A 226,824-nucleotide genomic window follows, 5' to 3' on the forward strand; every position below is an offset into this window, starting at 1 on the left:
CATGCCGGTCGTGTCGACCATCTCGGCCACCAGGAGGGTGTTGGCGCAGCCCTCCTGCCAGGCGTCCGAGGAGTCGATGGCGTACATCTCGTCCGTGGACTTCAGGTAGTAGCCGGTGCCGTCGAACTTGAAGCGGCCGGGCTCGGAGAGGTTCTTGCCGGTCTGGATGCACAGCAGGGCGTCGTGGGCGGCCGCCTCGTGCGCGTACGTGTAGTGCGAGTCGTTGGTGACCAGCGGGGGGATGCCGAGCTTCTTGCCGATCTCCAGCAGGCCGTCGCGGACCCGGTGCTCGATGTCGATGCCGTGGTCCATCAGCTCCAGGAAGTACCGGTCCTTGCCGAAGATGTCCTGGTAGTCGGAGGCGGCCTGCAGGGCCTCCTTGTCCTGGCCGAGCCGCAGCCGGGTCTGGACCTCGCCGGAGGGGCAGCCGGTGGAGGCGACGACGCCCTCGGACCACTGGGAGATGGTCTCCTTGTCCATCCGGGGCCACTTCTGGAGCCAGCCCTCGGCGTACGCGTCGGAGGAGAGCCGGAAGATGTTGTGCAGGCCGGTACGGTTCACCGCCCACATCGTCTTGTGGGTGTAACCGCCGGAGCCGGAGACGTCGTCCCGCTTCTGGTGCGGCTGGCCCCACTGGATCTTGCGCTTGTTGCGCCGGGACTCGGGGGCGACATACGCCTCGATCCCGATGATCGGGGTGATTCCGGCCTTCTTCGCGGAGTGGAAGAAGTCGTACGCCCCGTGGAGGTTGCCGTGGTCGGACATGGCGATGTGTGTCATGCCCATCTCATTGCAGGCATCGAACATGTCCTTGAGCCGCGCGGCACCGTCCAGCAGCGAGTACTGGGTGTGGACGTGCAGGTGCGTGAAGGGCGGCTTCGACACGGTTTCGGCCTCCAGATGAACAAGAACGGGACAGCGAGGAAGTCTATGCCCCGGCACTGACACCCCCGGGCGCCGTCCACGTACCTTCATGGGGGAACCGGGCACTCCGGCGCGGCGTCGCCCGTTGTGGACGGCGGGAGCGCCGCCGTACCGCTCCCGCCGTCTTTCCCACGCTCACGCACGATCCGCACCAGGAGGCACCCCGCGATGTCGGTTCCCCAGCTCAGTGACGAGCAGCGCGGCGAGGAGATCCTCGCCGTCTTCGACACCGCCTTCGGCCGGCTGCTGGCCGCGGACCCGGCCGCGTTCCGGGTGAAGTTCCGCAAGATGGCCGCGAGCGCCTTCGCCTTCTACCGGGGCACGGCCAGCCTCTTCTACCACGACCTCGACGCCGAGAAGCGGGGCGGCCCGTACCTGGACGAGCGCACCTCGCGGGTGTGGGTGCACGGCGATCTGCACGCCGAGAACTTCGGCACCTACATGGACTCCAACGGCCGCCTGGTCTTCAACGTCAACGACTTCGACGAGGCGTACGTCGGCCCCTTCACCTGGGACCTCAAGCGCTTCGCCGCCTCCATCGCGCTGATCGGGTACGCGAAGGCGCTCAGCGACGAGCAGATCACCGAGCTGGTGACGGTCTACGCGGTCGCCTACCGCGAGCGCGTCCGCGCCCTGGCCACCGGCGCCAAGGACGACGAGGTGCCGCCCTTCACCCTGGACACCGCGCAGGGCCCGCTGCTGGACGCGCTGCGCGACGCCCGCTCGCTGACCCGGTTCGGGCTGCTGGAGTCGATGACGGAGATCCGGGACTTCGAGCGCCGGTTCGCGCCGGGCGGCGGCTCGGTCGAGCTGGACGCGGCCACCCGGTACAAGGTGCTGGCCGCCTTCGACGGCTACCTGGAGACGCTCCCGGACACCTCGCTGGCCCGCCCGGAGTCGTACCGGGTGAAGGACGTCGTGGGTCGGCGGGGCATCGGCATCGGCTCGGCCGGGCTGCCCTCGTACAACATCCTGCTGGAGGGGGCGACCGACGCCCTGGAGAACGATGTGGTGATCTACATCAAGCAGGCCCAGACCCCGGCCGTCTCCCGGCACATCACGGACCCGGCCATCGCCGGTTACTTCCAGCACGAGGGCCACCGCACGGTGATCTCCCAGCGCGCCCTGCAGGCGCACGCCGACCCGTGGCTGGGCTGGACCGAGCTGGACGGCGCGGGCCAGCTGGTGGCCGAGATCTCGCCGTACGCGGTCGACCTGGACTGGGGTGACATCGACGACCCGGAGGAGATCGCGGCCGTCGTCGCCGACCTCGGCCGGGCCACGGCCACCATGCACGCGGCGGCGGACGAGACCACCTCGGGCGAGTCCCTGGTGCCGTTCTCCACCGAGCGGGCCATCGACGCCGCCCTCGCCGCCGACGAGGAGGGCTTCGCGCCCCTGCTGGTGGACTTCGCGCACGCGTACGGCGCCCGCGCGCGTGCCGACCACCAGATCTTCCTGGACCTGTTCCGCAACGGCCGGATTCCGGGTCTGTAGCCGCCACAGGACCGCGCACGGGCCCCGCGGACCCCTTACGGGTGCCTCACAGCGGTCCGTGACACACTCTCCTCTCGCCATGGACATATCCGGGACCCAGCTCAGAACCGTGCGCGCGGCGCTGTTCACGGCCTTCACCGTGACGCTCAGCACCGCGTCGCACGTCCTGCTGTCCCGGTCCCCGCTGCCGGTGGCGACCGTGCTCGCGGTCGCCACCGGGGTGTTCACCGCCGCCTACGCGCTGGCGGGCCGCGAGCGCGGCTTCGGCTCCGTCGCGGCCCTGCTGATCCCGCTGGAGCTGGCCGCCGACACGGTGTTCACCACCGGCCAGCACGCCTGCTACGGCCGGGCCGGGGGCCCGGTCACCGGCCCGCTGCACGCGGTGGGCCTGGACCTGCTGTGCCGGGGCGGCGCCCTGGGCGGCCCGCTGGCCCGGGTCTCCGGCGGTCCGGACCGCGCGGGCGCGCTGCTCGCGCACACGGACCCGGCGGGCGCCTGGCTGCTGCTCGCCGCGCACATCGGGGTGGGGCTGCTGGCCGCCGCCTGGCTGCGACGGGGCGAGCGGGCCCTGGCCGAGCTGGTGCGGGCGGTCGCCGCGACCACGTTCCGCCCGCTGCTGCTCGCGGTGGCCGCCGGTACGGTCCGGACGGCCCCGGCCCGCCGGATGCCGCGCCGCACCCCGCGTCCGGCCACCGCGCGGACCCTGCTCCTCGCGCACTCCCTGGGACGACGCGGACCGCCGTGCTCCCTCGCGCTCGCCCGCCCCTGAGCGACCCCGGGCGGCACAGAGCACGACCCAGTTCCCCCACACGTATCCCGCGCACACGTACCTCGCGTACGGCATGTGCGCGTCCCCTATGGAGATCACCACTATGAGCAAGCGGAACACCCAGGCGGCGAAGACGGCGGCGCGTGAGCGGCTGCGTCAGGAGCGCGAGCGCCAGGCCAAGCGGGACAAGGTCAAGCGGCAGGCGATCGTCGGCCTGTCGGTGGTGGCGGTGCTCGCCGCCGCGGGCGGCATAGGTTACGCGGTCGTCCAGAACAACAAGCCGAGCGGCTGGGAGGCGGCCAAGAAGGCCACCCTGGTCAAGCCCGCGCACACCACGGGCAAGGACGGCACCACGGTCGTCATCGGCAAGGACAGCGCCAAGAAGACCCTCACCATGTACGAGGACCCGCGCTGCCCGGTCTGCGCGGCCTTCGAGCAGGCGTCCGGCGCCACGGTGGACAAGGACGTCACGGAGGGCAAGTACAAGGTTCAGTACGTCGGCGCGACCTTCATCGACGACGGCATCCCGGGCGAGGGCTCCAAGAACGCGCTCAGCGCGCTGGGCGCGGCCCTGAACGTCGACCCGGAGGCGTTCCTGAAGTACAAGTCGGCGCTGTACTCGGCGAAGTACCACCCCGACGAGCAGGAGGACAAGTTCAAGAGCGACGACTACCTGATCAAGGTGGCGGACACCGTGCCCGCGCTCAAGGGCAACGCGGCCTTCCAGAAGGCCGTGAAGGACGGCACCTACGACAAGTGGGCGCTGGTGATGAGCGAGAAGTTCGACGTGGACGGCAAGAAGTACGGCTTCCAGGGCACGCCGACGCTGCTGATGGACGGCAAGAAGGTCACGGGCTCCGACGGCAAGAACGCGCCGATGACGCAGCCCGAGTTCGTCACCGCGATCAACAAGGCCCTCAAGGGCTGATCCCCGGCACCGGCCCCGGCCGGATGCCGGTCACCGCGTGAAGAGCGGGCGAACTTTCGGAGTTCGCCCGCTCTTCGGTCATACCGATCAGTAACCTGATCGGCCGTGACCAGTCCCCACAGATCCGTCGAGGCCGCTCCGGCCCGCAACACCCTTGCGCCCAGCCGCCGTACGGTCGTCAAGGCCGCGGCGGCCACCGCCGTCCTGGCCGGGCCGCTCGCCGCCGCCCTCCCGGCCCGCGCCGCCACCGCGGCCCCCGTCTTCCGCCACGGTGTCGCCTCCGGCGACCCGCTGCCCGACGGCGTCCTGCTCTGGACGCGGGTGACCCCGGTGCCCGAGGCCCTGCCCGGCTCCGGGGTCGGCCCGGACACCGAGGTCGGCTGGGTCGTCGCCCGCGACAAGGCGTTCACCTCGGTCGTCGCCACCGGCTCAACCACCGCCACGGCGGCCACCGACCACACGGTGAAGGCCGATATCCGCGGCCTGCAGCCGGGCACCGACTACTGGTTCCGCTTCACCAGCGGCGGCGCCGACTCCCCCGTGGCCCGCACCCGCACCGCGCCCGCCGCCGACGCCGTCGTACCCGGTCTGCGCTTCGGCGTGGTCTCCTGCGCCAACTGGGAGGCGGGCTACTTCAGCCCCTACCGCCACCTCGCGGCCCGCGGCGACCTGGACGCCTGGCTGCACCTGGGCGACTACGTCTACGAGTACGGCACCGGCGAGTACGGCACCCGGGGCACCGTCGTCCGCCCGCACTCCCCCACGCACGAGATCCTCACCCTGGCCGACTACCGGATACGGCACGCCACCTACAAGACCGACCCCGACCTCCAGGCGCTGCACCTGGCCGCGCCGGTCGTCGCCATCTGGGACGACCACGAGTTCGCGGACAACGCCTGGGCGGGCGGCGCCGCCAACCACACCGAGGGCGCCGAGGGCGCGTGGGCGGCCCGTCAGGCGGCCGCGAAGCAGGCGTACTTCGAGTGGATGCCGGTCCGCCCGGCGCTGGCGGGCACCACGTACCGCAGGCTGCGCTTCGGCAAGCTCGCGGATCTGTCCCTGCTGGACCTGCGCTCGTTCCGCTCCCAGCAGGCGGCCACCGCCTCCGGTGCGGTCGACGACCCGGACCGCACGCTCACCGGGCGGGCCCAACTGGACTGGCTGAAGGCCGGGTTGAAGGCGTCCGACACCAAGTGGCGGCTGGTCGGCAACTCGGTGATGATCTCGCCGTTCGCGGTAGGCGCGCTCTCCGCCGACCTGCTCCGGCCGCTGGCGAAGCTCCTCGGGCTGCCGCAGGAGGGCATCGCCGTCAACACCGACCAGTGGGACGGCTACACCGACGACCGGCGCGAACTCCTCGCCCACCTCAAGACCAACGCCATCGGCAACATCGTCTTCCTCACCGGTGACATCCACATGGCGTGGGCCAACGACGTGCCCTACGACGCGGGCACCTACCCGCTGTCGGCGTCGGCGGCCACGGAGTTCGTGGTCACCTCGCTCACCTCGGACAACCTCGACGACATCGTGAAGGTGCCCGAGGGCAGCGTCTCGGCGGTCGCCGCGCCGGTCATCCAGGCCGCCAACCGGCACGTCCACTGGGTCGACACCGACCGCCACGGCTACGGCGTCCTCGACATCACCGCCGAGCGGGCGCAGATGGACTACTACGTCATCTCCGACCGTACGAACCCGAACGCCACGTCGGCGTGGGCGCGTTCGTACCGCACCCGCAGCGGCACCCAGAAGGTCGAGCGGAGCTACAGCCCGGTGTAGGGGCCGCTCACAGGCTGTCGAGGAAGCCGAGCGCCACCCGCCAGGTGGCCTCGGCGGCCTCGGCGTCGTAGTCGGGCAGGTCCCGGTCCATGTAGAGGTGACCGGCGCCGGGGTAGCGGTAGACCTCCACGTCCGCGCCCGCGCGGCCCATCTGGAGGTACCAGGCGCTCAGCCAGTCGTCCGTCTCGAACGGGTCGGGCTCGGCGACGTGCAGCTGCACCGGCAGTTCGTCCACGTGCGCGTTGGCCGCGATGTCCGAGGTGCCCTGGAGGAGCAGCAGCCCGCGGGCCTTGTCGTCGCCGAGGGCGAGGGTCTGCGCGACGGAGCCGCCGAGCGAGAACCCCGAGTAGACCAGCCCGCGGTCGGAGTAGGGGGCGACGGCCAGCACGGCCCGCTTGAGCAGTTCCTCCGTGCCCACCGACTGCTGGTACTCCATGCCTTCCTCGACCGAGTCGAAGGTGCGGCCCTCGAAGAGGTCCGGCGTCCACACCTCGTGACCGGCCGCGCGCAGCCGGTCCGCCGCGTCGCGCACCGCGGGGGTGAGCCCGTAGGCGGAGTGAAAGAGCATGATGTTCATGCGCCCATGGTGCCAGCCGCACCTGGTCAGGGCGTTACCGGCGCGGCCCGCCCACCCGGTGCGAGACCGAACACACAGGTTCATGACGGCACAGGGCGGTTACGTTCCCCCTCATGGAGAACGTCATCCGACCCCTGGCCGTGGTCGGCGGTGCCGTCGCGCTCACCGTGCTGCTCGGCTGGGCCACCGACCTGCTGCTGCGCAAGGCCGACGAACGGCACGGCGAGACCCCGCTCTGGGGCTTGCTGCGCCGTTGCCGCATCCCCTACCAGCTCGTCCTGCTCGCCGCCCTGCTCAGAGGGTCCTACGCCCAGGTGCCCTGGCTGCGCGACCACCGGGTCGGCATCGGCCAGACCCTGACCCTGGTGCTGATCGGGTCGACCGCCTGGCTCGTCATCGGCATCGCGGGCGCCGTCGTGGAGACCTCGTACAGCCGCTACGCCCGGATGCACCGGGACCCCGCGCGGGTACGCCGGGTGCGCACCCAGGTGACGCTGATCATGCGGGTGGTGTCCGCGACGGTCGGGGTGGTCGGGGTGGCGGCGATGCTGCTGACGTTCCCGGAGATGCGCGCGGCCGGTGCCTCGCTGCTGGCCTCGGCGGGCATCCTCGGCATCGTGGCCGGTGTCGCGGCCCAGTCGACGCTGTCCAACCTGTTCGCCGGGCTGCAGATCGCCTTCGGCGACATGGTGCGCATCGGCGACACCGTGGTGGTGGACGGCGAGTGGGGCACCGTCGAGGAGATCACCCTGACCTTCCTGACCGTGCGGACCTGGGACGAGCGCCGGATCACCATGCCGGTCTCATACTTCACCTCGCGCCCGTTCGAGAACTGGTCGCGGGGCACCCCGCAGATGACCGGCACCGTCTTCTGGTACCTCGACCACAGCGCGCCGGTGGAGGCGATGCGGGAGAAGCTCCGCGACATCCTGCGCCACTGCGCGGCCTGGGACGGCCGTTCCTACGGGCTGGTGGTGACCGACACGACCGCCAACACCATCGAGGTGCGGGCCCTGGTGACCGCGAAGGACGCGGACGACATCTGGACGGTCCGGGTCACGGTCCGCGAGCAGATGATCGCGTGGCTGTCCGCCGAGCACCCGTACGCGCTCCCCCGCGTCAACACCTCCGACGCGGCGCAGGCCCCGTACCAGATCCCCTCCCCCGACCGGGCCACCCTGCGCAAGGCGTACGAGTTCCCGCGCACCGGCCGCGTGTAGCCAGACCTCGAGGAGCCGGGGGCGGCTCAGCGCAGGCTGCGTACGTCGAGATGGCGCAGCACGCGGTCCACGATCTCCGGGTCCGCCCCCGGCTCGCTGCGCGCCGCGAGCACCTCGTGGCGGGCGGCGCTCATCATCTCCGACTGGATCTGCCGCACCCGCTTCAGGCGCCGGGCCCGCTTCTGGTGGGCCTCCTTGCGCTCCTCCTCGCCCATGTCGGGGCTGATGCGGATGCCGATGTCGAAGGCGCGCCGCAGCATCTGCTCGGACAGCTCCTCGGGGAGGTCCTCGACCTGCTCGATCTCCCGCAGCTTGCGCCGCGCGGCCTTGGTCGCGCGGACGGCGAGATCCTTCTCGAAGTCCTTCTCCCGCTCGGAGTCGGCCTTCACCCCGAGCTTGCGCACCAGCCGGGGCAGGGTGAGCCCCTGGAGCACCAGGGTGGCGATGATCACCCCGAAGGCGATGAAGACGATGATGTCCCGGTCCGGGAAGGGCCCGCCGTCCTCGGTGGTGAGCGGGACGGCGAGGGCCAGCGCCACCGAGGCCACCCCGCGCATCCCGGACCACCACATCACCACGGTCTCCCGCCAGCCGACCGGGATCTCCTCGTCGATGTCCCGCCGGGCGTGCAGCCGCTTGGTCAGCCAGGTCGCGGGCAGCAGCCAGAGCAGCCGGACCAGGATCACGACGGCCGCGACCGCCGCCGCCCAGCCGACCAGCTCGCTCCAGCGGCCGGAGGCGGTGCGGACGGCGTTGTGCAGTTCGAGGCCGATCAGCCCGAAGGCGACACCGGTGACCAGGGTGTCGATGATGTCCCAGAAGGTGTGCCCGGCCAGCCGGGTCATCACGTCGTCGGCGTCGCTGGCGTACTCGGAGAGGAACAGGGCGGTGGTGAGCACCGCGAGCACACCCGAGCCGTGCAGCTCCTCGGCGAGCACGTAGGAGGCGTACGGCACCAGCAGGGTGAGGCCGATCTGGAGGGTGGCGTCGCCGAGCAGGGACATCAGCTTGTTGGCGCCCCAGCCGAGGGCCAGGCCGATGACGACGGCGACGACCGCGGAGAGCACCAGGTCGAGCCCGGCTTCCCAGGGCGAGAACTCACCGCTGATCGCGGCCGCGATGGCCACGTGGTAGAGCACGATCGCGGTGACGTCGTTGAACAGCCCCTCGCCCTCCAGGATGGAGATCAGGCGGCGCGGCAGCCCGAGCTGCCCGGCGACGGCGGTCGCGGCGACCGGGTCGGGCGGGGCGATCAGCGCGCCCAGCGCCACCGCGGCGGCGACCGGCAGGCCCGGCACTATGGCGTGGGCGACCGCGGCGACACAGATCGTGGTCACGAAGACCAGGGCGACGGCCAGCAGGAAGATCGGCCGGACGTTCGCCGCGAACTGCCGCCAGGAGGTGCGCCGCACCGCCGCGTAGAGCAGCGGGGGCAGCAGGGCGGGCAGGATCAGGTCGGGCGGGATGTCGACGTTGGGCACGAAGGGCAGCACGGCGAGCACCCCGCCGAACAGCGTCATCAGCACCGGCGCGGGCAGCCCGAAGTATTCGCCCACCGGGACGCTCACCAGGGCGGCGAGCAGGATCACGAACAACAGGGCCAGCTGATCCACGTAGCGCTCTCCGGAGGTAAACGATCACCGCAAGCCTCCAGACTGCCACGTCGGCCGCTTCCGGCCGCTCAGCGGCCCGCCCTCGTACGGCAGTCCTACGCGGGCCCGAGCGGGCGGCGCATCGCCCGGTGCGCGATCCCGGCGTCCATGAACTCGGGGCCGTACGCGGTGTAGCCGAGGCGCTCGTAGAAACCGAGGGCCTGCGTCTGGGCGTGCAGGTCGACGGCGGTCAGGCCAAGGTCCCGGGCCGCGTCCTCGATGGCCCGCACCAGGGCCGCGCCGACACCGAGACCGCGCGCCCGCCGGGTCACCGCGAGTCGGCCCAGCGAGCCCACCGAGGCGTCCCCGCCGGTCTTGCCTGCGGCCGCCTCGCCGTGCAGCAGCCGACCGGTGCCGAGCGGCACGCCGTCCCCGCCCATCGCCAGCACATGCACGGCCGTGGCGTCGTACGCGTCGTACTCGATGTCCTCCGGGACGCCCTGCTCGGCGACGAAGACGTCCTTGCGGACCGTGAAGCACGCCTCACGGTCGGCGGGGTCCTCGGCGACGCGGACGGTGTACGGCGCGCTCACGCGTACGTCTCCTCCCGGACCCGGTCGAGGGCCCGGCTGAGGTCCTCGGGGTAGTCGCTCTCGAACTCAACCCACATGCCGTCCCCCGGGTGCTCGAAGCCGAGCCGGACCGCGTGCAGCCACTGGCGCTCCAGCCCCAGCCGCTTGGAGAGCGTGGGGTCGGCGCCGTAGGTCAGGTCGCCGACGCAGGGGTGGCGGTGGGCGGACATGTGGACGCGGATCTGGTGGGTGCGGCCCGTCTCCAGCTTCACGTCCAGCAGGGAGGCGGAGCGGAACGCCTCGATGAGGTCGTAGTGCGTCACCGACGGCTTGCCCTCGGCGATGACCGCCCACTTGTAGTCGTGCTGGGGGTGGCGGCCGATGGGGGCGTCGATGGTGCCGCTCGTCGGGTCCGGGTGGCCCTGGACGAGGGTGTGGTAGCGCTTGTCGACCGTGCGCTCCTTGAACTGGCGCTTGAGCGAGGTGTACGCGCGCTCGGACTTGGCGACCACCATCAGCCCCGAGGTGCCGACGTCGAGCCGGTGCACGATGCCCTGGCGCTCGGCGGCGCCGGAGGTGGAGATCCGGTACCCGGCGGCGGCGAGACCGCCGATGACGGTGGTGCCGGTCCAGCCGGGCGAGGGGTGCGCGGCCACGCCGACGGGCTTGACGATGACGACCACGTCATCGTCGTCGTACACGATCTCCATGCCCTCGACGGGCTCGGCGACGATCTGGACGGGGGCCGGTGCCTGCGGCATCTCGACCTCCAGCCAGGCCCCGCCGTGCACCCGCTCGGACTTGCCCACCACGGAGCCGTCGACCTGGACCTTGCCGGCCGCGGCCAGCTCCGCCGCCTTGGTGCGGGAGAAGCCGAACATCCGGGAGATGGCGGCGTCGACACGCTCGCCCTCCAGGCCGTCGGGCACGGGCAGGGTTCGGATCTCGGGAATCGTGCTCACCCGTCGAGTATGCCGGACGGGTGAGAAGGCGCCGACCGAGCCTGTGGAAAACCGGTGCGGGAGGGCGTCAGTCCTTGTGGACGGTGCCGTCCGGGTCCAGGCCGCGGAAGGACAGCAGCACGATCAGGATGCCGCCGCAGACGATCGCGGAGTCCGCCAGGTTGAACACGGCGAAGCCGCGGGGCGCGATGAAGTCGACGACCTCGCCCTGGAAGACGCCGGGGGCGCGGAAGATCCGGTCGGTGAGGTTGCCGAGGGCACCGCCGAGCAGCAGGCCGAGCGCGATGGCCCAGGGGGTGCTGTAGAGCTTGCGGGCCAGCCGGATGATCACCGCGATCACGGCGGCCGCGATCACCGTGAAGATGATCGTGAAGGCCGCCCCGAAGCCGAAGGCGGCACCGGGGTTGCGGATGGCGTGCAGCTCCAGGAGGTCGCCGACGAGCTGGATCGGGGCGTGGTGCTCCAGCTTCGCCACCACCAGCAGCTTGCTGCCGAGGTCGAGGGCGTAGGCGAACACGGCCACCGCGAAGAGCACGGCGATCCGGCGGCCGCGCCCGGTCCGCCGCGCCGGGGCCTCGGCCCGCTCCCCGCTGTCCTCCGGAGTGTCCGGCGTACCGATGATGCGCTCCGCCTCTGCCACGTGAGTCCCTCAACCTAGGTGCCTGACTGAGGAGAGAGTACGGCACGCCCCCCACGGCGGCGGAGAGCGGACCCGGAGGTCAGGAGCGGCGTTCCTGCTTCTGCTTGCACTCCACGCACAGGGTGGCCCGGGGGAACGCCTGCATGCGGGCCTTGCCGATCGGGTTGCCGCAGCTTTCGCACAGGCCGTAGGTGCCCGCGTCCAGGCGTTCGAGGGCGCGCTCGGTCTGGGTGAGCATCTCGCGCGCGTTGGCGGCGAGGGCCAGCTCGTGCTCGCGGGTGATGTTCTTGCTGCCGGTGTCGGCCTCGTCGTCGCCCGCGCCGTCCGCCGAGTCGCGCATCATGCCGACCAGGGACGCCTCGGAGGAGGTGATCTCCGTGTCCAGCCGGTCCGCCTCGGCGGCCAGCTCCGCGCGGGCCTCGGCGACCTCCTGAGGGGTCCAGGGGTCCTCGCCGGGGCGTACGGCCAGATCGCCGGGTTCGGCGGCGGCCAGGCGCGCCTTGGGCAGGGCGTCCTGCTCCACCGTGGCCGTGCCAGGGGTCTTCTTCGCAACCACCCTCGTGGCTCCCGTCTTCTTGGCCGTGCTCTTCTCGGCCGCCTTCTTGGGGGCGGCCTTCTGGGCAGCTGTCTTCTTGGTGGCCGTCTTGTCGGCGGCCGCCTTCTTGGTGGCCGCCTTCTTGGCGACGGTCTTCTTGGCGCTCGTCTTCTTGGTGCTCGTCTTCCTGGCGGCCGCTTTCCCGGCCGTCGTGCCCTGGGGGGTCGCCGCCTCGGCGGCGGTGGCCTTGGCGGCCGTCTTTCTGGGAGTCACCGTCTCGCCGCCCGTCTTCTCACCGGCCGCCCGCCCAGCGGACGCCTTCCTGGCAGTGGTCTTCCCCGCGCCGCCCTCACGGACCGGCGCGGAACTCTTCGGGGCCCCGGCGGCCGCCGCCGTCTTCTTGGCGGGAGCCTTCTTGGCCGCGGCCTTCTTGGCGGCCGTCCGCTTGTCGCCCGCGGCCTCCTTGGCAGCCGCCTGCTTCCCGGCCGCGGTCCTGCCGGGCGCCTTCTCCACGGGCGCCTCCTTACCGACGGCCTTCTTCCCGGCGGAAGCCGCCCTGGCCCGCCCGCTCCCCCTTTCCGCCGAACCGCCGGAGGTCTTCTTCGCCACCATGGCCGCGGCCCCTTCACATACGTGAGATTGCAGGCGAATCGTGCTGGGACGATAAATCGACTTGGGTCCCGCGGCAACGGGGCACGCCGCCCGATTCGCCCGCCCCGCGCCCCCCGCGCAGCAGACCTGCATCCGTTGTGCCCAGCTCCCCGGCCCGTAACCCGTCACTCCCGCCCCCGCCGCCATTCGGGTCGCGTCACCGGCCCGGAAAAAGCGGTCGGCCACTGTCCGCCCGGCGCCGTACACTGGGCGGAGCGAGAAGCGTGGATGGGGACGAGTAGCGTCGTATCGCAGCCCAGAGCGAGCCGGGGTCGGTGGAAGCCCGGTGGCGAGCGCGATGTGAAGATCACCCCGGAGCCGCCGGAGGAAAGCCCCCTGGGGCGAGTAGAACCGGCTTCGCGACCCCAATGAGGGGGCTCACCGCCGTGCGGGCGCACGACGGGGGCCAAGGAGGGTGGTACCGCGGGAGCGCGCCGCACACGGCGTGAACAGGAAGAACGCTCTCGTCCCTCCGACGGAAGGCAGCAAGTTCCGTTGGAGGATGCTCGCAGATGACAGCGCCGACGTACCGCCAGGTGCCCGCCCAGGTCGACCTGCCCGCGCTTGAGCACGCCGTGCTCGACTTCTGGCGCGACCAGAAGATCTTCGCCAAGACCCTGGAGCAGTCCGAGGGCCGCCCCGAGTGGGTGTTCTACGAGGGCCCGCCGACCGCGAACGGCATGCCGGGCGCCCACCACATCGAGGCCCGCGTCTTCAAGGACGTCTTCCCCCGCTTCCGCACCATGCGCGGCTACCACGTCGGCCGCAAGGCGGGCTGGGACTGCCACGGTCTGCCGGTCGAGCTGGCGGTCGAGAAGGAGCTGGGCTTCTCCGGCAAGAAGGACATCGAGGCGTACGGCATCGCCGACTTCAACGCCAAGTGCCGCGAGTCGGTGACCCGGCACACGGACGCCTTCGCCGAGCTGACCACCCGCATGGGGTACTGGACGGACCTCGAGGACCCGTACCGCACGATGGACCCCGAGTACATCGACTCGGTCTGGTGGTCGCTGAAGCAGATCTTCGACAAGGGCCTGCTGGTCCAGGACCACCGCGTCGCCCCCTGGTGCCCCCGCTGCGGCACCGGCCTCTCCGACCACGAGCTGGCCCAGGGCTACGAGACGGTCGTGGACCCCTCCGTCTACGTCCGCTTCCCGCTCACCTCCGGCCCGCTCGCCGGTGAGGCGTCCCTGCTGGTGTGGACGACGACCCCGTGGACCCTGGTGTCCAACACGGCGGTCGCCGCCCACCCCGAGGTCACGTACGTCGTCGCCACCGACGGCACGGAGAAGGTCGTCGTCGCCGAGCCGCTGGTGGAGAAGGCCCTCGGCGAGGGCTGGGAGCCCACCGGCCAGTCCTTCACCGGCGCCGAGATGGAGCGCTGGACCTACCAGCGCCCGTTCGAGCTGGTGGAGTTCCCCGAGCCCGCGCACTACGTCGTCAACGCGGAGTACGTCACCACCGAGGACGGCACCGGTCTGGTCCACCAGTCCCCCGCCTTCGGTGACGACGACCTCAAGGTCTGCCGCGCCTACGGCCTGCCGGTGGTCAACCCGGTCCGCCCCGACGGCACCTTCGAGGAGGACGTCCCGCTCGTCGGCGGCGTCTTCTTCAAGAAGGCCGACGAGAAGCTCACCGAGGACCTGAACGAGCGCGGCCTGCTCTTCCGCCACCTGCCCTACGAGCACAGCTACCCGCACTGCTGGCGCTGCCACACCGCGCTGCTGTACTACGCCCAGCCGTCCTGGTACATCCGCACCACCGCCGTCAAGGACCGGATGCTCGCGGAGAACGAGGGCACCAACTGGTTCCCGGAGACGGTCAAGCACGGCCGCTTCGGCGACTGGCTGAGCAACAACATTGACTGGGCGCTGTCCCGCAACCGCTACTGGGGCACCCCGCTGCCCGTCTGGCGCTGCGACAACGACCACCTGACCGTGGTCGGCTCCCGCGCCGAGCTGAGCGAGCTGACCGGCACCGACCAAACGGGCCTGGACCCGCACCGCCCGTTCATCGACGCGGTGACCTTCCCCTGCCCCGAGTGCGGCGACACCGCCACGCGCGTGCCGGAGGTCATCGACGCCTGGTACGACTCGGGTTCGATGCCGTTCGCGCAGTGGGGCTACCCGCACAAGAACAAGGAGCTGTTCGAGAGCCGGTACCCGGCGCAGTTCATCTCCGAGGCCATCGACCAGACCCGCGGCTGGTTCTACACCCTGATGGCCATCGGCACCCTGGTGTTCGACGAGTCCTCCTACGAGAACGTCGTGTGCCTCGGCCACATCCTCGCCGAGGACGGCCGCAAGATGTCCAAGCACCTGGGCAACACCCTGGAGCCCATCCCGCTCATGGACCAGCACGGCGCGGACGCGGTGCGCTGGTTCATGGCGGCCGGCGGCTCCCCCTGGGCGGCCCGCCGGGTCGGCCACGGCACCATCCAGGAGGTCGTCCGCAAGACGCTCCTGACGTACTGGAACACCGTCGCCTTCCAGGCGCTGTACGCCCGTACCTCCGGCTGGGCGCCGAGCGAGGCGGACCCGGCCCCGGCCGACCGCCCGCTGCTCGACCGCTGGCTGCTGTCCGAACTCCACGCCCTCACCGACCAGGTGACCAAGGCACTGGAGGCGTACGACACCCAGCGCGCCGGAAAGCTGCTCTCCGCGTTCGTGGACGACCTGTCGAACTGGTACGTGCGCCGCTCGCGCCGCCGGTTCTGGCAGGGCGACAAGGCCGCGCTGCGCACGCTGCACGAGGTGGTCGAGACGGTCACCCAGCTGATGGCGCCGATCACCCCGTTCATCGCCGAGCGGGTCTGGCAGGACCTGATCGTGCCCGTCACCCCGGATGCCCCGGAGTCGGTCCACCTCTCCACCTGGCCGGAGGCCGACCTGTCGGCGATCGACCCGGAGCTGTCCCAGCGGATGGTGCTGGTCCGGCGGCTGGTGGAGCTGGGCCGCGCCACGCGTGCCGAGTCGGGCGTCAAGACGCGTCAGCCGCTCTCCCGCGCCCTGGTCGGCGTGGCGGGCTTCGACACCCTCGGCCCGGAGCTGCGCGCGCAGATCACCGAGGAGCTGAACGTCGAGTCCGTGGCCTCGCTGTCCGAGGTCGGCGGCTCCCTGGTGGACACCACCGCCAAGGCCAACTTCCGCGCGCTCGGCAAGCGGTTCGGCAAGCGGGTGCAGGACGTGGCCAAGGCGGTCGCCGCCGCCGACGCGGCCGCGCTGTCGCTGGCGCTGCGTGAGGGCACGGCCTCGGTCGAGGTCGACGGGGAGACGGTTGCTCTCGCCCCGGACGAGGTGATCATCACGGAGACGCCGCGTGAGGGGTGGTCGGTGGCTTCCGACTCCGGTGCGACGGTGGCGCTCGACCTGGAGATCACGGAGGAGCTGCGGCAGGCGGGCTTCGCGCGTGACGCGATCCGGCTGATCCAGGAGGCCCGCAAGAACAGTGGGCTCGACGTGGCGGACCGGATCGCTCTGCGTTGGACCGCGGGTGACCCCGTGGTCGTGGCGGCGCTGTCCGAGCACTCGGGGCTCATCGCGGAGGAGGTTCTCGCCACGGACTTCGCCCAGGGCGAGGCGGATGAGAGCTATGGCGACGCGTTCACGGACGAGGGGCTGTCCCTGACGTTCCGTCTGCGGAAGATGTAACTCTCGGCGTACAGCAACGGCGGCTTCCGCAGGGGGCCGCCGTTGCTGTTTGCCGGGTGCGGGTGCGTGGTGGCTGGTCGCGCAGTTCCCCGCGCCCCTGGGTTGGTTGGCCTGAACGTCGACTGGATCAGCAATCCCCTGCAACGCGCGTAAAACAGGGCGGCCCCCGGACCTTAAGTCCGGGGGCCGCCCTGAACGCTGCCGACGCCTGAGGCGTACTAGTGGCCGTGCGCCGCCGTCAGTTGTCGTCCTCGTCGATCAGGAACCCGCGCATCGGCGAGGGAGCCTGACCCATCGGGGACGGGCCCTGCGGCCGGACCGGAGCCATCGGCTGGGTCATGGCCGGCGTCATCTGCTGCTGGCCGCCGTAGGACGGACCGGCGGGCGACTGGGGGCCACCCATGCCCTGGTTGCCACCGCCGTAGGACGGGGCACTCGCGCCTGCCGGAGCCATCGAGGGCGCCGGGGACGGCGGGAGGGACGGGGCGGACGGAGTACGCGGCGGAGCGAGCGAGTCGTCGGCCTGGGTCTCCAGCTGACGCAGCTGCGACTCCAGGTACGACTTCAGACGCGTCCGGTACTCGCGCTCGAAGCCACGCAGGTCCTCGACCTTGCGCTCCAGCGTGGCGCGCGCGGACTCCAGGGAGCCCATGGCCACGCGGTGCTTCTCCTGCGCGTCCCGCTCCAGGGCGTCGGCCTTGGCACGGGCGTCGCGCTCCAGACCCTCGGCGCGGCTGCGGGCCTCACCGACGATCTTGTTGGCCTCGGAGCGGGCCTCGGCGATCGCCTGGTCGGCGGTCTGCTGGGCCAGCGAGAGGACACGCGCGGCGCTGTCGCCGCCGGGGCCACCCTGACCGGGCATGCCGGGGCCGCCCATCGGACCGCCCATGGGGCCGCCCATCTGCTGCGGCATGGGCGGCTGACCGCCCATCGGACCCTGGCCCATCGGACCGGGACCCTGACCCATGGGGCCGGGGCCCTGGCCCATCTGCCCCTGGCCGCCCATCGGACCCTGGCCCATCGGACCGGGACCCATCTGGCCCTGGCCCATCTGTCCCTGACCCTGGCCCATCGGGCCGCCGGGGCCCATCTGGCCCTGGCCCATGGGGCCGGGACCCTGCGGGCCGCCCTGTCCGCCGGGACCGGCGGGGAGCTGCGGGGCACCGCTCGGCAGCTGGGGCGGGCCACCCATGGGGCCACCCATCTGCTGCTGCGGCGGGCCCGATATCCCGGCGGGTACCGGGGCGCCCGGACCGCGCATGCCCTGCTGCTGCTGGTCCTGCTGGTCCGGAGGCTTGCGCATGTTCTGCTGGTTCTGCGCGGCGGCCCGCGTGGCGGCGGCCAGCTTGGCGCGCAGATCCTCGTTCTCGCGGAGAAGACGGGTCAGTTCGCCTTCGACCTCGTCGAGGAAGGCATCGACCTCGTCCTCGTCATAGCCTTCTCGGAGGCGGACGGTCGTGAACTGCTTGTTCCGCACGTCCTCGGGGGTCAACGGCATCTCTTCACCTCAACGTAGTCATCGGCAGTCGGCAAGACCGTATCGTCCACCCTCATCGCACGAAGCTCCCCGCCACGGAGATGAGGATGTAGACGATGATCATCAGAACGAAGAAGGACAGGTCGAGTGCCACGCCCCCGAGCCGCAACGGCGGGATGAACCGCCGCAGAAGCTTCAACGGTGGATCGGTGACAGTGTAGGTGGCCTCCAGTACGACCACCATCGCCTTGCCGGGTTGCCACGAGCGGGCGAACTGGAAGACGTAGTCCATGACCAGCCGGAAGATCAGGACGACGAGAAACACCATCAGCGCGATGTAGATCACCTGCGCGAACACGCTCATGGTTGTGCTTCCCTCTCCCCTGTTCCGTGCGTCTTCCGGTGGTGCGTCTTCAGCTCTGGTTGAAGAACCCGCCCTCTGCGATGCGGGCCTTGTCCTCCGCCGTGACATCGACGTTAGCAGGAGACAACAGGAAGACCTTCTGCGTCACCCGTTCGATACTGCCGTGAAGTCCAAACACCAAACCCGCCGCAAAGTCGACAAGTCGCTTCGCGTCGGTGTCGTCCATCTCGGTCAGATTCATGATCACCGGGGTGCCCTCGCGGAAGTGTTCCCCGATGGTACGGGCCTCGTTGTAGGTCCGCGGGTGCAGCGTGGTGATGCGGTACGGCTCTCGTTCCGACACGACCTTGGGCATGATCACCGGTGCGTTCTTCTCCAGGGACTGACGTTCTTGTGTGATGGACGCCACGGGCGCGATGCGCGCCGGGCGCCCCGATTCCGCGGTCAGCGCCGGGGAATGGGACACCGGTTCGCGTTGCGCCGGAGGCTGCACCACTCGCACCGATTCATCCCTTTGGGACACATGTGCACTGTGCGACTGGTGAGTCGGCTCGTGCCGTCGGTGGTCCCGCTCGGGCTCCGGGTCCAGTTCGGGCTCGAAGTCGTCATCGGGGTCGAAACCCCGGCCGTCGTACCCATCGTCCTCCACGAGGCCGAGGTAGACCGCCATCTTGCGCATCGCGCCGGCCATGCTCTGAGTCCTCCGCTCTGTGGTGGATCGGGTGACGACTGCCAAGTGCCCGCGATCCACTCGGTCGTTGCATCCGCTTTCGGCGGACATTGACCATATTTTCTGCTGTGGTCCGACTTCTTGGCGACGTTACCCGAGCCTGGCACGGACTCCGAGTACCGCGCTGCCGACGCGTACATGTGTCGCCCCGGCCGCGACGGCCTCCTCGAGGTCCGCGCTCATCCCCGCTGACACCATGGTCGCAGCAGGATGGGTCCGGCGCAGGTCGGTCGACAAATCCACGAGGCGTTCGAACGCCGCGCGTTCGCGTCCCGCGTACTCCCCGGTGAGCGGCGCGACGGTCATCAGGCCGTCCAGCCGCAGTCCGGGCGAACGGGCGATCAGGTCGGCCAACTCGCCGATCCCGTCGGGCGCGATCCCGCCGCGCTCGCCCCGGCCGCTCGCCCCCGCGTCCAGCGCGACCTGGATGAGACAGCCGATCTCGCGCCCGGCCCGCACGGCCTCCTTGGACAGCGCGGTGACGAGCCGGTCCCGGTCGACCGACTGCACGACATCGGCATAACCGGCCACGGAGCGCACTTTGTTGGTCTGCAACTGGCCCACGAAGTGCCATTCCAGCGGCAGTTCCGCACACTCGGCGTGCTTCGGGGCAGCGTCCTGGTCCCGGTTCTCGGCGACCTGACGCACCCCCAACTCCGCGAGCAGCCTCACGTCGTCGGCCGGGTAGGTCTTGGTGACCACGATCAGGGTCACCTCTTCCCGTGCCCGCCCCGCGGCCGCGCACGCGGCGGCGATGCGTTCCTCAACCTTCGCCAGATTCCCGGCGAGTTCGGTCCTACGGTCCGTCATGCCCCATCAGTCCAGCCACACATAGCCGGCGAGCCGCCCCGTGGCGCGGTCGCGGCGGTACGAGAAGTGATCGTCCGACTCCCTTGTGCACACCGGGGATCGCTCCCGGTCGCGCACTCCGAGCCGGTCGAGCTGCGCGTGCACTCCGGCGCTCACGTCGACGGCCGGAGTGCCCCAGCTCGTCTCGGCGTGCGCCGCCGGTTCGGCAGCGGCCACCTCGGCGCGCATCGCCTCCGGCACCTCGTAGCACCGGCCGCACACGGCGGGTCCGGTGCGGGCGACGATGCGGCCGGGCTCGGCGCCGAGCGCGGTCATGGCGCGTACGGCGGCCGGGACGACCCCGGCGAGCATGCCGGGCCGTCCCGCGTGCGCCGCCGCGACGACGCCCGCCACGGGGTCGGCGAGCAGGACCGGTACGCAGTCGGCGGTGAGGACGGCGAGGGCGAGTCCACGCCGGGCGGTGACGAGCGCGTCGACCTCCGGCACCGGGCGCTCGCCCCAGGGCTCCTCCACGACCGCCACCTCGGCGCCGTGCACCTGGTTCATCCAGACCACCCGCGCCGGGTCGACCCCGGCCGCCTTGGCGGCGAGTTCGCGGTTGGTCATCACGGCGCCGGGGTCGTCGCCGACCGCGCCGCCGAGGTTGAGCTCCGCATACGGAGCGGCGCTCACCCCGCCCCACCTGTCGGTGAAGGCGAAGTGGGCGCCGCTCACGTGTCCGCGCTGTCCTATCACTTCAGGAAGTCCGGCACGTCCAGCTCCTCGGCCGCGCTGTCCGCGTAGGTACGGGACTGCGGCACCGGCGGGGCCACCGGGATCTCGACCACCGGCTCGGGGGTCGGCTCCGGCTCCTCCTTCGGGGTCACGCTGCCCAGCGAGCCGAAGCTCGGGCGGCTCTCCGGCTGCTGCTGACGCGGCGGAGCGGCCTCCTCGCGGCGCTGGGACGAGGAGTTGGCGGAAGAGGACGCCGAGGACGAGCCCAGGACGTTGTCCCGGCGGGCCGGGGGCTGGCCGCCGTCGAACCCGGCCGCGATCACGGTGACCCGCACCTCGTCGCCGAGGGCGTCGTCGATGACCGCGCCGAAGATGATGTTGGCCTCGGGGTGGGCGGCCTCGCTGACCAGCTGGGCCGCCTCGTTGATCTCGAACAGGCCGAGGTCGGAGCCGCCGGAGATGGAGAGCAGGACGCCCCGGGCGCCGTCGATGGACGCCTCCAGCAGCGGCGAGGAGATCGCCATCTCGGCGGCGGCCACCGCGCGGTCGTCGCCGCGGGCCGAGCCGATGCCCATGAGGGCCGAACCGGCCTCGGACATGACCGACTTGACGTCGGCGAAGTCGAGGTTGATCAGACCGGGGGTGGTGATGAGGTCGGTGATGCCCTGGACACCGGAGAGCAGGACCTGGTCGGCGGACTTGAACGCGTCCAGGACCGAGACCTGGCGGTCCGAGATGGACAGCAGCCGGTCGTTGGGGATCACGATGAGGGTGTCGACCTCTTCGCGCAGCTCCGCGATGCCGTCCTCGGCCTGGTTGGCGCGGCGCCGTCCCTCGAAGGTGAACGGGCGCGTGACCACGCCGATGGTGAGGGCGCCCAGCGAGCGGGCGATGTTGGCCACGACGGGCGCGCCGCCGGTACCGGTGCCGCCGCCCTCACCGGCGGTCACGAAGACCATGTCGGCCCCCTTGAGGACCTCTTCGATCTCTTCGCGGTGGTCCTCGGCGGCCTTCCGGCCGACGGCCGGGTTGGCGCCCGCCCCGAGTCCGCGGGTGAGTTCACGGCCGACGTCCAGCTTGACGTCGGCGTCGCTCATCAACAGGGCCTGGGCATCGGTGTTGATGGCGATGAACTCGACGCCCTTGAGGCCGACCTCGATCATCCGGTTGATGGCATTGACACCACCGCCGCCGACACCGATGACCTTGATGACTGCGAGGTAGTTCTGCGGTGCTGCCACGTCGAAGGCCTCTCGCCTCGAATTACGTTGTCGCGCCGGGCGGTTCCCGACCGGGACGACGGATGCCGAATTGGGACGGTCCGAACGCCGACCCGAACCCTAACGCTGAAGTTTAGGGTTACCAGTGTGTCTGTTCCCTGGAGTCTTCTGAACAGGACACTAAGTCGACAAGCGGCGCCCGTTCAACGAACACGCCGAACCTCCCGTTTTTCTTTTCACCCTATGTGATCAGCCGTAGCAGTGCCCAACCAGGGTGCTGGCCTGCGCTGATGTGCGTCAACTCCCCGCTGACGCGGGGGCGGTGGGCACGGTCACATCGAAGTGCCGGGCGTCCGGAGCTGCTTTCATGAGAGCTGTGAGGGCCCGTGCCTTGGCACGCCCCTGCTCCCCGCTCCCCCACGCGACGGTACGTCCGTTCCCCAACTCCAGGGTGATGGCGTCGAACGAGGCGACCTTGACGGTCCCGGTGTCCCGGGCGACGGCGGGCGGGAGACTGCCAGCCACCCGGACCGCCTCGCGCACGAGACGTCCGGTGCCGAAGCGGCGCAGGCTGGCGGCACCCGATCCCTTGCGGGACGCGGCGAGTTCGAGCATCGGTACACCCCTGGGCGCCTTCCCCACGGTGGCGAAAGGTACGCCCTCCCGGTCGATCTCGGTGAACGCGCCCTTCTCCCGCGCGAGCAGCACCGGGACGCGCTCGGTGACCTTCAGGGTGATGCCGTGCGGCCAGGACCGGGCGACCTCGACGGTGTCGATCCGGCGCAACTTCCCCCGCAGGCGCGCCTGGACGGCGTCGGTGTCGACCGAGGCGAGCGGGCCGCCGACCGGCACGGCGGCGGCGTCGCGGACCTCGGCGGGGGTGAGCACCCGGGTGCCGGAGACCGAGACGTACCGCACGCGCAGCCACTCGGAGCCATAGAGCACCCAGATGGAACCGGCACCCAGCAGGACCAACGACACGGCCAACAAGATGATCATACGAAGCTGGGGGCGCCTCGATCGACGGACGAGCGGCGGGCCGGCCGACTCCTGCTGGCGTTCACCGCGCTCGGCGGTGGTCGAACCGGCCACGCTCGCTGTCCCTTCGTCGTGACGTGCCTAACGGCTGGAGGCGATGGCCTCGTACACCATGCCGACGAGCAGGTCGTCGGCGTCCCGGCGGCCGAACTCACCGGCGGCGCGGGACATCTCGTAGAGACGGTGCGGGTCGGCGAGGACGGGGAGCACGTTCTGCTGCACCCACTCCGGCGTCAGTTCCGCGTCGTCCACGAGGAGTCCGCCGCCCGCCTTGACCACCGGCTGGGCGTTCAGCCGCTGTTCGCCGTTGCCGATGGGCAGCGGGACGTAGGCGGCCGGGAGCCCGACGGCGGTGAGTTCGGCGACGGTCATCGCGCCCGCGCGGCAGAGCATCATGTCGGCCGCGGCGTACGCGAGGTCCATCCGGTCCAGATAACTTACCGGGACGTACGGGGGCATCCCCGGCATCTGCTGCACCTGCGGCAGTTCGTTCTTCGGGCCGACCGCGTGCAGGATCTGGATGCCCGCCTGCTGGAGCCAGGGCGCGACCCGCTGGACGACCTCGTTGAGGTGCCGGGCGCCCTGGGAGCCGCCGGAGACGAGCAGCGTGGGCAGGTTGGGGTCCAGGCCGAAGCGGGCGCGCGCCTCGGGGCGTACGGCCGCGCGGTCCAGGGTGGCGATGGAGCGGCGCAGCGGGATGCCGATGTAGCGGGCGTCGCGCAGCTTGCTGTCGGGCGTGGAGACGGCGACCCGGGCCGCGTAGCGGGAGCCGATCTTGTTGGCCAGGCCGGGGCGGGCGTTGGCCTCGTGGATCACGATGGGCACGCCGAGGCGCTTGGCGGCCAGGTAGCCGGGCAGCGCGACGTAGCCGCCGAAGCCGACCACCGCGTCCGCCTTGGTGCGCTCCAGGATCTGCTCGGCGGCCTTGATCGTGCCGCGCAGCCGCCCCGGCACGGTGATCAGCTCAGGGGTGGGCTTGCGCGGCAGCGGCACGGCCGGGATCAGCGCCAGCTCGTAGCCGCGCTCCGGGACGAGCCGGGTCTCCAGGCCGCGCTCCGTGCCCAGGGCCGTGATCCCCACGGTGGGGTCCTGCCTGCGCAGGGCGTCCGCGAGGGCGAGCGCGGGCTCGATGTGGCCCGCGGTACCCCCGCCGGCGAGTACGACATGCACCGAAATTCACCGCTCTCCGGACGAACGCGCCGCCGAGGCACGCCGTCGCATCGTGTTCCATCTCCGTGGCACCCGCTCGGCACGGGAGCCTGCCGCCCGCTTTCTGCCGAAGCGGGGTTGCCGCATCGCGAGTGCCGCCCGCGCACCGGGCTCGTCACGCGCGAAGGCGATCAGCAGTCCGATGGCGAACATGGTCGGCAGCAGGGCGGACCCTCCGTAGGAGAACAGCGGGAGCGGGACGCCGGCGATCGGCAGCAGGCCGAGCACCGCACCGATGTTGATCACCGCCTGGGCGATGATCCACGTCGTCACGCCTCCCGCGGCGTACCTCACGAAGGGGTCCTCCGTGCGTCCGGCCACGCGGATACCCGCATAGCCTAGAGCCGCGAACAGGGCCAGTACCGACAGCGTGCCCGCCAGACCCAGTTCCTCACCTGTGACGGCGAAGATGAAGTCCGTGTGGGCTTCCGGTAGTTGGCCCCATTTCTCCACGCTGGCGCCCAGCCCGGAACCGAAGATCCCCCCCGAGGCCAGGGCGTAGATGCCGTGTACCGCCTGCCAGCAGTCGGCGGCGCCCGCCTTGGGCTCGGTGGCGCCGATGCAGGCGAGCCGGGCCATCCGGTTGGGGCTGGTCTTGATGAGGATCACACCGATCAGCGCCGCCACCGACAGCACCCCGGCGAAGAGCCGGGTCGGGGCCCCGGCGAGCCAGAGCAGGCCGAAGAGGATCGCGGTGAGGATGATCGCGGTGCCCATGTCCCCGCCGAGCATGATCAGCCCGAGCAGCAGGAAGGCGACCGGCACCAGCGGGACCAGCATGTGCTTCCACTGGGTCAGCAGCTTCTTGTCCTGCTTGCGGGCGATCAGGTCGGCGCCCCACAGCACCAGGGCGAGCTTGCCGAACTCGCTGGGCTGGATCTGGAAGGAGCCGCCAAGCGAGATCCAGTTCCGGTTGCCGTTGACCGACATCCCTATCCCCGGCACCTGGACCAGGGCCATGGAGAACACGGCGGCGGCCAGGATCGGGTAGGCCAGCGCCCGGTGCAGCCGGACCGGCATCCGGGAGGCGGCGAACAGCAGCGCGCCGCCGATGAGCGCGGCGAGGAACTGCTTGCGGAAGAAGAAGGAGCCGGGCAGCGAGAGCTGCAGCGCGGTGATCTGGGAGGCCGAATAGACCATCACCAGGCCCAGGACGGTGATCAGCATGCTGCCGCCCAGGATCAGGTAGTAGGCGGTCAGCGGCCGGTCCCACGCCTTGTTCGCGCGGGTGCGCAGGCGGCGCAGGGGGTTGTCGCGCGCGATCCTCGGGGGTGCGGGACGGGCCGCCCGCTGTACGGGCGGCCTTCCGGTACGGCTACTGGGCATCAACGCCTCCGCTGAACGTCGACCGTCCCACGCGTCCCTCCCATGGTCCGCCCGGCACGGGCGGCCGGGGTCAGGCGCCGAGTTCGCGGACGGCGGCCGCGAACGCGTCGCCGCGCTGGTTGTAGTTGGTGAACATGTCCATGGAAGCGCAGGCCGGGGCCAGCAGGACCGTGTCGCCCGCCTGGGCCAGCCGCTTCGCCTCCGTCACCGCCTGGAGCATCGCCCCAGTGTCGGTCCGGTCGAGGTCCACGACGGGTACTTCCGGGGCGTGTCGCGCGAGGGCCTCGCGGATCAGCGCGCGGTCGGCGCCGATCAGCACGACCCCGCGCAGCCGCTTGGCGGAGTTGGCCACCAGATCGTCGAACTCGGCGCCCTTGGCCAGTCCGCCCGCGATCCACACGATCGGCTCGTAGGCGGCCAACGAGGCTTCCGCGGCGTGGGTGTTGGTGGCCTTGGAGTCGTCCACGTAGGCGACGCCGTCGACGTCGGCGACGTGCGCGATGCGGTGGGCGTCGGGCTGGAAGGCGCGCAGTCCGTCGCGTACCGCCTGGGCGGGGACCCCGAAGGAGCGGGCGAGGGCCGCCGCGGCAAGGGCGTTGGCGATGTTGTGCGGGGCGGGCGGGTCGACGTCGGAGACCTCGGCCAGCTCCTGCGCGTTCTTCTGCCGGTTCTCCACGAAGGCGCGGTCGACCAGGATGCCGTCCACGACGCCGAGTTGGGAGACGGCCGGAGCGTTCAGGGTGAACCCGACGGCCCGGCAGCCCTCTTCGACGTCGGCCTCGCGGACCAGGTCCTCGGTGCGCGGGTCGGCCACGTTGTAGACGCAGGCGACCTTGTTGCCCTCGTAGATACGGCCCTTGTCGGCGGCGTAGGCGTCCATGGAGCCGTGCCAGTCGAGGTGGTCCGGGGCGAGGTTGAGGACCACGCCGGAGTAGGCGCGCAGGGAGGGCGCCCAGTGCAGCTGGTAGCTGGACAGCTCGACGGCGAGCACGTCGTACTGCTCGTCGCCGAGGACGGCGTCCAGCAGGGAGACGCCGATGTTGCCGACCGCGGCCGTACGCAGGCCCGCCGCCTTGAGGATGGAGGCGAGCATCTGGACGGTCGTGGTCTTGCCGTTGGTGCCGGTGACGGCGAGCCAGGGGGCCGCGTCGGGCCCGCGCAGCCGCCAGGCCAGCTCGACGTCGCCCCAGACGGGGACGCCCGCCTGCTCGGCCGCCAGGAACAGCGGCTTGTCCGGCTGCCAGCCGGGGGCGGTGACGATCAGCTCGGTGCCCTCGGGCAGGGTGGCGCCGTCGCCGAGGCGGACGGTGATGCCGAGCGCCTCCAGTTCCGCGGCCTGTTCGCGGGCGCGGGCGTCGTCGCCGTCGTTGACGGCCGTGACGATCGCCCCGCGCGCGTGCAGCGCCTTCGCGGCCGGGAGGCCGGAGACGCCGAGTCCGGCGACGGTGACGTGCTTGCCCTGGAATTCGCTGGGCCCCGAAGGCACCGAGGAGGTCACTTGTCCGCTGCCCATCCCGCGTAGAAGAGGCCCAGTCCGACGATGACGCAGATGCCCTGGATGATCCAGAAGCGGACCACGACAAGGACCTCGGACCAGCCCTTGAGTTCGAAGTGGTGCTGGAGCGGTGCCATCCGGAAGACGCGCTTCCCGGTGAGCCGGAACGAGCCGACCTGGATGACGACCGACATGGTGATGAGGACGAACAGGCCGCCCATGATGGCCACCAGCAGCTCCGTGCGGGAGAGGATGGCCAGGCCGGTGAGGACACCGCCGAGGGCGAGCGAGCCGGTGTCGCCCATGAAGATCTTCGCCGGGGAGGTGTTCCACCACAGAAAGCCCAGGCAGGCACCCATCAGGGCGGAGGCGACCACCGCGAGGTCCAGCGGGTCGCGCACCTCGTAACAGGCGGCCGGGTTGGTCAGGGTCATGGCGTTGGCGCAGGACTCCTGGAACTGCCAGGTGCCGATGAAGGTGTAGGCGCCGAAGACGAGGACGGAGGCGCCGGTGGCGAGGCCGTCCAGACCGTCGGTGAGGTTCACGCCGTTGGACATGGCCAGGATCATGAACAGTGCCCAGACCACGAACAGCACCGGGCCGATGGTCCAGCCGAAGTCGGTGATGAAGGACAGCTTGGTGGAGGCGGGGGTGTTCCCCCGGCTGTCGGGGAACTGCAGCGCGAGGACCGCGAACCCGATGCCGACTATCAGCTGGCCGGCCATCTTCGCCTTGGCGCGCAGACCGAGCGAGCGCCGCTTGACGATCTTGATGTAGTCGTCGAGGAAGCCGACGATGCCCATGCCGGTCATCAGGCCCAGCACCAGCAGACCGGAGTACGTCGGCGGCTTGCCGGTGATCACCTTGCTGAGGAAGTACGCGGCGATCGTGGCCAGGATGAAGGCGATGCCACCCATGGTCGGCGTACCGCGCTTGCTGGCGTGCTCGCGCGGGCCGTCGTCGCGGATGTACTGGCCGTAACCCTTGCGGGCGAGGAGCTTGATCAGCAGCGGGGTGCCGATCAGCGTCAGGAAGAGACCGATGACGCCCGAGAACAGAACCTGGTTCATCATCGGGCGGCGACCTCACCCTCGGTACCGGCCTCGGCGAGCGTCTGGGCGACCCTCTCCAGACCCACCGACCGGGACGCCTTCACCAGCACGACGTCCCCCGGACGCAACTGCTTGCGCAAAAGGTCGATCGCCGCCTGTGCGTCGGACACGTGCACCGACTCCTCACCCCACGAACCCTCGTTGTATGCGCCCAGTTGCAGCCAGGAGGCTTCGATGCCACCGACCGCGACGAGCTTGCTGACGTTGAGCCGGACGGCGAGCCGTCCGACCGCGTCGTGCTCGGCGAGAGCCTCGTCCCCCAGCTCGGCCATCTTGCCGAGCACCGCCCACGTGCGGCGCCCCTTGCCCATGGCCACGAGCGCCTTGAGGGCGGCCCGCATGGACTCGGGGTTGGCGTTGTAGGCGTCATTGACGATGGTCACGCCGTCCGGGCGCTCGGTGACCTCCATGCGCCAGCGGGAGAGGGTGCCCGCCCCGGAGAGCGCGGTCGCGATCTCGGTTGCGGACATGCCCAGCTCATGGGCGACGGCGGCCGCGGCGAGCGCGTTCGACACGTGATGCTCACCGTACAGGCGCATGGTCACATCGCTTGCACCGGAGGGTGTGTGAAGCCTGAACGCGGGCTGTCCGCTGTCCGTGAGTCGTACGTTCTCGGCGCGTACGTCCGCTTCGGCCGACTCTCCGAAGAGAATCACCTTCGCCTTGGTACGGGAGGCCATCGCGCGCACCAGCGGGTCGTCGGCGTTGAGGATCGCCGCGCCGCCGTCCGCCGCCGAGGGCAGGCTCTCCACCAACTCGCCCTTGGCCTGGGCGATCTGCTCGCGGCCGCCGAACTCGCCGATGTGGGCGCTGCCCACGTTGAGCACCAACCCGACCTTCGGCGGGGTGAGTTCGGCGAGGTAGCGGATGTGCCCGATGCCGCGGGCGCCCATCTCCAGCACGAGGAACTTCGTCTCCTCGGTGGCGGACAGGGCGGTCAGCGGCAGCCCGATCTCGTTGTTGAGCGAGCCGGGCGTGAACACGGTGGGCGCCTTGCCGCCGAGCACCTGCGCGATGAGGTCCTTGGTGCTGGTCTTGCCCGCCGAGCCGGTCAGGGCGACGAGGGTCGCGCCGAGCCGTTCGACGACATGGCGGGCGAGGGCGCCGAGGGCGTCCTGGACGTCGTCCACGACGATCGCGGGCACGCCGACGGGACGCGACGCCAGCACGGCGACCGCGCCCGCCTCGACGACCTGGGCGGCGAAGTCGTGGCCGTCCACCCGCTCGCCGACGAAGGCGACGAACAGGGTGCCGGGCACCACTTCGCGGGAGTCCCGGACGACCGGTCCGGTGACCTGGACGGACGTGTCCGGTATGTCGTGTGTCTGCCCGCCGACGACAGCTGCGATCTCGGCGAGGGAGAGGGCGATCACAAGTTCATCCCTGGGTGTTCTGGATAGCTTCGCGGAGCACCTGGCGGTCGTCGAAGGGACGGATCACACCGGCGATGTCCTGGCCCTGCTCATGGCCCTTGCCCGCGACCAGCACCGTGTCACCGGCGGCGGCGCGGCCCACGGCGGCGGCGATGGCGGCGGACCGCTCCTCGAACAGGAGCACCTCGCCCCGCTCGTGCGCGGGGACGGAGGCGGCGCCTTCGAGCATGGTCGCCAGGATCGCCAGCGGGTCCTCGGAGCGGGGGTTGTCGGAGGTCAGTACGGCCGTGTCGGAGTACCGGGCCGCGGCCGCGCCCATCGGGCCGCGCTTGGTGCGGTCGCGGTCGCCGCCGCAGCCGAGCACCAGGTGCAGCCGGCCCTTGGTGACCTTGCGCAGCGCCTTCAGCACCGACTCGACGGCGTCGGTCTTGTGGGCGTAGTCGACGACGGCGAGGTAGGGCTGTCCGGCGTCGACGCGCTCCAGGCGGCCCGGGACGCCGGGCACGGCGGCGATGCCGTCGGCGGCGGTCTGCGGGTCGATCCCGGCGGCGGCGAGGGCGGCCAGCGCGGCGAGGGTGTTGGCCACGTTGAACGGGCCGGGCAGCGGCGAACGGGCGTGCACCCGCTGACCCTCCGGGCCGAGCGCGGTGAACGTCGAGTCCATGGGCCCGATCTGGACGTCCTCGGCGCGCCAGTCGGCGTCCGGGTGGCCCTCGGCGGAGAAGGTGATCACCGGGACCGTGGCCTCGGTGACGAGCCTGCGGCCGTACTCGTCGTCGGCGTTGACCACGCCGAGCCTGCTGCGCGCGGGCGTGAAGAGGCTCGCCTTGGCCTGGAAGTAGTCCTCCATGCCGGAGTGGAACTCCATGTGCTCCGGGCTGAGGTTGTTGAAGACCGCGATGTCGAAGACGCAGCCGTCGACCCGGCCGAGGACCAGGGCGTGGCTGGAGACCTCCATGGCGACGGCGTCGGTGCCGCGCTCGCGCATGACGGCGAACAGGGCCTGGAGGTCGGTGGCTTCGGGGGTGGTGCGCTCGGACTTGATGCGCGTGTCGCCGATGCGGGTCTCGACGGTGCCGACCAGGCCGGTGGCGCGGTCGGCCGCCTTCAGGCCGCCCTCGACCAGGTAGGCGGTGGTGGTCTTGCCGGAGGTGCCGGTGATGCCGATCTGGAGCATGTCCCGGCCGGGGTGGCCGTAGAGGGTGGCGGCCAGTTCGCCCATCTCCGCGCGCGGGTCCTCGACGACCAGGACCGGCAGTCCGGTCGCGGCGGCGCGGTCGGCGCCCGCCGGGTCGGTGAGGACGGCGACGGCGCCGAGCCCGGCGGCCTGGGTGGCGAAGTCGGCGCCGTGCAGCCGGGCACCCGGCAGGGCGGCGTACAGGTCGCCGGGGCGGACGGCCCGCGAGTCATGGGTGATACCGGTGACCCCGGTGGACCGGGCGGACTCTGCGGGCGCGGCGGTACCCAGCTGACCGGCCAGTTCCGCGAGGGAGGTGGCGGAGACCTGAACCGGTCGCGGCGGTCCCGGATTTGTCACGGAAACGCCCTTCTGAGTGGTTTGGGACTGATCGGCGTGTGGCACGGCGGTGAGCGTACCGGGAGTACCCGCTCCGGAGCTAAAACGGGGCTCGCGGGCGGTGCGGGGGGTCCCTCGGTTCCCGTCGTCGGGGGTGATCGTTGTCACGGGCTCGTTCCTGGTGGTCGTTGCCTGGTGCCGGTGGGGGCGGTTCAGGGCTTGTACGAGACGGGCAGGGCGGCGGCCTTCGCTCCGGTCGGCGGGACCTGCAGGGTCTTCAGCGCGAACTCCATCACCTGCTTGTAGACCGGACCGCAGATCTGGCCGCCGAAGTAGCTGCCGGAGGTGGCGTTCTGGATGGCGCAGTAGACGGTGACGCGGGGCTTGTCGGCGGGGGCGAATCCGGCGAAGGACGAGGTGTAGCCGTGGTACCTCCCGGTGGCCGGATCGACGCGGTTGGCGGTGCCGGTCTTGCCCGCGACCCGGTAGCCGGGGATGCGGGCCTTGATGCCGGTGCCCTGCTCGTCGTCGACGACGGACTCCAGCATCTGGGCGACGGTCTTCGCGGTCTTCGCGCTGACCACACGGGTCTTCGCGGGGCCCGGCGCGGGGGTGAAGCGCCCGTCGGCGCCCTTGGTGCCGCGTACCAGGGTGGGCGCGACGCGGACGCCGCCGTTGGCGATCGTGGAGTAGACGGAGGCGGCCTGCATGGCGTTGATGGAGAAGCCCTGGCCGAAAGGGATCGTGTACTGCTGCGAGGTGGACCACTTGGCGGACGGCGCGAGGATGCCCGGTGTCTCGCCGGGGAAGCGGAGCCCGGTGTAGCGGCCGATGCCGAACTGGTGCAGGTAGGAGTAGAGGGTGTCGTTGGCCGCCCGCTGGGTCTTGCCGAGCTGGCCGGTGGCGAGGATGGTGCCGATGTTGCTGGACTTGGCGAGCACGCCGTTGAGGGTGAGGTACCAGGTGGCGTGGTCGACGTCGTCCTGGAAGAGCCGGTCGCCCCGGTGCAGCCGGTTGGGTACGACGACATGGGTGAGCGGGGTGGCCGCGTTCTCCTCCAGCACGGCCGCCATGGACATCACCTTGGCGGTGGAGCCGGGTTCGTAGGCGTCCTGGAGGGCGGGGTTGCCCATGGCGGCGGAGTCGGCCTTGGACAGGTCGTTGGGGTCGAAGCCGGGCGAGTTGGCCATGGCTAGGATCTGGCCGGTGGCGGTGTCCTGGACGATGACGTAGCCCCGGTCCGCCTTGGACTTCCTCACCTGGTCGGAGATGGCGTTCTGCGCGGCCCACTGGATGTCGCGGTCGATGGTCAGCTCGACGTCGCTGCCGGGCACGGCGGGTGTCTCGGTGGAGCCCGCGGTGGGCACCTCGCGGCCGCCGGACTGGGCGTAGCGGATCTTGCCGTCCTTGCCGGAGAGCTGCTTGTTCAGCTGCTGCTCGATGCCGCCGCCGCCCCGGCCCTCGCTGTTGACCCAGCCCAGTATCCCGGCGGCCAGCTCCTTGTTGGGGTACACCCGCTGACTGCTGGGGTCGGCGAAGACCCCGGCGAGCACGTTGGCGGTGCCCTTCTTGACGAAGGCGGCCTTGAGGTCCTTGATCTGCTTCCAGACCTGCGGGGTCTGCCGGGAGGCGAGCCGGGCGTAGCGGGACTGCTTGTTGGCCGGGCGGAGCTTCTTGACGAGCGCTTCCTGGTCCTGGCCGAGGATCGGCGCGAGCAGCGCGGCGGCCTGCTCGGGCCCGTCGGAGATCTTGAGCTGTTCGCTGCCGAACATCATGGGGTCGGCGGTGATGTCGTAGGCGTCCTCGCTGACGGCGAGGGCGACGCCGTTGCGGTCGGTGATGCCGCCGCGCTCGGCGGTCAGGGTGTGCGCCACATAGCGGTTCTGCTCGGCCTTGGCGCTGTAGGTGCTGGCGTCCACCGCCTGCACCTGGAGCAGGCGCACGGTGAACGCGGTCAGCACCAGGGCGAGGGCGAGGCCGACCAGGCGCAGCCGGGGCCGGGGGCTGCCGAGCCGCAGCGCGGGCTTGGCCGGGGGGCGCCTGGCGGAGGGGCGGCGGGCGGGGCGGGCTCCGGGGCCGGGGCGGCGGGGGGCCGCGCCTCGGGGACGGGGCGGCCTCGCGGGTCCGGGCACACGGCGGCGCGGCGCTTCCCTGTCGGACACTTCCGTCACCTGCCGGGGGTCGGGGTGGTGGGGGCGGAGCGGAGGGCGCCGCCCGGCGCGGGAGTCGTGACGGCCGGAGTCGCGGCTGCGGGGCTCGCCGGGGCGCCGGTGGGTGTGCCGCTCGGCGTCGCCGGGGCGGGGCTCGGGGCGGCGGTCAGCGCCTCGGGGGCGCGGGGGCCGGTGAGCACGGCGGAGCGCGGGGCGGCGCTGGGGACGCCCTTGACGCTGCCGTCGGGGCCGAGGAAGGCGGGGTCGCCGCCGGGGACCATGCCGAGTTCGCGGGCGCGGCGCTGGAGGGCGTCGGGCGCGGAGTAGGCGTCGATGTCCCGCTGGAGGGCCTGTTCCTCGTCGGTGAGGCTCTTGGTCCGGCGCTGTATGTCGTCCAGCTCGAACGACCCTTCGCTGAGCGCGGAGTTGAGCACCAGCAGACCAAGGAGTCCGCCGCCGAGGAGCAGGACGACGAGGAGGACGAAGGGGGTGCGGGCCGCGCGGGCGCGGCCCGCGGGGATGAGCCGGGCGAGCCGGGCCGCCCTCCCCCGAGGTGCGGGCTTGCTGCTCACTGTCCCTCCCGGCGGGTGCGCGTGCCCGGCCGGTCCCGTTCGTTCACTCGGCGTCCTCCCTGATGCGCTCGACACCCCGGAACCTGGCCGGGGCGGCCCGGCGGTTCTCGGCGATCTCCTCCTCGGTGGGAAGTTCGGCACCACGGGTGAGGAGCTTGAGCCGGGGCTGGTAGCGCTCGGGCACCACGGGCAGTCCGGGCGGGGCGGTGTTGGCGGCACCGGCCGCGAACACCTGCTTGACCAGCCGGTCTTCCAGCGACTGGTACGACAGCACCGCGATGCGGCCGCCGACCGCGAGGGCCTTCACGGCGGCCGGTACGGCCCGCTCCAGTACGGAGAGTTCGCCGTTGACCTCGATGCGCAGGGCCTGGAAGGTGCGCTTGGCCGGGTTGCCGCCGGTGCGCTTGGCGGCCTGCGGGAGGGCGTCCCGGATCAGCTCGACCAGGCGGGCGCTGTTGGTGAACGGCTCCCTCTCGCGCTCGCGGACGACCGCCGAGACGATCCGCTTGGCCTGCTTCTCCTCGCCGTACGCGCGCAGGATGCGGACCAGTTCACCGGCCGGGTAGGTGTTGAGGACCTCGGCGGCGCTGATGCCGGTCGTCTGGTCCATGCGCATGTCGAGCGGGGCGTCCTGCGCGTAGGCGAAGCCGCGGTCGGCCTCGTCCAGCTGCATGGAGGAGACGCCGAGGTCGAACAGGACGCCCTGGACGGACGGGATGCCCAGGCGGTCGAGGACCTCGGGGAGTTCGTCGTAGACGGCGTGCACGAGGGTGGCGCGGTCGCCGTAGGGGGCGAGGCGTTCGCCGGAGAGGCGGAGGGCTTCCTTGTCCCGGTCGAGGCCGATCAGCCGGGCCTCGGGGAAGCGGGCCAGCAGCGCCTCGCTGTGGCCGCCGAGGCCGAGGGTGCAGTCGACGACCACCGCTCCCGGCCGCTCCAGGGCGGGCGCCAGCAGGTCCAGGCACCGCTGGAGCATCACCGGGACGTGTCGACTCTCGGTCAAGGGGGCCTCTCAGTTCCGGCGGGCGGTACGCACCGCCGGGTCCCCGCCCGCTCCGTGAAGGGGAGGCCCGCCGGCGCCGGAAGCGTCGGCCGGCCGGGAGCGGGAGGAGGCCGAGCCGCACGTACGCGCCGCGCACGCGGGGAGACGGTCCGGGCGGATGCCGGGATCTCCGGGGGTTTCACCAGCGGGAAGAGCCGCGCCTCCCGCTTCGCGTCACTTTAGTCCACCCTGTGTCGCGGTCAATCAACCGGCCTGCGCGTCGCGTACGGCTTCACGGGCGGCCACTCGATTCGCCGGGATTCACCCGTCCGGCGGAGGTTGGCGCTCCGTGTGGGTTAGCTCACAACAAGCCACGATGTCGTTCTTTGTGGCCGTCCACAGCAGGCCGCGCACACCGGTGACCAGTAACGTCGGGTCCATGACGACTTCCGCAGCAGTTCCCACCGGGTCCGACGGCGCCATGACGGGTGGCGGCAGTGTGACGGACCGCCTGGTCGACGCCAACGAGACGTATGCGAGCGAGTTCACCGACCCGGGCATGGACGCGCGTCCGGTGCTTCAGGTGGCCGTGGTCGCGTGCATGGACGCCCGCCTCGACCTGCACGCCGCGCTCGGCCTGGAGCTGGGCGACTGTCACACCATCCGCAACGCGGGCGGCGTGGTCACCGATGACGTGATCCGTTCGCTGACCATCAGTCAGCGCGCGCTCGGCACCCGCAGCGTGGTCCTGATCCACCACACCGGATGCGGCCTCGAGTCCCTCACCGAGGAGTTCCGGCACGAGCTGGAGATGGAGGTCGGCCAGCGCCCGGCGTGGGCGGTGGAGGCGTTCCGGGACGTGGACCAGGACGTACGGCAGTCGATGCAGCGGGTGCGGACCTCGCCGTTCCTGCTGCACACCGATGACGTGCGCGGCTTCGTCTTCGATGTGCGGACCGGTCTGCTGCGCGAGATCGACCCGGCCGGGGACGGTTCCGCCGCGTCGGCCTGACACCCTGGCTCGCCCCCTGTCCAGCCCTGTGGACGGGGGGGCGAAAGGGCCGCAAGCCCGGCATCCCGGGGGCAGTTGTCCACAGGCGGTGACACGAATCCGTAACGGCGGCAAGAATGCGGGTGTGACGGCGCGCGGCCTGGTCCGCGCGGCGTCGCAGTTCCGGGGTGGGCCGGTCGCGCTCGCGTGTACAGGCCCTGGGTGATGAGGGCCGAGGAGGGCCGGGTGACGACCTATGACGATCGGGCGAGCCAGGGGGGCGTCCCCGCTCGAACGGAGTCGGGGGCGGGGCGGGATCTGACCGCCACCGCGGAGCGTGTCCGCGCTTCGGTGGAGGAAGTGATCGAGGGCAAGCCCGAGGTCGTGCGGCTCGCGCTGACCGTGCTGCTCGCCGAGGGGCATCTGCTGATCGAGGACGTCCCGGGCGTGGGCAAGACCATGCTGGCCAAGGCGCTGGCACGGTCCATCGACTGCTCGGTGCGGCGCATCCAGTTCACGCCCGACCTGCTGCCCTCGGACATCACCGGGGTGTCCATCTGGGACCAGCGGGAGGGTGACTTCGAGTTCAAGCCGGGTGCGATCTTCGCGCAGATCGTGATCGGCGACGAGATCAACCGCGCCTCGCCCAAGACCCAGTCGGCGCTGCTGGAGTCCATGGAGGAGCGGCAGGTCACCATCGACGGCCACAGCTATGAACTGCCCAGCCCCTTCATGGTGGTGGCGACGCAGAACCCGGTCGAGATGGAGGGCACGTATCCGCTGCCCGAGGCCCAGCGCGACCGTTTCATGGCCCGTGTCTCCGTCGGCTATCCCAGTGTCGAGGCCGAGCTGCGGATGCTGGACGTGCACGGCGGGGCCTCCCCGCTCCAGGACCTGGAGCCGGTGGCGCACGCCCACGAGATCGTGAAGCTGATCGAGACGGTGCGCGCGGTGCACGTCTCGGAGGCGGTGCGGCGGTACGCGGTGGAGCTGGTCGCCGCCACCCGCGTCCACCCCGATGTCAGACTCGGCGCCTCCCCGCGCGCGACGCTGCATCTGCTGCGCGCGGCGAAGGCGTCCGCCGCCCTGGAGGGCCGGGAGTACGCGCTGCCGGACGACCTCCAGACGCTCGCCCCCGCCGTCCTGGCCCACCGTCTGCTGCCCACCTCTGAGGCGCAGCTGAACGGCCGGACGGCCGAGGACGTGGTGCGGGAGATCATCCAGCACACCCCCGTGCCCACCACCGGAAGACAGAGCGGCTTCGACGGCCTGGACGTCTCGGCGGCGTATCCCCCGCGGCGGCCGCGGCCCACCAGGGGTATGTGATGTCCGACGGGGGGCGGGGCGGGGTGCGCGCGACGCTGTCGGGGCTGACCACCCGCGGGCGCTCCTTCCTGGCCGCCGGGATCGCGGCCGCGATCTGCGCCTATGTGCTGGGCCAGGACGATCTGCTCCGGGTGGGCCTGCTGCTGACGGTGCTGCCGCTGATCTGCGCGCTCGTCCTGCACCGCACCCGGCACCGGGTGACCGCCGAGCGGAGCCTGGCTCCCGCGCGGGTACCGGCGACCGGCGAGGCCCGGGTGCGGCTCCGGGTGGACAACGTCTCCCGGCTGCCCACCGGGCTGCTGATGCTCCAGGACCGGGTGCCGTACGTGCTCGGGCCCCGGCCGCGTTTCGTGCTGGACCGGATCGAGCCGGGCGGTCACCGCGAGGTGTCCTACCGGGTGCGCTCCGACCTGCGCGGCCGCTATCGGCTCGGGCCGCTCCAGGTGCGGCTGAGCGACCCGTTCGGGATGTGCGAGCTGACCCGGTCGTTCTCGGCGTACGACACGCTGACGGTGCTGCCCCGCGTGGAGCCGCTCCCGCCGGTCCGCTTCGGCGGGGAGGCGCTGGGGCACGGGGACGGGCGGCAGCGTTCGCTGGCGCTGGCCGGGGAGGACGACCTCATCCCGCGCGGCTACCGGCACGGCGACGACCTGCGCCGGGTGCACTGGCGCTCCACCGCCAGGCACGGCGAGCTGATGGTGCGCCGCGAGGAGCAGCCCCAACGCTCGCGCTGCACGGTGCTGCTGGACACCCGTGGGGTGGCCTACGAGGGCGCGGGCCCCGGCTCGGCCTTCGAGTGGGCGGTGTCGGGGGCGGCCTCGGTGGTGGCGCATCTGCTGGAGCGGGGGTTCTCGGTGCGGCTGCTGACGGACTTCGGGGTGACGGTGTCCGGCGAGGGCGGTTCGGGCCATGAGCGGGCGGCGGCGGCCGCGCTGATGATGGACACCCTCGCGGTGATCGACCACTCCGACGGCACCGACCTGGCGGGCGCGTACGACGTGCTGCGCGACGGGCACGACGGGCTGCTGGTCGCCTTCCTCGGTGATCTCGACGCCGGGCAGGCGGCCTCGGTGGCGCGGATGCGCCGTCGCGGCGGCGCGGTCGCCTTCGTGCTGGACCCGGACGGCTGGACGCGCGAGCCGACGGCGGTGCGGGAGCCGAACGATCCGCTTCCCCAGCGGCTGCGGGTGCTGCGCGAGGCGGGCTGGACGGCGCTGGGGGTGCCGGGCGGGGCGTCGCTGGAGGAGCTGTGGCGGCAGGCGGACCGGGAGCGGCCGGGTCCGGCCGCGCTGAGCGGGAAGGCACGGGCATGAGCGGGCGGGCACGACTGGCGCTGAGCGCGGCGGCGGCCACACTGATGGCGTCCTGCGCCCTGTTGCCGCTGGTCGACGGGCCCAGCTGGCTGCTGCTGTCGGCGCTGCTGGTGGCCGTGCAGGCGGGGGTGGGCATCGCGGCCCGGCGGATTCCGCTGGCCCGGTCGCTGACGCTGCCCGCGCAGCTGCTGGTGACCCTGATGCTGCTGACGCTGGTCTTCGCGCGGGGCGCGGCGCTGGGCGGGCTGCTGCCGGGGCCGGACGCGTTCCTGCGGTTCGGGGCGCTGTTCGGGCAGGGCGCGGACGATGTGAACCACTACGCGATCCCGGCGCCGGTCACGGACGGCATCAGGCTGCTGCTGGTCGGCGGGGTGCTGCTGGTGCATCTGCTGGTGGACACCCTCGCGGTGACCTTCCGGCGGGCGGCTCCGGCGGGGCTGCCGCTGCTGGCGCTGTACTCGGTGGCGGCGGGGCTGTCGGACGGGGGCGCGGACTGGCTGTGGTTCCTGGTGGCGGCGGCCGGTTATCTGATGCTGCTGCTCGCGGAGGGCCGGGAGCGGCTCGCGCAGTGGGGCCGGGTGTTCGGCGGCGGCCCGCGCGCGAGTGCCCCGGCGCCCGGGGTGACGGCTCCGGCGCGCACCGGCCGCCGGATCGGCGCGCTGGCCCTGGGGGTGGCGCTGGTGGTGCCGCTGGCCCTGCCGACGCTGCACGGCGGCCTGCTGGGCGAGGCGGGGTCGGGCGTCGGCGCGGGCAACGGCCGGGGCGGCACGATCTCGGCCGTGAACCCGCTGGTCTCGCTGCGGGACAGCCTGAACGTGCAGGACGACCGCCAGGTGCTCTCCCTGCGGCCCAGCTCCGGCGAGGTGCCGGACATGTATGTGCGGATAGTGTCCCTGGACGACTTCGACGGCACCGACTGGAAGCCGTCCCAGCGGCACATCGCGGAGGTGCCGGGGATCTTCCCGGCCCCGGCGGGCCTGAGCGACGACGTGCGGCGGTCCACGCTGCGCACGGTGATCACGGCCGCGGACTGGTACGCGCAGGACTGGCTGCCGATGCCGTATCCGCCGAGCGGGGTCAAGATCGACGGCAACTGGCGGTACGAGCCGGTCGGGATGACGCTGGTGGGTGATCACGGCCAGACCACGCGGGGCAAGACGTACCAGGTGACCAGCCTGGATCTGCGGCCGACCGCGCGGCAGCTGGCCGACGCCCCGAAGCCGCCGGCCGCGCTGGAGCGGGAGTACACCCGGGTACCGGCCCGGCTGCCGGACGTGGTGGCGCGGACCGCCGAGGAGGTCACCTCCGGCGCCCGTAACCACTACGAGGAGGCGGTGCGGCTCCAGGACTGGTTCTCGGTGGAGGGCGGCTTCCGGTACGACACCGAGGTGCAGGTGGGCCGGGGTGCGAACGCGATCGCCAACTTCCTCAAGAAGAAGGAGGGGTTCTGCGTCCACTTCTCCTTCGCCATGGCGGCGATGGCCCGCACGCTGGGGATTCCGGCCCGGGTGGCGGTCGGCTTCGCGCCGGGCACGCCGCAGGGCGACGGTTCGGTGTCGGTGAGCCTGAAGGACGCGCACGCCTGGCCGGAGCTGTACTTCGAGGGCGTGGGCTGGACCCGGTTCGAGCCGACGCCGACGCGGGGCACGACCCCGGCGTACACCCAGTCGGACAGGCCGAGCAGCGCGCGTCCGGACCGGGAGCTGCCCTCGCGCGGGGCGTCCAGGGAGCCTTCGGCGGCGGCGACGCGGGGTGAGAGCTGTGCGGCCGAGGACCGGTCGGGCGCGTGTGCCGATCCGTCGGCGGCCGTGGCGGCGCCGGGCGGCGGCGGGGGTCCGTCGGGTGGGCTGTGGGCCGCGCTGGTCGTGCTGGGCGCGCTGGCGCTGCTGGTGCTTCCGCTGGCGCCTCTGCTGTGGCGGACGCGGGTGCGGGCGCGTCGGCTGGACGGGCACTCCCCCGACCCGGCCGGGCGGACGCTGGCTGCCTGGCGGGAGCTGACCGACAGCGCCTGGGACTTCGGGGTGATACCGGACGACTCACTGACCCCGCGCGGCTCGGCGGCCCGGATCGTGCGGCTGGGACAGCTGGACGGGGAGGCCGGGGCCGCGGTGCACCGGGTGGCGGCCGCCCTGGAGCAGGTGCTGTACGCCCCGGAGCCGGGATCGGCGCCGGACCTCGCCAAGGACGTGCGCCGGGTGATCGCGGGGCTCGCGGCCCCGGTGGGCCGGGGCGCCCGGCTGCGGGCCCTGTTCGCGCCGCGCTCGGCCCGGCGGGTGCTGTGGTCGGCCCAGGACCGCTGGGCCGCCCTCCGGGTCCGGGCGGCGGCACTGCGGCCGGTGCGCGGGGAAGCTTGACGGAGCCGGACACGGCCGAGGGGGTGACCACCGGAATCGGTGGTCACCCCCTCGTACGAAAGCTGGGGAGTCCGGGGGCGGGTTCAGTGGCCCTGTTCGTCCCGGCGGCGCTGCCAGCGGTCCTCGATGCGTTCCATGACGGTACGTTTCCGCCGGACGGGGCGGCGCCTGGTGTGGCCCTTGGGATGTTCGCCCGGCTTGGGGGCCTTGCGCCAGCCGGTGACGGCGAGCACGGCACAGCCGAGCATCACGAGGAAACCCACGACGCTGATCCAGATCAGCTGGGCGACCATACCGGCCATGAGGAGCGCGATACCGACGAGGAAGCCCGCGACCGCCTGGTAGACCCGGCGCCGGGTGTACGTCCGCAGCCCGTTTCCCTCAAGCGCCGACGCGAACTTGGGATCTTCGGCGTACAGCGCTCGCTCCATCTGCTCGAGCATGCGCTGCTCGTGCTCCGAGAGCGGCACGGAGTCCTCCTCATCGTGCAGTCGCCGGGGCGACTCTGGGGGGTCCTTTCAGGATAGGCAGGGAATCGCCCCCGTGAAACCCGCCCCTCTGCGCCATCTGGCCAACCGGTCCGTCAGGGTGTCCCGGCTCGCTGAGGCTGTCATTCCCCGGCGGCCGACCCGTCATGCCGGTCGGTGTACCTCGATCATACGGCGCAAACCCCTCGATCGGGGGGCTTGTGGCGTACTCCATCTGCCGTCGCGCCCCTGATCAGCGGCGTGTCCCACGGGGCGGGTTCAGTCTCCGGTGCCCTCGACGGGCCCGCCGGGCCCTTCGGTCACGCGGGTCTCGCCGAGCACATGGACCTGGGTGGCCACGGCGTGGAAGGCGGGCAGCTCCGCCACGGCGGCCTCCAGCCGCAGCAGCGCGTCCAGCGCGCCGGGCTCGGTGTCCACCAGGACGCCGGGCACCAGGTCGGCGAAGACGCGGACGCCGTGCACGGCCGCGACGCGCAGGCCCGCACTCTCGACCAGCGCGGTGAGCTGTTCGGGGGTGAAGCGGTGCGGGACCGGGTCGCCCTCGCCCCACCGGCCGTCCGGGTCGGCCAGGGCCTGCCGGGCCTCGGTGAAGTGCCCGGCGAGGGCGCGGGCCAGCACGGCGCCGCCGAGGGCCGCGGCGAGCAGGCTGAGCACGCCGTCGGGGCGCAGCGCGGCCACCGCGTTGCCGACGCCCTCGGCGGGGTCGTCCACGTACTCCAGCACCCCGTGGCACAGGACCGCGTCGAAGCCGCCGCGCTCGACCACGTCGAAGAGGCCGTGGGCGTCGCCCTGGACACCCCGGACCCGGTCGGCGACGCCCGCCTCGGCGGCCCGGCGCTCGAGGGCGAAGAGGGCGTTGGGGCTGGGGTCGACGACGGTGACGCGGTGGCCGAGCCGGGCGACGGGCACGGCGAAGTTGCCGCTGCCGCCGCCGGTGTCGAGCACGTCCAGCGAGTCCCGCCCCGTGGCCTTGACGCGGCGGTCCAGGGCGTCCTGGAGGACGTCCCACACCACGGCGGTACGGAGAGAGGCGCGGGGGCGCGTCGGGTCCGGCACGGCTGTTGACTCCTCGGCACGGCACCGCCCGTTGCCCGGCGGCGCGATGGGGGCCTCCCCCGGCCGGTCGCGAGAGGTGCGCGGCGGGTGGAGACGTAAGGCGTTCCCACCCTATGGCCTCGCCCGCCGCGCCCGGTCACCCCCGCCGGTCGCGGCGCCCGGCGTCTCGCCCAGCGGACGGGAACGCGCCGGTCCGCCGCCGGTCAGCGCGGGTCACGGGGTCTCCGCACGCGGCCGGGGCGCCACCGGCCGGAGGGCGAGCAGCCGCTCGACCAGGCGCAGGAACATGCCCACGTCGCGTATCAGGTCGTCGGCGTCGCGGGCGCCCACCGCGCCCCGGATACCGGCCTGGGCGCGGGCGCGGCGGTCGGCGCCGGAGGCGAACAGGGCGCTCCACTCGGTCAGCTCGGGCGCCAGCTCGGGCAGCACCTCCCAGGCGGGGCGGATGCGGGCCCGGCGACGCGCGGTGGCCTCGGGCCGCCCCCGGACGGCGAGGACGGCGGCGGCCGCGCGGAGGGCGGCGAGGTGGGCCAGGGCGTACCGCTCGTTCGCGGTCTCCATGGCGGTGGCCTCGTCCAGCGTGGTGTGGGCCTGGGCGAGCAGGGCGACGGCGGCGGGCGGTGCCGTGGACCGGCGGAGCACGGGGTGGACGTCGCTCGCGGCGGCAGCCGCTGACGTGCTGGTCATGACGAGCCTCCTGTCGTCCGGTGACGGCACGGATGCCGTATGCCCACATCGTGCGGTATGCCACTGACAATCCGTTCCGACCTGCTGTTTCACCCCAACTGCGGCCGGATTCGGGGGCTTCGGGGAACACCTGTGGGGCATCCGGGCTTGGTCACGCACGCCTGTTCGGGCATACTTTTGAACTGACCAGTCAGTTCAAAAGTGGTTCCGGGGAGAGGCGGGGGCTTGTGCACGGCGTGGACGTCACGGCCGGGGGGTTCGGACTCAAGGGGCCACGGGGGTGGGCCTTCCGGGACATCGCCTTCGAGGCCGAGCCGGGTTCGCTGATCGCCGTCGAGGGACCGTCCGGCTCCGGCCGTACGTGCCTGCTGCTCGCGCTCACCGGGCGGATGAAGCCGACCGGCGGCCAGGCGGCCGTCGGCGGTCTCCCGCTCCCCCGGCGCATGGGGGCGGTGCGCCGGATCAGCGCGGTGGCCAACGTCGCCGGGGTGACCGACCTGGAGCCCGCGCTCACCGTGGGCGAGCATCTGCGCGAACGGGCGCTGCTGCAGCGCCGGTTCGGCGACTCGCTGCGCGAGGCGCTGCATCCGCGCCCGCAGCGCACGCACGAGGCCCGGCTGCGCGCGGACGCGGCGCTGGCCGCCGCCGGGCTCGACCTGGACGAGCTGCCGAAGGGCTCGCGCACGGCCGTACGGGACCTGGAGCGGCTGGAGGCGCTGCGGCTGTCCGTGGCGCTGGCGCTGATCGGCAGGCCCCGGCTGCTGGCGGTGGACGACGTGGAGCTGAAGCTCTCGGCGGCCGAACGCACCGAGGTGTGGGACCTGTTGCGCTCGCTGACCCGCACCGGGACGACCGTCCTGGCCGTGTGCCGCACCGCCCCCGACGACTGCGTCACCGTCTCCACGGAGCCCGCCGAAGCCGGGCCCACCCAGGAACAGCCCACCCAGGACGCCCCCCGAGAGGAGGCCCCCGATGCGCTCACCGAGGCTGGCCGCGCTTGAGCTGCGCCGGTTCGGCCGGGGCCGACTGCCCCGCGCCGCGCTGGTCGCGCTGCTGGTGCTGCCCCTGCTCTACGGCGCCCTGTACCTGTGGTCGTTCTGGGACCCGTACGGCCGCCTGGACCGCGTCCCCGTGGCCCTCGTCAACGAGGACCAGGGCGCTACGGCGGGCGGGAAGAAGATCCGCGCCGGTGCCGACATCGTCAAGGGCCTGCGCGAGCGGCGGACCTTCGAGTGGCACGAGGTCGACGCGGCCGAGGCCCGGCGGGGTACGGAGGACGGCACCTACTACCTCTCCCTGACCCTCCCGGCCGACTTCAGCCGCCGTGTGGCGTCCAGTTCCGGTGACTCCCCGGAGACCGGCGCGCTCCAGGTGCGCACCAACGACGCGAACAACTACATCGTCGGCCAGATCTCCCGGACCGTGTTCGCCGAGGTCCGCTCGGCCGCGTCCACCAAGACCTCCCGGACCTTCCTGGACCGGATCTTCATCGACTTCTCCACGCTGCACGACAAGACCGAGACCGCCGCCGAGGGCGCCGACAAGCTGAAGAACGGCCTGGGCAGGGCGGAGAAGGGCGCCCGGAAGCTCGCGGACGGGCTGAAGGAGGCGAACAGCGGCAGCGGCAGGCTCGCCAAGGGCCTGACCAGGCTGGACAGCGGCGCCGGTGACCTGGAGGACGGCTCCCGCCAGGTCGCGGCGGGCACGCAGACCCTGGCCGCCAAGGTCGACGGGGCGTACGCGAAGGCGGGCCCGTTCCTCCAGAAGAACGGGCGGACGATCGGCGCCACCGCCCGCCTGGTCTCCGACTCGGCCCGCACGGTGCAGGACAACCTCGACACCCTGGTCCGGCTCGCCCCCGGCGCCGCGAAGACCGCGCACGCCTCCGCAGCCGTACTGGACCAGGTGCACAAGGCCCGCTGCGAGACCCCGCCCGTGCCCGACCCGGCCTGCCCGGACCTGGCGAAGGCCCAGCGGGCGGCGGACGACGTGGCCGACGTGGCCGACGACCTGAACAAGGTCGTCGCCGCCCAGGGCGGTGACCTGACGACCATGCGGAAGAACCTCACCACCCTGCGCCAACAGGCCGACGCCCTCGCCGAACGCGCCCCGCACCTGCACCAGGACGTCGCCGACGCGGTGGCCAGGATCGACAAGCTGAACGCGGGCGCGAACGCCGTCGCCGCCGGAGCGAAGAAGCTGCACACCGGCCTCGGCACCGCCCGGTCCGGCGCGGACACCCTGCACCAGGGCATCGGCACCGCCGCGTCGGGCGCCCAGACCCTGGACAGCGGCCTGTACAAGCTGGTGGACGGCTCCGAGCGGCTGGCGGACGGCCTGCACACGGGCGCCGGGAAGATCCCCGACTACGACGAGCGCGCCCGCGACCAGCGCACCGGCGTCATGGCCGACCCGGTCCGGCTCTCCTCCGCCGACCTGCACCAGGCACCGAACTACGGCACCGGGTTCGCCCCGTACTTCATCCCGCTGTCGCTGTGGGTCGGCGCGATGGTCGCGTACATGCTGATCCCGCCGCTGAACCGGCGTGCCCTGGCGGCCGGTGCCCCGTCCTGGCGGATCGCGCTGGCCGGATGGCTGCCGGTGCTGGCGGTGGGCGTGCTCCAGACGGCGGCGCTGCTGTCCGTACTGCACTTCGGCATCGGCCTGGAGATGGCTAGGGCGGCCGGGACGACCGGGTTCCTGTTCCTGGTCACGGCCTGCTTCACGGCGATCGTGCAGTGGCTCAACGCCCGTTTCGGCGCGGCCGGCCGCATCCTCGTGCTGGCGCTGCTGATGCTCCAGCTGACCTCGGCGGGCGGCACCTACCCGGTACAGACCAGTCCGGGCTTCTTCAACGCCATCCACCCGTATCTGCCGATGAGTTACGTGGTGTCGGCGCTGCGCAGGCTGATCACCGGCGGCGGGCTCGGCCCCGTGTGGCAGGCGTGCCTGGTGCTGACGGCGTTCACCGCGGGCGCCCTCGCGCTGACCGCGCTCACGGCCCGGCGCCGCCAGGTGTGGACGCTGCAGCGGCTGCACCCGGAGCTGAGCCTGTGAGCGCGGGCGCGGCGGAGGCGGCCCGGCGACCCGGCGCACCTGTGAGAATCGGTGCCATGGAAAGCACCAGCGCCACGCCCGCGGGCAGCACGCGCCGCGAGGCCACCCGGCAGAAGCTCTACGAGGCGGCCGTCACCCTCATCGCCGAGCAGGGGTTCTCCGCGACCACGGTGGACGAGATCGCCGAGCGCGCCGGGGTGGCGAAGGGCACCGTCTACTACAACTTCGCCAGCAAGTCGGTGCTCTTCGAGGAGCTGCTGCGGCACGGCGTCGGACTGCTCACCGCCTCGCTGCGGGAGGCGGCCGAGCGGACCGCCCGCGAGGGCGGCGGCGGGGTGGACGCGCTGGACGCGATGGTCCGCGCGGGCCTGGTCTTCATCGACCGCTACCCGGCCTTCACCCAGCTGTACGTGGCCGAGCTGTGGCGCACCAACCGGGCCTGGCAGTCGACCTTGATGGTGGTACGCCAGCAGGCCGTGGCGGTGGTCGAGGAGGTGCTGCGCGAGGGCGTGGCGGCCGGGGAGTTCAGCGACGAGATCGACGTGCAGCTGACGGCGGCCGCGCTGGTCGGCATGGTGCTGGTGGCCGCGCTGGACTGGAAGGCGTTCCAGCCGGAGCGCTCGCTGGACGACGTGCACTCCGCGCTGTCCCGGCTGCTCCAGGGGCGCGTCAGCGGGCGCTGAGCCGACAGAGCGCGCGAAGGGCGCCGGACCGCGTCAAGCCGGTCCGGCGCCCTCGCTCTCCCCCGTACTCCCCCGTACGGTTCCCACCGCGGTCCCCGTGGCCATCACGGCCACGGCCCCCTGTCTCGCTTCCGCCGACGGATCGGCGGAAGGAGCGGCCGCGGGCGGGCCCGTTCCGCCGCCCCGTGTCGGCGGTGCCGGGCCGCGCCCCCTGGCCGTGCCTCCACTCTCCCCTCCGGGCGACCCTCGGCCCATCCGTGCGGCTACTCATCCGCACGTCTAGGTACGGGTACTCACCACCCCGCGTTCGGACCCGGGGGAGCACTGTCAGTGGTGGTCGGTAAAGTCGCGGTCATGGCACGGATTGCGGTGATCGGCGCCGGGATGGGCGCGCTGGCGGCGGCCGCCCGGCTGGCCGTCGCGGGCCACCGGGTGACGGTGTACGAGCGGACGGACACGTACGGCGGCGCGGTGCGCCGCTTCGAGCGGGACGGGTTCGCCTTCGACACCGGCCCCGGTCTGCTGCCGCTGCCCGCGGTCTGGCGGGACCTGTTCCTGAAGACCGGCAAGGAGCCGCTGGAGGACCTGGTCGGGCTGGTCCAGGTCGATCCCTCCGCCCGGCACGTCTTCGCGGACGGCACCGCGGTCGCCGTCCCCAACGCCTCGCGCGCGGGCGTCGTCTCGGCGCTGGACGAGGCACTGGGCGCCGGAGTGGGGGACCGCTGGGGCGACTTCCTGGTGCGGGCCCGCGAAGCCTGGGACCGCACCCGGCGCCCCCTGCTGGAGGAGCCGCTGTGGCCCAACTGGCGGGTGCTGGCGGAGCGCGAGCCCTATCCGGCCGTCCCGCACAAGCGGCTGCTGCGCACCCGCCGGGCCACCACCCTCGCCGAGGTCGCCGACTGGGAGCTGCGCGACGACCGCCTGGGGGCCCTGCTGACCGGCCACGCCCTCGCCCACGGCCTGGACCCGCGCACCGCCCCGGCGAGCGCGGCCGTCCTGCCGTACCTGGAACACGCCTTCGGCACCTGGTACGTACGCGGCGGCATCCGGGAGCTGGCCCGCGCGGTGTACGAGCGCTGTGTGCGGCGCCGGGTGGAGTTCGTGTTCGGCGCCGAGGTCACCGGGATCACGGTGAGGGACGGCCGCGCGGCCGGCGTCGAGCTGGCCGACGGCACGGTGGCGGACGCCGACCATGTGGTCGCCGACGTGGACCCGGCGCTGCTGGCCCGCCTGACGGACCGCCCGCTGGACGGCACCGGCGATGTGCGCCCAGGGGAGCGCGGCTCCGCCCGGCTCACCCTGCTGCTGGCGCTGAAGGGCGCCCGGGAGGCGGGTGCCGCGCACCGGACGGTCGTCCACGCCCCGGACGCGGAGGCCGAGTTGGACTTCCTGGCGAACCCGGGCGGCGATCCGCTGCCCGTCCCGACGGTCACCGTGCTGCGTCCCGACGACCCGGCGCTGCGCCCGGACGACGCCCATGAGTCGGCCGTGGTGTGGGCGACCCTGCCCGCCGGGTCGGCCGTGGACGCGGGCCACGCGGAGATCCTGCTCGACGCCGCCGCCAAGGCGATCCCGGGCCTGCGTGACCGCCTGCTCTGGCACGAGATCCGCACCCCGGACCACAACTCGGCCGAAACGGGCGCCCGTCACGGCGCGGTCCCGGCCCCCTCACTCGCGGCGGGCGACGGCGGTCTCCTGCACCCGGCCAACTCCACCCGCCTGCCGGGCCTGTACCGGGTCGGTGGCTGGTCCCACCCCGGCGGCGGGCTGCCGCACGCGGGGATGTCGGGGGCGATGGTGGCCGGACTCATCGTGGAGGGGCCCGAGTTCCGGGGGTCGACGTGAGCCGCTCTCAGTAGCGGTACTGCTCGTCGTAGCCGGTGTTCTGCTGCTGGGTCTGGCCCTGGTAGGGGTACTGCTGCTGCTCCGGCGGGAGTTCGCCGTTGTAGGTCTCGTCGGTGCGCTGCTGCGGCACCCACACCCCGCCCGCCGGGGTCTCGCCCTGGGCACCGGTGCCGTACGCGTCCTGGCCGTAGGTCTGCTGGGCGTAACCCTGCTGCGCGTAACCGGTGTTCTCGTAGCCGCCCTCGTAGCTCTGCGTGGCGTACGGGTCCGCGTAGGCGGGGTACGCCTGCTGGGCGCCGGTGTCGTAGCCGCCCTGGGCGTAGCCCTGCTGGTCGTAGCCCGAGTAGTCGTAGGCGTACGCCTGGTCGGTCTGCTGGGGCTGGGGCTGGGCGGGGGTGCCGTCGCCGTAGACGCCGTAGCTGCCGGTGTCGTCGGGCATGGGCTGGGGTTCGTAGACCGAAGTGGTCTCGGCGGTGGTGGGGTCGGGGCGGACCGGGGTGAACACGTCGTCGCGGTCGTAGGCGTCGTCCCCGTCGTAGGCGTCGTAGCCGTCGGTGGCGTAGGCCGCGGTCTGCGGGCCGGGGTGCTCCTGGCCGAAGTCGGCGGACTCGTCCGGGTCGGGGGCGCCGAGGACCGGGTCCTGGCGCTCGGCGCGGTTGCGGCGGCGCCTGGTGACGGGGCCCGCCTCCTCGTCCTCGGGGCGCTTGACGGCCCAGCCCGCCGCGAAGCCCTTGCGGAACGACAGCGTGACGTAGGTCTGCCCGACGGCGAACGCGATGGCGCCAAGACCGATCACGATGACCGACGGCATCAGCACGCCGACCACCACACCGAGGAACCCGGTGAAGGCGAGCAGCCGCCAGCGCAGCCGTGCCTTGTACTGCAGCAGCACCTCGCCCAGCAACCACAGCGCGACGATGCCGAACGCGATGTAGAGGACCGTCCAGCCCATGTACGCCCCTCTCCCGATGACCGTTACGCAGTGTGTCGCATCGCGGTGCGGCCGGTCTAGGCCCGCGGGGGGTGGTGCAGGCCCAGGTTCTCGTAGATCTCCAGCGTCGCCGTGGAGTTGTTCAGCGTGATGAAGTGCAGTCCGGGCACTCCCTCGGCGAGCAGCCGAGCGCAGAACTCCGTGGCGAAGTCGATGCCCAGGGAGCGTACCGCCGCCGGGTCGTCCTTCGCCGAGAGGATCCGCTCTTTCAGCTCGGGCGGGAACAGCGCGTTGCTCAGCTTCGGCAGCCGTTCCAGCATCTTCACGCTGGTGACCGGAAGGATCTCCGGAATGACGGGGGTTTCGCAACCCGCGGCCTCGACCCGGTCGCGCAGCCGGAGGTAGGACTCGGGCTGGAAGAACATCTGGGTGACCGCGTAGTCGGCGCCCGCACGGCACTTGTCCACGAAGTGGGCGACGTCGGTGTCCCAGTCGGCGGAGCGCGGATGCATCTCCGGGAAGGCGGCGACGCCCACGCAGAAGTCCCCCGACTCCTTGATGAGGCGCACCAGTTCGGCCGCGTAGGTCAGCCCCTCGGGGTGCGCTACCCAGTCGCCCATCGGGTCGCCGGGCGGATCGCCGCGCACCGCGAGCATGTTGCGGATGCCCGCGTCCGCGTACTGGCCGATGATGTTGCGCAGTTCGGCCACCGAGTGGTCGACGGCGGTGAGGTGCGCGACCGGGGTGAGCGTCGTGTCGACGACGATCTGCTGGGTCTCCTTGACCGTGGTGGCACGGGTGGTGCCGCCCGCGCCGTAGGTGACGGAGACGAAGTCGGGGGCGACGGCCTCGACCCTGCGCAGCGCGTTCCACAGGTTGCGCTCGCCCTGAGGGGTTTTCGGCGCGTAGAACTCGAAGGAGTACGCCGTCTTGCCGGTGGCGAGGATGTCCCGGACGGTCCGGGCGCGATCAGTCCTGGTGGATGCGGTTCCGAGGGCCATACCCGCAGGTTAGCCACGGGTGGGCGGCGACCCAACCGGGCACCGGCGATTTGGCCGAATTGCCGGGCCCTTGTCCATCCCTTGGGACGGTTCCGCTCAGTTTTCGCGCAGCCGCTTGGCGAACTCGGCCGCCGCCGCGCCCGGATCGTCCGCGGCCGTGAGCGCGCGGACCACGACCACCCGGCGGGCGCCCGCGTCGAGCACCTGGTCCAGATTGGTCCGGTCGATGCCGCCGATGGCGAACCAGGGCCGCTCGGTGTTCAGGCCCGCGGTGTACCGGACCAGGTCGAGGCCGGGGGCGTGGCGGCCGGGCTTGGTGGGGGTGGGCCAGCAGGGGCCGGTGCAGAAGTAGTCCACGCCGTCCTGGACGGCGGCCGCGGCGGCCTCCGTCTCGGAGTGGGTGGAGCGGCCGACGAGGACCCGGTCGCCGAGGATCGCGCGGGCGGCGGGCACCGGCAGGTCGCCCTGGCCGAGGTGGAGCACGTCGGCTCCGGCGGCGTGGGCCACGTCGGCCCGGTCGTTGACCGCGAGCAGCTTGCCGTGCCGGGCGCAGGCGTCGGCGAACACCTCCAGGTGGGCCAGCTCCTCGGCGGCCTCCATGCCCTTGTCGCGCAGCTGGACGATGTCGACACCGCCGGCCAGGACCGCGTCCAGGAACTCGGCGAGGTCGCCCTGCTCCTTGCGGGCGTCCGTGCAGAGGTAGAGCCGGGCGTCGGCGAGGCGGGCGCGGGCGGTGTCGGGCATGCGGTGGGTCCCCCGGTGGTTCGGTGTGCGGGTCGTGCGTGGGGGCGGCGCCCGGCCGGGCGCCGCCCTGGTGGGTCAGCCGGCCAGTGCCTGGGCCCGGCGCTTCACCTCCGTGCCGCGGTTCTCGCTGAGGGCCTGCGCGGGGGTGCCGGGCAGGGAGGAGTCGGGGGTGAAGAGCCATTCGATCATCTCTTCGTCCGTGAACCCGTTGTCGCGCAGGAGCGTCAGGGTCCCGGTGAGGCCCTTGACGACCTTGTCCTCGTCGATGAAGGCGGCGGGGACGTGCAGCGCCCGGTTCTCACCGCGGCGTACGGCGATGACTTGGCCCTCCTTGACCAGCTGCCGCACACGCGTCACCTCGACATCGAGCATTTCGGCGATGTCGGGGAGGGTGAGCCAGGCGGGGACAAGAGCGTCGATCTTGGTGTCAATCTCGGTCACGACACCTAGCCTGCCATCCCCCACCGACAGTCGGTAGTCGGGCCACTCCGCGCGCGGGCCCCCGGCCTACTCGACGACGGCCTGTTTCAGCGGGAGCGCGGGGTCGGTGAGGGCCTCGGCGTCCATCAGGCGGCCCGCCTCGATCAGCCGCCTGCCCTGGGCCAGGTCGCGCGGACGGCCCACCGCCAGCAGGGCCACCAGACGGCCCTCGCGCAGCCAGCACACGGACCAGGCGGGGTCGGCGGGGTCACCGCGCCACACCGTGCGGTCGGCGGCCGCGTGGTGGCCCGCGTACTGCACGAACCGCCCGAACTGCTCGGACCAGAAGTACGGCACCGGGTCGTAGGGCGCCGCCTCCTCGCCCAGGATGTCGGCGGCGACCGTACGGGGGCCCTGGAGGGCGTTGTCCCAGTGGTGGACGAGCAGCCGCTCGGCGTAGCGGGCCGAGGGGAAGGAGGTGCAGTCGCCGACCGCGTACACGTCCTCGGCGGAGGTGCGCAGCCGGTCGTCGGCCAGGACGTCGCCGTGCGGGCCGAGGGCGATGCCGGAGCCGGTCAGCCAGCCGGTGGCGGGGTGGGCGCCGATGCCGACCACGACGGCGTCGGAGGGCAGCCGGGCGCCGTCGTCCAGCACCACCGCGCCGGGTTCGACGGCGGCCACGCGGACGCCGGTGCGCAGGGCGACGCCGCCGTCCTCGTACCAGGCGGTCATCGGGGCGGCGACCTCGGCGGGCAGGGCACCGGCCAGCGGGCGGTCGGCGGCCTCGACGACGGTGACCGCGCAGCCCGCCTCCCGGGCGGCGGTGGCGAACTCGGCGCCGATCCAGCCCGCGCCGACGACGACCACGTCGTGCCGCGCGGCGAGCACCGGGCGCAGCCGCTCGGCGTCGTCCAGGGTGCGCAGCAGATGCACACCGGGCGTCTCGTCGGTGCCGGGCAGCCGGACGGGTTCGGCGCCGGTGGCGAGGACCAGCACGTCGTACGGGACGGGGCCCGTCGCGGTGTCCAGTTCGTGGTCGGCGGGGCGGACGCCGAGCGCCTCGCAGCCGAGCCGGAGGTCGATGTCGAGCGAGGCGAAGTCCACGTCGAAGGCGGAGCCGTCGGCGGTGCCGAGGAGGATGGCCTTGGACAGCGGGGGCCGGTCGTACGGCTGGTGCGGCTCGGCGCCGATCAGGGTGACGGGCCCGGTGAAGCCCTGTTCACGCAGGGCGACGGCGGTCTGCACCCCGGCCATGCCCGCCCCGACGACGACCACGCGCCGTTCCTGTGCCGTGCCGTCCGGAGATGTCTGCTCGCTCACCTGATCACCTTAGGTCACTGACTCACCGTCAGTCAGTGCGCGAGCGCACCGACCTCTTCCACCACACTGGTGCCCGCACCCGGCCCGGATTCGCGCTCCGGCCGGACCCGGGCCGTGCTCTCTTACGGCTGAGCTGGGCGGGCGGCTAGGCTGGCCACCGTAACTGCACTCGCGGGAGCCCGGACGCACCGGGCTGAGAGGGAGGCTGGCGGCCTCCGACCGTACGAACCTGATCCGGGTCATGCCGGCGAAGGGAGGGGCGGGATGCCCATGCCGTCACGTACGTCCGAACCGTCCAGCACCCCGGACGTCCTCGTCGTCGGGGGCGGGATCATCGGCCTGGTCACCGCCTGGCGCGCGGCCGGGCGGGGGCTCACCGCGGCCGTGGTGGACCCCGATCCCGGTGGCGGGGCCGCGCGGGTCGCGGCCGGGATGCTGGCCGCGGTCACCGAGCTGCACCACGGCGAGGAGGGGCTGCTCGCCCTCAACCTGGCCTCCGCGCGCCGCTATCCCGAGTTCGCCGCCGAGCTGGCCGAGGCCACGGGGCACGACCTGGGCTACCGCCGCGCGGGCACCCTCGCCGTCGCCTTCGACACCGACGACCGCGCCCAGCTCCGTGAGGTGCACGAGCTGCAGCTCCGGTGCGGGCTGGACTCCCAGTGGCTGTCCGGGCGGGAGTGCAGGCGGCTGGAACCGATGCTGGCGCCCGGTGTGCGCGGCGGGCTGCGGGCCGACGGGGACCATCAGATCGACCCCCGGCGGCTGGCGGCCGCGCTGCTGACCGCCTGCGAGCGGGCCGGGGTGGCCTTCCACCGCTCCTGGGCCGCGCGGCTGGACGTGGCCGGGGACCGGGCGACCGGGGTCACCACGGCGGACGGCACCGCGCTGGCCGCCGGTCAGGTGGTGCTGGCGGGCGGCAGCCTCAGCGGGCGGCTGGAAGGGGTGCCGGAGGCGCTCGTACCGCCGGTGCGCCCGGTGAAGGGGCAGGTGCTGCGGCTGACGGTGCCGCCCCGGTACCGGCCGTTCCTGAGCCGTACCGTGCGGGCCGTGGTGCGCGGCGGGCCGGTGTACCTGGTGCCGCGCGAGAACGGCGAGCTGGTGATCGGCGCGACCAGCGAGGAGCTGGGGTACGACACCACGGTCACCGCGGGCGGGGTGTACGAGCTGCTGCGCGACGCCCATGAGCTGGTGCCCGGCATCACCGAGCTGCCGCTCACCGAGACCCTGGCCGGACTGCGTCCCGGCTCCCCCGACAACGCCCCGCTGCTCGGCCCCTCCGGCCTCGACGGCCTGCTGCTGGCCACCGGGCACTTCCGCAACGGCGTGCTGCTCACGCCCGTCACCGGGGACGTCATGGCCGACGTGCTGTGCGGCGGGGGCCTGCCCGAGGTGGCCCGCCCGTTCTCGCCGCACCGGTTCGCCGCCCCCTCCCCCACCCTGGAGCACTCCGCATGAACATCTCCGTCAACGGCGAGCGCCGCGAGGTCGCGCCGGGCACCGCCCTGGACGCGGTCGTACGTGTCCTCACTCCGGCGCCGTCCGGGGTGGCCGCCGCCGTCAACGAGACCGTGGTCCCGCGTACCCGGTGGGCCGAGACCGGCCTCGCCGAGGGCGACCGGGTCGAGGTCCTCACCGCCGTGCAGGGAGGCTGACCGTGACCACCAAAACCACCGACCCCCTGGTCCTCGGCGACCTGACCCTGGACTCCCGGCTGATCATGGGCACCGGAGGCGCCCCCAGCCTGGACGTGCTGGAGCGCTCGCTGATCGCGTCCGGCACCGAGCTGACCACGGTGGCGATGCGCCGGGTCGACCCCGGAGCGCACGGCTCGGTGCTGTCGGTGCTGGAGAAGCTGGGCATCCGCGTCCTGCCCAACACCGCGGGCTGCTTCACCGCCGGAGAAGCGGTGCTGACCGCCCGGCTGGCCCGTGAGGCGCTCGGCACCGACCTGGTGAAGCTCGAGGTGGTGGCGGACGAGCGCACCCTGCTGCCGGACCCGGTGGAGACGCTGGACGCGGCCGAGACCCTGGTCGACGACGGCTTCACCGTGCTGCCCTACACCAACGACGACCCGGTGCTGGCCCGCAGGCTCCAGGACGTGGGGTGCGCGGCCGTGATGCCGCTGGGCTCCCCGATCGGCTCCGGGCTCGGCATCCGCAACCCGCACAACTTCGAGCTGATCATGGAGCAGTCGTACGTCCCGGTGATCCTGGACGCGGGTGCCGGTACGGCGTCCGACGTGGCGCTGGCGATGGAACTGGGGTGCGCGGGTGTGATGCTCGCCTCGGCCGTCACCCGGGCGCAGGACCCCGAGACGATGGCCACGGCCATGCGGCACGCCGTGCACGCCGGGTACCTGGCGCGGCGGGCCGGACGCATCCCCCGCCGCCATTTCGCGCGGGCGTCGTCCCCCGCCGAGGGGCGCGCGGACCTCGATCCGGAGCGCCCCGCGTTCACTTCGCGGGACGGTCACAGCTCTGCTGCGGTCGCTCACCCGGACGGCGCAGCGGGCGCCGCCCCCGCGCACCCCTCGTAGACTCGCCCGCGTGGATACGACCCTTTCGGACCCCCTCCTCGGCCAGGTGCTCGACGGCCGCTATCGCGTCGAGGCGCGGATCGCCGTCGGCGGGATGGCGACCGTCTACCGGGCGCTGGACATCCGGCTGGACCGGGTCCTGGCGCTCAAGGTGATGCATCCGGCGCTGGCCGCCGACGGCGGGTTCGTGGACCGGTTCATCCGCGAGGCCAAGTCGGTCGCCCGGCTCTCCCACCCCAACGTGGTGCAGGTCTTCGACCAGGGCACCGACGGCGGCTACGTGTATCTGGCGATGGAGTACGTCGCCGGGTGCACCCTGCGGGACGTGCTGCGGGAGCGGGGCGCGCTGCGGCCGAGGGCGGCCCTGGACATCCTGGAGCCGGTGCTCGCCGCGCTGGGCGCGGCCCACCGGGCCGGGTTCGTGCACCGGGACATGAAGCCGGAGAACGTGCTGATCGGGGACGACGGCCGGGTCAAGGTCGCCGACTTCGGTCTGGTCCGCTCGGTCGACACGGTCACCAGCACCACCGGCTCGGTCCTCGGCACCGTCTCCTACCTGGCCCCGGAGCAGATCGAGCAGGGCACCGCCGATCCGCGGGTGGACGTGTACGCCTGCGGTGTCGTGCTGTACGAGATGCTGACCGGCGCCAAGCCGCACTCCGGGGACTCCCCCGCCCAGGTCATCTATAAGCACCTCAACGACGACGTGCCCCCGCCCTCGGCGCTGGTGCCGGGGCTGGCGTACGAGCTGGACGAGCTGGTCGCCGCCGCGACCGCGCGCACTCCGGCGCTCCGGCCCGCGGACGCGGCCGCGCTGCTCGGTGAGGTGCTGCGGGTCCGGGGCTCGCTCACCGAGGAGCAGCTCGACGCGATGCCGCCGCAGGAGCTGTCGCACGAGCACCACGACAACGCGGGCGACCGTACGAGCGTGCTACCGCGCGCGTTGACCATGGTCCGGCCGCTCCCGGTCGACGGGGACGGCGAGGACGGCCGCGATGTCACCAGCGTGCTGCACACGACCGACATCGCGCCCCCGCCCACCCGGCACGGCGGGCCGCGGCCCAGGCGCCGACGCGGGCCGCTGACGCTGCTGCTGGCGGTGCTGGTGTTCCTCGGTGTGGGCGGCGGGGTCTGGTACATCAACTCGGGCCAGTTCACCAAGGTGCCGCCGGTGCTGTCACGCACCCAGGACCAGGCCGAGCAGCGGCTGAGGTCGGCGGGGCTCGACGTGGGCGAGGTGAAGCGCGCCTACAGCGACACCGTGGACCGGGGCACGGTCATCAGCTCCGACCCGTCGGCCGGTGCCCGGGTCCGGGGCAACGCCTCGGTGGGGCTGACGATCTCGCTCGGCCCGCGCACGGTCGCGGTGCCCAGGGTGACGGGCCAGCCGCTGGAGCGGGCCCGGGAGCGGCTGAAGTCGGCCGGTCTGGAGCCGGGCATGGTCACCCGCGAGTTCAGCGACGAGGTCGCCCGGGGCTCGGTGAGCGGTACGACGCCGGAGGCGGGCACCGAGATGCACGCCGGTTCGGCGATCGCGCTGGTCGTCAGCAAGGGCGCCCCGGTCGACGTCCCGGACGTCAGCGGCGAGGACGCGGAGAGCGCCCGCCAAGACCTGACCGACGCGGGTCTCAAGGTGAAGATCGCCACCGAGCGGATCGAATCCGACTTCGACAAGGGCCAGGTCGCCTTCCAGTCGCCGGAGGCGGGCAGCCAGGGCGCGGAGGGCGACACGGTGACGCTGACGCTGTCCAAGGGCCCGGAGATGGTGAAGGTCCCGGACGTGGTCGGGGCCAGCGTGGACGACGCGCACCAGCAGTTGGAGGCGGCCGGGTTCGAGGTCCACGAGGACCGGGGACTGCTGGGGCTGTTCGGCGACAAGGTGAAGAAGCAGTCGGTGAAGGGCGGCGACGAGGCGCCCAAGGGCTCGAAGGTCACCATCACCATCCGGTGACCGGTCTCACCGCGGCCGCCGGTCCGGGGGCGCGGGACGGCGTGACACCCTGAACGGGTGACACTCCAGCCGTCCCCCGCCGCTCCCCCGACCGTCCCCGGTGCCCTCCGCAACCCCGTCGGCGCCCATGTGCCGGTCGCGGGCGGGCTGCACACGACGGGACTGCCGTACGCCCGTGAGCTGAAGGCGGAGACCGTGCAGGTCTTCGTCGCCAACCCGCGCGGCTGGGCCACCCCGGCCGGGAACCCGGCGCAGGACGAGGCGTTCCGGGCGGCCTGCGCGGCGGAGTCGGTACCGGCGTACGTGCACGCGCCCTATCTGATCAACTTCGGCTCGCACACCGAGGCGACGGTGGAGAAGTCGGTGGAGTCGCTGCGGCACTCCCTGCGGCGCGGGCGGGACATCGGCGCGCTCGGGGTGGTCGTGCACACCGGCAGCGCGACCGGCGGGCGCCCGCGCGAGGTGGCCCTGCAGCAGGTGCGCGAGCGTCTGCTGCCGCTGCTGGACGAGCTGACCCACGACGACGACCCGTTCCTGCTGCTGGAGTCGACGGCCGGCCAGGGCTCGTCCCTGTGCTCGCGGACCTTCGACTTCGGGCCGTACTTCGAGGCGCTGGACGCCCACCCGAAGCTCGGCGTCTGCCTGGACACCTGCCACATCTACGCCGCCGGGCACGACCTCACCGGCCCGGACGGCATGCGGCAGACCCTCGATCTGCTGGTGGAGACCGTGGGCGAGGGACGGCTGAAGCTGATCCACGCCAACGACTCCAAGGATGTGGTCGGCGCACACAAGGACCGCCACGAGAACATTGGCTCGGGACACATCGGCGAGGAGCCGTTCCGTGCCCTGATGGCTCATCCGGCCACGGCGGGCGTTCCGCTGGTCATCGAGACCCCGGGCGGCAAGGAGGGCCACGCGGCGGACGTGGCCCGGCTGAAGCGCCTGCGCGACAGCTAGAGTTCCGGACCGTCGCCCGGCTCCTCCTGGTAGGAGTAGCGCTGTTCCTTCCAGGGGTCGCCCACGTTGTGGTAGCCGCGCTGCTCCCAGAAGCCCCTGCGGTCGGCGGTCATGTACTCCACGCCCCGGACCCACTTGGGGCCCTTCCAGGCGTACAGGTGCGGGACGACCAGGCGGGCCGGGAAGCCGTGCTCGGCGGTGAGGAGTTCGCCGTCCTTGTGGAAGGCGAAGATCGTGCCGTCACCGGCGAAGTCCGCCAGCCGGAGGTTGGCGCTGAAGCCGTACTCGGCCCACACCATCACATGGGTGACCTCGGGCGCGGGCGGCGCCAGGTCGAGGACCGCGCGGGCGGGCACGCCGCCCCACTCGGCGTCGAGCATGCTGAACTTCGTCACGCAGTGCAGATCGGCCACAACGGTGGCGTACGGCAGGGCGGTGAACTCCTCGTGGGTCCAGGACCGCTTGTCGCCGTCGGCGGTGGCGCCGAAGACCCGGAAGTCCCAGCGCTCGGGGCGGAACTTGGGCACGGGCCCGTAGTGCGTGACCGGCCAGCCGCGCTGGAGCCGCTGCCCCGGCGGAAGATCTGCCGCTGCCCCCGTTCCAGACGCGCGTTCCACCGGATGACCCATGACTCCATCCTGACAGACCGGGCGGGGTGCATCGGACCAGCACATGGACATTTCCGGCATTGACTACTAAGTGTGCGCTTACTGGACGGCTCGGGGTGCCGGTGGAATCATGCGGCAGCATCAGCCAGTCATGTCCGGAAGGAGCCCGTTCACCATGTCAGGCGACCCCGAGGTCATCGAGCTGCTCAACGAACAGCTCACCGCCGAGCTCACCGCGATCAACCAGTACTTCCTGCACGCCAAGCTCCAGGACCACAAGGGGTGGACGAAGCTCGCCGCGTACACGAGGGCCGAGTCCTTCGACGAGATGCGGCACGCGGAATCCCTGACCGACCGCATCCTGATGCTGGACGGCCTGCCCAACTACCAGCGGCTCTTCCATGTCTCGGTCGGCCAGACGGTGACCGAGATGTTCCGGGCGGACCGGCAGATCGAGGTCGAGGCCATCGACCGGCTGCGCCGGGGCGTGGAGATCATGCGCGCCAAGGGTGACATCACCTCGGCGAACGTCTTCGAGGCGATCCTCGCCGACGAGGAGCACCACATCGACTATCTGGAGACCCAGCTCGACCTGATCGAGAAGCTGGGCGAGGCACTCTACCTGTCGACCACGATCGAGCAGGTCCAGCCCGACGTGGCGGGCGGCTGAGCCGGACCGTCAGGCGGCGTCGCCGAGCCGCCGTACGGGCGCTTCGGCGGCGGAGGCGACCAGGACCGGCGGGCGCTGCGCGATCTGCTCGCGGCGGGGGCACGCGCCCCGGCCCAGCAGAGCCTGGATGCGGCGGACACAGCCGCCGCAGTCGGTACCGGCCTTGCAGGCGGAGGCGATCTGGCGCGGGGTGCAGGCGCCGTCCTGGGCGTGCTGCTTGACCTGCTGCTCGGTGATGCCGAAGCAACTGCAGACGAACACCCGGTCCACCTCCCGACGAGATCGCCGTATTGCCGCCATCGCCGGATTTCGGTGAGGCAAACCTAACCTAACCCAGTGACCGGGGGCCGGGAAAGCGGAAGGGCGCGGATCTCATGTGATCCGCGCCCCACCTCATGCCTCAGGCCACTCGAGCCTCACTGACCTCACTGGTCCCGGTACATCTCGGCGACCAGGAACGCCAGGTCCAGCGACTGGCTGCGGTTGAGCCGCGGGTCGCAGGCCGTCTCGTAGCGCTGGTGCAGGTCGTCGACGAAGATCTCGTCGCCGCCGCCCACGCACTCGGTGACGTCGTCGCCGGTCAGCTCCACGTGGATGCCGCCGGGGTGGGTGCCCAGGCCCTTGTGGACCTCGAAGAAGCCCTTGACCTCGTCCAGCACGTCGTCGAAGCGGCGGGTCTTGTGCCCGGACGCCGCCTCGAAGGTGTTGCCGTGCATCGGGTCGGTCACCCAGGCCACCGTCGCGCCGGACGCCGTGACCTTCTCCACCAGCTCGGGCAGCCGGTCGCGGATCTTGTCGGCGCCCATGCGGACGATGAACGTCAGCCGGCCCGGCTCCCGCTCGGGGTCGAGACGGTCGATGTAGCGCAGCGCGTCCTCGGCCGTGGTGGTCGGGCCGAGCTTGATGCCGATCGGGTTGCGGATCTTGGACGCGAACTCGATGTGCGCGCCGTCCATCTGCCGGGTGCGCTCACCGATCCACACCATGTGCCCGGAGACGTCGTACAGCTTGCCGGTGCGGGAGTCGACGCGGGTCAGCGCCGACTCGTAGTCCAGCAGCAGCGCCTCGTGCGAGGAGTAGAACTCGACGGTCTTGAACTCCTCCGGCTCCGCGCCGCAGGCCCGCATGAAGTTCAGCGCCTGGTCGATCTCGCGGGCCAGCTGCTCGTAGCGCTGGCCGGAGGGGGAGGACTTCACGAAGTCCTGGTTCCAGGCGTGCACCTGGCGCAGGTCGGCGTAGCCGCCGGTGGTGAAGGCGCGCACCAGGTTCAGCGTGGAGGCGGAGGCGTGGTACATCCGCTTCAGGCGCTCGGGGTCCGGGTAGCGGCTCTTCTCGGTGAAGTCGAAGCCGTTGACGGAGTCGCCCCGGTACACCGGCAGCGTCACGCCGTCACGGGTCTCGGTGGGCTTGGAGCGCGGCTTGGAGTACTGGCCCGCGATCCGGCCGACCTTGACCACCGGCACGGACGCGGCGTACGTCAGCACGGCGCCCATCTGGAGGATCGTCTTGACCTTGGCCCGGATGTGTTCGGCGCCCACGCCGTCGAAGGACTCGGCGCAGTCGCCGCCCTGGAGCAGGAACGCCTCCCCCTTGGCGACGGCCGCCAGACGGGCGCGCAGCTGGTCGCACTCGCCCGCGAAGACGAGCGGCGGATAGGTCGAAAGCTCCGCGATCACTTCGCGCAGAGCCTCGGTATCCGGGTATTCGGGCTGCTGCGCCGCGGGCAGGTCTCGCCAGGTCGCCTCGGCGGCCACGGCTCGGGAATCAGCGTTCACGGTCACCCTCCCAACATTACGGGGTCGCCACGGGTGCTCTCGGCCCCGCTCGAAAGGTGAGACGCGATGACTGCTCCGTGGACGCCTTTCCCCGCGCCGGGCCGCGCCGATGCGGTAGGGTCGGCGCCATGTGCGCGCAGCAGATCCAGAACTGGTGGTGGACCGCTTTTCCGGCGGCCCACTGATTCGCGCGCACTACCGAGACTTCCGCGAAGGCCGCCCGAGGGGCGGCCTTCGGTGTTTCCCGGGGTCCGTCCCACGACCGGCGTCCGTCGTCCCCGCCTTTCCGGCTTTCCGGACCGCCCGACGCAAGAGGACCCCCATGAACCAGCCCGACCTGGCCCGTCTCGCCGACGGCGACCGCCCCTTCGCCCTGCTGCACCGCCGCACCCCCGGCCGGGACACCTCCTCGGTGGAGGTGCTGCTCGGCCCGGTCACCGCCCACGAGGAGCTGGCCGAGCTGCCCGACGAGGGCCTGGCCCTGATCCCGTTCCGGCAGATCCGCGAGCGCGGCTTCGACGTCCGCGACGACGGCACCCCGCTGCTGGTGCTGCACCCCGAGGAGTCGTACGAGGTCCCGCTCGCGACGGCGCTGGACACCCTGCCCGCGCATCCCGTACGGGTCGAGGACGGCGGGTTCGACGTGCCCGACGAGGAGTACGGGGAGATCGTCGGCCGGGTGCTGCGCGAGGAGATCGGGCGGGGCGAGGGCGCCAACTTCGTGATCCGGCGGACCTACCGGGGCGAGATCCCCGGCTTCTCCCGGGCCGACGCGCTCGCGCTGTTCCGGCGGCTGCTGGCGGGAGAGCGGGGCGCGTACTGGACGTTCGTGGTGCACACCGGGGACCGGACGCTGGTCGGGGCGAGTCCGGAGGTCCATGTGCGGATGTCCGGCGGCACGGTGGTGATGAACCCGATCAGCGGGACGTACCGCTATCCCGCCGAGGGGCCGACCCCGGAACACCTGCTGGACTTCCTCGCCGACACCAAGGAGACCGAGGAGCTGTCCATGGTGGTCGACGAGGAACTGAAGATGATGTGCACCGTCGGCGACCGGGGCGGGGTGGTGGTCGGCCCCCGGCTGAAGGAGATGGCCCACCTCGCGCACACCGAGTACGAGCTGCGCGGCAAGACCTCGCTGGACGTCCGGGACGTGCTGCGCGAGACCATGTTCGCCGCGACCGTCACCGGCTCCCCGGTGCAGAACGCCTGCCGGGTGATCGAGCGGTACGAGCCCACCGGGCGCGGCTACTACGCGGGCGCGCTGGCCCTGCTCGGCCGGGACGCCGGAGGTGCCCGCACCCTGGACTCCCCCATCCTGATCCGCACCGCCGACATCGCCGCCGACGGACACCTGAGGGTGCTGGTCGGCGCGACCCTGGTGCGCGGCTCGGACCCGGCCGGTGAGGTGGCCGAGACCCACGCGAAGGCGGCGGGCGTGCTGGCCGCGCTCGGGGTGCGCCCGGCCCGGCCGCGCGCGGAGCGGGAGCGGCCCCGGCTGGCGGACGACCCGAGGGTGCGGGCCGCGCTGGACGGGCGCCGCTCGGCGCTGGCGCCGTTCTGGCTGCGGATGCGGGAACCGGCCGCCCCGCTGGGCGCGCACGCGCTGGTGGTCGACGGCGAGGACACCTTCACCGCGATGCTGGCGCACGTCCTGCGCTCGGGCGGCCTGGAGGTGACCGTACGGCGCTTCGACGAGCCGGGGCTCACCGAGGCGGTGCGGGCGCACGAGGGCCCGGTGGTGCTGGGTCCCGGCCCCGGCGACCCCTCGGACGCGGCCGACCCGAAGATGCGGCGGCTGCGCGAGCTGACGGCGACGGTGCTGCGCGAGCACCGGCACGGGGTGCTCGGGGTGTGCCTCGGGCACGAGCTGATCGCGGCGGAGCTGGGGCTGGACATCGTCCGCAAGCGGGTGCCGTACCAGGGGGCGCAGACGGTGATCGACCTGTTCGGGCGGTCGGAGACGGTCGGCTTCTACAACAGCTTCGTGGCCCGCTGCGACGACGAGGCGGCGCGCGAGCTGGCCGCGCACGGCGTGGAGGTGAGCCGTACGCGGGACGGTGAGGTGCACGCGCTGCGCTCCGGCCGGTTCGCCTCGGTGCAGTTCCACCCGGAGTCGGTGCTGACCGTCAACGGGGCTGCTCTGGTACGGGAGTTGGTCTCCGGCCTGCTGACGGCACGCACGGGCTCGTAACAAGCGTCAGCCGAAGAACACCCCGGCCTCCGCGTACAGCTCCGGGTCGACCGTCTTCAGCTCGGCGGTCGCCTCGGAGATCGGGATGCGTTCGATGCGGGTGCCCTGGAGGGCGACCATCTTGCCGAAGTCGCCGTCGTGGACGCAGTCGATGGCGTGCAGTCCGAAGCGGGTGGCGAGCCAGCGGTCGAAGGCGCTCGGGGTGCCGCCGCGCTGCACATGTCCGAGCACGGTGGTGCGGGCCTCCTTCCCGGTGCGCTGCTCGATCTGCTTGGCGAGCCACTCCCCCACCCCGGACAGCCTGACGTGCCCGAAGGAGTCGTGCGACTCGTCCTTGAGCACCATCTCGCCCTCCCTCGGCATCGCCCCCTCCGCGACGACCACGATCGGGGCGTACGCCGCCTCGAAGCGGGAGGTGATCCAGGCGCACACCTGGTCGAGGTCGAAGCGGTGCTCGGGGATGAGGATGACGTTGGCGCCCCCGGCGAGCCCGGAGTGCAGCGCGATCCAGCCCGCGTGCCTGCCCATCACCTCGCAGACCAGCACCCGCATGTGGGACTCGGCGGTGGTGTGCAGCCGGTCGATGGCCTCGGTGGCGATGTTGACGGCGGTGTCGAAACCGAAGGTGTAGTCGGTGCCGGACAGGTCGTTGTCGATGGTCTTGGGCACGCCCACGCAGGGCACGCCGTGCTCCTCGTACAGCGTGGCGGCGACGCCGAGGGTGTCCTCGCCGCCGATGGCGATCAGCGCGTCGACGCCCTGTTCGGCGAGGTTCTCCCGGACCCGGCGCACCCCGTCCTCGGCCTTGAGGGGGTTGGTGCGGGAGGAGCCGAGGATGGTGCCGCCGCGCGGGAGGATGCCGCGCACGGCGGGGATGTCCAGCGGGACGGTGCGGCCTTCGAGGGGGCCGCGCCAGCCGTCCCGGAAGCCGGTGAAGTCGTAGCCGTACTCCTGGACGCCCTTGCGGACGATGGCCCGGATGACGGCGTTGAGGCCCGGGCAGTCGCCGCCCCCGGTCAGTACTCCGACGCGCATGGCTCGTCCCTTCGCCGCGATGACCGACTCAGCCACGGTAATGGTGATACAGGTCACACAACGAGGTGGGAAGGGCGAATCCGGTGAATCAGTCGTCGTCGAGGCCGCGCTCGATCGCGTACCGGACCAGTTCCACCCGGTTGTGCAGCTGGAGCTTGCCCAGGGTGTTCTGGACGTGGTTCTGGACCGTGCGGTGCGAGATGACCAGGCGTTCCGCGATCTGCTTGTAGCTCAGGCCCTTGGCGACCAGCCGCAGCACCTCGGTCTCCCGGTCGGTGAGCCGGGGCGCGCCCGGCGCTCCGGCCTCGGGGGCGGGCGCGGGCTCGGCGGCCAGCCGCCGGTACTCGCCGAGCACCAGTCCGGCGAGGCCAGGGGTGAACACCGGGTCGCCGACGGCGGTACGGCGGACCGCGTCCAGCAGTTCGCCGGTGGACGCCGACTTCAGCAGATAGCCGGTGGCGCCCGACTTCACGGCCTCCAGCACATCGGCGTGCTCGCCGCTGGCGGAGAGCACCAGGACGCGCAGGGCCGGGTCGTGGGCGATGAGTTCCTTGCACACCTGCACACCGGGCTTGGCGGGCAGGTTGAGGTCGAGCACCAGCACGTCGGGGGCGGCGGCCTTGGCGCGGCGCACCGCCTGCTCGCCGTCGCCCGCGGTGGCGACCACGTGCAGCCCGGACTCGGCCAGGTCGCGGGCGACCGCGTCGCGCCACATGGGGTGGTCGTCGACCACCATCACCTTGATCGGGTCCTGCTCGGTCATCGCCGTTCCGCCTTCCCCCGCGCCGTCTCGGCGCTCTTCGGTACCTTCAACTCGACCTCGGTGCCCTGACCGGGCACGGAGATCACCTCGGCGCTGCCGCCGAGGTCGCGCAGCCGTCCCCGGATCGACTGGGCCACCCCGAGCCTGCCCTCGCCCTCGGCGCGGGCGAGTCGGCCCTCGGGGATGCCGGGGCCGTCGTCGCGGACGGTGACGATGATCGCGTCGGGCTCGTCCTCGACCAGAATCCAGGCGCGGGCCTCGTCGCCCGCGTGCCGACGCACATTGTCCAGGGCGGCTCCGACCGCGGCCGCCAGCTCGCGTGCCGCGGCCGGGGCCAGCCGTACGGGGGCACCCGGTTCGGCCAGGCTCACCCGGGACCCGGCGTACGGGGCGAGCAGGGTACGCAGGTCCAGGGGGCCGTCGTCGTCCGGCACCGGACCGGCCGGGACACGGGCGGCGGGGAGCAGGCCGCCCGCGACCAGGGTGCGCAGGGCGATCTCCTGATCCCCGGCGAGCCGTCCCAGCTCGGCCGCCTCGCCGCCGATGACCGCGCCGCGCCGCTGCACCATGGCCAGCACCTGGAGCACGCTGTCGTGGATGTCGCGGGCGAGGCGCTCCCGCTCGCGGGTGGCGGCCTCGATCTCCAGGGCGCGGGCGAGGGTGCGCTCGGAGGCGCGGGCGACCTCGACGACGTAGCCGATGGCGATGGCGGCGACCCAGACCAGGATCACGTTGTGCACGGTGTCCCGTGCCGGGGCGCCCCGCTCGACCAGGTTGGCCACGGCGACGGCCGTGGAGGCGACGGCGGCCCAGCGCCAGCCGCCCTTCAGGGCGAAGGCGAGCACCGCGCCCGCCGTCCATATCGACGGCAGGGTGGGGCCGCCGCCCGCGATCCGGTGCGGGTCGTCGGCGAGCGGGGTGAGCAGGATGCCGAGGACCGCGACGGCCAGGTCGGCCGCGAGGAACCACCGGGTGCAGCGGGCCGCGCTCGTCACCCGAGTCACGGTGGCGAGCGTCCAGAGGACCAGCAGCGCGTAGTAGCCGAGGGCCAGCCAGGGGCGGACGAAGTGGCCGTAGGCGGTGGCGCCCAGGCCGATCGCGTACAGCATCGTCAGGACGCGGTAGCCGGTGAGCGCGCGCCACAGCGGCAGCTCGACCGACATCCGCAAGACTTGTCCACCCCTGGCCACGGCGCCCCCGCCTCCCCCGAGCCGGGTGCGCTAGGCCCCGGTCTTCTCCGCTTCCTTCTCGGCCTTTCCGGCTTCCTTCGCCGCCTTCGCCGCCTCCGCGAGCTGCCGCTTGGCGGCGGTCGCGTAGATGTCGACGTACTCCTGGCCGGAGAGCTTCATGATCTCGTACATGACCTCGTCCGTCACCGCCCGCAGCACGAACCGGTCGTGGTCCATGCCCTGGTAGCGGCTGAAGTCCAGCGGCTTGCCGATCCGGATGCCGGGCCGCATCAGCTTGGGCATCACCTTGCCGGGCGGCTGGATCTTCTCGGTGTCGATCATCGCCACCGGGATGACCGGCGCGCCGGTGGCCAGCGCCACGCGGGCCAGACCGCCGGGCTTGCCCCGGTAGAGGCGGCCGTCGGGCGAACGGGTGCCCTCGGGATAGATGCCGAACAGCTCACCGCGCTTCAGCACCTCTATGCCGCTCTTGATCGCGGCCTCGCCCGCACCGCGCGCGCCGGAGCGGTCGACGGGGAGCTGCCCGACGCCCTTGAAGAAGGCGGCCGTCAGCCGTCCCTTGACCCCGGGGGTGGTGAAGTACTCGGCCTTGGCGATGAAGGTGACCTTGCGGTCCAGCATCACGGGCAGGAAGAACGAGTCCGAGAAGGACAGGTGATTGCTCGCCAGAATGGCGGCCCCCTCGGCCGGGATGTTCTCCAGTCCCTCGACCCAGGGTCTGAAGGCGACCTTCAGCGGCCCCCCGATGGCAACCTTCATCGTGCCGTACAACACCCGCGTGCCTCCCGTTTCCGTCGAACAGACCTTAACCCGGACCGCCGCCAATGGCTCCGACGACCCTGGTCGGTGGCGATGCGGTCGCGTACGGTGAAGCACATCCGCCAGTACCGCACTCCCCAGAGATCCACATACCGGAACAGGAGCCCCAAAGGTGCCGGTCCTTCCCGGAGCCGAGCCGTACCGCCATGACGGCGGGGAGGTGGGGGTTCTCCTCTGCCACGGTTTCACCGGCTCGCCCCAGTCGCTGCGTCCCTGGGCGGAGCATCTCGCCGCGCACGGCCTGTCGGTGTCGCTGCCCCTCCTGCCCGGTCACGGCACCCGCTGGGAGGACCTGCGGGCCACCGGCTGGCAGGACTGGTACGCCCACCTCGACCGCGAGCTGTGGCAGCTCTCCGAGCGCTGCGAGCAGGTGTTCGTCGCCGGGCTGTCGATGGGCGGCGCGCTGGCGCTGCGGCTGGCGGCGAAGCACGGTGAGCGCGTCGCCGGAGTGGTCGTCGTCAACCCGGCGAACCGGGTGCACGGACTCGCCGCGCACGCCCTGCCCGTGGTCCGGCACCTGGTGCCCTCCACCAAGGGCATCGCCAGCGACATCGCCAAGGGCGCCACCACCGAGCTGGGCTACGACCGGGTCCCGCTGCACGCGGCGCACTCCCTGCGCCAGTTCCTGCGTCTGGTGGACGGCGAGCTGCCGCAGGTCACCCAGCCGTTGCTGCTGCTGCGCAGTGCCGTGGACCATGTGGTCCCGGCGGCCGACTCGGCGCGGGTGCTGAGCCGGGTGTCCTCCACGGACGTGACCGAGAGCGTGCTGGAACAGAGCTACCACGTGGCGACGTTGGACCATGACGCGGACCGGATCGTCGAGGAGAGCCTCGCCTTCATCGACCGGCTCGCACCCCGTGTCGGCAAGGAAGGGACGGCCTCCGTTGGCTGAGCAGGACTCCGGTCGCGAGGGCCGCGAGCCGGACGAGCAGGGCGTGCCCTTCGACGAGGACGCCGTCTGGCGGGCCATCGTCGCGGGGTACGGCGCCGAGCCGCCGGACCCGCCGGGCGCCAGACCCTTCCGGTCCATCGAGGACCTCGCCCTGCCGGAGAACGACCCCGAGCCGGACGACGACACCGACGACACCGACGACGCCGAGGAGGCCGGGGACACCGCGGACCGCGCCGCCGACGAGACTCCGAAGGCCGCGCCCGTACGGCCGCTGGGCAGCTCGGTCACCTTCGCGCCCGGTATCGGCCCCCGCGACCACACACCGGCCGAGCCCGACGACGGCGAGGGCCATTTCGAACCGCCCGAGCCGCCGCCGCTGCCCGTCGCCGACACCACCGCCAAGTTCGCCTGGCTCGGGGTGGTCGGCGGTCCGATCCTGCTGCTGCTCGCCGTACTGCTGGGCTGGGAGATGACCTGGTGGCTGACGACCGTCTCCATCGGCGGCTTCCTCGGCGGCTTCGTCACCCTGGTGACCCGGATGCGCCCGGACGACGACGGCGACGACGACCCGGGCCGGGGCGCCGTCGTCTGAGACACCCGCTCAGGAGTTCGCCGGGATTCTGAGGGCGGCCAGGACCGGAAGGTGGTCCGTGGCCGCCCTCAGGTCGCTCCCGGTGACGCCGGGCAGGTCGGTGGGGACCCCGCAGGCCAGCACCTCGATGTTCCGGGTGGCGAGGACGGCGTCGATACGGCGGTCGGGGCCCGTGGCGGGGAAGGTGTCCGTGCCTCCCTGGGGGGCGACGGCCGCGGCGTCCTGGAGGGCGTCGGCGAGGAGGGTGAAGGCGGGGCCGGTCGGGCCCTCGTTCAGGTCGCCGCCGATCACGGCGTGGTCCACGCCCAGTTTGCCCAGGCGGTCCAGGAGCAGGCCGCCGTGCGCTCGCCGTTCGGCCTTCTGGAGCCCGAGGTGGCAGCTGATGAGCCCCAGCCGGGCCTTGCCGAAGCGGACGATCGCGGTGGCGAGGCCCCTTCGGTGCTGGCCCGGTGTGAGGGGCAGCAGGGTGTCCTCCGTGCTCTCGACCGTGGCCCGCAGGGAGCAGAGGATCGCGGGGCCCGCCGCGGGGGCTCCGCCGGTGAGGTAGACGAGGTTGGTGGCCTTGGCGAGGCGGGCCAGCTTCTTGCGCCAGCGGAAGAAGCGGGGGGCTTCCTGGAGGAGGAGTACGTCGGGGGCGCAGGCGTCGATGACTCTTGCCAGGGCTTCGGTGTCGTCCCTCAGGGAGCGGACGTTGTAGCCGAGAACCCGGATGATCGCGGAACCGTCTGACTCCGTATGGGAGTTGGGGAACGGGGTTGGCATGTGATCAACCTACTCGGGGCGCGGGGATCGATCGCGACCGCCGGTTCGTCGTGGCTTGTCGCGCAGTTCCCCGCGCCCCTGAGTTGGCACAGCTGAGGTCACTCGAGAAATGACCCTTACATCACCGGGTCCGGCTCCCTCGCCAGGTCCGCCGCGCCGACCATGCCCGCCTTGTTGCCGAGCTGGGCCGCGATGACGTCGGCCACCGGGCGCCAGTTGCCGCCGACCAGCCAGCGCTTGTACGACTTGCGGATGGGGTCGAGGACCAGCTCGCCCTCGTCGGAGAGGCCGCCGCCCACGATGAACGCGGACGGGTCGAACAGCGAGGCCAGGTCCGCGAGACCGGCGCCCGCCCAGCGGGCCAGCTCACGGTAGGAGTCCACGGCCACCGGGTCGCCCTGGCGGGCGGCCACCGAGATGTGCTTGCCCTCGATGCCGTCGGGGGTGCCGTCGCCGAGGCCGAGCAGGATCTCGGCGTTCTCGGGGGTGGCGTTGGCGCGCTGCTTGGCGTAGCGGACCAGGGCGCGGCCGGAGGCGTACTGCTCCCAGCAGCCCTGCGAGCCGCAGCCGCACAGCAGGCCGTCCGGGACCATCCGGATGTGGCCGAACTCGGCGGCCACGCCGAAGTGACCCCGGCGCAGCTTGTTGCCGATGATGATGCCGCCGCCCAGGCCGGTGCCGAGCGTGATGCAGATGACGTTGCGGTGGCCCTTGCCCGCGCCGAACTTGTACTCGCCCCAGGCGGCCGCGTTGGCGTCGTTCTCCACGACGACCGGGAGACCCACGCGGGCCTCGACCTTCTCCTTGAGCGGCTCCTGGCGCCAGTCGATGTTGGGCGCGAAGTACACGGTCGAGCGCTGCCGGTTCACATAGCCGGCCGCGCCGATGCCCACGCCGACGATGTCGTGTCCGGCACGCGCGCCCTCCACGGCCGAGGCGATGGCGTCCACGATGGCCTCGGGCGTGTTGGGGGTCGGCACCTTGAAGGTCGAGAGGATGTTGCCTTCCTCGTCGACCACGCCGGCCGCGATCTTGGTGCCGCCGATGTCGACGCCGATGGTGAGTCCCATGAATCCCTCAGTTCCGGTCGAGCCCCGCTACCGCCAACGGTACCCGAGGCCCCACCGGGACAGACCGTCAGTCCAGGTCGATGCGCTCGCCCGGTCCGGTGCCCTCACCTGGGTCGCGGCGGCCGGGCGGCGGGGTGTCGGCCGGGGGCGGGGTGGGGCCGGTGGTCCAGCGCCGCTCCTGGGCCTGGACGGCCGAGCGGTAGGCGGCGAGCAGCTCGGTCCCGGCGGCGGCGAGGTGGTCGAAGACCTGGGGGTTGCGCTCGACGACCGGTTCGACGGCGGCCTTGGCCTGCTGGACCATCTGGCGCACCGCCTGCTGGGCCGCGGGCCCGGCGACCGCGCCGAGCAGCGGGGACTGCAGCCCGGAGATCTTGTCGGCCACGGAGTCCATGAGCCGACGGAGCTCCTCGGCGGCGGTGCCGGGGGGCGGCGGGTTGGTGCCGCGACGGCGGGCCTTCTCGGCGGCCAGGTCCTCGGCGGTGGCGGTGGCCCAGGCGTCGGCGTCGCCCACGCGCGGCGCTTCAGGAGCTTCGGGCTCCTCGGGGGGCTGGGGTGCGGGACGCTCTTCGCTCATGGCGGGCTCCTGACTACGGTTCGCGTCTTCGACGTTACCCGAACGGGGGTGTCCGTTCACCGTCCCGTGCCGGGCCACAGGGCGGGGTCGGGTGCGAACCGGACGGACAGCTCGCCGTCGGCCAGCGCGGCTCCGGCGACGGTGCAGCGGCGCAGGGCGGAGGGGAGGGAGACGATCCGGTGGAAGGGTCCGGCGGTGACGAGGAGTTCGTCGCCGCGCCGGATCAGGTCGAGGTCGCCGCGTACGGCGCCGGGCAGCGGGAGGCGCCAGACGAGGGTGCCGTCCTCGGCGAGGCGGTCGGTGACCGGCCACTCGACGGAGGCGGGCGCGGGGTCGGCGCCGGGCGGGGCGAGGGCGGTGAGGTCGTCGGTGCCGCGCGGGTCGCGGCCGAGGTGGGGGACGGTGTGCACGGCGTACGCCTCGGCCCAGTCGGCGAGGGTCTTGCGCTGCTGGGCGAAGGGTCCGGCGAGCCAGGTGCCGTCGGCGGACTCGGGCAGCACCCGGTTGGCGATCAGGGTCTCGGCGCGCAGTCCGCGCAGGGCGAGGCCGAGGGTGGCGGTGCGGACGGCGTCGTCCCCGGCCGGGCCGGGTTCGGCGACCAGGCGGACGGTGGTGCCCTTGTCGGCGACGACGGCTTCGACGGCGGCGAGTTCGAGGTCCCAGCGGGCGGCCGTCTCGTAGAGCCAGTCGGCGGGCATGGGGACCCCGGCGAGGCGGCCGAGGACCGGGCGCAGGGCGCGGGCGGCCTGCCGCTCGGGCGGGAGGAGGCGGCGCAGGTAGCGGCGGAGTTCCTCGGGGAGGGCGAGCAGGTCGAGTGCTTGGGGCAGCGGGGGGAGGTCCACGACGAGGAGGTCGTAGCGCTCGGAGAGGGCGGCGTCGCGCAGGGCGCGCAGCAGGGAGAGTTCCTCGGCGCCGGGCAGCGGGGTGACCTCCTCGGCGTCCAGCCGGGAGGCGCCGAGCAGGTCGAGGACGGTGGCGGCGCGGCTCTGGAAGGCGGTGAGGTCCTCGCGGAAGCGGGCACCGGCGTCGGGGCGCCAGACGGTGAGGTTCTCGGCGGCCTCGGTGGGCGTGGGTCCCGTCACCGTGCCGAGGGCCGCGCCGAGCGTGTCGGCCCGGTCGGCGCCGAGCACGAGCACGCGGGCGCCGGTGCGGGCGGCGGCGAGCCCGGTGGCGGCGGCGACGCTGGTGCGGCCACTGCCGCCCGGCCCGGTGATCAGGAGGGTACGCATGAGGCTGAACGGTAACGGAGCCTCAGCCCCCGGCGGGGAGGGCCGGGGATCAGGAACCCGTCTCGACGCGCTTCTTCAGGCCCGCCAGCGCGCGGTCGATGATGACCTTCTCGGCCTTGCGCTTGATCATGCCGAGCATGGGGATCTTGACGTCGACCGTGAGGCGGTAGGTGACCTCGGTGGCCGCGGCGCCCGCGGGCTTGAGCAGGTAGCTGCCGTCCAGGGAGCGGAGCATCTGGGACTTCACCAGGGTCCAGGAGACCTCGTGCTCGCCGGTCCAGGTGTAGGCGAGGGTCTGGTCGTCCTTGATGGCGCCCGCGTCCATGACGAGGCGGACCTCCTCGGCGCGGCCGCGGCCGTCGGTCTCCAGGACCTCGGCCTCCTTGACCTCGCCGGTCCAGTCCGGGTAGCGGGAGAAGTCGGCGATCACCGCCATGACGTCGGCCGGGGCCGCCTCGATCGTGATGCTCGAACTGGTGTGTTCCGCCATCGCCGTGGCTCCTCCAGATGCGGCCGGACGTTCTCTCACGCGCGGGGTGCGCACGTGTGTGCAGCGTGAAGGCTACCGCGCCGTCCCCGGCCCGCGGTCACCACTCCAGCGCCCACGGCTTTCCGGTCCCGGCGAAGTGCCCCACGTTCACGCACTCGGTCGCGCCGATCCGCATCCGGCGGGCGAGCGGCTGGTGGACGTGGCCGAAGAGGGAGTAGCGGGGTTTCGTGCGCCGGATGGCGGCCAGCAGGGCGCGGCTGCCGCGCTCGAAGCGGCGGGCGACGGTGTCGTAGACCAGTTCGGGCACCTCGGGCGGGATGTGGGTGCACAGCACGTCGACCTCGCCGACGGCCTCGATCTTCGCCGCGTACTCCTCGTCGTCGATCTCGTACGGGGTGCGCATGGGGGTGCGCAGGCCGCCGCCGACGAAGCCGAAGACGCGGCCGCCGATCTCCACCCGCTCGCCGTCCAGCACGGTGGTGCCGGGCCCGGCGTACTCCCGCCACAGCGGGGGCATGTCGACATTGCCGTAGGTGGCGTAGGTCGGGGTGGGGAAGGCGGCGAACAGCTCGGCGTACTGGCGGCGTACGGCCTGCTCGATGGCGGCGTCCCGGTCGGCGCCGATCCCGGCCCACAGCCGCCGCCCGAGGGCGCGGGCCTCCTCGAAGCGGCGGGCGGTGCGCAGCTCGACGATCCGGTCGGCGTTCTCCTCGCCGAACAGGTCGGGGAAGATGCCGCGCGAGTGGTCGGCGTAGTCGAGGAAGAGGACGAGGTCGCCGAGGCAGATCAGCGCGTCGGCGCCCTCCCCGGCCCGCGCGAGGTCACGGGCGTTCCCGTGCACGTCGCTGACCACGTGTACGCGGTTCCGGGTGCCCCGGGTGGGTGTGGAAGCCATGGCGATCAAGGGTAGAGGTGTGCGGTCTACGTGAACAGTGGCCCGTCTGGCCTGCGGTTACTCGCCCGTTGGTCAAGAGGTGGACTACTGTGCGCCCAAGCGGGTTATCCCGTGTGACGCAGCGAACATCTGGCACGGACCCCCTGTCCCAGAGGTCATACCGGCGGGTAACGTCCGGGCAGTCCGGTCGTGCTCCGGAGAACACCCCGGCAGGCGGGACCCCCGAGCACCCGCCCCGAGGAGCAGCAGTTTTGCGCGAGTTCAGCCTTCCGGCTTTGTACGAGGTCCCCGCCGACGGCAATCTGACGGACATCGTCCGCAGAAACGCCGCCCAGCACCCGGACGTCGCGGTCATCGCCCGCAAGGTGGGCGGCGCCTGGCAGGACGTGACGGCCCGGCAGTTCCTCGCCGAGGTGCACACCGCCGCCAAGGGCATCATCGCCGCCGGTGTGCAGCCGGGCGACCGGGTCGGCCTGATGTCCCGCACCCGCTACGAGTGGACGCTGCTGGACTTCGCCATCTGGAGCGCGGGCGCGGTCACCGTGCCGGTGTACGAGACGAGTTCGCCGGAGCAGGTGCGCTGGATCTTGTCCGACTCCGGTGCGACCGCCGCCTTCGTGGAGCTGGACGCCCACGCGGCCGCCGTGGACTCGGTGCGCGAGTCGCTGCCCGCGCTGAAGCACGTGTGGCAGATCGAGGCCGGGGGCCTGGAGGAGCTGACGCGGCTCGGGCAGGACGTGTCGGACGCGACGGTCGCGGAGCGCGGCTCGCTCGCCAAGGCGGACGACCCGGCGACCATCGTCTACACCAGCGGCACCACCGGCCGCCCCAAGGGCTGTGTGCTGACCCACCGCAGCTTCTTCGCGGAGTGCGGCAACATCGTGGAGCGCCTGCGCCCGCTGTTCCGTACCGGTGAGTGCTCGGTGCTGCTGTTCCTGCCGCTGGCGCACGTCTTCGGACGGCTGGTGCAGGTCGCGCCGATGATGGCGCCGATCAAGCTGGGCTGTGTCCCGGACATCAAGAACCTCACCGACGAGCTGTCCGCGTTCCGGCCGACGCTGATCCTGGGCGTGCCGCGCGTCTTCGAGAAGGTCTACAACACCGCGCGGGCCAAGGCGCAGGCCGACGGCAAGGGCGCGATCTTCGACAAGGCCGCGGATGCCGCCATCGCGTACAGCAAGGCGCTGGACACCCCGGCGGGCCCGTCGCTGAAGGTGCGGCTCAAGCACAAGGTCTTCGACAAGCTGGTCTACGGCAAGCTGCGGGCGGTGCTCGGCGGCCGGGGCGAGTTCGCGATCTCCGGCGGTGCCCCGCTGGGCGAGCGGCTCGGCCACTTCTTCCGGGGCATCGGGTTCACGGTGCTGGAGGGCTACGGCCTGACCGAGTCCTGCGCGGCCACGGCGTTCAACCCGTGGGACCGGCAGAAGATCGGCACGGTCGGCCAGCCGCTGCCCGGCTCGGTCGTGCGGATCGCGGACGACGGCGAGGTGCTGCTGCACGGCGAGCACCTGTTCAAGGAGTACTGGAACAACCCGGACGCGACCGCCGAGGCGCTGGCCGACGGCTGGTTCCACACCGGGGACATCGGCACCCTGGACGAGGACGGCTACCTCCGGATCACCGGCCGCAAGAAGGAGATCATCGTCACGGCGGGCGGCAAGAACGTCGCCCCGGCGGTGATAGAGGACCGTATCCGCGCGCACGCGCTGGTCGCGGAGTGCATGGTGGTGGGCGACGGGCGGCCGTTCGTGGGCGCGCTGGTCACCATCGACGAGGAGTTCCTCGGCCGGTGGGCCGCGGAGAACGGCAAGCCCGCGGGCGCGACGGCCGACTCGCTGCGCGACGACCCGGAGCTGAACGCGGCGATCCAGGCGGCCGTGGACGACGGCAACGCGGCGGTGTCGAAGGCGGAGTCGGTGCGCAAGTTCCGCATCCTGCCGATCCAGTTCACCGAGGAGTCGGGTCACCTCACGCCCTCGCTGAAGCTGAAGCGGAACGTGGTGGCGAAGGACTACGCGGCCGACATCGAGGCCATCTACGCGAAGCAGCCTGCCTCCTGACGCACCGTCACCGAAGAGAGCGGCGCCGGGGATTCCCCGGCGCCGTTCCGTCAGAGCAGCACCTTCAGCCGTTCGGCCAGCAGGTCCCAGCGCCACTTCTCCTCGACCCAGGCACGGCCGCGCTCGCCCATCCGGCGGCGCAGCCCCTCGTCGGCGAGCAGGGCGGTGATCCGCTCGGCGGCCTCGGCGGGTTCGCCGCCCCGGACCACCCAGCCGGTCTCGCCGTCGAGCACGGCGTCCGGGGCGCCGCCGGAGTCCCCGGCGACGACGGGCAGCCCGGTCGCGGACGCCTCCAGGTAGACGATGCCGAGCCCCTCCACGTCCAGCCCGCCGCGCCGGGTGCGGCACGGCATGGCGAACACGTCCCCGGCGCCGTAGTGCGCGGGCAGCTCGGCCCAGGGCACCGCGCCGGTGAACCGTACGGAGTCCGCGACGCCGGTCTCGGCGGCCAGGCGGCGCAGGTCGGCCTCGTAGGGGCCGCCGCCGACGACGAGCAGCACGGCGTCCGGCTGGGCGGCGAGGATGTGCGGCATGGCCCGGATCAGGGTGTCCTGGCCCTTCCTCGGCACCAGCCGGGAGACGCACACCACGACCGGCCGGTCGGTGAGGCCGAGCCGGGCGCGCACCTCGTCCCCGCCGGAGCCGGGGTGGAAGGTCTTCTCGTCGACACCGGGCGGCAGCTGGACCATCCGTCCGGCCGCCTGAGGAGTGAGCGCGGCGGCGATCCGGGACCGGGTGTACTCGCCGAGGTAGGTGATCGTGTCGGTGGACTCGCCGATCCGGCGCAGCAGCCCGCGCGCACCCGGCAGCTGGGCCCAGCCCGCCTCGTGACCGTGGGTGGTGGCCACCAGCCGCTCGGCACCGGCCTGGCGCAGCGCGGGTGCCATCAGCCCGAGCGGCGCCGCCGCCCCGAACCACACCGAGGTGCAGCCGTGCTCACGCAGCAGCCCGACCGCCCGCCGGGTCGCCCCCGGGGTGGGCAGCAGCATGGTCGTACGGTCGCGTACGACGGTGAAGGGCTGCTCGGCGTCGAAGGCCGCGGTGGCCTCGGCGCCCTCGCGGCCGCGCTTCCAGGTGGAGGCGTACACGACGATCCGGTCCGGGTCCAGGCGCAGCGCCATGTTGTGCAGGAACGCCTGGATGCCGCCGGGGCGGGGCGGAAAGTCGTTGGTCACGATCAGGGTCTTGTGCATCGCCGCCGACCCTACCGGGTGGCCCGCCGGGGGCCGGGCCGGGCGGAGTCGGTGGCAGGGGCACGGCCGCAGAGGACATCATGAGCACTTCGACGCGTACAAGACACGACCGAACGGCAGGGGATCACGTGCACACGAAGGGCGCCGGGCGGTCCCTGGCGTGGCTCGCGGCGGTGTGGGCGGCGAGCCGTGCCGTCCTGCTGCTGACCGTGTTCAAGGTGATCACCGTCACGGGCCCGGACGTCACCTCGGACGTGTCGGTGATCTACCGCGGCTGGTACGAGGTCCTGCGTCAAGGAACGTTTCCGCTGGACGACGTCACCTGGCAGTACCCGCCCGCGGCGGCGCTGGCGGTCCTCTCCCCCGGCCTGCTGCCGTTCCTGGACTACACGGACGCGTTCTTCGTCCTGTGCTGCCTCACCGACCTCGCGGTGCTCTGCCTGCTGCTGCGCTACGGCCGCGGGCCGGGGCGGTCGCCGCGCGGGGCCTGGCTGTGGACGGCGGCCGTCCCGCTGCTCGGGCCCACGGTGTACGCGCGCTACGACGTGATGGTGACCGCCCTGGCCGTGGCCGCGCTGCTGGTGGCCGCCCGGCACCCGCGCGTGTTCGGGGTGCTGACCGCGCTCGGGGCGATGGTGAAGGTGTGGCCCGCGCTGCTGCTGACGGGCTCCTTCCGGCGCCGTCCGTGGGCGTCGGCGGCCGTGACGGCGGCCGGGCTCGCGGCACTGTTCGCGGTGTCGATGCCGGGCGCGTTCGCCTTCCTGACCTTCCAGCGGGACCGGGGCACCGAGGTGGAGTCGCTGGGCGCGCTGGTCTTCCATGTGGCCCGGCACTTCGGCTGGGAGGGCCAGGTGCTGCTGAACTACGGCTCGATCGAGTTCCTCGGCCCGTACGTCGGGGTGGTGAGCACGGCCGCGCTGGTGCTGACCGGGGCCGCGTTCGGCTGGCTGGTGCTGTGGCGGCTGCGGGTGGTCCGGACGGACGGACTGACGCTCCCCGAGGCCGCGTTCACGGCGGTGCTGCTGTTCACGGTGACCAGCCGGGTGATCAGCCCGCAGTATCTGGTGTGGCTGATCGGGCTGGCCGCGGTGTGCCTGACCCACCGCGCGTCCCGGATGACGGCGCCCGCGCTGATGGTGGCGGTGGCGTCCCTGGTCACGCTGCTGGAGTTCCCGATCGGGTTCATCCACGTGGTGACCAGCGACTGGTACGGCGTGACGCTGATGGTGGTGCGCAACGGCCTGCTGGTCGCCGCCTCCCTCGCGGCGGCCCGCCGCCTGTGGCGCTCCACGGTGTCCCCGGAACCGGCCGCGCCCGCCCCGGTCACGGCGGACCGCGCGGACGAGTCGCCGGTCGCGCCCTGAGGCTCAGCCCAGCTGGTCCCGGACGTAGTCCTGCCAGCGGGCGGTGAACTCCTCCGGGGTGGTGTCCAGCACCTGTTTCAGCGCCCCCTCGACCGCGCCCGGACGGGTGCGGTGGGCGCCGACGGCCCGGTAGAAGGCGCGCAGCTCCTCCTCGCCCCAGCGGTCGGCGATCATCCGGCAGGCCAGCCAGCCGGACTCGTAGGACCGCGCGAGGCCCGCCGGGTCCCCGGTGAAGCCGAAGTCCTTGTCGGCGGGGAGCGCGGCCGGGAGATGGCCGTCCGCGACGGCGCGGGTGAGTTCGGGGGCGGCCTCGGCCGGGGTGCGGCCGGTGTCGAGGTAGCCGGTCCAGTCCGCGTACCCCTCGGAGAGCCAGAGCGGGGTGGCGGCGGTGGTCGCGGAGCGGGTGGCGACATGGGTGGTCTCGTGAGTGAGCACGACCTGTTTGCCCAGGTCACCGAGGATGGCGTACGCCTCCGGGTTGACGACCACCCGGTCCGCCGGGGCCCGGTCGGCGCCCGGTGTCTCGGCGGTGGTGACGGCGGCGATGCCCCGGTACTGGGCGGCGGGCGAGCCGAGCAGCGCGGCCATGCCGTCCAGTGAGCGGGGCACCAGGACGACGACCCGCCGGGCCCAGCGCGCACCCCAGGCGCGGGAGACCGCGGGGACGGCGCGGTCGGCGAGCCGGGCGAAGCCGCGCAGCTCGGCGGTGCTCTGCCCGGTGCCCAGCACCAGGCTGTGCGCGCCGCTGACGGCGCTGACCGTGCCCTGGTCCCACAGCTGCTGTCCGGCGCCCTGCGCGGGCCCCTCGGCGGTGACGTACCAGCCGCCGTCCGCGGTGTGGCTCAGGGTGAGGGTGCGGCGGGCGATGACGGGGGCGGTGTCCTGTCCGGCGACCCGGTAGCGCAGTTCGGCGTCCGCGCTGGTGCCGTCGGCGCGCAGCGCGGTGATCCGGTAGGCCCAGGAGGCCAGCGGGAGCGCCCGGAGCCGGGTGTAGGGGATGCGGGTGCCGGTGGTGGCGTACGCGGCCTCGTCGTGGCCGAGCAGGGCGGTGGCCCGATGGTCCAGGACCCGCTGCACCTCGGCGCGTGCGCCGGAGTCCGGCGGCGGGTGGCCGCATCCGGCGAACGCCGGCAGGAGCAGCAGGCAGAGTCCCGCCGCCGCTGCTCGCCACGCTCCGTCCCGGCCGGCCACCGTCCGATCGTACGGGGTGCGGGGAGGGCTCAGGGCCGGGTCACCGCGGAGATCGGGAGCATGCCGACCCGGTCGTAGCGCACCGGCGCGCCGGGGTGGGGCGCGTGGATGACCTGGCCGTTGCCGACGTACATCGCCACATGGCTGGCGTCGGAGCGGTAGATCACCAGGTCGCCGGGGCGGGCCTGGGAGAGCGGGACGTGGTGTCCGGCGTTCCGCTGGGCCTGCGAGGTGCGCGGGAGCTGGACGCCGGCCCTGGCGTACGACCACTGCATCAGACCGGAACAGTCGAAGCCGGAGGGCCCGTTGGCGCCCCACACGTACGGGCGGCCGAGCGCGGAGCGGGCGGCGGCGAGCGCGGCGGTGGCACGGGGGTCGAGGCCGGTGAGGCCGGTGAGGTCGGCCCGGCCGGAGCGGGAGGCACGGTTGTAGTCGGCGCGGTCGGCGCCGGGCAGGGAGTCGAACAGCCGCCGGGCGCGGGCGAGTTTCTCCCGCACGCTCCGCTTGTGCGCGGCGACCGCCTTGCGGCCGCGCTCCAGGTCGCCGAGCTTGGCCTGCGCCTCGGCCCGCTCCTGGGCGAGGTCGCGCAGCGCGCCGCTCAGTTCGCGCAGCTGCCCGGCCTGGCGGGTGTCGATGCGGTCGACGACGGACGCCTTGTCGAGGTAGTCGTCGGGGTCGGCGGAGAACAGCAGGGCGACGGCCGGGTCGATGCCGCCGGAGCGGTATTCCGCCCCGGCGAGCGAACCCAGCTTCTCCCGCAGGGAGTTGACTCGCTGCTGGGTGCGGGCGATGTGGTCCTGGGCGGTGCGGACCTCGCGGCGGAGCTGGTCGGCGTGCTCGTCGGCCCGGTCGTAGTCCTCGGTGGCGCGCTCGGCGGCCGCGTAGAGCCGGTCCAGTTCGGCGCGGGCGCCGTCGCGTGGCGACGCGTGCGCGGCGGGTACGGCGCCGAGGGCGGCGGCCGCGGCCGACAGCACGCACAGGGCGGCGGCACCCCGGTCGCAGCCGGATGTTGCGGGACGGCGATGGGACGCCACGGCGGTCCTTCCCCTGGACGACGGGAAACGCGCCAGACAGTAGCCGCAGCGGCACCCACCGGCCAACGACCGCCGTGCGCACACACGGTGACGCCCCGACGCCGACGCAGGTCAGCGGCGGGGCGCCAGGGGTCGCGCGGTGCCGTGATTCGCCCGTTCGGGCGGGTGTGGCGAGGGTGTCAGACGCGGACGCCGAACATGAACGGGCCGCCGATGGTGCTCATCGACTCGTAGCGGACGACCGTGCCGGTGCGCGGGGCGTGCAGGATCTGGCCGTTGCCCGCGTAGAGACCGACGTGGTGGATGTCGTTGAAGAAGAAGACGAGGTCGCCGACCTGGAGGTCGCTCGTGGAGTAGATCCGGGTGCCGATGTTGGCCTGGGACTCGGAGGTGCGCGGGATGGAGACACCGGCCTGGGCGTAGGCCCAGGAGGTCAGACCCGAGCAGTCGAAGGTGGCCGTGCCGGTGGCGCCGTAGGAGTACGGCTTGCCGATCTGGCTCTGCGCGGCGGAGAACGCGGCTCCGGCGCGGCCCGAGGCGGGGACGGCGTTGCCGAGCTGGACGCGCTCGCTCGAGGAGCGGTCGGCGCGCTGCTGTTCGGCGGCGAGGGCCTGCTTCTCCTTGGCGGTCAGGGTGTTGAGCAGGCGCTGCGCGTCGCCCAGCTTGCCCTGGACCTCCTTCTTCTTCTTGCCCAGCTCGGTGCGGGTGGCGGCGAGGTCCTTGAGCTTCTCGGTGGCCTCGGCGCGGTCCTGGGCGAGTTCGCGCTGCTTGTCCTGGATCTTCTTCAGCGCCTCGACCTGCTGACCGCTCAACTGGTCGAGCGTGGACGCCTTGTCGAGGTAGTCGTCCGGGTCGGCGGAGAGGAAGAGCTGCACCGAGGGGTCGATGCCGCCGCTGCGGTACTGGGCGGTGGCCATCGAACCGAGGCCGTCGCGCAGGTTGTTCAGGTCCTGCTGGCCGCGGGCGACGTTGTCCTGGATGGTGGAGATCTCCTTCTGGAGCTTCTCCTGCTTCTCCTTGGCGCCGTTGTACTTCTCGGTGGCCTGCTCGGCCTGCTCGTAGAGCTTGTCGACCTGCGCCTTGACCTCGGTCTTGCCGGGCTTCTCGCTCGGGGCTGCGTTGGCCGCGTTCGCGCTGAGCGCGACGGCGGCGGCTGCCGCGGTGGTCAGCACGGTGATACGCGTGCGGCTCGGCTGCTTGGGTCGACGATGGGACGCCACGGAGGACGAACTCCTTCTTGTGAGTGATCACCCGCTCGGAGGTTCGAACCGACCCTAGTGACCTAGTTGTGATCAGTTCAAATCCTCACAGCAAAAAATCCAGTCCCTCGCTGCATTCTTTGCACTCAACGCACAGCATGTGACGTCAGGTTGACCCTGTGTCTCCCACAGACGCCGTCAATCCGGGCATGCGGCACGTCCGTTGGGCGTTCAGGACAGTCGCTTGAGAAGTACCGCAGAGGCCACCGGGCGCGCTCCGGCGCGCGCGACGCCGTCCGCCACCTCGCGGTCGGTGGAGGCCACGATGACCGGACGGCCGGGCGGTTCGGCGCGCACCAGCTGACGGATCAGCTCGTCGGCCGTCACCCCCGGCTTGGAGAACAGCACCCTGACCCCGCGCGGCGGCGCGAGCAGCACCGGCGCGACCAGTTCGGCGCCGTCGAAGACACAGGTGACCTCGGCGCCGGTCTGCGCGGCGAGCGCGGAGAGCTGGCCGAGGAGTCTGAGCCGCTGCTTCTCCAGCGGCATCTGCGGATAGCCGGTCTTGGTGACGTTGTAGCCGTCGACCACCAGATGGGCCTGCGGCAGGGCCAGCAACTGGTCGAGGATCGCGGGGTCGTGCTCGGACAGGGCGCGGGCGGCGATGTCCTTCGGGCTCATCCGGCCCGGCTCGACCGCGTCCACGGTCTCGGCCGGGCGCACCGACACCGGCGGCAGCGCCAGTTCCCGGCGCAGCCCCTGGGCGGCCTCCAGCACGGTGTCGAGCAGCAGCCGTACCCGCATGTCCTCCACGCTGCGGCCCTCGCGGACCGCGCGGCGGGTCGCCTCCAGGGCGGCCTCCGACTCGCCGAGGCGGGTCTTCAGCCGACGGGACTCGCTCTCGGCGGCCGAGACGGCGACCTGGCCCTCGGCCCGCACCGACTCGGTCTCGGCGCGCTCCTTGCGCAGCGCGGCCTCGCCGCGCTTGACGTCGCTCAGGGCCGAGCGCAGCTTGCGGTGCAGCGCGTCGGTCTCCTTCTTGGCCGCGTCCAGTTCGGCGCGCAGCCGAGCGGTCTCGGTACGGGCGTGGTCGCGGGCCTGGGCCAGCTCCTCGCGCAGCCGCTCCAGCTCGGCCCGGCTCTCGTCGTCCGCGCGCTCGGCGTCCGCGCGCTGGGCCTCCTCACCGGCCGCGGCGACCAGCTTGGCCCAGCCCGTCGGGCGCAGCACATAGGCGGCGGCCGCGACATCCAGCGGGTCGGCGGCCGGGGGCGGGGAGCCCGCTTCCAGGGCGCCGCACAGCTCCGGCTGGGTCTCCTTGTAACGCTCGCCGATCCGCTGCCGGAAGAGGCGTTCCGTCTCCAGCGCGGCCGCCATCGCGGACCCGGCGAACTTGGCCCGCCGGTTCGGGGTGAACCGGGCGTACTGCCGCAGCTGGGCGGGCAGTTCGGCCATGGTCAGGGCACCGAAGGCGTCCGAGACGATTCTCACGACCCGGCGGCGCACGCCGTCGGGCAGCGGACGGTCAAGCACCTCGGCGGTGCCGTCCTCCGGCCCCCCGTCCGCGGTCTCCACCATCCGTCACACCCCAATGCCCGACATGCCCGACCCACCTGTTCCGTCCCGCGCGGCGCGCCCCGCCCTCCTAGGAGGCGGTGCCCGGCCTGTCCACGAGTTCCACCTGGTCCACCGCGTTGCACCAGCGGCAGCGGACCGACTCGATGGTCTCACTGACCACCTCGCGTTCCTCGACGGTCGGCTCTCCGGCCAGGTCGAGGTGGACGTACTCGACGGCCTTGGAGGAGCGGGTCACGTCGAACCGGGTGAGGTTGCCGCACAGGGTGCAGCGCCAGCGTGTCGTGGCGGTCGGCGGAGGAACCGTCATCGTGCAGCTCGCTTCCTTCTCGTCGCTTGGGTGGCCGGTCGCGCGCCGGGTCCCGGCACGTGTGGCCGTAACCCTACGGCCTGCCGGGTGTTCGCCGCCCGCCTGTCCGAAGCGGCGAGGCGGTCTGTACCAGTGCGTCCGGTTACGTCATGCTCTGTATTCATGATCAGAGAGTGGAGCACGACCGCCGCCCGGACCGTCAGGGCGGTCCGGGGCACCCCGGCGCCGCTGACGTACGGCCTCATCGCCCTGTGCTGCCTGATCTTCCTGCTGGGCCCGGCCTCCGGCTTCACCCGCGCGTACGGCACCGGGGAGACGCTGCTCGCGGCACAGCGGGCGTACTTCCGGCACTGGGGGGTGATCCCGGCCGGCCTCTTCGCGGAGCCGGTGCGCGAGGCGCTCACGCCGGTGACCGCGCTGTTCGTGCACGGCAGCTGGGTGCATCTGCTCGGCAACATGCTCTTCCTCTTCGTCTTCGGCGTGCTGACCGAGGAACGGATGGGCCGCGTCGAGTTCACCCTGTTCTACGTCGGCTGCGGCTACCTCGCCCTGCTCGGGTACGCGCTCGCCAACGCGGACTCCGAGCAGTCCCTGGTCGGTGCCTCGGGCGCCATCTCGGCGGTCCTCGGCGCGTTCCTCCACCTCTTTCCGCGGGCCCGTGTCACCAGTCTCCTCCCGTTCCTGTTCTTCCTCCCGTTGCGCTTCCCGGCCTGGGTGGTGCTGCCCTTCTGGGCCGCCCTCCAGTGGTACGCGGCGGGCCGCGCGCCCGAGGGCCCCGGCGTCGCCTACCTCGCCCATGTGATCGGCTTCTGCCTGGGCTTCGGCTACGCCTGGCTGCGGTACGGGCGCAAGCAGCGCGAGAAGGACGGTCCGGGCGAGGCTAGAGTTGGGCCCGCCCCGGCTCCGGCGTCCAAGGGAGAGAACCAGCCGTGATCACCGCGATCGTCCTGATCAAGACCAGCGTGGACCGGATTCCGGAGATCGCCGAACAGATCGCCGCGCTGGAGAGCGTGAGCGAGGTCTTCTCCGTCACCGGCACCTACGACCTGATCGCCATGGTCCGCGTGGCCCGCCACGAGGACCTCGCCGAGGTCATCCCCGGCCGCATCAGCAAGATCCAGGGCGTGGAGGGCACCGACACCCACGTCGCCTTCCGCACCTACTCCCAGCACGACCTGGAAGCGGCCTTCGCGATCGGCCTCGACAGCTAGCCGGACGGCCTCAGCTCTCCGGGACGCAGCGGCCGTTCTCCGTGCGGTAGGTCCACTTCGCACCCCGCGTGACCAGTTCGCGTACCGCCGTCACGAAGCGGGTGACGTCCTCGTCCGGGGTGCCCGCGCCGAAGCTGACGCGGAGGGCGTTCAGGGTCCCGGTGCCGCAGCCGCTCTGCTCGGCGGGGCCGGTGCCCAGGAGCGCGTGCACCAGGGGGTGGGCGCAGAAGAGGCCGTCGCGGACGCCGATGCCGTACTCGGCGGAGAGCGCGGCGGCGAGGTGGGAGCTGTTCCAGCCGTCGACGACGAAGGACAGCACACCGACCCGCGGGGCGTCGTCGCCGAAGAGGGAGAGCACCCGCACCTGGCGCACCTCGGCGAGGCCCGCGCGGAGCAGCCCGAGCAGCCTCCGCTCCCGGGCGGCCAGCGCCTCGGGGCCCGCCTCGGTGAGCGCACGGCAGGCCGAGGCGATCGAGTAGGCGCCGATGACATTGGGGGAACCCGCCTCGTGCCGGGCGGCGCCCTCGTGCCACTCCACCTCCACCCCGCCGTCCGCGCGCCGGGCCACCGTGCGGCTGGCGCCGCCGCCCGCGAGGTACGGCTCGGCCGCGGTGAGCCAGTCGGCCCGCCCGGCCAGCACCCCGGAGCCGAACGGCGCGTACAGCTTGTGCCCGGAGAACGCGATCCAGTCGACGTCCAGCTCCCGCACGCTCACCGGCCGGTGCGGCACCAGCTGGGCGGCGTCCAGGACGATCCGCGCCCCGGACGCGTGCGCGACCGCCGCCAGTTCACGCACCGGCCACAGCTCACCGGTGACATTGGAGGCGCCGGTGACGCAGACCAGCGCGGGGCGCGCGGTGTCCCGGGCGGCGAGGGCCCGCTCCAGGGTGCGCACGGCCGCCTCGGGAGTGCGCGGGGCGTCCAGGAAGGTCACGTCGGCCTCGCGCCAGGGCAGCAGCGCGGCGTGGTGCTCGGTCTCGAAGACGTACACCTCGCACCCGGCGGGCAGCGCGCGGGCCAGCAGGTTCAGCGAGTCCGTGGTGGACCGGGTGAAGACCACCTGGTCGTCGTCCCGGCAGTCGAGGAACTCCGCGACCGTGCGGCGGGCGTTCTCGAACAGCTCGGTGGAGAGCTGCGAGAGGTGCCCGGCACCCCGGTGCACGCTGCCGTAGTAGGGGACGTAGGCGGCGATGTCGTCCCAGACCCGCTGGAGGGCGGGGGCGCTGGCGGCGTAGTCGAGCGCGGCGTAGCCCACCTCGCCCCCGGTGACGAGCGGCACGGTGACGTCCCGGCCGAGCACCGGCAGCGGAGCGGACAGGGTCTCGGCGGGGGCGGGGGCGGGGGCGAAGGCGGTGGAGACGGACATGGCTGAACTCCCGTGAGGCAGGCCGGAGTCACCGCGGGCGCAGGGCATGCGGGCGCGGCACCGGAAGGCGCGGAAAAGAGAGAAAAGGGGTGTGCGGAGGCGGGGCTCGGCGGCCCTAGCGCATTCGCTTGCTCACGGAAGAAGGCTCCCTCGTACGACCAGGACCCCTGGTTCTTCGAGGGGTCCGCGCTTGCCGTGGACCTTCTGGACCACGGCCTGGTCCTCACCCGGAGCACCCCGCCACGGACGGAGGGTTGCCGGACAGCCGGCCGGGGCCGCATGGCTGTCGCTCATGACCTGACACGCAAGCTATCCGGACGGATCACCCGGCGCAACCGGCGTCCGGATGCCGGAACGCCGACGCGGCGGAGAGCCACCGCTCCCCGCCGCGCCGAAACGACATCCGCTACCGGTTGCTCGCGGCCACCCAGCGCTCCAGCGTGCGCGCCGCGGCACCGGAGTCGATGGACTCGGCGGCCCGCGCCATGCCCGCCCGCAGCTGGTCGGCCAGCGGCTCCCCCGTCGGGTCCAGCGCGACCAGCGCGGCCGCCGAGTTCAGCAGCACCGCGTCCCGCACCGGCCCCCGCTCGCCCTCCAGCACCTGCCGGGCCACCATCGCGTTGTACGCCGGGTCGCCGCCGCGCAGCGCCTCCACCGGCACCAGCTCGATGCCGACGTCACGCGGGTCGAAGACCTCCTCGGTGACCTTGCCGTCGCGCACGATCCACACCCGCGAGGGCGCGGTGGTGGTCAGCTCGTCCAGGCCGTCCTCGCCCCGGAAGACCAGCGAGGAGTTGCCGCGCTCGGCGAAGACGCCCGCCACGATCGGCGCCATGGCGAGGTTCGCCACGCCCACCGCCTGGGACCGCACCCGCGCCGGGTTGGTCAGCGGACCGATGACGTTGAAGACCGTACGGATGCCCAGCTGGCCGCGGGCGGCGCCGACATGACGCAGCGCCGGGTGGAACTTGACCGCGAAGCAGAAGGTGATCCCCGCCTCCTCCGCGACCTCCGCCACCCGCTTCGGCGTCAGCTCCAGGTTCACCCCGAGCCGCTCCAGCACGTCCGAGGAACCGGAGGCCGAGGACGCGGCCCGGTTGCCGTGCTTGATGACCTTCGCACCGGTACCGGCGACCACGATGGAGGACATCGTGGAGATGTTCACCGTCTTGGCGCCGTCCCCGCCGGTGCCGACGATGTCCACGGTCCGGCCGGGCACCTCGATCACATTGGCGTGCTCGTACATCGCCCGGACGATCCCGGTGATCTCCTCGACCGTCTCGCCCTTGGCCCGCAGCGCCACCAGGAAGCCCGCGATCTGGGCGTCCGTGGCCTCGCCGCGCATGATCCGGTCCATCGCCCAGGCGGTGGCGTCCGCGCTCTGGTCCCGGCCCTCCAGCAGGGCGTTCAGTACCTCGGGCCAGGAACGGCCCGCCGCGGTGTCGCCTCCAGCGGGGGTCACAGCGCTCATCAGCCGCTCCTGGGTGTGAGGGAAAGGGCTCTCGCGGGACACATGGGGTGCCCGGTCCCACCTTATCCAGCCTGAACAGGGCGAAGGGCCCCGCCGGTGTTCCGGACGGGGCCCTTCGGCCGTGGTGTGGCGACGCGGGGATCAGTGGTGGCCGTGGCCGCTCGTGATCTCCTTGTACTCGTCGACGGTCGCCTTCGGGATCTGGTTGTCCTCGCCGTAGTAGGCGTTGGACAGCTTGACCCGGAGTCGCTCGGCGGGCTTCACCTTGCGCTCGACCCCGTTCTCGTCGACCGTGGGGCCGATCTCGGCGGGCTCGTACTGGTGGTGCGCCGTCAGGGTGTGCAGCTGCTCCTGGCTGAGCGGCTCGTGCACCTCGATGAACTCACCGTGCGGCAGGCGCTTGATGATGCCGGTCTCGCGGCCGTGCAGCACCTTCTCCTTGTCCCGGCGCTGGAGGCCGAGGCAGATCCGCTTGGTGACGATGAACGCGATCACCGGTCCGGCGAAGAAGAAGATCCGGACGAACCAGGTGACCTGGTTGATCGACAGGTGGAAGTGGGTGGCCCACAGGTCGTTGCCACCGCCGACCAGACCGATCATGTACACCGTGACCCAGGCGACGCCGAACGCGGTACGCGTCGGGGCGTTGCGCGGGCGGTCCAGGATGTGGTGCTCGCTCTTGTCGCCGGTGACCCAGGACTCGATGAACGGGTAGACGGCGATGGCCATCAGCACGACACCGAACAGGACCAGCGGGATGAACACGCCCAGGACCAGCGTGTGGCCCCAGAAGTTGATCTCCCAGCCCGGCATGTAGCGGACCAGACCCTCGGCGAAGCCCATGTACCAGTCGGGCTGGGCGCCGGTGGAGACCTGGTCGGGCCGGTACGGGCCCATCGCCCAGATCGGGTTGATCTGCGCGACCGCCGCGATGGCCGCGATGACACCGAAGACCAGGAAGAAGAAGCCTCCGGCCTTGGCCATGTACACCGGCAGCAGCGGCATGCCGACGACGTTGGTCTCCTTCTTCCCCGGACCCGCGAACTGCGTGTGCTTGTGGTAGAAGACCAGGATCAGGTGCGCCACCATCAGGCCGAGCATGATGCCCGGCAGCAGCAGGATGTGGATCGAGTAGAACCGGGCCACGAAGTCGTGGCCGGGGAACTCGCCGCCGAAGAGGAAGAACGAGATGTACGTGCCGACGATCGGCATGGACAGGATCGCGCCCTCGGTGAAGCGCACACCGGTGCCGGAGAGCAGGTCGTCCGGGAGCGAGTAACCGGTGAAACCGGTGAACATGCCGAGGACGAACAGCAGGAAGCCGAACAGCCAGTTGACCTCACGCGGCTTGCGGAACGCACCCGTGAAGAACACGCGCATCATGTGCACGAACATGCCCGCGAGGAAGATCAGCGCGGCCCAGTGGTGGATCTGCCGGATGAGCAGACCACCGCGCACATCGAAGGAGATGTGCAGGGTCGAGTTGAACGCCTCCGACATCAGCTGTCCCTGGAGCGGGACGTAACTGCCGTGGTACTCCACCTCGTTCATCGACGGGTGGAAGAACAGCGTCAGATACACACCGGTCAGGATGATGATGAGGAAGCTGTACATGCAGACTTCGCCCAGCATGAACGACCAGTGGTCGGGGAAGACCTTGCGCATGTTGGCCTTGGCCAGGGAGTAGATCCCCAGCCGGCCGTCGGCCCAGTCGGCTACGCGCTCGCCGGCCGGGGCCTTCCCGCGTGAGCGGGACGCGTCGTTGTTCGCAGTACTCATCCGCGCTCCCAGAATGCAGGACCGACGGGCTCCGCGAAGTCGCCGAGCGCTTCGAGGTAACCCTCGTCGTTCACGGCGATGCGAAGCTGCGGCAGGGCGTGACCGGCAGGGCCGAAGATCACTCGGGCACCGTCGGAGAGGTCGAAGGTGGACTGGTGGCACGGGCACAGTACGTGGTGCGTCTGCTGCTCGTACAGGGAGATCGGGCAGCCCACGTGGGTGCAGATCTTCGAGAAGGCGACGATGCCCTCGTGGGACCAGGCCAGTTCCTGCTTGTCCTTGATGTCGTTCGGCTGGAGCCGGACGATCATCAGGGCGGCCTTGGCGATCTGGTCCTGGAAGTCCTCGTCCGTCTCCTCCAGGCCCTCGGGCTTGGCGAAGGTCAGCGAGCCGACGGCCACGTCCTCGGGACGCAGCGGCTGGTTGGTGTTGACGTTGACGAGGAGCTTGCCCTTCGCCCACAGCGTGTGGCGGAGCGAGTTGTGGGGCAGCGGGCCGAGGTCGCGCAGCAGCATGACACCGGAGAGCGGCACCATCGCGAGCGCGCCGAACATGGTGTTGCGGATCAGCTTGCGACGGCCGATCCCCGACTCCTCGGCACCCTGGCGGAAGTCGTCGAAGACCTGCGCCCGGACCGTCGGCTCGGCCGCGATCGGGTGACGCTCGGCGGTCATCTCCACGTCGGACATCAGGGTGCGCGCCCAGTGGACGGCACCCGCGCCGATGCAGAACAGCGCCGTACCGAGGGTCAGGCCCAGCGCGAAGTTCAGCGCGCTGACGTGCCCGATCGGGAAGACGAAGATCGACTTGTCGTGCGGGATGGTCACGTACGACGCGATGAAGCCGAGGGTGGCCAGCATCGAGACCGTGAACAGCAGGGCGACCGACCGCTCGGACCGCTTGGCGGCCCGCTCGTCGATGTCCTGGGCACGGTGCTCGTGCGGCGGGAGCCCCGGATCGGCGAACGGGGTCTCCTCGTCCGCGACGCTCACCGAGCCGTGCGGGTGGTCCTGCGCGGCGGGCAGGTTCTCTTCTGGAATGTCTTGGCTACTCATGACTTCTTGGCCTTTGCGGTCCGAGCGGCGACCCAGACGGCGACCGCGATCAGCGCGCCGAGGCCGAAGATCCAGGCGAACAGGCCCTCACTGACCGGCCCGAGGCCGCCCAGCTCCATGCCGCCGGGGTTCTCGGTCTCGCTGCCGTTGACCGCGTTCAGGTACGCGATGATGTCCTTCTTGTTCTTCTCCGTCATGGTGGTGTCGGGGAAGGACGGCATGTTCTGCGGGCCCGTCTGCATGGCCTCGTAGATGTGCTTCGGGTCGACGCCCTCGAGGCTCGGGGCGTACTTGCCCTTGGTGAGGGCACCACCCTTGCCGGTGAAGTTGTGGCACTGCGCGCAGTTGGTGCGGAACAGCTCGCCACCCATGGCGATGTCCGCGCCGTCCTTGGAGTACTGCTCCTTCGTGGGCACGTTCGGCCCGGCGCCCAGCGACGCGACGTACGCGGCGAGCTGGTCGATCTCGGCCTGGCTGTAGATCACCTTCTTGCTGGGGATCTGGGCCATCTGCGAGCTGGAGGCGGGCATCCGGCCGGTGCCGACCTGGAAGTCGACCGCGGCGGCGCCGACCCCGACCAGGCTCGGGCCGTCGGAGGTTCCCTGGCCACCGGTGCCGTGGCAGCTTGCGCAGCCCACCGAGTAGAGCTTCTGGCCCTCCTTGATGGTCAGGGACTGGGAGGTTTCATCGGCCTGCGCCTTGCCCGCGGGCGCGAACGCGGCGTACAGCCCCCCAGTGGCCGCCAGCGCGAGGAGTAGGACGACGACCGCCGCCAGCGGATGGCGTCGTCGTGCGGAGAGCTTTTTCACGGATTACCCCGGTGTCAGGATCTTCTGCGTCGGTGCTTCTGGATGTGCGGGACGTATCCCCGCTACTTGATCAGGTAGATCGTGGCGAAGAGGCCGATCCAGACCACATCGACGAAGTGCCAGTAGTAGGACACGACGATGGCGGCGGTCGCCTGCTCGTGAGTGAACCTCTTCGCCGCGTAGGTGCGGCCGAGGACCAGCAGGAAGGCGATGAGGCCGCCCGTCACGTGCAGGCCGTGGAAGCCGGTGGTCAGGTAGAACACGGAGCCGTATACGTCGGAGGACAGCGAGATGCCGTCCTTCTTCACCAGTTCCGTGTACTCGAAGATCTGTCCGCCGATGAAGATCGCACCCATGATGAAGGTGACGATGAACCATCCGCGGAGCTTCTTCACGTCCCCGCGCTCGGCGGCGAACACGCCGAGCTGGCAGGTCAGGGAGGAGAGCACCAGGATCGTGGTGTTCGTCGCGGAGAAGGGCACGTTGAGCGCGTGCGCCATCTCCTTCCAGTGATCCAGTCCGGTCACCGATCGAGCGGTGAAGTACATCGCGAAGAGGGCCGCGAAGAACATCAGCTCGGAACTCAGCCAAATGATGGTTCCGACGCTGGTGAGGTTCGGCCGGTTGACCGAGGGGTGCGCGTGCCCGGTGTCTACTGTCGTTGCTGTCGCCACGACCGACATTATGTCGGTCGCTTATCTCGCCCTCACTCCGGGGGTGCCGTTCGGAGTGTCTTCGCCTGTCGTACCGGTGTTGACGTGCTGCCCGGGGGAGTAACATCCGCCCCGGAAAAGCCCGTCCGCAAGACGCCGACGTCTCGGAGGAAGCATGCAGCCGACCGCCACCGTGCTGGTGTACAGCGACGACTCCAACACCCGCGAACAGGTACGGCTCGCCGCCGGGCGGCGGCCCGCTCCGGACGTCCCGCTGGTGGAGTTCGTCGAGTGCGCCACGCCCGAGGCCGTGGTGCGCGAGGTGGACCGGGGCGGGATCGACGTGTGCGTGCTGGACGGCGAGGCGGTGCCCATGGGCGGCATGGGGGTGTGCCGCCAGCTCAAGGACGAAGTCTTCGACTGCCCGCCGGTGTTGCTGCTGATGGGCCGCCCCCAGGACGCCTGGCTGGCGACCTGGAGCCGGGCCGACGCGGCGGTGACGCTGCCGGTCGACCCGATGGAGTTCGCGGAGGCGCTGGCCTCCCTGCTGCGCCGCAAGCGCCTCCAGAACGCCTAGGACGGCCCGCTGAGGGGGCGCGGGGCCCCGTCCGGCTCCCGCGCCCCGGAGCGTCATGCGGCGGCGGGGCGCAGGCGTACGGAGTCCCTGGGCGCCGTCCCGTTCTGGGCCACCCCGGCCAGGGCGCTGCCGGTGCCCCATTTCTTCCAGTCCAGGTTCCAGTCGCCGAAGCCGTTGCCGAAGTCCTCCATGGCGTGGCCGCCCGAGTTGATGACCTTGACGACGTCACCGGCGCGGACGTGGTCGAAGAACCACTCGGCGTTCCCGGTGCTCATGCCGGTGCAGCCGTGGCTGACGTTGGCGTAGCCCTGGGAGCCGACCGACCAGGGCGCGGCGTGCACGTACTCACCCGACCAGGTGACGCGGGTGGCGTAGTAGACCGGCAGGTCGTAGGAGTCGGAGCTGCCCTCGGCGATGCCGACGGTGGTACCGCGCATCCGTACGAAGTACTGCTTCTCCAGGACCACCTTGACGCCGTTGCGGGTCTCGAAGCCGGGCTTGCCGGTGGTGATCGGGATGGTGTTGATCACTTCGCCGTTCTTGTAGAACGTCAGCTGGTGCGTGGCGGCGTCCGTGATGGCCTCGACCTTGTCCCCGATGGTGATCTTCAGGTCTTTGCTCTTGCCACCCCGGAGCTTGTCGGTGATCTTGACCCCGTCGAGGTTGCTGTGCACCTGGACGGTGGCGTGGGCGGGCCAGTACTCCCGGGGCCGGTAGTGCAGTTCCTTGTCGCTGACCCAGTACCAGGCGCCCTGCACGGCGGGTACGGAGTCCACCCGCAGCCCGCTCTCCACCACGGCCCGCTGGGCCTTGTCCTTGACCGGCTGGTCGAGGTTGGCGGTGATGGGCTGGCCGACGCCGTACTCCCCCGCCTCCGGCCCGAAGGTGACACCCAGGCTCTTCTTGCTCGCCGTCCTGGTGGTGTCGAAGTTCAGGACCTTGCGGCCGGGGGCGCCGTCGTCGTCCTCGGTGCTCACGCGGACCGTGTAATGGGCGTCGGAGGCCAGCGGGGAGGTGCTGTGCCAGCGCCCGCCGTCGGCGGCGAGTTCGCCCGCCACATAGCGTCCTGTGGAGTCCAGGGCGGTGACGTCGGTGATCCGGCCCTCGCCGCTCTTCAGCGTGACCTCGAGGGGCTTGTCCGGATCGGCCTGCTTCGCCTTGTCGGTGGGCGCGTTGAAGACGATCTGGTCCGCCGCGTCGTACGGCTCGGCCGACAGGGCGTCGCCGTCCGAGCCGCAGCCGGTGACGCCCGCGCCGAGGGCGGTCACCAGCAGGACGCAGCTGACGACAGTGCGGGTCCGCGCAGTGTGGTTCATATGATCACGCTATGAGATGAAGACATCACTGGCTCGGCACGTAACCCGTATGAGGGACGGACACTGCGGCAAAAGGAGGAGCCCGGACCCTCCTGATGGAGTGTCCGGGCTCCCGCCGCGTTCCGTGCTGTGTTACTGGGTGCGGTTCTCACCGCGGTAGTACTCGAACACCCAGCCGAAGAGGCCGATCACGATGAGGGGTGCCGAGAAGTACAGCAGCCACCAGCCGACCGCGATACCGAGGAAGGCCAGCGCACCGCCGACGGCCAGGGACAGCGGCTGCCAGCTGTGCGGGCTGAAGAAGCCCAGCTCGCCCGCGCCGTCCGCGACGTCGGCCTCCCGGTCGTCCTGTGCGCCCGCGTCGACCCGCCGGGCGGTGAAGCCCAGGTAGAAGCCGATCATGATGCACAGGCCGAAGGCCAGGAAGAGCGCCGTGGTGCCGGCCGGCTCCTTCGACCACACGCCGTACACGACGGCCATGATCAGGACGAAGGCGCTCAGCCAGATGAACATCCGGCCCTGGATCTTCACTTGCCGGCCTCCTTGCTGCCCGCGATGACGGCGCCGTGACCGGCGTGCTCAAGCTGCTCGAGCGCGGCGATCTCGGGGTGGTGCAGGTCGAACGCCGGGGATTCGCTGCGAATCCGCGGCAGGGTGAGGAAGTTGTGCCGCGGCGGCGGGCAGGAGGTCGCCCACTCCAGCGAGCGGCCGTAGCCCCACGGGTCGTCCACCTCGACGGGCTTGCCGTACTTGGCGGTCTTCCACACGTTGTAGAGGAACGGCAGGATCGACAGACCGAGCAGGAACGAGGCGATCGTCGACACCGTGTTCAGCGCGGTGAAGCCGTCGGCCGCCAGGTAGTCCGCGTACCGGCGCGGCATGCCCTCGGCGCCCAGCCAGTGCTGGACCAGGAAGGTGCCGTGGAAGCCGATGAACAGCGTCCAGAAGGTGATCTTGCCCAGGCGCTCGTCCAGCATCTTGCCGGTGAACTTCGGCCACCAGAAGTGGAAGCCCGCGAACATCGCGAACACCACGGTGCCGAACACCACGTAGTGGAAGTGCGCCACCACGAAGTACGAGTCCGAGACGTGGAAGTCCATCGGCGGCGAGGCCAGGATGACACCGGTCAGACCACCGAAGACGAAGGTGATCAGGAAGCCGGTCGTCCAGAGCATCGGTGTCTCGAAGGACAGTGAGCCCTTCCACATCGTGCCGATCCAGTTGAAGAACTTCACACCGGTCGGGACCGCGATGAGGAACGTCATGAAGGAGAAGAACGGCAGCAACACACCGCCGGTGACGTACATGTGGTGCGCCCACACCGTCACCGAGAGACCGGCGATGGCGATCGTGGCCGCGATGAGACCCATGTAGCCGAACATCGGCTTGCGCGAGAACACCGGGATGATCTCGGAAATGATGCCGAAGAACGGTAGCGCGATGATGTACACCTCTGGATGGCCGAAGAACCAGAAGAGGTGTTGCCATAGCAAGGCCCCGCCATTGGCGGCGTCGAAGACATGGGCACCGAACTTGCGGTCCGCCTCCAGGGCGAACAGCGCGGCGGCCAGCACCGGGAAGGCCAGCAGGACCAGCACACCGGTCAGCAGCACGTTCCACACGAAGATCGGCATGCGGAACATCGTCATGCCAGGGGCACGCATGCAGATGATCGTGGTGATGAAGTTGACCGAACCGAGGATCGTGCCGAAGCCGGAGAAGGCCAGACCCATGATCCACATGTCGGCGCCGAGGCCCGGCGAGCGGACCGCGTCCGACAGCGGGGAGTAGGCGAACCAGCCGAAGTCGGCCGCACCCTGCGGGGTGAGGAAGCCACCCACGGCGATGGTCGAGCCGAACAGGTAGAGCCAGTAGGCGAACATGTTCAGCCGCGGGAACGCCACGTCGGGCGCGCCGATCTGCAGCGGCATGATCCAGTTGGCGAAGCCCGCGAACAGCGGCGTCGCGAACATCAGCAGCATCACGGTGCCGTGCATCGTGAACGCCTGGTTGAACTGCTCATTGGACATGATCTGCATGCCCGGACGCGCCAGCTCGGCACGCATGAGCAGCGCCATCACGCCACCGATGAGGAAGAACGCGAACGACGTCGCCAGATACAGCGTGCCGATCGTCTTGTGGTCGGTGGTCGTGAGCCACTTGATCACGACGTTGCCGGGCTGCTTGCGCCGGATCAACAACTCGTTGTCGTTCGAGTCCTCGGTCGCGCCGGCACCCTGGGATTCATTGAGGATGCTCACAGGTTGTTCGTCTCCCGGTTCTTCTCGTGGCTCGTCTGCGCGATGCCGGCGGGAATGTAACCGGTCTGCCCCTTCTTGGCGAGGTCCTTGAGGTGCTGCTCGTACCGCTCGGGGGAGACGACCTTCACGTTGAACAGCATCCGGGAGTGGTCGACGCCGCAGAGCTCCGCGCACTTGCCCATGAAGGTGCCCTCCTTGTTGGGAGTCACCTGGAAGGCGTTGGTGTGGCCCGGGATGACGTCCTGCTTCATCAGGAAGGGCACGACCCAGAAGTCGTGGATGACGTCACGCGAGGTCAGCACGAAGCGGACCGTCTTGCCCTTGGGCAGCCACAGCGTCGGGCCGGGGTTGCCGGTCTGCGGGTTCTTCGTACCCGGCGTACCGACGTCGTAGACGCCACCGGCGTTGGCCGGGAACTGGTCCAGGAACCGCGTGGGGATGGCCGCGAGGTTCGGGTCCTTCTTGGCGTCACCGGTGGAACCCGGCACGTTCTCGATGTAGTTGAAGCCCCAGCTCCACTGGAAGCCGACCACGTTGACCGTGACGTCCGGCTTCTTCTCCAGGCTGAGGAGCTTCGATTCGTCCCGCGCGGTGAAGTAGAAGAGCACCGAGACGATGATGATCGGAACCACCGTGTACAGCGCCTCGATGGGCATGTTGTACCGCGTCTGCGGCGGAACCTCGACCTTGGTGCGGCTGCGCCGGTGGAACATGGCGCTCCACAGGATCAGGCCCCACACCAGCACGCCGGTAGCGAGCGCGGCGGCCCACGAGCCCTGCCACAGGGAGAGGATGCGGGGAGCCTCTTCCGTGGTCGGGGTGGGCATGCCAAGGCGAGGGAAGTCCTTGTATGTGCAACCGGTCGCGGTCGCAAGGACCAGGCCCGCGGTCACTGCCTGGAGCAGCTTCCGCCGCGTCGCGCGCCGCGGCTTGGGGGTACCGCCCACGCCTTTCGGGCGAAGGGGGAGGTCGGAGCCGTTGGGACTCACGTAGCGCCTTCCCGAGAGTCTCGCCCGCGCGGTCGGCTGCGGCCTTCTCGCTGGTCGGTCGCCGCCCTGCGTCGGGCAGGGGTTTGGATGTTTATGCGGACCAAACCCTAGCCGACGGTCTCCGACGGTTCGCGGGGAGGGGGGCATACGCGTCGTCGGGTCGTTCTGAGGGGTGGATCAGGGGGACCAATCGCCGTTGTTGGGGTGGTTTGGGGGTGTGTGCGGGTCCGTACTGGCTGATCGCGCAGTTCCCCGCGCCCCCAGGTCGGCACGACCCAGCGGCGTTCTAACGTTGCCGTGTGGCCTACTTCGATGTTGCTTCCGGTGCTCCTCTTCATCCTGTTGCTCGGCAGGCGTTGTTGGCGTCGTTGGACGAGGGGTGGGCCGATCCTGGGCGGTTGTACCGGGAGGGGCGGCGGGCGCGGATGCTGGTGGACGCGGCTCGGGAGGCGGCGGCCGAGGTGGTGGGGTGTCGGGCGGACGAGGTGGTGTTCACGTCGTCCGGGACGCGGGCCGTTCAGGGGGGTGTCGCGGGGGCGCTGGCCGGGCGGCGACGCGTGGGACGTCACCTGATCGTGTCAGCGGTCGAACATTCCTCTGTCCTCCATTCGGCGGACGCGTTCGAGGCCGAGGGCGGCTCTGTCACCCGAGTGGGCGTCAGCCGCCTTGGCGCGGTGGACCCCTCGGCGTACGCGGAGGCGCTGCGGGCGGACACCGCGCTGGCGTGTCTGCAGTCGGCCAACCACGAGGTGGGCACCGTGCAGCCGGTGGCCGAGATGGCCGCGGCGTGCCGGGCGGCCGGGGTGCCGCTGCTGGTGGACGCGGCCCAGTCGCTGGCCTGGGGCCCGGTCCCGGAGGGCTGGTCGCTGCTGACCGCCAGCGCGCACAAGTGGGGCGGCCCCTCGGGGGTGGGTCTGCTGGTGGTGCGCAAGGGGGTCCGGTTCGCGGCCCAGGGGCCGGGCGAGGAGCGGGAGTCGGGGCGCGTCTCCGGCTTCGGCAACATCCCGGCGATCGTGGCCTCCGTGGCCGCGCTGCGGGCGGTACGGGCCGAGGCGGGCGCGGAGGCGGTACGGCTGCGGGCCCTGACCGAGCAGATCCGGGCGCGGGTGCCGCAGCTGGTGCCGGACGTGGAGGTGGTGGGCGATCCGGAGCGACGGCTGCCGGGCCTCGTCACCTTCTCCTGTCTCTATGTCGACGGCGAGGTGCTGCTGTCCGAGCTGGACCGGGCGGGCTTCTCCGTCTCCTCCGGCTCCTCCTGCACCAGCGGCACCCTGACACCGAGCCATGTGCTCAAGGCGATGGGGGTGCTGAGCGAGGGCAACGTCCGCGTGTCGCTGCCGCTGGGCGTGGCGGCGGAGGAGGTCGAGCGGTTCCTGGAGGTGCTGCCGGGCGTGGTGTCCGGGGTCCGCTCCCAGCTCGGGGCTCCGATGCCCCAGGTGGAGCAACGTGCGGCGGAGTTGGTGGTCGACTCCCTCGGCAAGCGCTGCCCGATCCCGGTGATCGAACTGGCCAAGGTGTTCGGCGAGGTCCCGCTGGGCGGCACGGTACGCGTCCTGTCCGACGACGAGGCGGCCCGCCTGGACATCCCGGCGTGGTGCGAGATGCGGGGGCAGGAGTACGTGGGCGAGGAGGAGGCGGAGAGAGGCTCGGCTTATATCGTCCGCCGGCTGAGCTAACCCAGGGGCGCGGGGCTGTGTTGGATTTGCGGCTCCGCCGCGCGGGCGCGACCAGCCCAAACGGGCCCGCAGCGAACCACGGACCCGTCAAGGCACAAACTCAGCTCAGGTACTCACGAACCTCAGCAGCCGCATCGTCCCCGTACGCCTTGGTAAAGCGATCCATGAAGTGCGCCCGCCGAAGCTGATACTCCTGCGTACCCACCGTCTCGATGACGAGCGTCGCCAACATGCACCCGACCTGAGCCGCCCGCTCCAGCGAAACCCCCCAGGCAAGCCCGGAGAGGAACCCGGCCCGGAAGGCGTCACCCACACCCGTGGGGTCAGCCTTGCGCTCCTCATCGGGGCACCCGACCTCGATCGGGTCCTCACCGACCCGCTCGATCCGCACCCCGCGCGAGCCGAGCGTGGTCACCCGGTGCCCGACCTTCGCGAGGATCTGCTCATCGCTCCAGCCGGTCTTGGACTCGATGAGCCCCTTCTCGTACTCGTTGGAGAACAGGTACGTGGCGCCGTCCAGCAGTATCCGGATCTCCTCGCCCTCCATACGGGCGATCTGCTGGGAGAAGTCGGCGGCGAAGGGGATGGAACGGGAGCGGCACTCCTCGGTGTGGCGGAGCATGCCCTCCGGGTCGTCGGCGCCGATCAGGACCAGGTCCAGGCCGCCGACACGGTCCGCGACCGTCTTCAGCTCGATCAGCCGGGCCTCGCTCATGGCGCCGGTGTAGAAGGAGCCGATCTGGTTGTGGTCGGAGTCCGTGGTGCACACGAAGCGCGCGGTGTGCAGGGTCTCGGAGATACGGACCGACTCGGTGTCCACGCCGTGGCGGTCCAGCCAGGCGCGGTACTCGTCGAAGTCGAAGCCCGTGGCGCCGACGAGGATCGGGCCGGTGCCGAGCTGGCCCATGCCGAAGGCGATGTTGGCGCCCACGCCACCCCGGCGTACGTCGAGGTTGTCGACGAGGAAGGAGAGCGAGACCGTGTGCAGCTGGTCCGCGACGAACTGGTCGGCGAACCGGCCGGGGAAGGTCATGAGGTGGTCGGTGGCGATGGAGCCGGTGACTGCGATGCGCACGGCTGGCGTTCTCCTGGCGGGAGGGGGAGCTGACAGTTCACGCTACCCGGAATCGGGCACCCGCTGAAGCGGGGAAAACTACCCGATAGTAGATCTTTCTTCACCGGCCCCACCGTGCCTACGGTGCGCTCATGACGAACCTCAGGGTCGACGACCTCGAAGTGGACCTCCCCTCGCTGCGCGGCGACTGCGCCCGCATGGCTCCGCACTGGGCCCCGCCCGAGCACGCGGCCACCCGCCCGGTGCCGCCCTCGCTGATCCACGGGGTACGGGTGCCGACCCGTTCGGCCCGGCTGCTGGACGCGATGTCGGACTACGGGGACTGAAGCCTCCACCGGTCGAGGGCGCACGGGTGGGAACCGTGCGCCCCCCTCGCACGTCCCATCGCCGTCCCCCGCGCGGGAGACGCGGGGGACGATCAGCGAGGAGCGATGCGGTGACCAAGGAGCGACCCGAGAACGAGGACCGGCCCGAAGCCGCCGAGCCGGAATCGGAGCAGGCGTCGACGGAGTCGACCGAGTCGGCGAAGGAGCCTGCCGCGACTTCGGAGAGCGCCGAGGCCACTGAGACCGCCGAGGTCACGGAGACCCGGACGGGTGAGGAGACACCTCCCGCCCACCCCGGTCGCCCCCGTACAGCCGCGATCATCGCCTCCGTCGCCGCCGCCGTACTGCTCGTCGGCGGCGGGGGCGCCTGGCTGGCCTCGGGGGCCGGGTCCGGGTCCGAGGAGAAGTCGGCCGGAAGCAACGGTGCTCCCCCGCCCCTCGCCCTCGACAGCGACCCTGGCACCGGCTCGCCCGGCATCGCCATCGGCGAGCCCGACCCCAACGGCAACGTTCATTACGTCGTCAAGGGCGACCTGCCCGACGGCCCCCGCTCCGCCCCCGTCCACCTCGCGGGCGACAAGGTCGGCAAGGATGCCGTGGCCCGGCTCGCCGAGGCGCTGGGGGTCGACGGCGCGCCCGTGGCCGACGGCGACGGATGGCGGGCCGGGGAGCGTGAGGGCGGACCGGCGCTGCGGGTGACCGGTGGGGACTGGTCGTACAGCCGGTACGCGGCCGGGACCGACAACTGCCGCAAGATCACCGTCTGTTCGCAGGACCCGGGCGCCCCGGCGGACGAGCCGGTCGATGTCGCGGCGGCGGAGCGAGTGGCGCGTCCGGTGCTGAAGGCGCTCGGGCAGGACGACGCGAAGATCGACGCGAGCCAGGTGATGGGCGGCCGACGGGTGGTGAACGCCGATCCGGTGGTGGGCGGTCTGCCCACCTACGGCTGGACGACCGGCCTGACCGTGGACGAGAAGGGCGACATCGTCGGCGGGCACGGGATGCTGGCGCGTACCGCGAAGGGCGACACGTACCCCGTGCTGAGCGCGGCCGACACAGTGAAGCTGATGAACAAGCGGCCCGCCGAGGGCCATCGGATGGGCATCGGCGGCTGTGCGAGCCCGGTGCCGCTGAAGGACCGTTTCGAGCAGCCGTGCGGTACGTCCACCGGCTCCCCCGGCGCCTCAAGTGCCCCGAAGGGCGACTCCGTGACGGTCGAGAAGGCGGTGTTCGGGCTGGCCGCGCAGTCGGTGGACGGCCGCCAGGCCCTGGTGCCGTCCTGGCTGTTCGAAGTGCGCGGCTCGGCGGCGCGCGGCGGTTTCACGGTGGCGCACCCGGCGGTCGATCCGAAGTACCTGGCCTCCCCCGCCACCGAGGCGCCGAAGGAGCGCGGGGTGACGGTCGCGGGGTACCGCGCCGAGGGCCGGAAGCTGACCGTGCGCTTCATGGGCGGGTTGTGCGCCGACTATGGCGCGTCGGTGCGGGAGAGCGCGGACCGGGTGACGGTCACGGTGACCTCGAAGTCCCGGCCGGGCAACTGCGTCGCCATGGGCAAGGAGTACGCCCGGACCGTCTCGCTGGACGCCCCCCTCGGGGACCGCGCGGTAGTCGGCACCGACGGCGACCGGGTGCCGAAGGCGGAGCGGAGCCTGCTGCCCCGCTGAGCACACCGCATACGACGACGGCGGCGGCCCCCTCACCAGGAGGGGGCCGCCGCCGTCGTGTCGCGGCTGTGGGGCGGCTCAGCTGAAGGAGTCGCCGCAGGCGCAGGAGCCGGTCGCGTTCGGGTTGTCGATCGTGAAGCCCTGCTTCTCGATCGTGTCCACGAAGTCGATGGTGGCGCCGCCCAGGTACGGGGCGCTCATGCGGTCGGTGACGACCTTGACGCCGTCGAAGTCCTTCACGACGTCGCCGTCGAGCGAGCGCTCGTCGAAGAAGAGCTGGTAGCGCAGACCGGAGCAGCCGCCGGGCTGGACGGCGACGCGCAGGGCGAGGTCGTCCCGGCCCTCCTGGTCCAGCAGCGCCTTGACCTTGGACGCGGCGGCGTCGGTCACGATGATGCCGTCGGTGACGGTGCTGGTCTCGTCCGATACGGACATCTACATCTCTCCCAAGTTGTACGGAGACTGCTTTCCGACCAGTGCAACCGGCGCGCCGACCGATTCATTCCGGGCCGGGCGGACCGTCTGGCCGCGTTTCGCTCTCTCTTCATGCTCGCACACGGGCGGGAATGGGGGCAGCGGGCCGGTGCCCGAGAGGCCGGGATTCACGTCACATGGACGCAATGGCCATCGTCAAAGTGACGTGAAGCGGCTATGATAGATAGCGTCAGTTAGACGAAAAGTAGAAAGGGTAGGTGCCGTGACCACCGCCCAGACCCCGCAGCTCGACGTACAGCCGTCTCCGCTCGCCCTGCTGCTGCTCGGCCGCGGGGCCGACCCGAGGAGCGAGCGGGGCGTCGAATGCCCCGGCGACCTGCCCGAGCCGTCCGACCCGGACCTCGTGGCGCGCGCCCGCGCGGCCAAGGAGAAGCTCGGGAACAAGGTCTTCGTCCTCGGCCACCACTACCAGCGGGACGAGGTCATCCAGTTCGCCGACGTCACGGGCGACTCGTTCAAGCTGGCCCGTGACGCGGCCGCGCGCCCGGAGGCCGAGTACATCGTCTTCTGCGGTGTGCACTTCATGGCCGAGTCGGCCGACATCCTCACCTCCGACGACCAGAAGGTCGTGCTGCCGGACCTCGCGGCGGGCTGCTCGATGGCCGACATGGCCACGGCCGAGCAGGTCGCGGAGTGCTGGGACGTGCTGACCGAGGCGGGCGTCGCCGAGCAGGTCGTACCGGTGTCGTACATGAACTCCTCCGCCGACATCAAGGCGTTCACCGGCAAGCACGGTGGCACCATCTGCACCTCCTCCAACGCCGAGCGGGCCCTCGAATGGGCCTTCCAGCAGGGCGAGAAGGTGCTCTTCCTGCCCGACCAGCACCTCGGCCGCAACACCGCCGTCCGCGACATGGGCATGTCCCTGGAGGACTGCGTCCTCTACAACCCGCACAAGCCGAACGGCGGACTCACCGCCGAGCAGCTGCGGGACGCGAAGATGATCCTGTGGCGCGGGCACTGCTCCGTGCACGGGCGCTTCAGCCTGGAGTCGGTCGAGGACGTGCGCGAGCGGGTGCCCGGCGTCAACGTCCTGGTGCACCCCGAGTGCCGGCACGAGGTCGTGGCCGCGGCGGACTACGTCGGCTCGACGGAGTACATCATCAAGACGCTGGAGGCTGCCCCGGCGGGCTCCAAGTGGGCCATCGGCACCGAACTGAACCTGGTCCGGCGGCTGGCGAACCGGTTCGCGCCCGAGGGCAAGGAGATCGTCTTCCTCGACAAGACGGTCTGCTTCTGCTCCACCATGAACCGCATCGACCTCCCCCACCTGGTCTGGGCCCTGGAGTCCCTCGCCGAGGGCACCCTCGTCAACCGCATCGAGGTGGACCGGGAAACGGAGGCGTTCGCGAAGCTGGCCCTGGAGCGGATGCTCGCATTGCCGTAGGTTTCCCACCCGCCCACCCGCACTGTTTCTCACGGGCGACACAACGAGCCGGGGCCGGTGCACGCCATCGCGTGCACCGGCCCCGGCTCTGTGTCCACGTCCGTCCCGAGAAGACCGGGTGGGTGGGTGGGGACGAGCCGCCGCGCAGCGGCAGGCCCCGCACCCGTCCGCCGGTCTACACCCCCGCCGTCTCCGGCTCGTCCGAGGACTGCTGCTCCCGCTCCGGGGCCCGCTTCGCCGCCTTCTTCGCCGCCCTGCGTTCCTTTCGCAGTTCCACCATCGCGTAGAGCGTGGGGACCAGGAGGAGGGTCAGGAGGGTCGACGTGATCAGGCCGCCGATCACCACGACCGCGAGGGGCTGGGCGATGAAGCCGCCCTCGCCGGTGACACCGAGGGCCATCGGGAGGAGAGCGAAGATCGTCGCCAGGGCCGTCATGAGGATCGGGCGGAGCCGGTGACGGCCGCCTTCGACCACGGCCTCGACGACCCCGTACCCCTGCGAGCGGTACTGGTTGACCAGGTCGATCAGCACGATCGCGTTGGTCACCACGATGCCGATGAGCATCAGCATGCCGATCATCGCCGGGACGCCCATCGGGGTGCCGGTGAGGATGAGCAGGCCGATCGCGCCGGTCGCCGCGAACGGGATGGAGACCAGCAGGATCAGCGGCTGGACCAGCGAGCGGAACGTCGCCACCAGCAGCATGAACACGATGGCGATGGCCGCCAGCATGGCCAGACCCAGGTTCTTGAAGGCGTCGTCCTGGTCGGAGGAGACTCCGCCGATCTCGGCCGTGGCGCCCGCCGGGAGCTTCAGGGCCTTGATCTTCGTCTGGAGCTGGGCGCTGACCGCGCCGGTGTTGTCACCGGTCGGCTTGGCGGTGACGGTGGCGGCGCGCCGCCCGTCGATCCGGGTCATCGAGACCGGTCCGTCGACCAGCTTCACGGTGGCGATGTCACCGAGCTTCACCGCGCCGAGGCGCAGGTCCTTCAGCTGGGCCAGGGTGGCGGCCGGGTGGGCGGACCGTACGACGACATCGCGCTCGGTGTCGTCGAGGACGGCCTTGCCCGCCGGGACACCGCGCACGGACTGCGCCACCGCCGCGCCGAGCTTCTGCTCGTCGAACCCGGCCGCGGCCGCCTTGTCGTTGGCCCGCACCGAGATGCGCGGCACGCTCTGCGCGAGGTCGCTGGTGACGTCGGTGACGTCGTCGAGCCCGGCCACGGTGGAGCGGACCTTCTCGGCCGCCGTGCGCAGGGTGGCGGGGTCGGCGGCCTTGACCACGACGCTGAGGTCCTGGTTGCCGAAGGCCGCGCCCGCCGAGACGGTGGTCGTCCCCGCGCCGTCCAGCTTCTTCAGCCCGTCCTCCAGCTCGCGCTGCACCTCGGCGGCGGAGCCGGAGTCCTTCAGCATGATCTGGTACGACGCCTGGTTGGTGTCGGTGCCGCCGCCGAAGGCGGCCATGAAGCCGGAGGAGCCGACGGTGACCTGGTAGTCCTTGATGCCGTCGATCCCGCCGAGCAGCTTCTCCACCCGCTTGGCCTGCGCGTCGGTCGCGGCGAGGCTGGTGCCGGGCTTCAGCTTCTGCTTGACGGTGAGCACCTGCTGCTCGCCCTGGTCGAAGAAGTTGGTCTTCAGCAGCCCGGCCATGCCGAAGGTGCCGAACAGCACGACGACCGCGATCAGCAGGCTGACCAGTCGGCGCCGGGTGGCGAACCGCAGTACGGGCACGTAGAGGCGCTGGAGGCGGCTGTTCGCCTCCTTCTCCTCGGCCCGGCGGCGGGCCTCCTCGGCGTCCTCGGGGGTGCCCTTGGGGGCGCGCAGGAACCAGTACGACAGCACCGGCACCACGGTCAGCGACACCAGCAGCGAGGCCAGCAGGGCGGCCGTCACGGTGATGCTGAACGAGCCGAACAGGGCGCCCACCATGCCGCCGACCAGGCCGATCGGCAGGAAGACGGCGACCGTGGTGAGGGTGGAGGAGGTGACCGCTCCGGCGACCTCGCGGACGGCGCCGAGGATGGCCTCCTTGCGCTCCTCGCCGTAGCCGAGGTGCCGCTTGATGTTCTCCAGCACCACGATCGAGTCGTCCACGACCCGGCCGATGGCGATGGTCAGCGCGCCCAGCGTGAGCATGTTCAGCGACAGACCGCGCGTCCACAGCACCAGCAGCGCCAGCACCACGGAGAGCGGGATGGAGACCGCGGTGACCAGCGTCGAGCGGACCGAGGCCAGGAAGACCAGGATGATCAGCACGGCGAAGAGCAGGCCGAGCGCGCCCTCGGTGGTCAGGCCGTCGATGGCCTTGGACACCTCGGGACCCTGGTCGCTGACGACGGTCAGCTCGGCGTCCTTGCCGAGGTCGGCCCGGAGCTTCGGGAGCTGTTCCTCGACCGCGTCGGAGATGGCCACGGCGCTGCCGTCGTGGTCCATGGTGACGTTGACGGCGAGGCTGGGCTTGCCGTCCGTACGGGTCAGCGAGTCGGCCGGGGCGGGCCGCTCGGCGACGGCGGCCACGTCACCGAGGCGTACGGGCTTGCCCCCGCCCGGGCCCGCGACGCGCAGCTCCTTGATCTGGTCCAGCGAGGTGAATCCGCCGCCGACCTGCACGGTGCGGTTGGCGCCGTTCTCGTCGAAGGAGCCCGCCGGGACGGACGCGCCGCCCGCCTGGAGCGCCGGGATGAGCGCGGCCGGGCTGAGACCCGCCTTGGCGAGCTTGGCGTCGTCGGGGGTGATGGCGACCTGGAGGTCGCGCACGCCCATGACCTGGACGCGGCCGACGCCGTCGATGTTCTTCAGCGCGGGGACGACCGAGCGGTCCAGCTTGTCGGCCAGCGCCTGCTGGTCGGTGCCGGAGGACGCGGCGAGCACCACGGTCGGCATGTCGTCGGTGGAGCCGGAGACGACCTGGGGGTCGACGGTGTCGGGAAGCTGGGCGCGGGCCCGGTTGACGGCCTGCTGGACGTCGGTGACGAGCCGCTTGGTGTCGTTGCCGTAGTCGAAGGACGCCATGATCACGGCGTTGCCCTCGCTGGCGGTGGAGGTGACACCGGTGACGCCGTCCACGCCCTGGAGGCTGTCCTCGATGGGCTCGACGACCTGCTTCTCCACCACGTCGGGCGAGGCGCCCTGGTAGGGGGCGATCACCGAGACCATGGGCAGGTCGATGGTGGGCAGCAGTTGCTGCTTGATCTGGGGTATCGCGATGGTTCCGAAGACCAGCGCGATGAGCGACATCAGGCCGATCAGGGCCCGTTGCGCGAGGCTGAAGCGGGACAGCCAGGACATGGGAACAGGGTCTCTCTTCTGTGAGCGGCAGAAGCTGCGGCGGGACGCGTCTGTGCGCCCACCCCACACCCTGGTCCATCATCGGGGCCCGACCCGTAGGCCCCAGGTCCCTTTTCCGGGGCGGGCCGGTACTCCCCGCGCAGTAGAGCGGCCGGGGGTCAGTCCGACCTCGGGCGGACCAGCCCGGACTCGTAGGCGATGACGACGAGCTGGGCCCGGTCGCGGGCGCCCAGCTTGGCCATGGCCCGGTTGACGTGGGTCTTCACGGTGAGCGGGCTGACCTCCAGCCGCTCGGCGATCTCGTCGTTGGAGTGGCCGCCCGCCACCAGCACCAGCACCTCGCGTTCGCGTCCCGTGAGGGCGTCGAGCCTGGCCAGGCGGGCCGGGTCGGGGGCGGGGGCGTCGGCCTGGGCGAGGAAGCGGGCGATCAGGCCCTTGGTGGCGGTCGGCGACAGCAGCGCCTCGCCGCTCGCGGCCAGCCGGATGGCGGTCAGCAGCTCCTCGGGCTCGCTGCCCTTGCCGAGGAAGCCGGAGGCGCCCGCGCGCAGTGCCCGCACCACGTAGTCGTCGACCTCGAACGTGGTCAGGATGACCACGCGGACGTGCGCCAGCTCCGGGTCGGCGCCGATCATGCGGGTGGCGGCGAGGCCGTCGGTGCCGGGCATCCGGATGTCCATGAGGACGACGTCGGCGGCGCACTCCTTGGCCAGCCGGACCGCCTCGGCCCCGTCGGACGCCTCCCCCACCACGGACATGCCGGGCTCGGAGTCGACCAGCACCCGGAACGCGCTGCGCAGCAGGGCCTGGTCGTCGGCGAGCAGGACGCGGATCGTCATTCGGGCTTCCTCTCGGCCCCGGCGCGGGTCTGGACGGGCAGGATGGCATGGACGCGGAAGCCGCCGCCGTACCGGGGGCCGGTGGTGAGGGTGCCGCCGAGCGCGGTGACCCGCTCGCGCATGCCGAGCAGCCCGTGCCCGCCGCCCGTGCTGGTCGCGCCCGTGGCACCGGCGCCGTCGTCCAGCACGCTGACCTCGATGTTCGGGCCGACCCGGACGACGCTGACCTCGGCCTTGGCGCCGGTTCCCGCATGCTTCTGGGCGTTGGTGAGGGCTTCCTGCACGATCCGGTAGGCGGCCAGGTCGACGGCGGCCGGGAGTTCGGTGTCCTGGTCGGCGCGGGCGACCTGGACGGGCAGCCCGGCGTTGCGGAAGGTCCCGGCGAGTTCGTCGAGGCGGCCGAGGCCGGAGGCGGGTTCGGTGGGCGCCGCCGGGTCGTCGGACTGGCGGAGCAGGCCGACCGTGGCGCGCAGTTCGTCCAGCGCGGAGCGGCTGGCCTCGCGGACGTGGGCGAGGGCTTCCTTGGCCTGGTCGGGGCGCCGGTCCATGACGTGGGCGACGACTCCGGCCTGCACGTTGACCAGGGCGATGTGGTGGGCGACCACGTCGTGCAGTTCGCGGGCGATGCGCAGCCGTTCCTCGGCGACCCGGCGCCGGGCCTCCTCCTCGCGGGTGCGTTCGGCGCGTTCGGCGCGCTCCCGGATGGCCTGGACGTAGGCGCGGTGGCTGCGGACCGCGTCGCCCGCGGTGGCGCCGATGCCGGTCCAGGCGACGAGGGCGATGTTCTCCTGCGCGTACCAGGGCAGTGGTCCGGCGGCCATGGCGGCCACCGTCAGCACGGTCATCGCGAGCAGTCCGACCCGCCAGGTGGTGGCGCGGTCGGTGGTGGAGGCGACGGTGTACAGGGCGATGACGGTGGTCATCGCCACGGGGGCGCGGGGGTCGCCGGTGACGCACTCGACCAGGGCGAGCACACCGGTGAACGCCAGCACGGCGAGCGCCGAGCGGCGGCGCAGCACGAGGGCGGCGGCGGCCAGGACCATCAGCAGCAGGCTCAGCGTGTTGGGCGGCCGGGCGCCCCAGTCCACGCCGTGGTCGCCGTCCGGTGCGGCGAAGGCGCTGCTGATCATGCACAGCAGTACGGCCGCCGCGATGACCGCGTCGAGTGTGAGGGGGTGCGCCTTGAACTGGTACCGGGCGCGTCGGAGAGTGCTCACCCGGTGAACAGTACGGGGCGCCGGGAAGGTGCGGGTGCGCGATGGGACGCCAGGTGTCGGGTGGTGTTCGCCGGGGATATCGGTGGTGGACGTCCGCTGTTGGCCGGGGCGGCCGAGCCTCAGGGCGCCGGATGTGTTCCCGTCGTCGAAAGGCAGTGACCGTGCGCCCTCTCGCCTCCCGTCTTCTCCCCACCGCCACCGCCGTGGCCCTGCTGGCGGTGCTCGGCCCGGCCGGCACGGTGCACGCGGCGTCCACGGGCACCCCGACGATCAAGCTGTCGGCCGCCTATCTGTCCGGCGCGGTCGGCGCGACCGGCGACCCGGTGGTCACGGTGACCGTCGCGCAGAGCGGCGCGGACGCCTCGGGGCTGACCGTGACGGCGTCCAAGAGCACCCGGAGCACGGTGGCGGGCACCGGGGACGTCCGGGTCACCGGCAGCGGCGGCAGCCGTACGGTCGCGGTGACCGCCCGCGCCCAGGGGTACGCCGACCTCACGCTGAAGGTGACCGGCGCCGACGGCAAGTCGGCCACCACGACCCTGCACTACGCGGCCTCCCCCGCCGTCCAGCGGTCGGCCGACGCCCGCTACCTCACCGGAGCCTCGGACGCCTCCGCCGCCGTGGACGCGGGAGGCGGCTATGTCCTGGTGGCCAACGACGAGGACAACACCCTGCGCCTGTACGACGGTTCGGCCTCGGGCGCGCCGGTGAAGAGCTGGAACCTGTCCTCCGCGCTGGGCGCCGCCAAGGAGGTCGACATCGAGGGCGCGGCCCGCGTCGGGAACACCGTCTACTGGACCGGCTCGCTCGGCAACAACAAGGACGGTGAGTACAAGGCCGACCGGAACACGGTCTTCACCACCACCCTCTCCGGCTCCGGCGCCGCGACCTCGGTGGCCTTCGGCAGCGCCGGGCACAAGCTGCGGGACGACCTGGTGGCCTGGGACAAGGCCAACGGCAACCGGTACGGCTTCGCCGCCGCCACCGCCGACGGCCAGACCCCGAAGCAGGTGGACGGCTTCAACGTGGAGGGCCTGGAGTTCGCACCCGGCTCCACCACCACCGCCTACGTCGGCTTCCGCGCCCCGCTGGTGCCGCCGAGCAACGGCGGCAAGGCGCTGATCGTGCCGGTGACCAACATCGACCAGGTGGTCCGCGGCACGAAGGCGACCTTCGGCACCCCGATCGAGCTGGACCTCGGCGGTCTCTCGGTGCGTGACCTGCGCCGGAACGACCAGGGGCAGTATCTGATCCTCGCCGGGTCCTGGGCGGCCGAGGACAACAGCGCGCCGTACGCCCTGTACCGCTGGGACGGGGTGGCCGGGCACCAGCCGGTGAAGGCGCTGGACCTGCCCACGGCGGACGCGGGCGGCTGGGAGTCCGTGGTGTCGGTGCCCGACCTGGACGCGTCCGGCGGCCGGGTCCAGCTGATCACCGACGACGGCAGCGCCGACCTCTACGGCGACGGCACCGAAGCGAAGGACCTCTCCCACCCGGAGTGGCAGAAGTCCCGCTCCACCGTCTTCAGCCTGAGCTGATCAGCACGCTCGGCTGATCAGCCGGGGATCAGCCCGTCGTCGCTGAGCATCTCCCGGACCTCCTCCACGGTGGCGTCCGGGGCGGGCAGGATCAGCTCGGAGGGCTCCAGGGAGTCGTCCGGGAGCGGGGTGCCCAGCTTCCGGACGGCTTCCAGCAGCGCGTGCAGGGTGCGCCGGAAGCCCTCCTCGTCACCGCCCTCGACCTCGGCGAGCAGCTCGTCGTCCAGCTCGTTCAGCTCAGGGAAGCGGGAGTCGTCCAGCCTCACCTGGCCCTCACCCATGATCCGTACGATCACTACGGCCTCCTCGGCTCGGGTCCCGGCGGTGGACTACTGCTTGTCGAAGCGGGGGGTGTCCTGCGGCTGCTGCTGAGCCTGCTGACCGCCCGCACCGCCCTCGATGGCCTGCTGCTGCGCGGAGGAGCCCCCGGCCAGCTCGGCCTTCATCCGCTGGAGTTCCAACTCGACGTCCGAACCGCCGGAGAGGCGGTCCAGCTCGGCCTGGATGTCGTCCTTGGCCATGCCGGACTGGTCGTCCAGCGCGCCCGAGGCCAGCAGCTCGTCGATCGCACCGGCCCGCGCCTGAAGCTGGGCCGTCTTGTCCTCGGCCCGCTGGATCGCCATGCCCACGTCGCCCATCTCCTCGGAGATGCCGGAGAACGCCTCCCCGATGCGGGTCTGCGCCTGGGCGGCGGTGTAGGTGGCCTTGATGGTCTCCTTCTTCGTACGGAAGGCGTCCACCTTGGCCTGGAGGCGCTGGGCCGCGAGGGTCAGCTTCTCCTCCTCGCCCTGGAGGGTGGCGTGCTGCGTCTCCAGGTCCGTGACCTGCTGCTGGAGCGCGGAGCGGCGGGACAGGGCCTCGCGGGCCAGGTCCTCACGGCCGAGCGCCAGCGCCTTGCGGCCCTGGTCCTCCAGCTTCCCGGACTGCTGCTGCAACTGGTTGAGCTGGAGCTCCAGGCGCTTGCGGGAGGTCGCCACGTCGGCGACACCGCGCCGCACCTTCTGGAGCAGCTCCAGCTGTTTCTGGTACGAGTAGTCGAGGGTCTCGCGCGGGTCCTCGGCCCGGTCCAGGGCCTTGTTCGCCTTCGCGCGGAAGATCATCCCCATACGCTTCATGACACCGCTCATGGGCTTCGCGCGCCCCCTTCTGACGGACTCCAGCTCACCGATCCTGCGACAGAACCCACAGTACGGGCCCTGCCACCATTACCGCACCGTTCGGGGAGCGATGCGCTCCTCCCCAAGGACGAGCCCCGGCCCGCTCACTCCGGCGTGAGGAGTAGGTGATCCCCGGGGTGGCGCCCCGACGGGTGCGTGACTCGCCCGGAAAGCGCCGGTGACGTCCTCTCTGTACCCCTGTAGACGTCCGGTGTTGCCGGATCGTTCCCCAAGGGACTGGGGTCCATGCCCGTGATGCCCGTACCCTTGGGTTTTGTGTTCCGTAGCCGTGCGAAGGAAGAGAAGGCACCCGCCGACAAGGCGCAGGTGACCGGCTCCAGTCAGCCCCGCGACCCGCAGGCCCGCAAGGGCAGGCCCACGCCGAAGCGCAGTGAGGCCCAGTCCCAGCGCCGCAGTGTCGCCAGTACGCCCGTGTCCCGCAAGGACACGGCCAAGCGGCAGCGTGAGGACCGCCGCCAGGCCCTGGACCGGCAGCGCCGCGCGCTCGCCGGTGGCGACGAGCGGTTCCTGCCCGCCCGGGACAAGGGTCCGGTGCGCAAGTTCGCCCGCGACTGGGTGGACTCGCGGATCAACGTGGCGGAGTTCTTCCTCCCGCTGGCCATCGTGATCCTGATCCTCAGCGTGGTGCGGGTGCCGCAGATCCAGAGCATCGCGCTGCTGCTGTGGGCGATCGTGATCGTGCTGATCGTCGTCGACTCCGCCTTCAGCGGCTACCGGCTGCGCAAGCGGCTCGCCGAGAAGTTCCCGGACGTCAACCGCCGGGGCGCCGTCGCCTACGGTCTGATGCGCTCCCTCCAAATGCGTCGGCTGCGGCTGCCCAAGCCGCAGGTCAAGCGCGGAGAGCGACCCTGAGCGCAGACGCCGCGCCCGGCACGGCGGCCCTGACGGGGCCGGACACGCCGGGCGAGCTGATCCGGCAGCGCCTGGTCACCTGGCAGCTGGACGAGCAGCTGGCCCGCGCCTTCCCCGTCGGACGGCGGCTGCGCGTGCTCGACGTGGGGATGGGCCGGGGCGCGCAGGCGCTGCGGCTGGCCCGGCTCGGCCATCAGGTGACCGGCGTCGAGCGGGACCCGGAGCTGGTGGCGGTCGCGCGTGCGGCGCTGACCGGTGAGCCCGACGGCATCCGGGAGCGGGTCCGGCTGGTGCAGGGCGACGGCCGGGACACCGGTGTGCACTTCCTGCCGGGCAGCTTCGACGTGGTGCTGTGCCACGGCGTGCTGATGTACGTCGAGGAGCCCGATCCGCTGGTGGCCGGGCTGGCCCGGATGCTCGCGCCCGGCGGTCTGCTGTCGCTGCTGGTGCGCAACGGCGACGCCCTCGCCATGGGTCCCGGCCTCGCCGGTGACTGGACCGGCGCGCTGGCCGCGCTGGACACCTCCGCGCTGCTCCCCCGCTCCCGTACCGAGGCCGACGGCGACGCCCCGGCGGTCCCCGGCCCCGAGGGCCGCGCCGACCGGCTGTCCGCCCTGACCGCCACCCTGCACGGCATCGCCGCCCCGCTGCACGCCTGGTACGGCGTCCATGTCTTCGCCGGGCGCACCCCGTCCGCCCCGGTCTCCCCCGACGAGCTGGAGACCCTCCTCGCGGCCGAGGAACGCGCGGGCCGTACGGACCCGTACCGGGGGGTCGCGGAACTGCTGCACCTGTGCGGTGTTCGGGGTTAGTCCCGTTCGGCGGTACTTGGCGGGCCGGTGTCCAGGGCTCGTGGGGAGACTCGTCCATGGACGCTTCCCGTATCCGGGCCGTGCGCAGGGGTGCCGTGGCCGTCGTGCTGGTGTGCGCCGCCGTCCTCCTGGGCGGCTGCTCGAACCCGGCGACCTCGGCCCGGAAGGGCGGGCCGACCGCGCAGGCGGCGCTGCCGCTGGTGGCGAACGATCTCCAGGACCAGTACCAGAAGGTCATCAAGGAGGTGCTGCCCTCGGTCGTGCAGATCCAGGCGGGGCAGTCCCTCGGCTCGGGCGTGATCTACGACGACAAGGGCCACGTCGTCACCAACGCGCACGTGGTCGGCTCGGAGAAGACGTTCCGGGTCACCACGGCCCGCAGCGAGGAACCGCTGGCGGCGAGCCTGGTCTACTCCTACCCCGAGCAGGACCTCGCGGTGATCAAGCTGGACAAGGTGCCGGAGGGCCTGCGTCCGGCGGTGTTCGGGGGTTCCGACGAGGTGGAGGCCGGTCAGATCGTGCTGGCCATGGGCTCACCGCTCGGGCTGTCGTCCAGCGTGACCCAGGGCATCGTCTCGGGCACCGGGCGGACCGTCAGCGAACCCGCCGACGACGGGAGTCCGGGCGCCACCATCCCCAACATGGTGCAGACCTCGGCCGCGATCAATCCGGGCAACAGCGGGGGCGCGCTGGTGAACCTGGACGGCCAGGTCATCGGCATCCCGACCCTGGGCGCCACCGACCCCGGCGTGCAGGGCGGCGCGGCGCCGGGCATCGGCTTCGCCATCCCGGCGTCGATGGTGCGCACGGTCGCGGGGCAGATCATCGGCACCGGCAAGGTCACCGACTCGGGCCGGGCCGCGCTGGGCGTCACGGTCCGCACGGTCGTGGACGACGGCTACCAGCCCGCTGGGGCGGCCGTGGTCACGGTGAAGGCGGGCGGTCCGGCGGCGAACGCGGGGCTGAAGGCGGGCGATGTGATCACCCGGCTGGGCGACACCGCCGTCGGCACGACCACGGAACTCGCCGAGGCGCTGGCGGAGAAGAAGCCCGGCGAGAAGATCAAGGTCACCTACCAGCGCTCGGGCTCGCGGCGCACGGCCGAGGTGACGCTCGGGGAGCAGTGAGGGGCGCCTGCCGGACGGGAGCGGGAGAATCCCCGCCCCCGCCGGGCCGGGGCTACTGCGGCTCGGCGTCGAGGCTCATCGGCCCGTAGATCTCGGTGGCCTCCTCGAAGAGCCGCACCTGGTCCGCGCCGCCCTCCAGCAGCGCCTTCCAGTTCTCGCCGACCCAGGACTCGGCGTCGCCCTGCGTGGTGAACTCCTCGGGCTCCACGGCGGGCGGGACCTCCGTCCCGTCGGCCTTCTCGAACCGCCACGTCCACGCTGTCATGCAAGCCTCCTTCGATCCGACTCCTCGGGGCAGCGTATGCGGTCACCGGGGCCGCCCACAGGACATCGTGGATCATCGTCCGCTCAGGTGACCCGGTGCGCGGGGGCCGCCGGGACAGGTGAAAATCGGTTCCGTGGACGTGACACTGCTCGGCACCGGTGCCCCCGCGGGGCTGCCCCGCCCCGACTGCCCCTGTGCCGTGTGCGCGCAGGCGCTCGGCCCGGACGCGCGGGCGGCCACCGCGCTGCTGGTGGACGGGGTCCTGCTGCTGGACCTGACACCGGGCGCGGCCTTCGCCGCCGCGCGCGCCGGGCACTCGCTGGGCGGGGTCCGCCAGGTGCTGCTGTCCCATCCGCACGACGGGCCCGCCGTGGAGGTCCCGGCCGGGCTGCCGCAGCCGGTCCGGGTGCCGGACGGCCGTGAGCTGACGCTGCTGACGGGGCATCGGGTGCGGGCGCTGGCGATGGACGCGGGCGGCACGGGGTACGAGGTGACCGGGCCGGACGGGCTGAAGCTGCTGTATCTCCCGCCGGGCGGCTCCCCGGCCGGGCTGGAGGAGGTGGCGGAGCCGTACCACATGGTGCTGGCCGACGTCGTGGGGCGCCCGGACGCGCTGGCCCGGCTGCGGGCGGCGGGCGGGGTGGGTCCGGCCACGGACGTCGTCGCGGTCCACCTGGACCATGACGTGCCGCAGGCCACGGAGTTGCCCCGGCGGCTGGCGGCGGCCGGGGCGCGGACGGTGCCGGACGGGGTGACGCTGGCGGTGGGCGCGTACGACGAGGTGCCGGACGTGCCGCGCCGGACGCTGGTGCTGGGCGGCGCCCGCTCGGGCAAGTCGGTGGAGGCCGAACGGCGCCTGGAGTCCTTCCCGGACGTGGTGTACGCGGCGACCGGCGGCACCCGCGCCGGGGACGGCGAGTGGGCGGACCGGGTGGCCGCGCACCGCGAGCGCCGCCCAGGCTCCTGGCGTACGGCGGAGACGACGGACCTGGTCCCCCTCCTCGCCGAGGACGGCCCGCCCCTCCTCATCGACTGCCTCTCCCTCTGGCTGACCGACGTCATGGACGCGGTCGGCGCCTGGGACGACGCCCAGTGGGCGGACGGCGGCGAGAAGGCCCTCCGCGACCGCGTCCACGAACTGACCCGCACGGTCCGCGAGACCCCCCGCACGGTCGTCGCCGTCTCCAACGAGGTCGGCTCCGGCATCGTCCCCGCCACCGCCTCGGGCCGCCGCTACCGCGACGAACTCGGCCGCCTGAACACTGCGTTCGCCTCCGAGTGCGAGCAGGTGGTGCTGGTGGTGGCGGGTCAGGCGCTGGTGCTGCGGGGTTAGGCGGGCAGTCGGCCCGGTTTGTGGGCCAGTAGGCGGTAGGTGTTGGCGAAGCGGGTGCGGCGGGTCAGGGGGGTCAGGAGGTGGTCCAGGGCGGTGGCTGCTGTCAGGGGGGCGTGGAGGGGGCGGGGGAAGGTCGTGGTGAGGTCCTGGGGCTGGTGGACGCGGGTCGTGGTGGTGATGGCGCAGCCGAGGGTGCGGAGTTCGGCTTCCAGGTTGGGCAGCGGGAGCAGGTGGGCGTGGTGGTGCGGGAGCCAGCGGGGGCCGAGGAGGGTGGCGTAGGCGCTGTCCGGGGCGGCGGCCTCGATCACGAGGTGGCCGCCGGGGCGGAGGACGGTCAGCGCGGCGCGTAGTTCGGCGCGCGGGTCGGGGACGTGGGCCAGGTGGTGGAGCAGGCTGACCACGTCGTAGCGGGCGCGCAGCCGGTCGGTGATGCCGGGCGTGGTGAGCAGCCCCTGGTGGGCCTCCTCGACGCGGCCCTCGGCGAGCGCCCGCTCGATCCGCGCGGTGGGGTCGAGCCCGTCGAAGCTGGTGTACGGGAAGAACTCCTTGGCGGCCTCGGGGAAGTGGCCGTGGCCGGTGCCGACGTCGAGCCAGCTCTCGGGGTCGGGCAGCGCGGCCAGGGCGCGGGCGGTGGCCCGGTGGGAGCGGCCGGACGACGCGCGGGCGTCGGCGGACGGCCGGGGGTTCCGGAAGGCGTGGGCGCAGTCGCCGCATTCGTCGAGGGCGGTGGCGCGGGGCCCGCGCGGCCGGGTGCGCAGGCGGGCGGAGCCGCACCAGGGGCAGTCCTCGCGGCGCGGTCCGGGGAACCGGTCGCTGGCCTGCGGGGCGGAGGGCGAGGGCGGCATGGCGGCTCCCTGTGCGGCATTTCGCGGTAAACCGGAACGTATGGGATGCCGATCTTGGACGCAATGACGTGCGCCGGACGGGGTGGCGGTGTGGCGCGGGGCGCCCCGCGCGCGGGCGGTACTGTTCCGCGAATGGACAGGCTTCAACTCGACGACTTCACCGATCTGATCGAGCGCCCGGACGGCGGCGTGCGCCGGGACGCCGAGGCACGGCGGGAGCGCCTGGCCGTGCCGCCCGGCGCGCTGGGCCGACTGGACGAGCTGGGCGAGTGGCTGGCGGCCGCGCAGGGCGTGGTGCCGGTGCGGCCGGTGGAGCGGCCGAAGGTGGTCCTCTTCGCCGGTGACCACGGCATCGCCGCGCTCGGTGTCTCCCGGCGCCCCGAGACAGGCGCGGCGGACCTGGTCCGCGCGGTGCTGGAGGGCGCGAGCCCGGCCGCCGTGCTGGCCCGGCGCCTGGACGTGCCGGTCCGGGTGGTGGACCTGGCGCTGGACTGCGCGCCGGACGCCTTCCCGGCGGAGGTCTCACGGCACCGGGTGCGGCGGGGCAGCGGCCGGATCGACATCGAGGACGCGCTGACCGCCGAGGAGGCCGAGGAGGCGTTCCGGGCGGGCATGGCGGTCGCCGACGAGGAGGCCGACTCCGGTACGGACCTGGTGGTGCTCGGCGATGTGAGCGTGGGCGGCACGACGGCGGCGGCGGTACTGGTGGCCGCGCTGTGCGGTACGGACGCCTCGGTGGTGACCGGGCGCGGCGGCGAGCCCATCGACGACCTGGCCTGGATGCGCAAGTGCGCGGCGGTCCGGGACGCGCTGCGCCGGGCCCGCCCGGTCCTCGGTGACCAGCTCGCACTGCTGGCGACGGTGGGCGGCGCCGACCTGACGGCGATGACCGGGTTCCTGCTCCAGTGCGCGGTGCGCAAGCTGCCGGTGATCCTGGACGGCGTGGTGGCCGCGGCCTGCGCGCTGGTGGGCCAGCGGGTGGCGTTCCGGGCGCCGGACTGGTGGCTCGCGGGCCACGACAGCGGTGAGCCGGGGCAGGCGAAGGCGCTGGACCGGATGGCGCTGGAGCCGCTGCTGACGACAGGCGTACGGGTCGGCGAGGGCGCGGGCGCCCTGCTGGCGCTCCCCCTGGTCCGCTCGGCCGCCGCACTGGCCGCCGAGCTTCCGGAGCGCCCGGAGGCGGAGAAGCCCACGGAGTCCGAGGAGTCCGAGGCGAGCGCCTAGCCCGGCCGCACCCCACGGCACCGATGAGCGGGATTCCGGGCATATGCGGACATATGATCCCCGCTCATGGGAGATGCCCGAGTTGCCGACCGGTTGAGCGAGCCGGACCAGCGGAGCGAACCGGCGCGGCGGCCGGGCGGGGTGTCGTCCCGCCGGGCCGCCACCGGCGCGGTCTGGTACCTGCGGGCCGTCGCGTTCGTCAACTTCCTCAGCGCGGTGTGGGTCTCGCTGGGCCAGGACGTGCGCCGCCACAACCAGGAGAACCTGTTCACGCCGTACCTGCTGACGGCGGGCTTCGCCTCGGGTGTGTTCACCGCGTTCCTGGCCGTCACCATGCGGCGCCGCAAGCGGGCCGCGTGGATTCTCAACCTGGTGCTCAGCGGGGCCTTCCTGGCCCTGTTCGCCCTCGCCATGGCGGCCTTCCCGGAGATCCGCCGCTCCCCGCAGAACTGGGTCTCCCTGGCGCTGACGGCCGCCTTCGTCGCCGTCCTGCTGCTCGGCCGCCGCGAGTTCTACGCCAAGGGTGACCGCACCAACCCCCGGCTCGCCGCGACCGTCGCCCTGGGCGGCGGAACGGCCGCCTCGCTGCTCGCCGCGCTGCTGGTGACGGCCACCAACCAGGCTCCGGACGCGGCCCGTTCGACCTTCCTGGAGCGCTGGCAGTACGGCACGCTGCGGCTGGTGTCGGTGGCCACCGAGGAGTCCGGGTTCCCCGGCATCGACGCGCCCGGCTGGGCCGACGTCACCGTCAACGTGCTCAGTACGGCCCTCCTCCTCGCCGCCCTGTACGCCGCGTTCCGCTCCCGCCGTGCCGTCGACCCGCTCACCGAGGACGACGAGAAGCGGCTGCGGGAGCTGCTGGACAAGCACGGCGAACGCGACTCCCTCGGCTACTTCGCGCTGCGCCGGGAGAAGAGCGTGCTGTGGTCCCCGACCGGCAAGGCGGCCGTCGCCTACCGGGTGATCGGCGGGGTCAGCCTGGCCTCCGGCGACCCGCTGGGCGACCCCGAGGCATGGCCCGGCGCCATCGCGCCCTGGCTGGCCGAGGCGCGGGCCCACGGCTGGATTCCCGCGGTGATGGGGGCGAGCGAGGAGGCCGGGACCATCTACGCCCGGCACGGCCTGGACGCCCTCGAACTCGGCGACGAGGCCATCGTGGAGGTCGCCGAGTTCACCCTGGAGGGCCGCGCGATGCGCACCGTGCGGCAGGCGTACAACCGGGTGCGGCGGGCCGGTTACCAGGTGCGGATGCGGCGGCACGAGGACATCCCGGCGGCCGAGATGGCCCGCCTGGTGGAGCGGGCCGACGACTGGCGGGACGGCGCCACCGAACGCGGCTTCAGCATGGCGCTGGGCCGCCTCGCGGACCCGGAGGACGGCCGGTGCGTGATGCTGGAGTGCACCGACGCCGAGGGCAGGCTGCGCGCCCTGCTGTCGTTCGTGCCCTGGGGGCCGGGCGGGCTCTCGCTGGACCTGATGCGCCGTGACCGGGACAGCGACAACGGGCTGATGGAGTTCATGGTGATCGACCTCCTGCGCCGGTCGCGGGAGATCGGCGTCGGCCAGGTCTCGCTGAACTTCGCCGTGTTCCGCTCGGTGTTCGAGCGCGGCGCCCGGCTCGGCGCCGGGCCGGTGCTGCGGCTGTGGCGCTCGCTGCTGAGCTTCTTCTCCCGCTGGTGGCAGATCGAGTCGCTGTACCGGGCCAACGCCAAGTACCGGCCCATCTGGGAGCCGCGCTTCGTGCTCTTCGAGAAGAGCGCCGACCTGCCCCGTATCGCCCTGGCGGCGGCCCGCGCGGAGGGGTTCCTGGAAGCGCCGGGACTGCCGAAGTGGCTGCACCGCCGACAGTTGGAGACCCACCGGTGAGAGCGTGGGCGCGCGCCGAGTGGGGCCCGCTGTACGTGGCCCTGCGGGCGGCGCTGCTCGCGCGCGGCCCGCTGCTCGCGGCCCCGCTGACGCTCGGCGCGGTGGTCCTGACCGCGCTGCTCCAGTTCGTACAGAACCAGTCCTGGGGCTTCGCGCTGGTGGAGGCGGCCGGTGCCGTACGGGCCGCCGACCCGCTCTGGCTGGCGCTGCTGCGCACCCCGCTCTCCCTCTTCGTGCCCGCGCTGGACCTGCCGGTGTGGGGCGCGCTGGCGCAGGTGCTCTGCGTGTTCGGCATCGCGGAACTGTGCCTGGGCCGCCGCCGCACCCTGCTCATCGCGTACGTCGCCACGCTCGCCGGAACGCTGTACGCCCGGATCGGCATCGCCCTCGGCCCGCACGCCCCGTTCGGACTGCCCGCCTCGGACGCCCTGGTGGTGGACACCGGCCCGTCGGCGGCCGTGGTGGGGCTCGCGGTGTACGTCGCGGTCCGGCACCACGCGCGCGTGACGGCGGTGGCGGTGCCCGGCGCGATAGTGGTCGAGGTGCTGCTGAAGGACAACCTGGCGGGCAAGGAGCACCTGGCCGCGCTGCTGGCCGTGGGCGCCCTGTGTCTGGCGGGGCTTCAGTCGCCCCTGGGCAGCCGGGCCGGGGAGGGATCGGGCTTGCCGCCGATCCAGTCCTGAACCGCCCGCCGGGGCCCCGCCCAGCGCCGGTCGTGCCGGTAGGCGCGCAGCAGCGAGCGGGCACGGGCGCGGGGCCTGCGGCCGTAGAAGCGGCGGGCCCAGGGCGAGGTCGGCCGGGCCAGCCGGAGGGCGCCCGCGAGGGCCAGCAGCGGCACGATCGCGCCGAACACGGCGGTACGGGCCTTGCCCTTGCTCAACGCGACCAGCGAGATCAGGAAGTTGACCGCGACGAACGCGATGGCCCCGCCCCGGTCCTGCAGTTCGTCCTGCGAGAGGTCGTTGACGCCGAACGGCGAGAAGCCCGAGAGCAGCAGCCCGACCAGCGCGGCGGTGATGACCACGACCTCGACGCTCTTGCGGCCCTCCGGGCTCCAGTAGACGTCGTCCAGATGCAGGATCAGCGCGAACTCGTCCAGCACCAGACCGGCGCCGATCCCGAAGACCACGGCGGCGATCGCGCCGCCCGCCCCGTGCCGGTCGCTGGCGACGGCGCCGAAGCCGCCGACGATGGTCAGCACCACACCGGGCACCACGTGATGGATGTGCATCCCGCCCGCCTGGACGTTGCCGAACGGGCCCTTCCCGGCGCGGATCAGACGGACGATGATCCGTGTCACGACGAAGGTGGCCACGAACGAGAAGAGGGCCAGCAGCAGCGGGAGCTTGCCCGGTTCCAGGATGTTCCGCTCCCACCAGTGCCCCATGTGCGCACTTTATCCCCGGCCCGCCGCCCCAGCCCGGTGACGGCCCCGGTAGCCTGCGCCGATGCCCCAGACCCCCTCGCTCGACGGACCCCGCTTCGCCTTCGGCACCCTCACCGTGATCCCGGTCCGGGTGCACCGCTGGGACCGGACGGCAGCGCGGGCGGGCATGCTGTGCGCACCGCTGACCGGGCTGACCGTCGGCCTCGTGGCGGCCGGGCTGGGGCTGTCGTTCCTGTTCCTCGGCATGGGCCCGCTGCTCGCCGCCGTCGCCTCGGCCGCCGTACCGGCCGCGCTCACCCGGGGGCTGCACCTGGACGGGCTCGCGGACACCGCCGACGGACTGGGCAGCGGCAAACCCGCCGAGCAGGCCCTCGCCATCATGAAGCGGTCCGACATCGGGCCGTTCGGCGTGCTGACCCTGGTGCTGACGCTGCTGGCCCAGGTCGCCGCGCTCGCCGGGCTGTACGGCGACTCGTGGGCGCGGGGCGCGCTCGGGGCGGTCGTCTCCGGGGTCGCGGCCCGGCTGGCGCTCACGCTGGCCGCGCGCACCGGGGTACCGGCCGCCCGGCCGGAGGGGCTCGGGGCGGCGGTGGCCGGGGTGGTGCCGGTGCCGGGGGCGCTGGCGGCCGCGGCGGCGGTGACGCTCGCGGCCGGGGCGGGCGGGGCGCTGCTCGGGCCGTGGGAGGCGGTGCGCGCGGCGGCGGCCGTACCGCTCTGCCTGGTCCCGGCCGAACTCCTGCTGCGCCGCTGCGTGGCCCGCTTCGGCGGGGTCACCGGGGACGTGTTCGGCGCCCTCGCGGAGACCGCGGCCACCGCGGCGCTGCTCGTGCTGTGCCTCGGCGGACCCGGCCCGCTGGGCGGCTGAGGGGGGCAACTGTTCCGTTCCTGAGGCGAGTTGTCCCACCCGCCTTACACGACGGCCCGAAGTGCGGGCGGCCGGGGCGGTACACGGGAATGAGCGAACGCACGTACGCGCGTAGTCTCGTGGCGGGTGTTCGCCGACAGGGTGAGGGCCCCGGCCGCCGTCGGCCCCCGCGAAAGGGACCCGGAACCGGCTGCCGGGCCCGAGTCGACCCACCCCTTGCGGCGGTCACCCCTCGCGGACGACCGGCTGTCGCAATGGCACTGGCAAACTTCACATCGGAAGCGAGATTTCACCACCGTGACTGCTCTGACTCTCAAGCCGGCCGGGGCGCCGGGCCCGCGGGCCGACGCGATCGTGATCGGTGTCGCCAAGGCCGGCACGGGCCCCGTCGTGGCGCCCGGTGCCGAGGCCGTGGACCAGGCGTACGACGGCGGGCTGGCCGGCGTCCTGACGACCCTCGGTGCCTCGGGCGCCGAGGGCGAGCTGACCAAGCTGCCCGCCCCCGCCGGTCTCGACGCGCCGCTCGTGGTGGCGGTCGGCCTGGGCGCCGAGCCCGAGGCGGACGCCGGGTACGACGCCGAGGCGCTGCGCCGGGCCGCCGGTGTGGCCGCCCGCGGCCTCTCCGGCACCAAGAAGGCCACGTTCGCGCTCCCCGTCGACGGTCCCGGCGCGCTGGCCGCGATCGCCGAGGGCGTGCTGCTCGGCGCGTACGCCTTCGACGCGTACAAGGAGAGCCCGAAGGACGAGAAGGCGAAGAGCGACGGCGCCCCGCTCGGCGAGGCCGTGCTGCTCGGCGGCGAGGCCGATGAGGACGGTGCGGGCGGCTACCAGGCCGCCGTGGACCGCGCGGTCGCCGTCGGCGAGGAGCTGAACCGCGCCCGCGACCTCGTCAACACCCCGCCGAACGACCTGGACCCCGAGGCGTTCGCCGCCATCGCGCAGGCCGCGGCCGACGAGCACGGCCTCACCATCGAGGTGCTGGACGAGCAGGCCCTGAAGGACGGCGGCTACGGCGGCATCCTCGGCGTCGGCGGCGGCTCGGCGGCCACCCCGCGCCTGGTGAAGCTGGCGTACAAGCACCCGGAGGCCGAGAAGCACCTCGCCTACGTCGGCAAGGGCATCACCTACGACTCGGGCGGCATCTCGCTCAAGCCCGCCGGGCACAACGAGACGATGAAGTGCGACATGGCCGGTGCCGCCGCCGTGTTCGCCGCCGTCGTCGCGGCCGCCCGGCTCGGCCTGAAGGTCGAGGTGACCGGCTGGCTGGCGCTCGCCGAGAACATGCCGTCCGGCTCCGCCACCCGCCCCGGTGACGTGCTGCGCATGTACAGCGGCAAGACCGTCGAGGTGCTCAACACCGACGCCGAGGGCCGCCTGGTCCTCGCCGACGCGCTGTGGGCGGCCTCGGCCGAGGAGCCGGACGCGATCGTGGACGTGGCGACGCTGACCGGCGCGATGATGCTGGCCCTGGGCAGCCGGACCTTCGGTGTCATGGCCAACGACGACGCGTTCCGCACCGCCGTGCACGAGGCGGCCGAGGAGACCGGCGAGCCCGCGTGGCAGATGCCGCTCCCCGCGCACCTGCGCAAGGGCATGGACTCCCCCGTCGCGGACATCGCCAACATGGGCGAGCGGATGGGCGGCGGCCTGGTCGCCGGTCTCTTCCTGCGCGAGTTCGTCGGCGAGGGCATCACCTGGGCCCACCTCGACATCGCGGGCCCGGCCTTCAACGACGGCGGCGCCTTCGGCTACACGCCCAAGGGTGGCACCGGCACGGCCGTGCGCACCCTGGTGCGACTGGCCGAGCAGGCCGCCGACGGCGACCTCGGCTGAGTCGCGCGCGGCACCCGCCAGGGGGCGCGGACCGGGCCGGTCCGCGCCCCCTGGCACGGACGTGGGGCGTCTCACACCCCGGCCCGGCGTCCGCCGCACCCCCGACAGGTGCAAAGATGGAGCCCGGCAGGACAGGGCCCCCACCACAGGGCCGAAGCATTGAGCGGCCGGACACCAGCCGCCTGCCGGTCATCGGAGACCGGCCCAGGCGCACATGCATGGAGGACGTGACGTGGCGAACGACGCCAGCACCGTTTTCGACCTAGTGATCCTCGGCGGTGGCAGCGGTGGTTACGCCGCGGCCCTGCGCGGAGCGCAGCTGGGCCTGGACGTCGCCCTGATCGAGAAGGACAAGGTCGGCGGCACCTGCCTGCACAAGGGCTGCATCCCCACCAAGGCCCTGCTGCACGCGGGCGAGATCGCCGACCAGGCCCGCGAGAGCGAGCAGTTCGGTGTCAAGGCGACCTTCGAGGGCATCGACGTCCCCGCCGTCCAGAAGTACAAGGACGACGTGATCTCGGGCCTGTACAAGGGCCTCCAGGGTCTGATCGCGTCCCGCAAGGTGACGTACATCGAGGGTGAGGGCCGACTGTCCTCCCCCACGTCGGTGGACGTGAACGGGCAGCGGATCGAGGGCCGTCACATCCTGCTGGCGACCGGCTCCGTGCCGAAGTCGCTGCCGGGCCTGGAGATCGACGGCGACCGGATCATCTCCTCCGACCACGCCCTCGTCCTGGACCGCGTGCCCAAGTCCGCGATCGTCCTCGGCGGCGGTGTCATCGGCGTCGAGTTCGCCTCGGCGTGGAAGTCCTTCGGCTCGGACATCACCGTCATCGAGGGTCTGAAGCACCTGGTGCCGGTCGAGGACGAGAACTCCTCCAAGCTGCTGGAGCGCGCCTTCCGCAAGCGCGGGATCAAGTTCAACCTCGGCACCTTCTTCGAGAAGGCCGAGTACACCCAGGACGGCGTCAAGGTCACCCTCGCCGACGGCAAGGAGTTCGAGGCCGAGATCCTCCTCGTCGCCGTCGGCCGCGGCCCGGTCTCCCAGAACCTCGGTTACGAGGAGCAGGGTGTCGCCATGGACCGGGGCTACGTCCTGGTCGACGAGTACATGCAGACCAACGTGCCGACCATCTCGGCCGTCGGTGACCTCGTCCCGACCCTCCAGCTCGCCCACGTCGGCTTCGCCGAGGGAATCCTGGTCGCCGAGCGGCTGGCCGGGATCAAGGCCGTCCCGATCGACTACGACGGTGTCCCCCGCGTGACGTACTGCCACCCGGAGGTCGCCTCCGTCGGCATCACCGAGGCCAAGGCCAAGGAGATCTACGGCGCGGACAAGGTCGTCGTCCTGAAGTACAGCCTCGCGGGCAACGGCAAGAGCAAGATCCTGAAGACCGCGGGCGAGATCAAGCTCGTCCAGGTCAAGGACGGTGCCGTGGTCGGCGTCCACATGGTCGGCGACCGTATGGGCGAGCAGGTCGGCGAAGCCCAGCTGATCTACAACTGGGAGGCGCTGCCCGCCGAGGTGGCCCAGCTCATCCACGCCCACCCGACGCAGAACGAGGCGCTCGGCGAGGCGCACCTGGCGCTGGCCGGAAAGCCGCTGCACGCCCACGACTGAGCCTTCGGCCCCCGGGCGCGACGACACAGACTTCCGCAATTCCTAAGGAGCAACAGAAACCATGGCGGTTTCCGTAACCCTTCCGGCGCTCGGTGAGAGCGTCACCGAGGGCACTGTCACCCGCTGGCTGAAGGCCGAGGGCGAGCGCGTCGAGGCCGACGAGCCGCTGCTCGAGGTGTCGACCGACAAGGTCGACACCGAGATCCCCTCGCCCGTCTCCGGCACGCTGGCCTCGATCAAGGTCGCCGAGGACGAGACCGTCGAGGTCGGCGCCGAGCTGGCCCTGATCGACGACGGCTCCGGCGCCCCCGCCGAGACCGCGGCCCCCGCGGCCGAGGCCCCCGCCGCCGAGGCTCCGGCCCCGGCCGCCGAGCAGGCCCCGCAGGCCGCCCCGTCCACCGAGCAGGAGGCGCCCGCCCCGGCGCCGACCGCCGAGGCGACCTCCGGCGGCGGTTCCGCCGAGGGCACCGACGTGGTCCTGCCCGCGCTGGGCGAGTCGGTCACCGAGGGCACCGTCACCCGCTGGCTGAAGTCGGTGGGCGACTCCGTCGAGGCCGACGAGCCGCTGCTCGAGGTCTCCACGGACAAGGTCGACACCGAGATCCCGGCGCCCACCTCGGGCACCCTGCTGGAGATCGTGGTCGGCGAGGACGAGACCGCCGAGGTCGGCGCCAAGCTCGCCGTCATCGGCGTCGCGGGTGCCGCCCCGGCCGCCGCGCCCGAGGCCCCGAAGGCGCCCGCCGCCGAGGCCCCGGCCGCCCCGGCTCCGGCCGCTCCGGCTCCGGCCGCTCCGGCTCCGGCCGCCCCCGCCGCCGAGGCCCCGCAGGCTCCGGCCCCGCAGGCCCCGACGGCTCCGGCGCCGCAGCAGCAGACCACCCCGGCTCCCGAGCCGGTCCCGTCCGCTCCGGTCCCGGCTCCCGCGCCCGCCCCGGCTCCGGCCGCCCCGGCGACCGCGCCCAGCGCGCCGACCGCCACCCAGGCGACCGACGAGGGCGCCTACGTGACCCCGCTGGTGCGCAAGCTCGCCGCGGAGAACGGCGTCGACCTGGCGTCGGTCAAGGGCACCGGTGTCGGTGGCCGCATCCGCAAGCAGGACGTCACCGCCGCCGCCGAGGCCGCGAAGGCCGCCGCCGCCCCGGCTCCGGCCGCGGCCCAGGCTCCGGCCGCCGCGAAGAAGGCTCCGGCGCTGGAGGTCTCCCCGCTGCGTGGCCAGACCGTCAAGATGACCCGCATCCGCAAGGTCATCGGCGACAACATGGTCAAGGCGCTCACCGAGCAGGCCCAGCTCTCCTCGGTCGTCGAGGTCGACGTCACGCGTCTGATGAAGCTGCGCGGCAAGGCGAAGGACTCCTTCGCCGCCCGTGAGGGCGTCAAGCTCTCCCCGATGCCGTTCTTCGTCAAGGCCGCCGCGCAGGCGCTGAAGGCCCACCCGGTCATCAACGCCCGCATCAACGAGGCCGAGGGCACCATCACCTACTTCGACACCGAGAACGTCGGTATCGCGGTGGACTCCGAGAAGGGCCTGATGACCCCGGTCATCAAGCACGCCGGTGACCTCAACCTCGCGGGCATCGCCAAGGCGACGGCGGAGCTGGCCGGCAAGGTCCGCGCCAACAAGATCACCCCGGACGAGCTGTCCGGCGCGACCTTCACCATCTCCAACACCGGTTCGCGCGGCGCCCTGTTCGACACGATCATCGTGCCGCCGAACCAGGTCGCCATCCTCGGCATCGGCGCCACGGTGAAGCGCCCGGCCGTCCTGGAGACGGAGGAGGGCACGGTCATCGCCGTCCGCGACATGACCTACCTGACCCTCTCCTACGACCACCGCCTGGTCGACGGCGCCGACGCGGCCCGCTACCTGACGACGGTCAAGCAGATCCTGGAGGCGGGCGAGTTCGAGGTAGAGCTCGGCCTGTAACCCCCGGCCTGTGAAGAAGCCCCCTTGTCGAACGACAAGGGGGCTTCGCCATTCCAGCGCAGGTGAGCCGCCCCCACCCAGGGGCGCGGGGAACTGCGCGACCAGCCACGACGAACCCGCACCCGCACGCACGGCACGCGCATGACAGCCGTATTGTCTAGAGGCCAGCCCCTTGAAAAGGAGCCCCCATGACCGCGCCCGTAATCCACTCGCTGCGCGAACAGATCCGCGAGCACATCGTGGAGGGCATCGTCAGCGGCCGCTGGCAACCGGGCGAGCGCATCGTGGAACGCAGGATCGCCACCGAACTGGAGGTCAGCCAGACCCCGGTCAGGGAGGCCCTCCGCGAGCTGGAATCCCTCCGCCTGATCGAGTCCGCCCCCAACAAGGGCGTACGCGTACGCAACCTCACCGCGGCCGACCTGGAGGAGAGCTACCCCGTCCGAGCCGGGCTGGAAGCCATCGCGGCGGAACTGGCGGCCGAGACCCTGGCGGAGAGCTGCGAGGCCCTGGAGCCCCACGTAGCGGCCCTCTACGAGGCCGACAGGGCCGCGGACGGCACCGGCCAGGTCCGCCACACCGTCGGCTTCCACCGCGAACTCGTCCGCGCCGCGGGCAACTCCGTGCTGCTGCACACCTGGGAGGGCCTGGGCATCGAGGTGTTCACCGCCCTGTCGATCCGCTGGCTCGGCACCGTCCAGCAGTCGTACGCCGAGGAGCACGAGGAGCTGGTGCAGGCGTTCCAGCGCCGCGACCCCCGGATCGCCGAGCTGGTGAAGGCCCATGTGCTGGGCTGCGCGCCCCGCCCCTGAACGCCCCCTGAACGCCCCCTGGACCGGCTGAGCGGCACCTCGCTCACCTGGGAAAACAAGGCACCGGGTGCCTGTACGAAAGACACCGGGTGCCTACTTTCGCGTAAAGACTGGGTTTTCGCTCCCAAACCTTTGATCGATCATCGATCAGGGAGTTATTGTCACCGACGGACTTCTACCGAGTTCTCGCCCTGTCCTGCCAAAGACCAAGGGCAACCCCGAACCCTCACCCATGAGGGATTCCCCCTTCGACTGAGGAAGGCGGCGAGATGACCGACCCCAACGCCATCCAGCCGAGCGCGCTGGACCAGCTCCCGGACCGCGACCCCGAGGAGACCGCCGAGTGGCGCGCCTCCCTGGACGCCGTCGCCAGGGAAGCGGGCCCGCACCGCGCCGCGTACCTGATGCGGCGCACGCTGGAGCGTGCCGAGGCGGGCGGCGTCGCGCTGCCGAAGCTCCTGGAGACGGACTACGTCAACTCCATCCCCACCGCCGCCGAGCCGGGCGTGCCCGGTGACGAGGCGATGGAGACCCGGATCACCGCGTGGAACCGCTGGAACGCGGCGGCCATGGTCAGCCGGGGCAGCAAGCACGGCGTCGGCGGCCACATCGCCACCTTCGCCTCGGCCGCGTGGCTGTACGAGACCGGCTTCAACCACTTCTTCAAGGGCAAGGAGTCCCCGGACGCCGACGGCTCCGGTGACCAGCTCTACATCCAGGGCCACGCCTCCCCCGGCATCTACGCCCGCGCCTTCCTCGACGGACGGCTGAACGAGGGCCACCTCGACAACTTCCGCCAGGAGGCGGGCGGCAACGGCCTGCCGTCGTACCCGCACCCGCGGCGGCTGCCCTGGCTGTGGGAGTTCCCGACGGTGTCGATGGGCCTCGGCCCGCTCTCCGCGATCTACCAGGCGCGGTTCAACCGCTACCTGACCAACCGCGGCATCAAGGACGTCTCCGCGTCGCACGTGTGGGCGTTCCTCGGTGACGGCGAGATGGACGAGCCGGAGTCGACGGCGGCCCTCGCGCTCGCCGCGCGTGAGGAGCTGGACAACCTCACCTTCGTCATCAACTGCAACCTGCAGCGCCTGGACGGCCCGGTCCGCGCCAACTTCAAGATCGTGCAGGAGCTGGAGGCCCAGTTCCGGGGCGCGGGCTGGAACGTCGTCAAGACGCTGTGGGGCACCGCCTGGGACGAGCTGTTCCAGCTGGACACCACGGGCGCGCTGGTCCGCCGTCTGCGCCAGGTGCCGGACGCCCAGATCCAGACGTACCAGACGCGCGACGCGGCCTACATCCGCCAGGACTTCTTCGGTGCCGACCCGGCGCTGGTGGAGATGGCGAAGCTGCTGAGCGACGACAAGATCCTCGAGTGCTTCCACCTGTCGCGCGGCGGTCACGAGGCCCGCAAGGTCTTCGCCGCGTACAAGGCGGCCGTGGAGCACAAGGGCGCGCCGACCGTGATCCTGGCCCAGACGGTCAAGGGCCACACCCTCGGCCCGGGCTTCGCCTCCAAGAACGCCAACCACCAGATGAAGAAGCTCTCGGTGGACGAGTTCAAGGCGATGCGGGACCTGCTGGAGCTGCCGATCGCGGACAGCGCGTTCGCCGACGGCCAGGTGCCCTACGGCCACCCGGGCGCCGACTCCCCCGAGGTCCGCTACCTCCAGGAGCGCCGCGCGGCCCTCGGCGGTCCGGCCCCGGCCCGCCGTACGCACGCGCTGGCGCCGCTGCCCGCCCCGGCGGAGAAGGCGTTCACCTCGTTCGACAAGGGCTCCGGCTCGCAGAACGTGGCGACCACCATGGCGTTCGTCCGCCTGGTCAAGGACCTGGTCCGCGACAAGGAGACCGGCAAGCGCTGGGTGCCGATCGTCCCCGACGAGGCGCGCACCTTCGGCATGGAGTCGCTGTTCCCGTCGCTCGGCATCTACTCGCCCAAGGGCCAGACGTACGAGCCGGTCGACCGCGACCAGCTGATGTACTACAAGGAGGCCAAGAACGGCCAGATCCTCAACGAGGGGATCACCGAGGCCGGTTCGATGGCCGACTTCATCGCCGCGTCCACCGCGTACGCGACGCACGGCGAGGCGATGATCCCGTTCTACATCTTCTACTCGATGTTCGGCTGGCAGCGCACGGCCGACCAGATGTGGCAGCTCGGCGACCAGCTCGGCCGCGGCTTCCTCGTCGGCGCGACGGCGGGCCGTACGACCCTGACGGGCGAGGGTCTCCAGCACGCCGACGGTCACTCCCCGGTGATCGCCGCGACCAACCCGGCCGCGCTGACGTACGACCCGGCGTTCGCCTACGAGGTCGCCGCGATCGTCAAGGAGGGTCTGCGCCGGATGTACGGCGAGGCCGCGCCGGGCGAGGACCAGGACGTCTTCTACTACCTGACGGTCTACAACGAGCCGATGCCGCAGCCGGCCAAGCCCGCCGTGCCCGGCATCGACGAGGGCATCGTCAAGGGCCTGTACCGGTTCAACACGGCCGAGTCCGCGGGCGTCACCGTCCCGGCCAACGCCCCGCGCATCCAGCTCCTGGGCTCGGGCACCGCGATCCACTGGGCGCTCGACGCGCAGCGGATGCTGGCCGAGGAGTGGGGCGTGGCCGCCGACGTGTGGTCCGCGACCTCCTGGTCCGAGCTGCGCCGTGACGCCATGGACGCCGACGCGGCCCTGCTGCGCGGCGAGGAGCGGGTGCCGTTCGTGCGCCGGGCGCTGCAGGGCGCCGAGGGCCCGGTCCTCGCGGTCTCCGACTACATGCGCCAGGTCCCGGACCAGATCGCGCAGTGGGTCGACCAGGACTGGTCCTCGCTCGGTGCGGACGGCTTCGGCCTCTCCGACACCCGCGCGGCGGCCCGCCGTCACTTCGGTGTCGACGCCGAGTCCATCGTGGTCGCGGCCCTGGCCCAGCTCGCCAAGCGCGGCGGGGTCAAGGCGACGTCGGTGAAGGAAGCCCGCGAGAAGTACGGTCTGTGACCTCCTGAGGTCGGAAGAAGGGGTACGGCGTCCTGCCGTACCCCTTCTTCGTTCTCCCGCTGATTCCCGTGCCGTTCCGCGTGCGGGGTGGGGGTCCAGGCCCGATGCTGGTGCCGTGATGGACGAGACGGAGTTCTGGGAGCTGATCGACGCCACCCGCGAGGCCGCCGAGGGCGACCCCGAGGAGCAGGCCGACCTGCTGGTGGACCGGCTGCTCCAGTTCGACCCGGACATGGTGCTGGACTTCGCCCGTCACTTCGAGGCCCGCTACAACCGCGCCTACCGCTGGGACCTGTGGGGCGCGGCCTGGCTCCTGCTGGACGGGGCGAGCGACGACGCCTTCGACTACTTCCGCTGCTGGCTCATCGGCCAGGGCCGCGAGGTCTTCGAGGGCGCCCTGCACGACCCGGACTCCCTGGCCGAGCTGCTGGACGAGTTCGACGAGGAGATCGACGGCGACGGCGAGGAACTGGGCTACGCGGCCGACGAGGCGTACGAACGCCTCACCGGCGTGGTCGCCCCCGACCTGGGCATCGCCCCCGCCCCCGGCGAGCCCACGGGCACCCCGATCGACTTCGAGAACGACGGCACCCTGGCGGACCGCTACCCGACCTTGTGGGACCGCTTCAAGCCCTAGTGGCTGCGGCCCTGGAGGCGGGCTGCCTTGGCTCGGATGGTGGGGAGGGTGGCGGTGAGGGCCGCGCCGGGGCAGGTGGTGGGGTAGGCGTCGTTGTGGCCGGCCACGGTGGGGAGGGTGGCGGCGGTGCCCGACCGGTAGCGGCTGAGGCCGCTGGTGGAGACCAGGCGGACGCGGGCGCGGGGGTCGGTGTCGGAGGGGCCCAGCTTCCAGGCGGCCAGCGCGGCGATGGCGTCGGTCATGGCGGGTGGGACCGAGGCGCCCGCGGTGAAGGTGCCGAGCGCGGCGATGCCCGCCGAGCGGTGGTTGAACCCCTGGGTGTGGGCTCCGGTGACCGCCCGGTCCATGCCCCCGGCGCGGCCCTCGTAGATGGTGCCGCAGCGGTCGACGAGGAAGTTGTAGCCGATGTCGTCCCAGTGCCGGGCGCCGGTCTGGCCGGAGTACAGCGCGCGGATGATGCGCGGGGCGTCGGCGCAGTCGTAGTCGTTGGGCGAGTCGGTGTGGTGGACGAAGACGGCGACGACCCGGTCGTCGTAGCGCGGCGGGGGCTGCCTGCGCAGGGTGGCGCGGTCGAGCCAGGTGGAGCGGGGCAGGATGGCCGGGCGGGGCGCGTGGTGGACGACCGGGACCGTGCTGGGCGCGGGATGCGCGGGCTGGGCCCGGACGGCGCGCTCGCTGCCCCGCGCGAGCAGCAGCAGGGCGAGGACCGCGGTCAGGGCCGGCAGGGCGCCGGGCAGGCGGGCGGTACGCCACGGGCGCGTCCACTTCATGATCCCACTGTCGGCCCGGCGCGACGGGTCCGCGATGTGTGGTGTGCCACCCGGTGGAACCATCGTCCTGGTCCGGGGCGTTTCTGGGGGTACACGCATGCGGGGACAGGGGTCGCCGTGTGCGGCCGGGCGCGTGACTGATCAGCGGGCGCGCGCCGCCCGTACCAGGGGCGAGACACTCCCCAGGGGGTACGAGAGAAAGGCGGCTTCGTGGACCTGCTCGACGTGCTGCTCGTGCTGGTGATCCTGCTCTACGCGGCTTCGGGGTACCGGCGCGGGCTGGTGGCGGGCTGTGTCTCGCTGGCCGGTTTCGTGGGCGGCGCGGCGGTCGGGGTGTGGGCGCTGCCGTGGGTGACCGGCTGGGTGTCCCGCGGCTCGGTGGCGGCGACGGTGGTCGCGGTGCTGACGGTGCTGGTGCCGGGCATGATCGGGCACGAGCTGGCGGGCAGGCTGGCGCTGCGGCTGCGCAGCCGGATGGACCGGGCGGGCAGCAGTCCGCTGCGGGTGGCGGACGGCGTCGGGGGCGCGGCGGCCAACGGGGTCGCCGTACTGCTCGTGGCGTGGGTCGCGGCGAGTGTGCTGGGCGCGGCGCCCTCGCAGACGGTGACGACGGCGATCCGTAACTCGGCGCTGCTGGGCGCGGTGCAGCATTCGATGCCGGAGACCACCCCGGCCTGGTTCTCCCGGGCGACCTCCGCGCTGACGGAGGCGGGTTTCCCGCAGGTCTTCAACCCGTTCGAGAACGAGTCGACCGCGCAGGTGGCCGAGCCGTCGGGCGACAGTGTGACCCCGGCGGCCACCGAGGCGGCCCGGCGCAGCACGGTGAAGATCGAGGGATCGGCGGGCGTGGAGGGCCGCGAGGGCAGCGGTTTCGTGTACGCGCCGCGCCGGGTGATGACGAACGCGCACGTGGTGGCCGGTATCGACGATCCGACGGTGCGCATCGGCGGGGTCGGCCAGGTCTACGCGGCGCGGGTGGTGCTGTTCGACCCGGACAAGGACGTGGCGGTGCTGTACGTGCCGGGGCTGCGGGCGCCGGTGCTGCCGTTCGACGACTCCGCGAGGCGTGGCGAGTCGGCGGTGGTCGCGGGGTATCCGCAGGACGGCAGCCTGAATCTCCAGGCGGCGACGGTGGCGAACCGGGTGCGGGCGACCGGCCAGAACATCTACAGCGACCGTACGGTCACCCGGGAGATCTACTCCATCCGCTCCACCGTGCGGCCGGGCAACTCGGGCGGCCCGCTGCTGACCACGGACGGCCGGGTCTTCGGTGTGGTCTTCGCCCGCTCCACCTCCAGCTCCGAGACGGGGTACGTGCTGACGGCGGCTGAGGTCTCGGCCGACGCCCGGCGGGCGGAGACGGCGACGGTGCCGGTGGACACGGGTCGGCTGATCACGTCGTAGGGGGCGTTTTCGGGGCCGTTCGGATCACGGCGGGCCCCCCTGATCCCGGGTATGCGGGGCATGCTGGGATCATGGACTCTTCCCGAATCGCGGTGGCCGGTGCGTCCGGCCTCATCGGCAGCGCCCTGGTGCGGTCCCTCACCGACGACGGGCACCAGGTGGTGCGGCTGGTCCGGCGGGAGCCGCAGGGCCCGGACGAGGTCCGCTGGGACCCCGAGGAGCAGTACGTGGACGCGGCCGGGCTGGCCGGTGTCGACGCGGTGGTGAACCTGGCGGGGGCCGGGATCGGGGACCGGCGCTGGACGCCGGAGTACAAGCGGGTGATCCGGGACAGCCGGGTGCTGGGCACGACGGCGCTCGCGGAGGCGGCCGCCTCCCTGCCGGAGCCGCCGCGGGTCTTCGTGAATGGCAGCGCGATCGGCTTCTACGGCGACACCGGCGACCGGATCACGGACGAGGAGGCCCCGCCCGGCGAGGGTTTCCTGCCCTCGGTGTGCGAGGAGTGGGAGGAGGCGGCGGCGCCGGTGCGGGAGGCGGGCGTGCGGACGGCGTTCGTGCGCACCGGTCTGGTGGTGGCGTCCGGCGGCGGGGCGTGGGCCAAGATGTTCCCCCTGTTCAAGGCGGGGCTCGGCGGGCGGCTCGGGGACGGGCGGCAGTACTGGTCGTACATCGCGCTGCACGACGAGGTGGCCGCGATCCGGCACATCCTGGACCGCGACGACCTGTCCGGGCCGTTCAACCTGACCGCGCCGCATCCGCTGACCAACCAGCAGATCACCGAGGCGATGGGCCGGGTGCTGCACCGGCCGACGCCGTTCCCGGTACCGGCGGCGGTGCTGCGGACGGTGCTGGGCGAGATGGCCGGGGATGTGCTGGGCAGTCAGCGGGTGGTGCCCACGCGGCTGCTGGAGTCGGGGTTCCAGTTCGCGTTCCCCGGCATCGAGGACACGATCCGCGCCGCGGAGTAGAGCGCGGAGCAGACCGCCGACTAGACCGCGGAGCAGTCCGGCGGCATAGGCGTGATCTTGGTGGGCACCGAGCGGACATGACCGTATGCGACCGCCGTGCGACCGTGCTCTGCCGACGCGCGACTGACCCTGACCGACAATGACCCTAACCTCGACCCGAACTCGCGTATCCGGCGGGCCAGTTGAGGGCATGACCTCTCCACCGGCCGCGCAACCACAGGAGGGGCCTCGTGCTTGAGCCCGCGTACCAGGTGGACGTCGTCGTCGTGGGGGCCGGGGTCGCCGGACTCGCGGCGGCCCATCGGCTCACCAGCGCAGGAGTGACGACCGCAGTACTGGAGGCCGCCCCGGAGGTCGGCGGCCGCATGTCGACCGAGCGGGTCGACGGTTTCCGTCTCGACCGCGTCGGACGGCCACTGACCACACCCGGCACCGAACTGCGCACCGCGCCGGGCCTGGAGCCGCTCGCCCTGCGGCAGTTCGCGCCCGGCGTGCTGCTGCACCGGGACGGCCGCACGCATCGCGCGGGCGCTCCGGCACCCGTAGGGGGCGCAAGGGGCGCACTCCATGTGGTGCGCGCCCTGGCGAGCGCCCCCAGGGGCCCGGTCGCCGTGCCCGGCCGGACCGGGACACCGGTCGGCGGGGCGTGGGACCAGGCCCGGCTGAACGCCGCGCTGACCCGGATCGCCGCCACCCCGGTCGACCGGCTGCTGACCCGCCCGGAGCAGGCCGCCGCCGACGCCCTGGCCGCGCGCGGGATTCCCGCCCGTACCGTCGACGGCTTCCTGCGCCCGCTGCTCGCCGCGCTGCTGTGCGACCCGGAGCTGAGCACGTCCAGCCGAGCCGCCGACCTGGCCCTGCGGGCGTTCGCCGGAGGGCGGCTGAGCGTGCCCGCGGGGGGCGCGGCGGCGCTGCCCGAGCTGCTGGCGGGCGCCCTGCCGCCCGGCACGGTGCGCACCGGGGTACGGGTCACCTCGGTCTCCACCACCTCGGTGACCACCGCCGAGCACGGCGTACTGCGCTGTCGCGCGGTGCTGCTGGCCACGGACGCCCGCGCGGCCGCCGAGCTGCTGCCGGGCCTGCGCGTCCCGGACTTCCACCCGGTGACCGTCGTCCACCACACCACCGACGACCCCGGCCCGGCGCTGTCCACGGGCGCCTCGCTGCTCCTGGACGCCGACCGGGGCGGCCCGGTCGCGCACACCGCGGTGCTCAGCGAGGTCGACCCGGGCCGGGCCCCGGCCGGGCGCGCGCTGATCTCCTCGACGGTGCTGGGCACCCCGCCCGAGGACGTGGACTCCGCCGTCCGCGCCCACCTGGCCCGGCTCTATGGCACGCCCACGAACCGTTGGGAAACCCTGGCCGTGCACCACACCCCGGACGCGGTCCCGGCGATGCGCCCCGCGTACGACCCCCATCGCCCGGTACGCCTCCTCGCGGGCCTCTATGTGTGCGGCGACCACCGCGACATCGGGACCCTCCAGGGCGCCCTGCACTCGGCCACCCGGGCCGCCACGGCCGTCCTGACCGACCTGGGGGCCACCACCTCGATGCACCTGGCGGACCCGCCCGCGTCGATGCCACGCGCGGCCTGACCCGTAGGGGGCGCCCACGGCCTGGGCGCCCCTCTGCCGCTACCCCAGCGCCGCCACCCGCTCCCGGTACCCGCGTGCCGGGGGCGCGTCGCGGTAGGGCTCCAGGCGGCGTTCGAAGTCGCGGATGTACTCCACGGCCCGGACCGAGCGCATCTCGGCGGCCTGACCGGCGGCCTCGGCGGCGAGGGCGCACGCCTGGTCGAGGTCACCGAGGCCGAGGCGGGCGGTGGCCAGCACCACGCGGGAGAACAGCCTGCTGCGGGCGTGGGCGGCGGAGCGCAGCCGCAGCGAGCGCTCCGCGTGCTGGGCGGCCGCCCGGAACTGGTGCAGGTCCCGGTGGCAGTGGCCGAGTTCGTCGGCGAGCTGGGCCTCGTCGAAGAACCGCGCCCAGTGCGGCACGTCGTCGCCGGGCCGCGCCGTCTCCAGGGCGCGTTCGGCGCGTACCAGCGCGCCGGTGCACGCGCGCGCCTCCGCGAGGACGGCGTGCGCCCGCGCCTCCGCCGCGTGCAGCAGGGCCTGTACGACCGGCGGCGCGCCGGTGCCGATCCCCTGCTGGGCGACCCGGGCGAGCTGGACGGCCTCCCGCCCGTGCCCGAGGTAGACGGCCTGGCGGCTCATGGTGACCAGCACATAGGAGCCGTAGGCGCGGTCCCCGGCCGCCTGGGCGAGCCGCAGGGCCTGCACGAAGTACCGCTGCGCGAGCCCGTGCGCGGCGATGTCGTACGAGGTCCACCCGGCGAGGCGGGTGAGGTCGGCGGCGGCGCCGAACAGCCTGCGGCCGGTCTGCTCGGAGTAGCTGCCGCGCAGCATCGGCTCGCACTCGTGCTCCAGGTAGCGCACCAGCGCCTGCCGGGCGTGCCCGCCGCCGTACTGGTCGTCGAGCGCCCGGAACAGCTCCCCCACCGAGCGCAGCGCGGCGAGGTCCCCGCCGGTCACCCGGTGTCCGGAGGGGCGCTCGGGGGCGGGTGCGGGGGCGCGTGCGGGTCCGGCCTGCGCAGGTACACGGACGACGGGTTCGCGGGCCACCCGGTCGTCGGCCTTGCCGATCAGCCAGTCCCGGCTGGGCACGACCAGCCCCGCGGGCGTGAACGCGATCTTGCGCAGTTCGGCATGGCTGCCGGAGTCCTTGCGCCACAGCCCGCTGACGATGTCGACGGCCTCCTCGGGGGTGCCCGCGAACTCCAGACCGGCGTACACCGGCGCGCAGGCGTCCAGACCGAGGTCCTGGGCGGTGAGCCGACGGCCGAGGCGTCGGGTGAACACCTCGGCGATCAGCGCGGGAGTGGTCCCGCGCGGCTGCTGTCCGCGCAGCCAGCGGGTGACGGAGGTCTTGTCGTATCTGAGGTCCAGCCCGTGTTCCAGGCCGAGCTGATCGACGCGACGGGCCAGACCCGCGTTGGAGAACCCCGCCTCCGCGATGAGCGTGGCGAGCTGGCGGTTGGGGGTGCGCTGCGCGGGTCGGTCCGTCATGTGCGGTGCGGTCTCCTGCCTGACAGGCCACTGAGGTGCCGGGACGGGCTGTGAACAGCCCTTTTGGCCTCACGAACGGCGCGAATGTAGCGGAGAGTGAGCAAGCCCTCGCAGAGATCCCTCCGCATTCATCCGATCGTGTGAGGATTACCCGCGCGGCTGACGTCACCCGTCCGGACGTACAGTGGCGTGGGCGCCGTACGCGCCTGACAGCCCCGAGGAGGGGTGCCCGGCTGAGGGAGGCGCTTGCCGTGAGTGACTTGCGGTTCGTCCACATGGGGTTCGGCGCGGACGCCGTCGACTACCAGGAGGCGTGGGACGAGCAGCGCCGGGTGCACGCCGCCCGGTTCGCCGACGAGGTCTCCGACACCGTGCTGCTGCTGGAGCACCCCCCGGTGTACACGGCGGGCCGCCGCACCGAGCCGAGCGAGCGCCCGCTGGACGGCACCCCGGTGATCGACGTGGACCGGGGCGGCAAGATCACCTGGCACGGTCCGGGCCAGCTGGTGGGCTACCCCATCCAGAAGCTCCCCCGCCCGGTGGACGTCATCGCCCACGTCCGCCGCCTGGAGGAGGCCCTGATCCGCGCCTGCGCGGAGTACGGGGTCGAGACCACCCGTATCGAGGGCCGCAGCGGTGTCTGGGTGCTGGGCGACCCGGTCGAGCAGCGCCTCGGCGGTCTCTCCCTCGACTTCGATCCCCGGATCGCGGACGAGGAGTTCGACCCCCGGATGAACGGCCCGGAGTACGCGCCCTCCAACGCGGGCCAGCGCCGCGAGGACCGCAAGATCGCCGCGATCGGCATCCGGGTAGCCAAGGGCGTCACCATGCACGGCTTCGCCCTCAACGTGAACCCGGACAACCGCTGGTTCGACCGGATCATCCCGTGCGGCATCCGCGACGCCGGGGTCGCCTCGCTCGCGAACGAGCTGGGCCGGGACATCACGATCGAGGAGGTCGTCCCGGTGGTCGAACGCCATCTGCGCGAGGTCATGGCCGAGGCCGTCCTCGCCCCCAGGGTGATCGAGAAGCCCGCCGCAGTCTGATCCGGGAATGCGGCCTGCGTCCGCGAGGTTTTCGCCCCCGGTAGGACCCGATGTACACGGGCGTACTCTGGTGTACGCCGAAGAATCGAAGACTCAACTTCGCAACAAGCAGGGAGCCGGTCGTGTCCGCAGTCGCACCCGACGGACGCAAGATGCTGCGCCTGGAGGTCCGTAACAGCCAGACCCCCATCGAGCGCAAGCCCGAGTGGATCAAGACGCGGGCGAAAATGGGCCCCGAGTACACCAAGATGCAGAACCTCGTGAAGAGCGAGGGCCTGCACACGGTGTGCCAGGAGGCCGGCTGCCCGAACATCTACGAGTGCTGGGAAGACCGCGAGGCGACCTTCCTCATCGGTGGCGACCAGTGCACCCGGCGCTGTGACTTCTGCCAGATCGACACCGGCAAGCCCGAGGCCCTGGACCGGGACGAGCCGCGCCGCGTGGGCGAGTCCGTGGTCACCATGGACCTCAACTACGCCACCATCACCGGCGTCGCCCGCGACGACCTGGAGGACGGCGGCGCCTGGCTGTACGCCGAGACCGTGCGCCAGATCCACGCCCAGACCGCGGGCCGCGAGACCGGCCGTACCAAGGTCGAGCTGCTGGCCCCCGACTTCAACGCGGTGCCCGAGCAGCTCGCCGAGGTCTTCGAGTCCCGCCCCGAGGTCTTCGCGCACAACGTGGAGACGGTCCCGCGCATCTTCAAGCGCATCCGCCCCGGCTTCCGCTACGAGCGCTCGCTGAAGGTCATCTCCGAGGCCCGCGACTTCGGCCTGGTCACCAAGTCCAACCTGATCCTCGGCATGGGCGAGACCCGCGAGGAGGTCGTGGAGGCGCTCCAGCAGCTGCACGACGCGGGCTGCGAGCTGGTCACCATCACCCAGTACCTGCGCCCCTCCGTGCGCCACCACCCCGTCGAGCGCTGGGTGAAGCCGCAGGAGTTCGTGGAGCTGAAGGAGGAGGCCGAGCGGATCGGCTTCTCCGGTGTGATGTCGGGCCCGCTGGTCCGTTCCTCCTACCGCGCCGGACGCCTCTACCAGATGGCGATCGAGAAGCGTGGTACGTACATCGCCGCCCAGGCGGTGTGAGCAAGTCGTGTGAAATCACGCACAAGTTCCTACCGGCCAGTAGTGGCCGAGTCGACGCGGTCCCGTCCGTCCTCGCTGATGAGGGCACATGGCGGGGCCGCGTCGACGTCTACGGGACGTGCGTCGAGGCTTCACCACCGTTTGACCGGTCGGTCACGCGCTGGTAACACCAATCAGTGACCCTGGAATCACGCCCCGTACACCACCCGCACCGAGGGGGGACCTCGATCATGCAGGCCGCACCCGTCCGCGCCACCGCCATCCCGTCCTTCACCGTCGCCCTGCGCGCGGTCGAGACACTGCTGCTGCAGGGCGGCCAGCGCACGGCCCGCCGCAACGCCTGGACCTCCGTCCTGGAGGACCGCCGCCGCGCCAAGGACCGGGTCGAGGCGCAGCAGTTCCTCGACCGCGCCGCCACCCGTCCGTAACCCCCGCCTCACGCCGGGCACCGCCGTCGAGAGTGCTCCGGGGGCCACGTAGACTCGTGGGCATGGCGAGGAAGGAAACCGCGGCGGACGCCGCGAGCGCAGGGCGACTGAAGCAGATCGCTCTCACGTACAAGATGACCCGCAAGGCCGACAAGACGATCGGTCTTGTCCTCGCGGCTGTCGGGCTCGGCATTTTCGCCGTCCTCCTCGCGATCGGCTTCCTGATCGGGCACCCCGTCTACGGCGGCATCCTGGGTCTGCTGCTCGGTCTGCTGGCGACGGCGATCGTGTTCGGGCGCCGGGCGGAGCGGGCCGCGTTCGGGCAGATGGAGGGCCAGCCGGGTGCGGCGGCCGCGGTACTGGACAACATCGGCCGGGGCTGGGCGACCACCCCCGCGGTGGCGATGAACCGCAGCCAGGACGTGGTGCACCGCGCGGTCGGCAAGGCCGGCATCGTGCTGGTGGCCGAGGGCAACCCGAACCGGGTGAAGAGCCTGCTGGCGGCCGAGAAGAAGAAGATGAACCGCATCGTCGCGGACGTCCCGGTGCACGACGTGATCGTCGGTGACGGCGAGGGCCAGGTGCCGCTGAAGAAGCTGCGCACGACGATGCTGAAGTACCCCCGGGTACTGACCGGCCCCCAGGTGACCGTCACCAACGACCGGCTGCGGGCGCTGGGCGACCTGATGAGCAACATGCCGCTCCCCAAGGGCCCAATGCCGAAGGGCATGCGGATGCCGAAGGGCGGCGGCGGCAGGTCCCGCTGATCCCGACGACATGAGGAAGGGGCGCCCGAAAAACCTCCGGGCGCCCCTTCCTCATGTCGCGTTGCTAGATCCTGACCTCGACGGTCTTGGCGAGCCGGTCGTGGAGGCCGCGGCCGTCGCGGTCCCAGACCAGCGCCGGGATCGCCAGGCAGAGCAGGAAGGTGCGCAGCAGGGCGCGCAGCGGGTTGACGGTGCCGGTCTGCAGGGCGACGACGCGCAGCCCGAAGAGGCGCTTGCCCGGCGTCGAGCCGAGGGTGCCGACGGTGAGCACGCCCAGCACGAAGAAGACGAGCAGGGCCCAGTTGCTGGTGGCCGGGGAGTTGCCATGGGTGATCAGGCCGTATGCGATCAGCACACACAGCCCCCAGTCCACGGCGAGCGCGCCGAGCCGACGACCCGGACGGGCGATCGAGTTCGGCCCGCTTTCCGGCAGCCCGAGCTGCTCGCCCCGGTACCCGAAGTCGGCGCCCGCTTCTTCCATGGCCGCGCGCGGCCCGGAGAGCCACGAGCCCATCACTTCCCTGTTGTCCACCCGACCACGGTACTGCGCCCGCTTTCGGGCAGTACGGGCAGGGGTGGTCGGGGCTAGGGTTGACGTGTGGCTGGTTAACTTCTGCGAAACAAACGAGTCACGCCCGAGAAATCACCCGTCCCTAGGGTCGAGACCAGCGTGTGCCACCGCACTGGCCGCACGAGACGATCTACCACCCCGGCGGGAACGGTCGGGAGTAGGAGGAGCTGGATGTTCCAGAACGCCGACGAGGCCAAGAAGTTCATCGCGGACGAGGACGTCAAGTTCGTCGACGTCAGGTTCTGCGACCTGCCGGGCGTCATGCAGCACTTCACGGTGCCCGTCGAGGCGTTCGACCCGGACGAGGAGCTGGCGTTCGACGGCTCGTCGATCCGCGGCTTCCAGGCCATCCACGAGTCCGACATGGCGCTGCGCGCGGACCTGTCGACGTCCCGGGTGGACCCGTTCCGCCGCGACAAGACGCTGAACATCAACTTCTTCATCCACGACCCGATCACGGGCGAGCAGTACTCCCGTGACCCGCGCAACGTGGCGAAGAAGGCCGAGGCGTACCTCGCGTCCACCGGCATCGCCGACACCGCGTTCTTCGGCCCCGAGGCCGAGTTCTACGTGTTCGACAGCGTGCGCTTCAAGACCGCCGAGAACGAGGCGTTCTACCACATCGACTCCGAGGCGGGTGCCTGGAACACCGGCGCGCTCGAGGACAACCGGGGTTACAAGGTCCGCTACAAGGGCGGCTACTTCCCGGTCCCGCCGGTCGACCACTTCGCCGACCTGCGTGCCGAGATCTCCCTGGAGCTGGACAAGGCCGGTCTCAAGGTCGAGCGCCAGCACCACGAGGTGGGCACGGCCGGGCAGGCCGAGATCAACTACAAGTTCAACACGCTGCTCGCCGCCGCGGACGACCTCCAGCTCTTCAAGTACATCGTGAAGAACGTGGCCTGGCGCAACGGCAAGACCGCGACCTTCATGCCGAAGCCGATCTTCGGCGACAACGGCTCGGGCATGCACGTCCACCAGTCGCTGTGGTCGGGCGGCGCGCCGCTCTTCTACGACGAGGCCGGTTACGCGGGCCTGTCGGACATGGCGCGCTACTACATCGGCGGCATCCTCAAGCACGCCCCGTCGCTGCTGGCCTTCACCAACCCGACGGTGAACTCGTACCACCGTCTGGTGCCGGGCTTCGAGGCGCCGATCAACCTGGTGTACTCGCAGCGCAACCGCTCCGCGGCGATGCGTATCCCGATCACGGGCTCCAACCCGAAGGCCAAGCGCGTCGAGTTCCGCGCGCCGGACTCCTCGGGCAACCCGTACCTCGCGTTCTCCGCGCTGCTCCTGGCGGGCCTGGACGGCATCAAGAACAAGATCGAGCCGGCCGAGCCGATCGACAAGGACCTCTACGAGCTGGCCCCCGAGGAGCACGCGGGCGTCGCCCAGGTCCCGACCTCCCTCCCGGCCGTCCTCGACCGCCTCGAGGCCGACCACGACTTCCTCCTCCAGGGCGACGTCTTCACCCCGGACCTCATCGAGACGTGGATCGACTACAAGCGCACGAACGAGATCGCGCCCCTGCAGCTGCGTCCGCACCCGCACGAGTTCGAGCTGTACTACGACGTGTGATCGTCGCTGCTTTCACGCCGAAGGCCGCCATCCCGACCGGGGTGGCGGCCTTCGCCGTGCGGTGACGGTCACTGGGTGGGGTGCCGTCCGTGAGCGGGTGGCTGCTTGGCAAGTGGGTCGGTGACGTTGCGGGCGATCAGGTCGATGAGGCGTCCGGACGGTTCGATGGCGATGTCGAGCCGCATGGGCATGAGGACGCCGTTCTTCCAGCGCCGCCACTCGATCTTCCATCCGGCTTCGATGGGATGGACGGTGATCTCGGCTCCGGGGTCGGCCCAAGGGGCGTAGCGGGCGGCGTATGCGGTGGCGATCTTCTTGGCCTGGTCGGCGGTGGTGATCGGGTGGCTGATGCCGGGGATGCGGTAGGCGTGGGCGCCTTCGCCGTCGGTGGTGGGGGTGAAGTGGGCGGTGAAGTTCTCGCGGTCGGGCCAGGACAGTTCGGCGAAGCCGCCGCCGGGCAGGGAGGCGGTCACGGATGCGGTTCCGTCGCCCATGTCGGTGTAGAAGACGTTGCCCGGCCGGTAGGCGGACGCGAAGGCGGCGGTGGCGGCCTCCCTGATGGCCGCGGTCTGGGCGGCGGTGGCCGCGGGCACCTGGGTCGAGGGCGGCTGGACCCGGACGGGGGTGATGACCGCCAGCCACACGATGGTGATCAGGATGAGGGCCGGTGCGAACTGGGCGGCAGTGCGGCGTGGCCGCGGGGCGGTGACGGCACGCTCGGGCAGGCGGCGAGCGACCAGGGCACCCAGCGCGGCGCCGGTGCAGGCACCGAGGCTGTTCGTGATCAGGTCGTCGGTGTCGCACAGTCGGCTGATGAACGGCACGGTGGCCTGCGCGGTCTCGATCACCGCCGTGAACAGCACGCCGGTGGCTGCGGCGAACAGGGGGCGGCGGGTGGCGAGTGCGGCGAACAGGCCGTACGGGATGAACAGGACGAGGTTGAGCTGACCCTGCGTGCTCTGCAGGGCCCCGGCGACATCGGTGTTGACGGCGCACTCGTAGGTGAGGATTCCGCTGCCCGACCAGCTCGTCAGGATCGCCGGTCCGGCAGCGGCTGCCGCCCAGAGACCGTTCAGCGCGGCCTGAGTGCCGGTGGTGTGGCGCCGGGTCAGGAGGAGGACGACCACGCCCGTCGTGGCGGTCAGCGCGATGGCGACGGCCAGGAAGGTGAGGTGGTGCTGGAAGACAGCGTTGATCAAGGCGAGGTCCTGTACGGGGAGAGTGGGGCCTGACGTGTCACGCGGCCAGTCTGCCTAGGACCAGGTCAGCGTCGCTGCCACCGGTAGGTGGTCGCTTCCCGTTTTGGGGAGGGTCCAGGAGCGGTTGGGGGTCAGGCCGCGGTACAGGATCTGGTCGATGCGGGCCAGCGGGAAGGCTGTCGGCCAGGTGAAGCCGAAGCCGGTGCCGGAGGTTTGTTGGGTTGAGTTCAGGTGGGTGCGGAGGGCGGTGAAGGCTCGGTCGTCCCAGGTGCCGTTCAGGTCGGCCAGGAGGAGGACGTGGGGGTTTCGCTCGGTGGCTATCGCCCGGCTCAGGGCCACTGCGCCTATGTTGCGGCTCGTGGTCCAGAAGCCGGTGCGGGGTGTGAGGCGGACGGAGCCCAGGTGGGCTACGTAGACCGCGAGGGGGCCGTTGGGGGTCTTCACCGTGGTGTGGAGGGCTCGGTTCTCCGGGAGTTTGGCGGCGGGCGACTTCGTGGCGGCCAGGGGGCCGTAGTTCATGATGTCGATCGTGCGGGTTCCCGAGAGGGGGAGCTTGCTCCAGAGGCCGATCGTGCCGCGGATCGCGTGGTGGGGGTACGTGCCAGCCAGCGTCTTCTCGTACAACGGGGTTGCCCGCGGGGTCAGTTCCTCCAGGGCCAGGAGGTCGGCGCCGGCAGCGGCCAGGGTGCGGGCGGTCGGGACCGGGTCGGCGGCGCCGACGTTGTGGGCGGCCACGGTGAGGTCGCCGCCCGGGTGGGACTTGTCGGGGAGGAGGCCGCCGAAGAGGATCGTCCACGCGATGGCCGGTAGCAGCAGCGCGGTCGCGGCGGAGAGGGAGCGGCGCCGGCATGCCGCGGCCAGCAGCAGCGGGATGAAGACGCCCAGCCACGGCAGGACGCTCTCCACCAGGCTCCCCAGGCCCGCGAAGTCCGGGATCGTCGCGTGCAGAAGAAGGAGCAGGCCGAGCAGCAGGGCCAGCGCCGTGAGCACCGGGCCGCGCTTCCAGGGCTCCGGGCGGGAACAGGCGCGGAGGGCGTTTCGCATCATGGGGTCAGCCAAGGCGGCGCGGTGTTGCGGCGGCGTATGCGGAATCCGATACGCGGACGATACGTACCGCCTCGTAGCCTCGACGGCATGCGTGTGCTGATCGTCGAGGACGAGCCCTATCTGGCGGAGGCCGTCCGGGACGGGCTGCGCCTGGAAGCGATCGCGGCGGACATCGCGGGCGACGGGGACACGGCGCTGGAGCTGCTGGGGATCAACGCCTACGACATCGCCGTGCTCGACCGGGACATCCCCGGCCCCTCCGGCGACGAGGTCGCGCGGCGGATCGTCGCCTCCGGGAGCGGGATGCCGATCCTGATGCTCACCGCGGCCGACCGGCTGGACGACAAGGCGTCCGGGTTCGGGCTCGGCGCCGACGACTATCTCACCAAGCCCTTCGACCTGCGCGAACTCGTGCTCCGGCTACGGGCGTTGGACCGTAGGCGGGCTCATCACCGGCCGCCGGTACGGGAGATCGCGGGGCTGCGGCTCGATCCGTTCCGCAGGGAGGTCCAGCGGGACGGGCGGCATGTCGCGCTGACCAGGAAGCAGTTCGCGGTGCTCGAGGTGCTCGTCGCCGCCGAGGGCGGGGTGGTCGGCGCGGAGGAACTGCTGGAGCGGGCGTGGGACGCGAACGCCGACCCGTTCACCAACGCCGTACGCATCACCGTCTCGGCCCTGCGCAAGCGGCTCGGCGAGCCCTGGCTCATCGCGACCGTGCCGGGGGTCGGGTACCGCATCCACGCCGGAGGCGCGCGTGGATAGGGCGCCGGGGCCGAGCGTCCGCCTCCGGCTCACCCTCAGCTACGCCGGGTTCCTCATGCTCGCGGGCGCCCTGCTGCTCGCCGCGGTGTGGCTGTTCCTGCTGCGGTACGTGCCCGAGCGGGCGCTCATCGTGCCCTCGGGCACCCCGATCCGGTACGACGTCTTCCCGGTCCGGTCCAACCTGCTGCGGGTCTTCGCGCCGCGCGCGGCCGGGGTACTGGCGTTCCTGCTGGTGTTCGGCCTGGTCGGCGGGTGGTTCCTCGCGGGGCGCATGCTCGCGCCGCTGACCCGCGTCACGGAGGCGACCCGTGAGGCGGCGAACGGCTCCCTCTCGCACCGCATCCGGCTGCCGGGACGGCGGGACGAGTTCCGCGAGCTGGCCGACGCCTTCGACACGATGCTGGCCCGGCTCGACGCGCACGTCGCCGAGCAGCGGAGATTCGCGGCCAACGCCTCGCACGAGCTGCGCACCCCGCTGGCGATCTCCCAGGCCCTGCTGGACGTCGCCCGCACCGACCCGGAGCGCGACACCGCCGAAGTCCTCGACCGCCTCCACGCCGTCAACGCCCGCGCGATCGCCCTCACCGAGGCGCTGCTCCTGGTCAGCCGGGCCGAGCAGCGGCCCTTGGGCCGGGAGGACGTCGATCTGTCGCTGTTGGCGGAGGAGGCCACCGAGACGCTGCTCCCGCTCGCCGAGAAGCACGGCATCTCCCTCGAGACCTCGGGCGAGATCACGCCCACGACCGGCTCCGAGGCGCTGCTGCTCCAGCTCACGATGAACCTCGTACACAATGCGATCGTGCACAACGTGCCTGGTCAGGGCCGTGTGTGGGTCAGTACGGCCGCCCTCCCCGACACCGTGACGCTCACCGTCGAGAACACGGGTGAGCACCTCACCCCCGAGCTGGCCGCGACCCTCACCGAGCCGTTCCGGCGCGGTACCGAGCGTGTGCACAACGATCACGCGGGGGCCGGGCTCGGTCTGGCGATCGTCCAGACCGTCGCCCACGCCCACGGCGGCACCCTGACCCTCACCCCGCGCCCCTCGGGCGGGCTCCGGATCACGGTGGAGCTGCCGGGGAGCAGCACCGGGTGACGAAGAGGGCCGCCACCCCAGCCGGGACGGCGGCCCTTCTCTCCAGCACTGGTGTGATCACCCGACGACGATCACCACGACGCCGCCGCTGTTGTAGCCGTAGCCGGGGCCGAAGCCGTTGTTGAAGCCGTAGCCGGGGCCGTAGCCGTAGCCGCAGTTGCCCCACCAGCCGCAGCCGCGGTTCGTGTTGACGTTGCTGGGAGTGGCCGCGGAGGCCGTGCCTGTGGTGGCGATGGCTCCGCCTGCTGCCAGGAGGAGACCGGCGGCGGATGCCGCGACGAGACGCTTGGCGCGCTGTGCATTCATGGACGTACCTTCCTTCCACCCCGCGTGCGATACGCGACTGCACGAGTCGGATGGCCGCGCACTCGGAGTGGGAGGTCCGGCGCGGTCGGTGGGCTGGCCGCCTTCGGTCGCCGGGACGACACGGAACGCGTCCCGCTCTGCGGCACTCACTCGATGCTAGGTGAGCACCTCCCGCTCGGCATCCGGAGCCCGGACCGGTGCAACCTTTTCCCCCGCTCGTGCTTCCTACTCTCGGGGGGATCATGATCCCCCGGGGACTGGAAAGGGTTGCGTGACATGGCCGAACAGGGCGATTGGGACGGGGAGTTCGATCTCCGATGGGCCGCCTCCGCCGAGCACAAGGAGCCGTCCGCACGGGCCCGCATGCTCGCGGCCCGCTGGAAGGAGAATCCCCCGGACCCGGCCCCCTTCCGCGCCGATCCGACCCCGGTCCGCGGCTCCCGCAGAAGCTCGTGGGTGTCGACGGCCGTGGTGCTGGGGTGCGTGGCGGCGGTGATCGTGTTGCTGGGGTGGGCGCAGATGAGGTCGGGGTATTAACGGCAGGGGTCCGGCGGAGTGGCTGGAGCTGGACCAGCGGGCCAGGGCCGACTGGGGGCCGGAGCAGCAGGGTGAGCCTCGTACGCCGCTGTCCGCCCTCTGCCACCGCGACGGCCGGGTCCGGTACCGGGCGGTGGCCGAGGCCGCCGGGCATCCGGAGCTGTTCCCGCTGGTCGTCGTACGGTGCGCCGACTGGGCCGACCCGGTACGCAGCCGCGCCCGCGCGCTGCTCGCGGAGATCCTCGACGCCGGTACGGCCGTGACCCTCGCCCCCATGATCCTGCGCGTCGCCGACCGGTACCGGGGTGACCACGCCCTCGGACTGCTCGACGGCGTACTCCGCCAGGCACCCCGCGAGCGGCTGGCCCCGCTGCTGGTGTCCGGCGACCGCACGGTGCGCAGGTTCGCGTACCGCATGGCCGTCGAGGAGGGCGCCCTCTCCCCCGTCGAGCTGGCCCGTGCCGCCGCCGAGGACGACGACGCGGTGATCCAGGGCCGGTGTGCCGAGGCCGCGCTGGCCGCGGGGCCCGGCGCGGAGGCGTTGGACGTCCTGCTCGGCGGCCGGAATCCGCAGGCCAGGTCGGCCGGAGTCACCGCGCTGCGGCGGCTCGGGCACCCTGAGCGAGCCGTGGAGTTCCTGGCCGACCGCTCGGCGCTGGTGCGGGCCTGCGCGCGGTACGTCGTACGGCAGCACGGCATCGACCCGCTGGCCTGGTACCGGGCGCGCTGCGCCGAACCGGCCCCGCCGCCCGGTGCCGTGATCGGGCTCGCGGAGTGCGGTGACCGGGCGGACGCGCCGCTGCTGTGGGCGCTGCTGGAGCACCCGGCGCCGGGCGTACGCGCGCGGGCGGTGGCCGGGCTGCGGGCGCTGGACGTGACGGACGTACGACGGCTGCGGCCGCTGCTGGACGATCCGGCGCCCGGTGTGGTCGGCGAGGCCACGCTCGCCCTGCTGCCGTCGGCCCGCGAGTTGCCGGAGGAATGGCTGCTGTCCCGGCTGGACGCCGGGCGCCCCCGCTGGGAGCGGGTGTCGGCGTGGCGGCTGCTGAACGCGCACGGTGATGTGGCACGGCTCCGGGCGGCCGTGCCGCTGCTCGGTGACGCGGACGTCCGGCTGCGGGCGTGGGCCGAGCATGCGGTCCAACGGGAGCTGCGCCGCGTGCGGTACGAGTGGCGGGGGCAGGAGATCGCGGCGCTGCTCGACCAGGCGGAGGCGCTCCGCCGGTAAAGCGGGGGAAGCGGGGGAAGCCTTTGCCGCTCGCGGTCACCGGCATGGGTCGCGCCGGGTGCACACTGGAAGCAGGGGGAGAGGTCGAGTGTGGGGTGATGCGGGATGCAGAGCCGTTTTCGCAGTGACCGTCGGCTGACCGTGCGGATGACGGTCACCATGTTCCTGCTCGGGCTGCTGTACGTGGCGTTCGTCGCCGCGCTGATCGTGCTGCTGAAGTCGTGGATTCTGGTCGCGGTGCTGGTGGCCGTGATGTTCGTGGCGCAGTTCTGGTTCTCCGACAAGATCGCCATGTTCGCGATGCGCGGGCATGTGGTGGAGCGGGAGCAGTATCCCGAGCTGCACGCGGTGGTGGACCGGCTGTGCGCCATCGCGGACATGCCGAAGCCGGTGATCGCCGTGTCCGAGCTGGACATGCCGAACGCGTTCGCCACCGGCCGGAACCCCGATCACGCGGTGGTCTGTGTGACCACCGGCCTGCTGCGGCGGCTGGAGCCGGCCGAGCTGGAGGGTGTGCTGGCGCACGAGCTGTCGCATGTGGCGCACAAGGACGTCGCCGTGATCACGATCGCGTCGTTCCTGGGTGTGATCGCCGGGCTGATCGTCCGGTTCATGTTCTACTCGCAGCTCTTCGGCGGGGGCCGACGCGATCAGAACACCGCCGCGATCTTCGCCGCGGTGATCGGTGTCTCGGCGGCCGTGTACGCGATCAGTTTCCTGCTGATCCGGGCGCTGTCCCGCTACCGCGAGCTGGCCGCCGACCGCGCGGCCGCGCATCTCACCGGCCGCCCCTCCGCGCTGGCGTCGGCGCTGACCAAGGTGTCCGGGGAGATCGCCCGTATCCCGACCAAGGATCTGCGCACCGCGCAGGCGTTCAACGCGTTCTACTTCACCCCGGCGACCGGCAAGGAGCCGGGCATCGAGCGGATCTTCTCCACCCACCCGCCCCTGGAGCAGCGGCTCGCTCAGCTGGGCCGGATCTCCGCGGAGCTGGGCGAGGCCGCCGCCCCCGAGAAGACGGGCTGATCATTGGGTCTGCTGGACATCCTGTTGGGGCGTACGAAGCCGGTGGCGCCCGATCTCGATCAGCTCTTCGCGCTGCCCTCGGCGGCGATCACCCTCCAGGCGGCGGCCGGGTTCACCCCGACCGGCGCGGGCGCGGTGTGCTTCGCCACGGTGGAGGGCGCCGCGTTCGAGCAGACGCACCGGGAGGTACGGGAACTGCTGGACGCCGACGCCGAGCGCGACGGGCCTCCGGTGGAGCTGACCCAGGACGACTACGGCTACTCCTGGCTCAGCTCACACCGCTCCCCCGAGCAGCTCCCCGAGCTGGTGAACGACCTCCACGCGGTGAACAGCTCCCTGGAGGCCAACGGCTTCGGCCCCCAACTGCTGTGCTCCCTCGCCGCTTTCCGGCGGGCGGACCAGGACGACGACCGTCGGCTGGCCCTCGTGTACCTCTACAAGCGGGGCACCTTCTACCCCCTGTGCACCCGCCCCGGCCACCAGCGCCGTGACAACGCCCTGGAGCTTCAGGTGGCGTCGGCGCTGGAGGGGGACCTGCGGATCGAGAAGGACACCTCCCGGTGGTTCCCGCTGTGGGACGCGCCGGGGATGACGGGCTGAGAGGCCCCTCAGCGGCTCTTCTCCCGCTGCTGCCGCCGCGCCTCGTGAGGACGCTCCCGGCGGTAGCGCCGCTCCCACCTGGCCTGCCGGTCACGGCGGTCGCGGTAGGCGCGGTACGTCTCCGGGGGCGGGCCCCCTCCGGGCGGCGGAGGTGGTGGTGGCGAGCCACGGCCGCCCCTGCAGTACAGACAGAGCAGCGCGACGGCGGCGAGCCAGTAGAGGTGGTTGCCGATGCCGAGGACGGCCAGAGTGAGGGTGGCGGCGACGATGAGAACGCTCATGACGGAACCTCCTGGCGATTCAACGTACCGGCGCGGCTACTGTGAGTGCATCTCCTTTTCCGGGTTCGGTGACTGTGGGTAAATGTCACTCATGCCTCAACCCCCCTTCTCCCCGGACGAGTTCACCTACGACTGTGACGGCGAACGGCTGAGCGTGGTGCGGGTGGGCACACCGGCCGCCCGGGCCACGGCCGTACTCCTGCACGGCGCGGGCACCGGCAGCAAGGAACGCCTGCTGCCCCTCCTCGCGGCCTTCGCCGACCAGGACTGCCACGCACTGTCCTTCGACTTCTCCGGCCACGGCCGCAGCACGGGCGAACTGTCCGAACTGAGCCTGCGCCGCCGCTTCGAGCAGGCGGTGGCAGTGATCGACGCCCACGCGGGGGACGGCCCGCTGATCCTGGTCGGCTTCAGCATGAGCGGCCAGACGGTGGCGGACCTGGTACGGCACTACGGGCGCCGGGTGGCCTCCGTGGGCCTGGGCGCACCGGGGGTGTTCGCGGCGGCGGCCTGGCACGAGCCGTTCGGCGACGGCACGGGCACCTTCACCAAGATCCTCCGCACACAGGACAGTTGGCGGGACTCCCCCGCCCTGTCGACCTTCCGCACCTTCGAGGGCCGCGCGGTCCTGGCAGTACCGGGCACGGACACGGTCATCCCGTCGGAGGTGACCGAAGCGATCGAGGAGGCCCTGTGCGCCCGAGCGCAGTACACCCGCTTCGAACTACCTGACGCAAAACACAAGTTGGGCCTCTGGTTCCGCGACCACCCGGAGGACGGGCGAAGGTTGGTGGCCGAGTTGCTGAAGGGGTGAGTCCGGCACCGGGCGCCCCCTGGAGGCGCCCGGTGGTTGGGCTCAGTGCAGTAGGGATCGGACCATGCGGCAGGTGGTGTCGGAGGGCGGGTGGACGCCGAGTTTGTTCGCCGTGGCGCGGATCGCCTCGTCGCGGGCCTGGGACGGGCGGTAGACGCCCGAGTCGAGCAGGGCTATGGCGAGGCGCATGGCCTTCAGGCGCCGGTTGTGCGAGACGTACCACTCACGCGGCCGCCCGGCGGGCAGCGGGCGCTTCGTGGTGGGGGTGTACGGCGAGTCGAGCGGCACGGGGCGCTTGGCGGTGGACTGGGTCGGCGACGGCTTGTTCCTCAGAGCGGCAGCGGGCACGGACAACCTCCTGTGGCGAGCGGAGCGGCCGCCCGGAAACCCCGGCGAACACTCTCGAACACTGCCCCCAGTCTACCGTCGGGCACTGACAACGGGGAGGGCGTACAGGGGCGTTGAATGCGCTGATGGGAGCGGGAATTGAGGGATCGTCACGGGAGTGGCGCGAGGGGTGCCAGGAATTCGAACAGAGTGGTTGGCGGGCCGCCCTGGAGTTCCCACTCGTGCGTGACGCAGGTCACTTGCTCGACGCGTGTCACCGTTGAGACACGGCGGCCGGGCCTCCCGTACATAGCGGCGTACGCTCCCCTACCCCCCTGGAGGCGCCGATGTCGCGCAGTAGAAGTCTCGGCACCAAGAAGAAGATCGCGCTGCTCATCAGCGCCGCAGCGGTGGCGGGCGGTGGGGCCTTCGCCCTGGCGGCCACGTCGAACGCCGCCCAGACCCCGCAGGACGCCAAGACCCTGTCGTCCGCCGCGGATTCGACCGCGTGCCAGGGGTTCGCCACCGCCCTCGGCAACAACCAGAAGTTCATCGCGGACCAGAAGGCGAACCCGGACGCGCAGTCGTCGGCCCGGATCGCCAACCGTGAGGCGGTCATCGCACAGATCAAGGTCCAGCAGCAGGCCGCTGGTTGCACCGTTGGGGAGTCGGCTCAGGACTCCCAGGCGGCGCCCGGCGGTCAGCAGGGCAACCAGCAGGGCGCGGGTCAGCAGGCCGGTGGCGGGCAGCAGGCGGGCGGGCAGCAGAGCGCGCCGCCCGCGCAGAGTGCCCCGCCCGCGCAGGGCAACGGCGGTGGCGCCGCCGCCTCCGGCCAGCAGGTCTGCAACGGCTCCACCGTCACGCTCTCCGGCGAGGGCGGCGCCCCGGCCGCGTCCAGCAACCAGTTCCCGATCGGGACCACGCTGAAGGTCACCAACCTGGACAACAACAAGTCCACGACCGTCAAGGTCGCCTCGGTGTCCGGCAGTTGCGCCCTCCTCAACAACGCGGCCTTCGAGCAGGTCCGGGAGCCGGGCAAGTTCCTGATCCGCCGCGCCGTGATCGAGAAGGTGGGGTGAGGCGCCACGAGGTGAACGGAAACCGGTGAGACGACGGCCCGGACCGACTCGACGTCGGCTCCGGGCCGCTCCTCCGGTCTCCCCGATCCCCGCACCGACGGGCGGGGTCCAGGACTCGCCGCCTTGCGCACCCACCCGCGCAGGAGGAACAGGCGGCGCCTCCGGACCCCGCCTCCGTCATGTGCGGAGGCCACATGGACCTACGGGAACCAGTGAGTCGCACCACAGAACCCCCAGGTAACACGGGGTTCACATGAGGGCAATGATCGGGAAATCGCCTGTTGGCACGCTGCCGGACATATCGACGCGGCGTCCGTGCCGCGGCGACGCGGCACCGCGTGTGCGCCCCGAACCACCCCGAAGGATGTGTCCCCGTGACCTTCAAGGCCGAGTACATCTGGATCGACGGCACCCAGCCGACGGCCAAGCTCCGTTCCAAGACGAAGATCATCACGGGTGCCCCGGCCGGTCTCGACGCGCTGCCGATCTGGGGCTTCGACGGCTCCTCCACCAACCAGGCCGAGGGCCACGCCTCCGACCGCGTGCTCCGGCCGGTCTTCACCTGCCCGGACCCGATCCGCGGCGGCGACGACATCCTGGTGCTGTGCGAGGTCCTCGACATCGACATGACGCCGCACGTGTCCAACACCCGCGCCGCGCTCGCCGAGGCCGAGGAGCGCTTCGGCGCCCAGGAGCCGATCTTCGGCATCGAGCAGGAGTACACCTTCTTCGACGGCACCCGCCCGCTCGGCTTCCCGGAGAACGGCTTCCCGGCCCCCCAGGGCGGCTACTACTGCGGTGTCGGCGCCGACGAGATCTTCGGGCGTGACGTCGTCGAGGCCCACCTGGACAACTGCCTGAAGGCCGGTCTCGGCATCTCCGGCATCAACGCCGAGGTCATGCCCGGCCAGTGGGAGTTCCAGGTCGGCCCGCTCGCCCCGCTGGAGGTCTCCGACCAGCTGTGGGTGGCCCGCTGGCTGCTGTACCGCACCGCCGAGGACTTCGGCATCTCCGCCACCCTGGACCCCAAGCCGGTCAAGGGCGACTGGAACGGCGCGGGCGCGCACACCAACTTCTCCACCAAGGCCATGCGCGAGGGTTACGACGCGATCATCACCGCGTGCGAGTCGCTCGGTGAGGGCTCCAAGCCGCTGGACCACGTCAAGAACTACGGCGCGGGCATCGACGACCGCCTCACCGGCCTGCACGAGACCGCCCCGTGGAACGAGTACAGCTACGGCGTCTCCGACCGCGGTGCCTCGGTCCGCATCCCGTGGCAGGTCGAGAAGGACGGCAAGGGCTACATCGAAGACCGCCGTCCCAACGCCAACGTCGACCCCTACGTGGTGACCTGCCTGATGGTCGACACCTGCTGCTCCGCGCTGGAGAAGGCCGGCCAGGTCTGATCCCACATGCCGAGAAGGGGCGCCCGCCGTGCCGGTGGGCGCCCCTTCGGCATACCCCCGGCCAGCAGCGGGTTTCGGCCAAGAAGGCGTCAAGGAGGCGTCCAAGGGGTGAGAGAAGCCTCCTGCCCGGCGCCCGCGTCTGCTTCAATGGACGCATGGTCGGCTTCCAGAACTGCGTAGCTACGGGTCGTGACGACCTGGAGCCGTTCTGGCCTTCCCGTCAGCATGACGACTTCGACCGAGTGTGTTGCCGCGCAGCGAACGCGCGGGCCCTCTGAGCACCGTAGATCCCTGAGCGCCGTACACCACCGGCCTCACGGACTCCCCGGCCTCCGGCCAGCGCGGAACGACGAACGTCCCCGGCGCGCGCCCGACCACGAGTCGCGGCCGCCGCCTCGCCCGACGACACTCCTCGCGCGAAAGAGCTGACCTCTCATGGCGACCCAGCGTCCTCAGTCCACCGCCACCACCCTCACCGACCGCCCCGCCGCCCCGGCCGCGGGCCCCCGGCACCGGCTGCGCGCCGTCGACCGGGACGAGGAGTGGCAGCTGCCCTCCCCCGCCGTCGCGCAGACCGTGGCGGACTTCCTGCCGCCCGGCGCCACCTGGCTGCCCGCCCCGCCGCACACCCTGCCCGACCTGCCCGGCCGTCCCCCGATGGTCGGCTATCTGGTCCTGGTCCCCGCCGACCAGCGGCCCCCCTTCGCCCCGGTGGCCGTCCCCGCCCCGGCCGAGCCCGCCCCCGAACCGGCGGTGCGGATCGACGCCGTACGCCGGATCGCCCATGTGGACGGCCGTGAACTCGACCTGACCTACCTGGAGTTCGAGCTGCTCGCCCATCTCGTGGCGCACCCGCACCGGGTGCACACCCGCGACCAGCTGGTCACCACGGTGTGGGGATACGGCCACGTCGGCGACGGCCGCACCGTCGACGTGCACATCGCCCGGCTGCGCCGCAAGCTGGGCGCCCAGCACCGGCACGCCATCCAGACCGTGCGCCGGGTCGGCTACAAGTACACGCCCCCGTCGGCGGGTTGAGCGGATCAGCTCTGAGCGGACGCGCGTGCCGTGCGCGTCCGCCCGGGGCAAGATCCCCGGCATGAAGCTACTTGTGCTGGGCGGAACCGAGTTCGTTGGCCGGGCCGTGGTGGAGGCCGCGCTGGAGCGGGGCTGGGAGGTGACAGCGTTCAACCGGGGCAACCGCCAACCCCCGCCGAACGTACGGTCGTTGCACGGAGACCGCACCTCACCCGAGGGCCTGGCCGCGCTCACCGCCGACGACACCCACTGGGACGCCGTCGTGGACACCTGGACGGGCGCGCCGAAGACCGTGCTGGAGACGGCCCGCCTGCTGAAGGACCGCGTCGAGCGGTACGCGTACATATCCACCCGCTCCGTGTACACCTGGCCGTGGCCCACCCTGGGCGGCCTCGCCGAGGACGGCCCCCTGGTGGAGGGCGCGGCCGACGCGGACGCCACCGACTACGCGGCCGACAAGCGGGGCGGCGAGCTGGCCGTCCTGGAGACCTTCGGCGCCGACCGCGCCCTGCTGGTCCGGGCCGGACTGATCCTCGGCCCGTACGAGAACGTGGGCCGCCTCCCCTACTGGCTGAACCGGATCGCGCGCGGCGGCGAGGTGCTGGCACCGGGGCCGCACGACATGCCGATCCAGTACGTCGACGCCCGTGACCTGGCCGACTGGCTGCTGGGCGCGCTGGACAAGGGGGTGAGCGGGCCGTACGACCTGGCGAGCGCGCCGGGTCACACCACCATGGGCGAGCTGCTGGAGCGGTGCCGGGAGGTCACCGGCTCGGCGGCCGAGCTGCGCTGGACCGACCCGGAGACGATCCTCGCGGCCGGGATCGAGCCGTGGACCGAGCTGCCGATCTGGGCGCCGCCGGACGGCGAGCTGTCCTGTGTGCACCGCGGGGACGTGTCGCGGGCGCTGGCCACCGGGCTGAACTGCCGACCGGTGGACGAGACGGTGGCCGACACCTGGCGCTGGCTGACCTCGATCGGCGGCCAGGTGCCCGAGCGGCCGGGCCGCAAGGCGCCGGGCGTGCCCGCGGACAAGGAAGCGGCGGCACTCAAGGCGAATCCCAACTCCCCCAGCTCAGAAGGCATTTAACCCGCCGAGCGCGGGTAGACCTGGGAAATATTTGTGAGACCAGTGAACACCTCTGGGGCGGCGTGCGTATGGATGGGCGCCGCTTCACTCCTGTCGGGCGCCTCGAAGCTGCCCCGCAAGGAAGTCAGAGGAGTTCCATGGGACGCAACACACGTAAACGCCGCTCGCCGCTGGCCATCAAGGTCACCGCCGCATCGGCGGCCCTAGCGCTCGGCGGGGGCGGGCTGATCTGGGCGAACTTCTACGCCTCGGCTCACGAGTCGAACAACGACGCGTGGGGAGGCAACCGCACCAAGGCCGCGGCCGCGCAGGTCGCCACGATCTCCTGCCCGGACGTCGGCCAGAAGCTGACCAACGTGCCGGACAAGGCCCGTACCGACGTGGCCGGTGAACTGTCCAACCTGGACCGCCAGATCACCGAGGCGTACCAGCGCCTGGCGACCACGCGGGACGCGCAGACCCGGGACGCGAACTTCGTCCAGAACAGCATCCTCCAGCCGCTCAAGGACCGCCGCCAGAACATCCTGGACCGGATCAAGCTGGAGATCACCCGGGTGGGCGGCACCGCCCCGGGCGACCTGGACACGCTGGCCAACTGCACCGGCACCCCCGCCGACCAGACCAACGCCGGTGGCCAGCAGGGCGGCCAGAACGGCGGCGGTCAGCAGCAGGGCGGTGGCCAGCAGCAGGGCGGCCAGAACAACGGTGGCCAGCAGCAGGGTGGCGGCCAGCAGCAGGGCGGCCAGAACAACGGCGGTCAGCAGCAGGGTGGCGGCCAGCAGGGCGGCGCCATCGGCGGCCAGGCCGGCAACGGTCCCGTCGCGGCCGACTTCGTGGACATCACCAAGGCCCAGGCGAACGTGAAGGCCAAGCCGCGCAACGCCCGCAACGCCTCGAAGGGCACCTTCACCACGCGCTGCGGCGTGAACACCAACAAGAACCACAACACCGACAACGTGATCGTGGCTCCCGGTGTGAAGAACGGCGCACACCACCTGCACGACTACGTCGGCAACCAGAAGATCGACGCCTTCGCCAGCAACGACACGTTCCTGCAGGGCGGTTCGAGCTGCCAGAACAAGAGCGACCTGTCGTCGTACTACTGGCCGGTCGTCCGCGTCCAGGACGGTTCGCAGGACTTCGACCAGAACAACGACGGCGGCGGCAAGGAGGGCAACGTCGGCAAGATCCTGACGCCGGTCCAGGCGCAGATCAAGTACGTCGGCAGCCCCACCGGCAAGGTCGTGGCGATGCCGCAGTTCCTGCGGATCATCACCGGTGACGCCAAGACCACCACCAACGGTCTGGCCAACGCCAACGCGCACTGGAGCTGCACCGGGTTCGAGAACAAGGTCCAGCTGACCGAGCAGTACCCGATCTGCCCGCAGGGCAGCAAGGTCGTGCGGTCCTTCGCCTTCCAGAGCTGCTGGGACGGCCAGAACGCCGACAGCGCCAACCACCGCACCCACGTGGCGTTCGCCGACGCCAACGGGAACTGCCAGAACGGCTTCAAGGCCATTCCGCAGCTGACCATGCGGCTGGTGTACGACATCGCCCCGCCGACCATCGAGAACGGCCAGGTGAAGAACGCCTACGCCGTGGACGGTTTCCCGGAGCAGCTGCACAAGCCCTCCACCGACCACGACGACTTCATCGCCATCACGAAGAACAATCTCGCCAACAAGATCGCCAACTGCGTGAACCGCGGCCAGAACTGCTCGTGATCGCATGCTCGTGATCCTCTGAAGACCCCCCTCCTCGGGGGATCACGACAGAAGGCCGGTGCCGGGAAGCTTCCCGGCACCGGCCTTCGCCGTGAGCGCCGTCGGCGTCAGCCGGTGTGCTGCCCGCCGTGGCCGCTGTGGTCCGTGCCCACCTCCACATCGCCGCCGAGCGTGCCGCGCAGCGCGTTGACCACGCCGTCGTCGCCCACGGCGACCCACTTGCGGCCCACGAGGTAGTGACCGCCGTAGTCCTTCGCGTCGTTGATCCACTCGCGCTGGCCCCGGTCGGTGGCGAACGTGGCCAGGACGAACTTTCCGTCGGCGTTCTTGCACAGCGCCTGGCGGATCTCGTCGGCGTCGGTCTGCATGTCCGGACGGCACTTCACCTCGGCGGCCAGGCTCTCCAGGCTGCCGGTCGCGGTGACCGGCACCTTCTCGGCGCCCTTCCCGTCGTCCTGGCCCGCGCCGCAGCCCGCCAGCGTCAGCACCACGGCGCCCACGAGCACCGCGCTGGTCATCCTCATCTGTTCCTCCGGTCCTGGTGGGCCAAGCATCCCGCACTGGGGCCCGCCGGGGCCCTCCCCACGGATACGGCTCCGAAGCCTCCCGCGCTCAAATCCCTTGATCCGCAACCCGGATGCCTGCTTGGGTGGCCCGATGGACCGAGACTGGGAAGAGCGCGTGGCAGCCGCCTGGGCCGCCTTCGACACATGGCCCGAGGACGACGCGGCCGGGTTCCGCGCCACGATCGACAAGCTGGCCGCCGAGTTGCCCGAGGACAGCCCGCTCGGCCTGTTCGAGCGGGCCTGCGCCCTGGACTCCACCGGCCACTCGGCCGACGCGGCCGTGCTGTACCGGGCGGCGCTGGCAGGCGGCCTCGCGGAGGCCAGCCCGTACAAGGCCCGCCGGACGAAGATCCAGCTGGCCAGCTCGCTGCGCAACACCGGGCACGCGGCGGAGGGCGTCGAACTGCTCACCCCCGAACTCGACGCTCCCTCCAACGAGTTGGACGACGCGGTACGGGCCTGCCTGGCGCTGTGCCTGTCCAGCGTGGGCCGGGACCGTGAGGGTCTCGCCCTGGTGCTCGGCGCGCTCGCTCCCCATCTCCCGCGCTACCAGCGGTCGATGGCCAACTACGCCCGTGCGCTGACCGATCCGGCGTGAGCCGATGGGTCACCGCCGCGGCTCACCCGTGCGGCGGTGACCTAAGTCCGGCTCGCTCGTTCTCCCCAATGTGCAGTCACAGGATGTAGCCCAGCGTCACGCACCCGCCTCTTCCCGGACCCAGGACCCGGCCGTCGACGTCGGCCAGGCCGAGGCCGCGCTCGTCGAGCACTATCCGCGGCTGGTCCGGCTCGCCTATCTGGTGCTCCCGCCCACCCTCGGCCGGGGGCGCCGGGTCCTGACCGCACACGCCCTCGCCCAGCGCGCCCTGCCGCGCGGCCGCAAGCAGCGCGCGCTGATCCCGGCCCAGTCGACCGGCCGGGACGGCGACCCCGGCTACTCCCTCGTCCGGCTGCGGGTGCTGCGCGGCGCGCTGGAGGCGTCCCAGCCGCGCAAGGGGCTGCCCAAGCTGTCCCAACTGCCCGCCCCGCTCCCCCAGGTGTGGGGTCTGAGGCTGTTCCCGCGCTCCGGCGGCGCCGACGAACTCGCCCTGGACCAGCGGCTGTCGGCCCTGTCCGGCCCGGCCCGCGCCGCCTACGTCCTGCGCGGTCTGGAGGGGCTGGCGGACGACGACGTACGCAAGATCCTGAAGGCCGCCGGGGTCACCCGTACCGAGTCCGCGCTGGCCGAGGCGGACGGGGTGCCCGCGCGGTACGCGCTGCTCGCCTCCCCCGAGTTCGACGCCTGCTCGCTCCAGGCCCGGCCCACCGATCTGATGCGCCGCCGCCAGCACACCAAGGCGGCGCTGGCCGCGGCCGCCGCGCTCGCGGTGGCCTGCACGCTGGTCGCGCTGCCGGGCGGCGGCTGGGGCCCGGACGGCGCCGCCGCGCCCGCGTACGCGGAGAACCCGGCCGCGGTGGCCGCACTCGACCCCGCCAAGGTGCAACGGGTGACCCCGACGGCGTGGCAGACCTCGGCGCGCACCGACTTCTCCGTCTGGCCCGCGCGCGGCCCGCTCACCGGCGACGACGGCCTGCTGCGCCGCGCGCTGGCGGTCTGGGCCCGCCCCGGCACCACGGTCCGCGTCTCCGCGACCCCCGGCACCTTCACCGGCGGCCCCGCGGGCCCGCCCCAACTGCTGTACGCGGGCGACGTGGACGCGGCCCGCGTGGTGATCCTCTACGACGGTCTGCGCATCGCCCGCTATGCCGAGCCGCGGGACGGCACCGAGGGCGCGGCCCTGGACTTCGCCCGGGTCGACGGCGCGACCGGCGCCGAGGCGAGCGCGCTGGTGCTCGGCCGCTCCGACGGCAACGTCCGCTACCTGACCGCCCCTTGGGTGAAGAAGGCCGCCGGGCGCGACCTGACCAAGCCGGAGTCGGCGGCGACCGCGCTCACCCTCACCGACGGCGTCACCGCCCCGCTGGCCAGCCCGGCGCTGCGGACGGGCGACTGCACCTCGTGGACCGTGCTCCAGCTGACGGACGGCTCGGGCACCCAGCTCTCCAGCGATCTGGGCGAGTTGGTGCCCGCCCACCTCACCGCGGGCCGACCGGATTCGACCGGCGAGGTGACGGGCGCCGAGGAGCGGCGGGCCTGGGCACCGTTCGCCTGCTCGCTGGCGGTGGAGCGGTCGGCCGGGGTGCGCGGGGTGAACGCGTGGGCGTTCGCCGAGCAGCCGCTGCCGGACGCGAGCGGCAATGGGGAGTGGGTGTGCACGCGGGCCGAGACCTGGCGCGGCGACGGCACGGCCGCGCTGGCCCAGTTCCGTACGCCGGGCGGCCCGGCCGGGGCGGTGGTGGCCAAGGGCACGGACACCACGGCGTGCGGTCCGCGCGACCCGCACGTGCTGGCCGGGGTGCTGTGGAAGTCCAGCGGCGGCCACTGGTATCTGCTGGCGGCGGGCAGCCGGGGCGTGACCTCGATCAGGTCGTCGGGCGGGGTGACCGGCGCCGGGCAGGGGCAGTTGCTGGTGGCGAAGGCGGAGCAGGGCGCGCAGGCGGAGCTGGCGGGCACGCTGGAGGGCGGACGGAAGATCAGCGGGCTGCACTGAGCGGGCGCTGCTGACAGTTTGCCGAACAAGGTCGTGCACGGGGGTTCTCAGGCGCGGTACCCGTCAGTACATTGACGCCATGTCTAACAAGCAGGCCCGGCCGGTGCAGGCCGAGCGCATCCCGCTGAAGGCGCGCAAGGTGTCGTTCGCCTGGGAGGACACCCCGCTGCACTGGGTGCCCGGCGACCCCTTCACCACGCACACCATCAATGTGCTGCATCTGCTGCTGCCCGCCGGTGAGCGGTGGTTCGTGCACGTGTACAAGCAGGCGCTGCCGCTGATCAAGGACGAGCAACTCCGCGAGGACGTCATCGGGTTCATCGGGCAGGAGGCGATGCACTCCCAGGCCCACGACGAGGTGCTGCCGCACTTGCGGGAGCAGGGCCTCGACCCGACGCCGTACACCGCGCAGGTCGACTGGTTCTTCGAGAAGCTGCTCGGGGACCGCACCCTGCCGCCGGGCCGGGCGCGCCGCTGGTGGCTGCTGGAGCGGATCGCGCTGATCGCGGCGATCGAGCACTACACCGCGTTCCTCGGCGACTGGGTGCTGAACGCGGCCGAGCTGGACCGGCGGGGCGCCGACCCGACCATGCTGGACCTGCTGCGCTGGCACGGCGCGGAGGAGGTCGAGCACCGCTCGGTCGCCTTCGACCTGTTCGTGCACGTGGACGGCGACTACCGGCGCCGGGTGCGGACCTGGGCGCTGGCCTTCGGGGCGCTGATGTTCCTGTGGCAGCGCGGGGCCCGCTTCTTCATGGAGCACGACCCGACGCTGGTCGACGGCAAGGCGTCGTTCCGGGAGTTCTACACGAGCGGCCGCCGGGGCACGCTGCCCGCCACGGGCGCGCTGCTGAAGTCCATCCCGCGCTATCTCAGCCGGGCGTACCACCCGTCCCAGGAGGGCTCGACCGCGCAGGCGGTGGCCTACCTGGCCTCGTCCCCGGCGGCGCTGGCCGCGGAGAAGGCGGAGCACGATGCCTGAGCAGACCACCCGGTCCGTCGCCGCCGCCGCGCTCCTGGTGGGCGCCGGGCTGCTGACCCGGCGGGCGCTGCGCCGCCGGGTCAAGGACTCCCCGCTGTGGCCGCTGCCCGCGCTGGACCCGCCGGTCTCCGGGCGCCCCCGCTCGCGGGCGCTACGGCTGCTGCTGACCGGGCACGAGGCGATCGCGGACGGCGTGGTGCGGCTCCGTCTGGAGGGCACCGCCCTGCCCGCCTGGGAGCCGGGCGCGCATCTGGACCTGGTACTGCCCTCGGGGCTGGTGCGCCAGTACTCGCTGTGCGGGGACCCGGCGGACTCCTCGGCGTACGAGGTCGCGGCGCGGCTGGTCGAGGACGGGCGGGGCGGCTCGCGGGAGGTGCACGAGCAGCTCACCGAGGGGATGGAGCTGGAGGTGCGCGGCCCGCGCAACCGCTTCCCGCTGGTCGAGGCGCCCGCGTACGTGTTCGTGGCCGGGGGCATCGGCATCACCCCGGTGCTGCCGATGCTGCGGGCCCTGTCGGAGGACGTGGACGTGCGGCTGCTGTACTGCGGGCGTACGCGGGCCTCGATGCCGTTCCTGAAGGAGGTGGCGGCGCTGGTCGGGGACGGGTGCACGGTGGTGGCCGAGGACGAGGACGGGCGCCCCGACCTCGCCGCGTCGCTGGCCGGTCTGCCCGAGGGCGCGGTCGTGTACTGCTGCGGTCCGGAGGGGCTGATGGCGGCGGTGGAGGCGGCGCTGCCCGAGGGGACCGTGCTGCACCTGGAGCGGTTCGCCCCGCGTACGGCGGTCGGCGCGGACACCGCGTTCGAGGTGGAACTGCGCCGCAGCGGGCGGACGTTGACCGTCCCGGCCGACTCGACGGTGCTGGCGGCGGTGCGCCGGGAGCTGCCGGACACCCTGTACTCCTGCGAGCAGGGGTTCTGCGGGACCTGTCAGCAGCGGGTGCTGGAGGGCGAGGTGGACCACCGGGACGAGCTGCTGACGGACGGCGAGCGCGACGACTCGATGCTGATCTGTGTGTCCCGCGCCCGGGGTGAGCGGCTCGTCCTGGACATGTGAGCGCGGGAAGCGCGGCCAGGCGGAACCGGATCGTCCAAGTGTCGTTGCCGGTCGGTAAGGTTGAACCCATGGGTACCGGGGTTCGCCGCAGGATGGGCGTCGAGGAGCGGCGGCAGCAGCTGATCAAGGTCGCGCTCGACCTGTTCAGCAGGCGCTCGCCCGACGAGGTCTCGATCGACGAGATAGCCTCGGCGGCGGGCATCTCCCGCCCGCTGGTCTACCACTACTTCCCCGGCAAGATGAGCCTGTACGAGGCCGCGCTGACCCGGGCGGCGGAGGATCTGGCGGGCCGCTTCGAGGAGCCGCACGAGGGCCCGCTCGGCGCCCGGCTGCTGCGGGTGATGGGCCGCTTCTTCGACTTCGTGGACGAGCACGGGCCGGGTTTCTCCGCGCTGATGCGGGGCGGTCCGGCGGTCGGCTCCTCGGCCACCAACGCGCTGGTCGACTCCGTGCGCCAGGCGTCCTACGAGCAGATCCTGTCCCACCTGGGGATCACCGAGGCGCCCGCCCGGCTGGAGCTGGTGGTGCGGTCGTGGATCTCGCTGGTGGAGTCGACGGCGCTGATCTGGCTGGAGGGCCGCCGGGTGCCGCGTGCGGAGCTGGAACGCCAGCTGGTGCACGACTTCGCCGCCCTGGCCGCGGTCAGTGCCGCCTACGACCCCGAAATGGCCGCCGTGGTCAAGACGTTCGTACAGAACGAGCCGGGTGACGGTCCCTTCGCGGAACTCGCCACCCGGCTCATCTCCCTGGCTCAGTGACCCGCTAGCGGGTGAACACCGCGACCGTCCGCGCCGGGACTGTGAAGGTACCCGAACCGGCGGTGTACGAGGCGGACTTGACGACCTCGTCGGTGCCGGACGCCTGCACGGGGTGCAGCCGGTAGTCCGTCCCGGCGAGGGCGGCCACCCGCTGGTCCTGCCGCTCGGGCGTGGCGTTGAAGACCACGACCAGGTCACCCAGCCGCATGGTGATCACGCCGGGGGTCTCGTCCTTGCCGGAGAGCGGGAAGGAGAGCCGGTCCTGCACCTGCGCGGTGGTGCCGAGGGAGAAGGCGCCCTCGGTGGTGCGGATGCGCAGCAGGTCACGGTAGGCGGCCGAGGCGCCGGTGATCTGCGGGCAGCCGACCTTGACCGTGCTCAACAGGGGCTTGGCGTACGACCACTTGGACTGGTTGTCGGCCGCCGGGGGCAGCCCGCGTCCGAAGCCGTTGCCGTCGGCGCAGTTCCAGTGGATGGCGTTGAACCAGTCGCCGCTGTCGAAGGAGTTGCGGTCCAGCGACTTGGAGCGCAGCAGGTCGGTGCCCGCCTGGGAGAGGGCCGGGCCCTGGGAGAGCGCGGCCGTGGCCATCGCCAGCACCTGCATCCTGGACCGGTCGGACGCGCTCGTCCTGGCCGGCAGCTTGAAGGTGAGGGCGTCGAAGAGCGACTCGTTGTCGTGGGCGTCCGCGTAGGCGAGGGCGTCGCCGGGGGCGGCCGCGTATCCGGCGGGTGAGCCGTTGTAGTCGACCCCGGCGCCGGTGACGTCCTTGCCGTCGGTGTCGGTGAAGCGGTATCCGGCGAGGTTGCCGGTGAGGCCGACCTTGATCAGGTCCTGGTAGTGCAGCAGCCGGGCCTTCTGCTCGGCCGGAGTGCCGTTGGCGGCCGAGGAGTTGGGGTCGGTGAAGAGGCCGGAGGCGAAGCCCTGGACGCCGGGGTCCTCGTCGAAGGGGCCGCCGCCGCGCATGGCGTCACGGGCCCGGTCGGAGAAGGTGGCGATGCCGGTCCCGGCCATGTTCTGCTGCGTGGCCTGGACGAAGCGGGCGTCGTTCGCGACTTCGCCGAAGTTCCAGCCCTCGCCGTACAGGATGATCTTCTTCCCGTCGACGCCGTCCTTGGCCACGGTCAGCGCGTCCAGCGCCTTGCGGACGGCCAGGATGTTGGCCTTGGGGTGGTGGCCCATGAGGTCGAAGCGGAAGCCGTCGACCTTGTACTCCTTGGCCCAGGTGACGAGGGAGTCCACGACGAGCTTGCCCATCATGGCGTTCTCGGTCGCGGTGTTGGCACAGCAGGTGGAGTTGGCCACGCTGCCGTCCGCGAGGAGCCGCTGATAGTAGCCGGGCACGATCCGGTCGAGCACCGAGGTGTCCGCCTGCCCGCTGGCCGCGGTGTGGTTGTAGACCACGTCCATGACGACCCGCAGCCCGTCCTGGTTGAGCGCCTGCACCATCTTCCGGAACTGCACGGTACGCGCGGTGCCGTCCGGGTCGGTGGCGTACGAGCCCTCGGGGACCGTGTAGTGGAACGGGTCGTACCCCCAGTTGTAGGCGTCCTTCGCGGCGCTCTTCGCCACGCACTCCTGCTGCTTCTCGGAGTCGGCCGGGAAGGCGGCCAGGTCGCAGTCCGGGGTGGCCTGGTCGGCCTTCTTCTCGGGGATGGTGGCGATGTCGAACGCGGGCAGCAGGTGCACGTAGGAGGTGCCGGCCTTGGCCAGCTCGCGCAGGTGCTTCGAGCCGTCGCTGTCCTTGTCGGTGAAGGCCAGGTAGGTGCCCTGGTCCCCCGCCGGGACGGTCTTGTCGGCCACCGAGAAGTCCCGGATGTGCAGCTCCTGGATCTGCGCGTCCCGCAGCGGCACCGCCTTGGGCTTGGCGAGCCCGGCCCAGCCCTCGGGGGCCAGCGCGCGGTCCGCGAGGTCGACGACGAGGCTGCGCTTCGAGTCGGCGGTCAGGGCGACCGAGTAGGGGTCGGTGACCGAGTTGGTGACGAGCTTGCCGACGCTGGGCGCCCACACCTTGACCACGTACCGGTAGGGCTTGCCCTTCCAGGACGCGGGGCCGGTGACGGACCAGACGCCGGTGGTGTCGTCGCGGCGCATGGTCTGGACGGAGCCGTCCAGCTCCAGCGAGACGCTCTGGGCGGTCGGCGCCCACACCGAGAGGGTGGGCTTCCCGCCCTGGAAGACCGGGCCGAGGCCGCTCTTCGTGGCGCTCGCGTACACGTCGTCCAGCACCCCGGCGATCTGCACGCCGGTCGCGGCGAGCACCGCGCCGTTGGCGGACCGCTGGGAGGCGACGAGCTGGCCGGTGAGGGCCTCGCGCACCCGGTCGCGGTCGCGGGGGTCGACGGTCCAGGCTGTGTAGTCCTTCAGGTGCGGGAACTTCGCCTTCTGGGCGTCGGTGAGCGTGCTCTTCTCCAGCCGCAGCCAGCGCTCGTCGTCGCTGGTCAGCGCTCCGTCCTTGACGGCGATCGAGCCGTCGCGGGAGTACAGGAGCTGGGTGGAGGCAGCGCCCTCGGCGCCGTTCCAGGCGAGGGTGTCCCGGTCGATCCAGACCGCCTTGGCGGAGGTCAGGTCGAGCGCGGCCGCGCTGCCCTTGGGCTGCGGGAGCAGGTACTTCTCCTGCCCGCTCAACAGCCACACCTCGTGACCGTTCGCCTTGAGGTCGAGGGACTGGTCGGTGGGCAGGTCCTTCTCGTCGCCCTTGTGGAGGATGTAGCTGAGACTGGTGGCACCCTCGGTGAGCGGCACCTCGTAGACCGCGCCATAGGCGTCAGTCTTCACCGGCGTCAGTGGCTTCGACCAGTCGGTGGGGTTCGCGGCACCGGTCCAGGTGTGCAGACCCCAGCCGTCGTAGTTGCCGTCGGCCCGGTGGTAGTGGAGTACGGCCTTGCCCTGGTCCTGGGCCGGGTAGTCGGGGCGCTCGGTCAGCACCTCGGGCTTGCCCTGCTCGAGCCAGACCTCACCCGTCTTCGTGACGTCGATGCTCCGGTCGGCGGAGACGTCCTTGTTCCCGTCCTTGTCGATGACGAGGAAGCCGACGTTCGAGGCGCCCGGCTTGAGCTTGACGTAGGCGAAGGCGCCGTAAGCGTCGCGGCCGGTGAAGGGGTGGCTGGCGGGCCACTCGGTGGCCTCGCCGTCCGCGAGGTCGCCCCAGGCGTACAGCCCCCAGTTCGCGTAGTCTCCGTCGGTCCGCTTGTAGTGCACCACCGCGTAGTCACGGGAGGCGGCGGCGGGGGTCTCGGGGGCGGGTACGGTGCCGGTAGTGCTGGTCGCCAGGGTGCTCGCGGTGCGGCCCGCCGAGTCGATCACCACGGCCTTGTAGCGCAGCGCGGTCCCGGCGGGGACGCCCTTGCCGAGGGCCTGGGTGACCTTGTAGGGGGCGTGGTCGGCCGAACCCAGCGTCTTCCAGGGCCCGTTGCCGACCTGTGCGGCGAAGACGACCCGGTTGAGCCGACCGCCGGTCACGTCGGCGCCGACCTCCACGGTGCCGGTGGCTCCGGCGGCCGGGGCGGTCAGGGTGAGCGTGGGCTTGGTGGCGGGGGCGGCGGGGCGCCGGGTGGCCCGGTAGACGACGGCGGTCCCGGCCGGGACGGTCAGGGTGAGGCTGCGCCCGGCGTCGGTGCGTACGGTGCGCCAGGCGCCGTAGATGCCCCGGTACACCATCCCCGCCGAGTCGGTGGTGAAGGTGGCGCGCTTGGCCTCGGTGGCGTTGTTGAGGGCGACGACGTACTCGGCGCCGGTGCGCGCGTCGGTGCGGGTGAAGGCGTAGACACCGGCGCCGTCGGCCGCGTACCGCTCGGTCTGCACGCCGTCCGTCAGGGCCGGGTTGGCCTTGCGGAGCTTGGCGAGGGTCGCAATGTCCCGGTACAGCGGGGCCTTGGTGTCGTAGGCGTCGCGGGCGTGGGTGCGGGCGGTGCCGATCTCGTCGTCGTCCAGGTAGTCGGCGACCTTGGAGGCGAACATGGTCTGGCGGGCGTCCTTGTCGCCGCCGGAGCCGGTGAAGCCCTGCTCGTCGCCGTAGTAGACGACCGGGTTGCCCCGGCTGAGGAACATCAGCTGGTTGGCGAGGCGGTCCTTGCGCAGGATCTCGGCGTCGGACGCCTTCGGGTCGTCCTGCTTGAGGAAGGAGCCGATGCGGCCCATGTCGTGGTTGCCGAGGAAGGTGACCTGCTCGTAGGCGTTGGCCTTGTCGGTCGTGTACTTGTAGTCGTCCCCGAAGACCCCGGCGAGCTTCTTCGCGCTGCCGCCCTGGGAGGCGTAGGCGCGGGCGGCGTCCTGGAAGGGGAAGTCGAGGGTGGCGTCCAGGCGGCCCCGGGTGACGTACGGGGAGGTCACCGAGGTGTCGGCGGAGTAGACCTCACCGAACATGAAGAAGTTCTTCCGCCCGCGCTCGGCCGCGTATTTGTCCAGCGCGGTGGCCCACTGGGTCCAGAAGTCCATGTCCACGTGCTTGACCGTGTCGATACGGAAGCCGTCGACGGCGAAGTCCCGCACCCAGCGCTGGTAGATCTTCTCCATACCGCTGACCACCTCGGGACGCTCGGTCCACAGGTCGTCCAGGCCGGAGAAGTCGCCGTACTCGGCGGACTCGCCCGCGAAGGTGGAGTCGCCCCGGTTGTGGTACATCGCCGGGTCGTTGAGCCAGGCCGGGACCTTGTCGCGGCTGCGCAGGGTCGGCGTGCGGGGGAAGGACGAGACGTCCACGGCCGGGAACTTCTCGCGGCCGTCGGCGTAGTCGGCGTCGTCGAAGGGGCGGCCGTCCTTGGTCAGGTACGGGAAGGCGCCCTTGGAGAGGTAGTCGTAGGACTTCTCCCGGTAGTCGACGACGTCGGCGGTGTGGTTGGTGATGACGTCGAAGAAGACCTTCATGCCCTTGGCGTGCGCCTTGGCGATCAGACCCTTCAGGTCGGCGTTGGTGCCGAAGTGCGGGTCGACCTGGGTGAAGTCGGTGATCCAGTAACCGTGGTAACCGGCCGAGGCGTCGGCCCCGCTGCCCTGCACGGGACGGTTCTTGAAGATCGGGGCGAGCCAGATGGCCGTGGTGCCCAGGCCCTTGATGTAGTCGAGGCGCTGGGTCAGGCCCTTGAGGTCGCCGCCCTGGTAGAAGCCCTTGTCGGTGGGGTCGTAGCCGGTGCTCAGCCGCGAACCGGTCAGCCCGCCGCGGTCGTTGGAGCGGTCGCCGTTGGCGAAACGATCCGGCATGACGAAGTAGAACTGCTCCCGCGTGTCGTCGTGCCGGGCGGGCGCGGCGGCGAGGCGGGCGTCGGACGGCGGTGCGGGCGGGCTCGCCGCGTGGGCGGACAGGGGCGTCACCAGGGTGGCGGCGAGGGCCGCCGCGACCACGGCCGCCGCTCTCCTGACATAGGGGGTGCGGCGCGACCGGCGCGCCTGCCAGATCGGTCTCACGGGCACAACTCCTAGGGCCTGCGGCACGGCTTCGCTGCCGGACGCGGCGTGACCGTACCGCCGTCGAAAGCCTTGCAGCAAGACTTGTGAAACATGAAGAAAGAAATTTCAACGATGAACGAGGGACGAACCGCCCGTATACGACGGACGGTTCGTCGGGAGACGCCTCAAGGGGAGCGTCAGCAGCTCGACTTGCCCGCGTAGAGCGCGAGGGCGGTGTTGGCGCCGAGGTTCGCGGTGAACTGGCCGCTGGAGTTCACCGACACCGTGGTGTTGTTCTGCACGTTGCAGTACGTGCCCGCCGCCAGCGAGGTCTGGTAGGTGCGGGACAGCGCGGAGGACTCGTGGTTGATGGCCACGAAGCCCTTGTTGCCGCGCCCGAAGGCGATGGCGTCGTTGCCGTTGTCCCACCAGTTGGTGACGGCCTGGCCGCGGGTGGCGTTGCGGAAGGCGACCATGGACTTGATCTCCGGCCAGGCGTGCTGGCACTTCCAGCCGTCCTGCCAACAGGCGTTGACCTTGCCCCCGTTGGGCGGCCCGGCGTCCGCGTTCGACCATTCGTAGCCGGAGTTGATGTCCGGGGCGCCGTAGGGATAGGCCAGCATGAAGACGTTGGCCAGCGTGTAGTTGGCGCCGTCCTTGTAGTTGAGGGTGCTGCCATTGCGCTCGGTGTCGTGGTTGTCGACGAAGACTCCGGCGACCGAGCTGCTCATGTACCCCCAGCCCTCGCCGTAGTTCTTCAGGTAGGCGAGGTTCTCGTTGTTGAACACCCGCTTGAGGTCGTAGGCGTAGCGGAACTCCTGGACGTCGCCGTTGCCCGTGTACTCGGTGGGCTGGACGGCCTCGCCCGCGCCGTAGATGACCTCCTGCTTCCAGTACACGGACGGGTTGGTCAGCCGGGACTTGATGTTGGCGAGGTCGGCCTTGTCGATGTGCTTGGCCGCGTCGATGCGGAAGCCGTCGACACCCAGCGTGAGCAGGTCGTTCATGTACCCGGCGATGGCCTTGCGGACGTACTCCTCGCCGGTGTCCAGGTCGGCCAGGCCCACCAGTTCGCAGTGCTGGACGTTGTAGCGGTCCTGGTAGTTGCTGACCTGCGCGGTGCAGTCGTCGAAGTCCGGCGAGGAGTACAGGCCGGGGTAGTTGTACTTGGTGTACGACGAGCCACCGGTACCGGTACCGCTGCCCGCGGACATGTGGTTGATCACGGTGTCGGTGACGACCTTGACCCCGGCGGAGTGACACGTGTCGACCATGCTCTTGAAGGCCGTACGGTCACCGAGGCGGCCGGCGATCTTGTACGAGACGGGCTGGTACGAGGTCCACCACTGGGAGCCCTGTATGTGCTCGGCGGGCGGGGACACCTGCACATACCCGTATCCGGCCGGGCCGAGGGTGGTGGTGCACTCGCGGGCCACGGAGGCGAAGTTCCACTCGAAGAGGACGGCGGTGACGTCCTTGGTGCCGGGCGGCCCGGCCTGTGCGGTAGTCGGGTACATGCCAACCGTGGCCGCTGCCGCGAGGGCGAGCGCCACGGTGAGGGTTCTGCGTGCCATGTGGGGGTTCCTTCGTCGTTGAAGGCTGTTGCCGCAGGACTGAATGCCCTTGCTGAAATGTTTCAGCAAACTTGCGGTGACGCAGATGTTAAAGGCCCGCCACCTGAAAAGGCAGCGGGCCGTGGGAAGTTGATGCAAGAACTTTCAGTGGGCGACGGTCAGCCCGTGGTCCACCAGACCGTGGTGTCGGCAGGGATCTCCGCCCCGGCGGCGCTCTCGGTGATCTCCCCGCTGGCGAGCAGCACCCGCCCGTACGCCGGGACGGTGACCGGCGCGCCGGTGGTGTTGGCGACACAGGTGAACTCCCCGCGCCGGAAGGCGAGTACGCCCTCGGGAGCGGTCAGCCACTCGACCCCCGAGCCCGCGCCGAGCATGGGCAGTGCGCGCCGGGCGGCGAGCGCGGCCCGGTACAGCTCCAGCGTCGAGCCGGGGACGCCGGTCTGCGCCTGAACGCTCAGCTCGCCCCAGCCCGTGGGCTGCGGCAGCCAGCTGCCCCCGCCGCCGAAGCCGTACGACGAGCCCTCGCGGGTCCAGGGGATCGGCACCCGGCAGCCGTCGCGGAAGCCGTCCTGGCCCGCGCCCCGGAAGTAGGCGGGGTCCTGGCGCACCTCGTCGGGCAGGTCGACCACGTCGGGCAGGCCCAGTTCCTCGCCCTGGTAGAGGTAGGCCGAGCCGGGCAGCGCCAGCATCAGCAGGGTGGCCGCGCGGGCCCGGCGCAGGCCGAGGGCGCGGTCCCCGGCGGTACGGATCTGGGTGCCGAGGCCGGGCGGGTTGGCGAAGCGGGTGGCGTGCCGGGTGACGTCGTGGTTGGAGAGCACCCAGGTAGCGGGGGCGTCGACCGGGCGCATCGCGGCGAGCGTGCGGTCGATGACCTCGCGCAGCTGCTCCGCGTCCCAGTCGGTGCCGAGGTACTGGAAGTTGAACGCCTGGTGCAGCTCGTCGGGGCGGACGTAGTTGGCGGTCCGCTCGATGGTCGGCGTCCACGCCTCCGCGACGAAGATCCTCTCCCCCGCGTACTCGTCCAGGACGGTCCGCCACTGCCGGTAGACCTCGTGCACGCCCTCCTGGTCGAAGAACGGCATCACGTCGTTGCCCAGCAGCTTCAGCTGGTCGTGGGCGCCGAGGTCGGGCAGGCCGTCGGCCTTGATCAGGCCGTGCGCCACGTCGATGCGGAAGCCGTCGACGCCCATGTCCAGCCAGAAGCGCAGGATGGACCGGAACTCGTCGCCGACCGCCGGGTGGTTCCAGTTGAAGTCGGGCTGCTCGGGGGCGAAGAGGTGCAGGTACCACTCCCCCGGGCTGCCGTCGGGCTCGGTGACCCGTGTCCAGGCCGGGCCGCCGAAGATGGACTCCCAGTCGTTGGGCGGGAGTTCGCCGTCCATGCCCTTGCCGGGGCGGAAGTGGTACCGCTCGCGCAGCGGCGAGCCGGGGCCCTCCGCGAGCGCCCGCTTGAACCACTCGTGCTGGTCGGAGGAGTGGTTGGGCACCAGGTCCACGATGATCCGCAGGTCCAGCCCGTGGGCGTCGCGGATCAGCGCGTCGGCGTCCAGCAGGTTGCCGAACATCGGGTCGACGGCGCGGTAGTCGGCCACGTCGTACCCGGCGTCGGCCTGCGGGGAGGCGTAGAACGGGCTGAGCCAGACGGCGTCCACGCCGAGGTCGCGCAGGTAGGGCAGTCTGGCCCGCACGCCCGCCAGGTCGCCCATGCCGTCGCCGTTGGAGTCGGCGAAGCTGCGCGGATAGACCTGGTAGATCACCGCGCCGCGCCACCAGTCGCGGTGCTGGGCGGCGGGGGCGACGGCGGTGTCGTCGGCCGGGGCTGCGAGATGCTGCTGGCTCATGGCGTCCTTGGTGCGTGACGAGGGGCGGTTCGTGGTGAGGCGGGGGTGCGGCGGGGCGTCAGCCCTTGGTGCCGCCCGCGGTGAGGCCGGTGACGAGGTTCTTCTGCACGAGGTAGAAGAACACGGACACGGGTATCGCGATCAGCACCGCGGTGGCGGCCATGTAGTTCCACTGCGCGTCGTGCTCGCTGACGAAGGTCTGCAGGCCGACCGCGAAGGTGTACTTGGAGTCGTCCAGCATGAAGGTCGTGGCGAAGGCGACCTCGCCGACCGCCGTGATGAAGTTGTAGAACGCGGCGACGGCCAGGCCCGGGCGGGCCAGCGGCAGGATCAGCCGGAAGAAGGTGCCGAACGGGGTGAGTCCGTCCACCCGGCCCGCCTCGTCGATCTCGAAGGGGATGGTGTCGAAGTACCCCTTGAGCAGCCACGCGCTGTAGGGCACGGCGGTGGAGCAGTTGATGAGGATCAGCGCCCAGTAGGTGTCGATCAGGCCCAGCTCGCCGAAGATCTCGTACATCGGCACGATCAGGATGGCGATCGGGAACGCCTGGGTGAGCAGCAGGACCCACATCAGCGGCTTGTAGCCGGGGAAGCGCATCCGGGAGACGGCGTAGCCGGTGGTGGCGGCGACGAAGACGCCGATGAAGGTGGTGCCGAGCGCCACGATCATCGTCGACTTGAACCAGTCGAAGAAGCCGGTGTGCTGGAGCACGAAGGCGTAATTGGCGAAGCCCATCCGGCCGAAGATGCGGCCCGGGTGCAGGTAGTCGTCCTTCTCCGGGCCGAGGGACAGGAAGAACAGCCAGGCCACCGGGACCAGCGCGATCAGGCTCGCCAGGGCCAGGCCGCCGTGCAGCAGGGCGGTGCCGAGCGGGCCGCGCTCGCCGCGCCGGCGGGTCACGCGGGGCCGGGCGGTGGCCGGTGCGGCGGCGGTGAGGCCGCGTCCCGGCGCGGTCTCGGGGGGTGTCGTGGTGCTCATGGCGGCGGCTCCTGCGGCGTCAGACGGCGAGCTGGTCATTGCGCTTCAGCCAGCGGAAGTAGAAGGAGGTGAACACGGTCAGGATCGACAGCAGCAGTACGCCGTACGCGGCGGACTGGGCGAAGTCACGCGGCTGCTGGCCGAAGCCGAGGAAGTAGGCCCAGGTGACGAGGATCTGCGCGTCCGGGGCGCCGGTGGGGCCGAACAGCAGGAAGATGATGGCGAACTGGTTGAAGGTCCAGATCACGCCGAGCAGGACCACGGTGGAGCTGACCGAGCGCAGACCGGGCAGGGTGACGTGCCTGAAGCGCTGCCAGGCGCTCGCGCCGTCCATCTCGGCCGCCTCGTACAGCGTGGAGTCGATGGACTGCAGGCCGCCGAGCAGCGAGAGCATCATGAACGGCACACCGCACCAGGTGTTGACCATGATCGCGGCGAACCGCTGCCAGAAGGTGTCCTCCAGCCACTGCGGCTGGGGCAGGTGGAGGGCGCCGAGGACCTGGTTGAGCACGCCGGAGTCGGCCAGCATGATCCGCCAGGAGAAGACGGTGACGAAGGTGGGCACGGCCCAGGGGAGCACGAGCAGCAGCCGGTAGACGGTGCGGCCGCGCAGCTTCTGGTCCAGCATCATCGCCAGGCCCAGGCCGATGACGTAGTGCAGGGTGACGCAGGCGGCTGTCCAGAACACCGTCCACAGGAAGTGCGACCAGAAGCGGTCGTAGGCCGTGGGGCCGAAGAGGATGTCCTGGTAGTTGTCCAGCCCGATGAACTTGTAGGTGGCGTCGATGTGGTTGACGCCGATGGTGCGCGCCGAGTTGAGGCTGTTGGCGTCGGTGAGGGTCAGGTAGACGCCCCGCACCAGCGGGTAGCCCACGAGGACACCGAGCACGACGACCACGGGCGCGATCATCGCGTAGGCGTACCAGTACCGCTGGTAGCCGTTCCGCAGGCGCTGCCCGAGACCGGTCCGGGGCGGCCGCTCACCGCGGCGCTCGCCGGTCGCGCGGTCGATGGCGACTGTCATGGTGCGACACCTTCTACGAGTTCAGGGGGCGGGCTGGTCGAAGGCCGGTGGCCGCCGGGTTCCCCCCATCCCCCACGGCGGGGGGAACCCGGCGGCCACGCGGGCTCACTTGCTGAAGTCGGGCACCAGCTTGGCGATGGCCAGCTCGGCGTTGCTCAGGCCCTTGTCCAGCGGCTCCTTGCCCCCGGCCACCTTGGGCAGCTCGGTGTCCAGCGGGCCCCACAGGGAGCTGTACTCCGGCAGCGCGGGGCGGGGCTGGGCGGCGGACAGCACGCCCTGGTAACCGGCGATGCCGGGGTCGGCCTTCACCTGGGAGGTGTAGGCGTCGCCGCGGGTCGGCAGCGTGGAGTTCTTCAGCGCGATGGTCTCCTGGGACTTGGCCGAGGTCATGAACTTCACGAACTTCAGGGCCGCGTCCTGGTGGGCCTTGTCCGAGCCCGCGTACACCGACAGGTTGTGGCCGCCGGTCGGGGCGCCCGCCTTGCCCGCCGAGCCCGCCGGGACGGTGGCGATGCCGAGGTTGGACTTGTCCTTGAAGGCCGAGCCCTTGTAGAAGTTCGTGATCTCCCAGGGTCCCTGGATGATCGAGGCGACCTTGCCGTTGACGAACGCGTCCTGGATGTGGGCGTAGGCGTCCGCGGTGGTGTCGGCCTTGTGCAGGCCCTTGCCGGAGAACGTGCTCTGCCAGGTTCCGTACGCCTTCTTCGCCGGGGCGGAGTCGACGGTGATCTTCTTGCCAGTGACGTCGACGGTGTCGGTGCCCTCGCCGTAGAGGAAGCACTGGGCGTAGTACGCCTGGGTGGAGCCCCAGTAACCGTCGACCTTCGCCTTGTCCTTGACCTTGGCGGCGGCGGCCTTCAGCTCGTCCCAGGTCTTGGGAGCCTCGGTGACACCGGCCTGCTTGAACAGGGCCTTGTTGTAGACGAACGCGAGGGTGTCGGTGACCAGCGGCACGCCGTAGGTCTTGCCCTCGTACTGGGCCTGCTTGATCAGGTTGGGCTCGAACTTGTCCTGCTCGGCCAGGGCGTCGGTGCCGTCCAGCGGCAGGAAGAAGCCCTTCTTGGCGAAGGCCGGGGTCCAGCCGACCTCGGAGCGCAGGATGTCCGGGGCGCCCTTGGAACCGGCGGCGGTGTCGAACTTGTTCTGCGCCTGGTCGAAGGGCACGTTGACGTACTTGACCTTGATGTTCTTGTTGGCGGCCTGGAACTGCTCGACCAGGGCCTTGTACGTCGGCGCCTCGTTCGTGGCGTTGGAGGTGTCCCACCAGGTGAGGGTCACCGGGCCGCCCGCCTTGCTGTCGCCGTCGTCGCTCCCGCCGCACGCCGTCGCCGTGAGGGCGAGGGACGCCACGAGCGCGGAGGCCGCTATGCCACGCCGCATGAGTTCTCCTTGAGGGTGAAAAGCCCGAGATTGCGGGGGCGGCCCCGTCTGCCGCCGCCCGCGTCGTGCCGACTGCGCCATTGCCGCGGCCGGGCGACTCGGAACGTAACAGCGTTGTAAGCGCCGCGAAAGACCTTGCAGAAAAAAAGTGCAAGAAGACGGCCGGGTTACCGTGTCGTGACCTGCGCCAGACCTTGTCGAAATACCGGTCTACCGCCGGTAGGCGGGTTGACGGACACTTGTGCAAGACTCTGCAAGCTCTTGCCGCGGGGGGCCGCCGCCGGGATCATCCCCTTGCGGCCGTGCGCCGGGCGGACCTCCCGGCGGGCACGAGCGACGACATACCCATGAGGGGCCACGAGGGGCAGGGAGCGCGATGACGCGGCAATCCACGGCGGGCCGTTCGGCCGCCCGCGCACGGCGTCCCGCCGGTGCGCCGGGCGCGGTACGGCCGGTACAGTCCGGTGGCGTGACCACACGGCTTGCGGATATCGCCGCGCAGGCGGGGGTGAGCGAAGCGACCGTCAGCCGGGTCCTCAACGGGAAGCCGGGCGTCGCCGCCACCACCCGCCAGTCCGTCCTGGCCGCGCTGGACGTGCTCGGCTACGAGCGTCCGGTGCGGCTCCGCCAGCGCAGCGAGGGCCTGGTCGGGCTGATCATCCCCGAGCTGGAGAACCCGATCTTCCCGGCGCTGGCGCAGGTCATCGGCCAGGCGCTGACCGGGCAGGGCTACACCCCGGTGCTGGCCACCCAGACCCCGGGCGGCTCCACCGAGGACGAGCTGACCGAGATGCTGGTGGACCGGGGGGTCGCCGGGATCATCTACGTCTCCGGGCTGCACGCCGACACCACCGCCGACATGCAGCGCTACGAGCGACTGCGCGCGCAGGGCGTGCCGTTCGTGCTGGTGGACGGGTTCTCGCCGAAGGTGCAGGCACCTTTCATCTCCCCCGACGACCGGGCGGCGACCTCCCTGGCCGTCACGCATCTGGTGTCTTTGGGCCACACCCGGATCGGGCTGGCGCTCGGGCCGAAGCGGTTCGTGCCGGTGCAGCGCAAGATCGAGGGCTTCGTCCGCGCGATGCAGGACCAGCTGGGGCTGGGCGCGGACATGGTCGCCGAGGAGCTGGTGCAGCACTCGCTGTACACCCTCGAGGGCGGCCAGGCGGCGGCCACCGCGCTCATCGGGCGTGAGTGCACGGCCATCGTGTGCGCCAGCGACATGATGGCGCTCGGCGCGATACGGGCCGCCCGCCAGCTCGGTCTCGACGTGCCCCGCGATGTGTCGGTGGTCGGCTTCGACGACTCCCCGCTGATCGCGTTCACCGACCCGCCGCTGACCACCGTCCGCAAGCCGGTCCCGGCGATGGGCCAGGCCGCGGTGCGCACCCTGCTGGAGGAGATCGGCGGCACGCCCGCCCCGCACAGCGAGTTCGTGTTCATGCCGGAGCTGGTGGTGCGCGGGTCCACCGCCTCGGCGCCGGGCGAGCGTTCGCGGGGCTGAGCCCCCGCCCCGCCAGGCGTTTTCGCGCAGAACATGCGTGGGGGCAACGGCCTTGGGATGATCTGTCGAGCATCCCTTGTCTGGCAGACTTGGTGGCTATGAGTGACTCGACCGTGACAGGCCCGGGAGGCCGCCGCGCGGAGGTGGCCGTTCCGCGGACCGTCACGGGCGAACGCGGCGGCGGCCGCCACCTGCTGGACCGGCTGCGCGCCTCCCGGCGGCCCCCGCTGTGGTTCGAGATCCTGCTGATCGCCGCGAGTTACTGGACGTACTCTCTCATCCGCAACGCCGTCCCGGAGCAGAAGCCCGAGGCGCTGCGCAACGCCGACGCGGTCTGGTGGCTGGAACACCAACTCGGCATCGCCGTCGAGGCGACCGTCAACCACGCCGCCGACTCGGTGGGTTGGCTGATCATCGGCATGAACTACTACTACGCCACGCTGCACTTCGTGATCACCATCGGTGTGCTGGTGTGGCTGTACCGCTGGCATCCCGAGCGCTACGCCCCCATCCGGCTGGTGCTGTTCGCCACCACGGGCGTGGCCCTCGCCGGGTACTACCTCTTCCCGCTCGCCCCGCCCCGGCTGATGCGCGGCGGCCACTTCATCGACACCGTGATGGTGCACCAGACGTGGGGGTCCATGGCCTCCGGCGACCTCAAGCACATGTCCAACCAGTACGCCGCGATGCCGTCCATGCACATCGGGTGGTCGCTGTGGTGCGGGCTGACCGTGTTCGCGCTGGCCTCGGTGCCGTGGGTGCGGGTGCTGGGGCTGGCGTATCCGGCGCTGACGCTGCTGGTGATCGTCTCCACCGCCAACCACTTCTGGCTCGACGCGGTCGGCGGGGTGGTGTGCCTCGGGTTCGGGGTGGGGGTGGCCCGGCTCTGGTACGGGCGGTGGCCGCAGGTGGCTGGGGCGGGGGCGGGGGCCGGGGCGGGTTCCGGCGCGGGTCAGCCCGCGTAGAAGAGTTCGTCCACCACCGTGCGGGCCCTGCGGGCCGTGCGGCGGTACGCGTCCAGCATGTCGCCCGCCCGGCCCTCGCCGTAGCCCAGGTACCGGCCCACCGCCGCCAGTTCGCGGGGCTCCGTCGGGAAGGTGTCGCCCGCCCTGCCGCGTACCAGCATCACCGCGTTGCGGACCCGGCTGGCCAGCACCCACGCCTCGTCCAGCACCGCCGCGTCATCCACGCCGATCAGCCCGGCCTCGCGCGCCGCCGCCAGTGCCTCGCGGGTCCTCGGGGTACGCAGGCCCGGCACCTCCCAGGCGTGCCGCAGCTGGAGCAGCTGCACCGTCCACTCCACGTCCGACAACCCGCCCGGACCCAGCTTGGTGTGCAGCTTGGGGTCGGCGCCGCGCGGCAGCCGCTCCGACTCCATCCGCGCCTTCAGCCGACGGATCTCGCGTACGGCGTCCTCCTCCAGTCCGCGGGCCGGGTAGCGCAGCGGGTCGATCAGCTCCATGAAGCGGCGGCCCAGGTCCGCGTCCCCGGCGACGGGTTCCGCGCGTAGCAGCGCCTGCGACTCCCAGCCCAGCGACCACCTGCGGTAGTACGCCTCGTACGACTTCAGGGTGCGGACCAGCGGGCCGGACTTGCCCTCCGGGCGCAGGTCGGCGTCGATCAGCAGCGGCGGGTCGGCGCTGGGGAGCTGGAGCAGGCGGCGCATCTCGGCCACCACCTTGTTGGCGGCCTTCGCGGCCTCGTGCTCGTCCACGCCCTCGCGCGGTTCGTGCACGAACAGCACGTCCGCGTCCGAGCCGTAGCCCAGTTCATGGCCGCCGAACCTGCCCATGCCGATGATCGCGAACCTCGTCGGGAGGGTGTCGCCCCAGCCCTCGCGGACCACCGCGCGCAGGGTTCCGGCCAGGGTGGCGGCCGTGAGGTCCGAGATCGCGCCGCCGACGCGGTCCAGGAGGACGCCTTCGTCCGGTTCGGCGGGGGTCGTCTCCGTGCCGTACGAGCCGACGATGTCGGCGGCCGCCGTTCGGAAGAGTTCGCGGCGCCTTACGCCTCGGGCCGCTGTCACGCCCTGTTCCGCGTTCTCCGCCCTGTTCACCGCCGCGGTGATCTCCTGCTCCAGCTGGGTCCTGCCGCGTGGTCCCAGGCCGCCCGCGTCTCCGTCGCCGAGGAGGGCTACCGCTTCGGGGGCGCGGAGCAGGAGGTCGGGGGCCAGGCGGCCCGCCGAGAGGACCCTTGCCAGGTTTTCCGCTGCCGCGCCCTCGTCCCTGAGGAGGCGGAGGTACCAGGGGGTCTTGCCCAGGGCGTCCGAGACCTTGCGGAAGTTCAGCAGGCCCGCGTCCGGGTCGGCCGAGTCGGCGAACCAGCCCAGGAGGACGGGGAGGAGGGTGCGCTGGATGGCCGCCTTGCGGGTGACTCCGGAGGCCAGGGCCTCCAGGTGGCGGAGGGCCGCCGCCGGGTCCGCGTAGCCCAGGGCCACGAGGCGTTCGCGTGCCGCTTCCGCGCTCAGCCTTGTTTCGCCGGGGGCCAGCTGGGCCACGGCGTCCAGGAGGGGGCGGTAGAAGATCTTCTCGTGCAGGCGGCGGACCACGCCTGTGTGGCGTTTCCACTCGCGGCGCAGGCCCGCCACCGGGTCCGTGCGCAGGCCCAGTGAGCGGCCCAGGCGGCGGAGGTCCTCCTCCGCCTCGGGGACCAGGTGGGTGCGGCGGAGCTGGAACAGTTGGATGCGGTGTTCCAGTTCGCGGAGGAAGCGGTACGCCTCGTCCAGGCGGGCGGCGTCCTCTCGGCCCACGTAGCCGCCTGTCGCCAAAGCTTGCAGGGCCTTCAGGGTGGTGCCGCTGCGGAGGGTCTGGTCCGTGCGGCCGTGCACCAGCTGGAGCAGCTGGACCGCGAACTCGACGTCCCTCAGGCCGCCGGGGCCCAGTTTCAGTTCCCTGTCGATCTCCGACGGGGGGATGTTCTCCACCACCCTGCGGCGCATCTTCTGTACGTCCGGGACGAAGTTCTCGCGGTCGGCTGCTTGCCAGACCATGGGGGTCAGGGCGGCTGTGTATGCCTCGCCCAGTTCCTCGTCCCCCGCCACCGGGCGGGCCTTCAGGAGTGCCTGGAACTCCCACGTCTTCGCCCAGCGCTGGTAGTAGGCCAGGTGGCTGCTGAGGGTGCGGACCAGGGGGCCGTTGCGGCCCTCCGGGCGGAGGTTCGCGTCCACCGGCCAGATCGAGCCCTCGATCGTCGTTTCCGAGCAGATGCGCATCATGTGGGAGGCGAGTTTTGTGGCTGCCTTGAGTGCCTTTGTCTCGTCCGTGCCCTGAGTGGGCTCCGCCACGAAGATCACGTCCACGTCCGAGACGTAGTTCAGCTCGTGGCCGCCGCATTTGCCCATGGCGATCACTGCCAGGCGGCAGGCTTGTGCGTCCTGGGGGGCTTCGGCCTCGGCCATGGCCAGGGCTGCGCGGAGGGTTGCTGTTGCGAGGTCCGCGAGTTCCGCGGCGGTCTGGGTGACGTCCGTGGTGCCGCAGACGTCCCTCGCGGCGATGGAGAGCAGGCAGCGGCGGTACGCGACCCTGAGGGACACCGGGTCCGTCGCCTCCGCCAGGCCGCGTTCGAACTCCGTCACTCCTGGGTGCAGGTCCCTCGGTTCGTAGGTGACCAGTTCCTGCCAGTCGTGGGGGTGGCGGGCCAGGTGGTCCGCCAGGGCCGCCGAGGCGCCTAGTACGCCCAGGAGGCGGTCGCGGAGGGGTTTCGCCGCGATGAGGGTGTCCAGGAATTCGCGGTGGTCCTTGGCTGCGGGCTGGGACTCCAGGAGGCGTACGAGGCCGCGCAGCGCCAGGTCCGGGTCCGCGGTGCCGCCCAGTGCCTCCAGGAGTACGGGGTCCGCCTTCACCGGGGTCAGCTCCGGGCCGTCCAGCAGGCGTTCCGCTCCTGAGGGGTCCGTGAAGCCGTGCCGAAGCAGTCTCGTGAACGTGCTGCTCCTGCGCCCCGGCGTCATCCGCGGCCTCCCCTCGGGATCAAGACGGTCCTGGCCAGAGCCTAACCGTGCCACCGTCGTGGCAGCGCCCTGGCTTCGTCGTGGGTCGGGGCCGCGCCGGGGGGTGTCCGTCCTCGGGCCGGCGACTTCTGTTTCTACGATGCGCTGGACTTGCCTCCTCGCCGGCCGCTGCGGGCGGACACCCCCCGGCGCGGCCCCTTCTCGTCGTTTGCCGGTGCGGGTGCGTGGGGTGTGCTCAGAGGTCGTCCGGCAGGACTCGGAAGTGGGTGTGCTTTCCGTTCAGAGGGCGTACGGTCCTGAAGTCGCGCAGGTCTCTGGTGAGGATGGCGTCCGTCGCGTACTCGGCCGCCAGGGCCACGTTCATCGCGTCCACCAGGTCCAGGTCCAGTGACTGGTAGCGGGCTCTTACGGTGAGTGCGGCGTCCAGGGTTTCCGGGGTGGGGTTCGCCAGGACCAGGCGCAGCTCGCTCACCCTGCTGGTGAGGCTGCGCAGGATCGAGTCCGCCGCTCTGCGGCCTGCTCTGCTCGTGGCCACCTGGTGCACCTCGGTCAGGGCCATCGGTGTTGCCACCAGGAAGCCGCACTGGTCGGCTGCCTTCTTCGCCGCTGTGTGTGCCGGGTCCGAGCGGTTGTACAGGGCGAGGATGCCTGAGGTGTCCGCGATCGCGATCACGCGGCGTGGTTCCTGTTCCGATGCTCGCGTGCCTCGTATCCCTCGGTCAATGTGCTGCCGATGTCGCCCCGGTTCATCGGATCGCCGAGGTCGAAGGTCTCGTCGTCGCTTACGAACGGCTCGTCCCAGACTCGGTGTGCCAGTGCGATGCGGTGGATGCCCTCGCGGATTATCTCCGCCTCCGAGAGGCCCAGCCGGGCCGCCGCCTCCTTGATGAGCGCCAGGTCGCTGTCGTCCGCGTAGACGTTGGTGCGTTTCAGGGCCATGGGGGCATGGTACAGCTCCTGTACCACCTTTGGACCTGGAGAAGGAATTGGGGCTCGTGAACGGTTCGCTTGGTCGTGGGAGTGTCGCCACTCGGTTGCCTGCTCGGGATCTTGAGCGGGCTCGGCGGTTCTATTCCGAGAAGTTGGGGCTGGAGCCCTTCGATGAGCGACCCGGGGGGCTGCTTTATCGGTGTGGGGATTCGTTTTTTGCGGTTTTTCAGTCCACTGGGGCTTCGCCCGGGACTTTTACCCAGATGGGGTGGGAGGTGGACGACCTCGAAGCCACCCTCGCCGAGCTTCGGGGGCGCGGGGTTGTCTTCGAGGACGTCGAGGCTCCTGGGTTTCGGACCGAGGGTGGCATTGCCGAGGTGCAGGGGAATTATCCGAGCAAAGGGGCTCGGGGGGAGCGGGCTGCCTGGTTCCGGGACAGTGAAGGGAATTTGATCGGCGTGGGGCAGCCCGTTCGGTGAGCGGCTTTACAGCACCGGCAGGTTCTTCCTGAGTTCGAAGGCCGTGACCTCCGAGCGGTACTCCTCCCACTCCTGGCGCTTGTTGCGGAGGAAGAAGTCGAAGACGTGTTCGCCCAGGGTTTCGGCTACCAGGTCGCTGCGTTCCATGAGGGTGAGGGCCTCGCCGAGGTTCTGGGGGAGGGGTTCGATGCCCATGGCTCGGCGTTCCGCGTCGGAGAGGGCCCAGACGTCGTCCTCGGCGCCCGGCGGGAGTTCGTAGCCCTCCTCGATGCCCTTGAGGCCGGCGGCCAGGAGTACCGCGTAGGCCAGGTAGGGGTTGGTGCCCGAGTCCAGGGAGCGGACCTCCACGCGGGCCGAGCCGGTCTTGCCGGGCTTGTACATCGGGACCCGGACCAGGGCCGAGCGGTTGTTGTGGCCCCAGCAGATGTACGAGGGGGCCTCGCCGCCCGCGCCCGCCGTGCGCTCCGAGCCGCCCCAGATGCGCTTGTAGGAGTTCACCCACTGGTTGGTCACCGCCGAGATCTCCGCCGCGTGCCGCAGCAGACCCGCGATGAAGGAGCGGCCGACCTTGGAGAGCTGGTACTCCGAGCCGGACTCGTAGAACGCGTTGCGGTCGCCCTCGAAGAGGGAGAGGTGGGTGTGCATGCCCGAGCCGGGGAACTCCGAGAACGGCTTCGGCATGAAGGTCGCCTGGACCCCCTGCTCCAGCGCGACCTGCTTCATGACCAGGCGGAACGTCATGATGTTGTCCGCCGTGGACAGCGCGTCGGCGTACCGCAGGTCGATCTCCTGCTGGCCGGGGCCGCCCTCGTGGTGGGAGAACTCCACCGAGATGCCCATCGACTCCAGCATGGTGATCGCCTGGCGGCGGAAGTCCATGCCGACGTTCTGCGGGGTGTGGTCGAAGTAGCCGGAGTTGTCGGCCGGGGTCGGGCGGCTGCCGTCGGTCGGCTTGTTCTTCAGCAGGAAGAACTCGATCTCCGGGTGGGTGTAGAAGGTGAACCCCAGGTCGGAGGTGCGGGCCAGCGCCCGCTTGAGGACGTAGCGCGGGTCGGCGAAGGACGGGGACCCGTCCGGCATGAGGATGTCGCAGAACATGCGGGCCGTGCCGGGGGCCTCCGCGCGCCAGGGCAGGACCTGGAAGGTCGAGGGGTCCGGCTTGGCGATCATGTCGGACTCGTAGACGCGGGCGAAGCCCTCGATGGCCGAGCCGTCGAAGCCGATGCCCTCGTCGAACGCCTGTTCAAGCTCCGCGGGGGCCACGGCGACGGACTTGAGGAAGCCCAGCACGTCCGTGAACCACAGGCGTACGAACCGGATGTCGCGCTCCTCCAAGGTCCGGAGCACGAACTCCTGCTGCTTGTCCATCTTCCGCTTCCCCATCCTTGCTGGTCAGGCCGCCTGTCCGTGGTGCGACGGGAGGCGGTCGGCACCTGAGCATCCCACCACATCGGCGTTTCGCGCGCGTTGCGGACCTTGATCGGCCGGATGCCAGGGAACTGAACGTCCCGCGTACGCCGGGTGCACCTCTCCCCTGCCCATCTTGCATGCTCACGGCCCCCTCCGTAACGGGTGGCCGCGAGGCGTGCGCTTTAATTGGTATACCAGATGCCAATTAAACGCCCTGTGCAGGAGGAGTCTTCGTGCTGTCCCCGTCTTCCGCCGCCACCGTCCGCGCCACCCTGCCCGCCGTGGGCGCGGCCATCGGCGAGATCACCGAGCGGTTCTACGCCCGTCTCTTCGCCGCCCACCCCGAGCTGCTACGGAACCTGTTCAACCGCGGCAACCAGGCGTCCGGCGCCCAGCAGCAGGCCCTCGCCGCGTCCATCGCCGCCTTCGCCACGATGCTGCTGGAGCACCCGGACCGGCATCCCGACGCCATGCTGGGGCGCATCGCCCACAAGCACGCCTCCCTCGGCATCGCGCCCGAGCAGTACGACCTCGTCCACGAGCACCTCTTCGCAGCCATCGCCGAGGTGCTGGGCGACGCCGTCACCCCCGAGGTCGCGGCCGCCTGGGACGAGGTCTACTGGCTGCTGGCCCGCACCCTGATCGGCCTGGAGCGCGGGCTGTATGAGGAGGGGGGCGGTACGCGCCAGTGGGAGGTCGTCGAGCGGGTGCCGGAGACCGCCGACGTGGTCACGCTGCGGCTGCGGCCGGTGGACGGCGGGCCCGTGTCCGGGTTCCGGGCGGGGCAGTACGTGTCCGTCGGCGTCGACCTGCCCGACGGGGCTCATCAGATACGGCAGTACAGCCTCTCCGGGGCCCCCGGTGCCGGGCTGCGCCAGATCAGTGTCAAGCGGATCGAGGGCGAGGTGTCCGGCTTCCTGCACGCGCGCGTGCGGATCGGTGACCGGCTCGCGCTGTCCGAGCCGTACGGGGATCTCGTGCTCGACCCCGGCGGCTCCCGCCCCCTCCTGCTCGCCTCCGCCGGGATCGGCGTGACCCCGATGGTCGCGATGCTGGCCTCGCTCGCGGCGGACGGGCACCCCGGGCCGGTCACCGTGGTGCACGGCGACCGCTCCCTCGCCGACCACGCCCTGCGCGCCGACCACGAGCTGTACACCGGCAAGCTGGCCGACTCCGCCTGCCACTTCTTCTACGAGCGCGACGCCTCCGACGGCGCCCGGACGGGGCTCGTCGACCTCGCCGGGATTCCGGTGCCCTCCGCCACCCGCGCCTACCTGTGCGGGCCGCTGCCCTTCATGCGGGCGGTGCGGGCGCAGCTCATCGAGAAGGGGGTGGCTCCGGCCGACATCCATTACGAGGTGTTCGGGCCCGACCTGTGGTTGGCGAGCTAGGAGCTGGGCGGGCCGCTGGAGATGCCCAGCAGCAGGGGGCCCGTGGGGTCGGCGATCATGTCGTCCACCGTGACCGGGTCCAGGGTGGCGAAGAACGCCTCCTGGGCTCGGCGTAGGGCGCCGCGCAGGCGGCAGGCGGAGTTCAGGGGGCAGGGGGTGGGGCCCTCGCAGTCGACCACGTCGCCGTCGCCCTCGAAGGACCGGACGACCGCGCCGACGGAGGCCGTACGGCCCTTGCCGGTCAGGGACAGTCCGCCGCCCCGGCCCCGGCGGGCCTCCAGCAGTCCGAGGTGCTGGAGTTCGGCGACGACCTTCGCGGTGTGGGTGTAGGGCACGCCCATGTCGTCGGCGACCTGGCGGGTGGTCGGGCTGGCGTCGCCGCTCACCGCGAGCCGCATCAGGACGCGCAGGGCGAGATCGGTGGAGCGCAACAGCCGCATACCGGAAGCGTAGGTAATGACGCATCCTGGGTTCAAATTATCCGGTTGTCGTACGTGCCTGCCCGCGGCCCTTCGCCCCCACTACGATCAGCGGACCCCTTAGACCGCTCCTGCGGAAGGACACGCCCCATGGGTACCGACCAGCACAGCCCCGCCTCCGCGCGCGCCGCGCGCATAGAGGAGCTGCGGCGCGCCGAGCGTGCCCGCTCCCGGCGCAACCGGGTGCTGGCCATCGCCGCGAGCATGGTGGTCGTCGCGGGGCTGGTCGTGGGCGGCGTGGTGCTGGTGCGCTCCCAGTCGGACTCGGGCGAGGACAAGGGCAAGGACACGGCCGCGAGCGGCGACGCCAAGGGTGGCTCCGGGCACTTCATCACCGGCAAGGACGGGGTGCGCACCTGGTCCGGCAAGCTGTCGCGCACCCATGTGACCGGAAAGGTCACGTATCCGATGCGCCCGCCGGTCGGCGGGAACCACAACCCGGTGTGGCTCAACTGCAACGGCGATGTCTACAAGGAGCCGGTGCGCGACGAGATGGCGGTGCACGCGCTGGAGCACGGCGCGGTGTGGGTGACGCATACCGACAAGGCGAAGAAGGCGGACGTGGACGCGCTCGCGGCCAAGGTGAAGCGGACGCCGTACTCGCTGATGAGCCCGTACGCGGACCAGGACGCGCCGCTGATCCTTTCGGCGTGGGGGCACCAGGTGAGCGTCAAGAGCGCGTCCGACCCGGAGGTCGACAAGTTCTTCGCCACCTATGTGCAGGGCAAGCAGACCCCGGAGCTGGGCGCCCCCTGCACGGGTGGGGTCATGAAGTGAGGCGCGGGTACGTCGGGTTGGCGGCCGGTGCCGCGCTGCTGGCCGTCGTCGCGGCGGGGGCCGGGGGGTACGCGGCTGGTGGGGAGAGCGACTCCGTCGCGGTACGGGTGCCGGGCGCGGAGTCGGCCGACGCGGGGTTCGCGCGGGACATGGCCGTGCACCATCAGCAGGCCGTGGAGATGTCGTACCTGGTGCGCGACCGCACCGGCGACGAGGAGGTGCGGCGGCTCGCGTACGACATCGCGCAGACCCAGGCCAACCAGCGCGGGATGCTGCTCGGTTGGCTGGATCTGTGGGGGCTGCCGAAGGTGTCCGCGAAGCCGCCGATGACCTGGATGGGCATGGGTGACATGCCGCCCGGGCAGGACGGCGCGCTGATGCCGGGCATGGCGACCAACTCCGAGCTGAGCAGGTTGAGTTCGCTCAAGGGGCGGGCGGCTGAGGTGCTCTACCTCCAGCTGATGACGGAGCACCACAAGGGCGGGGTGCACATGGCCGAGGGGTGTGTGGCCCGGTGTGCGGCGGGGCCGGAGCAGCGGCTCGCGCGGGGGATGGTCGACGCCCAGCGGTCGGAGATCCAGCTGATGGCCGACATGCTCAAGAAGCGGGGCGCGGCTCCTCGTTCGTGACGGACGCGTCCGCTCGTTCGTGACGGATTCGAGCCAAGTCGGGTCTGTTCATGGTTACTTGAGGTTCTCTTGACCTTTAGCTTCCCCTGACATGAACGGTTCATCGGCAAGAGTGGCCCCCATCGTGCGATCTCCACGCCGGTCGACACCGCCGCTTCACCGGCGCGCATCCGCGACGTTCCGACCACGACATGCATGCGAAACGCATCGCAGGGGGTTCTATGAGATCCAACCGCGCCAAGACGCGCGCCGGTGTGAGCATGGCGGCGACGCTGCCGATGATCGCCGGGGCGCTGGCGCTCGGCATACCGGCGGCCCACGCGGACGGCACCCCGGCGCGCAACGCGCTGACGGGCACCCGGCCGCTGTGGGCCACGGCGAAGGCGGACAAGGGCGCCACCGCCGACAGCGCCCAGGTGCAGGCCCGCGTCTACCTGGCCGGGCGGGACGCGGCCGGACTGGCCGCCTACGCCAAGGCCGTCTCCGACCCGGCGTCTCCGCTGTACGGCAAGCACCTCGACGCCCGGCAGGCGCAGGCCCGCTTCGGGGCCACCAAGGCCCAGGTGACCGCCGTCAAGTCCTGGCTGAGGTCGGCCGGTCTGACGGTCACCGGGGTCACCGCGCACTACGTCTCCGTCTCCGGTGACGTGGCCGCCGCCGAGAAGGCGTTCGGCACCCAGCTGCACAACTACGCCAAGGGCGCGCGGACTTACCGCGCCCCGCAGCAGACGGCGTCCGTACCGGCCGGGCTGAAGGGCGCCGTGCTGACCGTCACCGGTCTGGACAACGCCCCGCACACGTCGCACGTCGCCGACCAACTGCCCGGTCCGGCGGCCGCGTTCGCGAACGCCGGTCCGTTCTCCTCGTACTACGGCTCGAAGACCGCGACCTCGCTGCCGGACGCGTACGGCAAGAAGATCCCGTACGCGATCAAGGGCTACACCGGCAAGCAGCTGCGGGCGGCCTACGGCGCGGGCACGTACACCGGCAAGCACGTCCGGGTCGCCATCACGGACGCCTACGCCTCGCCGACCATCGCCTTCGACGCGGGCACCTACGCCAAGCGCAACGGTGACGCGGCCTGGAAGACCGGCCAGCTGCACCAGGTGCTGCCGAAGAAGTACACGCACACCGGGGCCGACGAGTGCGACGCCTCCGGCTGGTACGGCGAGGAGACCCTCGACGTCGAGGCCGTGCACGCGGTGGCGCCGAACGCCGACGTCACCTACGTGGGCGCCGCGTCCTGCAACGACGACGACCTGCTCGACGCGCTCAGCAAGGTCGTGGACAGCCACCTGGCCGACATCGTCTCCAACTCCTGGGGCGACATCGAGGCCAACCAGACGCCGGACCTGGCCGCCGCGTACGACCAGGTTTTCCAGTTCGGCGCCGTGCAGGGCATCGGCTTCTACTTCTCCTCGGGTGACGACGGTGACGAGGTGGCCAACACCGCCACGGACACCAAGCCCGGCGTGAAGCAGGTCGACACCCCGGCCAACTCCGCCTGGGTGACCGCGGTCGGCGGTACGTCGCTGGCCGTCGGCAAGGGCAACGCCTACCAGTTCGAGACCGGCTGGGGCACCGAGAAGGCCACCCTGTCGGCCGACGGCAAGAGCTGGACCGGCTTCCCCGGCGCCTTCACCTCGGGCGCGGGCGGCGGCACCAGCCGTACCGTGGCGGAGCCCTACTACCAGAAGGGGATCGTCCCGGGCGCGCTGGCAGGTGTGCACCACAAGGCCGGTAACCGCGTGGTCCCGGACATCTCGGCCGTGGCCGACCCGAACACCGGCTTCCTGGAGGGCATCACCCAGTCCTACCCGGACGGCAGTGAGCGCTACGGCGAGTACCGCATCGGCGGCACCTCGCTGGCCGCCCCGGTGATCGCGGCGGTCCAGGCGCTGGCGCAGGAGGCGCGCGGCGGCAAGGCGATCGGCTTCGCCAACCCGTCGATCTACCAGCGCTACGGCAAGGCGGGCGTCTTCCACGACGTCACCGACAAGCCGACCGGCTCCGACCTCGCGGTCGTCCGCGTCGACTTCGTGAACGGCGTGGACGACACGGGCGGTCTGGCGACCTCGGTCCGCAGCCTCGGCAAGGACAGCTCGCTGCACGCGGTGAAGGGCTACGACGACGTGACCGGCGTGGGCTCCCCCGCGAACGGCTACGTGCGGTCGTACAAGGGTCACTGATCCGCTGATCCTCAGGGTCCACAGGGTCCGATGACGGGGGCGTGAGGTGGCAGACACCTCACGCCCCTACATCGCGTCGCTCTGACGATTACACTGGCGGGGTGCCTCAACTTCGTCTCGCCCTGAATCAGATCGATGCCCGGGTCGGCGACATCGCCGGCAACACCGAGTCGGTCCTCCGCCGGACCCGGCGGTCGGCCGAGGCGGGAGCGCATCTGGTCGCGTTCCCTGAGATGGTGCTGACCGGGTATCCCGTGGAGGACCTCGCCCTGCGCTCCTCCTTCGTCGAAGCCTCCCGCGCCGCCGTGCGCACGCTGGCCGCCCGGCTGGCCGAGGAGGGGCTCGGCGAGGTGCCGGTGGTCGTCGGCTACCTCGACCGCTCGGCGACCGCGCAGCCGAGGTACGGCCAGCCCGCCGGTGCCCCGCAGAACGCGGCGGCGGTGCTGTACCGGGGCGAGGTGGTCCTCACCTTCGCCAAGCACCACCTGCCGAACTACGGCGTCTTCGACGAGTTCCGCTACTTCGTGCCCGGCGACACCATGCCGGTGATCCGGGTGCACGGGGTGGACGTGGCGCTCGCCATCTGCGAGGACCTCTGGCAGGACGGCGGCCGCGTCCCCGCCGCCCGCTCGGCCCACGCGGGCCTGCTGCTCTCGGTGAACGCCTCACCGTACGAGCGGGACAAGGACGACACCCGGCTGGAGCTGGTCCGCAAGCGGGCCCAGGAGGCGGGCTGCACCACCGCCTACCTCGCCATGACCGGCGGCCAGGACGAGCTGGTCTTCGACGGTGACTCGATCGTGGTCGGCGCGGACGGCGAGGTGATCGCGCGGGCGCCGCAGTTCGAGGAGACCTGCCTGCTGCTGGACCTGGACCTGCCCGCCGCCGACCCGGACGCGCCGACCGGTGTCGTCGACGACGGACTGCGCATCGACCGCGTGGTCCTCTCCTCGGAGCCCGTGCCGTCCTACGAGCCGGAGTACACCGGCGGCCGCGCCGAGTGGCTGGACGACGACGCGGAGGTCTACGGCGCGCTGGTGACCGGCCTGCGGGCGTACGTCGTCAAGAACGGCTTCCGCTCGGTGCTGATCGGTCTGTCCGGCGGTATCGACTCGGCGCTGGTGGCCGCGATCGCGTGCGACGCGGTGGGCCCGGAGAACGTGTACGGGATCTCGATGCCGTCGAAGTACTCCTCCGAGCACTCCCGGAGCGACGCGGCCGAGCTGGCCCGGCGCACCGGGCTCAACTTCCGCACGGTGTCGATCGAGCCGATGTTCGACGCGTACATGGGCGCGCTGGACCTGGACGGGCTCGCGGAGGAGAACCTCCAGTCGCGGCTGCGCGGCACGCTGCTGATGGCGGTGTCCAACCAGGAGGGCCACATCGTGCTGGCGCCGGGCAACAAGTCCGAGCTGGCGGTGGGCTATTCGACGCTGTACGGCGACTCGGTGGGCGCGTACGGCCCGATCAAGGACGTGTACAAGTCCTCGGTGTTCCAGTTGGCCCGCTACCGCAACCGGGCCGCCGAGGAGCGCGGTGAGACCCCGCCGATCCCGGAGAACTCGATCAGCAAGCCGCCCAGCGCCGAGCTGCGCCCCGGCCAGGTCGACACCGACTCCCTGCCGGACTATCCCGTCCTGGACGCGATCCTCGACATGTACGTCGACCACGACCAGGGCGCCGACGCGATCGTGGCGGCGGGCTTCGACCGTGACCTGGTGGTCAAGATCCTCCGCATGGTCGACACCGCCGAGTACAAGCGCCGCCAGTACCCGCCGGGCACGAAGATCTCCCGGAAGGGGTTCGGCAAGGACCGGCGGCTGCCGATCACGAATGGGTGGCGGGAGCGGGCGTAGCTACGCGGGGCGGCGGGTGCGCAGGGTGGTGTCCAGCAGGCGGGTCAGCTCGCCCACCCGGCCGCCGCCGTCGGGAGCGGCCGGGTAGCGGCTGAGTACGTCGACGACGAGAGGTGTCGCCCGCCGCACCGTCCGCTCGAGGTGGTCGGCCGCACCCTCACCGGCGACCAGCTCCGCCACCCTCGCCGCATGGGCCCCGGCGCCGAGGATGTGCTTGACCTGGGTGGCCTTGGCCAGCGGATGCAGATAGGCGGCCCCGGCCGCGGCCATCGCCGCCCGCGCCGCCTCCCGCCCGGCCGCCGTGTCCGCGCTCCGGGCTGCCTTGAGCGCCGCCCACGCCGTGTCCCGCAGCGCCTTCCCTCGCTCACCACCGCGCGCGAACGCCCACGCGGCATCGATGGCGGCGCGTGGGCGCGAGTCGTCGGGCTGATCCGCCTCGAAGATCCCGAGCACGGTCTCGGCGGAGCCCGCGGCGAACGCGGTGACCGCGCGAAGGTCCTCCGTGCTCAGCACGACCGCGGCACTCACCGCCCCTCTTCCGGCGCCGACCGCCGGTCCGCGAGACGCTCCTGGTCGGCGGCGTTCCCGGTACGGGCCTCGGTGCGATGCCCCCGCGCCAGGTAATCCCGGACGATCAACTCGACCGCGTCCTGCGGACTCCTGGTACCGGCCAGCAGCATGACCTCGATGGCCAGATCGGCGTCCAGACTGATGGTGACCTTCGCCATGACCCCTCCTGACAGGCTCCGGGGGCAGCGTATCCAAGGCCGGTGACGCCCGGCCTCCCCTAGGGTGCCCGCATGATGGAGACCGTTGTGTTCGATGTCGGCGAGACGCTCACCCGTGACGACCGGTACTGGGCGTCCTGGGCCGACTGGCTCGGCGTGCCCCGCCATACCGTGTCCGCCCTCGTCGGAGCCGTCGTCGCCCAGGGGCGGGACAACGCGGATGCCTTGCGGCTTCTCCGTCCGGGCATCGACCTGGCGGCCGAGTACGCGGCGCGTGAGGCGGCCGGTCTCGGCGAACAGTTCGATGAGACGGACCTCTACGACGACGTCCGCCCGGCGCTGGCAGCGCTTCGGCAGGCCGGACTCCGCGTCGTCATCGCCGGGAACCAGACCGCCCGCGCCGGTGAACTGCTGCGCGGCCTGGACCTCCCGGCCGACGTCATCGCGACATCGGGAGAGTGGGGAGTGGCGAAGCCTCAGACGGAGTTCTTCCGCCGAGTCCTCGAAGCCGCCCAGGCACCCGCCGAGCGGACCGTCTACGTCGGCGACCATCCGGCCAACGACATCGGCCCGGCGGCCGCGGCCGGACTCAGAACCGCCCATCTGCGCCGCGGCCCGTGGGGTCACCTGTGGGCCGACCAGGACGCGGCCAGGGTGGCCGACTGGCACATCGACAGGCTGATGGACCTGCTCGACGTGGTCGCCTGCTGAAACACATCCGGGCACGCCGCACCGCCCGCCATCGCCACGTACGACGCCTATCCCAGCGGTACGGTCGCGAAGGTCTCCCACTTGTACATCTCGTTGTCGCGGTGGATGACGATCAGTTCGGCGTGGGTCACCCGCGCGTGGGCGGGGGTGAACTCGCGTGCTGCGAGGGCTTCGGCGACGGGGGCGGCCGGGCCGTCGCTCGCGCTGTAGGCCACTGAGACGTGTGGCCTGAAGCCGGTGGCATTCTCTGGCACGTCGTGCAGTACGTCGCCGATGGCACCGCGGATCGCGTCGCGGACCTCGGCCACTGAACCGGCCGGGTGGACGGTCAGCAGGACGGCCTCCGGGTCCAGCACGTGCGGGCCCACTTGGACGTCGAAGGCAGGTACGGCAGCCAGTCGCCCGCTCGCGGCGTCGGCGATGGCGCGGACATCCTTCTCGGCGACCTCGCCGACGAACCCGATGCCCTGCATGGTCAGATGCAGCCACTGATCCGGGATCAGGGTCAGCTCACCGACGAACGGGGCGAGCGCGTCGCGGTACTCGGCGGCGAGCCGGTGTACGTCGTCCTGGCCCTCCCACGTCAGGTGCCACGTGTAGAACCGCCGACCAACGCTCCAGCCGGGCCGCCACCACCAGTGGTTCCGCAGGGTGTCCGAGGAAGTGAGAGTCATGCGGCGATCCAATCAGGCCGCGCCGGTGCCTGGCGAGAGCGCGAGGCGTCGCGGAGCGGAGTCCACGCACCACTCCTCGATGGCGGCGCACAGGCTGATCGCGGCGACTCCGCCACCCTTCGTGCCGGTGGTCAGTTCACCGAGTCGGCGCGCGACCGGGGCCAGACGCTGGTTCGGCGGAAGGACGAGCACGGGCTCCAGGGCCTCCAGCGCCCCCTCGGCCTCACCAGCGGCGAGATGAGCGGCGGCCTGGCTGATGTGGATCTGCGCCTTCGTGCCGTACGCCCGGACCGGCTGAGCAACGATCAGCTCGTGTGCGCGTGTCGCGGCGAGCAGGGCGTCAGCGGGACGGCCGGACCGTAGGTTCACCGCAGCCGCATAGTTCTCCAGGCGGGCCTGCGGGCACGCGAAGATGCCACCCACCTCATCCTCGCCGGTAGCGGCATCACGGGCTTGATAGGCGCGGGCCAAGGAGCCCAGGGCTTTGTCGACCGCGGCCAGCTCCGACCACGCGTCGGCCTCCTGGCAGGCGAGGAGTACGGCGACAGAACCAGTGGTGGGGTAAGTGGCGCCGCGCCGGGCGAAGCCGATGGCGTCGTGGTGGCAACCACGCGAGAAGGCGATCGCCGAGCGGGTGGACAGCACCCAGGCGCGTAAGTCGTCGTGTCCGGTCAGCTCGGCGCACAGCCAGGCTGTGCGGCCCTGGGTGTCGGCGTCGCGGAGCTGCCCGAGGTCGGACGACATCCAGGCGAGCAGCCCGCAGAGATACCCGGCGTAGAGGTACAACTCTCCGGACTGCCGTGGGTACCGGTGGCCTTCGAGCAGGGCGAACACCCGGTCCCGCAGGGCGCGGGTCCGCGTGAAGAGGACGATCGGATCGGATGTGAGGTAGTCGGAGGCCAGCGCCCGGGTCTCGGCCATGAGCTGATCGAGGGCGATGTCCCCGATGTTGGACGCTTCGGCCCATGTCGCCCAGGCGGCGGACTCGTCGGCCGCGAGTCGAACCAGGTCGGAACCGACGGGCTCGGGCACGTGCACGGAGGGCGGCACCTCGATGATGGCTCGGGCCTCGGCGGGAACGTCGCGTGTGCTGCTGAGGACGCGGAGGTCTCTCTCCGGCAGCACGTTGCGGTCCTCCAGGTCGAGGAGGTCGGCCGGGGTGCAGCCGTACGCCGCAGCCATGGCTAACAGAACGGCAAGGCTGGGCCGCCGCGCCCCCGGCGACGGCCACTTCTCCCACTTCCCGACCAGCGAGGCGTCCGCGCCCACGGCCTCACCGGGACGCCCGGCGCTGGCTTGAGTAATGCGGTCGGCCGCATCCTGGAGGGTCCAGCCCAGGGCATGCCGCCATGCTTCGCGCGGACGCATCCGATAGCGGGTACGCATCTCCACCGCGATGTCCAGATGGCTGGCGCCCTTGGCCAGCATCGCAGTGCGGAGGGCACCCCGGTCGGCTTTCGAGCCGGGCTTCATAGGGGCGGTCATAGCGTGCTCCCTGCACAGGTACTTGGTGTCCTCAAGGTAGCGACCAAGGGGCTCGACTGAGTGGCCGTCACCCCGAAACGGATGTCCCGGACGACCGCTTTGTGGTCCGGAACGCGGCATCGCTGCTGGTAGCAAGGGCCTCCGGCGTCCAAAGAACTTGGGCACGCGTGCCCGTGACGCCGACTGCGAAAAACGGCACCGTTGGAAGGGCGCCGGAGCACGATGCGGCGCCCCCAGACGCAGGTACCCCGGCGGCCGACGCGACCGACCCAGGGGCATGGTCAACGCCAATGAAGGAGCGCTGACATGACGAACGGCACTGTCCCGGCCACCCCGTCCGACAAGGGTGAGTCGGGTGCGGCGATGACGATCAGGGTCTACCGAGTGGATCGCCAGGGCATTGTCACCGAGCCGCCGCAGGCCACCTTGGTGGTCCCGCGCCCCACGAAACTGCTCCCGCTGGGATTGATGAGCAGCTCGATGCCGCCGTGCGAGTGCCCGATGCACCGGACGCCGGGGGCGGCCCGATGAGTGCCAAGTCCGCTTCGGGACAGGGCCATACGACCACGTCGGGCCATGAGGGCCCGGAATGGCTGGGGCAGACCGTGCTGATGGTCGAGCTGCCCAGCCTGTCGGAGATGACTGGCGCCCAGCGGGCCGGGGACGCCTGCCTCTGGTGCCAGGGCGCGGACGAGTTGGAGCCGCTCGACCCTGCGCCCGGGCTGTGGAGCCGGGCCTGCAAGGCGTGCTGGACGAAGCGCCTCGCCAAGGTCGCCGCCTACCTCGGCTGGGCCGTCCACGTCGAGTCGTGCTCCGCCTGTGCGCTCCGGCGGTGCACGGACAGCCTGCCTCTGGCGGAGGCGTACATCGAAGCCCACGATCACGCCATGGGTACGGACGGGGTGACATGCCTGCGCTGTCGGCAGACCGTACGCCTCGCCGAGCCGCTGGTCATGCCGTACCGCTGGAACGGACCCGTGTCGAACGCGCCGTACTACAGCTTCCGGCATGCCGGTGACGTCTGCCCGGCGGTGTGGCAGCGCGGTGAGGTCACGCTCCGCGCGGTGTGACCGCCCACCACCTGAACCCCGTTGTGCCGGGCCCCGGCAGAACGGTCCCACCCCTTCCGGCACCCGCCGGACGGGCCCACGATGTCGAAGACGAGGGAGACACACATGACGCACCTGCTGGCCGCCGCTGGTGGCGAGGGCGGCGACAAGTTGCCCGGGCAGCCCTGGCCGGGGCCGCCGACGCCGCCGTCTCCCGACGGTGGCCCGAGGTTCGCCGCCTGATGGCGTCGGCCGACATGACGGGGGAGCGGGCCGCGCTGGCCCGTTCCCTCGGGGCGTCCGGGGCACTGACCCCGGACTGGTCGTCCGCTCTCCTGGCCGTGCCCCGTTCGGGCTTCCTGCCGGACGTCTTTTGGGCGCACGACATGGACAGCGGCGAGAGCACGCGTGTGGACCGCCGTACCGAGCCGGATGTCTGGGAGGGCTACGCCTGTGCGGACGTGCCTGTCGTCACCCAGTGGGACGACGGGGGCGGCGCCGGGCCCGGTGGGGTGCCGACCTCGTCCGCCTCGATGCCTTCGGTCGTCTTCCGGATGCTGGCCGCACTCGACGTACGCCCCGGCGACCGTGTCATGGAGATCGGCACCGGCACCGGCTGGAACGCCGGTCTGCTCGCGGCCCGGCTCGGCGCGCCGAACGTCACGAGCATCGAGATCGACCCGCAGGTCGCCGACACCGCACGCGAAAGGCTCAAAGCGGCGGGTCTGCTCGGCACGGTACTCACCCGGGACGGCGCCCGAGGCGACCCGGACGGCGCACCGTTCCACCGGGTCATCGCCACCGCCGGAGTCCGGCAGCTGCCGCCCACCTGGATCGAGCAGACCCACGAGCATGGACTGATCGTCGCCCCCTGGGGGACGCACTACAGCAACGCCGACGCGATCGTCCGGCTCGAAGTCGCTGACGGACATGCATGCGGGAGGTTCGTGGGCCCCGCCGAGTTCATGAAGCTGCGCGCCCAACGGCTCCCCTTCGCCGGTCATGAGACGTACGTCCCGGACGGCGTGACCGAGGCGGAGCACTCGACGGCGGAGGTGACCGAGGCCGATCTCCTCGGCGCGGACCGCTTCGACCCGGCCACGTTCGTCCTGGGACTCAGGGTGCGCGACTGCCATCAGTCCGTCGCGGCGAAGCAGGACGGGTCGCGGCCCGTCTGGTTCTACGGGCTCACGGACCGCTCGTGGGCCTGCGCCCTGCTGCACGACGGCCGGAAGGCGGACGTCTGGCAGGCCGGGCCGCGACGGCTCTGGGACGAGGTCTCAAGAGAACTCGACTGGTGGAGGGCCGCCGGACGGCCCGGCATCGACCGGTTCGGTCTCACCGTCCGCGCCGACGGACGTCAGCTCGTGTGGCTCGACGATCCCGAGGACGACTGGCCGGTCTGATCGAGCACGCAAGAGGCCCCGTCCACCCCCTGTGGAAAGGGAAGGACGGGGCCCGACAGCCGTCGGTCGGCCGGAGTCAGCGGTGTACCTGCTCCTGCGGCTCGGGGACGTGCGCCGCCACCAGCCGTCCCGCAGGGACAGCCGCGCGCCGCCGGTCCACGCCATACGCGACGCCCGCGACGCCCAGACCGAGCACCGCGAGCAGTGCACCGGCCAGCGCCGGGGAGGTCGCGCCGAAGCCCGCCGCGAGGGCGAGGCCGCCGATCCAGGCGCCGCCGGCGTTGGCCAGGTTGAAGGCGGCCTGGTTGGCGGAGGAGGCGAGGGAGGGGGCCGCGGCGGCCTTCTCCATGACCATGAGCTGGAGCGGGGAGCCGGTGACGAACGCGGCCATGCCGAGCAGGGTCACGCCGAGCGCGGCGCTCCACTCGGCGCGCATCAGCACCGGGAAGAGTGCCAGGACTACGCCGAGCGCGGCGAGCCCGCCGAAGAGCGTGCCCCGCATCGCGTGGTCGGCGAGGCGCCCGCCGAGCAGGTTGCCCGCGGTGGCGCCGACGCCGAACAGCGCGAGCAGCAGCGTCACGCTGGCCGGGGCGAACCCGGCGGAGTCGGTCAGCATCGGGGTGACGTAGCTGTACGCGGCGAACAGCGCGCCGAAGCCCGCGACCGTCGTACCGAGCGCCAGCCACACCGGCACGGACTTCAGCGCGGCCAGCTCGTGGCGCAGCCCGGCCGCGGTGGCGTGGGTGTGGTCGCGCGGTATGAGCAGGGCCAGCGCGGCTATCGCGGCGAGGCCGATGGCGCTCACCCCGAGGAAGGTGGCCCGCCAGCCCAGGTTCTGGCCCATCAGCGTGGCCACGGGCACGCCCGCGACGTTGGCGACGGTCAGCCCCAGGAACATCAGGGACACCGAGCGGGCCTTGCGCTCCGGCGCGACCATGCCGGTGGCGACGACCGCGCCGACGCCGAAGAAGGCGCCGTGCGGCAGGCCGCTGAGGAAGCGGGCGGCGAGCAGGGACTCGTAGCCGGGGGCGAGCGCGGAGAGCGCGTTGCCCGCGACGAACAGGGCCATGAGGCCGATCAGCACGGTACGGCGGGACATCCGCGCGGTGACGGCGGCCAGCAGCGGGGCGCCGATGACGACGCCCAGCGCGTACGCCGAGACCAGGTGTCCCGCGGTCGGGATCGAGATGTGCAGGTCGTCCGCGACGTCGGGCAGCAGGCCCATCATCACGAACTCGGTGGTACCGATGCCGAAGGCGCCCACGGCAAGGGCGAGCAGGGCCAGGGGCATGAAGGGACCTCTCCAGACGAAAGTGCCGTACAGGGCTCAGGGGGAATCTTCTATGTTCCCGTACGGAACAAAGTCTTTCAAGGCCACTATTCCAGCGGGTTACGAGGGCGTGTCGAGCTTCACACGGGCCGCCACCGGGAGGTGGTCGCTGTTGGTGCGCGGCAGGGTCCAGGAGCTCTCCGGCTCGACGCCCTTGACCATGATCTGGTCGATCCGCGCCATCGGGAACGCGGCCGGCCAGCTGAACCCGAACCCGCTGCCCGCCGCGCCCTGCGTGGAGCGGAGCTGGGAGGTGACGGCGTTGAGCGAGCGGTCGTTCATCGTGCCGTTGAGGTCGCCGAGCAGCACGACCCGGGTGAGGGTCTCGTCCGCGATGGCCTCGCCGAGGGCGTCGGCGCTCTTGTCGCGCTGCCGGGCGGTGAACCCGGCCTCCAGCTTCACCCGCACCGAGGGCAGGTGGGCGACGTACGCCGCGACCAGGCCGTCCGGGGTGGAGACGGTGGCCCGCATGGCGCGCTTCCAGCCGAGCTTGATGTCGACCGCCCGCACCTGGCTCATCGGGTACTTGCTCCACAGCCCGACCGTGCCCTCCACCGCGTGGTAGGGGTACGTGGCCTTGAGCGCGTCGGCGTACACCGGCACGGCGGAGGCGGGCAGCTCCTCCAGGGCGACCATGTCGGCGCCGGAGGCGGAGACGTCGCGGGCGGTGGCGGCCGGGTCGGGGTTGTCGGCGTTCACGTTGTGGGTGGCGACGACCAGTTCCCCGCCGGTGCCCGACTTGTCGGTGAGCAGCAGCCCGCCGAACAGGTTCAGCCAGACGATCGCCGGGAGCAGCACCGCGATCAGCGCGGTGGCGGAGCGGCGGACGAAGCCGAGCACCAGCAGCACCGGGATCGCCAGGCCCAGCCAGGGCAGGAAGGTCTCGATGAGGCTGCCGAGGTTGCCGAGCCGGTTGGGGATGCGCGAGTGCACCAGCATCACCAGCGCCAGCGCCAGCGCGACCGCGGCGGTGACCAGGCCCCGGCGCCAGATCCCCGGGTCGCCGCGCCAGCCACCGAACAGCCGGTGCGCCAGGCGTCGAAGCCGGGACACTGGTCGCTCGGGGCCCGAGCCGCCGTTGTCCGTCTCCGTCATGTACGCCTGCTGCGCCATACCGTGTGCCTCACTGCCTGCCGTGCTCTCCGTCATCCCCCCGTGTGTGTGTACGACCCTAGGGGATGTCCGGCTTCGTTCCGCCGTCCCATGACGGCCGTTCGGAAGACGAGGACGTGCGAGGCGGCGCCGGCAGTTCCGAGAACCCCTGCCACGGAGGGGTTCTGTGACGAAACACGCACATCCGGGCTGCGGAACCTACGGTCTGACGGGCCGTAGGCCGACGAGCAACGTGTCGACGATCTCCTCCGACAGCCCCTCGGGAAGGTCGGCGTCGGGGCGCAGGACGGTGCGTACGAGCATGGCGCCGACGAACATGTCGTTGGCCAGTTCCACGTCGATGTCGGCGCGCAGTTCGCCGTCGCGTTGGCCCCGGCGCAGCACGTCCAGGGTGAGGGCGCGGCGGGGCGCTATGACGCTCGCCTCGTAGGCGGCCCAGATGCGGGGGCTGCACTTCGCCTGGACGTAGACGTTGTGCATGATCGCCGAGGACCGGCTGGCCAGGCCCCGGCGGCGCAGGGTCTCCAGCATGACGACGAGGTCGTCGCGCATGGAGGTGCCGGGGAGTTCCGGGTCGGGGGGTTCGGCGGCGCGCATGACGTCGACGAACAGTTCCTCCTTGCCGCTCCAGCGGCGGTAGATGGTGGCCTTGCCGACCCCGGCGGTGCGCGCGACCCGCTCGATGGAGAGGTCGGCCAGGGGTACGCCGTCCTCCAGGAGCTTCATCACGCCTTCCAGGATGGCGCGCTCCACGGTCTCGCTGCGGGGCCTGCCCCGGGCGGGGGTGGGCTGCGCGGGCCGGTCTGCGGCAAGGCTCACGTCTACGTCGTCCTCTCGGTGTGCTGCGGAGGATTCTCCCGCAGCGGCAGCCTCCCTCGGGACCTTCAGTCGCCGGTGCTGATCAGTTCGGGCTCGCGCTCGCCCGCCTGGGCGGCCGGGGGCCTGCCCGGCAGGAACGCGGCGACGACGACGGCGCCGACCAGCGCGACGCCCGTACCCCACAGGGCGGTGACGTGCATGGCGTGCAGGAAGGCGTCGTGGGCGGGCGTGACGAGGGCCTGGCCGCGCGGGCCGAGCTTCTCGGCGATGCCGAGGGTGGCCTCGATGGACTCGCCCGCGGTGTCGCGCAGGCCGGGCGGCAGCGCGCCGAGCTTGTCCTCGATGCCGTTGCGGTAGGAGGTGGCGAGCACCGAGCCGAGTACGGCGATGCCGAGGGCGCCGCCGACCTGGCGGAAGGTGTTGCTGAGCGCGGAGGCGGAGCCGGCCTTCTCGCGGGGCAGGGCCTGCATGATGACGACCGAGGTCGGGGTCATGATGTGCGCCATGCCGGTGCCCATGAGGAAGAAGACGACCTCCAGCAGCCAGATGGGCGTGTCGGCCTCGAAGGTGGCGAACGCGGCCAGGGTGGCGGCGATCAGCAGCATGCCCGCGGTGGTGGTGGCCTTGTTGCCGAACCGGTCGACCAGCAGCCGGGCGCGCGGCGCGAAGATCATCTGGGCGGCGGCCAGCGGCAGCATCAGCAGGCCGGATTCCAGCGGCGAGTAGCCGCGCACGCTCTGGGTGTAGAAGACGCCGAAGAACGTGACGCCCATCAGCGCGAAGAAGACCAGCGCGATGGCGGCCATGGCGGCCGAGAAGACCTTGTTGCGGAAGTAGGTCACGTCCAGCGAGGGGTGGTCGCTGCGCTTCTCGTAGACCACGAAGCCGACCAGGACGACGACACCGGCGATGATCGTGGCCAGCACCTTGGCGTCGGTGAAGTCGGCCAGCTCGCCGCCCTTGATGATGCCGTAGACCAGCAGGACCAGGCCGAGCACGGAGAGCACCACGCCGACGGGGTCCAGGCGGCCGGGCTTGGGGTCGCGGGAGTCGGGGACCAGCCAGACCATCAGGGCGAGGGCGACCAGCACGATGGGCACGTTGATCAGGAAGACCGAGCCCCACCAGAAGTGGTCCAGCAGCGCGCCGCCGGTGATCGGGCCGATGGCGATGGCGAGACCGACCCCGCCCGCCCAGATGCCGATGGCCTTGGGCTGCTCGGAGCGCTCGAAGACGTTCATCAGCACGGCCAGGGTGGCGGGCATGACGAAGGCGGCACCGAGGGCCATCACGGCGCGGTAGGTGATCAGCTGGCCCGGGGAGCCTGACTCGGCGGCCAGCGCGGAGCCGATGCCGAACACCACCAGCCCGCCGAGCAGCACCTTCTTGCGGCCGAGCCGGTCACCGATGAGCCCGGCGGTGAAGAGCAGACCGGCGAAGACCAGGGTGTACGAGTTGATCGCCCACTCGATCTCGCTCTGCGTGGCGCCGAGACCGGTGGGCGCCGGGGTGGCGATGGTCTTGATGGCGACGTTCAGGATCGAGTTGTCGAGCACCACGATGAGCAGGCTCAGCATCAGCACGCCGAGGATCGCCCAGCGGCGCCGGTGCACGGCTTCCGGTATCCGGGGGGCAGGGACGGAGGTTGTCATGTGCCCGATCGTAGACTCATTTCAATACGGCACCGTCTCGTATCTGAATTCCTTTGCCGAGGTATTGCGCGGCGGGACGCCCGGCGTGGGGCCCCTCTGGCCACCTCCGGCACGAAGTGCCACCATGGAACCGATCCGGGGACGCCGAAAGGGCGCCTCGAGATGAACTGAAGGAGCCGTTGCCATGACGCAGCTCTCGGCTGCCCAGACGAAGCCCTCCGACGGCAAGACGCTGTACGGAGGAAAGGGCACCCGCCGCATCACGGTCCGCGACATCGCCCTCGCCAAGGAGCGGGGCGAGAAGTGGCCCATGCTCACCGCCTACGACGCGATGACCGCCTCCGTCTTCGACGAGTCGGGCATCCCCGTCCTCCTCGTGGGCGACTCGGCGGGCAACTGCCATCTCGGCTACGAGACCACCGTGCCGGTCACCCTCGACGAGATGACCATGCTCTCCGCCGCCGTCGTACGCGGCACCAGCCGCGCCCTCATCGTCGGCGACCTCCCCTTCGGCTCCTACCAGGAGGGCCCGGTGCAGGCGCTGCGCTCGGCGACCCGGCTGGTCAAGGAGGCCGGGGTGGGCGCGGTCAAGCTGGAGGGCGGCGAGCGGTCGCACGAACAGATCCGGCTGCTGGTCGAGTCCGGCATCCCGGTGATGGCCCACATCGGCCTCACCCCGCAGTCCGTCAACGCCATGGGCTACCGGGTCCAGGGGCGCGGCGAGGAGGCGGCCCAGCAGCTGCTCCGCGACGCCAAGGCGGTGCAGGACGCGGGCGCGTTCGCGGTCGTGCTGGAGCTGGTCCCCGCGGAGCTCGCGGCCGAGGTCACCCGTGTCCTCCACATCCCGACGGTCGGCATCGGCGCGGGCCCGGACACCGACGCGCAGGTCCTCGTCTGGACCGACATGCTCGGTCTGACCTCGGGCCGGGTCCCGAAGTTCGTCAAGAAGTACGCGGCGCTCCGTGAGGTCATGGGCGACGCGGCGAAGTCCTTCGCGGAGGACGTCGTCGGCGGAACGTTCCCCCTCGACGAGCACTCCGTCCACTAGCCACTGCGGCACCACCACGGGCAGCCCGCCGATCTTCCCCCTATCGGCGGGCTGCCCTCTTTTCGCACCGGGAACCGGCCTGCGCCTGCCTGATTCCGGGCAGGATCGCGGCTTCTCTCGCGGGTCTCACCCTAGGGTGAGCGCAAGATCCACCGTGTCCACCGCGAAGGGATTCCCGTATGCGCTCGCTCCCCGCCCGAGCCGAGGCCGTGGTCTTCGACTGTGACGGCCTGCTGGTCGACACCGAAGCCTGCTGGACCGTCGCCGAATCGGCCATCTTCGCCGAGCACGGTCACCCCTTCGGCCCGGAGCAGAAGGCGCTGGCCATCGGCCGCACCGTGGAAGCCGCCGGTGAGGCGATGGCCCAGTACCTCGAGCGCCCCGGCGCGGGCGCCGAACTCGCCGCCGAACTCCTCGCGCGGGTCCGCAAGGAGTTGTCCCGAGGTGCCATGGCCCTCACCGGGGCGGCGGAACTGGTGCGCGCGTGCCGGGCGGCCGTACCCGTTGCCGTCGCGAGCAACAGCCCACGCGAACTGCTGGACGCGGCCCTGTGGTCGGCCGGACTCACCGACCTCTTCACCCACACCTTCGCCGCCGACGAAGTCCGCTCCCCCAAGCCCGCACCGGAGCTCTACCTCACGGCCTGCGAAGCGCTCGGCGCGACCCCCCGACACTCCGTCGCCTTCGAGGACTCGGCCACGGGCATCGCCTCAGCCCGCGCCGCCGGACTCCACGTCGCGGTGATCCCGTCCCTCCCCGGCACGGACCTCGACCACGACTGGCTGGGCACGAGCTTGGCGGAACCCGAACTGCTGGCGTGGGCCAGAGGACTTCGGGGCAGTACGGTCTGCTGATGGACCCCGATCAGACCGGCCAGGCGAGCGGACGGCCAGTCCGGGGTCATGCGGACTGGCCGGGAGCGGGGACGACCACAAGGAATGTGGTGACAACGCCCCGGAACCGCCTGTGCCCGGTCTCCTCGGCATGCCGGAGACACCAGTCCCTTACGACGCCCCCATCTTCGGCCTCCCGCGATCGCATTCCGCACGTCATGCACCATGCGTGGGAAACACCCTGCTGTGCGTCCGGGTCGACACACACCGCGTATTCAACGACCTTCTCGAAGTCGCCGATCATCCAGCAGCCTCAGAGGACTTGACGACCAACTCGGCCCACACGGTCTTGCCGACGACCTGCTCCGTGACTCCCCACGCTTCGGAAAGGGCGTCCACGATTTCAAGCCCCCGACCGGAGACCGCCAAGGGAACCTTGGGACGCCTACGGGGCATTCCTTCGCCGGTGTCGCGCACTTCCACGCGGACTCGTCCGGGGCTGTGTTCGAGGGCGACTTCGACCTGTCGGCCGGGCGCGGTCTTGCCGTGAAGGACGGCATTGGTCACCAGTTCCGACACGATCAGGGCCAGGTCACCCGCCAAGCTGTCCACGCCAATGCGGTCAGCGAACAAACGCGCGAACTCGCGCGCCTTGCTGACGCTGGCCCGGGTCTTCGGGAAACGAGCGCTTAACCGACCACTGTCATTCATGTGGCGCTCTGTCAGGAGCGCGGCCCCGCCCACCGGCGCGAGGTCCCCGCTCCCCCGACTGGGCGGGGCGGCGGTACTGTGATCCATGTCGACTCCAACCGGCCGGCCAAGCTCCAGGTCTGTTCCACGCGACCACCGGAGCACTTGTGTGTTGTCCGTTCACTCAACGATCTGCCGTATCTGCCAGGGAGTTGACCAGCGTTGACTATGCTCTGGGTCAACAGTCAACGGGAGCAGCTCTCATGATCGATTTTGCCGACACGGTGCGTAAGGCACTCAGGGAGCAAGGCAAGAGCCTCAGGGGTGCGGCCAGCGAACTGCACTACGAAGTCGCTTATCTGAGTCGCGTTCTGAATGGAAAACAGGCTCCGTCTCCAGAGCTGATCCAGGCCCTGAACGAATTTCTTGGACTGTCGCTCGAAGTCGAATCCTCGGTACGTCACGACGACGAAATGGACGCGTGGGAGCTGGCACGACGCGTTCAGGCAAGCGATGTGGGTCCGGTGACTTTGAGTCGACTGGAGAAGTCATTCGATGAATTGGCGATGGCCTATCCCAAGTCGGACCCCGAAGACCTGTTGCGGAAGGTGCGTAAGCATTCCGCCTACGTCGTAAGACTCTTGGACGCGAAGAAGACGTTGTCCGAGCATCGCCGACTGCTGGTCGTCGGCGGCTGGCTCTCCCTGCTGGGGGCCACCGTTCACATCGACCTGATGGAGGATGACGCCGCCACCGCTCGCCTTCGCACAGCCGCAACGCTGGCGAGAGAGGCCAACCATCCGGAAATCGAAGCCTGGTGTCAGGAAACCGAGGCATGGCGCGTTCTCACGGATGGTGACTACGTGCGCGCGGTGGAGATTTCCCGTACGTCTCAGGACATCGCCCCGGTCGGCACCTCCGCCATGATTCAGGCGACCGCACAGGAGGGCAGGGCTCACGCGCGGCTGGGAAACGCGTCGGAGACGTATCTGGCGATCGAGCGGGTCCAGAAGATGTCGGCTTCCCTCGGAAACCCTGATACTCCGGAGCATCACTACCGGTATGACCCGACCAAGGCGCTGTCCTACACGGCGACGACCCTTGCCTGGCTGGGGGATTCCGCTGCTGAGCCATACGCCCGAGAAGTCATCAGGCGACTGAGCCCGAGCGATGATGTGTCCAAGTGGCCGCGCCGCGTGGCCTCCGCGAACCTCGACCTGTCTCTGGCCCTCCTGAAGGAGGACCGACTGGACGAGGCTTGCGATGCCGCGCAGAAGGCCATCCTGTCGGGACAGGTGGCCCCGTCCAACCACTGGCGGGCGCTGGAGGTCGTCAGGGCGGTCGAGGCCCGAGAACTTCCGGAGAGCGCTGACCTGCGAGAGGCGTACCAGATACTCAAGGCCATCGAGCAGTAGCGCCCGACCCGCTCACAGGATGTCGGCGGCGCTTCCGGTCCACCGGTCTGCGCGCCGTCATCGCGGAACGGCGCGCAGGCTCTGGCGCGGGCTGGTTGGATCGCCGGATGACTCTCACTTCCTCGGACACCCTGCGGAACCACTGGTGGTGGCGGCCCGGCTGGAGCGTCGGGCGGCGGTTCTACACGTGGCATCTGACGTGGGAGGGCCAGGACGACGTACACCGGCTCGCCGCCGAGTACCGGGACGCGCTCACTCCGTTCGCCGGTGAGCTGACCCTGATCCCGGACCGGTGGCTGCATCTGACCATGCAGGGCATCGGGTTCGTCGGCGAGGTCGCCGAGCGGGATGTCCGCGCCGTCGCCGACGCGGCGAGCGAGAGGCTGGCCGCCGTCCCGGCCTTCGACGTCCGGGTGGGCCCGCATGTGCTGGCCCCGGAGGCCATCCTGCTGCCCGCCCACCCGGCCGGTTCCGTGACCGAGGTCCGCGACGCGATTCGCGGTGCCATCGGTGACGTACTGCACGACGTGCCCGAGAAGCCCACCGGCTTCAGGCCACACGTCTCGGTGGCCTACAGCGCGAGTGACGGCCCTGCCGCTCCTGTCCAAGGAGCCCTCGCGACCCGCGAGTTCACCCCGGCCCAGGCGCGGGTGACCAGCGCCGAGCTGATCGTCATCCACCGGGACAACGAGATGTACGAGTGGGAGACCTCCGCCTCTGTACCTCTGGGATAGGTGGTTCAGTGGCCGACGACTGCGAGCAGGTCCAGCAGGCTGTCGATCCGCCAGTCGGCGGCCCCCGCGGCCTCCTGGTCGGCCCACAGGTGACCCCACGGGCCCCGACGCAGGTGGGCTGTGCTGAGTCCGGCAGTGGCCGCCGGGCCGATGTCGTTGGCCGGGGGGGACAAGGCAGGCCGAGGTCGCTCCGGGGTGGACTTGAGTTGGTCCAGGGGGACGGCGCGCAGGAGTAGCCGGGGTGGGCTGTCGTCCTCGGGCTCGCGCGTGTAGGCGATGACGTGTGTAGGTGATGATCAGCTCGCTGAGCAGGGGGCTCGCCGCGAGGACGGCCGGTTCGGCGAGGCCAAGGGGGGGTTCACGTCGACCGGCAGGCCGGCGAAGTGCAGGTCGAGTTCGCCGTGGGCCTGGTGCTGATGGACGGTGCCCGCCGGGACCGCGGCCTTGGCGTCGGCCTATGGGCCGGACTGGCCGATCCCGGCGTAGACGCGCAGCTCAGAGTGGCTGGTCGGCACCTTCCACCGACGGAAAGCGTCCATCCCACCGGATGGCCAGCCACCCTCGTCCTGGTCGGCGACGAAGCGGACGACACGCTGCTGCACATCGCTCAGGTCGCCGAAGGACCGCAGCGGTTCGGCGGGATCGTCCGGAAAAACCAGCCTGAACAGCGTCTGCGCCGTGTAGTACCGGTCGTCGAACGCCTCGACGCCCGTACAGTCGGCCAGGCCGACCAGCATGGCATCGACCGCCCGGAGTGTCGTGGCTTCGGGTGTTTCGGCCAGGGCCATCGCCGCGAGACTCATGTAGGAGCCGCTCAGGAACGACATGGTCTCGGTCTTCTCAGGCGGCTGGGCGACGATCTGTGTCAGCACGTCGACGACGGCCGGGTCGGCGATACCGAATCGCGTCAACGCGAAGGCGGAGGCCCAGCGCAGCTCGACGATCGGGCTGTCCAGGTAGCGCCGGATGAAGGGGACGGTCGCCGGTTCGCCGAGCAGGCCGAGGGCGACGACTCCCGTCGCTGCCGCGCCGGGCGAGACTTCATCGGCGATGAAAGCCTCCAGGAGCGGAATCGACGTCGCCGCGGACTCGGGGAACCATGCCAGCAAGTTCGCCGTCCTGGCCCGCAGTTCAGGGCTGTCCGAGGTCAGCAGGACGGCGAGTGCGGGAAGTGCTTCGCGGACGGCGTCATACGAACGCACCACCGCTTCGGCGTCAAGGAGCACTTGCGCGCAGCTCGCCTCGCGCTGTTTACGCTGCTCGTCGTCCGCAGCTTCGTCGATCCATCGAGCCGAGTCGTCGGCTTCGCCGCGTATGTCCGCCAGGGAGGCGCGGTCTTCCCGAGGGTCATAGCCGTTCGGCAGATAGTTGTTGTCCAGGCCGATCGCGATGGCGACCAGCAGACCGACGAACCGATGCCTGTCGACCAATCTCGGGTCGAGTGCCATCCGCACAAGGAACGGAACGGTGTACACCGCAGCCTGCGATCGCGTGCCCTGGTGCACGATGTGGTTCGCGAGCTGCGCACTCGGCGGGTACCGGCCCTCCCAGACCCCCGCCTGCATCGCCCTGAGGTGTCCGGGGACGTCGTCGGCCATGCCGTAGGAGTGCTGCAGCTGGGCCCAGGGCACATCTTCCAGGCCGGTGAGAGGGTCGTCATCCGTCACAGCGGTAGATCCTGGCATACCAGGATTCCGTAGGCCCTCACCCCGGCTCCAGCCGCCCGTACCGACACGCGAGCCCGCCCAGGCACCGGCCCTGTCGGCCGCATGTCGGTGGATTGTCGGTGCCCCCTGGCATCGTCATCCCCATGACGCGAATCGAAGACAACCCCGGCGGCGGCCGTTCCGCCGTGTCCGTGCGGGGGATGGTCAAGCACTACGGCGAGACCAAGGCGCTGGACGGGGTGGATCTGGAGGTCCGGGAGGGGACCGTGATGGGGGTGCTCGGGCCGAACGGCGCCGGGAAGACCACCCTCGTACGGATTCTGTCGACCCTGATCACCCCGGACGCCGGCGAGGCGCTCGTGGCCGGGTACGACGTGGTGCGGCAGCCCCGGCAGCTGCGCCGGGTGATCGGGCTGACCGGGCAGTACGCCTCGGTGGACGAGAAGCTGCCCGGCTGGGAGAACCTGTACATGATCGGGCGGCTGCTGGACCTGTCCCGTAAGGACGCCCGGCGCCGCGCGGACGAGCTGCTGGAGCGTTTCTCCCTGACCGAGGCGGCCAAGCGGCCCGCCTCCACCTACTCCGGCGGCATGCGGCGGCGCCTGGACCTGGCCGCCTCCATGATCGGCCGTCCGCAGGTGCTGTTCCTGGACGAGCCGACCACGGGCCTCGACCCCCGGACCCGCAACGAGGTGTGGGACGAGGTGAAGGCGATGGTCGGCGAGGGGGTGACCGTGCTGCTCACCACCCAGTACATGGAGGAGGCCGAGCAGCTCGCCTCCGAGCTGACCGTGGTGGACCGGGGCAAGGTCATCGCGGGCGGCCGGATCGAGGAGCTGAAGGCGAAGGTCGGCGGCCGCACCCTGCGCGTGCGCCCCATCGACCCGCTCCAGCTGGAGCCGCTCGCCACCACGCTGGACGAGCTGGGCATCACCGGCCTGGCCACCACCACCGTGGACCACCAGACCGGCACCCTGCTGGTGCCGATCCTCAGCGACGAGCAGCTCACCGCGGTCGTCGGCGCGGTCACCGCGCGCGGTATCACCATCTCCTCCATCGTCACCGAACTCCCCAGCCTGGACGAGGTGTTCCTCTCGCTCACCGGCCACCGCGCCAGTGCCCCGCAGGACGCCGCGCCCGCCGAGACCCGCGAAGAGGTCGCCGTATGAGCGCCGCCACCACGACCGCCCCGCCCGTCCCGCTCGCGGCGGACTCCCGCATCACCCTGCGCGGCCACCTGCGGCACACCGGCGCCCTCGTCCGCCGCAATCTGCTGTGGATCAAGCAGGACCCGGAGTCGATGTTCGACGCGCTGCTGATGCCCGTCGTCTTCACCCTGCTGTTCGTGTTCGTCTTCGGCGGCTCCATCGGCCAGGCCCTCGGCGGCGGCCAGGACCAGTACGTGCAGTACGTCATCCCCGGCATGCTGGCGATGATGAGCATGACGATGTCGCAGGGCGTCGGCACCGGCTTCAGCCAGGACTTCAACAGCGGGGTCATGGACCGGTTCCGCTCGCTGCCGATCGGCCGCGGCTCGGTGCTGTTCGCCAAGCTCGCGGTGGAGCTGGGCCGGATGCTGTTCGCCACGGCCGTGCTGATGGTCGTCGCCGTGCTGGTCGGCTTCGACATCACCAGCTGGCCGGGGCTGTTCGCCACCGTGGGCCTGGCCACGCTGTTCGCGTCCTCGATCATGTGGGTGTTCCTCACCCTGGGCGTGGTGATGAAGAGCGCGCAGTCCGTGCAGGCGATGGGCTTCCTGGTGCTGTTCCCGCTCCAGTTCGGCTCGTCCATCTTCGCGCCGACCAAGTCGATGCCCGGCTGGCTCCAGGCGTTCACCGACTACAACCCGCTGTCCACGCTCGCGGACGCGGCGCGCGGTCTGATGGTGGGCGGCCCGGTCGCCCACGACCTGTGGGTGACGGTCGCCTGGTCGGTGGGGATCACCGCGGTGATGGCGCCGGTCGCCATCCACAAGTTCCGCACCAAGACCTGACGTTCGGCACCTTCACACCAGGGCGGTGGCCTCCACGAGGGAGAGGCCACCGCCTTCGGCGTACGCGGCGTGGAACGCCGTCTCGTCGAGCACTTCACGGATACGGGCCTCGGCGCGGTCGTACCCCCGCTGCTCCACCTGCGGCCGCAGATGCCCCTCCGGCATCAGGGCCGACGAGGCACCCAGGCAGCGGGCGGCGTCCAGGGCGCGGGAGCCGTCGGGGACGAGGGCCAGGGCGAGCGCGGCGACGGTGAGGCAGACGGTCGGCATCTGCGGGACGACCACCTCGCACAGCGAGTCACCGGCCAGGTCCAGCGCCCGGCGGACGGCCTCCAGCGCGCGCTCGGAGTGCCCCTCCTCCGCGTCCAGCCAGGCTTCCTGGGCCAGGATCATGGTGTCGAAGACGATGAACCGGGAGAGTGCGAACTCCTCGCGCAGCAGCGTCAGTTGGGCACGCGCCTCGGCGGTGCGGCCGGTGACCAGGAGCCAGGACGCCAGATGCAGCCGGGCGACCGGCATGGCCTCGCTGTGCCTGCCGTCCAGTTCGTGCACGACCTCGTGCAGCAGCCGTTCGCCGCGCTCCTCGTCCCCCGCCTCCAGCAGTACGTTGCCGAGCCGGGCGCCGAGAACGGCCATCTGGGCGCGGGCTCCGAGGTGTTCGGCGTGCGCCATGGCGCCCTCGTAGTCGGCGGCCGCCTCAAGGTACAGGCCCCGGCGCTCATGGGCCTCGCCCCGCGCGGACAGCGCCTCGGCGAGGCCCCAGTCGTCGCCGAGGCGCCGGTAGATCTCCAGCGCCTCGTCCGCGTCGCGGGTGGCGTCGCCCGCCCAAGTGGCGCGGTTGGCCAGCAGGTTGGCGCGGGTCTGGAGGGCGCCCGCCAGCTCCCACTCGTAGCCGGGGGTCTCCCGGCAGGTGCGTACGGTGGCGTCGGTGATCTCGGGCAGCCGCCCGACACCGTTGACGAGCATCTCCGCGAACCACCAGAGCATGCCGGGTGAGCGGCAGGTCTGGGGCAGGCCGGGCCGGTAGACCTCGGTGACGACGGTCAGCTTGTCCCGCGCCTCCGGGCTCTGCCATGCCTCCATGTCGGTGTCCATGCAGGCCAGGTGGGCGAGGTGCAGCCCGCGCCGGGCCTCGGTGAGGTCCTCGCCGCTGAGCGGGGGCGGGTTCTCCGTGCTGCGGGTCCACACCGGCTCGGCGGGCGCGGCCGGATCGGCGAACGGATTGGGGCCGAGCGCCATGACCTCCTCGCACCACGCCCGTACCTCCAGGCGCTGGTCCCGCATCTGCCAGTACCAGACCAGGGACAGCACCATGCACAGCCCCTCCTGCTCGTCGCGCAGGTCGACGGCGTGGCGGAGGGCGGTGCGCAGGTTCTCGTACTCCAGCTGGACGCGGTCGATCGCCTCGCGCTGGCGCGGGCCGCGCAACAACGGGTCGGTGGTGCGGGCGAGTTCGCGGTAGTAGGTGAGGTGGGCGCGCTCGGCGGCGGCGCGTTCGCCGCTCTCGTCCAGCCGTTCGGCGGCGTACTCGGCGACGGTCTCCAGCAGCCGGTAGCGCATCCCGGCACCGGCCGAAGGGGCGGCCACCACCAGGGACTTGTCGACCAGGGAGCCGAGGGCGTCCAGCGCGACGGGACCGCAGACGGCCTCGGCGGCGGCCAGGTCGCAGCCGCCCGCGAACACCGACAGCTTGCCCAGCACCTCGCGTTCGTCGGCGTCGAGCAGATCCCAGGACCAGTCGACGACCGCGCGCAGGGTCTGCTGGCGGGGCAGTACGGTGCGGCTGCCGGAGGTGAGCAGCCGGAACCGGTCGTCCAGCCGGTCCGCGATCTGACGCGGAGTCAGCATGCGCAGCCGGGCGGCCGCCAGCTCGATGGCCAGGGGCAGGCCGTCCAGGCGGTGGCAGATCTCGGCGCACGCCTCGGGGTCGTCGGCCACCGTGAAGCCGGGGCGGGCGGCCGCGCCGCGGTGGCCGAGCAGCCGCAGCGCGACCGGCTCGGGCAGCGGCTCGACCGGGCGCAGCAACTCCCCCGGTACGCCCAGGGGTTCGCGGCTGGTGGCGAGGACGGTGAGACGCGGGCAGTCGGCCAGCAGGCGTTCGGCGAGCCGGGCGGCGGCGTCCACGACGTGCTCGCAGTTGTCCAGGATGATCAGCATCCGGCGCCGCCCGCAGTGCTCCACCAGCCGCTCGACGGGGTCGCCCCAGCGGTCGGAGGCGGCGCGCACATTGTCGACGCCCGCGCCGTGCAGCACGGTCTCGCGGGCGCCGATGGCGGTGAGCACGGCCTGCGGTACGGCGTCGGGGTCGTCCACGGGGGCGAGTTCGGCGAGCCAGGCCCCGTCGGGTGCGGTGCCCCGGACGGCTTCGGCGGCCTCCATGGAGAGCCGGGTCTTTCCCGCGCCGCCGGGCCCGAGCAGGGTGACCAGCCGGGAGGCGGCGAGGTCGGCGCCGATGGCATCGATGTCGGACTCCCGGCCGACGAACGAGGTCAGCCGGGCGGGCAGGTTGCCCGGCGCGGACCGGGGCGCGGCCGGGGCGGGCGGCGCCGGTTCCGGTCCGCCGCCCGCCAGCAGTTCGGCGTGCAGGCCCCGCAGCTCCGGCCCCGGATCGGAGCCCAGCCGGTCGGCGAGGAGCCGCCGCACCTCCTCGTACGCGGCCAGCGCCTGGGCGGTGCGGCCGGTGTCGCGCAGGGCGCGCAGCCGGAGGGCCTGGAGGCGTTCGTCGAGGGGGTGCTCGTCGCACAGGGCGGCCAGCTCGGGCAGGGCGGGCTCGGCCTGGCCGAGGGCGAGCGCGGCGGTGTGCCGGGCGCGCAGCGCGTCCAGCCTGCGGGTCTCCCAGCGGGCCGCGTCGGCGGTGCGGTCGGGCAGGTCGGCGAGGACCGGCCCGCGCCACAGGGCGAGGGCGTCGTCGAGGAGGACGGCGGCCTTGGCCGGGTCGGCGTCGGCGAGGGCGCGCAGGCCGTCGCCGGTGAGCCGGTCGAAGCGGGTGAGGTCCACGTCGTCGGGGGCGGCGGTGAGCCGGTAGCCGCCGTCCGCGGAGGCGACCGCGTCCGCCCCGAGGGCCCGGCGCAGCCGTCCGACCAGCGCCTGGAGGGCGCCCGGCGCGTCGGCGGGCGGGTCGGCGCCCCACACCTCGTCGACCAGTGCCCCGGCCGGTACGGTCCGCCCGGCGCGCAGCGCGAGGACGGTCAGCAGGGCACGCAGCCGCGCGCCGCCGACGGGGACGGGGGTGCCGTCCGGACGGAGAGCCTGGGTGGTGCCGAGTAGCCGATAGCGCACGGGGTCCATTGTCCCTGGGGACGCGGCCCCGGCGCCTCCGGGTTTCAGGCACGCCCGCCCGGAGCGGAACCCGGGGGCGGGACCGGGACGTTCCCCTCACATCACCGGTACGGTCGACCATCGGCACCCCCCGGCACACCGAGCAGTCAGGAGCCCCATGACCACCGCCCTCTCCCGTACCGGCGACCGCCGGATCAGTCCCGTGTTCGCCGGGATCGTGGCCATCACGGCGGTGACCGGGTGGGCGACCTGGACGGGGTTCGCGGCGCAGCCGGGCCTCGCGGTGTTCCTGTTCGTGACGGCCGCGTGGATCGTCTCGCTGTGTCTGCACGAGTACGCGCACGCCCGTACCGCCCTGCACAGCGGGGACATCTCGATCGGCGCCAAGGGCTATCTGACGCTGAACCCGCTGAAGTACACGCACGCCCTGCTGAGCGTGGTGCTGCCGGTGCTGTTCGTGATCATGGGCGGGATCGGTCTGCCGGGCGGCGCGGTGTTCATCGAGCGGGGCCGGATCAGGGGGCGCTGGCGGCACAGCCTGATCTCGGCGGCAGGACCGCTGACGAACGTGGTGTTCGCGGCGGTGTGCACGGCGCCGTTCTGGCTGCACGCGCTGGACGGCGTCCCGCGCGACTTCCGGTACGCGCTGGCGTTCCTCGCGCTGCTCCAGGTCACCGCGGCGATCCTGAACTTCCTGCCGGTGCCGGGCCTGGACGGCTACGGCGTGATCGAGCCCTGGCTGTCGAACGGGATCAAGCGGCAGGTGGAGCCGATCGCCCCGTTCGGCCTGCTGATCGTGTTCGCGCTGCTGTGGGTGCCCTCGGTCAACCAGGCGTTCTTCGACGTGATCTACACCCTGCTGAGCGCGCTGGGCGTGGACGGCGCCTTCTCGGACTGCGGCTACTACCTGTACCGCTTCTGGTCCGAGACCCCGCAGATGTGCTCGGTCATCCCGTGACGGACCCAGTGCCCGGGCCCGACCTCGCCGCCCGGCCGCGCTTGGCGTAGAAGAACGTCATGTTGGACGTCAGGCCCGCCAGCAGCACCCAGATGATCCCCAGCCAGCTGCCCTGGACGAAGGACACGACGGCGGCGGCCACGGCGAGCACGCAGACGGCGAGGGTGACGAGGGCGATGCGGGGCATGGGGTCGGCTCCTGTCGGGGGACACTGCTACGCCGACCAGTGTCCCCCATGAGGAGCCGGCCGCCGTCACACGTCGGTGACGCGGAGCCCGGCGTGCGCCTTGTAGCGGCGGTTGGTGGAGATCAGGTTGGCGACCAGCCCCTCCACCTGGTGGGCGTTGCGCAGCCGCCCGGCGAAGACACCGCGCATGCCGGGGATGCGGCCCGCCAGGGCCTGCACGATGTCGGTGTCGGCGCGCTTGTCGCCGAGGACCATCACATCGGTGTTGATCTCGTCGATCTCCGGGTCCTCCAGGAGGACGGCGGAGAGGTGGTGGAAGGCGGCGGTGACGCGGGAGTCCGGGAGCAGCGCCTCGGCCTGCTGGGCGGCGCTGCCCTCCTCGACGGTGAGCGCGTAGGCGCCCTGCTTGTCGAAGCCGAGCGGGTTGACGCAGTCCACGACGAGCTTGCCCGCGAGGTCCTCACGGAGCGACTTCAGGGTGTCGGCGTGGCCGTCCCACGGCACGGCGACGATCACGATGTCGCTGCGGCGCGCGGTCTCGGCGTTGTCGGCGCCCTCGACGCCGTGGCCCAGCTCCTCGGCGGCGGTGTGCGCGCGGTCGGCGGAGCGGGAGCCGACGATCACTTTCTGCCCGGCCTTGGCGAGCCGGTAGGCGAGGCCCTTGCCCTGCGGTCCGGTGCCGCCGATCACGCCGACGGTCAGCCCGGAGACGTCGGGCAGGTCCCAGGGGTCCTTGGCGGGGGCCTTGGCAGAAGCGGTACCGGTCTGCTGTGCGCTGTCGCTGGAGGTCATGGGCCGACTCTACGTCCGCGTGGGCGCCCTTACCCGGCGAGGTGGGCCGCGTCACGCGCTACCCGCAGGGGTGAACCGCGAGTGAACTGCGGTGCGGGAGTGACCGGTTGCGGCAGGATGCGGCCGCATGGACGCCGTACGGGTCGCGCTGCTGCGCGAAGTGCTCAGCGGGACCGAGTGGTTGGGGGCGACCCGCAGGTTCGCGGGGGTGCTGCGCGGCTCGGTGACGGCCCATGGCGGCGGCCTGCTGCTGGCGGGCACGGAGGCGTACGAGCCCTGGCATCTGGCCGCGCATCTGGTGGACGAGGCGGCCTGGTCCGGCACGCCCGAGCTGGCCCCCACCCTGGTCCGGCACCACGCCCGCCCCGGTGACCCGGCGCATCTGGCGGTGGGCCCCGGCCGGATCGCGGAGGCCCGGCGCGGCGAGACCCTGCTGTTGGTGGCGCCGGAGGAACCGGCCGAGCTGCTGGAGCGGGTGCACACCGCGCGGCGGGCCGGGGTGACGGTACTGGCGCTGGGGGCGGGCGGCGGCGAGCTGGCGGCGATGGCGCACGAGACGCTGGCGGTGCCGGACGGCGCGGAGCTGGACCTGGACAGCGTGCAGCACCTGGTGAGCGCGGCGGCCGGGGAGAACGCGGGCCCGTCCAGGGCCCGCCGGGGCTTCAGGGACCGGCTGTCCCGGCTGGCGGAGACGCTGACGGCACCCCCGGCGGCGCCCTGGTGACTCCGGCGGGAAACGCGAAGCCGCCCCCACCAGGGGCGGGGGCGGCTCGGAGCGGGTCAGGAAAAGGTCAGTCCTTGTCGGACTCGTCGGCCGGGGTGTCGTGCCAGCGCGGGTCGGTCTCCCAGTCGACGTTGCGCTCGCGGGCGGTCTCCATCGCGTGGCGCGCCTCGTCAGGGGAGGCGTAGGGACCGAAACGGTCCTTGGCGGGACACTCGGGACCCTCCTCGACCTTCTTGTGCTCCAGGCAGTAGTACCACTCGCCCGGCTTGCCCTCGGTGCGCTTCTTGAACACGGACATCAACGGCTCCTCTCGCCACCCTCATGTTCCCTCATGCCCCGCTGGTTAGACTCGCTGCATGTCTGGCCAGTCGCTGCTCGTCCCAGGGGAGCTCTCCCCCACCCGCCCGGTGCCCGGAAACATCCGCCGCCCGGAGTACGTCGGAAAGCCCGCGCCCACGCCGTACACCGGTCCCGAGGTGCAGACTCCCGAGACGATCGAGGTCATGCGGACCGCGGGCCGTATCGCCGCGCGGGCGATGGCGGAGGCGGCGAAGATCATCGCGCCCGGCGTCACCACGGACCAGCTCGACAAGGTCGCGCACGACTACATGTGCGACCACGGGGCCTACCCGTCCACGCTGGGTTACCGGGGCTTCCCGAAGTCGCTGTGCACCTCGGTCAACGAGGTCATCTGCCACGGCATCCCGGACTCGACGGTGCTCAGGGACGGCGACATCGTCAACCTGGACGTCACCGCGTACATCGGCGGGGTGCACGGCGACAACAACGCCACCTATCTGGTCGGCGACGTGGACGAGGAGTCCCGTCTGCTGGTGGAGCGCACCCGCGAGGCGCTGAACCGGGCGATCAAGGCGGTCAAGCCCGGCCGCCAGATCAACATCATCGGCCGGGTCATCGAGTCCTACGCCAAGCGCTTCGGCTACGGCGTGGTGCGGGACTTCACCGGCCACGGCATCAACTCGTCGTTCCACTCCGGGCTGATCGTGCCGCACTACGACTCCCCGCACGCCACCACGGTCATCCAGCCCGGCATGACCTTCACCATCGAGCCGATGCTGACGCTCGGCACCCATGAGTACGACATGTGGGACGACGGCTGGACCGTGGTCACCAAGGACCGCAAGCGCACGGCCCAGTTCGAGCACACCCTCGTGGTGACGGACACCGGCGCGGACATCCTGACCCTGCCGTAGCGGTCAGCGTTCCAGTACGACCCGGCCGCCGACCTCCACCCAGCCGTGCGGCTGGGGGGCGGTGAGGAGCTGGGAGCCGCGGCCCTGGGTGATGTTGAGGGCGCGGCCGAGCCGGTCGGTGAGGAGCAGGGCGGCCGCGCCGGTCGCCTCGTCCTCGGTGATCCCGTCGTCCCGGCCCGGGAAGGCGCGGGCCCGTACCCGTCCCGCGGCCTCGTCCTCCCAGGCCCAGGCGTAGATCCACTCCCCCGGCGGCGGCACCTCCAGGGCGTCGACCTCGGCGGCGCTCGCGTACTGGCGCAGGGTGCGCGGTGGGGCCCACTCCGCGCGGGCCTCGATCCAGGTGAACTCGCCGTCCAGCCGGGTGCCGACCTCCCCGGCGGGCGTGACCAGTTCGGGTACGTCGAGCAGCCAGGCGGTGCCGACGCAGGGGTGGCCCGCGAAGGGCAGCCGGGAGGTGGGGGTGTAGATGTCGATCACTCCGCGCTCGGGGTCGTCCACGAACACGGTCTCGCTGAAGCCGAGTTTGGCGGCGAGCGCCTGCCGGTCGTCCCGTTCGGGCACCCGCGAGCCGTCGCGGACGACGCCCAGTTCGTTCCCGTAGCCGCCGAAGGGGCCGCAGAAGACCCGGAGTACGTCGTAGTCAGTCACCGGTGCATTGAAGCATCGCGGCCGCTTGGGCTGCTCTTTGCCTTTACTTGAGATCGTTTTTGGGGCGCCGACATCAAGTCGTGTCTGTGATCTTTTCGTGCCGTTCGAATCCGGTATCGGGCGGGGACGGGCGGACTAAGGCTCGGGTAAGTTAGGCAAGCCTCACCAAACCGAATGGGCGGATTCGTGCCGTCCTGACCGCATGGAGCCCGTTATGCGAGCCGTCCGTCCGATCGCGATCGCCGCCACCGCGGCTGCCGCGCTGACCGCCCTGTCGGCGTGCACCGCCAAGAGCGACGCCAAGGACGGCGACGCCATCCAGGTCACCGCCGCCGACAGCACGTGCGACACCTCGGCCAAGTCCGTACCGGCCGGCCAGGTCACGCTGAAGATCGAGAACAAGGGCTCGCGCGCCACCGAGGTCGAGATCGTCTTCCCGGACGACCGGATCGTCTCCGAGAAGGAGAACATCGGGCCGGGCACCAAGTACACGCTGACCGCCGAGGTGAAGGCGGGCTCGTACGAGATCGCCTGCCGTCCCGGCATGAAGGGCCACGGCGTCCGGCAGAAGCTCGACGTGACCGGCTCCGGCAAGTCCGCCAAGCGGAACCCGGCGCTGGACACCGCGGTCGCCGGTTACCGCCAGTACGCCCAGGACCAGGCCGACGAGACGGTCCCGCTCGCCGAGACCTTCGCCAAGGCCGTGCAGGCCGGTGACCTGGACGCCGCGAAGAAGGCGTACGCGCCCTCGCGCCTCGGGTGGGAGCGCACCGAGCCGGTCGCCGAGTCCTTCGGTGACATCGATCCCCGGGTCGACACCCGCGCCGACGGCCTGGAGGACGGCCAGAAGTGGACCGGCTGGCACCGGCTGGAGAAGTCCCTCTGGCAGGACAAGAAGATCGGCGCCGAGGACAAGAAGCTCGCCGCGCAGCTCGTCACCGACCTCAAGGACTGGCAGCACCGGGTCGGCAAGGCCGAGATCACCCCGACCTCGATGGCCAACGGCGCCAAGGAGCTGCTGGACGAGGTCGCCACCGGCAAGGTCACCGGCGAGGAGGACCGCTACGCGCACACCGACCTGGTCGACTTCAAGGGCAACGTCGAGGGCGCGCAGAAGGCGTACGGCCTGCTGAAGCCGGTCGCCGCCAAGAACGACTCCGCGCTCACCGGTGAGCTGGACAAGCAGTTCGCGGCGCTGGACAAGCTGCTCGACAAGTACCGCCCGGCGGGGGACTCCTACGACTTCGTCTCCTACGAGAAGGTCGGCAAGGACCAGCGCAAGGAGCTGTCCGACGCGGTGAACGCCCTGGCCGAGCCGCTGTCCAAGCTCGCGGCCGCGGTCGTCAAGTAGGCACGGGAGCCACGGGTGAAGACCGAGAACGAGCGCGGCGGACCCTCGCGGCGCGCGCTGATCGGCTGGGGCGGTGCCGGGCTCGCGCTCGGCGCCGCCGCGGCGGGCGGCGGTGTGGCGCTGTCGGACGGCAGCCTGGGCCTGGCGTCGGCGGACACGGACCATGCCGTGACGTTCCACGGCGCCCATCAGGCGGGCATCGCCACCCCGGTGCAGGACCGTCTGCACTTCGCCGCGTTCGACGTGAAGACCGAGGACCGCGCCGAGTTCGTCCAGCTGTTGAAGGACTGGACGGCGGCGGCCCGGCTGATGACGGCCGGGAAGCCGGTCGGCGAGGGCGCGTACGGCGGGCTCGCCGAGGCCCCGCCGGACGACACCGGCGAGGCGCTGGGCCTGAGTCCGTCCCGGCTGACCCTCACCCTGGGCTTCGGGCCCTCGCTCTTCGAGCGGTTCGGGCTCGCGGACCGGCGTCCGGCCGCGCTCGCGGACCTGCCGAAGTTCCCCGGCGACAACCTGGACGCCTCCCGCACCGGAGGCGACCTCTGTGTGCAGGCGTGCGCGGACGATCCGCAGGTGGCGGTGCACGCCATCCGGAACCTGGCCCGCGTCGGCTTCGGCAAGGTCGCGGTGCGCTGGTCCCAGCTGGGCTTCGGCAAGACCTCCTCGACCACCCCGGACGCGCAGACCCCGCGCAACCTGATGGGCTTCAAGGACGGCACCCGCAACATCGCGGGCACCGAGACCGCCCGGCTGGACAAGCACGTCTGGGTGTCCGGGTCGGACGGGGACGCCAAGTCGGCCTGGATGGCCGGGGGTTCGTACCTCGTCGCCCGGCGTATCCGGATGAACATCGAGACCTGGGACCGTACGTCGCTGCAGGAACAGGAGGACGTGTTCGGCCGGGACAAGGGCGAGGGGGCGGCGGTCGGCAAGGCGAAGGAGCACGACCCGCCGTTCCTGAAGGCGATGAAGCCGGACGCCCATGTGCGCCTGGCCCACCCCGACTCCAACGACGGGATCACCATCCTGCGCCGGGGCTACTCCTTCACCGACGGCACGGACGGGCTCGGCCGCCTGGACGCGGGCCTGTTCTTCCTGGCCTACCAGCGTGACGTGCGCGAGGGGTTCATCCCGCTGCAGCGGCGGCTCTCCGCGCACGACGCGCTCAACGAGTACATCCAGCACGTGGGTTCGGCGGTCTTCGCGGTCCCCCCCGGTGTCCGTGACTCCCACGACTGGTGGGGCCGGGCGCTGTTCTCCAAGGAGGCGTAGTCCGTGTTCTCCAACTACCTGATCGGTCTGCGCGAGGGGCTGGAGGCGTCGCTCGTCGTCTGCATCCTGATCGCCTACCTGGTCAAGACCGGCCGCCGGGAGGCCCTGAAGCCGATCTGGACCGGCATCGCCATCGCGGTCGCGCTCGCGCTGGGCTTCGGCTGCGCGCTCGAATTCGGCTCGCAGGAGCTGACGTTCCAGGCGCAGGAGGCGCTGGGCGGCTCGCTGTCCATCGTCGCGGTCTGCCTGGTGACGTGGATGGTGTTCTGGATGCGGCGCACCGCCCGGCACCTCAAGTCGGAGCTGCACGGCCGTCTCGACGCCGCCCTCGCCATGGGTACCGGCGCGCTGGTCGCCACCGCGTTCCTCGCCGTCGGCCGGGAAGGGCTGGAGACCGCGCTGTTCGTCTGGGCGTCGGTGCACGCGGCGAGCGACGGCACGCCGCGCCCGCTGATCGGCGTCGCCCTCGGTATCGCCACGGCGGTGCTGCTGGGCTGGCTGTTCTACCGGGGCGCGCTGCGCATCAACCTGGCGAAGTTCTTCACCTGGACCGGCGGCATGCTCGTCGTGGTCGCGGCGGGCGTCCTCGCGTACGGCGTCCACGACCTCCAGGAGGCGGGCTGGGTACCGGGCCTGACGGACGTGCCCTTCGACATCTCCGACACGATCCCGCCGGACAGCTGGTACGGCACCCTGCTCAAGGGCGTGTTCAACTTCCAGCCGGACCCGACGGCCGGGCAGATCACGGTCTGGCTGCTGTATCTGGTGCCGGTGCTCACGCTGTTCCTGCTTCCCTCCCGCCTCTCCGGCCGCACGGGCGAGACCGCGCCGAGCGCGGCGAAGTAGGCGCCTCCGGGGGTCCGGCTCCCGTTCCCTCCCGGTAGGGTTCGCCTCCGGGAAGGGGAAGGTGAAGTCGCCTCATGAGCAGGGATCGCAGCGGCCGCGGGCTACGCGGCCGGAACCGGAAGGCACTCATAGCGGCCTCGCTGACCGCGTGGACGCTGACGGCGAGCGGATGTGTCGTCGTGCACGGCGAACGCGAGCTGCTGCCCGCCGCCACCCGCGCCGAGGCCGCCCGCGCCCTGACGGGGTTCACGGACGCGTACAACAAGGCCGACCGGGCCTTCGACGGCTCCCTGGACGCCGGGCAGGTGGGCGGGGCGTTCGCCGCGATCGACTCCGCCCGGCTGCGGGCGGGTCACGCCAACAATCCGGGCGGCAACTCCCGGCACGTCCCGCTGACCCTGACCGACGCGAAGTTCACCATCCCGAAGAAGCCGGGCTGGCCGCGGTGGTTCGTCGCGGACGCCAAGGGCAGCAAGGGCGGCAGCGCCCGCTGGCTGATGGTGTTCCTCCGCGACGGACTCGGTGAGCCGTGGCGGGTGTCGTACGTGACGCTGGTCCCGCCCGCCCAGGTGCCGAGGTTCCGGCTGGACGCGGACGGCTGGGCGGAGGCGGTGCCCGCCGCTTCCACCGGTGAGGCGGTCCCGCCGGGGGAGCTGAGCGAGCGGTACGCGGCGTATCTGCGCGACGGTGGGAAGACGTTCGCCGACGGGCCCAGCACCAGTGGGTGGCGTACGGTCCGGGCCCAGCAGGCGCGGCGGCCGGGGCTGGTGCGGCAGTACGTCGACGAGCCGCTGACCCGCGACGACTTCGCACCGCTCGCGCTGCGCACCGCGGACGGTGGCGCGCTGGTCTTCTTCGCCTCGCACCACTACGAGAAGCGGACGGCTGCCGCCGGGACGTCGGTGGTCATCCCCAACCAGGACGTGCGGGCCTTGACCAAGGGTGAGGTGAAGCAGTCCCTGACCCTGGAGTTCGTCTCCAACCAGGCCGCGCTCGACCCTCCCGGCGGGGGGCCGGTGTCCGTGCTGGGCCGAGTACAGGGGCTGACCGCGGCACAGGGCGAGTAGAACCGGCCTCCGGCCGGATCTGTTTCCCACCCGCACCACCCGTACAACTTTCGTCGTCGGGTGCGGGTGGCCCTGGTGGGGCGAAATCACCGTCGGCGGCCGCGGGTCGTGGGGCTTCCGCCCGTGCGACTCGCGTCGTCGGGTGCGGGTGGCCTGGTGGGGCGAACTCGCCGTTGGCGGCCGCGGGTTCCGGGGCTTCCACCCGTGCGACTCTCGTCGTCGGGTGCGGTGGTCCTTGTGGGGCGACATCGCCGTCGGCGGGCTAGGGCTCCTGGGCACTACCTCCACCCGCATCGGCCTATGGCCAGCACCGCGAGCCTGGCGCAAGGCGCCCCAACCCGCGGCCGCCGACGGCGAGTTGCCCCGGCGGGGGCCACCCGCACCCGACCATGAAAGTTGTACGGGTGGTGCGGGTGGGAACACGATTCGGCCGGAGGCCGGTCAGTGGCGGGACGGCCAGGCGGTGCCCGCGTGCTGGTCGGCTTCCGTACCGGCGTGCTTGGCGCAGGCGTCCGTCAGGGACTCCAGCAAGGTCAGGGGTTCGGGCAGCGGGTGCTCGGGGCCGCGGACCCAGCGGACGCCCCGGTCGGGGTCACCGGGGAGCCGGGCCGGGGGGACGAGGACGTAGGAGCCACGGCAATGCCAGCGCAGGCCAGGATGCTCGTCCATGGTCTCGGGGTGGCAGTCCAGCTCGCAGGGCCACCACTCGTCCTCGTCCTCGGGGGTGCCGCGGGTCTGGGTGAAGAACAGCATGCGGCCGTCGTCGCTCTCGGCGACCGGCCCGACCTCGACGCCCTCACCGAGGAGCCGGTCGAGAGCGGCCCGCCCGGCGTTCAGGGGCACGTCGAGGACGTCGTGGGTCATACCGGTGGCGGTGATGAAGTTGGCCTGCGGCTGGTCGCGGGCCCACCGCTCGATCTGGGCGCGGTCGGTGGTCGACTGGGTCTGCCAGGCGAAGGACACCGGGTGCCGGGCCGGGGTGGGACAGCCGACGCGGTCGCAGGAACAGCCGTAACCGGGGGCGGGGTACGCGGCGAGCGCCAGGGGCAGCCCGGCCGCGGCGGTGGCGAGCAGCAGCGACTCCCGGCCGCCCTCGGCGGCGGCCTCGTCCTTGGGACGCCGTCCGCGCAGCCACTGGGAGATCTTGCCCTGGCGGCCGGACCGGCCGCCGAACGTCGCGCTCATCTGTCCCCTCGCCTCGCTGTGGTGCGGACAGCATGCCTCATCGTCGCACCTTCCTGCGCCGCGGGGAGCCCGAGAACGGATATGAAGGAGCCTGGCGAGACATACCTCACGATGGAGGGGTATGCGCGGTTTTCCCCTTTCTTTGCCAGGGGATCAGAGCACCTGTCCGGGGTAGTCCGCGGCGAGGCGGTTGATGTCGGGGTTGCGCAGCACGGGGGAACCGGTGCCGTCGAGGCGGCTCACGGCGAGCATGGCCCGTCCGACGGCGTCGGTGGTGGTGACATGGCGCGGGAAGGCCCGGCGCAGCAGCGGGTAGAGACCGGCGGTGACGCGGTAGAGCGCACGGTAGAGCGGGGTACGTGAGGAGGCGCCGGCGACGGGCTGGATGTAGCCGGGGCGGAACAGGTAGGTCGTCATCGGCATGGCCAGCAGGTCGTTCTCGGTACGGCCCTTGACCCGGGCCCACATGAGGCGGCTCGTGCCGGAACTGTCCGTGCCCTCGCCGGAGACGTAGACGAAGGTCAGCGCGGGGCTCGCCGCACGCAGGGCGCGGGCCGCGGCGAGGGTGTAGCCATGGGTGACGCGGGTGTACTCCTCCTCGCCACGGCCCGCGGCGGAGATGCCGAGACAGAAGAAGCAGGCGTCCAGATCCGTCAGTTGGTCCCGGATGGCCGTGTAGTCGGTGAAGTCGGAGTGGACGATCTGCCTCAGCTTGGGATGCGCCTGCGCGAGGGGGCGCCGGACGACCGCCAGGACCTCCGTGACGCTCTCGTCGAGGAGGCAGGCACGCAGCGCGCCGTACCCGACCATTCCCGAGGCTCCGAAGACGATGACGCGCAACGATGCTCCAAGGGGTTGAGGGGGGAGCCCGGAGAGGACCGGGCCTTCAGCGGGAGGCGCGGGCGAGTGC

205 protein-coding genes, 2 pseudogenes and 2 riboswitches (2 of these 209 cut by a window edge) are annotated in these 226,824 nt (G+C 71.8%); of the genes and pseudogenes, 98 read left to right on the plus strand and 109 right to left on the minus strand.

Going from position 1 to position 226,824, the window contains the following annotated elements:
- Window positions 1-885, minus strand: the start of a protein-coding gene (gene dnaE / locus ACI2LY_RS15070; RefSeq protein ID WP_404707525.1) for a DNA polymerase III subunit alpha. Its footprint begins 2,655 nt before the window's first position; the window shows 885 of its 3,540 coding nt (coding positions 1-885); the start codon lies at window positions 883-885; its stop codon lies off the left edge, out of view.
- A 207-nt stretch (window positions 886-1,092) separates the two neighbouring features.
- Here dnaE and ACI2LY_RS15075 point away from each other — a divergent pair, with 207 nt between their 5' ends.
- The 4 genes from ACI2LY_RS15075 to ACI2LY_RS15090 all read left to right on the plus strand — a co-directional run bounded on the left by ACI2LY_RS15075 (window position 1,093) and on the right by ACI2LY_RS15090 (window position 5,894).
- Window positions 1,093-2,421 carry a DUF2252 domain-containing protein gene (locus tag ACI2LY_RS15075; protein WP_404707526.1) on the plus strand — a complete coding sequence of 443 codons (1,329 nt, stop codon included), beginning with the start codon at window positions 1,093-1,095 and terminating at the stop codon, window positions 2,419-2,421.
- 79 nt (window positions 2,422-2,500) lie between these two features.
- On the plus strand, window positions 2,501-3,190 hold the full coding sequence (locus ACI2LY_RS15080; protein ID WP_404707527.1) for a hypothetical protein: 690 nt from the start codon (window positions 2,501-2,503) through the stop codon (window positions 3,188-3,190).
- Between the two features lie 103 nt (window positions 3,191-3,293).
- The gene (locus ACI2LY_RS15085; RefSeq protein ID WP_404707528.1) at window positions 3,294-4,118 is read left to right on the plus strand and encodes a thioredoxin domain-containing protein; all 825 of its coding nucleotides are present in this window, start codon (window positions 3,294-3,296) and stop codon (window positions 4,116-4,118) included.
- Window positions 4,119-4,223: 105 nt separating this feature from the next.
- Window positions 4,224-5,894 (plus strand): alkaline phosphatase D family protein, encoded by a 1,671-nt coding sequence (locus ACI2LY_RS15090; RefSeq protein WP_404707529.1) that lies wholly within the window; start codon window positions 4,224-4,226, stop codon window positions 5,892-5,894.
- A 7-nt stretch (window positions 5,895-5,901) separates the two neighbouring features.
- Here ACI2LY_RS15090 and ACI2LY_RS15095 read toward each other — a convergent pair whose 3' ends face one another.
- On the minus strand, window positions 5,902-6,471 hold the full coding sequence (locus ACI2LY_RS15095; RefSeq protein WP_393597167.1) for a dienelactone hydrolase family protein: 570 nt from the start codon (window positions 6,469-6,471) through the stop codon (window positions 5,902-5,904).
- 113 nt (window positions 6,472-6,584) lie between these two features.
- Here ACI2LY_RS15095 and ACI2LY_RS15100 point away from each other — a divergent pair, with 113 nt between their 5' ends.
- On the plus strand, window positions 6,585-7,691 hold the full coding sequence (locus ACI2LY_RS15100) for a mechanosensitive ion channel family protein (protein ID WP_388992368.1): 1,107 nt from the start codon (window positions 6,585-6,587) through the stop codon (window positions 7,689-7,691).
- Window positions 7,692-7,717: 26 nt separating this feature from the next.
- Here the strand turns inward: ACI2LY_RS15100 and ACI2LY_RS15105 are convergent, their stop codons facing one another.
- The 5 genes from ACI2LY_RS15105 to ACI2LY_RS15125 form a co-directional block, all read right to left on the minus strand.
- Window positions 7,718-9,304, minus strand: coding sequence for a Na+/H+ antiporter (locus tag ACI2LY_RS15105; protein WP_404707530.1), 1,587 nt, complete (start codon window positions 9,302-9,304; stop codon window positions 7,718-7,720).
- Window positions 9,305-9,399: 95 nt separating this feature from the next.
- On the minus strand, window positions 9,400-9,876 hold the full coding sequence (locus ACI2LY_RS15110; protein WP_404707531.1) for a GNAT family N-acetyltransferase: 477 nt from the start codon (window positions 9,874-9,876) through the stop codon (window positions 9,400-9,402).
- On the minus strand, window positions 9,873-10,817 hold the full coding sequence (locus ACI2LY_RS15115) for an RluA family pseudouridine synthase (protein WP_404707532.1): 945 nt from the start codon (window positions 10,815-10,817) through the stop codon (window positions 9,873-9,875). The genes ACI2LY_RS15110 and ACI2LY_RS15115 overlap by 4 nt, the downstream gene beginning before the upstream one ends.
- Window positions 10,818-10,884: 67 nt before the next feature.
- Window positions 10,885-11,457 carry a signal peptidase II gene (gene lspA / locus ACI2LY_RS15120; protein WP_404707533.1) on the minus strand — a complete coding sequence of 191 codons (573 nt, stop codon included), beginning with the start codon at window positions 11,455-11,457 and terminating at the stop codon, window positions 10,885-10,887.
- A gap of 79 nt (window positions 11,458-11,536) precedes the next feature.
- Window positions 11,537-12,604, minus strand: a complete 1,068-nt coding sequence (locus ACI2LY_RS15125; RefSeq protein ID WP_404707534.1) for a TraR/DksA family transcriptional regulator — start codon at window positions 12,602-12,604, stop codon at window positions 11,537-11,539.
- Between the two features lie 551 nt (window positions 12,605-13,155).
- Here ACI2LY_RS15125 and ileS point away from each other — a divergent pair.
- Complete coding sequence (gene ileS, locus ACI2LY_RS15130; protein ID WP_404707535.1) at window positions 13,156-16,293, plus strand: isoleucine--tRNA ligase; 3,138 nt, start codon at window positions 13,156-13,158, stop codon at window positions 16,291-16,293.
- 238 nt (window positions 16,294-16,531) lie between these two features.
- Here the strand turns inward: ileS and ACI2LY_RS15135 are convergent, their stop codons facing one another.
- From ACI2LY_RS15135 to rsmH, 16 genes are all read right to left on the minus strand, one after another.
- On the minus strand, window positions 16,532-17,791 hold the full coding sequence (locus ACI2LY_RS15135) for a DivIVA domain-containing protein (RefSeq protein ID WP_404707536.1): 1,260 nt from the start codon (window positions 17,789-17,791) through the stop codon (window positions 16,532-16,534).
- Between the two features lie 52 nt (window positions 17,792-17,843).
- Entirely contained in the window at window positions 17,844-18,134 is a 291-nt protein-coding gene (locus tag ACI2LY_RS15140) for a YggT family protein (RefSeq protein WP_030347861.1), read from the minus strand.
- A 49-nt stretch (window positions 18,135-18,183) separates the two neighbouring features.
- Window positions 18,184-18,825, minus strand: a complete 642-nt coding sequence (sepF, locus tag ACI2LY_RS15145) for a cell division protein SepF (protein ID WP_161146522.1) — start codon at window positions 18,823-18,825, stop codon at window positions 18,184-18,186.
- 129 nt (window positions 18,826-18,954) lie between these two features.
- Window positions 18,955-19,674 (minus strand): YggS family pyridoxal phosphate-dependent enzyme, encoded by a 720-nt coding sequence (locus ACI2LY_RS15150; RefSeq protein WP_401444743.1) that lies wholly within the window; start codon window positions 19,672-19,674, stop codon window positions 18,955-18,957.
- A gap of 6 nt (window positions 19,675-19,680) precedes the next feature.
- Window positions 19,681-20,409 (minus strand): peptidoglycan editing factor PgeF, encoded by a 729-nt coding sequence (pgeF, locus tag ACI2LY_RS15155; RefSeq protein WP_404707537.1) that lies wholly within the window; start codon window positions 20,407-20,409, stop codon window positions 19,681-19,683.
- The gene (gene ftsZ / locus ACI2LY_RS15160; protein ID WP_388992399.1) at window positions 20,406-21,629 is read right to left on the minus strand and encodes a cell division protein FtsZ; all 1,224 of its coding nucleotides are present in this window, start codon (window positions 21,627-21,629) and stop codon (window positions 20,406-20,408) included. The genes pgeF and ftsZ overlap by 4 nt, the downstream gene beginning before the upstream one ends.
- 276 nt (window positions 21,630-21,905) lie before the next feature.
- Entirely contained in the window at window positions 21,906-22,700 is a 795-nt protein-coding gene (locus tag ACI2LY_RS15165; RefSeq protein WP_404707538.1) for a cell division protein FtsQ/DivIB, read from the minus strand.
- Window positions 22,701-22,727: 27 nt separating this feature from the next.
- Window positions 22,728-23,816, minus strand: coding sequence for an undecaprenyldiphospho-muramoylpentapeptide beta-N-acetylglucosaminyltransferase (gene murG, locus ACI2LY_RS15170; RefSeq protein WP_404707539.1), 1,089 nt, complete (start codon window positions 23,814-23,816; stop codon window positions 22,728-22,730).
- Between the two features lie 6 nt (window positions 23,817-23,822).
- Complete coding sequence (gene ftsW, locus ACI2LY_RS15175; RefSeq protein ID WP_404707540.1) at window positions 23,823-25,181, minus strand: putative lipid II flippase FtsW; 1,359 nt, start codon at window positions 25,179-25,181, stop codon at window positions 23,823-23,825.
- Window positions 25,182-25,251: 70 nt separating this feature from the next.
- A complete protein-coding gene (gene murD / locus ACI2LY_RS15180) occupies window positions 25,252-26,694 on the minus strand; it encodes a UDP-N-acetylmuramoyl-L-alanine--D-glutamate ligase (protein WP_404707541.1) in 1,443 nt (480 codons plus the stop codon).
- Window positions 26,676-27,749 (minus strand): phospho-N-acetylmuramoyl-pentapeptide-transferase, encoded by a 1,074-nt coding sequence (gene mraY / locus ACI2LY_RS15185; RefSeq protein WP_404707542.1) that lies wholly within the window; start codon window positions 27,747-27,749, stop codon window positions 26,676-26,678. The genes murD and mraY overlap by 19 nt, the downstream gene beginning before the upstream one ends.
- The gene (murF, locus tag ACI2LY_RS15190) at window positions 27,746-29,161 is read right to left on the minus strand and encodes a UDP-N-acetylmuramoyl-tripeptide--D-alanyl-D-alanine ligase (protein ID WP_404707543.1); all 1,416 of its coding nucleotides are present in this window, start codon (window positions 29,159-29,161) and stop codon (window positions 27,746-27,748) included. The genes mraY and murF overlap by 4 nt, the downstream gene beginning before the upstream one ends.
- Before the next feature lie 4 nt (window positions 29,162-29,165).
- The gene (locus tag ACI2LY_RS15195; protein ID WP_404707544.1) at window positions 29,166-30,845 is read right to left on the minus strand and encodes a UDP-N-acetylmuramoyl-L-alanyl-D-glutamate--2,6-diaminopimelate ligase; all 1,680 of its coding nucleotides are present in this window, start codon (window positions 30,843-30,845) and stop codon (window positions 29,166-29,168) included.
- 44 nt (window positions 30,846-30,889) lie between these two features.
- Window positions 30,890-32,839, minus strand: a complete 1,950-nt coding sequence (locus tag ACI2LY_RS15200; RefSeq protein WP_404707545.1) for a peptidoglycan D,D-transpeptidase FtsI family protein — start codon at window positions 32,837-32,839, stop codon at window positions 30,890-30,892.
- A 5-nt stretch (window positions 32,840-32,844) separates the two neighbouring features.
- Window positions 32,845-33,399, minus strand: coding sequence for a septum formation initiator family protein (locus tag ACI2LY_RS15205; RefSeq protein WP_404707546.1), 555 nt, complete (start codon window positions 33,397-33,399; stop codon window positions 32,845-32,847).
- Between the two features lie 43 nt (window positions 33,400-33,442).
- The gene (gene rsmH, locus ACI2LY_RS15210; protein ID WP_404707547.1) at window positions 33,443-34,399 is read right to left on the minus strand and encodes a 16S rRNA (cytosine(1402)-N(4))-methyltransferase RsmH; all 957 of its coding nucleotides are present in this window, start codon (window positions 34,397-34,399) and stop codon (window positions 33,443-33,445) included.
- 418 nt (window positions 34,400-34,817) lie between these two features.
- Between rsmH and ACI2LY_RS15215 the strand changes: the two genes are divergently transcribed.
- The 4 genes from ACI2LY_RS15215 (at window position 34,818) to ACI2LY_RS15230 (ending at window position 40,362) form a co-directional block, all read left to right on the plus strand.
- Window positions 34,818-35,390: a beta-class carbonic anhydrase gene (locus ACI2LY_RS15215; RefSeq protein WP_404707548.1), complete on the plus strand. Its 573-nt coding sequence runs from the start codon at window positions 34,818-34,820 to the stop codon at window positions 35,388-35,390.
- Between the two features lie 225 nt (window positions 35,391-35,615).
- Window positions 35,616-36,695, plus strand: coding sequence for an AAA family ATPase (locus ACI2LY_RS15220; RefSeq protein ID WP_404707549.1), 1,080 nt, complete (start codon window positions 35,616-35,618; stop codon window positions 36,693-36,695).
- The gene (locus ACI2LY_RS15225) at window positions 36,695-38,008 is read left to right on the plus strand and encodes a DUF58 domain-containing protein (protein WP_404707550.1); all 1,314 of its coding nucleotides are present in this window, start codon (window positions 36,695-36,697) and stop codon (window positions 38,006-38,008) included. Before ACI2LY_RS15220 ends, ACI2LY_RS15225 begins: the two co-directional genes overlap by 1 nt.
- The gene (locus tag ACI2LY_RS15230; RefSeq protein WP_404707551.1) at window positions 38,005-40,362 is read left to right on the plus strand and encodes a DUF3488 and DUF4129 domain-containing transglutaminase family protein; all 2,358 of its coding nucleotides are present in this window, start codon (window positions 38,005-38,007) and stop codon (window positions 40,360-40,362) included. Before ACI2LY_RS15225 ends, ACI2LY_RS15230 begins: the two co-directional genes overlap by 4 nt.
- Before the next feature lie 83 nt (window positions 40,363-40,445).
- On the opposite strand, the gene ACI2LY_RS15235 is transcribed toward ACI2LY_RS15230, so the two are convergent.
- From ACI2LY_RS15235 to ACI2LY_RS15245, 3 genes are all read right to left on the minus strand, one after another.
- Window positions 40,446-40,832, minus strand: a complete 387-nt coding sequence (locus ACI2LY_RS15235) for a DUF3040 domain-containing protein (RefSeq protein ID WP_161147224.1) — start codon at window positions 40,830-40,832, stop codon at window positions 40,446-40,448.
- A 276-nt stretch (window positions 40,833-41,108) separates the two neighbouring features.
- Window positions 41,109-41,906, minus strand: a complete 798-nt coding sequence (locus tag ACI2LY_RS15240) for a class I SAM-dependent methyltransferase (RefSeq protein ID WP_404707552.1) — start codon at window positions 41,904-41,906, stop codon at window positions 41,109-41,111.
- A gap of 213 nt (window positions 41,907-42,119) precedes the next feature.
- The gene (locus ACI2LY_RS15245) at window positions 42,120-42,593 is read right to left on the minus strand and encodes an SAV_6107 family HEPN domain-containing protein (RefSeq protein WP_404707553.1); all 474 of its coding nucleotides are present in this window, start codon (window positions 42,591-42,593) and stop codon (window positions 42,120-42,122) included.
- Window positions 42,594-42,820: 227 nt separating this feature from the next.
- On the opposite strand from ACI2LY_RS15245, the gene ACI2LY_RS15250 reads away from it, so the two are divergent.
- The 4 genes from ACI2LY_RS15250 (at window position 42,821) to ACI2LY_RS15265 (ending at window position 48,178) form a co-directional block, all read left to right on the plus strand.
- Window positions 42,821-43,594, plus strand: coding sequence for an ATP-binding cassette domain-containing protein (locus ACI2LY_RS15250; RefSeq protein ID WP_404707554.1), 774 nt, complete (start codon window positions 42,821-42,823; stop codon window positions 43,592-43,594).
- Window positions 43,566-45,650: a YhgE/Pip family protein gene (locus ACI2LY_RS15255; protein ID WP_404707555.1), complete on the plus strand. Its 2,085-nt coding sequence runs from the start codon at window positions 43,566-43,568 to the stop codon at window positions 45,648-45,650. Before ACI2LY_RS15250 ends, ACI2LY_RS15255 begins: the two co-directional genes overlap by 29 nt.
- Before the next feature lie 56 nt (window positions 45,651-45,706).
- Window positions 45,707-46,333, plus strand: coding sequence for a TetR/AcrR family transcriptional regulator (locus ACI2LY_RS15260; RefSeq protein WP_393597110.1), 627 nt, complete (start codon window positions 45,707-45,709; stop codon window positions 46,331-46,333).
- A 354-nt stretch (window positions 46,334-46,687) separates the two neighbouring features.
- The gene (locus tag ACI2LY_RS15265; protein WP_404707556.1) at window positions 46,688-48,178 is read left to right on the plus strand and encodes a phytoene desaturase family protein; all 1,491 of its coding nucleotides are present in this window, start codon (window positions 46,688-46,690) and stop codon (window positions 48,176-48,178) included.
- Window positions 48,179-48,185: 7 nt separating this feature from the next.
- On the opposite strand, the gene ACI2LY_RS15270 is transcribed toward ACI2LY_RS15265, so the two are convergent.
- The 5 genes from ACI2LY_RS15270 to ACI2LY_RS15290 form a co-directional block, all read right to left on the minus strand.
- Window positions 48,186-49,130 (minus strand): hypothetical protein, encoded by a 945-nt coding sequence (locus tag ACI2LY_RS15270; RefSeq protein ID WP_404707557.1) that lies wholly within the window; start codon window positions 49,128-49,130, stop codon window positions 48,186-48,188.
- Window positions 49,131-49,186: 56 nt separating this feature from the next.
- Window positions 49,187-50,110, minus strand: a complete 924-nt coding sequence (metF, locus tag ACI2LY_RS15275; RefSeq protein ID WP_388992460.1) for a methylenetetrahydrofolate reductase [NAD(P)H] — start codon at window positions 50,108-50,110, stop codon at window positions 49,187-49,189.
- A 96-nt stretch (window positions 50,111-50,206) separates the two neighbouring features.
- The gene (gene thiE, locus ACI2LY_RS15280) at window positions 50,207-50,854 is read right to left on the minus strand and encodes a thiamine phosphate synthase (protein WP_404707558.1); all 648 of its coding nucleotides are present in this window, start codon (window positions 50,852-50,854) and stop codon (window positions 50,207-50,209) included.
- Between the two features lie 75 nt (window positions 50,855-50,929).
- On the minus strand, window positions 50,930-51,295 hold the full coding sequence (locus ACI2LY_RS15285) for an Rv2175c family DNA-binding protein (RefSeq protein WP_361655097.1): 366 nt from the start codon (window positions 51,293-51,295) through the stop codon (window positions 50,930-50,932).
- A gap of 66 nt (window positions 51,296-51,361) precedes the next feature.
- Window positions 51,362-52,594 (minus strand): NAD(P)/FAD-dependent oxidoreductase, encoded by a 1,233-nt coding sequence (locus ACI2LY_RS15290; protein WP_404707559.1) that lies wholly within the window; start codon window positions 52,592-52,594, stop codon window positions 51,362-51,364.
- Between the two features lie 161 nt (window positions 52,595-52,755).
- Window positions 52,756-52,868: riboswitch (TPP riboswitch) on the plus strand.
- Between ACI2LY_RS15290 and thiO the strand changes: the two genes are divergently transcribed.
- From thiO to ACI2LY_RS15315, 5 genes and pseudogenes are all read left to right on the plus strand, one after another.
- On the plus strand, window positions 52,859-54,049 hold the full coding sequence (thiO, locus tag ACI2LY_RS15295) for a glycine oxidase ThiO (RefSeq protein WP_404707560.1): 1,191 nt from the start codon (window positions 52,859-52,861) through the stop codon (window positions 54,047-54,049). Its footprint overlaps the riboswitch before it by 10 nt.
- Window positions 54,046-54,246: a sulfur carrier protein ThiS gene (thiS, locus tag ACI2LY_RS15300; protein ID WP_030810212.1), complete on the plus strand. Its 201-nt coding sequence runs from the start codon at window positions 54,046-54,048 to the stop codon at window positions 54,244-54,246. Before thiO ends, thiS begins: the two co-directional genes overlap by 4 nt.
- Before the next feature lie 2 nt (window positions 54,247-54,248).
- A pseudogene (locus tag ACI2LY_RS15305) lies at window positions 54,249-55,049 on the plus strand (thiazole synthase); the annotation flags it as partial.
- 91 nt (window positions 55,050-55,140) lie between these two features.
- A complete protein-coding gene (pknB, locus tag ACI2LY_RS15310) occupies window positions 55,141-57,081 on the plus strand; it encodes a Stk1 family PASTA domain-containing Ser/Thr kinase (protein WP_404707561.1) in 1,941 nt (646 codons plus the stop codon).
- 57 nt (window positions 57,082-57,138) lie between these two features.
- The gene (locus ACI2LY_RS15315) at window positions 57,139-58,041 is read left to right on the plus strand and encodes a deoxyribonuclease IV (protein WP_404707562.1); all 903 of its coding nucleotides are present in this window, start codon (window positions 57,139-57,141) and stop codon (window positions 58,039-58,041) included.
- On the opposite strand, the gene ACI2LY_RS15320 is transcribed toward ACI2LY_RS15315, so the two are convergent.
- Window positions 58,038-58,670 carry a sulfite oxidase-like oxidoreductase gene (locus ACI2LY_RS15320; RefSeq protein WP_404707563.1) on the minus strand — a complete coding sequence of 211 codons (633 nt, stop codon included), beginning with the start codon at window positions 58,668-58,670 and terminating at the stop codon, window positions 58,038-58,040. The two genes, ACI2LY_RS15315 and ACI2LY_RS15320, sit on opposite strands and share 4 nt — an antisense overlap.
- 154 nt (window positions 58,671-58,824) lie before the next feature.
- Between ACI2LY_RS15320 and bfr the strand changes: the two genes are divergently transcribed.
- Window positions 58,825-59,319 carry a bacterioferritin gene (gene bfr, locus ACI2LY_RS15325; RefSeq protein WP_404707564.1) on the plus strand — a complete coding sequence of 165 codons (495 nt, stop codon included), beginning with the start codon at window positions 58,825-58,827 and terminating at the stop codon, window positions 59,317-59,319.
- A 9-nt stretch (window positions 59,320-59,328) separates the two neighbouring features.
- On the opposite strand, the gene ACI2LY_RS15330 is transcribed toward bfr, so the two are convergent.
- The gene (locus tag ACI2LY_RS15330; RefSeq protein WP_388992487.1) at window positions 59,329-59,589 is read right to left on the minus strand and encodes a bacterioferritin-associated ferredoxin; all 261 of its coding nucleotides are present in this window, start codon (window positions 59,587-59,589) and stop codon (window positions 59,329-59,331) included.
- A gap of 155 nt (window positions 59,590-59,744) precedes the next feature.
- Window positions 59,745-61,100 carry a class II 3-deoxy-7-phosphoheptulonate synthase gene (locus ACI2LY_RS15335; protein WP_404707565.1) on the minus strand — a complete coding sequence of 452 codons (1,356 nt, stop codon included), beginning with the start codon at window positions 61,098-61,100 and terminating at the stop codon, window positions 59,745-59,747.
- Window positions 61,101-61,222: 122 nt separating this feature from the next.
- Between ACI2LY_RS15335 and ACI2LY_RS15340 the strand changes: the two genes are divergently transcribed.
- Both ACI2LY_RS15340 and ACI2LY_RS15345 read left to right on the plus strand, forming a co-directional pair.
- A complete protein-coding gene (locus ACI2LY_RS15340) occupies window positions 61,223-61,279 on the plus strand; it encodes a trp operon leader peptide (protein ID WP_404708146.1) in 57 nt (18 codons plus the stop codon).
- A 137-nt stretch (window positions 61,280-61,416) separates the two neighbouring features.
- Entirely contained in the window at window positions 61,417-63,288 is a 1,872-nt protein-coding gene (locus ACI2LY_RS15345) for an anthranilate synthase family protein (protein WP_404707566.1), read from the plus strand.
- Between the two features lie 6 nt (window positions 63,289-63,294).
- Here the strand turns inward: ACI2LY_RS15345 and ACI2LY_RS15350 are convergent, their stop codons facing one another.
- From ACI2LY_RS15350 to ACI2LY_RS15365, 4 genes are all read right to left on the minus strand, one after another.
- Complete coding sequence (locus tag ACI2LY_RS15350) at window positions 63,295-64,323, minus strand: 6-phosphofructokinase (RefSeq protein WP_404708147.1); 1,029 nt, start codon at window positions 64,321-64,323, stop codon at window positions 63,295-63,297.
- Window positions 64,324-64,411: 88 nt separating this feature from the next.
- Entirely contained in the window at window positions 64,412-65,086 is a 675-nt protein-coding gene (locus ACI2LY_RS15355) for a response regulator (protein ID WP_393603851.1), read from the minus strand.
- A complete protein-coding gene (macS, locus tag ACI2LY_RS15360) occupies window positions 65,083-66,249 on the minus strand; it encodes a MacS family sensor histidine kinase (RefSeq protein WP_404707567.1) in 1,167 nt (388 codons plus the stop codon). The genes ACI2LY_RS15355 and macS overlap by 4 nt, the downstream gene beginning before the upstream one ends.
- A 57-nt stretch (window positions 66,250-66,306) precedes the next feature.
- A complete protein-coding gene (locus tag ACI2LY_RS15365; protein WP_388994421.1) occupies window positions 66,307-67,047 on the minus strand; it encodes a lysophospholipid acyltransferase family protein in 741 nt (246 codons plus the stop codon).
- 160 nt (window positions 67,048-67,207) lie between these two features.
- Between ACI2LY_RS15365 and ACI2LY_RS15370 the strand changes: the two genes are divergently transcribed.
- Together ACI2LY_RS15370 and ACI2LY_RS15375 are read left to right on the plus strand one after the other, a co-directional pair.
- The gene (locus ACI2LY_RS15370) at window positions 67,208-67,987 is read left to right on the plus strand and encodes an alpha/beta hydrolase (protein ID WP_404707568.1); all 780 of its coding nucleotides are present in this window, start codon (window positions 67,208-67,210) and stop codon (window positions 67,985-67,987) included.
- Window positions 67,980-68,579 carry a hypothetical protein gene (locus tag ACI2LY_RS15375; RefSeq protein ID WP_404707569.1) on the plus strand — a complete coding sequence of 200 codons (600 nt, stop codon included), beginning with the start codon at window positions 67,980-67,982 and terminating at the stop codon, window positions 68,577-68,579. Before ACI2LY_RS15370 ends, ACI2LY_RS15375 begins: the two co-directional genes overlap by 8 nt.
- 9 nt (window positions 68,580-68,588) lie before the next feature.
- Here ACI2LY_RS15375 and ACI2LY_RS15380 read toward each other — a convergent pair whose 3' ends face one another.
- The 6 genes from ACI2LY_RS15380 to ACI2LY_RS15405 all read right to left on the minus strand — a co-directional run bounded on the left by ACI2LY_RS15380 (window position 68,589) and on the right by ACI2LY_RS15405 (window position 73,599).
- Window positions 68,589-69,341, minus strand: a complete 753-nt coding sequence (locus ACI2LY_RS15380; RefSeq protein WP_404707570.1) for an endonuclease/exonuclease/phosphatase family protein — start codon at window positions 69,339-69,341, stop codon at window positions 68,589-68,591.
- A gap of 116 nt (window positions 69,342-69,457) precedes the next feature.
- Window positions 69,458-70,411 carry an ROK family glucokinase gene (locus tag ACI2LY_RS15385; protein ID WP_388992514.1) on the minus strand — a complete coding sequence of 318 codons (954 nt, stop codon included), beginning with the start codon at window positions 70,409-70,411 and terminating at the stop codon, window positions 69,458-69,460.
- Window positions 70,412-70,478: 67 nt separating this feature from the next.
- The gene (locus tag ACI2LY_RS15390) at window positions 70,479-70,985 is read right to left on the minus strand and encodes a DUF5304 domain-containing protein (RefSeq protein WP_393597071.1); all 507 of its coding nucleotides are present in this window, start codon (window positions 70,983-70,985) and stop codon (window positions 70,479-70,481) included.
- A gap of 56 nt (window positions 70,986-71,041) precedes the next feature.
- Window positions 71,042-72,214 (minus strand): ArsA family ATPase, encoded by a 1,173-nt coding sequence (locus ACI2LY_RS15395; protein WP_404707571.1) that lies wholly within the window; start codon window positions 72,212-72,214, stop codon window positions 71,042-71,044.
- A gap of 49 nt (window positions 72,215-72,263) precedes the next feature.
- Window positions 72,264-72,704, minus strand: coding sequence for an SRPBCC family protein (locus tag ACI2LY_RS15400; protein ID WP_388992523.1), 441 nt, complete (start codon window positions 72,702-72,704; stop codon window positions 72,264-72,266).
- Between the two features lie 97 nt (window positions 72,705-72,801).
- Window positions 72,802-73,599 carry a metallophosphoesterase gene (locus tag ACI2LY_RS15405; RefSeq protein ID WP_404707572.1) on the minus strand — a complete coding sequence of 266 codons (798 nt, stop codon included), beginning with the start codon at window positions 73,597-73,599 and terminating at the stop codon, window positions 72,802-72,804.
- Between the two features lie 251 nt (window positions 73,600-73,850).
- Here ACI2LY_RS15405 and ACI2LY_RS15410 point away from each other — a divergent pair, with 251 nt between their 5' ends.
- Complete coding sequence (locus ACI2LY_RS15410) at window positions 73,851-75,659, plus strand: AMP-dependent synthetase/ligase (RefSeq protein WP_404707573.1); 1,809 nt, start codon at window positions 73,851-73,853, stop codon at window positions 75,657-75,659.
- Window positions 75,660-75,709: 50 nt separating this feature from the next.
- Here the strand turns inward: ACI2LY_RS15410 and ACI2LY_RS15415 are convergent, their stop codons facing one another.
- Window positions 75,710-76,852: a glycosyltransferase family 4 protein gene (locus ACI2LY_RS15415; protein ID WP_404707574.1), complete on the minus strand. Its 1,143-nt coding sequence runs from the start codon at window positions 76,850-76,852 to the stop codon at window positions 75,710-75,712.
- Between the two features lie 128 nt (window positions 76,853-76,980).
- Here ACI2LY_RS15415 and ACI2LY_RS15420 point away from each other — a divergent pair, with 128 nt between their 5' ends.
- Window positions 76,981-78,216 (plus strand): glycosyltransferase 87 family protein, encoded by a 1,236-nt coding sequence (locus ACI2LY_RS15420; RefSeq protein WP_404707575.1) that lies wholly within the window; start codon window positions 76,981-76,983, stop codon window positions 78,214-78,216.
- A gap of 3 nt (window positions 78,217-78,219) precedes the next feature.
- Here ACI2LY_RS15420 and ACI2LY_RS15425 read toward each other — a convergent pair whose 3' ends face one another.
- The 5 genes from ACI2LY_RS15425 to ACI2LY_RS15445 all read right to left on the minus strand — a co-directional run bounded on the left by ACI2LY_RS15425 (window position 78,220) and on the right by ACI2LY_RS15445 (window position 83,522).
- Window positions 78,220-79,407 carry a hypothetical protein gene (locus tag ACI2LY_RS15425; RefSeq protein WP_404707576.1) on the minus strand — a complete coding sequence of 396 codons (1,188 nt, stop codon included), beginning with the start codon at window positions 79,405-79,407 and terminating at the stop codon, window positions 78,220-78,222.
- A gap of 29 nt (window positions 79,408-79,436) precedes the next feature.
- Window positions 79,437-80,441, minus strand: a complete 1,005-nt coding sequence (locus tag ACI2LY_RS15430; RefSeq protein ID WP_404707577.1) for an NlpC/P60 family protein — start codon at window positions 80,439-80,441, stop codon at window positions 79,437-79,439.
- Between the two features lie 179 nt (window positions 80,442-80,620).
- Entirely contained in the window at window positions 80,621-81,661 is a 1,041-nt protein-coding gene (locus ACI2LY_RS15435) for an NlpC/P60 family protein (RefSeq protein WP_404707578.1), read from the minus strand.
- Window positions 81,662-81,871: 210 nt separating this feature from the next.
- Window positions 81,872-83,215 (minus strand): NYN domain-containing protein, encoded by a 1,344-nt coding sequence (locus ACI2LY_RS15440; RefSeq protein WP_404707579.1) that lies wholly within the window; start codon window positions 83,213-83,215, stop codon window positions 81,872-81,874.
- 67 nt (window positions 83,216-83,282) lie between these two features.
- Window positions 83,283-83,522, minus strand: a complete 240-nt coding sequence (locus tag ACI2LY_RS15445; RefSeq protein ID WP_361655176.1) for a hypothetical protein — start codon at window positions 83,520-83,522, stop codon at window positions 83,283-83,285.
- A gap of 162 nt (window positions 83,523-83,684) precedes the next feature.
- Here ACI2LY_RS15445 and ACI2LY_RS15450 point away from each other — a divergent pair, with 162 nt between their 5' ends.
- Complete coding sequence (locus ACI2LY_RS15450; RefSeq protein ID WP_404707580.1) at window positions 83,685-84,455, plus strand: rhomboid family intramembrane serine protease; 771 nt, start codon at window positions 83,685-83,687, stop codon at window positions 84,453-84,455.
- Window positions 84,452-84,733, plus strand: a complete 282-nt coding sequence (locus tag ACI2LY_RS15455) for an Lrp/AsnC family transcriptional regulator (RefSeq protein WP_031179902.1) — start codon at window positions 84,452-84,454, stop codon at window positions 84,731-84,733. The genes ACI2LY_RS15450 and ACI2LY_RS15455 overlap by 4 nt, the downstream gene beginning before the upstream one ends.
- A 10-nt stretch (window positions 84,734-84,743) precedes the next feature.
- Here the strand turns inward: ACI2LY_RS15455 and ACI2LY_RS15460 are convergent, their stop codons facing one another.
- The 6 genes from ACI2LY_RS15460 to ACI2LY_RS15485 form a co-directional block, all read right to left on the minus strand.
- The gene (locus tag ACI2LY_RS15460) at window positions 84,744-86,099 is read right to left on the minus strand and encodes an aminotransferase class V-fold PLP-dependent enzyme (protein WP_404707581.1); all 1,356 of its coding nucleotides are present in this window, start codon (window positions 86,097-86,099) and stop codon (window positions 84,744-84,746) included.
- 181 nt (window positions 86,100-86,280) lie between these two features.
- Window positions 86,281-86,397, minus strand: a riboswitch (SAM riboswitch).
- 108 nt (window positions 86,398-86,505) lie between these two features.
- Window positions 86,506-87,570, minus strand: a complete 1,065-nt coding sequence (trpD, locus tag ACI2LY_RS15465; RefSeq protein WP_393597050.1) for an anthranilate phosphoribosyltransferase — start codon at window positions 87,568-87,570, stop codon at window positions 86,506-86,508.
- Between the two features lie 141 nt (window positions 87,571-87,711).
- Window positions 87,712-89,349 (minus strand): cytochrome bc complex cytochrome b subunit, encoded by a 1,638-nt coding sequence (locus ACI2LY_RS15470; protein ID WP_404707582.1) that lies wholly within the window; start codon window positions 89,347-89,349, stop codon window positions 87,712-87,714.
- Window positions 89,346-90,404, minus strand: a complete 1,059-nt coding sequence (locus ACI2LY_RS15475) for a Rieske 2Fe-2S domain-containing protein (RefSeq protein WP_404707583.1) — start codon at window positions 90,402-90,404, stop codon at window positions 89,346-89,348. The genes ACI2LY_RS15470 and ACI2LY_RS15475 overlap by 4 nt, the downstream gene beginning before the upstream one ends.
- Complete coding sequence (locus ACI2LY_RS15480; protein ID WP_388992566.1) at window positions 90,401-91,213, minus strand: c-type cytochrome; 813 nt, start codon at window positions 91,211-91,213, stop codon at window positions 90,401-90,403. The genes ACI2LY_RS15475 and ACI2LY_RS15480 overlap by 4 nt, the downstream gene beginning before the upstream one ends.
- Before the next feature lie 62 nt (window positions 91,214-91,275).
- On the minus strand, window positions 91,276-91,896 hold the full coding sequence (locus tag ACI2LY_RS15485; RefSeq protein WP_161147036.1) for a heme-copper oxidase subunit III: 621 nt from the start codon (window positions 91,894-91,896) through the stop codon (window positions 91,276-91,278).
- Between the two features lie 145 nt (window positions 91,897-92,041).
- On the opposite strand from ACI2LY_RS15485, the gene ACI2LY_RS15490 reads away from it, so the two are divergent.
- Complete coding sequence (locus tag ACI2LY_RS15490) at window positions 92,042-92,443, plus strand: hypothetical protein (protein ID WP_393911160.1); 402 nt, start codon at window positions 92,042-92,044, stop codon at window positions 92,441-92,443.
- Between the two features lie 53 nt (window positions 92,444-92,496).
- On the opposite strand, the gene ACI2LY_RS15495 is transcribed toward ACI2LY_RS15490, so the two are convergent.
- The 4 genes from ACI2LY_RS15495 to coxB all read right to left on the minus strand — a co-directional run bounded on the left by ACI2LY_RS15495 (window position 92,497) and on the right by coxB (window position 97,009).
- The gene (locus ACI2LY_RS15495) at window positions 92,497-93,759 is read right to left on the minus strand and encodes an Ig-like domain-containing protein (RefSeq protein WP_404707584.1); all 1,263 of its coding nucleotides are present in this window, start codon (window positions 93,757-93,759) and stop codon (window positions 92,497-92,499) included.
- 132 nt (window positions 93,760-93,891) lie between these two features.
- Entirely contained in the window at window positions 93,892-94,290 is a 399-nt protein-coding gene (locus tag ACI2LY_RS15500) for a cytochrome c oxidase subunit 4 (protein ID WP_388992575.1), read from the minus strand.
- The gene (ctaD, locus tag ACI2LY_RS15505; protein WP_388992578.1) at window positions 94,287-96,020 is read right to left on the minus strand and encodes a cytochrome c oxidase subunit I; all 1,734 of its coding nucleotides are present in this window, start codon (window positions 96,018-96,020) and stop codon (window positions 94,287-94,289) included. The genes ACI2LY_RS15500 and ctaD overlap by 4 nt, the downstream gene beginning before the upstream one ends.
- Complete coding sequence (coxB, locus tag ACI2LY_RS15510; protein WP_388992581.1) at window positions 96,017-97,009, minus strand: cytochrome c oxidase subunit II; 993 nt, start codon at window positions 97,007-97,009, stop codon at window positions 96,017-96,019. Before coxB ends, ctaD begins: the two co-directional genes overlap by 4 nt.
- Window positions 97,010-97,308: 299 nt before the next feature.
- Between coxB and ACI2LY_RS15515 the strand changes: the two genes are divergently transcribed.
- Window positions 97,309-98,685, plus strand: a complete 1,377-nt coding sequence (locus tag ACI2LY_RS15515) for a cysteine desulfurase/sulfurtransferase TusA family protein (RefSeq protein WP_404707585.1) — start codon at window positions 97,309-97,311, stop codon at window positions 98,683-98,685.
- Window positions 98,686-98,785: 100 nt separating this feature from the next.
- On the opposite strand, the gene ACI2LY_RS15520 is transcribed toward ACI2LY_RS15515, so the two are convergent.
- A complete protein-coding gene (locus tag ACI2LY_RS15520) occupies window positions 98,786-99,760 on the minus strand; it encodes a carbohydrate kinase family protein (RefSeq protein ID WP_404707586.1) in 975 nt (324 codons plus the stop codon).
- Between the two features lie 131 nt (window positions 99,761-99,891).
- On the opposite strand from ACI2LY_RS15520, the gene ACI2LY_RS15525 reads away from it, so the two are divergent.
- Together ACI2LY_RS15525 and ACI2LY_RS15530 are read left to right on the plus strand one after the other, a co-directional pair.
- Window positions 99,892-100,086, plus strand: coding sequence for a hypothetical protein (locus ACI2LY_RS15525; RefSeq protein ID WP_388992590.1), 195 nt, complete (start codon window positions 99,892-99,894; stop codon window positions 100,084-100,086).
- Between the two features lie 110 nt (window positions 100,087-100,196).
- Complete coding sequence (locus tag ACI2LY_RS15530; protein WP_404707587.1) at window positions 100,197-101,750, plus strand: hypothetical protein; 1,554 nt, start codon at window positions 100,197-100,199, stop codon at window positions 101,748-101,750.
- Between the two features lie 78 nt (window positions 101,751-101,828).
- On the opposite strand, the gene erpA is transcribed toward ACI2LY_RS15530, so the two are convergent.
- Window positions 101,829-102,185, minus strand: coding sequence for an iron-sulfur cluster insertion protein ErpA (gene erpA, locus ACI2LY_RS15535; protein WP_031179888.1), 357 nt, complete (start codon window positions 102,183-102,185; stop codon window positions 101,829-101,831).
- A 262-nt stretch (window positions 102,186-102,447) separates the two neighbouring features.
- Here erpA and nadA point away from each other — a divergent pair, with 262 nt between their 5' ends.
- Entirely contained in the window at window positions 102,448-103,632 is a 1,185-nt protein-coding gene (gene nadA / locus ACI2LY_RS15540) for a quinolinate synthase NadA (RefSeq protein ID WP_404707588.1), read from the plus strand.
- 175 nt (window positions 103,633-103,807) lie between these two features.
- On the opposite strand, the gene ACI2LY_RS15545 is transcribed toward nadA, so the two are convergent.
- The 3 genes from ACI2LY_RS15545 to ACI2LY_RS15555 form a co-directional block, all read right to left on the minus strand.
- Complete coding sequence (locus ACI2LY_RS15545) at window positions 103,808-106,921, minus strand: efflux RND transporter permease subunit (protein WP_404707589.1); 3,114 nt, start codon at window positions 106,919-106,921, stop codon at window positions 103,808-103,810.
- Between the two features lie 158 nt (window positions 106,922-107,079).
- On the minus strand, window positions 107,080-107,757 hold the full coding sequence (locus tag ACI2LY_RS15550) for a response regulator (protein WP_388992601.1): 678 nt from the start codon (window positions 107,755-107,757) through the stop codon (window positions 107,080-107,082).
- Window positions 107,754-108,974, minus strand: a complete 1,221-nt coding sequence (locus ACI2LY_RS15555) for a sensor histidine kinase (protein ID WP_404707590.1) — start codon at window positions 108,972-108,974, stop codon at window positions 107,754-107,756. The genes ACI2LY_RS15550 and ACI2LY_RS15555 overlap by 4 nt, the downstream gene beginning before the upstream one ends.
- Window positions 108,975-109,135: 161 nt before the next feature.
- Between ACI2LY_RS15555 and ACI2LY_RS15560 the strand changes: the two genes are divergently transcribed.
- Window positions 109,136-110,512, plus strand: a complete 1,377-nt coding sequence (locus tag ACI2LY_RS15560; RefSeq protein WP_404707591.1) for a DUF3616 domain-containing protein — start codon at window positions 109,136-109,138, stop codon at window positions 110,510-110,512.
- 17 nt (window positions 110,513-110,529) lie between these two features.
- Here the strand turns inward: ACI2LY_RS15560 and ACI2LY_RS15565 are convergent, their stop codons facing one another.
- Together ACI2LY_RS15565 and ACI2LY_RS15570 are read right to left on the minus strand one after the other, a co-directional pair.
- Complete coding sequence (locus ACI2LY_RS15565) at window positions 110,530-110,808, minus strand: hypothetical protein (protein ID WP_135785595.1); 279 nt, start codon at window positions 110,806-110,808, stop codon at window positions 110,530-110,532.
- Window positions 110,809-110,841: 33 nt separating this feature from the next.
- A complete protein-coding gene (locus ACI2LY_RS15570; RefSeq protein WP_404707592.1) occupies window positions 110,842-111,639 on the minus strand; it encodes a PspA/IM30 family protein in 798 nt (265 codons plus the stop codon).
- A 306-nt stretch (window positions 111,640-111,945) separates the two neighbouring features.
- Here ACI2LY_RS15570 and ACI2LY_RS15575 point away from each other — a divergent pair, with 306 nt between their 5' ends.
- Genes ACI2LY_RS15575 through ACI2LY_RS15585 form a run of 3 tightly spaced genes read left to right on the plus strand, consistent with a single transcriptional unit; the run spans window position 111,946 to window position 114,481 of the window.
- A complete protein-coding gene (locus tag ACI2LY_RS15575) occupies window positions 111,946-112,542 on the plus strand; it encodes a DUF3043 domain-containing protein (protein WP_404707593.1) in 597 nt (198 codons plus the stop codon).
- Between the two features lie 59 nt (window positions 112,543-112,601).
- Window positions 112,602-113,354 carry a class I SAM-dependent methyltransferase gene (locus tag ACI2LY_RS15580; RefSeq protein WP_404708148.1) on the plus strand — a complete coding sequence of 251 codons (753 nt, stop codon included), beginning with the start codon at window positions 112,602-112,604 and terminating at the stop codon, window positions 113,352-113,354.
- A 56-nt stretch (window positions 113,355-113,410) separates the two neighbouring features.
- Entirely contained in the window at window positions 113,411-114,481 is a 1,071-nt protein-coding gene (locus tag ACI2LY_RS15585) for a S1C family serine protease (protein WP_404707594.1), read from the plus strand.
- 52 nt (window positions 114,482-114,533) lie between these two features.
- Here ACI2LY_RS15585 and ACI2LY_RS15590 read toward each other — a convergent pair whose 3' ends face one another.
- Entirely contained in the window at window positions 114,534-114,746 is a 213-nt protein-coding gene (locus ACI2LY_RS15590; RefSeq protein WP_388992617.1) for a hypothetical protein, read from the minus strand.
- 133 nt (window positions 114,747-114,879) lie between these two features.
- Between ACI2LY_RS15590 and ACI2LY_RS15595 the strand changes: the two genes are divergently transcribed.
- A complete protein-coding gene (locus ACI2LY_RS15595) occupies window positions 114,880-116,079 on the plus strand; it encodes a bifunctional adenosylcobinamide kinase/adenosylcobinamide-phosphate guanylyltransferase (protein WP_404707595.1) in 1,200 nt (399 codons plus the stop codon).
- Here ACI2LY_RS15595 and ACI2LY_RS15600 read toward each other — a convergent pair.
- Entirely contained in the window at window positions 116,076-116,924 is an 849-nt protein-coding gene (locus ACI2LY_RS15600; protein WP_404707596.1) for a class I SAM-dependent methyltransferase, read from the minus strand. The two genes, ACI2LY_RS15595 and ACI2LY_RS15600, sit on opposite strands and share 4 nt — an antisense overlap.
- Window positions 116,925-117,056: 132 nt before the next feature.
- Here ACI2LY_RS15600 and cobT point away from each other — a divergent pair, with 132 nt between their 5' ends.
- From cobT to ACI2LY_RS15615, 3 genes are all read left to right on the plus strand, one after another.
- Window positions 117,057-118,148, plus strand: a complete 1,092-nt coding sequence (gene cobT, locus ACI2LY_RS15605) for a nicotinate-nucleotide--dimethylbenzimidazole phosphoribosyltransferase (RefSeq protein ID WP_404707597.1) — start codon at window positions 117,057-117,059, stop codon at window positions 118,146-118,148.
- Between the two features lie 66 nt (window positions 118,149-118,214).
- Window positions 118,215-120,014, plus strand: a complete 1,800-nt coding sequence (locus ACI2LY_RS15610; RefSeq protein ID WP_404707598.1) for a phosphatidylglycerol lysyltransferase domain-containing protein — start codon at window positions 118,215-118,217, stop codon at window positions 120,012-120,014.
- Complete coding sequence (locus ACI2LY_RS15615; protein WP_404707599.1) at window positions 120,011-120,697, plus strand: hypothetical protein; 687 nt, start codon at window positions 120,011-120,013, stop codon at window positions 120,695-120,697. Before ACI2LY_RS15610 ends, ACI2LY_RS15615 begins: the two co-directional genes overlap by 4 nt.
- Here ACI2LY_RS15615 and ACI2LY_RS15620 read toward each other — a convergent pair.
- Entirely contained in the window at window positions 120,637-121,401 is a 765-nt protein-coding gene (locus tag ACI2LY_RS15620; protein ID WP_404707600.1) for a hypothetical protein, read from the minus strand. The two genes, ACI2LY_RS15615 and ACI2LY_RS15620, sit on opposite strands and share 61 nt — an antisense overlap.
- Window positions 121,402-121,462: 61 nt before the next feature.
- Between ACI2LY_RS15620 and ACI2LY_RS15625 the strand changes: the two genes are divergently transcribed.
- The 7 genes from ACI2LY_RS15625 to ACI2LY_RS15655 all read left to right on the plus strand — a co-directional run bounded on the left by ACI2LY_RS15625 (window position 121,463) and on the right by ACI2LY_RS15655 (window position 132,071).
- Entirely contained in the window at window positions 121,463-122,266 is an 804-nt protein-coding gene (locus tag ACI2LY_RS15625; protein ID WP_404707601.1) for an adenosylcobinamide-GDP ribazoletransferase, read from the plus strand.
- Between the two features lie 297 nt (window positions 122,267-122,563).
- Window positions 122,564-124,099 carry a leucyl aminopeptidase gene (locus tag ACI2LY_RS15630; RefSeq protein ID WP_404707602.1) on the plus strand — a complete coding sequence of 512 codons (1,536 nt, stop codon included), beginning with the start codon at window positions 122,564-122,566 and terminating at the stop codon, window positions 124,097-124,099.
- A gap of 232 nt (window positions 124,100-124,331) precedes the next feature.
- Complete coding sequence (gene lpdA, locus ACI2LY_RS15635; RefSeq protein ID WP_404707603.1) at window positions 124,332-125,720, plus strand: dihydrolipoyl dehydrogenase; 1,389 nt, start codon at window positions 124,332-124,334, stop codon at window positions 125,718-125,720.
- Between the two features lie 61 nt (window positions 125,721-125,781).
- Window positions 125,782-127,641: a 2-oxoglutarate dehydrogenase, E2 component, dihydrolipoamide succinyltransferase gene (sucB, locus tag ACI2LY_RS15640; protein WP_404707604.1), complete on the plus strand. Its 1,860-nt coding sequence runs from the start codon at window positions 125,782-125,784 to the stop codon at window positions 127,639-127,641.
- Between the two features lie 188 nt (window positions 127,642-127,829).
- Window positions 127,830-128,453: a GntR family transcriptional regulator gene (locus ACI2LY_RS15645; RefSeq protein ID WP_161149184.1), complete on the plus strand. Its 624-nt coding sequence runs from the start codon at window positions 127,830-127,832 to the stop codon at window positions 128,451-128,453.
- A gap of 269 nt (window positions 128,454-128,722) precedes the next feature.
- The gene (gene aceE / locus ACI2LY_RS15650; protein ID WP_404707605.1) at window positions 128,723-131,434 is read left to right on the plus strand and encodes a pyruvate dehydrogenase (acetyl-transferring), homodimeric type; all 2,712 of its coding nucleotides are present in this window, start codon (window positions 128,723-128,725) and stop codon (window positions 131,432-131,434) included.
- Between the two features lie 118 nt (window positions 131,435-131,552).
- Window positions 131,553-132,071, plus strand: a complete 519-nt coding sequence (locus tag ACI2LY_RS15655) for a DUF4240 domain-containing protein (protein WP_404708149.1) — start codon at window positions 131,553-131,555, stop codon at window positions 132,069-132,071.
- Here the strand turns inward: ACI2LY_RS15655 and ACI2LY_RS15660 are convergent.
- Complete coding sequence (locus ACI2LY_RS15660) at window positions 132,068-132,841, minus strand: peptidoglycan recognition protein (protein ID WP_404707606.1); 774 nt, start codon at window positions 132,839-132,841, stop codon at window positions 132,068-132,070. The genes ACI2LY_RS15655 and ACI2LY_RS15660 overlap by 4 nt on opposite strands.
- Before the next feature lie 210 nt (window positions 132,842-133,051).
- Here ACI2LY_RS15660 and ACI2LY_RS15665 point away from each other — a divergent pair, with 210 nt between their 5' ends.
- The 3 genes from ACI2LY_RS15665 (at window position 133,052) to ACI2LY_RS15675 (ending at window position 136,808) form a co-directional block, all read left to right on the plus strand.
- Complete coding sequence (locus ACI2LY_RS15665) at window positions 133,052-134,245, plus strand: MarP family serine protease (RefSeq protein ID WP_404707607.1); 1,194 nt, start codon at window positions 133,052-133,054, stop codon at window positions 134,243-134,245.
- 71 nt (window positions 134,246-134,316) lie between these two features.
- Window positions 134,317-135,213: a TIGR01777 family oxidoreductase gene (locus tag ACI2LY_RS15670; protein ID WP_404707608.1), complete on the plus strand. Its 897-nt coding sequence runs from the start codon at window positions 134,317-134,319 to the stop codon at window positions 135,211-135,213.
- 230 nt (window positions 135,214-135,443) lie between these two features.
- Window positions 135,444-136,808: an FAD-dependent oxidoreductase gene (locus ACI2LY_RS15675; protein ID WP_404707609.1), complete on the plus strand. Its 1,365-nt coding sequence runs from the start codon at window positions 135,444-135,446 to the stop codon at window positions 136,806-136,808.
- A 39-nt stretch (window positions 136,809-136,847) separates the two neighbouring features.
- Here the strand turns inward: ACI2LY_RS15675 and ACI2LY_RS15680 are convergent, their stop codons facing one another.
- Complete coding sequence (locus tag ACI2LY_RS15680) at window positions 136,848-138,278, minus strand: regulator (RefSeq protein WP_404707610.1); 1,431 nt, start codon at window positions 138,276-138,278, stop codon at window positions 136,848-136,850.
- Window positions 138,279-138,529: 251 nt separating this feature from the next.
- Here ACI2LY_RS15680 and lipB point away from each other — a divergent pair, with 251 nt between their 5' ends.
- From lipB to ACI2LY_RS15700, 4 genes are all read left to right on the plus strand, one after another.
- Window positions 138,530-139,324 (plus strand): lipoyl(octanoyl) transferase LipB, encoded by a 795-nt coding sequence (lipB, locus tag ACI2LY_RS15685; protein WP_388992671.1) that lies wholly within the window; start codon window positions 138,530-138,532, stop codon window positions 139,322-139,324.
- Between the two features lie 122 nt (window positions 139,325-139,446).
- Complete coding sequence (lipA, locus tag ACI2LY_RS15690; RefSeq protein WP_355195122.1) at window positions 139,447-140,412, plus strand: lipoyl synthase; 966 nt, start codon at window positions 139,447-139,449, stop codon at window positions 140,410-140,412.
- 230 nt (window positions 140,413-140,642) lie between these two features.
- The gene (locus ACI2LY_RS15695; protein ID WP_030807683.1) at window positions 140,643-140,840 is read left to right on the plus strand and encodes a hypothetical protein; all 198 of its coding nucleotides are present in this window, start codon (window positions 140,643-140,645) and stop codon (window positions 140,838-140,840) included.
- Between the two features lie 62 nt (window positions 140,841-140,902).
- Window positions 140,903-141,607 carry a DUF4191 domain-containing protein gene (locus tag ACI2LY_RS15700; protein WP_393596971.1) on the plus strand — a complete coding sequence of 235 codons (705 nt, stop codon included), beginning with the start codon at window positions 140,903-140,905 and terminating at the stop codon, window positions 141,605-141,607.
- Between the two features lie 64 nt (window positions 141,608-141,671).
- On the opposite strand, the gene ACI2LY_RS15705 is transcribed toward ACI2LY_RS15700, so the two are convergent.
- Window positions 141,672-142,139, minus strand: coding sequence for an RDD family protein (locus tag ACI2LY_RS15705; protein ID WP_404707611.1), 468 nt, complete (start codon window positions 142,137-142,139; stop codon window positions 141,672-141,674).
- Between the two features lie 210 nt (window positions 142,140-142,349).
- Between ACI2LY_RS15705 and glnA the strand changes: the two genes are divergently transcribed.
- Window positions 142,350-143,759 carry a type I glutamate--ammonia ligase gene (gene glnA / locus ACI2LY_RS15710; RefSeq protein ID WP_030807690.1) on the plus strand — a complete coding sequence of 470 codons (1,410 nt, stop codon included), beginning with the start codon at window positions 142,350-142,352 and terminating at the stop codon, window positions 143,757-143,759.
- A gap of 68 nt (window positions 143,760-143,827) precedes the next feature.
- Here the strand turns inward: glnA and ACI2LY_RS15715 are convergent, their stop codons facing one another.
- Window positions 143,828-144,958 (minus strand): VanZ family protein, encoded by a 1,131-nt coding sequence (locus tag ACI2LY_RS15715; RefSeq protein ID WP_404707612.1) that lies wholly within the window; start codon window positions 144,956-144,958, stop codon window positions 143,828-143,830.
- Between the two features lie 54 nt (window positions 144,959-145,012).
- Window positions 145,013-146,002, minus strand: a complete 990-nt coding sequence (locus tag ACI2LY_RS15720) for an endonuclease/exonuclease/phosphatase family protein (protein ID WP_404708150.1) — start codon at window positions 146,000-146,002, stop codon at window positions 145,013-145,015.
- A 90-nt stretch (window positions 146,003-146,092) separates the two neighbouring features.
- Here ACI2LY_RS15720 and ACI2LY_RS15725 point away from each other — a divergent pair, with 90 nt between their 5' ends.
- Window positions 146,093-146,767, plus strand: coding sequence for a response regulator transcription factor (locus ACI2LY_RS15725; RefSeq protein WP_404707613.1), 675 nt, complete (start codon window positions 146,093-146,095; stop codon window positions 146,765-146,767).
- Entirely contained in the window at window positions 146,760-147,863 is a 1,104-nt protein-coding gene (locus ACI2LY_RS15730; RefSeq protein ID WP_404707614.1) for a sensor histidine kinase, read from the plus strand. Before ACI2LY_RS15725 ends, ACI2LY_RS15730 begins: the two co-directional genes overlap by 8 nt.
- A gap of 57 nt (window positions 147,864-147,920) precedes the next feature.
- Here ACI2LY_RS15730 and ACI2LY_RS15735 read toward each other — a convergent pair whose 3' ends face one another.
- Window positions 147,921-148,169 (minus strand): hypothetical protein, encoded by a 249-nt coding sequence (locus tag ACI2LY_RS15735; RefSeq protein WP_388992709.1) that lies wholly within the window; start codon window positions 148,167-148,169, stop codon window positions 147,921-147,923.
- Between the two features lie 276 nt (window positions 148,170-148,445).
- Between ACI2LY_RS15735 and ACI2LY_RS15740 the strand changes: the two genes are divergently transcribed.
- From ACI2LY_RS15740 to ACI2LY_RS15755, 4 genes are all read left to right on the plus strand, one after another.
- The gene (locus ACI2LY_RS15740; protein WP_404707615.1) at window positions 148,446-148,706 is read left to right on the plus strand and encodes a hypothetical protein; all 261 of its coding nucleotides are present in this window, start codon (window positions 148,446-148,448) and stop codon (window positions 148,704-148,706) included.
- Window positions 148,707-148,839: 133 nt separating this feature from the next.
- Entirely contained in the window at window positions 148,840-149,934 is a 1,095-nt protein-coding gene (locus ACI2LY_RS15745) for a hypothetical protein (protein WP_404707616.1), read from the plus strand.
- 105 nt (window positions 149,935-150,039) lie between these two features.
- Complete coding sequence (gene htpX / locus ACI2LY_RS15750) at window positions 150,040-150,960, plus strand: zinc metalloprotease HtpX (RefSeq protein ID WP_164187584.1); 921 nt, start codon at window positions 150,040-150,042, stop codon at window positions 150,958-150,960.
- A gap of 3 nt (window positions 150,961-150,963) precedes the next feature.
- Entirely contained in the window at window positions 150,964-151,560 is a 597-nt protein-coding gene (locus tag ACI2LY_RS15755) for a hypothetical protein (RefSeq protein WP_388992718.1), read from the plus strand.
- An 8-nt stretch (window positions 151,561-151,568) separates the two neighbouring features.
- On the opposite strand, the gene ACI2LY_RS15760 is transcribed toward ACI2LY_RS15755, so the two are convergent.
- Window positions 151,569-151,841, minus strand: coding sequence for a hypothetical protein (locus ACI2LY_RS15760; protein ID WP_404707617.1), 273 nt, complete (start codon window positions 151,839-151,841; stop codon window positions 151,569-151,571).
- A gap of 91 nt (window positions 151,842-151,932) precedes the next feature.
- On the opposite strand from ACI2LY_RS15760, the gene ACI2LY_RS15765 reads away from it, so the two are divergent.
- Entirely contained in the window at window positions 151,933-152,655 is a 723-nt protein-coding gene (locus ACI2LY_RS15765; protein ID WP_404707618.1) for an alpha/beta fold hydrolase, read from the plus strand.
- A 42-nt stretch (window positions 152,656-152,697) separates the two neighbouring features.
- Here ACI2LY_RS15765 and ACI2LY_RS15770 read toward each other — a convergent pair whose 3' ends face one another.
- On the minus strand, window positions 152,698-153,003 hold the full coding sequence (locus ACI2LY_RS15770) for a hypothetical protein (RefSeq protein WP_404707619.1): 306 nt from the start codon (window positions 153,001-153,003) through the stop codon (window positions 152,698-152,700).
- Window positions 153,004-153,329: 326 nt separating this feature from the next.
- On the opposite strand from ACI2LY_RS15770, the gene ACI2LY_RS15775 reads away from it, so the two are divergent.
- The 5 genes from ACI2LY_RS15775 to ACI2LY_RS15795 all read left to right on the plus strand — a co-directional run bounded on the left by ACI2LY_RS15775 (window position 153,330) and on the right by ACI2LY_RS15795 (window position 159,319).
- Entirely contained in the window at window positions 153,330-154,061 is a 732-nt protein-coding gene (locus ACI2LY_RS15775) for a hypothetical protein (RefSeq protein WP_404707620.1), read from the plus strand.
- A gap of 374 nt (window positions 154,062-154,435) precedes the next feature.
- Complete coding sequence (glnII, locus tag ACI2LY_RS15780; protein WP_388992734.1) at window positions 154,436-155,467, plus strand: glutamine synthetase; 1,032 nt, start codon at window positions 154,436-154,438, stop codon at window positions 155,465-155,467.
- A 435-nt stretch (window positions 155,468-155,902) separates the two neighbouring features.
- Complete coding sequence (locus tag ACI2LY_RS15785; protein ID WP_404707621.1) at window positions 155,903-156,505, plus strand: winged helix-turn-helix domain-containing protein; 603 nt, start codon at window positions 155,903-155,905, stop codon at window positions 156,503-156,505.
- A 61-nt stretch (window positions 156,506-156,566) separates the two neighbouring features.
- On the plus strand, window positions 156,567-157,595 hold the full coding sequence (locus ACI2LY_RS15790) for an NAD-dependent epimerase/dehydratase family protein (protein WP_404707622.1): 1,029 nt from the start codon (window positions 156,567-156,569) through the stop codon (window positions 157,593-157,595).
- 137 nt (window positions 157,596-157,732) lie between these two features.
- The gene (locus ACI2LY_RS15795) at window positions 157,733-159,319 is read left to right on the plus strand and encodes a DUF1996 domain-containing protein (protein ID WP_404707623.1); all 1,587 of its coding nucleotides are present in this window, start codon (window positions 157,733-157,735) and stop codon (window positions 159,317-159,319) included.
- A 107-nt stretch (window positions 159,320-159,426) separates the two neighbouring features.
- Here the strand turns inward: ACI2LY_RS15795 and ACI2LY_RS15800 are convergent, their stop codons facing one another.
- On the minus strand, window positions 159,427-159,843 hold the full coding sequence (locus ACI2LY_RS15800) for a hypothetical protein (protein ID WP_404707624.1): 417 nt from the start codon (window positions 159,841-159,843) through the stop codon (window positions 159,427-159,429).
- A gap of 133 nt (window positions 159,844-159,976) precedes the next feature.
- On the opposite strand from ACI2LY_RS15800, the gene ACI2LY_RS15805 reads away from it, so the two are divergent.
- From ACI2LY_RS15805 to ACI2LY_RS15825, 5 genes are all read left to right on the plus strand, one after another.
- Window positions 159,977-160,483: a tetratricopeptide repeat protein gene (locus tag ACI2LY_RS15805; RefSeq protein ID WP_388992750.1), complete on the plus strand. Its 507-nt coding sequence runs from the start codon at window positions 159,977-159,979 to the stop codon at window positions 160,481-160,483.
- Window positions 160,484-160,553: 70 nt separating this feature from the next.
- Window positions 160,554-162,476, plus strand: coding sequence for a hypothetical protein (locus tag ACI2LY_RS15810; RefSeq protein WP_404707625.1), 1,923 nt, complete (start codon window positions 160,554-160,556; stop codon window positions 162,474-162,476).
- A gap of 79 nt (window positions 162,477-162,555) precedes the next feature.
- On the plus strand, window positions 162,556-163,458 hold the full coding sequence (locus ACI2LY_RS15815; RefSeq protein ID WP_393911102.1) for a metal-dependent hydrolase: 903 nt from the start codon (window positions 162,556-162,558) through the stop codon (window positions 163,456-163,458).
- Window positions 163,451-164,515: a PDR/VanB family oxidoreductase gene (locus tag ACI2LY_RS15820; RefSeq protein ID WP_404707626.1), complete on the plus strand. Its 1,065-nt coding sequence runs from the start codon at window positions 163,451-163,453 to the stop codon at window positions 164,513-164,515. The genes ACI2LY_RS15815 and ACI2LY_RS15820 overlap by 8 nt, the downstream gene beginning before the upstream one ends.
- 68 nt (window positions 164,516-164,583) lie before the next feature.
- A complete protein-coding gene (locus ACI2LY_RS15825; protein ID WP_404707627.1) occupies window positions 164,584-165,273 on the plus strand; it encodes a TetR/AcrR family transcriptional regulator in 690 nt (229 codons plus the stop codon).
- 4 nt (window positions 165,274-165,277) lie between these two features.
- Here the strand turns inward: ACI2LY_RS15825 and pulA are convergent, their stop codons facing one another.
- The 6 genes from pulA to ACI2LY_RS15855 form a co-directional block, all read right to left on the minus strand.
- A complete protein-coding gene (pulA, locus tag ACI2LY_RS15830; RefSeq protein ID WP_404707628.1) occupies window positions 165,278-170,674 on the minus strand; it encodes a pullulanase-type alpha-1,6-glucosidase in 5,397 nt (1,798 codons plus the stop codon).
- Window positions 170,675-170,853: 179 nt separating this feature from the next.
- The gene (locus ACI2LY_RS15835) at window positions 170,854-172,230 is read right to left on the minus strand and encodes an alpha-amylase family protein (protein WP_404707629.1); all 1,377 of its coding nucleotides are present in this window, start codon (window positions 172,228-172,230) and stop codon (window positions 170,854-170,856) included.
- A 158-nt stretch (window positions 172,231-172,388) separates the two neighbouring features.
- Window positions 172,389-174,071, minus strand: coding sequence for an alpha-amylase family glycosyl hydrolase (locus ACI2LY_RS15840; protein WP_404707630.1), 1,683 nt, complete (start codon window positions 174,069-174,071; stop codon window positions 172,389-172,391).
- Between the two features lie 58 nt (window positions 174,072-174,129).
- Complete coding sequence (locus tag ACI2LY_RS15845) at window positions 174,130-175,050, minus strand: sugar ABC transporter permease (RefSeq protein ID WP_404707631.1); 921 nt, start codon at window positions 175,048-175,050, stop codon at window positions 174,130-174,132.
- Between the two features lie 19 nt (window positions 175,051-175,069).
- Entirely contained in the window at window positions 175,070-176,074 is a 1,005-nt protein-coding gene (locus ACI2LY_RS15850; RefSeq protein WP_404707632.1) for a carbohydrate ABC transporter permease, read from the minus strand.
- A gap of 105 nt (window positions 176,075-176,179) precedes the next feature.
- Window positions 176,180-177,454, minus strand: coding sequence for an extracellular solute-binding protein (locus tag ACI2LY_RS15855; RefSeq protein WP_404707633.1), 1,275 nt, complete (start codon window positions 177,452-177,454; stop codon window positions 176,180-176,182).
- 469 nt (window positions 177,455-177,923) lie between these two features.
- Between ACI2LY_RS15855 and ACI2LY_RS15860 the strand changes: the two genes are divergently transcribed.
- Together ACI2LY_RS15860 and ACI2LY_RS15865 are read left to right on the plus strand one after the other, a co-directional pair.
- Window positions 177,924-178,958: a LacI family DNA-binding transcriptional regulator gene (locus tag ACI2LY_RS15860; RefSeq protein WP_404707634.1), complete on the plus strand. Its 1,035-nt coding sequence runs from the start codon at window positions 177,924-177,926 to the stop codon at window positions 178,956-178,958.
- Between the two features lie 98 nt (window positions 178,959-179,056).
- On the plus strand, window positions 179,057-179,923 hold the full coding sequence (locus ACI2LY_RS15865) for a phosphatase PAP2 family protein (RefSeq protein WP_404707635.1): 867 nt from the start codon (window positions 179,057-179,059) through the stop codon (window positions 179,921-179,923).
- On the opposite strand, the gene ACI2LY_RS15870 is transcribed toward ACI2LY_RS15865, so the two are convergent.
- From ACI2LY_RS15870 to ACI2LY_RS15880, 3 genes are all read right to left on the minus strand, one after another.
- A complete protein-coding gene (locus ACI2LY_RS15870; RefSeq protein WP_404707636.1) occupies window positions 179,911-182,904 on the minus strand; it encodes a bifunctional [glutamine synthetase] adenylyltransferase/[glutamine synthetase]-adenylyl-L-tyrosine phosphorylase in 2,994 nt (997 codons plus the stop codon). The genes ACI2LY_RS15865 and ACI2LY_RS15870 overlap by 13 nt on opposite strands.
- Before the next feature lie 235 nt (window positions 182,905-183,139).
- The gene (locus tag ACI2LY_RS15875) at window positions 183,140-183,577 is read right to left on the minus strand and encodes a type II toxin-antitoxin system VapC family toxin (RefSeq protein ID WP_404707637.1); all 438 of its coding nucleotides are present in this window, start codon (window positions 183,575-183,577) and stop codon (window positions 183,140-183,142) included.
- A complete protein-coding gene (locus ACI2LY_RS15880) occupies window positions 183,574-183,843 on the minus strand; it encodes a CopG family transcriptional regulator (protein ID WP_404707638.1) in 270 nt (89 codons plus the stop codon). Before ACI2LY_RS15880 ends, ACI2LY_RS15875 begins: the two co-directional genes overlap by 4 nt.
- A gap of 47 nt (window positions 183,844-183,890) precedes the next feature.
- Here ACI2LY_RS15880 and ACI2LY_RS15885 point away from each other — a divergent pair, with 47 nt between their 5' ends.
- Window positions 183,891-184,313: a VOC family protein gene (locus ACI2LY_RS15885; protein ID WP_404708151.1), complete on the plus strand. Its 423-nt coding sequence runs from the start codon at window positions 183,891-183,893 to the stop codon at window positions 184,311-184,313.
- Between the two features lie 6 nt (window positions 184,314-184,319).
- Here the strand turns inward: ACI2LY_RS15885 and ACI2LY_RS15890 are convergent, their stop codons facing one another.
- Window positions 184,320-185,681 carry a glutamine synthetase family protein gene (locus ACI2LY_RS15890; protein WP_388992804.1) on the minus strand — a complete coding sequence of 454 codons (1,362 nt, stop codon included), beginning with the start codon at window positions 185,679-185,681 and terminating at the stop codon, window positions 184,320-184,322.
- 275 nt (window positions 185,682-185,956) lie between these two features.
- Between ACI2LY_RS15890 and ACI2LY_RS15895 the strand changes: the two genes are divergently transcribed.
- Entirely contained in the window at window positions 185,957-187,114 is a 1,158-nt protein-coding gene (locus ACI2LY_RS15895; RefSeq protein ID WP_404707639.1) for a globin domain-containing protein, read from the plus strand.
- On the opposite strand, the gene ACI2LY_RS15900 is transcribed toward ACI2LY_RS15895, so the two are convergent.
- Entirely contained in the window at window positions 187,111-187,554 is a 444-nt protein-coding gene (locus ACI2LY_RS15900; RefSeq protein ID WP_404707640.1) for an RrF2 family transcriptional regulator, read from the minus strand. The two genes, ACI2LY_RS15895 and ACI2LY_RS15900, sit on opposite strands and share 4 nt — an antisense overlap.
- 129 nt (window positions 187,555-187,683) lie before the next feature.
- Between ACI2LY_RS15900 and ACI2LY_RS15905 the strand changes: the two genes are divergently transcribed.
- The 4 genes from ACI2LY_RS15905 (at window position 187,684) to ACI2LY_RS15920 (ending at window position 193,044) form a co-directional block, all read left to right on the plus strand.
- The gene (locus tag ACI2LY_RS15905) at window positions 187,684-188,370 is read left to right on the plus strand and encodes a DUF3105 domain-containing protein (RefSeq protein ID WP_404707641.1); all 687 of its coding nucleotides are present in this window, start codon (window positions 187,684-187,686) and stop codon (window positions 188,368-188,370) included.
- Complete coding sequence (locus tag ACI2LY_RS15910) at window positions 188,367-188,999, plus strand: DUF305 domain-containing protein (RefSeq protein ID WP_404707642.1); 633 nt, start codon at window positions 188,367-188,369, stop codon at window positions 188,997-188,999. The genes ACI2LY_RS15905 and ACI2LY_RS15910 overlap by 4 nt, the downstream gene beginning before the upstream one ends.
- A 221-nt stretch (window positions 189,000-189,220) precedes the next feature.
- The gene (locus ACI2LY_RS15915; protein WP_404707643.1) at window positions 189,221-191,188 is read left to right on the plus strand and encodes a protease pro-enzyme activation domain-containing protein; all 1,968 of its coding nucleotides are present in this window, start codon (window positions 189,221-189,223) and stop codon (window positions 191,186-191,188) included.
- Between the two features lie 101 nt (window positions 191,189-191,289).
- Window positions 191,290-193,044 (plus strand): NAD+ synthase, encoded by a 1,755-nt coding sequence (locus ACI2LY_RS15920; protein ID WP_404707644.1) that lies wholly within the window; start codon window positions 191,290-191,292, stop codon window positions 193,042-193,044.
- Here ACI2LY_RS15920 and ACI2LY_RS15925 read toward each other — a convergent pair whose 3' ends face one another.
- A complete protein-coding gene (locus ACI2LY_RS15925; RefSeq protein ID WP_404707645.1) occupies window positions 193,045-193,572 on the minus strand; it encodes a putative immunity protein in 528 nt (175 codons plus the stop codon).
- Window positions 193,569-193,772, minus strand: a complete 204-nt coding sequence (locus ACI2LY_RS15930; RefSeq protein WP_404707646.1) for a hypothetical protein — start codon at window positions 193,770-193,772, stop codon at window positions 193,569-193,571. The genes ACI2LY_RS15925 and ACI2LY_RS15930 overlap by 4 nt, the downstream gene beginning before the upstream one ends.
- A 72-nt stretch (window positions 193,773-193,844) precedes the next feature.
- On the opposite strand from ACI2LY_RS15930, the gene ACI2LY_RS15935 reads away from it, so the two are divergent.
- Window positions 193,845-194,483: an HAD family hydrolase gene (locus ACI2LY_RS15935; protein WP_404707647.1), complete on the plus strand. Its 639-nt coding sequence runs from the start codon at window positions 193,845-193,847 to the stop codon at window positions 194,481-194,483.
- A 47-nt stretch (window positions 194,484-194,530) separates the two neighbouring features.
- Here ACI2LY_RS15935 and ACI2LY_RS15940 read toward each other — a convergent pair whose 3' ends face one another.
- Window positions 194,531-195,157 (minus strand): 2'-5' RNA ligase family protein, encoded by a 627-nt coding sequence (locus ACI2LY_RS15940; RefSeq protein ID WP_404707648.1) that lies wholly within the window; start codon window positions 195,155-195,157, stop codon window positions 194,531-194,533.
- Window positions 195,158-195,169: 12 nt separating this feature from the next.
- Complete coding sequence (locus tag ACI2LY_RS15945; RefSeq protein WP_404707649.1) at window positions 195,170-196,642, minus strand: XRE family transcriptional regulator; 1,473 nt, start codon at window positions 196,640-196,642, stop codon at window positions 195,170-195,172.
- 306 nt (window positions 196,643-196,948) lie between these two features.
- Between ACI2LY_RS15945 and ACI2LY_RS15950 the strand changes: the two genes are divergently transcribed.
- The 3 genes from ACI2LY_RS15950 (at window position 196,949) to ACI2LY_RS15960 (ending at window position 199,097) form a co-directional block, all read left to right on the plus strand.
- Window positions 196,949-197,173: a hypothetical protein gene (locus ACI2LY_RS15950; RefSeq protein ID WP_404707650.1), complete on the plus strand. Its 225-nt coding sequence runs from the start codon at window positions 196,949-196,951 to the stop codon at window positions 197,171-197,173.
- Window positions 197,170-197,712 (plus strand): hypothetical protein, encoded by a 543-nt coding sequence (locus tag ACI2LY_RS15955; RefSeq protein WP_404707651.1) that lies wholly within the window; start codon window positions 197,170-197,172, stop codon window positions 197,710-197,712. Before ACI2LY_RS15950 ends, ACI2LY_RS15955 begins: the two co-directional genes overlap by 4 nt.
- Before the next feature lie 221 nt (window positions 197,713-197,933).
- Window positions 197,934-199,097 carry a methyltransferase domain-containing protein gene (locus tag ACI2LY_RS15960; protein WP_404707652.1) on the plus strand — a complete coding sequence of 388 codons (1,164 nt, stop codon included), beginning with the start codon at window positions 197,934-197,936 and terminating at the stop codon, window positions 199,095-199,097.
- Between the two features lie 76 nt (window positions 199,098-199,173).
- Here ACI2LY_RS15960 and ACI2LY_RS15965 read toward each other — a convergent pair whose 3' ends face one another.
- From ACI2LY_RS15965 to ACI2LY_RS15980, 4 genes are all read right to left on the minus strand, one after another.
- Complete coding sequence (locus ACI2LY_RS15965) at window positions 199,174-200,388, minus strand: MFS transporter (RefSeq protein ID WP_404707653.1); 1,215 nt, start codon at window positions 200,386-200,388, stop codon at window positions 199,174-199,176.
- Window positions 200,389-200,487: 99 nt separating this feature from the next.
- A complete protein-coding gene (locus ACI2LY_RS15970) occupies window positions 200,488-201,540 on the minus strand; it encodes an endonuclease/exonuclease/phosphatase family protein (RefSeq protein ID WP_404708152.1) in 1,053 nt (350 codons plus the stop codon).
- Window positions 201,541-201,738: 198 nt separating this feature from the next.
- Window positions 201,739-202,359, minus strand: a complete 621-nt coding sequence (locus tag ACI2LY_RS15975) for a TetR/AcrR family transcriptional regulator (RefSeq protein ID WP_404707654.1) — start codon at window positions 202,357-202,359, stop codon at window positions 201,739-201,741.
- Window positions 202,360-202,424: 65 nt separating this feature from the next.
- A complete protein-coding gene (locus tag ACI2LY_RS15980; RefSeq protein WP_404707655.1) occupies window positions 202,425-204,011 on the minus strand; it encodes an MFS transporter in 1,587 nt (528 codons plus the stop codon).
- Between the two features lie 184 nt (window positions 204,012-204,195).
- On the opposite strand from ACI2LY_RS15980, the gene panB reads away from it, so the two are divergent.
- Together panB and ACI2LY_RS15990 are read left to right on the plus strand one after the other, a co-directional pair.
- Entirely contained in the window at window positions 204,196-205,059 is an 864-nt protein-coding gene (gene panB / locus ACI2LY_RS15985; protein ID WP_031179807.1) for a 3-methyl-2-oxobutanoate hydroxymethyltransferase, read from the plus strand.
- 179 nt (window positions 205,060-205,238) lie between these two features.
- A complete protein-coding gene (locus ACI2LY_RS15990) occupies window positions 205,239-205,913 on the plus strand; it encodes an HAD family hydrolase (protein ID WP_404707656.1) in 675 nt (224 codons plus the stop codon).
- A 279-nt stretch (window positions 205,914-206,192) separates the two neighbouring features.
- Here the strand turns inward: ACI2LY_RS15990 and ACI2LY_RS15995 are convergent, their stop codons facing one another.
- Window positions 206,193-206,603 carry an ATP-binding protein gene (locus tag ACI2LY_RS15995; protein ID WP_404707657.1) on the minus strand — a complete coding sequence of 137 codons (411 nt, stop codon included), beginning with the start codon at window positions 206,601-206,603 and terminating at the stop codon, window positions 206,193-206,195.
- A gap of 242 nt (window positions 206,604-206,845) precedes the next feature.
- Here ACI2LY_RS15995 and ACI2LY_RS16000 point away from each other — a divergent pair, with 242 nt between their 5' ends.
- Together ACI2LY_RS16000 and ACI2LY_RS16005 are read left to right on the plus strand one after the other, a co-directional pair.
- Window positions 206,846-207,997: a helix-turn-helix domain-containing protein gene (locus ACI2LY_RS16000; RefSeq protein WP_404707658.1), complete on the plus strand. Its 1,152-nt coding sequence runs from the start codon at window positions 206,846-206,848 to the stop codon at window positions 207,995-207,997.
- Window positions 207,998-208,104: 107 nt separating this feature from the next.
- Complete coding sequence (locus ACI2LY_RS16005) at window positions 208,105-208,731, plus strand: 2'-5' RNA ligase family protein (RefSeq protein ID WP_404707659.1); 627 nt, start codon at window positions 208,105-208,107, stop codon at window positions 208,729-208,731.
- Window positions 208,732-208,736: 5 nt separating this feature from the next.
- On the opposite strand, the pseudogene ACI2LY_RS16010 reads toward ACI2LY_RS16005, so the two are convergent.
- Both ACI2LY_RS16010 and ACI2LY_RS16015 read right to left on the minus strand, forming a co-directional pair.
- A pseudogene (locus tag ACI2LY_RS16010) lies at window positions 208,737-209,168 on the minus strand (hypothetical protein); the annotation flags it as partial.
- A gap of 18 nt (window positions 209,169-209,186) precedes the next feature.
- Complete coding sequence (locus ACI2LY_RS16015; protein ID WP_404707660.1) at window positions 209,187-210,398, minus strand: HEAT repeat domain-containing protein; 1,212 nt, start codon at window positions 210,396-210,398, stop codon at window positions 209,187-209,189.
- A gap of 143 nt (window positions 210,399-210,541) precedes the next feature.
- On the opposite strand from ACI2LY_RS16015, the gene ACI2LY_RS16020 reads away from it, so the two are divergent.
- Entirely contained in the window at window positions 210,542-211,567 is a 1,026-nt protein-coding gene (locus ACI2LY_RS16020) for an ATP-binding cassette domain-containing protein (RefSeq protein ID WP_404707661.1), read from the plus strand.
- On the plus strand, window positions 211,564-212,391 hold the full coding sequence (locus ACI2LY_RS16025) for an ABC transporter permease (protein WP_404707662.1): 828 nt from the start codon (window positions 211,564-211,566) through the stop codon (window positions 212,389-212,391). The genes ACI2LY_RS16020 and ACI2LY_RS16025 overlap by 4 nt, the downstream gene beginning before the upstream one ends.
- Before the next feature lie 12 nt (window positions 212,392-212,403).
- Here ACI2LY_RS16025 and ACI2LY_RS16030 read toward each other — a convergent pair whose 3' ends face one another.
- Window positions 212,404-215,679, minus strand: a complete 3,276-nt coding sequence (locus ACI2LY_RS16030; RefSeq protein WP_404707663.1) for a BTAD domain-containing putative transcriptional regulator — start codon at window positions 215,677-215,679, stop codon at window positions 212,404-212,406.
- Between the two features lie 148 nt (window positions 215,680-215,827).
- On the opposite strand from ACI2LY_RS16030, the gene ACI2LY_RS16035 reads away from it, so the two are divergent.
- Window positions 215,828-216,628, plus strand: coding sequence for a site-2 protease family protein (locus ACI2LY_RS16035; protein WP_404707664.1), 801 nt, complete (start codon window positions 215,828-215,830; stop codon window positions 216,626-216,628).
- Here the strand turns inward: ACI2LY_RS16035 and ACI2LY_RS16040 are convergent.
- Together ACI2LY_RS16040 and npdG are read right to left on the minus strand one after the other, a co-directional pair.
- Window positions 216,618-216,815, minus strand: coding sequence for a hypothetical protein (locus ACI2LY_RS16040; protein WP_404707665.1), 198 nt, complete (start codon window positions 216,813-216,815; stop codon window positions 216,618-216,620). The two genes, ACI2LY_RS16035 and ACI2LY_RS16040, sit on opposite strands and share 11 nt — an antisense overlap.
- Window positions 216,816-216,881: 66 nt before the next feature.
- Window positions 216,882-217,607, minus strand: a complete 726-nt coding sequence (npdG, locus tag ACI2LY_RS16045) for an NADPH-dependent F420 reductase (RefSeq protein ID WP_404707666.1) — start codon at window positions 217,605-217,607, stop codon at window positions 216,882-216,884.
- Between the two features lie 127 nt (window positions 217,608-217,734).
- Between npdG and ACI2LY_RS16050 the strand changes: the two genes are divergently transcribed.
- Window positions 217,735-218,331: a hypothetical protein gene (locus tag ACI2LY_RS16050; protein WP_404707667.1), complete on the plus strand. Its 597-nt coding sequence runs from the start codon at window positions 217,735-217,737 to the stop codon at window positions 218,329-218,331.
- A 67-nt stretch (window positions 218,332-218,398) separates the two neighbouring features.
- Here ACI2LY_RS16050 and ACI2LY_RS16055 read toward each other — a convergent pair whose 3' ends face one another.
- Complete coding sequence (locus tag ACI2LY_RS16055; protein ID WP_404707668.1) at window positions 218,399-218,629, minus strand: hypothetical protein; 231 nt, start codon at window positions 218,627-218,629, stop codon at window positions 218,399-218,401.
- 58 nt (window positions 218,630-218,687) lie between these two features.
- Here ACI2LY_RS16055 and map point away from each other — a divergent pair, with 58 nt between their 5' ends.
- Window positions 218,688-219,545 (plus strand): type I methionyl aminopeptidase, encoded by an 858-nt coding sequence (gene map / locus ACI2LY_RS16060; RefSeq protein WP_388992864.1) that lies wholly within the window; start codon window positions 218,688-218,690, stop codon window positions 219,543-219,545.
- Between the two features lie 3 nt (window positions 219,546-219,548).
- Here map and ACI2LY_RS16065 read toward each other — a convergent pair whose 3' ends face one another.
- Entirely contained in the window at window positions 219,549-220,193 is a 645-nt protein-coding gene (locus tag ACI2LY_RS16065) for a PhzF family phenazine biosynthesis protein (RefSeq protein ID WP_388992866.1), read from the minus strand.
- A gap of 214 nt (window positions 220,194-220,407) precedes the next feature.
- On the opposite strand from ACI2LY_RS16065, the gene efeO reads away from it, so the two are divergent.
- From efeO to ACI2LY_RS16085, 4 genes are all read left to right on the plus strand, one after another.
- Window positions 220,408-221,544 (plus strand): iron uptake system protein EfeO, encoded by a 1,137-nt coding sequence (gene efeO, locus ACI2LY_RS16070; protein WP_404707669.1) that lies wholly within the window; start codon window positions 220,408-220,410, stop codon window positions 221,542-221,544.
- 15 nt (window positions 221,545-221,559) lie between these two features.
- Window positions 221,560-222,816: an iron uptake transporter deferrochelatase/peroxidase subunit gene (gene efeB, locus ACI2LY_RS16075; RefSeq protein ID WP_404707670.1), complete on the plus strand. Its 1,257-nt coding sequence runs from the start codon at window positions 221,560-221,562 to the stop codon at window positions 222,814-222,816.
- Window positions 222,817-222,819: 3 nt separating this feature from the next.
- Window positions 222,820-223,662 carry an iron uptake transporter permease EfeU gene (gene efeU, locus ACI2LY_RS16080; protein WP_404707671.1) on the plus strand — a complete coding sequence of 281 codons (843 nt, stop codon included), beginning with the start codon at window positions 222,820-222,822 and terminating at the stop codon, window positions 223,660-223,662.
- A gap of 74 nt (window positions 223,663-223,736) precedes the next feature.
- Window positions 223,737-224,729 (plus strand): hypothetical protein, encoded by a 993-nt coding sequence (locus tag ACI2LY_RS16085; RefSeq protein ID WP_404707672.1) that lies wholly within the window; start codon window positions 223,737-223,739, stop codon window positions 224,727-224,729.
- Between the two features lie 441 nt (window positions 224,730-225,170).
- Here ACI2LY_RS16085 and ACI2LY_RS16090 read toward each other — a convergent pair whose 3' ends face one another.
- From ACI2LY_RS16090 to ACI2LY_RS16100, 3 genes are all read right to left on the minus strand, one after another.
- Window positions 225,171-225,914, minus strand: coding sequence for a bifunctional DNA primase/polymerase (locus ACI2LY_RS16090; RefSeq protein WP_404707673.1), 744 nt, complete (start codon window positions 225,912-225,914; stop codon window positions 225,171-225,173).
- 153 nt (window positions 225,915-226,067) lie between these two features.
- Entirely contained in the window at window positions 226,068-226,754 is a 687-nt protein-coding gene (locus tag ACI2LY_RS16095; RefSeq protein WP_404707674.1) for an NAD-dependent epimerase/dehydratase family protein, read from the minus strand.
- 46 nt (window positions 226,755-226,800) lie between these two features.
- Window positions 226,801-226,824 carry the final stretch of a TetR family transcriptional regulator gene (locus ACI2LY_RS16100; protein ID WP_404707675.1) on the minus strand. 651 nt of this gene lie beyond the right edge of the window, so 24 of the gene's 675 nt are visible here — the last part of the coding sequence; its start codon lies off the right edge, out of view; it ends in the stop codon at window positions 226,801-226,803.

The organism is Streptomyces sp. NPDC002176 (assembly GCF_044903645.1).
Taxonomy (GTDB): Bacteria; Actinomycetota; Actinomycetes; order Streptomycetales; family Streptomycetaceae; genus Streptomyces.

Excerpts from the sequence above, each read along its gene's own strand:
- ACI2LY_RS15870 (WP_404707636.1), bottom strand. The coding sequence starts at position 182,904 with ATGACGCCGGGGCGCAGGAGCAGCACGTTCACGAGACTGCTTCGGCAC.
- ACI2LY_RS15765 (WP_404707618.1), top strand. The coding sequence starts at position 151,933 with ATGCCTCAACCCCCCTTCTCCCCGGACGAGTTCACCTACGACTGTGAC.
- npdG (WP_404707666.1), bottom strand. The coding sequence starts at position 217,607 with ATGACCTCCAGCGACAGCGCACAGCAGACCGGTACCGCTTCTGCCAAG.
- ACI2LY_RS15075 (WP_404707526.1), top strand. The coding sequence starts at position 1,093 with ATGTCGGTTCCCCAGCTCAGTGACGAGCAGCGCGGCGAGGAGATCCTC.
- ACI2LY_RS15140 (WP_030347861.1), bottom strand. The coding sequence starts at position 18,134 with ATGAGCGTGTTCGCGCAGGTGATCTACATCGCGCTGATGGTGTTTCTC.
- ACI2LY_RS15805 (WP_388992750.1), top strand. The coding sequence starts at position 159,977 with ATGGACCGAGACTGGGAAGAGCGCGTGGCAGCCGCCTGGGCCGCCTTC.
- ACI2LY_RS16050 (WP_404707667.1), top strand. The coding sequence starts at position 217,735 with ATGGACGCCGTACGGGTCGCGCTGCTGCGCGAAGTGCTCAGCGGGACC.
- ACI2LY_RS15905 (WP_404707641.1), top strand. The coding sequence starts at position 187,684 with ATGGGTACCGACCAGCACAGCCCCGCCTCCGCGCGCGCCGCGCGCATA.
- ACI2LY_RS15100 (WP_388992368.1), top strand. The coding sequence starts at position 6,585 with ATGGAGAACGTCATCCGACCCCTGGCCGTGGTCGGCGGTGCCGTCGCG.
- ACI2LY_RS15900 (WP_404707640.1), bottom strand. The coding sequence starts at position 187,554 with ATGCGGCTGTTGCGCTCCACCGATCTCGCCCTGCGCGTCCTGATGCGG.
- ACI2LY_RS15255 (WP_404707555.1), top strand. The coding sequence starts at position 43,566 with ATGCGCTCACCGAGGCTGGCCGCGCTTGAGCTGCGCCGGTTCGGCCGG.
- thiE (WP_404707558.1), bottom strand. The coding sequence starts at position 50,854 with ATGCCCGACACCGCCCGCGCCCGCCTCGCCGACGCCCGGCTCTACCTC.
- ACI2LY_RS15735 (WP_388992709.1), bottom strand. The coding sequence starts at position 148,169 with ATGAATGCACAGCGCGCCAAGCGTCTCGTCGCGGCATCCGCCGCCGGT.
- ACI2LY_RS15695 (WP_030807683.1), top strand. The coding sequence starts at position 140,643 with ATGCAGGCCGCACCCGTCCGCGCCACCGCCATCCCGTCCTTCACCGTC.
- mraY (WP_404707542.1), bottom strand. The coding sequence starts at position 27,749 with ATGATGAACCAGGTTCTGTTCTCGGGCGTCATCGGTCTCTTCCTGACG.
- ACI2LY_RS15550 (WP_388992601.1), bottom strand. The coding sequence starts at position 107,757 with ATGACGATCCGCGTCCTGCTCGCCGACGACCAGGCCCTGCTGCGCAGC.
- glnA (WP_030807690.1), top strand. The coding sequence starts at position 142,350 with ATGTTCCAGAACGCCGACGAGGCCAAGAAGTTCATCGCGGACGAGGAC.
- ACI2LY_RS15545 (WP_404707589.1), bottom strand. The coding sequence starts at position 106,921 with ATGTCCTGGCTGTCCCGCTTCAGCCTCGCGCAACGGGCCCTGATCGGC.
- ACI2LY_RS15215 (WP_404707548.1), top strand. The coding sequence starts at position 34,818 with ATGACGACTTCCGCAGCAGTTCCCACCGGGTCCGACGGCGCCATGACG.
- ACI2LY_RS15760 (WP_404707617.1), bottom strand. The coding sequence starts at position 151,841 with ATGAGCGTTCTCATCGTCGCCGCCACCCTCACTCTGGCCGTCCTCGGC.
- ACI2LY_RS15270 (WP_404707557.1), bottom strand. The coding sequence starts at position 49,130 with ATGGGCTGGACGGTCCTCTACATCGCGTTCGGCATCGTCGCGCTGTGG.
- htpX (WP_164187584.1), top strand. The coding sequence starts at position 150,040 with ATGCAGAGCCGTTTTCGCAGTGACCGTCGGCTGACCGTGCGGATGACG.
- ACI2LY_RS15225 (WP_404707550.1), top strand. The coding sequence starts at position 36,695 with ATGTCCGACGGGGGGCGGGGCGGGGTGCGCGCGACGCTGTCGGGGCTG.
- ACI2LY_RS15570 (WP_404707592.1), bottom strand. The coding sequence starts at position 111,639 with ATGAGCGGTGTCATGAAGCGTATGGGGATGATCTTCCGCGCGAAGGCG.
- cobT (WP_404707597.1), top strand. The coding sequence starts at position 117,057 with ATGGACAGGCTTCAACTCGACGACTTCACCGATCTGATCGAGCGCCCG.
- ACI2LY_RS15590 (WP_388992617.1), bottom strand. The coding sequence starts at position 114,746 with ATGACAGCGTGGACGTGGCGGTTCGAGAAGGCCGACGGGACGGAGGTC.
- ACI2LY_RS15740 (WP_404707615.1), top strand. The coding sequence starts at position 148,446 with ATGGCCGAACAGGGCGATTGGGACGGGGAGTTCGATCTCCGATGGGCC.
- ACI2LY_RS15390 (WP_393597071.1), bottom strand. The coding sequence starts at position 70,985 with ATGAGCGAAGAGCGTCCCGCACCCCAGCCCCCCGAGGAGCCCGAAGCT.
- ACI2LY_RS15450 (WP_404707580.1), top strand. The coding sequence starts at position 83,685 with ATGATCAGAGAGTGGAGCACGACCGCCGCCCGGACCGTCAGGGCGGTC.
- ACI2LY_RS15380 (WP_404707570.1), bottom strand. The coding sequence starts at position 69,341 with ATGCCAACCCCGTTCCCCAACTCCCATACGGAGTCAGACGGTTCCGCG.
- ACI2LY_RS15495 (WP_404707584.1), bottom strand. The coding sequence starts at position 93,759 with ATGAACCACACTGCGCGGACCCGCACTGTCGTCAGCTGCGTCCTGCTG.
- ACI2LY_RS15265 (WP_404707556.1), top strand. The coding sequence starts at position 46,688 with ATGGCACGGATTGCGGTGATCGGCGCCGGGATGGGCGCGCTGGCGGCG.
- ACI2LY_RS15935 (WP_404707647.1), top strand. The coding sequence starts at position 193,845 with ATGATGGAGACCGTTGTGTTCGATGTCGGCGAGACGCTCACCCGTGAC.
- ACI2LY_RS16005 (WP_404707659.1), top strand. The coding sequence starts at position 208,105 with ATGACTCTCACTTCCTCGGACACCCTGCGGAACCACTGGTGGTGGCGG.
- ACI2LY_RS15865 (WP_404707635.1), top strand. The coding sequence starts at position 179,057 with ATGAGTGACTCGACCGTGACAGGCCCGGGAGGCCGCCGCGCGGAGGTG.
- ACI2LY_RS16000 (WP_404707658.1), top strand. The coding sequence starts at position 206,846 with ATGATCGATTTTGCCGACACGGTGCGTAAGGCACTCAGGGAGCAAGGC.
- ACI2LY_RS15800 (WP_404707624.1), bottom strand. The coding sequence starts at position 159,843 with ATGAGGATGACCAGCGCGGTGCTCGTGGGCGCCGTGGTGCTGACGCTG.
- ACI2LY_RS16085 (WP_404707672.1), top strand. The coding sequence starts at position 223,737 with ATGAGCAGGGATCGCAGCGGCCGCGGGCTACGCGGCCGGAACCGGAAG.
- ACI2LY_RS15950 (WP_404707650.1), top strand. The coding sequence starts at position 196,949 with ATGACGAACGGCACTGTCCCGGCCACCCCGTCCGACAAGGGTGAGTCG.
- ACI2LY_RS15405 (WP_404707572.1), bottom strand. The coding sequence starts at position 73,599 with ATGGCTTCCACACCCACCCGGGGCACCCGGAACCGCGTACACGTGGTC.
- ACI2LY_RS15655 (WP_404708149.1), top strand. The coding sequence starts at position 131,553 with ATGGACGAGACGGAGTTCTGGGAGCTGATCGACGCCACCCGCGAGGCC.
- ACI2LY_RS15945 (WP_404707649.1), bottom strand. The coding sequence starts at position 196,642 with ATGACCGCCCCTATGAAGCCCGGCTCGAAAGCCGACCGGGGTGCCCTC.
- ACI2LY_RS15995 (WP_404707657.1), bottom strand. The coding sequence starts at position 206,603 with ATGAATGACAGTGGTCGGTTAAGCGCTCGTTTCCCGAAGACCCGGGCC.
- ACI2LY_RS15610 (WP_404707598.1), top strand. The coding sequence starts at position 118,215 with ATGGGAGATGCCCGAGTTGCCGACCGGTTGAGCGAGCCGGACCAGCGG.
- aceE (WP_404707605.1), top strand. The coding sequence starts at position 128,723 with ATGACCGACCCCAACGCCATCCAGCCGAGCGCGCTGGACCAGCTCCCG.
- ACI2LY_RS15395 (WP_404707571.1), bottom strand. The coding sequence starts at position 72,214 with ATGCGTACCCTCCTGATCACCGGGCCGGGCGGCAGTGGCCGCACCAGC.
- ACI2LY_RS15135 (WP_404707536.1), bottom strand. The coding sequence starts at position 17,791 with ATGCCGTTGACCCCCGAGGACGTGCGGAACAAGCAGTTCACGACCGTC.
- ACI2LY_RS15815 (WP_393911102.1), top strand. The coding sequence starts at position 162,556 with ATGTCTAACAAGCAGGCCCGGCCGGTGCAGGCCGAGCGCATCCCGCTG.
- ACI2LY_RS15585 (WP_404707594.1), top strand. The coding sequence starts at position 113,411 with ATGGACGCTTCCCGTATCCGGGCCGTGCGCAGGGGTGCCGTGGCCGTC.
- ACI2LY_RS15850 (WP_404707632.1), bottom strand. The coding sequence starts at position 176,074 with ATGACAGTCGCCATCGACCGCGCGACCGGCGAGCGCCGCGGTGAGCGG.
- ACI2LY_RS15525 (WP_388992590.1), top strand. The coding sequence starts at position 99,892 with ATGACGAACCTCAGGGTCGACGACCTCGAAGTGGACCTCCCCTCGCTG.
- ftsW (WP_404707540.1), bottom strand. The coding sequence starts at position 25,181 with ATGCCCAGTAGCCGTACCGGAAGGCCGCCCGTACAGCGGGCGGCCCGT.
- ACI2LY_RS15460 (WP_404707581.1), bottom strand. The coding sequence starts at position 86,099 with ATGTCCGTCTCCACCGCCTTCGCCCCCGCCCCCGCCCCCGCCGAGACC.
- ACI2LY_RS15840 (WP_404707630.1), bottom strand. The coding sequence starts at position 174,071 with ATGAGCCAGCAGCATCTCGCAGCCCCGGCCGACGACACCGCCGTCGCC.
- ACI2LY_RS15970 (WP_404708152.1), bottom strand. The coding sequence starts at position 201,540 with ATGGCGCAGCAGGCGTACATGACGGAGACGGACAACGGCGGCTCGGGC.
- ACI2LY_RS15980 (WP_404707655.1), bottom strand. The coding sequence starts at position 204,011 with ATGACAACCTCCGTCCCTGCCCCCCGGATACCGGAAGCCGTGCACCGG.
- ACI2LY_RS15855 (WP_404707633.1), bottom strand. The coding sequence starts at position 177,454 with ATGCGGCGTGGCATAGCGGCCTCCGCGCTCGTGGCGTCCCTCGCCCTC.
- ACI2LY_RS15470 (WP_404707582.1), bottom strand. The coding sequence starts at position 89,349 with ATGAGTACTGCGAACAACGACGCGTCCCGCTCACGCGGGAAGGCCCCG.
- ACI2LY_RS15915 (WP_404707643.1), top strand. The coding sequence starts at position 189,221 with ATGAGATCCAACCGCGCCAAGACGCGCGCCGGTGTGAGCATGGCGGCG.
- thiO (WP_404707560.1), top strand. The coding sequence starts at position 52,859 with ATGCCCATGCCGTCACGTACGTCCGAACCGTCCAGCACCCCGGACGTC.
- ACI2LY_RS15385 (WP_388992514.1), bottom strand. The coding sequence starts at position 70,411 with ATGGGACTCACCATCGGCGTCGACATCGGCGGCACCAAGATCGCGGCC.
- sepF (WP_161146522.1), bottom strand. The coding sequence starts at position 18,825 with ATGGCCGGCGCGATGCGCAAGATGGCGGTCTACCTCGGCCTCGTGGAG.
- ACI2LY_RS15725 (WP_404707613.1), top strand. The coding sequence starts at position 146,093 with ATGCGTGTGCTGATCGTCGAGGACGAGCCCTATCTGGCGGAGGCCGTC.
- bfr (WP_404707564.1), top strand. The coding sequence starts at position 58,825 with ATGTCAGGCGACCCCGAGGTCATCGAGCTGCTCAACGAACAGCTCACC.
- ACI2LY_RS15085 (WP_404707528.1), top strand. The coding sequence starts at position 3,294 with ATGAGCAAGCGGAACACCCAGGCGGCGAAGACGGCGGCGCGTGAGCGG.
- ACI2LY_RS15625 (WP_404707601.1), top strand. The coding sequence starts at position 121,463 with ATGCCCCAGACCCCCTCGCTCGACGGACCCCGCTTCGCCTTCGGCACC.
- ACI2LY_RS15660 (WP_404707606.1), bottom strand. The coding sequence starts at position 132,841 with ATGAAGTGGACGCGCCCGTGGCGTACCGCCCGCCTGCCCGGCGCCCTG.
- murD (WP_404707541.1), bottom strand. The coding sequence starts at position 26,694 with ATGGGCAGCGGACAAGTGACCTCCTCGGTGCCTTCGGGGCCCAGCGAA.
- ACI2LY_RS15260 (WP_393597110.1), top strand. The coding sequence starts at position 45,707 with ATGGAAAGCACCAGCGCCACGCCCGCGGGCAGCACGCGCCGCGAGGCC.
- ACI2LY_RS15095 (WP_393597167.1), bottom strand. The coding sequence starts at position 6,471 with ATGAACATCATGCTCTTTCACTCCGCCTACGGGCTCACCCCCGCGGTG.
- ACI2LY_RS15415 (WP_404707574.1), bottom strand. The coding sequence starts at position 76,852 with ATGCACAAGACCCTGATCGTGACCAACGACTTTCCGCCCCGCCCCGGC.
- ACI2LY_RS15775 (WP_404707620.1), top strand. The coding sequence starts at position 153,330 with ATGTCGCGCAGTAGAAGTCTCGGCACCAAGAAGAAGATCGCGCTGCTC.
- ACI2LY_RS15445 (WP_361655176.1), bottom strand. The coding sequence starts at position 83,522 with ATGACGGTTCCTCCGCCGACCGCCACGACACGCTGGCGCTGCACCCTG.
- ACI2LY_RS16090 (WP_404707673.1), bottom strand. The coding sequence starts at position 225,914 with ATGAGCGCGACGTTCGGCGGCCGGTCCGGCCGCCAGGGCAAGATCTCC.
- ACI2LY_RS16055 (WP_404707668.1), bottom strand. The coding sequence starts at position 218,629 with ATGTCCGTGTTCAAGAAGCGCACCGAGGGCAAGCCGGGCGAGTGGTAC.
- ACI2LY_RS15355 (WP_393603851.1), bottom strand. The coding sequence starts at position 65,086 with ATGACCGAGCAGGACCCGATCAAGGTGATGGTGGTCGACGACCACCCC.
- macS (WP_404707567.1), bottom strand. The coding sequence starts at position 66,249 with ATGTCGGTCGAGCTGCCGCTGTGGCGCGCGCTCACCGGCTACCGCGTC.
- ACI2LY_RS16030 (WP_404707663.1), bottom strand. The coding sequence starts at position 215,679 with ATGGACCCCGTGCGCTATCGGCTACTCGGCACCACCCAGGCTCTCCGT.
- ACI2LY_RS15955 (WP_404707651.1), top strand. The coding sequence starts at position 197,170 with ATGAGTGCCAAGTCCGCTTCGGGACAGGGCCATACGACCACGTCGGGC.
- ACI2LY_RS16040 (WP_404707665.1), bottom strand. The coding sequence starts at position 216,815 with ATGCCCCGCATCGCCCTCGTCACCCTCGCCGTCTGCGTGCTCGCCGTG.
- ACI2LY_RS15825 (WP_404707627.1), top strand. The coding sequence starts at position 164,584 with ATGGGTACCGGGGTTCGCCGCAGGATGGGCGTCGAGGAGCGGCGGCAG.
- ACI2LY_RS15670 (WP_404707608.1), top strand. The coding sequence starts at position 134,317 with ATGGACTCTTCCCGAATCGCGGTGGCCGGTGCGTCCGGCCTCATCGGC.
- ACI2LY_RS15960 (WP_404707652.1), top strand. The coding sequence starts at position 197,934 with ATGGCGTCGGCCGACATGACGGGGGAGCGGGCCGCGCTGGCCCGTTCC.
- ACI2LY_RS15820 (WP_404707626.1), top strand. The coding sequence starts at position 163,451 with ATGCCTGAGCAGACCACCCGGTCCGTCGCCGCCGCCGCGCTCCTGGTG.
- ACI2LY_RS15150 (WP_401444743.1), bottom strand. The coding sequence starts at position 19,674 with ATGACGGACCGTAGGACCGAACTCGCCGGGAATCTGGCGAAGGTTGAG.
- erpA (WP_031179888.1), bottom strand. The coding sequence starts at position 102,185 with ATGTCCGTATCGGACGAGACCAGCACCGTCACCGACGGCATCATCGTG.
- ACI2LY_RS15880 (WP_404707638.1), bottom strand. The coding sequence starts at position 183,843 with ATGGCCCTGAAACGCACCAACGTCTACGCGGACGACAGCGACCTGGCG.
- ileS (WP_404707535.1), top strand. The coding sequence starts at position 13,156 with ATGACAGCGCCGACGTACCGCCAGGTGCCCGCCCAGGTCGACCTGCCC.
- ACI2LY_RS16025 (WP_404707662.1), top strand. The coding sequence starts at position 211,564 with ATGAGCGCCGCCACCACGACCGCCCCGCCCGTCCCGCTCGCGGCGGAC.
- ACI2LY_RS15400 (WP_388992523.1), bottom strand. The coding sequence starts at position 72,704 with ATGGCGGAACACACCAGTTCGAGCATCACGATCGAGGCGGCCCCGGCC.
- thiS (WP_030810212.1), top strand. The coding sequence starts at position 54,046 with ATGAACATCTCCGTCAACGGCGAGCGCCGCGAGGTCGCGCCGGGCACC.
- ACI2LY_RS15720 (WP_404708150.1), bottom strand. The coding sequence starts at position 146,002 with ATGCGAAACGCCCTCCGCGCCTGTTCCCGCCCGGAGCCCTGGAAGCGC.
- ACI2LY_RS15645 (WP_161149184.1), top strand. The coding sequence starts at position 127,830 with ATGACCGCGCCCGTAATCCACTCGCTGCGCGAACAGATCCGCGAGCAC.
- ACI2LY_RS16035 (WP_404707664.1), top strand. The coding sequence starts at position 215,828 with ATGACCACCGCCCTCTCCCGTACCGGCGACCGCCGGATCAGTCCCGTG.
- map (WP_388992864.1), top strand. The coding sequence starts at position 218,688 with ATGTCTGGCCAGTCGCTGCTCGTCCCAGGGGAGCTCTCCCCCACCCGC.
- ACI2LY_RS15790 (WP_404707622.1), top strand. The coding sequence starts at position 156,567 with ATGAAGCTACTTGTGCTGGGCGGAACCGAGTTCGTTGGCCGGGCCGTG.
- ACI2LY_RS15345 (WP_404707566.1), top strand. The coding sequence starts at position 61,417 with ATGAACCAGCCCGACCTGGCCCGTCTCGCCGACGGCGACCGCCCCTTC.
- ACI2LY_RS15475 (WP_404707583.1), bottom strand. The coding sequence starts at position 90,404 with ATGAGTAGCCAAGACATTCCAGAAGAGAACCTGCCCGCCGCGCAGGAC.
- panB (WP_031179807.1), top strand. The coding sequence starts at position 204,196 with ATGACGCAGCTCTCGGCTGCCCAGACGAAGCCCTCCGACGGCAAGACG.
- ACI2LY_RS15795 (WP_404707623.1), top strand. The coding sequence starts at position 157,733 with ATGGGACGCAACACACGTAAACGCCGCTCGCCGCTGGCCATCAAGGTC.
- ACI2LY_RS15125 (WP_404707534.1), bottom strand. The coding sequence starts at position 12,604 with ATGGTGGCGAAGAAGACCTCCGGCGGTTCGGCGGAAAGGGGGAGCGGG.
- ACI2LY_RS15230 (WP_404707551.1), top strand. The coding sequence starts at position 38,005 with ATGAGCGGGCGGGCACGACTGGCGCTGAGCGCGGCGGCGGCCACACTG.
- ACI2LY_RS15965 (WP_404707653.1), bottom strand. The coding sequence starts at position 200,388 with ATGCCCCTGGCCCTGCTCGCCCTTGCCGTGGGCGCCTTCGGCATCGGT.
- ACI2LY_RS15245 (WP_404707553.1), bottom strand. The coding sequence starts at position 42,593 with ATGACCAGCACGTCAGCGGCTGCCGCCGCGAGCGACGTCCACCCCGTG.
- metF (WP_388992460.1), bottom strand. The coding sequence starts at position 50,110 with ATGGCCCTCGGAACCGCATCCACCAGGACTGATCGCGCCCGGACCGTC.
- ACI2LY_RS15785 (WP_404707621.1), top strand. The coding sequence starts at position 155,903 with ATGGCGACCCAGCGTCCTCAGTCCACCGCCACCACCCTCACCGACCGC.
- ACI2LY_RS15835 (WP_404707629.1), bottom strand. The coding sequence starts at position 172,230 with ATGGCACGCAGAACCCTCACCGTGGCGCTCGCCCTCGCGGCAGCGGCC.
- ACI2LY_RS15940 (WP_404707648.1), bottom strand. The coding sequence starts at position 195,157 with ATGACTCTCACTTCCTCGGACACCCTGCGGAACCACTGGTGGTGGCGG.
- ACI2LY_RS16020 (WP_404707661.1), top strand. The coding sequence starts at position 210,542 with ATGACGCGAATCGAAGACAACCCCGGCGGCGGCCGTTCCGCCGTGTCC.
- ACI2LY_RS15485 (WP_161147036.1), bottom strand. The coding sequence starts at position 91,896 with ATGTCGGTCGTGGCGACAGCAACGACAGTAGACACCGGGCACGCGCAC.
- ACI2LY_RS15890 (WP_388992804.1), bottom strand. The coding sequence starts at position 185,681 with ATGGACAAGCAGCAGGAGTTCGTGCTCCGGACCTTGGAGGAGCGCGAC.
- ACI2LY_RS15080 (WP_404707527.1), top strand. The coding sequence starts at position 2,501 with ATGGACATATCCGGGACCCAGCTCAGAACCGTGCGCGCGGCGCTGTTC.
- ACI2LY_RS15350 (WP_404708147.1), bottom strand. The coding sequence starts at position 64,323 with ATGCGCGTCGGAGTACTGACCGGGGGCGGCGACTGCCCGGGCCTCAAC.
- ACI2LY_RS15930 (WP_404707646.1), bottom strand. The coding sequence starts at position 193,772 with ATGGCGAAGGTCACCATCAGTCTGGACGCCGATCTGGCCATCGAGGTC.
- ACI2LY_RS15990 (WP_404707656.1), top strand. The coding sequence starts at position 205,239 with ATGCGCTCGCTCCCCGCCCGAGCCGAGGCCGTGGTCTTCGACTGTGAC.
- ACI2LY_RS15620 (WP_404707600.1), bottom strand. The coding sequence starts at position 121,401 with ATGGGGCACTGGTGGGAGCGGAACATCCTGGAACCGGGCAAGCTCCCG.
- ACI2LY_RS15490 (WP_393911160.1), top strand. The coding sequence starts at position 92,042 with ATGCAGCCGACCGCCACCGTGCTGGTGTACAGCGACGACTCCAACACC.
- sucB (WP_404707604.1), top strand. The coding sequence starts at position 125,782 with ATGGCGGTTTCCGTAACCCTTCCGGCGCTCGGTGAGAGCGTCACCGAG.
- trpD (WP_393597050.1), bottom strand. The coding sequence starts at position 87,570 with ATGAGCGCTGTGACCCCCGCTGGAGGCGACACCGCGGCGGGCCGTTCC.
- ACI2LY_RS15700 (WP_393596971.1), top strand. The coding sequence starts at position 140,903 with ATGGCGAGGAAGGAAACCGCGGCGGACGCCGCGAGCGCAGGGCGACTG.
- ACI2LY_RS15320 (WP_404707563.1), bottom strand. The coding sequence starts at position 58,670 with ATGGGTCATCCGGTGGAACGCGCGTCTGGAACGGGGGCAGCGGCAGAT.
- ACI2LY_RS15600 (WP_404707596.1), bottom strand. The coding sequence starts at position 116,924 with ATGCCGCCCTCGCCCTCCGCCCCGCAGGCCAGCGACCGGTTCCCCGGA.
- ACI2LY_RS15440 (WP_404707579.1), bottom strand. The coding sequence starts at position 83,215 with ATGGTGGAGACCGCGGACGGGGGGCCGGAGGACGGCACCGCCGAGGTG.
- ACI2LY_RS15680 (WP_404707610.1), bottom strand. The coding sequence starts at position 138,278 with ATGACGGACCGACCCGCGCAGCGCACCCCCAACCGCCAGCTCGCCACG.
- ACI2LY_RS15845 (WP_404707631.1), bottom strand. The coding sequence starts at position 175,050 with ATGAGCACCACGACACCCCCCGAGACCGCGCCGGGACGCGGCCTCACC.
- efeO (WP_404707669.1), top strand. The coding sequence starts at position 220,408 with ATGCGAGCCGTCCGTCCGATCGCGATCGCCGCCACCGCGGCTGCCGCG.